Annotated in this window: 202 protein-coding genes and 6 pseudogenes (2 of these 208 running past the window's edge); 97 read left to right on the top strand and 111 right to left on the bottom strand. The window is 60.8% G+C overall.

Going from position 1 to position 230686, the window contains the following annotated elements; translation table 11 throughout:
- Nucleotides 1–948, bottom strand: partial view of a DNA ligase D gene (gene ligD / locus ACTJKE_RS07815; protein ID WP_113511592.1) — the 5' portion only. 1515 nt of this gene lie to the left of the window's left edge; only the first 948 of its 2463 coding nucleotides appear in the window; the start codon lies at nucleotides 946–948; its stop codon lies off the left edge, out of view.
- A 145-nt stretch (nucleotides 949–1093) separates the two neighbouring features.
- On the opposite strand from ligD, the gene ACTJKE_RS07810 reads away from it, so the two are divergent.
- A complete protein-coding gene (locus ACTJKE_RS07810; protein ID WP_058326301.1) occupies nucleotides 1094–1741 on the top strand; it encodes a TetR/AcrR family transcriptional regulator in 648 nt (215 codons plus the stop codon).
- A 165-nt stretch (nucleotides 1742–1906) separates the two neighbouring features.
- On the top strand, nucleotides 1907–4177 hold the full coding sequence (locus ACTJKE_RS07805) for a methyl-accepting chemotaxis protein (protein WP_440691608.1): 2271 nt from the start codon (nucleotides 1907–1909) through the stop codon (nucleotides 4175–4177).
- A gap of 48 nt (nucleotides 4178–4225) precedes the next feature.
- Here the strand turns inward: ACTJKE_RS07805 and ACTJKE_RS07800 are convergent, their stop codons facing one another.
- Nucleotides 4226–4969 carry an SDR family oxidoreductase gene (locus ACTJKE_RS07800; RefSeq protein WP_058326304.1) on the bottom strand — a complete coding sequence of 248 codons (744 nt, stop codon included), beginning with the start codon at nucleotides 4967–4969 and terminating at the stop codon, nucleotides 4226–4228.
- A gap of 99 nt (nucleotides 4970–5068) precedes the next feature.
- Between ACTJKE_RS07800 and ACTJKE_RS07795 the strand changes: the two genes are divergently transcribed.
- Together ACTJKE_RS07795 and ACTJKE_RS07790 are read left to right on the top strand one after the other, a co-directional pair.
- Nucleotides 5069–5971, top strand: coding sequence for an AraC family transcriptional regulator (locus tag ACTJKE_RS07795; protein ID WP_057248507.1), 903 nt, complete (start codon nucleotides 5069–5071; stop codon nucleotides 5969–5971).
- A 114-nt stretch (nucleotides 5972–6085) separates the two neighbouring features.
- Nucleotides 6086–6557, top strand: a pseudogene (locus tag ACTJKE_RS07790) (YqaA family protein).
- A gap of 45 nt (nucleotides 6558–6602) precedes the next feature.
- Here the strand turns inward: ACTJKE_RS07790 and ACTJKE_RS07785 are convergent.
- The 4 genes from ACTJKE_RS07785 to ACTJKE_RS07770 all read right to left on the bottom strand — a co-directional run bounded on the left by ACTJKE_RS07785 (nucleotide 6603) and on the right by ACTJKE_RS07770 (nucleotide 11464).
- A complete protein-coding gene (locus ACTJKE_RS07785) occupies nucleotides 6603–8057 on the bottom strand; it encodes an amidohydrolase family protein (protein WP_113511586.1) in 1455 nt (484 codons plus the stop codon).
- Complete coding sequence (locus ACTJKE_RS07780; RefSeq protein WP_058326305.1) at nucleotides 8050–9156, bottom strand: amino acid ABC transporter permease; 1107 nt, start codon at nucleotides 9154–9156, stop codon at nucleotides 8050–8052. The genes ACTJKE_RS07785 and ACTJKE_RS07780 overlap by 8 nt, the downstream gene beginning before the upstream one ends.
- A gap of 3 nt (nucleotides 9157–9159) precedes the next feature.
- On the bottom strand, nucleotides 9160–10308 hold the full coding sequence (locus ACTJKE_RS07775) for an amino acid ABC transporter permease (RefSeq protein ID WP_058326405.1): 1149 nt from the start codon (nucleotides 10306–10308) through the stop codon (nucleotides 9160–9162).
- A gap of 124 nt (nucleotides 10309–10432) precedes the next feature.
- A complete protein-coding gene (locus ACTJKE_RS07770; RefSeq protein ID WP_058326306.1) occupies nucleotides 10433–11464 on the bottom strand; it encodes an amino acid ABC transporter substrate-binding protein in 1032 nt (343 codons plus the stop codon).
- Nucleotides 11465–11607: 143 nt separating this feature from the next.
- Here ACTJKE_RS07770 and ACTJKE_RS07765 point away from each other — a divergent pair.
- Together ACTJKE_RS07765 and ACTJKE_RS07760 are read left to right on the top strand one after the other, a co-directional pair.
- Nucleotides 11608–12389 (top strand): annotated as a pseudogene (locus ACTJKE_RS07765) (GntR family transcriptional regulator).
- Nucleotides 12390–12556: 167 nt separating this feature from the next.
- Entirely contained in the window at nucleotides 12557–14146 is a 1590-nt protein-coding gene (locus tag ACTJKE_RS07760) for an ABC transporter substrate-binding protein (RefSeq protein WP_113511582.1), read from the top strand.
- Nucleotides 14147–14187: 41 nt separating this feature from the next.
- Here the strand turns inward: ACTJKE_RS07760 and ACTJKE_RS07755 are convergent, their stop codons facing one another.
- The 4 genes from ACTJKE_RS07755 to ACTJKE_RS07740 all read right to left on the bottom strand — a co-directional run bounded on the left by ACTJKE_RS07755 (nucleotide 14188) and on the right by ACTJKE_RS07740 (nucleotide 18164).
- Nucleotides 14188–14901, bottom strand: coding sequence for an HAD family hydrolase (locus ACTJKE_RS07755; RefSeq protein WP_440637306.1), 714 nt, complete (start codon nucleotides 14899–14901; stop codon nucleotides 14188–14190).
- Nucleotides 14902–14981: 80 nt separating this feature from the next.
- Nucleotides 14982–15650: a metallophosphoesterase family protein gene (locus ACTJKE_RS07750; protein ID WP_058326309.1), complete on the bottom strand. Its 669-nt coding sequence runs from the start codon at nucleotides 15648–15650 to the stop codon at nucleotides 14982–14984.
- 265 nt (nucleotides 15651–15915) lie between these two features.
- Nucleotides 15916–16287: a hypothetical protein gene (locus ACTJKE_RS07745; RefSeq protein ID WP_440660572.1), complete on the bottom strand. Its 372-nt coding sequence runs from the start codon at nucleotides 16285–16287 to the stop codon at nucleotides 15916–15918.
- 164 nt (nucleotides 16288–16451) lie between these two features.
- Nucleotides 16452–18164, bottom strand: a complete 1713-nt coding sequence (locus ACTJKE_RS07740; protein WP_440660573.1) for a phosphoethanolamine transferase — start codon at nucleotides 18162–18164, stop codon at nucleotides 16452–16454.
- Nucleotides 18165–18436: 272 nt separating this feature from the next.
- On the opposite strand from ACTJKE_RS07740, the gene ACTJKE_RS07735 reads away from it, so the two are divergent.
- The 7 genes from ACTJKE_RS07735 (at nucleotide 18437) to ACTJKE_RS07705 (ending at nucleotide 26380) form a co-directional block, all read left to right on the top strand.
- The gene (locus ACTJKE_RS07735) at nucleotides 18437–19111 is read left to right on the top strand and encodes a response regulator transcription factor (RefSeq protein ID WP_065374799.1); all 675 of its coding nucleotides are present in this window, start codon (nucleotides 18437–18439) and stop codon (nucleotides 19109–19111) included.
- Nucleotides 19108–20460, top strand: a complete 1353-nt coding sequence (locus tag ACTJKE_RS07730) for a sensor histidine kinase (protein WP_058326313.1) — start codon at nucleotides 19108–19110, stop codon at nucleotides 20458–20460. The genes ACTJKE_RS07735 and ACTJKE_RS07730 overlap by 4 nt, the downstream gene beginning before the upstream one ends.
- A 228-nt stretch (nucleotides 20461–20688) precedes the next feature.
- On the top strand, nucleotides 20689–21393 hold the full coding sequence (locus ACTJKE_RS07725; RefSeq protein WP_440660575.1) for a CerR family C-terminal domain-containing protein: 705 nt from the start codon (nucleotides 20689–20691) through the stop codon (nucleotides 21391–21393).
- The gene (gene hlyD, locus ACTJKE_RS07720) at nucleotides 21390–22397 is read left to right on the top strand and encodes a secretion protein HlyD (RefSeq protein WP_440660577.1); all 1008 of its coding nucleotides are present in this window, start codon (nucleotides 21390–21392) and stop codon (nucleotides 22395–22397) included. The genes ACTJKE_RS07725 and hlyD overlap by 4 nt, the downstream gene beginning before the upstream one ends.
- On the top strand, nucleotides 22394–24121 hold the full coding sequence (locus ACTJKE_RS07715; protein ID WP_440660578.1) for an ATP-binding cassette domain-containing protein: 1728 nt from the start codon (nucleotides 22394–22396) through the stop codon (nucleotides 24119–24121). Before hlyD ends, ACTJKE_RS07715 begins: the two co-directional genes overlap by 4 nt.
- Complete coding sequence (locus ACTJKE_RS07710) at nucleotides 24118–25266, top strand: ABC transporter permease (protein WP_440660579.1); 1149 nt, start codon at nucleotides 24118–24120, stop codon at nucleotides 25264–25266. Before ACTJKE_RS07715 ends, ACTJKE_RS07710 begins: the two co-directional genes overlap by 4 nt.
- A gap of 1 nt (nucleotide 25267) precedes the next feature.
- Nucleotides 25268–26380 carry an ABC transporter permease gene (locus ACTJKE_RS07705; RefSeq protein WP_440691604.1) on the top strand — a complete coding sequence of 371 codons (1113 nt, stop codon included), beginning with the start codon at nucleotides 25268–25270 and terminating at the stop codon, nucleotides 26378–26380.
- 2 nt (nucleotides 26381–26382) lie between these two features.
- Here the strand turns inward: ACTJKE_RS07705 and ACTJKE_RS07700 are convergent, their stop codons facing one another.
- Nucleotides 26383–26985 carry an alpha/beta hydrolase gene (locus ACTJKE_RS07700; RefSeq protein ID WP_440660581.1) on the bottom strand — a complete coding sequence of 201 codons (603 nt, stop codon included), beginning with the start codon at nucleotides 26983–26985 and terminating at the stop codon, nucleotides 26383–26385.
- A gap of 164 nt (nucleotides 26986–27149) precedes the next feature.
- Nucleotides 27150–28082, bottom strand: coding sequence for a VOC family protein (locus ACTJKE_RS07695; RefSeq protein WP_440637296.1), 933 nt, complete (start codon nucleotides 28080–28082; stop codon nucleotides 27150–27152).
- 238 nt (nucleotides 28083–28320) lie between these two features.
- On the opposite strand from ACTJKE_RS07695, the gene ACTJKE_RS07690 reads away from it, so the two are divergent.
- Both ACTJKE_RS07690 and ACTJKE_RS07685 read left to right on the top strand, forming a co-directional pair.
- Nucleotides 28321–30147: a sensor histidine kinase gene (locus ACTJKE_RS07690; protein ID WP_440637294.1), complete on the top strand. Its 1827-nt coding sequence runs from the start codon at nucleotides 28321–28323 to the stop codon at nucleotides 30145–30147.
- Nucleotides 30144–31502 (top strand): sigma-54-dependent transcriptional regulator, encoded by a 1359-nt coding sequence (locus tag ACTJKE_RS07685; protein WP_058326322.1) that lies wholly within the window; start codon nucleotides 30144–30146, stop codon nucleotides 31500–31502. Before ACTJKE_RS07690 ends, ACTJKE_RS07685 begins: the two co-directional genes overlap by 4 nt.
- Nucleotides 31503–31589: 87 nt before the next feature.
- Here ACTJKE_RS07685 and ACTJKE_RS07680 read toward each other — a convergent pair whose 3' ends face one another.
- The 4 genes from ACTJKE_RS07680 to ACTJKE_RS07665 are packed head-to-tail and all read right to left on the bottom strand — an operon-like array spanning nucleotide 31590 to nucleotide 36891.
- On the bottom strand, nucleotides 31590–33191 hold the full coding sequence (locus tag ACTJKE_RS07680; RefSeq protein ID WP_440691602.1) for an ABC transporter ATP-binding protein: 1602 nt from the start codon (nucleotides 33189–33191) through the stop codon (nucleotides 31590–31592).
- Nucleotide 33192: 1 nt separating this feature from the next.
- Nucleotides 33193–34323, bottom strand: coding sequence for an ABC transporter permease (locus ACTJKE_RS07675; protein ID WP_057248530.1), 1131 nt, complete (start codon nucleotides 34321–34323; stop codon nucleotides 33193–33195).
- Complete coding sequence (gene oppB, locus ACTJKE_RS07670) at nucleotides 34316–35239, bottom strand: oligopeptide ABC transporter permease OppB (RefSeq protein WP_057248531.1); 924 nt, start codon at nucleotides 35237–35239, stop codon at nucleotides 34316–34318. The genes ACTJKE_RS07675 and oppB overlap by 8 nt, the downstream gene beginning before the upstream one ends.
- A gap of 53 nt (nucleotides 35240–35292) precedes the next feature.
- Complete coding sequence (locus tag ACTJKE_RS07665) at nucleotides 35293–36891, bottom strand: peptide ABC transporter substrate-binding protein (protein ID WP_057248532.1); 1599 nt, start codon at nucleotides 36889–36891, stop codon at nucleotides 35293–35295.
- A 768-nt stretch (nucleotides 36892–37659) separates the two neighbouring features.
- Between ACTJKE_RS07665 and fba (ACTJKE_RS07660) the strand changes: the two genes are divergently transcribed.
- A complete protein-coding gene (gene fba / locus ACTJKE_RS07660; protein ID WP_058326324.1) occupies nucleotides 37660–38703 on the top strand; it encodes a class II fructose-bisphosphate aldolase in 1044 nt (347 codons plus the stop codon).
- A gap of 169 nt (nucleotides 38704–38872) precedes the next feature.
- Here the strand turns inward: fba (ACTJKE_RS07660) and ACTJKE_RS07655 are convergent, their stop codons facing one another.
- The 5 genes from ACTJKE_RS07655 to ACTJKE_RS07635 form a co-directional block, all read right to left on the bottom strand.
- Complete coding sequence (locus ACTJKE_RS07655; protein ID WP_440637288.1) at nucleotides 38873–40669, bottom strand: ABC transporter ATP-binding protein; 1797 nt, start codon at nucleotides 40667–40669, stop codon at nucleotides 38873–38875.
- Nucleotides 40670–40680: 11 nt separating this feature from the next.
- Nucleotides 40681–41664 carry a glycosyltransferase family 2 protein gene (locus tag ACTJKE_RS07650; RefSeq protein ID WP_058325075.1) on the bottom strand — a complete coding sequence of 328 codons (984 nt, stop codon included), beginning with the start codon at nucleotides 41662–41664 and terminating at the stop codon, nucleotides 40681–40683.
- Between the two features lie 46 nt (nucleotides 41665–41710).
- A complete protein-coding gene (locus ACTJKE_RS07645) occupies nucleotides 41711–42814 on the bottom strand; it encodes a glycosyltransferase family 2 protein (protein ID WP_058324955.1) in 1104 nt (367 codons plus the stop codon).
- Between the two features lie 15 nt (nucleotides 42815–42829).
- Nucleotides 42830–44029, bottom strand: coding sequence for an acyltransferase family protein (locus ACTJKE_RS07640; RefSeq protein ID WP_440691600.1), 1200 nt, complete (start codon nucleotides 44027–44029; stop codon nucleotides 42830–42832).
- 327 nt (nucleotides 44030–44356) lie between these two features.
- Nucleotides 44357–45166: a MerR family transcriptional regulator gene (locus ACTJKE_RS07635; protein ID WP_057248536.1), complete on the bottom strand. Its 810-nt coding sequence runs from the start codon at nucleotides 45164–45166 to the stop codon at nucleotides 44357–44359.
- Nucleotides 45167–45393: 227 nt separating this feature from the next.
- Here ACTJKE_RS07635 and ACTJKE_RS07630 point away from each other — a divergent pair, with 227 nt between their 5' ends.
- Nucleotides 45394–46662, top strand: coding sequence for a 4-aminobutyrate--2-oxoglutarate transaminase (locus ACTJKE_RS07630; protein ID WP_093232910.1), 1269 nt, complete (start codon nucleotides 45394–45396; stop codon nucleotides 46660–46662).
- Nucleotides 46663–46883: 221 nt separating this feature from the next.
- Nucleotides 46884–48359, top strand: coding sequence for an NAD-dependent succinate-semialdehyde dehydrogenase (locus ACTJKE_RS07625; RefSeq protein ID WP_113511578.1), 1476 nt, complete (start codon nucleotides 46884–46886; stop codon nucleotides 48357–48359).
- Nucleotides 48360–48390: 31 nt separating this feature from the next.
- Here the strand turns inward: ACTJKE_RS07625 and fabI are convergent, their stop codons facing one another.
- From fabI to ACTJKE_RS07605, 4 genes are read right to left on the bottom strand one after another with little or no spacing between them, the layout of a single operon-like run.
- Nucleotides 48391–49176, bottom strand: a complete 786-nt coding sequence (gene fabI / locus ACTJKE_RS07620) for an enoyl-ACP reductase FabI (protein WP_058326327.1) — start codon at nucleotides 49174–49176, stop codon at nucleotides 48391–48393.
- Nucleotides 49177–49193: 17 nt separating this feature from the next.
- A complete protein-coding gene (locus ACTJKE_RS07615) occupies nucleotides 49194–50378 on the bottom strand; it encodes an acetate/propionate family kinase (protein WP_440691598.1) in 1185 nt (394 codons plus the stop codon).
- 2 nt (nucleotides 50379–50380) lie between these two features.
- Nucleotides 50381–51337, bottom strand: coding sequence for a phosphate acetyltransferase (locus ACTJKE_RS07610; RefSeq protein ID WP_440637280.1), 957 nt, complete (start codon nucleotides 51335–51337; stop codon nucleotides 50381–50383).
- Between the two features lie 18 nt (nucleotides 51338–51355).
- A complete protein-coding gene (locus ACTJKE_RS07605; RefSeq protein ID WP_440691596.1) occupies nucleotides 51356–53572 on the bottom strand; it encodes a DUF3141 domain-containing protein in 2217 nt (738 codons plus the stop codon).
- Between the two features lie 362 nt (nucleotides 53573–53934).
- Here ACTJKE_RS07605 and htpG point away from each other — a divergent pair, with 362 nt between their 5' ends.
- The gene (htpG, locus tag ACTJKE_RS07600) at nucleotides 53935–55824 is read left to right on the top strand and encodes a molecular chaperone HtpG (RefSeq protein WP_058324964.1); all 1890 of its coding nucleotides are present in this window, start codon (nucleotides 53935–53937) and stop codon (nucleotides 55822–55824) included.
- Nucleotides 55825–55916: 92 nt separating this feature from the next.
- Here htpG and ACTJKE_RS07595 read toward each other — a convergent pair whose 3' ends face one another.
- On the bottom strand, nucleotides 55917–57101 hold the full coding sequence (locus ACTJKE_RS07595; RefSeq protein WP_440691594.1) for a CaiB/BaiF CoA transferase family protein: 1185 nt from the start codon (nucleotides 57099–57101) through the stop codon (nucleotides 55917–55919).
- A gap of 11 nt (nucleotides 57102–57112) precedes the next feature.
- The gene (locus ACTJKE_RS07590) at nucleotides 57113–58300 is read right to left on the bottom strand and encodes an acyl-CoA dehydrogenase (RefSeq protein WP_058324966.1); all 1188 of its coding nucleotides are present in this window, start codon (nucleotides 58298–58300) and stop codon (nucleotides 57113–57115) included.
- Between the two features lie 208 nt (nucleotides 58301–58508).
- Here ACTJKE_RS07590 and ACTJKE_RS07585 point away from each other — a divergent pair, with 208 nt between their 5' ends.
- Nucleotides 58509–59462, top strand: a complete 954-nt coding sequence (locus tag ACTJKE_RS07585) for a LysR family transcriptional regulator (RefSeq protein ID WP_113398807.1) — start codon at nucleotides 58509–58511, stop codon at nucleotides 59460–59462.
- A 95-nt stretch (nucleotides 59463–59557) separates the two neighbouring features.
- Nucleotides 59558–60685 carry an NAD(P)/FAD-dependent oxidoreductase gene (locus ACTJKE_RS07580; protein WP_058326333.1) on the top strand — a complete coding sequence of 376 codons (1128 nt, stop codon included), beginning with the start codon at nucleotides 59558–59560 and terminating at the stop codon, nucleotides 60683–60685.
- A 68-nt stretch (nucleotides 60686–60753) separates the two neighbouring features.
- On the opposite strand, the gene ACTJKE_RS07575 is transcribed toward ACTJKE_RS07580, so the two are convergent.
- Nucleotides 60754–61485 carry a GntR family transcriptional regulator gene (locus ACTJKE_RS07575; RefSeq protein WP_057249142.1) on the bottom strand — a complete coding sequence of 244 codons (732 nt, stop codon included), beginning with the start codon at nucleotides 61483–61485 and terminating at the stop codon, nucleotides 60754–60756.
- A 239-nt stretch (nucleotides 61486–61724) separates the two neighbouring features.
- Between ACTJKE_RS07575 and ACTJKE_RS07570 the strand changes: the two genes are divergently transcribed.
- Together ACTJKE_RS07570 and ACTJKE_RS07565 are read left to right on the top strand one after the other, a co-directional pair.
- The gene (locus tag ACTJKE_RS07570) at nucleotides 61725–62738 is read left to right on the top strand and encodes an SIS domain-containing protein (RefSeq protein ID WP_440660587.1); all 1014 of its coding nucleotides are present in this window, start codon (nucleotides 61725–61727) and stop codon (nucleotides 62736–62738) included.
- Between the two features lie 84 nt (nucleotides 62739–62822).
- Nucleotides 62823–63635 (top strand): PfkB family carbohydrate kinase, encoded by an 813-nt coding sequence (locus tag ACTJKE_RS07565; protein WP_058326335.1) that lies wholly within the window; start codon nucleotides 62823–62825, stop codon nucleotides 63633–63635.
- A 102-nt stretch (nucleotides 63636–63737) separates the two neighbouring features.
- On the opposite strand, the gene ACTJKE_RS07560 is transcribed toward ACTJKE_RS07565, so the two are convergent.
- From ACTJKE_RS07560 to ACTJKE_RS07550, 3 genes are all read right to left on the bottom strand, one after another.
- Nucleotides 63738–64709, bottom strand: coding sequence for an amino acid ABC transporter permease (locus ACTJKE_RS07560; RefSeq protein ID WP_058326407.1), 972 nt, complete (start codon nucleotides 64707–64709; stop codon nucleotides 63738–63740).
- 17 nt (nucleotides 64710–64726) lie between these two features.
- Nucleotides 64727–66007, bottom strand: coding sequence for an NAD(P)/FAD-dependent oxidoreductase (locus tag ACTJKE_RS07555; protein ID WP_058326336.1), 1281 nt, complete (start codon nucleotides 66005–66007; stop codon nucleotides 64727–64729).
- A 73-nt stretch (nucleotides 66008–66080) separates the two neighbouring features.
- Nucleotides 66081–66908: a transporter substrate-binding domain-containing protein gene (locus ACTJKE_RS07550; protein WP_058324972.1), complete on the bottom strand. Its 828-nt coding sequence runs from the start codon at nucleotides 66906–66908 to the stop codon at nucleotides 66081–66083.
- A 423-nt stretch (nucleotides 66909–67331) separates the two neighbouring features.
- Here ACTJKE_RS07550 and ACTJKE_RS07545 point away from each other — a divergent pair, with 423 nt between their 5' ends.
- The 13 genes from ACTJKE_RS07545 (at nucleotide 67332) to ACTJKE_RS07485 (ending at nucleotide 81536) form a co-directional block, all read left to right on the top strand.
- Nucleotides 67332–67709: a YciI family protein gene (locus tag ACTJKE_RS07545; RefSeq protein WP_058326337.1), complete on the top strand. Its 378-nt coding sequence runs from the start codon at nucleotides 67332–67334 to the stop codon at nucleotides 67707–67709.
- A 262-nt stretch (nucleotides 67710–67971) separates the two neighbouring features.
- Nucleotides 67972–68814 carry a phosphonate ABC transporter ATP-binding protein gene (phnC, locus tag ACTJKE_RS07540; protein ID WP_058326338.1) on the top strand — a complete coding sequence of 281 codons (843 nt, stop codon included), beginning with the start codon at nucleotides 67972–67974 and terminating at the stop codon, nucleotides 68812–68814.
- 86 nt (nucleotides 68815–68900) lie between these two features.
- Nucleotides 68901–69806: a phosphonate ABC transporter substrate-binding protein gene (gene phnD / locus ACTJKE_RS07535; RefSeq protein ID WP_058324975.1), complete on the top strand. Its 906-nt coding sequence runs from the start codon at nucleotides 68901–68903 to the stop codon at nucleotides 69804–69806.
- A gap of 181 nt (nucleotides 69807–69987) precedes the next feature.
- Nucleotides 69988–70950 (top strand): phosphonate ABC transporter, permease protein PhnE, encoded by a 963-nt coding sequence (gene phnE, locus ACTJKE_RS07530; protein ID WP_058326340.1) that lies wholly within the window; start codon nucleotides 69988–69990, stop codon nucleotides 70948–70950.
- Nucleotides 70951–70959: 9 nt separating this feature from the next.
- The gene (phnE, locus tag ACTJKE_RS07525; RefSeq protein ID WP_058326341.1) at nucleotides 70960–72477 is read left to right on the top strand and encodes a phosphonate ABC transporter, permease protein PhnE; all 1518 of its coding nucleotides are present in this window, start codon (nucleotides 70960–70962) and stop codon (nucleotides 72475–72477) included.
- A 127-nt stretch (nucleotides 72478–72604) separates the two neighbouring features.
- Complete coding sequence (locus ACTJKE_RS07520; RefSeq protein WP_440637262.1) at nucleotides 72605–73312, top strand: DUF1045 domain-containing protein; 708 nt, start codon at nucleotides 72605–72607, stop codon at nucleotides 73310–73312.
- Between the two features lies 1 nt (nucleotide 73313).
- Complete coding sequence (locus ACTJKE_RS07515; RefSeq protein ID WP_058326342.1) at nucleotides 73314–74453, top strand: alpha-D-ribose 1-methylphosphonate 5-triphosphate diphosphatase; 1140 nt, start codon at nucleotides 73314–73316, stop codon at nucleotides 74451–74453.
- Nucleotides 74450–75037, top strand: a complete 588-nt coding sequence (gene phnN, locus ACTJKE_RS07510; RefSeq protein ID WP_058326343.1) for a phosphonate metabolism protein/1,5-bisphosphokinase (PRPP-forming) PhnN — start codon at nucleotides 74450–74452, stop codon at nucleotides 75035–75037. Before ACTJKE_RS07515 ends, phnN begins: the two co-directional genes overlap by 4 nt.
- Nucleotides 75038–75356: 319 nt before the next feature.
- Nucleotides 75357–76601, top strand: coding sequence for an imidazolonepropionase (hutI, locus tag ACTJKE_RS07505; protein WP_058326344.1), 1245 nt, complete (start codon nucleotides 75357–75359; stop codon nucleotides 76599–76601).
- Nucleotides 76598–78133 carry a histidine ammonia-lyase gene (gene hutH, locus ACTJKE_RS07500; RefSeq protein WP_058324981.1) on the top strand — a complete coding sequence of 512 codons (1536 nt, stop codon included), beginning with the start codon at nucleotides 76598–76600 and terminating at the stop codon, nucleotides 78131–78133. The genes hutI and hutH overlap by 4 nt, the downstream gene beginning before the upstream one ends.
- Before the next feature lies 1 nt (nucleotide 78134).
- Nucleotides 78135–78953, top strand: coding sequence for an N-formylglutamate deformylase (gene hutG, locus ACTJKE_RS07495; RefSeq protein WP_058326345.1), 819 nt, complete (start codon nucleotides 78135–78137; stop codon nucleotides 78951–78953).
- Between the two features lie 2 nt (nucleotides 78954–78955).
- Nucleotides 78956–80629: a urocanate hydratase gene (hutU, locus tag ACTJKE_RS07490; protein WP_058325077.1), complete on the top strand. Its 1674-nt coding sequence runs from the start codon at nucleotides 78956–78958 to the stop codon at nucleotides 80627–80629.
- 226 nt (nucleotides 80630–80855) lie between these two features.
- A complete protein-coding gene (locus ACTJKE_RS07485) occupies nucleotides 80856–81536 on the top strand; it encodes a hypothetical protein (protein WP_093232886.1) in 681 nt (226 codons plus the stop codon).
- Here the strand turns inward: ACTJKE_RS07485 and ACTJKE_RS07480 are convergent.
- From ACTJKE_RS07480 to ACTJKE_RS07455, 6 genes are all read right to left on the bottom strand, one after another.
- The gene (locus tag ACTJKE_RS07480) at nucleotides 81533–82759 is read right to left on the bottom strand and encodes an MFS transporter (protein WP_058326347.1); all 1227 of its coding nucleotides are present in this window, start codon (nucleotides 82757–82759) and stop codon (nucleotides 81533–81535) included. The two genes, ACTJKE_RS07485 and ACTJKE_RS07480, sit on opposite strands and share 4 nt — an antisense overlap.
- Before the next feature lie 183 nt (nucleotides 82760–82942).
- Nucleotides 82943–84385 carry a M81 family metallopeptidase gene (locus ACTJKE_RS07475; RefSeq protein WP_058326348.1) on the bottom strand — a complete coding sequence of 481 codons (1443 nt, stop codon included), beginning with the start codon at nucleotides 84383–84385 and terminating at the stop codon, nucleotides 82943–82945.
- An 11-nt stretch (nucleotides 84386–84396) separates the two neighbouring features.
- On the bottom strand, nucleotides 84397–86316 hold the full coding sequence (locus ACTJKE_RS07470; protein WP_058326349.1) for a beta-N-acetylhexosaminidase: 1920 nt from the start codon (nucleotides 86314–86316) through the stop codon (nucleotides 84397–84399).
- Nucleotides 86317–86337: 21 nt separating this feature from the next.
- Nucleotides 86338–87114: an SDR family oxidoreductase gene (locus tag ACTJKE_RS07465; protein WP_058326350.1), complete on the bottom strand. Its 777-nt coding sequence runs from the start codon at nucleotides 87112–87114 to the stop codon at nucleotides 86338–86340.
- Nucleotides 87115–87135: 21 nt separating this feature from the next.
- Nucleotides 87136–87999 (bottom strand): MurR/RpiR family transcriptional regulator, encoded by an 864-nt coding sequence (locus ACTJKE_RS07460; RefSeq protein WP_057249162.1) that lies wholly within the window; start codon nucleotides 87997–87999, stop codon nucleotides 87136–87138.
- A gap of 87 nt (nucleotides 88000–88086) precedes the next feature.
- On the bottom strand, nucleotides 88087–88476 hold the full coding sequence (locus tag ACTJKE_RS07455) for a RidA family protein (protein ID WP_058324990.1): 390 nt from the start codon (nucleotides 88474–88476) through the stop codon (nucleotides 88087–88089).
- A gap of 113 nt (nucleotides 88477–88589) precedes the next feature.
- On the opposite strand from ACTJKE_RS07455, the gene ACTJKE_RS07450 reads away from it, so the two are divergent.
- Entirely contained in the window at nucleotides 88590–89081 is a 492-nt protein-coding gene (locus tag ACTJKE_RS07450) for a hypothetical protein (RefSeq protein WP_058325078.1), read from the top strand.
- Between the two features lie 26 nt (nucleotides 89082–89107).
- Nucleotides 89108–90589: a M81 family metallopeptidase gene (locus tag ACTJKE_RS07445; protein WP_162764607.1), complete on the top strand. Its 1482-nt coding sequence runs from the start codon at nucleotides 89108–89110 to the stop codon at nucleotides 90587–90589.
- A 109-nt stretch (nucleotides 90590–90698) separates the two neighbouring features.
- On the opposite strand, the gene ACTJKE_RS07440 is transcribed toward ACTJKE_RS07445, so the two are convergent.
- The 10 genes from ACTJKE_RS07440 to osmF form a co-directional block, all read right to left on the bottom strand.
- The gene (locus ACTJKE_RS07440; RefSeq protein ID WP_058326351.1) at nucleotides 90699–91832 is read right to left on the bottom strand and encodes an ABC transporter ATP-binding protein; all 1134 of its coding nucleotides are present in this window, start codon (nucleotides 91830–91832) and stop codon (nucleotides 90699–90701) included.
- Nucleotides 91833–91927: 95 nt separating this feature from the next.
- Entirely contained in the window at nucleotides 91928–93157 is a 1230-nt protein-coding gene (locus ACTJKE_RS07435) for an ABC transporter substrate-binding protein (RefSeq protein ID WP_058324992.1), read from the bottom strand.
- Nucleotides 93158–93194: 37 nt separating this feature from the next.
- Nucleotides 93195–94052 (bottom strand): carbohydrate ABC transporter permease, encoded by an 858-nt coding sequence (locus ACTJKE_RS07430; protein ID WP_058324993.1) that lies wholly within the window; start codon nucleotides 94050–94052, stop codon nucleotides 93195–93197.
- Nucleotides 94049–94933, bottom strand: coding sequence for a carbohydrate ABC transporter permease (locus ACTJKE_RS07425; protein ID WP_058324994.1), 885 nt, complete (start codon nucleotides 94931–94933; stop codon nucleotides 94049–94051). The genes ACTJKE_RS07430 and ACTJKE_RS07425 overlap by 4 nt, the downstream gene beginning before the upstream one ends.
- 12 nt (nucleotides 94934–94945) lie before the next feature.
- Nucleotides 94946–96103, bottom strand: coding sequence for a Gfo/Idh/MocA family protein (locus ACTJKE_RS07420; RefSeq protein ID WP_440691591.1), 1158 nt, complete (start codon nucleotides 96101–96103; stop codon nucleotides 94946–94948).
- 241 nt (nucleotides 96104–96344) lie between these two features.
- Nucleotides 96345–97157 (bottom strand): pirin family protein, encoded by an 813-nt coding sequence (locus ACTJKE_RS07415; protein WP_058326353.1) that lies wholly within the window; start codon nucleotides 97155–97157, stop codon nucleotides 96345–96347.
- Between the two features lie 77 nt (nucleotides 97158–97234).
- Nucleotides 97235–97972: an ABC transporter permease gene (locus ACTJKE_RS07410; RefSeq protein ID WP_058324997.1), complete on the bottom strand. Its 738-nt coding sequence runs from the start codon at nucleotides 97970–97972 to the stop codon at nucleotides 97235–97237.
- On the bottom strand, nucleotides 97972–98910 hold the full coding sequence (locus tag ACTJKE_RS07405) for an ABC transporter ATP-binding protein (protein WP_440691589.1): 939 nt from the start codon (nucleotides 98908–98910) through the stop codon (nucleotides 97972–97974). The genes ACTJKE_RS07410 and ACTJKE_RS07405 overlap by 1 nt, the downstream gene beginning before the upstream one ends.
- On the bottom strand, nucleotides 98907–100076 hold the full coding sequence (locus ACTJKE_RS07400; RefSeq protein ID WP_440691587.1) for an ABC transporter permease: 1170 nt from the start codon (nucleotides 100074–100076) through the stop codon (nucleotides 98907–98909). Before ACTJKE_RS07400 ends, ACTJKE_RS07405 begins: the two co-directional genes overlap by 4 nt.
- A gap of 98 nt (nucleotides 100077–100174) precedes the next feature.
- Nucleotides 100175–101086 carry a glycine betaine ABC transporter substrate-binding protein OsmF gene (gene osmF / locus ACTJKE_RS07395; RefSeq protein WP_058326355.1) on the bottom strand — a complete coding sequence of 304 codons (912 nt, stop codon included), beginning with the start codon at nucleotides 101084–101086 and terminating at the stop codon, nucleotides 100175–100177.
- A gap of 338 nt (nucleotides 101087–101424) precedes the next feature.
- Here osmF and ACTJKE_RS07390 point away from each other — a divergent pair, with 338 nt between their 5' ends.
- Both ACTJKE_RS07390 and ACTJKE_RS07385 read left to right on the top strand, forming a co-directional pair.
- Entirely contained in the window at nucleotides 101425–101892 is a 468-nt protein-coding gene (locus tag ACTJKE_RS07390) for a hypothetical protein (protein ID WP_058325001.1), read from the top strand.
- Nucleotides 101889–103265, top strand: a complete 1377-nt coding sequence (locus tag ACTJKE_RS07385; protein WP_058326357.1) for an FAD-containing oxidoreductase — start codon at nucleotides 101889–101891, stop codon at nucleotides 103263–103265. The genes ACTJKE_RS07390 and ACTJKE_RS07385 overlap by 4 nt, the downstream gene beginning before the upstream one ends.
- A gap of 26 nt (nucleotides 103266–103291) precedes the next feature.
- Here the strand turns inward: ACTJKE_RS07385 and ACTJKE_RS07380 are convergent, their stop codons facing one another.
- From ACTJKE_RS07380 to ACTJKE_RS07345, 8 genes are all read right to left on the bottom strand, one after another.
- The gene (locus ACTJKE_RS07380) at nucleotides 103292–104443 is read right to left on the bottom strand and encodes a M20 aminoacylase family protein (protein ID WP_440691585.1); all 1152 of its coding nucleotides are present in this window, start codon (nucleotides 104441–104443) and stop codon (nucleotides 103292–103294) included.
- A gap of 10 nt (nucleotides 104444–104453) precedes the next feature.
- The gene (locus ACTJKE_RS07375; RefSeq protein ID WP_058326359.1) at nucleotides 104454–105218 is read right to left on the bottom strand and encodes an ABC transporter ATP-binding protein; all 765 of its coding nucleotides are present in this window, start codon (nucleotides 105216–105218) and stop codon (nucleotides 104454–104456) included.
- Between the two features lie 15 nt (nucleotides 105219–105233).
- A complete protein-coding gene (locus tag ACTJKE_RS07370) occupies nucleotides 105234–105935 on the bottom strand; it encodes an ABC transporter permease (RefSeq protein WP_057249177.1) in 702 nt (233 codons plus the stop codon).
- On the bottom strand, nucleotides 105935–106648 hold the full coding sequence (locus ACTJKE_RS07365) for an ABC transporter permease (RefSeq protein ID WP_058326361.1): 714 nt from the start codon (nucleotides 106646–106648) through the stop codon (nucleotides 105935–105937). The genes ACTJKE_RS07370 and ACTJKE_RS07365 overlap by 1 nt, the downstream gene beginning before the upstream one ends.
- Before the next feature lie 160 nt (nucleotides 106649–106808).
- Complete coding sequence (locus tag ACTJKE_RS07360) at nucleotides 106809–107609, bottom strand: transporter substrate-binding domain-containing protein (RefSeq protein ID WP_058325005.1); 801 nt, start codon at nucleotides 107607–107609, stop codon at nucleotides 106809–106811.
- Between the two features lie 29 nt (nucleotides 107610–107638).
- Nucleotides 107639–108442 (bottom strand): dimethylarginine dimethylaminohydrolase family protein, encoded by an 804-nt coding sequence (locus tag ACTJKE_RS07355; RefSeq protein ID WP_058325006.1) that lies wholly within the window; start codon nucleotides 108440–108442, stop codon nucleotides 107639–107641.
- 31 nt (nucleotides 108443–108473) lie between these two features.
- Entirely contained in the window at nucleotides 108474–109445 is a 972-nt protein-coding gene (ctlX, locus tag ACTJKE_RS07350; protein WP_058326362.1) for a citrulline utilization hydrolase CtlX, read from the bottom strand.
- 1 nt (nucleotide 109446) lies between these two features.
- The gene (locus ACTJKE_RS07345; protein ID WP_058326363.1) at nucleotides 109447–110529 is read right to left on the bottom strand and encodes an ornithine cyclodeaminase; all 1083 of its coding nucleotides are present in this window, start codon (nucleotides 110527–110529) and stop codon (nucleotides 109447–109449) included.
- 92 nt (nucleotides 110530–110621) lie between these two features.
- On the opposite strand from ACTJKE_RS07345, the gene ACTJKE_RS07340 reads away from it, so the two are divergent.
- From ACTJKE_RS07340 to ACTJKE_RS07320, 5 genes are all read left to right on the top strand, one after another.
- A complete protein-coding gene (locus tag ACTJKE_RS07340; RefSeq protein WP_057249183.1) occupies nucleotides 110622–111047 on the top strand; it encodes an Lrp/AsnC family transcriptional regulator in 426 nt (141 codons plus the stop codon).
- 54 nt (nucleotides 111048–111101) lie between these two features.
- On the top strand, nucleotides 111102–111623 hold the full coding sequence (locus ACTJKE_RS07335; RefSeq protein WP_058325009.1) for a hypothetical protein: 522 nt from the start codon (nucleotides 111102–111104) through the stop codon (nucleotides 111621–111623).
- Between the two features lie 111 nt (nucleotides 111624–111734).
- Nucleotides 111735–112202: a GNAT family N-acetyltransferase gene (locus ACTJKE_RS07330; RefSeq protein WP_440691629.1), complete on the top strand. Its 468-nt coding sequence runs from the start codon at nucleotides 111735–111737 to the stop codon at nucleotides 112200–112202.
- 59 nt (nucleotides 112203–112261) lie between these two features.
- Nucleotides 112262–112657, top strand: a complete 396-nt coding sequence (locus ACTJKE_RS07325) for a MarR family winged helix-turn-helix transcriptional regulator (RefSeq protein ID WP_058325010.1) — start codon at nucleotides 112262–112264, stop codon at nucleotides 112655–112657.
- Between the two features lie 123 nt (nucleotides 112658–112780).
- Entirely contained in the window at nucleotides 112781–114076 is a 1296-nt protein-coding gene (locus ACTJKE_RS07320) for an MFS transporter (RefSeq protein WP_058326364.1), read from the top strand.
- A 75-nt stretch (nucleotides 114077–114151) separates the two neighbouring features.
- Here ACTJKE_RS07320 and ACTJKE_RS07315 read toward each other — a convergent pair whose 3' ends face one another.
- From ACTJKE_RS07315 to ACTJKE_RS07305, 3 genes are all read right to left on the bottom strand, one after another.
- The gene (locus tag ACTJKE_RS07315) at nucleotides 114152–114580 is read right to left on the bottom strand and encodes an OsmC family protein (RefSeq protein ID WP_058326365.1); all 429 of its coding nucleotides are present in this window, start codon (nucleotides 114578–114580) and stop codon (nucleotides 114152–114154) included.
- Between the two features lie 128 nt (nucleotides 114581–114708).
- A complete protein-coding gene (locus tag ACTJKE_RS07310; protein ID WP_058326409.1) occupies nucleotides 114709–116298 on the bottom strand; it encodes an ABC transporter substrate-binding protein in 1590 nt (529 codons plus the stop codon).
- A gap of 10 nt (nucleotides 116299–116308) precedes the next feature.
- Nucleotides 116309–116989, bottom strand: a complete 681-nt coding sequence (locus ACTJKE_RS07305; RefSeq protein WP_058325013.1) for a helix-turn-helix domain-containing protein — start codon at nucleotides 116987–116989, stop codon at nucleotides 116309–116311.
- Between the two features lie 196 nt (nucleotides 116990–117185).
- Here ACTJKE_RS07305 and ACTJKE_RS07300 point away from each other — a divergent pair, with 196 nt between their 5' ends.
- The 5 genes from ACTJKE_RS07300 to ACTJKE_RS07280 all read left to right on the top strand — a co-directional run bounded on the left by ACTJKE_RS07300 (nucleotide 117186) and on the right by ACTJKE_RS07280 (nucleotide 121248).
- The gene (locus ACTJKE_RS07300) at nucleotides 117186–118178 is read left to right on the top strand and encodes an ABC transporter permease (RefSeq protein ID WP_112947256.1); all 993 of its coding nucleotides are present in this window, start codon (nucleotides 117186–117188) and stop codon (nucleotides 118176–118178) included.
- 12 nt (nucleotides 118179–118190) lie between these two features.
- Entirely contained in the window at nucleotides 118191–119096 is a 906-nt protein-coding gene (locus ACTJKE_RS07295; protein WP_058325015.1) for an ABC transporter permease, read from the top strand.
- Nucleotides 119096–119929: an ABC transporter ATP-binding protein gene (locus ACTJKE_RS07290; RefSeq protein WP_058325016.1), complete on the top strand. Its 834-nt coding sequence runs from the start codon at nucleotides 119096–119098 to the stop codon at nucleotides 119927–119929. Before ACTJKE_RS07295 ends, ACTJKE_RS07290 begins: the two co-directional genes overlap by 1 nt.
- Complete coding sequence (locus ACTJKE_RS07285; RefSeq protein WP_058326410.1) at nucleotides 119926–120666, top strand: ABC transporter ATP-binding protein; 741 nt, start codon at nucleotides 119926–119928, stop codon at nucleotides 120664–120666. Before ACTJKE_RS07290 ends, ACTJKE_RS07285 begins: the two co-directional genes overlap by 4 nt.
- A gap of 75 nt (nucleotides 120667–120741) precedes the next feature.
- Nucleotides 120742–121248, top strand: coding sequence for a GAF domain-containing protein (locus ACTJKE_RS07280; protein WP_440691583.1), 507 nt, complete (start codon nucleotides 120742–120744; stop codon nucleotides 121246–121248).
- A 45-nt stretch (nucleotides 121249–121293) separates the two neighbouring features.
- Here the strand turns inward: ACTJKE_RS07280 and ACTJKE_RS07275 are convergent, their stop codons facing one another.
- The 15 genes from ACTJKE_RS07275 to ACTJKE_RS07205 all read right to left on the bottom strand — a co-directional run bounded on the left by ACTJKE_RS07275 (nucleotide 121294) and on the right by ACTJKE_RS07205 (nucleotide 139342).
- Entirely contained in the window at nucleotides 121294–122385 is a 1092-nt protein-coding gene (locus ACTJKE_RS07275; RefSeq protein ID WP_058325018.1) for an ABC transporter ATP-binding protein, read from the bottom strand.
- 85 nt (nucleotides 122386–122470) lie between these two features.
- Entirely contained in the window at nucleotides 122471–123925 is a 1455-nt protein-coding gene (locus tag ACTJKE_RS07270) for an ABC transporter substrate-binding protein (RefSeq protein ID WP_058325019.1), read from the bottom strand.
- A gap of 41 nt (nucleotides 123926–123966) precedes the next feature.
- The gene (locus ACTJKE_RS07265; RefSeq protein ID WP_440691581.1) at nucleotides 123967–124995 is read right to left on the bottom strand and encodes a carbohydrate ABC transporter permease; all 1029 of its coding nucleotides are present in this window, start codon (nucleotides 124993–124995) and stop codon (nucleotides 123967–123969) included.
- The gene (locus ACTJKE_RS07260; RefSeq protein WP_058325021.1) at nucleotides 124992–125867 is read right to left on the bottom strand and encodes a carbohydrate ABC transporter permease; all 876 of its coding nucleotides are present in this window, start codon (nucleotides 125865–125867) and stop codon (nucleotides 124992–124994) included. Before ACTJKE_RS07260 ends, ACTJKE_RS07265 begins: the two co-directional genes overlap by 4 nt.
- Complete coding sequence (gene rbsK / locus ACTJKE_RS07255) at nucleotides 125864–126796, bottom strand: ribokinase (protein ID WP_440691579.1); 933 nt, start codon at nucleotides 126794–126796, stop codon at nucleotides 125864–125866. The genes ACTJKE_RS07260 and rbsK overlap by 4 nt, the downstream gene beginning before the upstream one ends.
- Before the next feature lie 105 nt (nucleotides 126797–126901).
- A complete protein-coding gene (locus tag ACTJKE_RS07250) occupies nucleotides 126902–127354 on the bottom strand; it encodes an RbsD/FucU family protein (protein WP_058325023.1) in 453 nt (150 codons plus the stop codon).
- A 134-nt stretch (nucleotides 127355–127488) separates the two neighbouring features.
- Entirely contained in the window at nucleotides 127489–129873 is a 2385-nt protein-coding gene (locus ACTJKE_RS07245) for an aldehyde dehydrogenase family protein (RefSeq protein WP_058326369.1), read from the bottom strand.
- 5 nt (nucleotides 129874–129878) lie between these two features.
- On the bottom strand, nucleotides 129879–130892 hold the full coding sequence (deoC, locus tag ACTJKE_RS07240) for a deoxyribose-phosphate aldolase (RefSeq protein ID WP_440691577.1): 1014 nt from the start codon (nucleotides 130890–130892) through the stop codon (nucleotides 129879–129881).
- Nucleotides 130893–131070: 178 nt separating this feature from the next.
- Nucleotides 131071–131802, bottom strand: coding sequence for a DeoR family transcriptional regulator (locus ACTJKE_RS07235; protein ID WP_113511546.1), 732 nt, complete (start codon nucleotides 131800–131802; stop codon nucleotides 131071–131073).
- Between the two features lie 235 nt (nucleotides 131803–132037).
- A complete protein-coding gene (locus ACTJKE_RS07230; protein WP_113511544.1) occupies nucleotides 132038–133840 on the bottom strand; it encodes an aminopeptidase P family protein in 1803 nt (600 codons plus the stop codon).
- A gap of 25 nt (nucleotides 133841–133865) precedes the next feature.
- Entirely contained in the window at nucleotides 133866–134882 is a 1017-nt protein-coding gene (locus tag ACTJKE_RS07225; RefSeq protein ID WP_058325028.1) for an ABC transporter ATP-binding protein, read from the bottom strand.
- On the bottom strand, nucleotides 134879–135892 hold the full coding sequence (locus ACTJKE_RS07220; RefSeq protein ID WP_058326373.1) for an ABC transporter ATP-binding protein: 1014 nt from the start codon (nucleotides 135890–135892) through the stop codon (nucleotides 134879–134881). Before ACTJKE_RS07220 ends, ACTJKE_RS07225 begins: the two co-directional genes overlap by 4 nt.
- Before the next feature lies 1 nt (nucleotide 135893).
- The gene (locus ACTJKE_RS07215) at nucleotides 135894–136763 is read right to left on the bottom strand and encodes an ABC transporter permease (protein WP_113511542.1); all 870 of its coding nucleotides are present in this window, start codon (nucleotides 136761–136763) and stop codon (nucleotides 135894–135896) included.
- Nucleotides 136760–137701 (bottom strand): ABC transporter permease, encoded by a 942-nt coding sequence (locus tag ACTJKE_RS07210; RefSeq protein ID WP_113511541.1) that lies wholly within the window; start codon nucleotides 137699–137701, stop codon nucleotides 136760–136762. Before ACTJKE_RS07210 ends, ACTJKE_RS07215 begins: the two co-directional genes overlap by 4 nt.
- Nucleotides 137702–137764: 63 nt before the next feature.
- A complete protein-coding gene (locus ACTJKE_RS07205) occupies nucleotides 137765–139342 on the bottom strand; it encodes an ABC transporter substrate-binding protein (RefSeq protein ID WP_113511539.1) in 1578 nt (525 codons plus the stop codon).
- A gap of 226 nt (nucleotides 139343–139568) precedes the next feature.
- Here ACTJKE_RS07205 and ACTJKE_RS07200 point away from each other — a divergent pair.
- Nucleotides 139569–140102, top strand: a pseudogene (locus ACTJKE_RS07200) (helix-turn-helix domain-containing protein); the annotation flags it as partial.
- Between the two features lie 102 nt (nucleotides 140103–140204).
- On the opposite strand, the gene ACTJKE_RS07195 reads toward ACTJKE_RS07200, so the two are convergent.
- Nucleotides 140205–141236, bottom strand: coding sequence for a trans-3-hydroxy-L-proline dehydratase (locus ACTJKE_RS07195; RefSeq protein WP_058326376.1), 1032 nt, complete (start codon nucleotides 141234–141236; stop codon nucleotides 140205–140207).
- A gap of 749 nt (nucleotides 141237–141985) precedes the next feature.
- Entirely contained in the window at nucleotides 141986–142396 is a 411-nt protein-coding gene (locus ACTJKE_RS07190; RefSeq protein WP_440691574.1) for a hypothetical protein, read from the bottom strand.
- A gap of 370 nt (nucleotides 142397–142766) precedes the next feature.
- On the opposite strand from ACTJKE_RS07190, the gene ACTJKE_RS07185 reads away from it, so the two are divergent.
- The 6 genes from ACTJKE_RS07185 (at nucleotide 142767) to ACTJKE_RS07160 (ending at nucleotide 149307) form a co-directional block, all read left to right on the top strand.
- Complete coding sequence (locus ACTJKE_RS07185; protein ID WP_440691572.1) at nucleotides 142767–144539, top strand: KAP family P-loop NTPase fold protein; 1773 nt, start codon at nucleotides 142767–142769, stop codon at nucleotides 144537–144539.
- Nucleotides 144539–145297 (top strand): hypothetical protein, encoded by a 759-nt coding sequence (locus ACTJKE_RS07180; RefSeq protein WP_440691570.1) that lies wholly within the window; start codon nucleotides 144539–144541, stop codon nucleotides 145295–145297. Before ACTJKE_RS07185 ends, ACTJKE_RS07180 begins: the two co-directional genes overlap by 1 nt.
- Nucleotides 145290–146612, top strand: coding sequence for a Qat anti-phage system QueC-like protein QatC (gene qatC, locus ACTJKE_RS07175; RefSeq protein ID WP_440691568.1), 1323 nt, complete (start codon nucleotides 145290–145292; stop codon nucleotides 146610–146612). The genes ACTJKE_RS07180 and qatC overlap by 8 nt, the downstream gene beginning before the upstream one ends.
- Complete coding sequence (gene qatD, locus ACTJKE_RS07170) at nucleotides 146609–147370, top strand: Qat anti-phage system TatD family nuclease QatD (RefSeq protein ID WP_440691566.1); 762 nt, start codon at nucleotides 146609–146611, stop codon at nucleotides 147368–147370. The genes qatC and qatD overlap by 4 nt, the downstream gene beginning before the upstream one ends.
- A gap of 615 nt (nucleotides 147371–147985) precedes the next feature.
- The gene (locus tag ACTJKE_RS07165; protein WP_440691564.1) at nucleotides 147986–148633 is read left to right on the top strand and encodes a hypothetical protein; all 648 of its coding nucleotides are present in this window, start codon (nucleotides 147986–147988) and stop codon (nucleotides 148631–148633) included.
- An 11-nt stretch (nucleotides 148634–148644) separates the two neighbouring features.
- Nucleotides 148645–149307, top strand: coding sequence for a hypothetical protein (locus tag ACTJKE_RS07160; RefSeq protein WP_440691562.1), 663 nt, complete (start codon nucleotides 148645–148647; stop codon nucleotides 149305–149307).
- Nucleotides 149308–149714: 407 nt separating this feature from the next.
- On the opposite strand, the gene ACTJKE_RS07155 is transcribed toward ACTJKE_RS07160, so the two are convergent.
- Entirely contained in the window at nucleotides 149715–150125 is a 411-nt protein-coding gene (locus ACTJKE_RS07155; RefSeq protein WP_440691627.1) for a hypothetical protein, read from the bottom strand.
- 312 nt (nucleotides 150126–150437) lie between these two features.
- Between ACTJKE_RS07155 and ACTJKE_RS07150 the strand changes: the two genes are divergently transcribed.
- Nucleotides 150438–152255 carry an endonuclease/exonuclease/phosphatase family protein gene (locus tag ACTJKE_RS07150; RefSeq protein WP_440691560.1) on the top strand — a complete coding sequence of 606 codons (1818 nt, stop codon included), beginning with the start codon at nucleotides 150438–150440 and terminating at the stop codon, nucleotides 152253–152255.
- A gap of 54 nt (nucleotides 152256–152309) precedes the next feature.
- Here ACTJKE_RS07150 and ACTJKE_RS07145 read toward each other — a convergent pair whose 3' ends face one another.
- The 8 genes from ACTJKE_RS07145 to ACTJKE_RS07110 form a co-directional block, all read right to left on the bottom strand.
- Nucleotides 152310–153218, bottom strand: a complete 909-nt coding sequence (locus ACTJKE_RS07145) for a hypothetical protein (RefSeq protein ID WP_440691558.1) — start codon at nucleotides 153216–153218, stop codon at nucleotides 152310–152312.
- A 141-nt stretch (nucleotides 153219–153359) separates the two neighbouring features.
- A complete protein-coding gene (locus ACTJKE_RS07140; RefSeq protein WP_440691556.1) occupies nucleotides 153360–154712 on the bottom strand; it encodes a hypothetical protein in 1353 nt (450 codons plus the stop codon).
- A gap of 209 nt (nucleotides 154713–154921) precedes the next feature.
- Nucleotides 154922–158422 carry an AAA family ATPase gene (locus ACTJKE_RS07135; protein WP_440691554.1) on the bottom strand — a complete coding sequence of 1167 codons (3501 nt, stop codon included), beginning with the start codon at nucleotides 158420–158422 and terminating at the stop codon, nucleotides 154922–154924.
- On the bottom strand, nucleotides 158422–159684 hold the full coding sequence (locus ACTJKE_RS07130; protein ID WP_440691552.1) for a metallophosphoesterase family protein: 1263 nt from the start codon (nucleotides 159682–159684) through the stop codon (nucleotides 158422–158424). The genes ACTJKE_RS07135 and ACTJKE_RS07130 overlap by 1 nt, the downstream gene beginning before the upstream one ends.
- Nucleotides 159685–159789: 105 nt before the next feature.
- The gene (locus ACTJKE_RS07125) at nucleotides 159790–160725 is read right to left on the bottom strand and encodes an AAA family ATPase (protein ID WP_440691550.1); all 936 of its coding nucleotides are present in this window, start codon (nucleotides 160723–160725) and stop codon (nucleotides 159790–159792) included.
- Nucleotides 160726–161835: 1110 nt separating this feature from the next.
- Nucleotides 161836–162603 (bottom strand): metallophosphoesterase, encoded by a 768-nt coding sequence (locus ACTJKE_RS07120; protein WP_440691548.1) that lies wholly within the window; start codon nucleotides 162601–162603, stop codon nucleotides 161836–161838.
- Nucleotides 162600–164510: an AAA family ATPase gene (locus tag ACTJKE_RS07115; RefSeq protein ID WP_440691546.1), complete on the bottom strand. Its 1911-nt coding sequence runs from the start codon at nucleotides 164508–164510 to the stop codon at nucleotides 162600–162602. Before ACTJKE_RS07115 ends, ACTJKE_RS07120 begins: the two co-directional genes overlap by 4 nt.
- A gap of 39 nt (nucleotides 164511–164549) precedes the next feature.
- Nucleotides 164550–165164, bottom strand: coding sequence for a hypothetical protein (locus tag ACTJKE_RS07110; RefSeq protein ID WP_058326386.1), 615 nt, complete (start codon nucleotides 165162–165164; stop codon nucleotides 164550–164552).
- A 251-nt stretch (nucleotides 165165–165415) separates the two neighbouring features.
- Between ACTJKE_RS07110 and ACTJKE_RS07105 the strand changes: the two genes are divergently transcribed.
- Nucleotides 165416–166198 (top strand): PIN domain-containing protein, encoded by a 783-nt coding sequence (locus ACTJKE_RS07105; RefSeq protein ID WP_245296036.1) that lies wholly within the window; start codon nucleotides 165416–165418, stop codon nucleotides 166196–166198.
- A 257-nt stretch (nucleotides 166199–166455) separates the two neighbouring features.
- On the opposite strand, the gene ACTJKE_RS07100 is transcribed toward ACTJKE_RS07105, so the two are convergent.
- Nucleotides 166456–167379, bottom strand: coding sequence for a LysR family transcriptional regulator (locus ACTJKE_RS07100; protein ID WP_058326388.1), 924 nt, complete (start codon nucleotides 167377–167379; stop codon nucleotides 166456–166458).
- A gap of 171 nt (nucleotides 167380–167550) precedes the next feature.
- Nucleotides 167551–168072 carry a hypothetical protein gene (locus ACTJKE_RS07095; protein WP_440691543.1) on the bottom strand — a complete coding sequence of 174 codons (522 nt, stop codon included), beginning with the start codon at nucleotides 168070–168072 and terminating at the stop codon, nucleotides 167551–167553.
- Here ACTJKE_RS07095 and ACTJKE_RS07090 point away from each other — a divergent pair.
- The 4 genes and pseudogenes from ACTJKE_RS07090 (at nucleotide 168025) to ACTJKE_RS07075 (ending at nucleotide 170133) form a co-directional block, all read left to right on the top strand.
- The gene (locus tag ACTJKE_RS07090; protein WP_440691625.1) at nucleotides 168025–168366 is read left to right on the top strand and encodes a metallophosphoesterase; all 342 of its coding nucleotides are present in this window, start codon (nucleotides 168025–168027) and stop codon (nucleotides 168364–168366) included. The two genes, ACTJKE_RS07095 and ACTJKE_RS07090, sit on opposite strands and share 48 nt — an antisense overlap.
- Before the next feature lie 71 nt (nucleotides 168367–168437).
- A pseudogene (locus ACTJKE_RS07085) lies at nucleotides 168438–168782 on the top strand (c-type cytochrome); the annotation flags it as partial.
- Nucleotides 168783–168914: a hypothetical protein gene (locus ACTJKE_RS07080; RefSeq protein ID WP_276524125.1), complete on the top strand. Its 132-nt coding sequence runs from the start codon at nucleotides 168783–168785 to the stop codon at nucleotides 168912–168914.
- A 193-nt stretch (nucleotides 168915–169107) separates the two neighbouring features.
- A complete protein-coding gene (locus ACTJKE_RS07075) occupies nucleotides 169108–170133 on the top strand; it encodes a hypothetical protein (RefSeq protein ID WP_060520417.1) in 1026 nt (341 codons plus the stop codon).
- Between the two features lie 126 nt (nucleotides 170134–170259).
- Here ACTJKE_RS07075 and ACTJKE_RS07070 read toward each other — a convergent pair whose 3' ends face one another.
- Together ACTJKE_RS07070 and ACTJKE_RS07065 are read right to left on the bottom strand one after the other, a co-directional pair.
- A complete protein-coding gene (locus ACTJKE_RS07070) occupies nucleotides 170260–172125 on the bottom strand; it encodes a TRAP transporter large permease (RefSeq protein ID WP_060520418.1) in 1866 nt (621 codons plus the stop codon).
- Between the two features lie 9 nt (nucleotides 172126–172134).
- Complete coding sequence (locus ACTJKE_RS07065) at nucleotides 172135–173151, bottom strand: TRAP transporter substrate-binding protein (protein WP_082566448.1); 1017 nt, start codon at nucleotides 173149–173151, stop codon at nucleotides 172135–172137.
- A gap of 513 nt (nucleotides 173152–173664) precedes the next feature.
- Between ACTJKE_RS07065 and ACTJKE_RS07060 the strand changes: the two genes are divergently transcribed.
- Together ACTJKE_RS07060 and ACTJKE_RS07055 are read left to right on the top strand one after the other, a co-directional pair.
- Nucleotides 173665–174513, top strand: a complete 849-nt coding sequence (locus ACTJKE_RS07060) for an NAD(P)-dependent oxidoreductase (protein WP_244496915.1) — start codon at nucleotides 173665–173667, stop codon at nucleotides 174511–174513.
- The gene (locus ACTJKE_RS07055) at nucleotides 174510–175358 is read left to right on the top strand and encodes an alpha/beta fold hydrolase (protein WP_060520420.1); all 849 of its coding nucleotides are present in this window, start codon (nucleotides 174510–174512) and stop codon (nucleotides 175356–175358) included. Before ACTJKE_RS07060 ends, ACTJKE_RS07055 begins: the two co-directional genes overlap by 4 nt.
- An 85-nt stretch (nucleotides 175359–175443) precedes the next feature.
- On the opposite strand, the gene ACTJKE_RS07050 is transcribed toward ACTJKE_RS07055, so the two are convergent.
- Nucleotides 175444–176364: a LysR substrate-binding domain-containing protein gene (locus ACTJKE_RS07050; RefSeq protein ID WP_082566449.1), complete on the bottom strand. Its 921-nt coding sequence runs from the start codon at nucleotides 176362–176364 to the stop codon at nucleotides 175444–175446.
- A gap of 230 nt (nucleotides 176365–176594) precedes the next feature.
- Between ACTJKE_RS07050 and ACTJKE_RS07045 the strand changes: the two genes are divergently transcribed.
- The 3 genes from ACTJKE_RS07045 to dhaL are packed head-to-tail and all read left to right on the top strand — an operon-like array spanning nucleotide 176595 to nucleotide 179113.
- On the top strand, nucleotides 176595–177446 hold the full coding sequence (locus ACTJKE_RS07045) for a sugar phosphate isomerase/epimerase family protein (protein WP_060520421.1): 852 nt from the start codon (nucleotides 176595–176597) through the stop codon (nucleotides 177444–177446).
- Between the two features lie 22 nt (nucleotides 177447–177468).
- Entirely contained in the window at nucleotides 177469–178461 is a 993-nt protein-coding gene (locus ACTJKE_RS07040; protein ID WP_060520422.1) for a dihydroxyacetone kinase subunit DhaK, read from the top strand.
- A gap of 10 nt (nucleotides 178462–178471) precedes the next feature.
- Nucleotides 178472–179113 (top strand): dihydroxyacetone kinase subunit DhaL, encoded by a 642-nt coding sequence (gene dhaL, locus ACTJKE_RS07035; protein WP_060520423.1) that lies wholly within the window; start codon nucleotides 178472–178474, stop codon nucleotides 179111–179113.
- Nucleotides 179114–179428: 315 nt separating this feature from the next.
- Here dhaL and ACTJKE_RS07030 read toward each other — a convergent pair whose 3' ends face one another.
- The 9 genes from ACTJKE_RS07030 to ACTJKE_RS06990 form a co-directional block, all read right to left on the bottom strand.
- The gene (locus ACTJKE_RS07030; RefSeq protein ID WP_060520424.1) at nucleotides 179429–180340 is read right to left on the bottom strand and encodes a LysR substrate-binding domain-containing protein; all 912 of its coding nucleotides are present in this window, start codon (nucleotides 180338–180340) and stop codon (nucleotides 179429–179431) included.
- 46 nt (nucleotides 180341–180386) lie between these two features.
- On the bottom strand, nucleotides 180387–182003 hold the full coding sequence (locus ACTJKE_RS07025) for a ribulokinase (protein WP_060520425.1): 1617 nt from the start codon (nucleotides 182001–182003) through the stop codon (nucleotides 180387–180389).
- Between the two features lie 8 nt (nucleotides 182004–182011).
- A complete protein-coding gene (gene araD, locus ACTJKE_RS07020; RefSeq protein ID WP_060520426.1) occupies nucleotides 182012–182716 on the bottom strand; it encodes an L-ribulose-5-phosphate 4-epimerase AraD in 705 nt (234 codons plus the stop codon).
- A gap of 10 nt (nucleotides 182717–182726) precedes the next feature.
- Entirely contained in the window at nucleotides 182727–183701 is a 975-nt protein-coding gene (locus tag ACTJKE_RS07015) for an ABC transporter permease (protein WP_250806544.1), read from the bottom strand.
- On the bottom strand, nucleotides 183694–185229 hold the full coding sequence (locus ACTJKE_RS07010) for a sugar ABC transporter ATP-binding protein (RefSeq protein ID WP_250806545.1): 1536 nt from the start codon (nucleotides 185227–185229) through the stop codon (nucleotides 183694–183696). The genes ACTJKE_RS07015 and ACTJKE_RS07010 overlap by 8 nt, the downstream gene beginning before the upstream one ends.
- Before the next feature lie 51 nt (nucleotides 185230–185280).
- A complete protein-coding gene (locus tag ACTJKE_RS07005) occupies nucleotides 185281–186354 on the bottom strand; it encodes a sugar ABC transporter substrate-binding protein (protein ID WP_250806546.1) in 1074 nt (357 codons plus the stop codon).
- Between the two features lie 89 nt (nucleotides 186355–186443).
- Nucleotides 186444–186848: a cupin domain-containing protein gene (locus ACTJKE_RS07000; RefSeq protein ID WP_060520428.1), complete on the bottom strand. Its 405-nt coding sequence runs from the start codon at nucleotides 186846–186848 to the stop codon at nucleotides 186444–186446.
- On the bottom strand, nucleotides 186845–187315 hold the full coding sequence (locus ACTJKE_RS06995) for a cupin domain-containing protein (RefSeq protein ID WP_060520429.1): 471 nt from the start codon (nucleotides 187313–187315) through the stop codon (nucleotides 186845–186847). Before ACTJKE_RS06995 ends, ACTJKE_RS07000 begins: the two co-directional genes overlap by 4 nt.
- A gap of 10 nt (nucleotides 187316–187325) precedes the next feature.
- A complete protein-coding gene (locus tag ACTJKE_RS06990) occupies nucleotides 187326–188828 on the bottom strand; it encodes an aminoacyl-histidine dipeptidase (RefSeq protein ID WP_060520430.1) in 1503 nt (500 codons plus the stop codon).
- A 477-nt stretch (nucleotides 188829–189305) separates the two neighbouring features.
- Here ACTJKE_RS06990 and ACTJKE_RS06985 point away from each other — a divergent pair, with 477 nt between their 5' ends.
- The 17 genes from ACTJKE_RS06985 to ACTJKE_RS06905 all read left to right on the top strand — a co-directional run bounded on the left by ACTJKE_RS06985 (nucleotide 189306) and on the right by ACTJKE_RS06905 (nucleotide 206145).
- Nucleotides 189306–190436, top strand: coding sequence for a substrate-binding domain-containing protein (locus tag ACTJKE_RS06985; RefSeq protein WP_060520431.1), 1131 nt, complete (start codon nucleotides 189306–189308; stop codon nucleotides 190434–190436).
- Nucleotides 190437–190494: 58 nt separating this feature from the next.
- Nucleotides 190495–192078: a sugar ABC transporter ATP-binding protein gene (locus ACTJKE_RS06980; protein WP_060520432.1), complete on the top strand. Its 1584-nt coding sequence runs from the start codon at nucleotides 190495–190497 to the stop codon at nucleotides 192076–192078.
- A complete protein-coding gene (locus ACTJKE_RS06975) occupies nucleotides 192068–193045 on the top strand; it encodes an ABC transporter permease (protein WP_060520433.1) in 978 nt (325 codons plus the stop codon). Before ACTJKE_RS06980 ends, ACTJKE_RS06975 begins: the two co-directional genes overlap by 11 nt.
- Nucleotides 193046–193074: 29 nt before the next feature.
- Complete coding sequence (locus ACTJKE_RS06970; protein WP_060520434.1) at nucleotides 193075–193935, top strand: NAD-dependent epimerase/dehydratase family protein; 861 nt, start codon at nucleotides 193075–193077, stop codon at nucleotides 193933–193935.
- 27 nt (nucleotides 193936–193962) lie between these two features.
- The gene (locus ACTJKE_RS06965) at nucleotides 193963–194673 is read left to right on the top strand and encodes a GntR family transcriptional regulator (protein WP_060520435.1); all 711 of its coding nucleotides are present in this window, start codon (nucleotides 193963–193965) and stop codon (nucleotides 194671–194673) included.
- Nucleotides 194674–194686: 13 nt separating this feature from the next.
- Nucleotides 194687–195802, top strand: a complete 1116-nt coding sequence (locus ACTJKE_RS06960) for an isocitrate/isopropylmalate dehydrogenase family protein (protein WP_250806548.1) — start codon at nucleotides 194687–194689, stop codon at nucleotides 195800–195802.
- On the top strand, nucleotides 195799–196113 hold the full coding sequence (locus ACTJKE_RS06955; RefSeq protein WP_250806549.1) for a putative quinol monooxygenase: 315 nt from the start codon (nucleotides 195799–195801) through the stop codon (nucleotides 196111–196113). Before ACTJKE_RS06960 ends, ACTJKE_RS06955 begins: the two co-directional genes overlap by 4 nt.
- On the top strand, nucleotides 196113–196823 hold the full coding sequence (locus tag ACTJKE_RS06950; RefSeq protein ID WP_250806550.1) for a haloacid dehalogenase type II: 711 nt from the start codon (nucleotides 196113–196115) through the stop codon (nucleotides 196821–196823). Before ACTJKE_RS06955 ends, ACTJKE_RS06950 begins: the two co-directional genes overlap by 1 nt.
- A 12-nt stretch (nucleotides 196824–196835) precedes the next feature.
- Nucleotides 196836–198314, top strand: coding sequence for an aldehyde dehydrogenase (locus tag ACTJKE_RS06945; protein WP_250806551.1), 1479 nt, complete (start codon nucleotides 196836–196838; stop codon nucleotides 198312–198314).
- Nucleotides 198315–198318: 4 nt separating this feature from the next.
- Nucleotides 198319–199593 (top strand): 3-oxo-tetronate kinase, encoded by a 1275-nt coding sequence (otnK, locus tag ACTJKE_RS06940; RefSeq protein WP_060520440.1) that lies wholly within the window; start codon nucleotides 198319–198321, stop codon nucleotides 199591–199593.
- On the top strand, nucleotides 199590–200237 hold the full coding sequence (gene otnC, locus ACTJKE_RS06935) for a 3-oxo-tetronate 4-phosphate decarboxylase (protein ID WP_060520441.1): 648 nt from the start codon (nucleotides 199590–199592) through the stop codon (nucleotides 200235–200237). Before otnK ends, otnC begins: the two co-directional genes overlap by 4 nt.
- 440 nt (nucleotides 200238–200677) lie before the next feature.
- Nucleotides 200678–201505 (top strand): phosphogluconate dehydrogenase C-terminal domain-containing protein, encoded by an 828-nt coding sequence (locus tag ACTJKE_RS06930; protein WP_060520442.1) that lies wholly within the window; start codon nucleotides 200678–200680, stop codon nucleotides 201503–201505.
- 29 nt (nucleotides 201506–201534) lie between these two features.
- Entirely contained in the window at nucleotides 201535–202404 is an 870-nt protein-coding gene (locus ACTJKE_RS06925) for a 3-keto-5-aminohexanoate cleavage protein (protein ID WP_060520443.1), read from the top strand.
- Nucleotides 202405–202440: 36 nt separating this feature from the next.
- Complete coding sequence (locus tag ACTJKE_RS06920) at nucleotides 202441–203460, top strand: DctP family TRAP transporter solute-binding subunit (RefSeq protein ID WP_063891218.1); 1020 nt, start codon at nucleotides 202441–202443, stop codon at nucleotides 203458–203460.
- Between the two features lie 25 nt (nucleotides 203461–203485).
- A complete protein-coding gene (locus ACTJKE_RS06915) occupies nucleotides 203486–204028 on the top strand; it encodes a TRAP transporter small permease (RefSeq protein ID WP_440691532.1) in 543 nt (180 codons plus the stop codon).
- A gap of 5 nt (nucleotides 204029–204033) precedes the next feature.
- A complete protein-coding gene (locus ACTJKE_RS06910; protein WP_060520446.1) occupies nucleotides 204034–205311 on the top strand; it encodes a TRAP transporter large permease in 1278 nt (425 codons plus the stop codon).
- Nucleotides 205312–205407: 96 nt separating this feature from the next.
- Complete coding sequence (locus tag ACTJKE_RS06905; protein ID WP_060520447.1) at nucleotides 205408–206145, top strand: transcriptional regulator NanR; 738 nt, start codon at nucleotides 205408–205410, stop codon at nucleotides 206143–206145.
- A gap of 31 nt (nucleotides 206146–206176) precedes the next feature.
- On the opposite strand, the gene ACTJKE_RS06900 is transcribed toward ACTJKE_RS06905, so the two are convergent.
- Genes ACTJKE_RS06900 through tkt form a run of 4 tightly spaced genes read right to left on the bottom strand, consistent with a single transcriptional unit; the run spans nucleotide 206177 to nucleotide 211052 of the window.
- Nucleotides 206177–206953 carry a DeoR/GlpR family DNA-binding transcription regulator gene (locus tag ACTJKE_RS06900; RefSeq protein ID WP_060520448.1) on the bottom strand — a complete coding sequence of 259 codons (777 nt, stop codon included), beginning with the start codon at nucleotides 206951–206953 and terminating at the stop codon, nucleotides 206177–206179.
- Between the two features lie 31 nt (nucleotides 206954–206984).
- A complete protein-coding gene (gene fba / locus ACTJKE_RS06895) occupies nucleotides 206985–208034 on the bottom strand; it encodes a class II fructose-bisphosphate aldolase (RefSeq protein ID WP_060520449.1) in 1050 nt (349 codons plus the stop codon).
- A 10-nt stretch (nucleotides 208035–208044) separates the two neighbouring features.
- The gene (locus ACTJKE_RS06890) at nucleotides 208045–209064 is read right to left on the bottom strand and encodes a class 1 fructose-bisphosphatase (RefSeq protein WP_060520450.1); all 1020 of its coding nucleotides are present in this window, start codon (nucleotides 209062–209064) and stop codon (nucleotides 208045–208047) included.
- Complete coding sequence (gene tkt, locus ACTJKE_RS06885) at nucleotides 209061–211052, bottom strand: transketolase (protein ID WP_250806554.1); 1992 nt, start codon at nucleotides 211050–211052, stop codon at nucleotides 209061–209063. The genes ACTJKE_RS06890 and tkt overlap by 4 nt, the downstream gene beginning before the upstream one ends.
- A 184-nt stretch (nucleotides 211053–211236) precedes the next feature.
- Between tkt and ACTJKE_RS06880 the strand changes: the two genes are divergently transcribed.
- The 3 genes and pseudogenes from ACTJKE_RS06880 to ACTJKE_RS06870 all read left to right on the top strand — a co-directional run bounded on the left by ACTJKE_RS06880 (nucleotide 211237) and on the right by ACTJKE_RS06870 (nucleotide 213424).
- Nucleotides 211237–212217 (top strand): aldo/keto reductase, encoded by a 981-nt coding sequence (locus ACTJKE_RS06880; protein WP_060520452.1) that lies wholly within the window; start codon nucleotides 211237–211239, stop codon nucleotides 212215–212217.
- A gap of 435 nt (nucleotides 212218–212652) precedes the next feature.
- A complete protein-coding gene (locus ACTJKE_RS06875) occupies nucleotides 212653–212880 on the top strand; it encodes a hypothetical protein (RefSeq protein ID WP_060520453.1) in 228 nt (75 codons plus the stop codon).
- 44 nt (nucleotides 212881–212924) lie between these two features.
- A pseudogene (locus ACTJKE_RS06870) lies at nucleotides 212925–213424 on the top strand (thermonuclease family protein).
- A gap of 76 nt (nucleotides 213425–213500) precedes the next feature.
- Here ACTJKE_RS06870 and ACTJKE_RS06865 read toward each other — a convergent pair.
- Complete coding sequence (locus ACTJKE_RS06865; protein WP_060520454.1) at nucleotides 213501–214508, bottom strand: L-threonylcarbamoyladenylate synthase; 1008 nt, start codon at nucleotides 214506–214508, stop codon at nucleotides 213501–213503.
- Between the two features lie 118 nt (nucleotides 214509–214626).
- On the opposite strand from ACTJKE_RS06865, the gene ACTJKE_RS06860 reads away from it, so the two are divergent.
- The 8 genes from ACTJKE_RS06860 (at nucleotide 214627) to pgi (ending at nucleotide 224703) form a co-directional block, all read left to right on the top strand.
- Entirely contained in the window at nucleotides 214627–216141 is a 1515-nt protein-coding gene (locus ACTJKE_RS06860; RefSeq protein WP_440691527.1) for a sugar ABC transporter ATP-binding protein, read from the top strand.
- An 82-nt stretch (nucleotides 216142–216223) separates the two neighbouring features.
- Nucleotides 216224–217210: an ABC transporter permease gene (locus tag ACTJKE_RS06855; RefSeq protein ID WP_060520456.1), complete on the top strand. Its 987-nt coding sequence runs from the start codon at nucleotides 216224–216226 to the stop codon at nucleotides 217208–217210.
- A 38-nt stretch (nucleotides 217211–217248) separates the two neighbouring features.
- Nucleotides 217249–218229: a substrate-binding domain-containing protein gene (locus ACTJKE_RS06850; protein ID WP_060520457.1), complete on the top strand. Its 981-nt coding sequence runs from the start codon at nucleotides 217249–217251 to the stop codon at nucleotides 218227–218229.
- 55 nt (nucleotides 218230–218284) lie between these two features.
- Nucleotides 218285–219334, top strand: a complete 1050-nt coding sequence (locus tag ACTJKE_RS06845) for an aldo/keto reductase (protein ID WP_060520458.1) — start codon at nucleotides 218285–218287, stop codon at nucleotides 219332–219334.
- Nucleotides 219335–219364: 30 nt separating this feature from the next.
- A complete protein-coding gene (locus tag ACTJKE_RS06840; RefSeq protein ID WP_060520459.1) occupies nucleotides 219365–220405 on the top strand; it encodes an aldo/keto reductase in 1041 nt (346 codons plus the stop codon).
- A gap of 471 nt (nucleotides 220406–220876) precedes the next feature.
- On the top strand, nucleotides 220877–221740 hold the full coding sequence (locus ACTJKE_RS06835; RefSeq protein WP_060520461.1) for an N-acyl homoserine lactonase family protein: 864 nt from the start codon (nucleotides 220877–220879) through the stop codon (nucleotides 221738–221740).
- 30 nt (nucleotides 221741–221770) lie between these two features.
- A complete protein-coding gene (gene oiaX, locus ACTJKE_RS06830; RefSeq protein WP_060520462.1) occupies nucleotides 221771–223033 on the top strand; it encodes a 3-oxo-isoapionate-4-phosphate decarboxylase OiaX in 1263 nt (420 codons plus the stop codon).
- A 44-nt stretch (nucleotides 223034–223077) separates the two neighbouring features.
- On the top strand, nucleotides 223078–224703 hold the full coding sequence (gene pgi, locus ACTJKE_RS06825) for a glucose-6-phosphate isomerase (RefSeq protein ID WP_250806555.1): 1626 nt from the start codon (nucleotides 223078–223080) through the stop codon (nucleotides 224701–224703).
- A gap of 75 nt (nucleotides 224704–224778) precedes the next feature.
- Here pgi and ACTJKE_RS06820 read toward each other — a convergent pair whose 3' ends face one another.
- The 4 genes and pseudogenes from ACTJKE_RS06820 to ACTJKE_RS06805 all read right to left on the bottom strand — a co-directional run bounded on the left by ACTJKE_RS06820 (nucleotide 224779) and on the right by ACTJKE_RS06805 (nucleotide 227526).
- Nucleotides 224779–225561: an SDR family NAD(P)-dependent oxidoreductase gene (locus ACTJKE_RS06820; RefSeq protein ID WP_200949981.1), complete on the bottom strand. Its 783-nt coding sequence runs from the start codon at nucleotides 225559–225561 to the stop codon at nucleotides 224779–224781.
- 300 nt (nucleotides 225562–225861) lie between these two features.
- The gene (locus tag ACTJKE_RS06815) at nucleotides 225862–226530 is read right to left on the bottom strand and encodes an HAD family hydrolase (protein ID WP_440691522.1); all 669 of its coding nucleotides are present in this window, start codon (nucleotides 226528–226530) and stop codon (nucleotides 225862–225864) included.
- Nucleotides 226531–226536: 6 nt separating this feature from the next.
- Nucleotides 226537–227105 (bottom strand): annotated as a pseudogene (locus ACTJKE_RS06810) (hypothetical protein).
- A complete protein-coding gene (locus ACTJKE_RS06805) occupies nucleotides 227011–227526 on the bottom strand; it encodes a hypothetical protein (protein ID WP_440691520.1) in 516 nt (171 codons plus the stop codon). Before ACTJKE_RS06805 ends, ACTJKE_RS06810 begins: the two are co-directional and overlap by 95 nt.
- A gap of 255 nt (nucleotides 227527–227781) precedes the next feature.
- Here ACTJKE_RS06805 and ACTJKE_RS06800 point away from each other — a divergent pair, with 255 nt between their 5' ends.
- Complete coding sequence (locus tag ACTJKE_RS06800) at nucleotides 227782–227943, top strand: SemiSWEET family sugar transporter (protein WP_082566539.1); 162 nt, start codon at nucleotides 227782–227784, stop codon at nucleotides 227941–227943.
- A 101-nt stretch (nucleotides 227944–228044) separates the two neighbouring features.
- Here the strand turns inward: ACTJKE_RS06800 and ACTJKE_RS06795 are convergent, their stop codons facing one another.
- The 4 genes in view from ACTJKE_RS06795 to ACTJKE_RS06780 are tightly spaced (at most 40 nt apart) and all read right to left on the bottom strand, a layout consistent with a single transcriptional unit that may run on beyond the window.
- On the bottom strand, nucleotides 228045–229016 hold the full coding sequence (locus ACTJKE_RS06795) for an XdhC family protein (RefSeq protein WP_320410644.1): 972 nt from the start codon (nucleotides 229014–229016) through the stop codon (nucleotides 228045–228047).
- On the bottom strand, nucleotides 229013–229753 hold the full coding sequence (locus ACTJKE_RS06790; RefSeq protein WP_244496954.1) for an adenylate kinase: 741 nt from the start codon (nucleotides 229751–229753) through the stop codon (nucleotides 229013–229015). Before ACTJKE_RS06790 ends, ACTJKE_RS06795 begins: the two co-directional genes overlap by 4 nt.
- A 40-nt stretch (nucleotides 229754–229793) precedes the next feature.
- The gene (locus tag ACTJKE_RS06785) at nucleotides 229794–230249 is read right to left on the bottom strand and encodes an acyl-CoA thioesterase (RefSeq protein ID WP_060521595.1); all 456 of its coding nucleotides are present in this window, start codon (nucleotides 230247–230249) and stop codon (nucleotides 229794–229796) included.
- Nucleotides 230249–230686: the 3' portion of an iron-containing alcohol dehydrogenase gene (locus tag ACTJKE_RS06780; RefSeq protein WP_060521596.1), read on the bottom strand. It continues 723 nt past the right edge of the window; only the last 438 of its 1161 coding nucleotides appear in the window; its start codon lies beyond the right edge, outside the window — the gene reads right to left on this strand; the stop codon is at nucleotides 230249–230251. The genes ACTJKE_RS06785 and ACTJKE_RS06780 overlap by 1 nt, the downstream gene beginning before the upstream one ends.

The following is a 230686-nucleotide window of genomic DNA, read 5'->3' as shown; positions in this document are numbered from 1 at the left end:
GCTGTCGACGCCTGTCGAAAGCGCGTCCTGCAACAGAGCGAAACGGCTGATGCCCCTGTCGTCTAGAACGACGATCTCGCCGTCGATGATCGCCTCACGGCAAGGCAGCTTGCGGAAGGCATCGGGAAGGTCGCCGTAACGCTTCGTCCAGTCCAGCCCGTTGCGGGTGATCAGCCTGATGTTGCCGCCCGAAATATCCGCCATGGTCCGATAGCCATCGAACTTGATCTCGTGCAGCCAGACCGGCTTCTCCGATGGACCGCCCGGCGGCTTCGGTGTTGGGCTGGCAAGCTGCGGCTCGATCCGCTGCGGCTTTGGGCCCTTCACCGCACCCGGCAGCGCGCCGGGTTTAAGTACGACCCGCTTTGCCGGCCTCTTCGGCGGCTCGACCAGTTCCTCGATCCGCCTGCCGCTTTTCACGCTTTCGGGACGCGACGTCAGGATGTCGACATCAGGTTCGGCTGCAAGGTCATGTTCCTTGAAAAGCAGCCAGTTACGTTGATCCTCCTCACCCGGCTTCGGCTTCAGCCGTGTCAGCATCCAGCCGCCATTGAGCTTTTCGCCGGCCAGACGGAACTTGAAGGCGCCGGTCCTGACGCTCTTGTCGATATCGTCCATCGGCGCCCAGACGCCGGTATCCCAGACGATCATCGGCCCACCGCCATACTCGCCTTCCGGAATGACGCCCTCGAAGTCGATATAGTCGAGCGGATGATCTTCGGTCTCGACCGCCAGACGCTTGTCGGCGGGATTGAGTGACGGCCCCCTGGGGACCGCCCAGCTTTTCAGCACATCGCCGACCTGAAGCCTCAGATCATAATGATCGGCCGTGGCGTGGTGCTTGTGCACGACAAAACGATTGCCCTCCCCGCCGGTTATTCCAGCAGGCTCCGGCGTCCTGGAGAAATCCCGCCTTGCGCGGTAGGTCTTGAGCTTCGACGTCGCCATATCGCAAAGCTAGGGCGTGTTCGCAGAGGTCGCAATATCCGCCAAAGACAGGGAACTCTGCGGCTATGCACACGCCTGCTTCGGAAAACATTTGCTTTCCCATCTGGCAACGACTAAAAATTGCCGAGGAATTTGGAAAGTCGACATGGTCGAAAACCAGAAATCGCCGCGTTCCCGTGGCCGACCCCAGGTCCGATCTGACGACGAGACCCGCAAGGTGATCATCCTTGCCGCCGAAAGGCAATTCTGCGACCTCGGTTATGAGACCGCCAACATCAACGTCATCGCCCAGAATTCCGGCGTCTCCACCAAGACGCTCTATCGCCTCTTTCCCACCAAGGCCGATCTTTTCGAACGTGTCATCTCGCTCAGGATCGACGAGTTCGTTATCGAAGTTGACGAGGAGAATCTGGACGCCATGAGCTTGAAGGCAGGTCTGGTGCGCCTGCTCGCCGCCTACGGGCACCTCGTGCTTGCGGCAGACACGATCGCCATCATCCGTCTGGTGCTCGCCGAGGCCGAGCGCTTTCCGCAGATTGCCGCCACATTCTGGGAAAAGGCGATCGAGCGGACGAATGCGACGCTGGAGCAGTGGCTTAAGAGGCAATCGGAGGCCGGCCGGCTGGTGATCGTCTGCCCCTATCAGACGGCGGGCATGTTGCGCGGAATGATGGCGATGGAGCCGCAACGCGCTGTCATGATGGGACGCGTGAACGCGATCGACGAAGCGACAATCATCACCCGGGCCGATATTTGCGCTGAGATATTCTTGTCCGGTACCGTACCCAGATAGTTCGGCTGTCGTTCACAGACAATCTTTCGCGATGTCATCAGGACGTCATCAAACTGTAACATACGACCGTATAACTCTCCGCGCGGGAGCTCTCCCGCCGGGCGCATGAGGCGTCGCGACCAGCCCTTTGGCATGGCCTCCTCCCCTTCAAGCCCGGTGATTGTTATGCGTTTGTCCGCGAAGCTACCCCTCGCAGCGGCGGCTCTGGCTGCCTTCTCTATCGCTGCCACCAGTCTTGCCAGCCTGACCGTCAGCGGCGACCTGTCGTCCCGCGCGGCGATCGAGAAGCTGGAGGCGCTCGCCGATGCCCGCCGCAACGAGCTTCGCCATTATCTCACCACCGTGGAAAACGACCTGCGCAATCTGCAGGCGCAGAAATCCGTCGCCAAGGCGCTCAGCGATCTGAATGGCGCTGCTGCCAAGTTCGGCGACAAGACCGAGAGCGAATTGCAGCGCCGCTACCTGACGGAAAACCCCAATCCCGAAGACAAGCGCGCACTCTACAGCACCGCTGGCGTCGACGACTACGACGCGCTGCATGCGCGCTTTCACCCGTTTTTCCGCCGTTTCGCGGAAGCCCACGGTTATCGCGACGTGCTGCTCGCCAATCTCAGCGGTGACGTTGTCTACTCCCTCAACAAGAAGGGCAACTTTGCCGTCAGTCTCAAGGACGGCTCCTGGAAGGACACGGGGCTCGGCCGCATCTTCCGCGAAACCGCCGAGGGAACAGACAAGAGCAAACTGGCCTTTGCGTCCTACGAGGCCTATGCACCGCTCGGCGGCAGCCCCGCGGCGTTCATCGCCATCCCGCTGGAATCGATCGACGGCAAGATCGGTACCTTGATCCTGGAGATGCCGGACGCGCGCATCGGAGAGATCGTCGGCAACCGCACGGGCCTTGGCGAGACTGGCGAAACGATCCTTCTCGACGGCAACGGATTTTTCCTCACTGACAGCGCTACCACACCCGACAACGATATCCTCAAGGCCCGGGTCTCGCCGGACCAGCCGGCGGAAGATGTCATCGTCAGCAGCAGGCTCGCCGATTTCCGCGGCAAGGAAGCGCAGATGGCTGCCACAAGCCTCGATGCTTTCGGCACTCGCTGGACCATGGCCGCGGTCATGACGTCACGGGAAGCCTTTGCCGCCGTCACCGCCTTGCGCAACTGGACGCTCGCGACGGCTCTGGCCGTCCTCGCGGCAGCGCTGGCAATTTCCATCTGGTATTCACGCCGGCTGACGCGCCCGATCACCGGCCTCGTTCAGGACATGAGCCAACTCGCCGAGGGCGACACGACGATCGGCGGCGTCGGCCGGAACCGCAAGGACGAGATCGGTGACATGGCCCGTTCCGTCCTCGTCTTCCGCGACGCGCTTCTCGATCGCGCCCGCCTTGAAACCGAGACGACGGAAACGCGGACCATGATCGAAGAGGAACGACAAGTCCGAGAGATGACCCAGTCCGAGGTGGCGCGCCAGATCAACGAGGCCGTAGAGATGCTGGCGTCGGGGCTCGAACGGTTGTCGCAAGGCGACCTGACCGCACGCATCGACCGGCCCTTCGGCGCCGGTTTCGACCGTCTGCGCTCGGACTTCAATCTGTCGCTCGAAAGCCTTGCCGTCACGCTTGGCGACGTGAAGGCGAGAAGCGCTGAAATCGACGGCGAGACCGGCGAGATGCGCGACGCCATCGGCCAACTCGCCAAACGCACCGAGCATCAGGCAGCAACCTTGGAAGAAGCAACTGCGGCCCTGAGCGCAATTACCGCCACCATCGGGCGCACTGCCGAACACGCCTCATCGGCGACGACGATCGCCGCTGCGGCTAAAGCGAGCTCCGACCGCTCCGGTCAGGTGGTCATGAACGCCGTCGGCGCCATGGCCCAGATCGAGAAAGGGTCGGTCGCCATTTCCCAGATCATCGGCACCATCAACGACATCGCGTTCCAGACCAACCTGCTGGCCCTGAACGCGGGGGTCGAAGCGGCCCGTGCCGGCGAAGCGGGCAAGGGCTTTGCGGTCGTCGCGCATGAAGTGCGGGAGCTGGCACAGAAATCCGCCCTCGCCGCCCGGGAAATCAAGGCGATTATCACCACGTCGGCAGAGGAAGTGACGAAGGGCGTTTCGCTGGTGCGGGCGGCAGGCGATGCGCTCGACGAGATCTCCGGCCAGATCCATGCCATCAACGAGCAGACACAGCAGATTGCCGGCGACGCGCGCGACCAGGCGAGCGACCTGCAGCACATCAACCAGACCATGCTGTCGCTGGACGCCGTGACGCAGCAGAACAATGCGATGGTTGAAGACAGCACCGCCATGACTCTTCGGCTCTCAAGCCAGGCATCCGGCCTCTTCGATCTCGTCGAGCGCTTCCGCACGACATCCGGCGTACGCAACCAGACGGAGACAGACGCGCGTCTCCGACTGATCGCCTAGCGCCTTCACGGGCCGCGTGCTGTCGCGGTCCCGTATCGGAAGGCGAGATCAGCTCGCCTTGGCAAGCGCCACGGCGTCGGCGCCAGCCGGGAAATGGAGCTGGCCGGACAGATCGTTCGCCGCCTGCCAGACAGCCTCGGCCACATCGGTCTCGGTCGTGACCAAGGGTGGGGCGGCAAACTGCGCGAAGATGGGTGCGGCAAAATCCGCATAGGCCGCCGGAATCAGATCCTCGACGCGCATAGTGGTGTTGTGGGCGAAGCGGGTGGTCGGCGCGTAGCCGGGCTCGACCAGCTTAACCCTGACGTTGAAAGCTTCCAGTTCGTGAGCGAGCGAGCCGGTGAAGCCCTGGATCGCCGACTTGCTGGCGGTATAGGCTGCGGCGAGCGGCATGGAAGCAAGCGTCACAGTGGACGTAACGTTGACCACGACGCCCGACTGGCGGGCACGGAACTGCGGTATCACCGCCTGGGTCATCGCCATCACACCGAAGGTATTGGTGTCGAAAACCTTGCGGATATGGGACATCGGAGTCGCCTCGAAGGCGCCAACCACGCCGATACCGGCGTTGTTGACGAGCACATCGATCGGGCCGGCTTCCTCGATCGCAGCCGCGATGCTGTCGCGATCGGTGACATCAAGAGCCAAGACACGCAACCGGTCGGAGTTCGGCAGAATGTCTCGCTGCGGTCGGCGCATCGTGGCGATCACGTTCCAGCCCTCGACATGAAAGCGCCGCGCCGTCTCCAGCCCGTAACCGGAAGAGCAGCCGGTAATCAGTACGGTCTTCATCGCGATTTCCTGTCAGTTGTTTCGATGGAGAAGAGATATCGCCTCCGCTCTGGACGCTCTACGGCTTGAAGTCCTGATTTCATTTGCTATCGTCCTGACATGGTCGATCCACTCTCGCAACTCATTCAGCTTCTTCGTCCGCGCACGGTCTTCACCAAGGGTATCAGCGGCGCCGGCCGCTGGGCCGTGCGCTATGCCGATTTCGGGCAGCCGAGCTTCTGCACCGTCATCGAGGGGGCTTGCCGCCTGGCTGTCGATGGCGAGGTACCGGTCACATTGGAGGCCGGAGATTTCGTGCTGCTGCCGGCAACACCGGGTTTCACACTTTCGGGGTTCGATCCGGTTCAGCCGACCTTCATCGACCCCAAGGGGATGCCGGCGCCGACCGGCGAGGTTCGCCACGGCAGGCAACACGGCGAACCGGACGTGCGCCTGCTCGGCGGCTATTTCGTCCTCGATTCGCCCGATGCCGGACTGCTTGTTTCGCTGCTGCCGACATTGATGCATCTGCGCGGGATCGACCGACTTTCGACACTCGTGTGTCTGGTGGGCGAAGAGGCGCGTGACGAACGACCAGGCCGGGACCTGGTGCTGGCACGGCTTGTGGAAGTCATGCTGATCGAGGCCCTTCGGTCTATTCAAGGCGAAAGCGCAACGCCCGGCCTGTTGCGCGGCCTGGGTGACCCGCGGCTGGCGGCGGCCATTCGTCAGATCCACGCCGATCCGGCGCACGCATGGACCGTGGCGGAACTCGCGAGCGAGGCGGCACTCTCCCGCTCCGTGTTCTTCGAGCGCTTCACCCGCGCTGTTGGCGTGCCGCCGATGGAATATCTGCTCGTCTGGCGCATGGCGCTCGCCAAGGATCTGCTGCGGCAACGCGACGTCGATCTCGCCTCCGTCGCCGAACGTGTCGGCTACAGTTCAGCCAGTACCTTCAGCACAGCCTTCAGCCGCCATGTTGGGCAGCCGCCAAGCCGTTATGCACGCATGGCTGTTGCTTAGCGGCGGCCATGCCTCGCACTTCGTAAGAAATCGCTCAAATGCCGAAGGCGGCCACATTTACACCCCGCGCGCTCGCCTATTGAGGGGCCTACCACCAACAGCGAATTGTAATTCATGCTCCGTCGCCTCTATGATTGGACGATGTCGCTCGCGACACGAGAGACAGCCATTGTCTGGCTTGGCATCATCGCCTTTGTCGAAAGCTCGATCTTTCCGGTCCCGGCGGATCTGCTCCTTATCCCGATGGCGCTGGCGCGCCCGGAGCGGGCGTGGCGCTACGCGCTTGTAGCCACCATCGCGTCGGTGCTCGGGGGTGTCGCCGGCTGGTATCTCGGCCATTATGCCTTCGATGCGCTGGCAAGGCCGCTGCTGGAGTTCTACGGCAAGCTCTGCCAACATCAACCTCGGCTTTTTCATCGTGTCGGCGATCGTTGCACGTGGCGCGCGCTTCTTCCTGCTCGCCAGGCTGCTGCGCCGCTTCGGCGAGGAGATCCGTGATTTTCTTGAGCGGCGGCTGAGCACGTTGGCCGGTGGGGCGGCGGCGATCCTGATCTGCCTCTTTGCCGCCCACCGCCTTTTCTACTGATATTTGTACCGCCCGCCTCTTCTGGCGGCCGGCATTGTGGGGAGGTTACGTCCTTCCCGGACCGGCCATGGGCAAGGACAGCGGCGCGAGCGTCTGCATTCCGCGGCCCTTTGGGTCGTTTGCGGGCGCCTTCCGGCAGGCGTAGTCCTGTGCCTCCTGCAGCTTCGCAAGCGCTCCATCGTAGTCGATCAGGGTTGGCCGTCCGCCGCTGACGACGCAGGTTCCGTCGACATAGACCCGCTCGATCGCCCGCTCGGCTGCACAATGCAGGAGATTGCGCAGCGGATCGTAGACCGGCTGCATCGCGTGGTGGCGAAGATCGACCACGAGGAAATCCGCCTTGGAGCCAACGGCGATGCGGCCGATGTCATCACGGCCGAGCGCCCTGGCGCCGGCGATGGTTGCAGCCTCCAGGATATCACCAGTCGCGACATCGAAGACGGACTTGCCGGACAGTCGTGCACAGATCATCGCCTGGCGCATTTCTTCCAGCATATTGAAGGGATAGCTGTCCGTTCCGAGCGCAACGTTGACGCCTGCCCGACGGTAGCGGCCGACCGATTCCAGCGCCATGCCGCTGCGCGAGAAGGTGACCGGGCAGTGCGCGACGGTCGTCTGGCGATCGGCCAGAAGACGTAGGTCGATCTCCGTGCGCTGGCGCGTCCAGGAATGGCTGTCGACGAAGATGCAATGGCCGAGGATCAGGTCCTTGCCGAGCAAGCCCAGGCTTTCGAGATATTGCACGGCCGTCAGTCCGTGCCGGCGCAACAGTTCCTCGTGCTCGGCCATGGTCTGGGCGGCGTGGATGGTGACCGGAACGCCGCGCTTGCGCGCCGCCGCCACCGCATCCTGCAGCAGCTCCGGCGAGCAGGTCTCGATCTGCGATGGTGCGACGACGCCGCCAAGCCGACCGGAGGGGTGCGCTGTCGCGGCATCGACGACCTCCAGAGCCCGAGCGAAAGCGTCGCGCCCACGCGCCTTGTCCCAGCGGAACTCGAGACGGTGGCTGTCTTCGACATGCCACTGCGCCTCTCGGAAGCCCGGCGCGACGAAGGCGCGTGCGCCGCTTCGCGCGAGCGTCGGCAGCCAGCTTTCATGCGGGCCGGCAATATCGAGCAGCGTGGTGACGCCGCTTCGCAGCAGGTCGCCGATCATGACGGTCAGCGATGCCTCGATCGCGTCGTCGTCGATCTCCAGCAGATTGGAGTATTCGTAGAGCGCATTGCCCCAAAGGACTGCCGTGCCCGTGTCCTCGAAGATGCCCTTGGAGATCGGCTCTTCGCCGGAGTGGCAATGGACATTGATGAAGCCCGGCATGATCATCCGGTCGCGGCCAGAACTCTCACTGTCGAACGGACCTTCGTAGTGACCGCCCACATGGACGAAGCCCTTGTCGTCATAGGCGATGTCGGCGTCGTGCAAATAGACGTGGCCATCGCGCTCGCTGTCGAAGGCGACGAGCGTGTGCACCTTGCGGATGACATGGATCTCTTTAGTCATGCGATGTCCTGAAGTATTGTTCGAGGAAACGGCTGTAAGCTCCCATAAGAGCACTGAAAATGAAATAGACGACGGCCGCGAAGACATAGCCTTCCAGCACCGCGATGCCCTGCCATTCCGGATCGCGCATGGCGGTGCGCACGGTGTCGAGGAAGTCGAGCAAGCCGACGATGGTCACCAGCGTCGTGTCCTGGAAGAAGCCGATGAAGAGGCTGACGAGCGGCGGGATGACCTTCTTCAACGCCTGCGGCAGCACGATCTTGCGCATAATCTGCCAGTAGTGCAGACCGAGCGAGTGTCCGGCCTCCACCTGCCCGTTGGGCACCGCCTGCAAGCCGCCACGGACGATCTCGGCGATATAGGCGGCGGCAAAGAGGATGATCGCCACCTGGGCGCGGATGAGCTTATCGATGGTGATGCCATCGGGCATGAACAGCGGCAGCATGACCGTTGCCATGAACAGGATGCTGATCAGCGGCACGCCGCGCACGATCTCGATGAAGCTGACCCCCAGGATGCGGATGGCTGGAAGGCTGGAGGCGCGTGCAAGCGCAAGCGCGATCCCAAGCGGCAGCGCGCAGGCAAGGCCGATGAAGGAAAGCATGAAGGAGAGCGGCAGCCCGCCCCATTGCGTCGTCGGCACGACCGTCAGGCCAAAGAACCCGCCCGCCATCAGCACATAGAGCACCGGCAGGACGACTGCGATCCAGGCGATCAACAGCGCCCGTCCCCAGAGCTTCGGGACCATCGAGACGGCACAGGCGCCGAGGAACAAGAGCGTCGCGGTCAGCGGCCGCCATTGCTCCTCGAACGGATAGAAGCCGAAGAAGATGTAGCGCATCTTCGCCGACAGGAACGGCCAACAGGCGCCATTTGTCACCTTGCATTCCGCCGGCGTGCCGACAAAGGTGGCATCGATGAACAGCCAGCCCATCGCCAGTTTCGCAACAGCGAAAATCGTGCCGAGGCACAGGATGGTGATCAGCGCGTTGCCGGGTGTTCCGAAATAGGCGCTGAGCCAGCGACCTTTCGGTGCCGGTGGCGCCTCGTGATGGGACCTAAGCGATGCGTCGCCGATGAGGGTATCGATCTGTGTCATTGCTCAGCGCTCCCTCAGCGCGACCTTGGCATTGTACCAGTTCATCACCAGCGAGATGAGGATCGACAGCCCGAGATAGACGCCCATGAAAATGGCAATGGATTCAATCGCCTGCCCGGTCTGGTTCATGATCGTGTTCGAAACCATCACCAGGTCCGGATAGCCGATGGCGATCGCGAGCGAGCTGTTCTTGAAGACGGTCAGATAGGTGTTGGTTAGAGGCGGGATGATGATCCTCAGCGCCTGCGGCAGGATCACCAGCTTCAGGGTGCGCGCGCGTGACAGACCAAGCGCCGTCGCGGCCTCCCACTGTCCCTTGCTGACCGCCTGGATGCCGGCCCGGACGATCTCCGCAACGTTGGCCGACACGCTAAGCGTCAGCCCGAGGAGAAGCGCCACGAACTCCGGGCGCAGATGATAGCCGCCGCTCAAGCGGAACCGGCCGAGCTCAGGCACATCCCAGGTGACGGAAATGTTGGCGAGCAGCAATGCTGCCACGAGCGGCAGAAGAAGCGCGATCGTCGCGATCAAGGCAATCGGTCTGTCCTTGCCGGTGACGACGCGCCTGCGGCCGAGAATCCGTGCAACGGAAGCGGCCGCAACGATGCCGACAACGAGAGCCGTGACCATTGCCGAAAATCCGCTCTCCCAGTGCAGGGCGGGCATGACCAAGCCGCTGTTCGACAGGAACACACCCGGAAGCATCTGGATCGCCTGCTTGACCGGCGGAAAGGCGGAGATGATCAGCGAATACCAGAGCAGCAGGTAGAGCAGCAGCGGCACGTTGCGGAGCGCTTCCACATAGGCAAGCATCAGCCGTGACAGCACGGGATTGTGCGACAGCCGCCCGATGCCGACCAGCAGACCGAGAATGGTGCCCAGCAGTGCCGCGAGCAGCGAGACTTTGCCCGTATTGGCAATGCCGACGAGGATCGCACGGCCGATCGGATCGGTCGGCTCGTAGGTGATCGCGGTTTCCGTGATGACGAAACCGGCCTGGCGCGCCAGGAAGCCGAAACCGGTCGCGATATCCTGCTTGGCAAGATTGGCGCTTGCGGTGCTGAACATCACCCAGGCGATGAGCAGTACGACGCCGATGGCGATCACTTGATAGAGATAGGCGCGAATGCGCGCATCATAAAACAGGGGCATCGGCACCCGTCCCTTAGGCAGGATCTACAGCGCCGCGGGTCTTGCCGGGCGCAGAGGTCGCTTTGGCACTTTGAATTTCTGCAGCAGAAAGGTGGGCCCGCGCTTGAGCGCGGGCCTGTCAATCTCAACGGAACGGCGGTGCGTAGAGCAGGCCACCCTCGCTCCAGCGCGTGTTCGGGCCGCGCGTCAGGCCGAGAGCGGTCTTGGTGCCGAGATTGCGCTCGAACACTTCACCATAGTTTCCCACACCCTTGATGATGTTGTAGCCCCACTTGTTGTCGAGGTTCAGCATCTTGCCGAGTTCTTCGTTCACGCCGAGCATGCGCTGGATCTCCGGATCCTCGCTCTTGACCATCTCGTCGACATTGGCCTGGGTGATGCCGCGCTCCTCGGCCGCCATCAGCATCCAGGCGGACCAGGATACGATGTCACGCCAGTTGGAATCGTTCTGGCGAACAGCAGGCGCCAGCGGCTCCTTGGAGATGGTTTCCGGCAGGACGACGTAATCATCCGGGTTGTTGGCAACGGCGCGGATCGAAGCGAGGTCCGAACGGTCGGATGAGATCGCTTCGCAACGACCGGAGAAGAAGGCGTTGCGGTTTTCGTCCGGGTTTTCAAAGACGACCAGTTCGAACTTGCCGCCGATCGAGCGAAAGAAGTCGCTGAGGTTCTGCGCGGTCGTGGTGCCCGGCAGCGTGCAGATCGCAGCATCCGTCAGTTCCTTGGCGCTGTTGACGCCGAGCGACTTCGGCACCATCAGCCCCTGGCCGTCGTAGAAGACGGTCGGCCCGAAATCGAGGCCGAGCGAGACTTCGCGCGAGAAGGTAAGGGTCGTCTGGCGCGACAGCATGTCGATCTCGCCGGACTGGAGCGCCTGGAAGCGCGTATTGATGTTCGTCAGGACGAAATCGACCTTTTCCGGATCGCCGAAAACGGCGGCGGCCACGGCACGGCAGACGTCGACGTCGAAGCCCCCCATGTGACCCTTCGCATCCGCGGTGGCAAAGCCCGGCGTGCTCATCGAGACGCCACAGATCAGCTTGCCGCGCGCCTTGACCGTTTCAAGCGTCGTCGCGGCGTTCGCAGACGTTGCGGCCACAAGCCCGACCGCGATGCCCGCAACGGTCGCGCAAAGCTGTAGGATTCTGTTTTTCATGAATTCCCTCCCTTTGGTTTTCCTTGTCCTGACCGGTCCTGGTCGTGCGGTCCTCATCGCACGCCTCCTCCCGAACCGATCGACACCAACCCGTAATTGTCAGCGCCATCAATTGCATACGATAGACGGATACAAACATCAACATGATTGTATACAATCTTGACGACGAAATATTCGGGCGTTATCGAAATGCAGGACCTGTTTGGTCGATCCTCGATCGGCCCGTCGGGGAGGCAACCTTGTCTGAGAAATCGAGCCGCAGCGACGTCGTCTACAGGCTCCTGCGCCAGGCCATCCTGGAGCAGGCATTAAGGCCGGGAACGAAGCTTGCCGAAGACACGATCGCCGATCATTTCAAGGTCAGCCGTACCAGCGTTCGCGCGGCCCTGGTCCGGCTGAACGCCGAGGACATCCTCGATCTCAGAGCCAACAAGGGCGCCTGCGTGGCGGAGCCGACGCTGGAAGAAGCCCGCGATATCTTCGCGCTAAGGCGCATGCTGGAAGCCGAAGTTATCCGCCGGCTGGTGGCCGATCTCGGCAGCGCCGAGGTCAAGCGACTGGAGCAGCACGTGAAGCAGGAAGAAGCAGCCCTTTCCGATCACGGCCCGCTTTCGATCCGCCTCGCAGGCGAATTCCACATCCTGCTCGCCGACTCACGGGCTCGCAGGCCCTGGCGCGCTTTGTCCGCGAGATCGTCTCGCGTTGCTCGCTGATCCTAGCGCGTTTCGCCCGGCTGCATTCTCCGGAATGCGCAGTCGACGAACATGTGCAGATCATCCGCGCGCTGCAGTCGCGCGACACCGCCACGGCAGAGCGGATCATGCTCGAGCGTCTCCACGCCGTCGAACTGCGCGCCGAACTCGATATAGACAAGACCGAGCCGGATATCTCCGCCGTTCTGCAACGTTACGCCCGCAAAGGCTGACGCTGCCTGTCGCCGTCGGGTAGTGCCGACGGTCGAGGATACGACGTTCTCAAGTCGATCTGCGGCACCAACTGTCGCGCGGCAAGAATCCAGACGCGATATCTGCCTCCAATATCCTGCAACGATACCGGTGCGCCGGGCGGGTCTTACAAGGGAGGGAGTGAGCCATGCCAAGAGAACTGGAATTCATGAGCCAACAGGTGGCCTCAGGGCGGCTGTCGCGACGGGAGTTTCTTGGGCGAGCCGCAGCACTCGGCGTTACGGTCGCGTCGGCGAATTTGCTGCTCGGCCAGGCAGCCCGAGCGGCCGGGCCCGTCAAAGGGGGAACACTGAAGGCCGGCCTCGTCGGCGGGGAGTCGACGAACAGCCTCGACCCCGCGACATGGGCAAGCCAGGTCCCCTACACACTTGGGCGCTGCTGGGGAGAACAGTTGCTCGAGGTATCTCCGGCCGGCGAGATCGAATATCGGCTCGCCGAATCCTATGAGGCAACACCCGACGCCAAGACCTGGCGCTTCAAGATCCGCAAGGACGTCACCTTTCACAACGGCAAGGAACTGACCCCGGCGGACGTGGTGGCGACACTCGAGCGTCACGGCGATGCCGATTCCAAGTCGGCGGCCTTGCCCTTCGTCCAGGAATTCGAGACGATCAAGGCAGATGGCGACAGCGTCGTCATCACGCTTCGCCAACCGAACGCCGACCTGCCCTATGTCGTCAGCGATTATCACCTGATGATCCAGCCAAATGGTGGCAAGGACGATCCGACGGCGGGCATCGGCACCGGGCCTTACAAGGTGGTCTCCAATGAGCCGGGCGTGAAACACATCGCCCAACGCCACGAAGGCTATTGGGGGTCCGCCGAGCGCGGCCATGCCGACCAGATCGAGATCGCCGTCATCAACGATTCGACGGCACGCACCGCCGCCCTGCAGAGCGGCCAGATCCATATGATCAACCGCATCGAGCCCAAGGTTGTGGCCCTGATCCAGCGTCTGCCGGGCGTCGTCATCCGCAACGTGCCGGGCAAGGGTCACTACGTCTTCATCGCCCACTGCAACACGACACCCTTCGACAACAACGACCTGCGCCTGGCACTGAAATACGCCGTCGACCGCGAAGAGATGGTCGCCAAGGTGCTCGCCGGCTACGGCACCGTCGGTAACGACACGCCGATGATCAAGGGCTATCCGCTCTTCGACAACGACATCGAACAGCGGGCATTCGATCCGGACAAGGCAAAGTTTCACTACAAGAAGTCCGGCCACAGCGGCTCGGTTCTGCTGAGAACTTCGGACGTCGCCTTCCCAGGCGCCGTCGACGCGGCGCAGCTTTTCCAGATGAGCGCCGCCAAATGCGGGATCACCATCGACCTGAAGCGCGAACCGGGCGACGGCTACTGGTCGGATGTCTGGAACAAGCAGCCCTTCAGCATGTCCTACTGGACCGGGCGGCCGACGCAGGACCAGGTCTATTCCATCGCCTACCTATCGAAGGCAGAGTGGAACGACACGCGCTTCTTCCGCGAGGATTTCGACAGGCTGATCTTCACTGCGCGCGGCGAACTCGACACAGCCAAGCGCAAGGCGCTCTATCGCCAGTCGGCGATGATTTTGCGTGACGAGGGCGGGGTCATCGTGCCGATGTTCAACAACTACATCGACGCTACGAGCGACAAGGTCGGCGGCTGGGTCGACGATCCGAACGGCGAACTGATGGGCGGCCACGCGCTGACGAAATGCTGGCTCAACGCCTGAGTTCGAATGGGAGGCCGAAGGTCATCACCGACCTTCGGCTTTCAGAATGTTTGACGCAGCGACAGCATGCCGTCGCTTGCGAGTTCCACCTCGATCTCGTGATAGCGATCAAGCGTCAGGTGCGGAGTACCTTCCGCAGCCGCGTGTGCGCCGGTAACGACGACGACGTCGGCGCCGGCCGCAAGGCCCGCCAAAATACCCGCCGGCGCGTCTTCGAAGACGAGGCAATCCTCCGGTCGCACACCCAGGCGCTCGGCCGCCATCCGGTATCCCTGCGGATCGGGTTTGCCGACGGAAACATCTTCGCCCGTAATCATCAACTGCGGGGTCGGGATACCGGCAGCAGCAAGGCGGCGCACTGCCAAGTCCAGCGGCGCGGACGTGACGATCGCCCATTTCTGCGGCGGCAGTGAATTCAGGAAGGCGACGGCACCGGGGATTTCGACGATGCCCTCGACATCGGCGATCTCTGCGAGCGCCAGATCATAGGCTTCCTTTTCCGGATCGACATCAGGCAGTTCGAGGTTGCGGATCGTATCAACGGCACGGACGCCGTGAACGGTCTTTATGAATTCGATCGGATCGATCCCGTTGCGCACCGCCCAGGCGCCCCAGACACGTTCGACGACGGCCATGGAGTTCAACAAGGTGCCATCCATATCGAACAGCAGGGCAGCAAAATTCTTCGTGAACACGGATGAAGGCGCAGCGTCCAAAGCAATCCCCTGAGGTGGTGAAACGGGCGGCAGCAACATCGCCCTATGGAGAAGGCACACCTACTACCGGACGGCCGGACGCACAATGCCATTCGCGCCGCAACCGCCAGCGATGTCGCTTAGCTTGCGGCCTGGATCTGCGTCGTCATGAGGAAATCGATCGGGCCACCAGGCTGATCGTCGTCGAAGACGGCACAGGACAACACGCCACTGAAGACCGCGCCAGAATCGACATTGGTCCGGTTTCCGATCGTGCGCGGATTGGCCATGCTGGGTGTATGCCCATGGCAGAGATGTCTTCCAAAGTACTCGCCCGAATAGTCCTCTGGTCGCCGGATCCAGAGGAAGATCTCGTCGCCTTGCTGTTCGAGCGGCAAGGTCTCATCGATACCCGCATGCACGAAAATGCGATGCCGTTCGACAAGGATCGTGGGAAGCTCCTTGATCCACTTCAGATGCCGACCGGGAACGACGCCATTGTAGGAGACCAGCGTCTCCTGGCCACCGTTCATGAGCCACCAATCAACGTCGCTCTCGCCGCTGCTGGCGCCCCACAACATCTCTTCATGGTTGCCCTTGAGTGTCATCCAGGTCCAACCGGGTTTTGACGGACCGGCCATGACCAACTCGACGACACCACGGCTGTCCGGCCCCCGATCGATCAAGTCGCCGAGAAAAATGACCCTGCCCGCCGGCGCATAGGTTTCAATCTCGCGCAAAAGCACGCGCAACTGGTCGAGGCAACCATGAATGTCGCCGATAGCGAAGGTGAGTTGCCGGCCGGCCATGTGTCTACTCTCCACACATACTCCACCCCCTCGAACTGGGCTGATCCAGGGGGAAAATATCGATAAATCAAAACACTATAACAAGTCTTTCGCCGAAACGTATGCGCGCGATGTCGATTGAAACAACCGACTCACGTCAAAGTGCCCGACAATTTTTCCGGTAATCCGCCGAGATGGCCGAAACTGGGCGGAGGTACGCCTTCGAGCGAAATCGCGAAAGCCATATTCGCCGTCACTCGGAACAGGCGGTACCGTCGCTGAGCCGTCAGCGGCGGGAATGGCCCTTTGCGATCGTCGAAGCGGCGATCGATACCGGGTCGCTCGCCGGAAATGTATCCTCGAGCCCCTCGTCGAGCTGCTCTTCCATCGCATCCCGATCATGCGCGTGACGTGCATTCGGCAGCGGTCCGCGGAAGGCGCCCTGCGCACCGCCCGCAGCCTGAAGCGCTTCGTCTGCGTCGAGCGCCGTTCTGAGCATTTCCTTTGCCTTTGCGATGGCGTTGAGCCGGTTCAAGGAGCCGGCATCATCCTGCGGGCACATCACGGTCACAACTTCCCCGCCATCGCCGACGAACTCGACGCTAAATCCAACTCGACCGGCTCTTTCCGGGGAAACCTGTATACCGACGATGCGCATCTAATCCTCCTGCGTACGGATTGGCGCCTCTGTCCACCGGACTAATATGGCAAAAGGGGTCGCGGACCGTCCGCGCGGAGTCGAGGACATGTAAGCAAGGAAGTGTCGAAACGCGCTTTTGTTCCCGAGAACCCGGAAAAATCGCGGCAAGCGGTCGCGGGTGCTCACAGTGCGCCCGGCAATGCGACGGCGCGCGTTGTATTGGCCGGCAGATCGTTGGCCGTATCTGCCGACTGGAAGATCGGGCCACCGGCCGGCTTCCGCGTGCAATTTGCGAAAGCGTCGAGGTCACGTCTGTAGACCTTCGTCTCGACGTTCATCATGCCGAGAACGGTATGGAAGAGGTTGTCGTGCGACTTCGGCTGCGCCGTGTCCTTGTCGAGACAGGCGGTATCGACCCCCATGGTCGCCTGATAGGGCCTCGAAAACCAGGCGACGAATGGTACCTGCGTCTGTTCCCGCGGGGCAATCGCGTAGGGCGCACCGTGCAGATAGATACCGTTTTCGCCGAGCGACTCACCGTGGTCGGACATATAGATCATCGCGCCGGCGACGCGGGCCTGGTGCTTCTCCAGGAGACGGGCAACACTCGCCAGCACGTAGTCGGTGTAAAGGATCGAATTGTCGTAGGCGTTGGTAATCTCGGCAACCGAGCACTTCATCAGTTCCGGCGTGCGGCAATCCGGCGTGAACCGGCGAAACTTTTCAGGATAGCGCAGATAGTAGGAAGGACCGTGGCTGCCAAGCTGGTGCAGGACGATCACGCTGTTCGATGTGGTCGCCTGGAGCTTCTTGTCGAGTTCGCCGAGGAAGATTTCATCCAGGCATTCGCCGTTCTTGCACAGAGGGCTGTTCTTCTGGTTGGTCATGCTGGCGAAGTTGATGAGATCGGCAATGCCCTTGCTGCCGGTGTTGTTGTCCCACCAGGTGGTCGAGACGCCGGCACGCGTCAGCACGTTCATCAGATTTTCCGTCGAACGCGCCTTCCAGTCGCTGTATTCATTGCGCGGATAGACGGAGAACATGCAGGGAAGCGAAATCGCCGTTGCCGTGCCGCAACTCGTGGTGTCCGTATAGTTCACGACGCCCAGCGCCTTCAGTTCCGGATTGGTCTCCCGTGCGTAGCCGTTCAAAGAGAAGTTCATTGCGCGCGCGGTCTCGCCGGCAACGACGACAACGACCACCGGCTTGCCGGCCGCCGCAATCCGCGAGCCCTGGCGGGCGTCGGTGCCGAGCGGCTGCACGACGATGTTGCGCTCCTTGTAGGTCGACGCGGCATACCGCACGGCCGCCGAGACCGGCCCCGTCGGATTGAACCGCTTCATCAGGTCCTTGTGCTCGCGGATCACGTAGGCGACGTTCGCGAAATTGGCATAGACCAGCCCACCGCTGACGATGAGGCAGGGGATGATCACCGCAAGATTGATCGCGGCATTGGCAAGAAAGGGGCGACGGCGGACCTTGACCGACATGACGAGAAGCGCGGGAAGCAGACCGTAGAGCAGCAGGTGCATCGCCAGGCTGCCGGTCAGCAGGTGGCCGGCTTCGGCCTGCGTCGTCACGGCCGCATTGCCGATCATGTCTTTGTCGATGATGACGCCAAAGGTATCGATGAAATAGGAAGCCGACGCCGACACCATGATGAAGAAGATCACCACCGGCTTCATCACATATTTGACGGAAGCGGTCGTAAGCCCAGCAAAGGTCAGGAGGCAGAGTGCCACGCTGAAGGACACAAGCGCCACGACGGAATCGTTGAAATAGGCAAACGTGTGCGTCCAGAAGGATTTGTTGCTGACAAGAAGCAGATAGGCGCTGACAAGCGCGCTCAGAGCGATACTACCGATCTCTGGCCGGCGAATTCTCGAAAAAATCAATGCGGTCGTCTCCAGCGGCGACTGCGCGATCATCTGAGATGGTCAATACAGGCGCGAGCATTCAGTGGAAGTGGAGACCGCAATACGGCCACCTGTTCAGTTGCACCCTCCCCCTCACCGGTCGAGATACGACGTGCAAGCTGTCGAAACCCCGTCAAGATTGCTCATTGCCCGCTTCATGCACGCGGTGGTGGGTTTTGCGACCGGGAGTTGGCAGCCCAAGCGAAAGCCCATATGGTCGGCAGCGGCCCCTGTAATATCGAGACGATTCAATGCGCCTGCTCCTGGTTGAAGACAGCCCGCGACTGGTAGAACTGGTCGGAGAAACCATGCGGGACGCTGGCTGGCGCCTCGATTCCGTTTCAACCGTTGCGGACGCCGAAACGGCAATCGCCGGGCGGGAGCACGATCTCGTATTGCTCGATCTCGGCTTGCCCGACGGCGACGGCCTGTCTCTGCTTCGTCGCCTCCGGCTCGACTATCCGGGGCTGCCTGTGCTGATCATCACCGCCAAGGGATCAGTCGACGAGCGTATTGCCGGGCTCGATGCCGGTGCTGATGACTATCTCGTAAAGCCATTCCATCATCGGGAGCTTCTCTCCCGTTGCCGTGCGATGCTGAGGCGCAACCCGCAAGCGGTCCAGCCGGTGCTGGAGGCTGGCGCCTTGCGCTATGACCCGGCAACCGCAGACCTTACTTGTGACGGCATCGTAGTGCCGTTGCCGCCGCGCGAGCGTTCGCTGATGGAAATCCTGATGCGGGAAGTCGGCCGCGTCGTGCCAAAGCGCAAACTCGAAACGGCACTTTCCGAATACGGCCAGGAAGTGACGCCCAATGCGCTCGAGCTCGCGGTATCACGCGTGCGCAAGCGCCTGCAGCCGCTTGACACCGGCGTACAGATCGAGACCGTGCGTGGTATCGGCTATCTGCTCAGGCGCGCCTCATGAAGCCCCGCAACCCTTCGCTGATCGGCATCGTCGCCCGCCGCATCATCGCTTTTTCGCTGATTGCTATGGCAATCCAGATCGGCGTCGTCTTTGCCGACTACTGGTTCGACGACGACAAGCTGAGCGTTCTCATGCTCCAGCAGGAAACCGAAAACCTGGCCGGTTATGTCCAGGTCCGCGATGGCGTGGCGAGCTACGAACCCAATCACGAGATGCGCGAGCGCTATCAGGACCGCCATGACGACGATGGCTCGATCTTCCTGCGCATCCGCACAGCTTCAGGCGTGATCGTCTATTCGAACTGCACGAGCGAATGCGCCCAGCATTTCCTGCCCGTCAGCATGGATGCACCGCAGTTCTGGAAGCGGCTGATCGCTCCCGGCAAGCCCTTCAGCGTCGCCGGCGGCCAGTCTTTCGAACGGAACGGGACGACCGTGCTCATCGAACTTGCGATCCTCAACGATCCGAACGGCTTCATGTACGGCGCCCTGCTGCATGAGATGTTCGATTCGATGATCGTACCGATGACGTTGATGTTCTGCCTCGTCATCGGTGCTACGATCTGGTCCATTCGCAGCGCGCTCAAGCCCGTCGCCATGGCGGCCCAGGCTGCCGATGGACTAGACCCGCGCGACAGCAATGCACGCCTGCCACTGACGCGGATGCCGCAGGAGATCGCCCGCCTGGTCACCGCGGTCAATCGCATGCTCACGCGCGTTGCCGATCTCATTCAGTCGCAGAAGCTGTTCTCCTCCTCGATCGCTCACGAGATCCGGACGCCGGTCTCGATCGCCAAGATGGAACTGAGCCGCATTAACGACCCAAGGGCCCGCAATGCCGAAAGGGACCTTGACGCCCTGACCCATATCCTGGAGCAGCTCACCTCTCTGGCGCGTGCCGATGCAGTCGATCCCTCCGCCTACCAGCGCACCAGCCTGTCGCAAATCGGAGCCGCCGTTGCGGAAGCCATCGCGCCGTTCGTCTTCGACCACGACAAGTCTCTCGAATTCGTCGACGAAGGCACGCCGCCGGTCACCGCGATCCCGGCGCTCGTCGAGAACATGCTGCGAAACCTGATTGAGAACGCTGTGAAGCACAATCCGCCGGGCACGCGGATCGTTCTCGCCTGCGGTCCCGGCCCGGTTGTCTCCGTCGAGGACAATGGCAATGGGCTCGTCGACTTGCCCGAACACCACGAGGACCTCGGCTACGTGAAGAGTTCCGGTCAGCTCGGGCTCGGCCTGAAGATTGTCCGGCGCATCAGCGAGCTCCACCAGGCGATCATCGCGGTCGATACCGCCCCGGAGCGCGGCACTAAGATCTCGATAGATTTCTCTGCGGCGGTCTAGGCTCCGCCAATTGGCCGATCCGGCAGTATATGCACCCCCCATCCCCTTGTGATCGCGCGCCGTCCTTAGGCGCCATGCGCAACGGTCTACGCCGTATGGCCAACCTCGCTCTGCCGTGAGCCGCGAACGCTTCGCTGGTCCGCCCATGGCCCGGACCAGAAGCCGCGCAATCGGGCAACACAAATTCATTCGATTGACTTAATCAATGGAGTGATGTAATTTGAGGACATGATGAAAAACAAAACCTCGACCCAAGCACCCAAGCAGGACCGCGGCGATGTCACGCGTGAAAAGCTTTTGACGAGTTCCATCGATGTCTTCGGCCGCTACGGTTTCGACGGCGCCAGCACGCGGAGGCTCGCGGAGACTGCCGGCGTAAACCTGCAGGCGATCCCCTATTATTTCGGCGGCAAGGAAGGCCTCTACATCGCCGCCGCCGAGCATCTTGCATCAATTATCGTTGGACATGTCGGCGATCTCAGAAACGCGATCCTCGAGCGTCTTGCCCGCCTCGACAGCGAAGGCAAGGCAATGTCGGCTGAGGAAGCCCGGGATCTCCTGACCCAGATGGCGCAGCGCATGGTCGCTATCTTCGTCAGCCGGCAATCCGAAAGCTGGGCGCGCTTCATCATCCGCGAACAGATGGAGCCAACCGAAGCCTTCGAACGGGTCTACGCCAATGTCATGGGCCCGATGATCGGCATGGCCAGCAGGCTGGTTGCGACAATTCTCGGTGAACCACCGCAGTCCGAGCATGTCCGGCTGAAGACCCTCTCCTTCGTCGGCAGCATCCTCGTCTTCCGGATGGCCCATGCGGCCATGCTCCGGCAGATGAGCTGGCAGGTCGTTGGCCCCGACGAACTCGACATTCTGCGTCGGCACGTCGCCGAGCTTGTCGCGGCACTTGGCGGCGAGAAGGAGGCCCAGCCATGAACAAGCCGGCAATCGCCCTTCTGTTGCTCGCTGGCAGTGCTGCCGGTGCGTGGTGGTTCGACGTCCCCCAGCGGCTCGGCTGGACGGGCACGGAGCGAGCCTCGGTTCTCTACGGCAATGTCGACATCCGCCAAGTCTCTCTCGGCTTCCGCGTCAATGGCCGTATAGCGAGCCTTAGCGTCGACGAAGGCGACGCGGTGAAGCCCGGCGATGTCCTTGCGACCCTTGACGCCGTTCCGTTCGAACAGGCAGTGGCCGCGGCCGAAGCCGAACTCGGCGCGCTCAAGGCCAATCTTGCAAAACTGAAGGCGGGCGCCCGCCCGACCGAAATCGCCCAGGCGCGCGCCACTCATGAGGAGCGTCTGGCCGACCTGGAAAATGCCAACCTCGCCTATGAACGCGCGCGGCAACTGCGTCCGAACGGCACCATTTCTCAGGCCAACCTCGACGAGGCAAGCGCCAACAGGGCTGCCGCGGCTGCACGGGCCACCTCCGCCCGCGAGGGGCTCGCGCTCATCGTAGAGGGAAGCCGGATTGAGGACATCGAGGCGGGTCAGGCACAGGTGCTCGCAGCCGAAGCCAAGCTCGAAAGTGCCCGCACGTCGCTTGCCGATACCCGCCTGCTTGCGCCAAACGCGGGCACCATTCTGTCCCGGGTGCGCGAAGTCGGCGCCATCGTCGCGCCGTCCGACATGGTCTATGTCGTCTCGCTCAACGAACCCGTCTGGGTCCGGGCCTATGTCGCGGAACCGGATCTTGGCCGAGTGCATCCGGGCATGGCTGTCGAAATCACGTCAGACAGTGCACCGGATCGCCCCTATAAGGGGACGGTGGGTTTCATCTCGCCCGTCGCCGAGTTCACCCCGAAGTCGGTGGAAACGCCAGAACTCAGGACCGATCTCGTCTACCGCCTGCGCATCGTGGTCGACAAGCCGGGGCCCGATCTCAGGCAGGGCATGCCGGTGACGGTGCACTTGCCTGACGCCGCAGAGGCAAAACAATGAACGAGAACGCGCCGTTCGTCCGGATAATGGACGTGGTCAAGCGTTTCGGCGATGCCCCGCCGGCGCTCGACCACATCGATGGCGAAATCCTCGGCGGACGGATCACAGGGCTCGTCGGTCCTGATGGCGCGGGAAAGACCACGCTGATCCGGCTGATGACCGGGCTGATGGTGCCGGACAAGGGAAAGGTCGAGGTTCTCGGTTTCGACATTGTGACCAAAGCCGCCGACATCCAAGCGGCGATCGGCTATATGCCGCAGCGCTTCGGCCTGTATGAAGATCTTTCCGTACAGGAGAACCTGAACCTTTACGCCGATCTGCGCGGCCTGCCGCTTGCCGAGCGAGCCGCGACCTTCGACGAACTGCTGGAATTCACCGATCTCAAGCGCTTTACCGAACGGCTTGCCGGCAAACTCTCCGGCGGCATGAAGCAGAAGCTCGGTCTCGCCTGTGCGCTCCTGCGCAAGCCCCGCTTGCTCCTCTTGGACGAACCGGGCGTCGGCGTCGATCCGATCTCGCGCCGCGACCTTTGGAAGATGGTCGAGAACCTGACGGCCGAGGGCATTGGCGTCGTCTGGTCGACGGCCTATCTCGACGAAGCCGAGGCCTGCGACAGCGTTCTCCTGCTGAACGAGGGCAAGTTGCTTTTTGCCGGCAGTCCCGCCGATCTGACCGCTCGAGTCGCCGACCGCGTCTTCAAGGTTTCCGGTATCGCGCATGGACGCCGCCAGAAGCTCGCTCGCTTGCTCGATGACGACGATGTCGTCGACGGTGTCATCCAGGGTGAAGCAATCCGACTGGTGATGAAGCCGGACACAAAACCGCCGACACCGGACGACGGCTCGTCTGCGCCTGACGTAACGACCACCCCGCCCCGCTTCGAGGATGCTTTCATCGACATGCTCGGCGGCGGCCCCGGCGGCCGCTCGAAACTGGCGGAAACACAGACACCTTTCACGATGGAGGACAGCAAGCCGGTCATCGAGGCCCACGGCCTGACAAAACGTTTCGGCGACTTCACCGCCGCCGACGACATCACCTTCGACATTCCGCGCGGCCAGATCTTCGGACTTCTCGGCCCGAACGGCGCCGGCAAATCGACGACGTTCAAGATGCTCTGCGGCCTGCTGAAACCGTCGGCCGGCGAAGGCCGCGTTGCCGGTTTCGACCTGCGCCGTGACGCAGCAGAGGCGCGCAACCGGCTTGGCTACATGGCGCAGAAGTTCTCGCTCTATGGCGACCTAAGCGTCGCGCAGAACCTCAGTTTCTTCGCCGGCGTCTACGGCCTTTCCGGCACGCGCAAGCGCGAACGCATCCAGCTGATGACCGATATCTTCGCCTTCGGTCGGCTGCTCGACATGTCGGCCAAGGATCTGCCGCTTGGGCTCAAGCAGCGGCTGGCCCTTGCCTGCGCCGTGCTGCATGAGCCGGAAGCACTGTTTCTCGATGAACCGACCTCCGGCGTCGACCCCATCACCCGGCGCGAGTTCTGGACCCATATCAACGGGCTGGTCGAAAAGGGCGTGACCGTGCTCGTCACCACCCACTTCATGGACGAGGCTGAGTATTGCGACCGTATCTCGCTCGTCTATCGCGGCCGGTCGATCGCGCTCGGCTCGCCGGACGAACTGAAGGCACAGGTCGCCAGCGACAAGCTTCCGGATCCGACGATGGAGGATGCTTTCATCGCCCTGGTCCAGGGGTCGGAGGAAAAGGAGGCATGAGCGCGCAATCCGCCAACCTCGAAAGCCGGGCCGCCAGAGCCCGTCGCTTTGCCGCACTCGTGCGCAAGGAAAGCTATCAAATCGTTCGCGATCCGAGCAGCATCCTGATCGCCTTCGTGCTGCCCATGATCCTGCTGTTTCTCTTCGGCTACGGCGTCTCGCTCGATACGACGCAGACCCGCGTCGGGCTCATCATCGAGGAGGAGGCACCGCTGACCCGCGACCTCGCCGCCGGCTTCCAGGCGTCACGCTATTTCAAGGTAACGGTCGGCCGCGACCGGCGCGAATTCGAAGAAGACCTGGTGCTTGGTCGCGTGCGCGGCATCGTCGTGATTCCGGCCGGCTTCACGGCGGACTTTGCCGCCGGGCGCCATCCGACGGTGCAGGTGCTCGTCGATGGCTCGGACCCCAACACCGCCAACTTCGTGCAAAACTACGCCCAGGCGACCCTTGCCAACTGGGAGCGCCAGCGCTTGAGCGACGGCGCCGGCCGGCCGCCGGCAATTTCGGCCGAGCAGCGATTCTGGTTCAATCCGGAGCTGACCAGCCGGAATTTCCTTGTGCCCGGGTCAATCGCCATCGTTATGACGCTGGTCGGGACCCTGCTCACCTCGCTCGTCGTCGCCCGCGAATGGGAACGGGGCACGATGGAGGCGATGATGGCGACGCCCGTCTCGGCCGCCGAACTTCTGGCCGGAAAGCTGCTGCCCTATTTTATCCTCGGCCTTACCTCGATGACGCTCTGCGTACTGCTTGCCGTCTTCCTGTTCGGCGTCCCCTTTCGCGGCTCGGTCGCTGCACTCTATGCGCTCTCGGCAACCTTCCTGATGCCGGCGCTTGGCCAGGGCCTGCTGATCTCGGCGGCCACGAAGAACCAGTTCCTCGCCTCGCAGCTCGCGCTGATCTCAGCCTTTCTGCCGGCGTTCCTGCTCTCCGGCTTTCTCTTCGAAATCAATTCGATGCCGACGGTTATTCAATGGATCACTCTCATCGTGCCGGCGCGTTATCTGATCCCAAGCCTGCAGACCGTGTTCCTTGCCGGCGACATCTGGCCGATGTTCACGCGCGCCATCGCCGTCATGCTCCTGATCGGCTGCGTCTTCTTTGCGCTCGCCGCCCGCAGCACCCGCAAGAGGATTGGCTGAGATGTGGTGGACAAGGCTCAAAGCGCTGATCGTCAAGGAGTTGCTGGCGGTGCTGCGTGATCCCAAGGGACGCACCGTGCTGATCGTGCCGCCGATCATGCAGTTGCTGGTGTTTTCCTATGCCGCGACGCTCGAAGTGACGAATGTCGACGTCCTGGTGCTGAACCGAGACAACGGCCATTGGAGCCAGGATCTCGTTCAGGAGATCCAGGGATCGCCGACCTTCCGCAGCATCCGCTTCACCAACAGCCCTGACGAGGTGCGCGTGGCGATCGACACCCAAAAGGTCATTGCCGCGATCGAAATCGGCCCGACCTTCTCGCGCGATATTGAGGGGAGCCGGCCGGCAAAGGTGCAGCTCATCCTCGACGGGCGCCGCTCAAACGCGTCGCAGATCGTCTCCGGCTATCTCAGTCGCATCGTCGCAACGCTTGCCGCCGAGACTCCGGCCGGCAAGCGTATGGCGTCGGGCGCCGTCACGGTCGTAGCGCGCAACTGGTTCAATCCGAACCTCACCTATCAATGGTTCATGGTGCCGAACCTGGTGGCGAGCATCGCTCTTTTGATCGGCCTGATCGTGACCGCGCTATCGATCGCGCGCGAACGCGAGCTCGGCACTTTCGATCAGCTCATGGTCTCACCGCTGAGGACGCATGAGATCCTGATCGGCAAGCTGATCCCGCCGATGATGATCGGCCTGTTCCACATCACCATCTATATTCTGGCCGCCGTCTTCATCTTCGGCGTGCCGCTGTGCGGCTCGCTGTTCCTGCTCTACGGCAGCGCAGTCTTCTACCTGGCCGCCGTCGTCGGTCTAGGCCTGTTCATCTCGGCGCTGTCGATGACACAGCAGCAGGCGATCCTCGGTGCATTCCTCTTCATGGTGCCGGCAATGCTGCTCTCCGGCTTCGCGACGCCGATCGAGAACATGCCCTCGTGGCTGCAACCGATCACCTACGTCAACCCGTTGCGCTACTTCCTCGTAATTGTGAAGGGCGTATTCCTAAAGGACATTCCGGCGGTCGAGGTGGTGCGCCAGACGATCCCGCTCTTGCTGATCGCCATCGTCACCCTCTCGGCCGCCTCATGGTTGTTCCGCCGCCGGCTGGAATAGCGTCAAGCTTTCAGGAAACGCCCGATCGCGGCGACCTCGGTCTGGCGGATATCGTGGCCACCCGGGTGCCATTCGGTTTCCGTTACGACGCCCTGCCCCTGGAAATAGTCTGCCAGGGCCTGCGTCAGCGGCGCCGGGCAGATGGGATCGCGTTCGCCGGCCGTGATCAACACCCGGCGCCCTTTGAGGCCCGCGTTGTCCTTCGGCCGGAACGGGATCAGAGGATGCATGAGCACCGACTTGTCGAAGACACCGTCTTCGATCAGCACATTGGCAAGAATGTTCGCGCCGTTGGAATAGCCAAGGCCGATCACCTCCGAAGCCTGGTGCTCCGCGACCAATGCCTTGACGAAACCGGCCATCTTCTCCGTGGCGCGGGCAAGATCCGCCATGTCGTAGACGCCCTCGCCCGTGCGCTTGAAGAAGCGCGCAGCCCCATATTCCGCCACGTCGCCACGCGGCGAGACGATCGTCGCATCGGGTAGAAGCTCGGACGCGAAGGTGAAGAACTGGTTTTCATCTCCGCCCGTCCCGTGAAAGACGAAGAAGATCGGCTGGCCGGGCTTGCCGGCCTTCAGTTTGTGAACGTAGCCATGATCGACCATTTTTGTCTCCTGGAGCAATTTCCGGAAACGGGCAAACACCCGTCCGAGATTGCGTGATTTCAAAGCGTTAGATTCACGGTTTCGACGAAACTGTGAACGGTCCTTTCCGTACGATCCGATCCCGAGGGCTCGCCGCAACGGCGAGCCTTGCCTGCATCGACGTGTTAGTCGTCGATCTTCTGCAGGTGGCTTTCCAGGATCGGACGCAGGTGCTTGTGCTGCTGCGGCAGCTTCAGCGCCTCGCCGAGGTGAGCGAGATCCTCATCCCGGTCGAAGCCCGGCTCGTTGGTGGCGATCTCGAACAACACGCCGCCCGGCGTGCGGAAGTAGATCGCCCAGAAGTAATCGCGGTCGATGACCGGGGTGACCTGGTAGCCAGTGTCCATCAACGCCTTGCGCACTTCGAGCTGCTTTTCGCGGTTTTCGACGGCAAAGGCGATATGGTGAACCGAACCGGCGCCCTGAGAAGCGCGACCGATATTCGGCATCGTCTCGAGGTCGATGACGCGCGCATCGTTGCCGCCAGGCACGATCAAACGCGTGACGCCGTCCTTGCGGTCAAGCTCCTCATAGCCCATGAACTTCAGCAATTCGGCCGTCGCGCCTTCGTCGCGAAGGCGGAGTGCGGCGGAGTGGAAGCCGCGAATCGCATGATCCGCCGAGATGCCGCCTTCCGTCCAGGGCGTGCGCTGATCGTCCTTGACCTCGACGAGCGCGAAGCCGTCGCCATCAGGGCCGGCAAAGTTCAGGCGCTTCTCGCCGAAGGTTTCTTCGTCCTTGAGACCGGAGACCCCCGATGCCGTCAGGCGATCCCGCCAGAAGCCGAGCGAACCCTCCGGCACGGAGAAGACGGTGGTCCCGACTTCACCGGTACCGGCACGGCCGCGCGGCATGTTCGGGAACGGGAAATAGGTCATGACTGTGCCGGGCGTGCCGGCTTCGTCGCCGTAATAGAGGTGGTAGACGTCCGGCGAGTCGAAGTTGACCGTCTTCTTGACGCGGCGCAGGCCGAGCGACCTAGTGAAGAACAGGTTGTTTTCGCGCGCATCGTCGGCCATCGAAGTGACGTGATGCAGACCCTTAATCTGATTGAGCATTGCCGTGATCCTTTCTCTCCGGCGCCACCGGGCGCTCCGTTGGGTCATAGATGCGCTCATCCGGGCGTCGGCGAAAGACGGCGGCGGCCAAACGCATTGTCAACACTTCATTGACGACGCCAGAGACTCGTCAACAATCATATGCCTGGCAGCGCTGCGCTTGTGACCGGTTGCGCCGATGCATAAGATCGGCTCGCGGCATGTTGCCGTAAGTACGCGAGGAGGCGCGCGGACACCTGTGAAATTTCGCTTGGCTCTTGGATTCCTGCTGTTGCCGCTGCTTGCGACCATGCTGGCCTGGAAAGGCTATGCGGTCACGACAGACAGCTATCTGCGCGAGGCGACCGCTCAAGCCACCACCGCTCTCCGGCTCGCCGTCACGGCGCTCGATGGTCACCTCAACCGCTATCAGGCGCTGCCAGCACTGATCGCCGATCACGAGGACGTTCAGGAACTGGTCACCCGCCCGCGTGATCGGCGACTGAGGGAGGCGGTGAACACCTATCTGAAAGACATCAACGCGCTGCTCCACTCCTCCGACATCTATGTCATCACGCCGGACGGCGATACAATCGCTGCCAGCAACTATGACGGGCCGACGAGCTTCGTCGGCCAGAACTTCAGTTACCGGCCCTATTTCCAGGAAGCGCTTCGCGGACAGCAGTCGCGGTTCTATGCGCTTGGCACCACATCGCTGAAGCGGGGCTACTATTTCGGCTCGCCAATCCAGATCGGCGACGAAATCCGCGGCGTTATCGTCTTCAAGGTCGATGTCGAAAGCATCGAAGCCTCGTGGCAGGGTGGGGAATACAGGATCTTCGTTTCCGATCCCGAAGGCATCATCTTCATGTCCGGCGACCCAGACTGGCTCTACTCCTCTATCCTGCCGCTGACCTCAGACCGCCTCGCGCGCACCGAAGCCTCGAGGCGCTACGCCGACGCCACCCTGCGTCCGCTGCCAATGGCAGAGAGCAACGCGTCCGACCACCGCTTCATGACCGTCTCCTCCGGCGGTTCGAGCCGCGAATACCTCGTGCTCTCGCAATATATGCCGGATGCCGACTGGACCGTGAATGTCCTCGTGGATACGGCCTCTGCCTATACGCAAGCTCTGACCACCGTCGCCGCCGCGCTGCTGTTGATCTGTCTTGCGGGCCTTGGCGTGGCCATTATTCTGCAACGGCGTGCTCGGCTCAACGAACGCATCTCCATGCAGGCAGAAGCACAGGTCGAACTCGAACGCCGTGTCGACGAACGCACAGCCGACCTCGCGCGCGTCAATGCCCAGATCGAGGAAGAGATCGCCGAACGTCGCCTGACGGAACAGCAGTTGCGCCGGACACAGGCCGATCTGATCCAGGCCGGCAAACTGGCAGGTCTCGGCCAAATGTCCGCGGCCCTCTCGCACGAATTCAACCAGCCGCTTGCCGCCGCCAAGACCTATGCAGACAGCGCGGCCCTGCTGATCGAACGTGGTCGCTCCGACGAGGCGACCGACAATATCCGCCGAATCTCCGGGCTCGTCGACCGCATGGCGGCGATCAGCAAGCATCTGCGAAATTTCGCGCGCAAGCCGAATGAAAAGCTTGGGCCGGTTCCGGTCGAAGAGGTGGTGCGCGATACGATGGAGATCGTATCGGTTCGGCTGAAGGCCGCAGCGGCGACCATCGACATCGATCTCGGCGATAAACCGCTCGTCGTGCGTGCCGGTTCCGTGCGCCTGCAGCAGGTACTCGTCAACATCATCTCCAATGCGGCCGATGCGGTCGAAGGGCTTGATGACCGGACCATTCGCCTTCGCGCTCGACAGGAAGCCCACAAGGTGGTGCTGACGGTCAGCGATCGGGGGCCTGGCGTCGCGCCGGCGATTGCCGAGCGCATCTTCGATCCGTTCTTTTCCACAAAGGGCGTCGGTAAGGGGCTGGGCCTTGGCCTTTCGATTTCCTATAACATTATCAAGGATTTCGGCGGCAGTCTTGTCGCAACCAACCTAGCGGAAGGCGGTGCCGAGTTCCGGATCGAACTCGCCGCAGAAAACAGCAATGCCCGGGAGGCTGCCGAATGATCGAGAGCCGGATCCTGCTCGTCGACGACGAAGAGGAGGTGCGCCATTCGAGCGCGCAGGCGCTGGAACTGGCGGGTTTCCGCGTCGATCCCTTCGCCGCAGCCGAACTTGCGCTGGAATTCATCAGCTACAGCTTCGCCGGCGTCGTCATCAGCGACATCCGCATGCCCGGCATGGACGGCATGACGCTGCTACAGCGCATCCGAGAGATTGATGCCGAGGTGCCGGTCATCCTCGTCACCGGCCATGGCGACGTGCAGCTTGCCGTGCGCGCGATGCGCGAAGGCGCCTATGACTTCGTCGAGAAGCCGTTCGCGGCACAGATGCTCGCCGGCACCATTCGCCGGGCGTTGGATTGGCGTGCGCTCGTTCTGGAAAACCGCCGGCTGAAAGCCGTCGCCGGAAAACGCGACGACATCGAGCAGCGGCTCCCCGGCCGCAGCCAGGTCATGGTCGATCTGCGCTATCGTATTCGCGCGATCGGCGCAGCCGACGCCGACACGCTGATCATCGGCGATACCGGCGTCGGCAAGGAGGTCCTGGCCCGCACGCTGCATGATCTTAGCGCCCGCGCCAACAGCCCGTTCATCGCCATCAACTGCGCGGCCCTGCCGGAGAACCTGATCGAGAGCGAGCTCTTCGGCCACGAGCCCGGCGCCTTTCCCGGCGCCATCCGCCCGCGCTACGGCAAATTCGAGCATGGTCGCGGCGGCACCATCCTGCTCGACGAGATCGGCTCGATGCCGTTCGACCTTCAGGCAAAATTCCTGCGCGTCCTCCAGGAACGCGTCATCACCCGCCTGGGATCGAACGAAGTCGTGCCGCTCGACGTGCGCTTCATCGCCACCAGCAAGGTCGATCTCGAAAGGGAAGTTGCCGCAGGACGCTTCCGCGCCGATCTGCTCTACCGCCTCAATGTCGCAACGCTTCGGGTTCCCTCGCTCGCCCAGCGCCGTGCCGATATCCCGCTGCTCTTCCTGCAACTGGTCAGGGAATCCGCGGCACGCTATGGCCGCGATGAAGTCGAGGTCTCGCAAGCCATGCTGGCCGAAATGGCCGAGCGCGATTGGCCAGGCAATGTGCGCGAACTGCGCAACGCCGCCGAGCGGCTGGTGCTCGGGCTTGATTCAGCACCGCTCGAGGCCGCGAAGGAAGAGAGCGGCCGGCTTGCCGATAAGGTGGCAGCCTATGAAAAAGGCCTGATCGCCAGCGCCATTGCCGCGCATGGGGGCGCCCTGAAGCCGGTCTACGAGTCTCTCGGCATTTCGCGCAAGACGCTCTACGAGAAAATGCAGAAGTTCGGGCTCGATAAAAAGCTTGTCGCTGCAGATTTCCCGACCGATGGCGAGCTCTAGACGGAGCGGGCATCAAAGCCGCAATGACCGCAAACAAAAACGGGGACGCGATCGCTCGCGTCCCCGTCAATGGTGCTGGCTACCGGCTCAGACGTTGAAGGCTGCGCCAATCAGCGTCTTGGTATAGGGCTGCTTCGGCGCCTCGAAGATCGCGTCCGTCTCGCCTTCCTCGACGATCTTGCCGTTCTTCATGACGATCACATAGTCCGACATCGCCCTCACAACCGAGAGGTCGTGGCTGATGAAGATGTAGGAAAGCCCATGCGAGCGCTGCAGGTCACGCAAGAGTTCGATTACCTGACCCTGCACCGAGCGGTCGAGCGCCGAGGTCGGTTCGTCGAGAATGACGACCTTGGGCTTCAGGATCATTGCGCGGGCGATCGCGATGCGCTGCCGCTGGCCGCCCGAGAACTCGTGCGGGTAACGGTTGCGGGACGCGGGATCGAGCCCCACTTCCTTCAGCGCCTCGGACGCACGGCGATCTCGGTCGGCGCGGCTGAGCTCGGGCTCATGCACGTGGAGACCTTCGGTGATGATCTCGCCGACGGTGCGCCGGGGTGAAAGCGAGCCGTAGGGATCCTGGAAGACAAGCTGCAACGCCCGGCGCAGCGGCCGCATCTGCCCACGATCGAAGTTGGAAATATCCTTTGTCCCGAAGCGGTAGTGACCACTGCTCGGTAGGAGCCTTAGGAGCGCGCGTCCGAGCGTCGACTTGCCCGAGCCGGACTCGCCTACGACACCGATCGTCTGTCCTTCTTGCAGGCGCAGATTGACGTTGTCCACCGCACGGAAGACAGACTTGCCGCCACGGAATAGACCGCCGCCGATCTGGTAGTCGACACAGACGTCACGCCCTTCGAGAATGATCGGTGCGCTGTCGGCCGGCGACGCCTTGCGGCCGCTCGGCTCGGCCGCGAGCAGCATCTTCGTGTAGTCGGCCTGCGGCCGCTCGAAGATGTCAGTCGTCGTGCCCTTTTCCACCACTTCGCCGCGCCGCATCACCGCAACGCGGTCCGCGAAGTGCTTGACGATGCCGAGGTCGTGCGTGATCAGCACGATCGCCATGCCGAAGCGCTTCTGCAGCGACTTCAGGAGATCGAGGATCTGCGCCTGGATCGTCACGTCGAGTGCCGTCGTCGGTTCGTCCGCAATCAGGAGATCCGGCTCGTTGGCGAGCGCCATAGCGATCATCACGCGCTGGCGCTGGCCGCCCGAAAGCTCGTGCGGATAGCTGTCGATACGGCGCCCCGGCTCGGGGATGCCGACAAGCTCGAGCAGTTCGAGCACACGTGCCCGAGCCTGCTTGAACGAGCCGCCGCGATGATGAACGATCGGCTCGGCGATCTGGCGGCCGATCGGATAGAGCGGATCGAGCGAGGTCATCGGTTCCTGGAAGATCATGGTGACCTTCGCGCCGCGCACCTGGTTCAGCGCCTTTGGCGGCAGTCCTACGAGCTCCTGCCCGCGGTAACGCGCGGAGCCGGTGACCTCACCGTTCTTGGCGAGCAGGCCCATGATGCCCATCATCGTCTGGCTCTTGCCGGAGCCGGACTCGCCGACGACCGCAAGCGTTTCGCCGGTTCGCACGTCGAGATCGATGCCCTTGACCGCTTCGACCGTGCCGTCAGGCGTCGAGAAGTTCACCTTGAGGCCGCGAACGGCCAGGATGGTTTGCTTGGTATCTGCCATGTCAGCGATCCTTCGGGTCGAGCGCATCGCGCAGGCCGTCGCCAACGAAATTCAGCGAGAACAGCGTTAGGACGAAGAAGATGGCCGGGAAGATGAGCAGCCACGGCGCCGACTGGATGTTGTTTGCGCCTTCCGAGATCAGCGCACCCCAGCTCGTCAGCGGCGCCTGAACACCAAGGCCGAGGAAGGAGAGGAAGCTCTCGAGCAGAATCACCTTGGGCACGACGACGGTCACGAAAACGATGACCGGACCGATCGTGTTGGGGATGATGTGCCGGCGGATGATCTGCCAATCGGTCAGGCCGAGTGCCTGCGCGGCGCCGACGAACTCGCGCCGCTTGAGCGCAAGCGTCTGGCCGCGCACGATACGGGCCATGTCGAGCCATTCCACCGCCCCGATCACCAGGAAGATCAGGATGAACGAGCGACCGAAGAACACGACGAGAACGACGACGAGGAAGACGAAGGGCAGAGAATACATGATCTCCACCAGTCGCATCATGACGTTGTCGACGCGGCCGCCGATATAGCCCGATGTCGCGCCGTAGACGACGCCGATGCCGAGCGAAACGAGGCTCGCCAGCAGGCCGACGGCGATCGAGATCTGGCCACCGAGCATGACGCGGACCAGAAGATCGCGACCGTTGGAATCGGTGCCGAAGGGGAAGTATTCCCGGTCGACCTGACCGGTCACTTTCAGCGTGCGGCCGTCATCTTCCGTTGCCACCACCTGGGTGTCGCGGAACTCGTTGGCGCGATCGAAATAGCGCGTTGCGCGCGCATCGATCGGCTGTTCCGAGGTGATCGTCGCGGTGAAGGTCTCACCCTCGAGATTGAACTCCTTGAGCGTGACGCGGGCGCGGGTCGCGATGCCTTCCATCACCCCCTGCAACGTCGAAACGTCGGGCCGCGGCTCGAGGCTGGGGGCTTTCGTGACGTATGACGGAAACACCTGGTCATAGGTATGCGGCACAAACAGCGGACCTAAGAACGAGAACAGCGCGATCAGTGCCAGCATCACGCAACCGGCCATGGCGGCACGGTTGCGCTTGAAGCGCATAGCGGCGAGCTGGAAGAGGCTGCGCCCCTTGGTTTCCGGTGTCACCACCGGGGTCTGGACGATATCAGTCATGGCGAACCCTCGGATCGAGCAGGCCGTAGAGAATGTCGACCAGGAGATTGAAAACGATGACGAAGATTGCAACGAGAATGACCGTGCCCATCACCAGCGTATAGTCGCGGTTGATCGCGCCGAGGACGAAGTAACGGCCGACACCCGGAATGGTGAAGATCGTCTCGACGACAGCCGAACCGGTCAGCAGCGCCGCGGCACAGGGTGCGAGATAGGACACGACCGGCAGCATCGCGCCGCGCATCGCGTGGGTCACCACAACCGTTCGCGCAGGTAGGCCGTAGGCCCTGGCGGTTCGGATGTGGTCGGTGTGAAGCGCCTCGATCATCGATCCGCGTGTCAGGCGCGCGAAAACCGCAACCTGCGGCAGTGCCAGCGCAATCATCGGCAGGATCAGGGAGCGGAACGATCCATCACCCCAACCGCCGGAGGGAACCCACGAAAGGCCGACCGCGAATATCAACACGAGCACCGGACCGACAACGAAGTTCGGCACGGTGACGCCGATCGTCGAGACCGACATGATCGCAAAATCGAGAATGCTGTTCTGCCTGAGCGCGGCGATCGTGCCGGCAGTCACGCCGCCGATGAGAGCAAGCAACAGCGCGTAGAAGCCGAGCTCCATCGAATAGGGCAGACCCTTGCTGATCAATTCAGCGACATTGTTGTCTTTATAGACATAGCTCGGGCCGAAGTCGCCGGTCACAGCATTGCTGAGATAGTGCGTGTATTGGCGCCAAAGGGGCTGGTCGAGCTGATATGTCTTCATCAGGTTCGCCATCGTTTGTGGCGGAAGAGGACGCTCGAGGTTGAAGGGGCCACCAGGGGCGAACCGCATCAGGAAGAAGGATATGGTGACGACGATAAACAAGGTCGGCACCGCACTCGCCAATCGGCGAAGGATGAAGGAAATCATGGACGTGCTCCGGAGGCGACGCGCGGCCTGTTACCGCGCGTCGTCTCTGTTCGTTATTCGGCGATGCTCAGGAACTTGCTGAGGTGCTCGTTCGGAGCATTGTCCGCCCAGCCCTTGACGCGGCTGGCAACCAGCCACAGGTCGGCCTGGGTCAGAAGCGGAGCGATCGGCTGTTCCTTCATCAGCAGCGCTTCTGCTTCATGCATCAGCTTCGAGCGGGCTGCCGGATCCTGCTCGTCGTAGGACTTCTTCATCAGGCCGTCGAATTCAGCGTTTTCGAAGTGGCCGTAGTTGAAGGTCTTGTTGGAGCCGACGCTGAGTGCCAGGAAGTTCTCTGCGTCCGCGTAGTCCGCCTGCCAGCCGGCACGGGCAACGTTGAACTTGCCGCCTTCCTGCAGGTAGGCGTAGTGCGAGGACACGTCGAGGTTCACCAGCGACACCTTGGCGCCGAAGGTGTTCTTCCACATGTCGGCGACAGCGGTCGCAACACGCTCGTGGTTCGGGTTGGTGTTATAGCGCAACTCGATATCGAGCGGCTTGCCACCTTCGCCGTAGCCGGCTTCCTTCATCAGGGCGACGGCCTTGTCTTCACGGTCGAGCTGCGACAGCGTGCCGAACTCGGCCTTGGACGGCTCACCGTAGCTTTCGATGCCCGGGGGGACCATCGAATAGGCGGGGAGCTGCGAACCGGCATAGATTTCCTTGGCGAGGAAGTCGCGGTCGACGGCCATGGACAGAGCCTGGCGGACGCGCACGTCGCTATAGGGCTCCTGACGGGTGTCGAAGGCGTAATAATACGTCGCGAGCGACGGCGAAACATGGACCTGATCGCCGTAGGACGTGCGCAGACGCCCGATCTGATCAGCCGAGAAGTTGTAGACGAGATCCATTTCCTTGGCTTCGAAACGGCGAACCGAAGCGGCCTGGTCGTCGATCGGGTAGAAGATGACCTTGTCGAGCTTGACGTTGGCCGCATCCCAATAGTTGGCGTTCTTGACGACGGTCAGGCTGTCGTTCGGAACGTGGGCGGCGAGCGTGAACGCGCCGTTCGAAACCATGACACCCGGCTTGACGAAGTCAGCGCCGTTCTTTTCGACGCTTGCCTTGCTGACCGGAAGCGCGGTCTGGTGCGCCAGCAGTTCCAGGAAGAACGGGGTCGGGCGCTCAAGCGTGATTTCGAGCGTCTTTTCGTCGACAGCCTTCACGCCGAGCTGGTCGGTCGGCAGTTCACCCTTGTTGACCTTTTCGGCGTTCTTGATCGGGAAGAGAATGTTGGCATAGCCGGCCGCGGTCTTCGGATCTTCGACGCGGCGGATGGAGAAGACAAAGTCTTCTGCCGTTACCGGCGAACCGTCCGACCACTTTGCATCGGCGCGCAGCTTGAAGGTGTAGACCGTACCGTCGTCCGAGAGCTCCCACGTTTCAGCGACACCTGGGACGATCTTGGCAGCGGCGTCATAGATCGTCAGGCCCTCGTAGAGGTCCTTGAGGATGAACGCTTCGATGTTGATCGAGGTATGGGCCTGATCCAGGGTTTGCGGCTCACCCGCATTGCCGCGATGCAGGACAGCTTCGGCGAGCGCCGGGCTTGCTCCGATGAGCAGCGAACCGATCAGCGCGGCAGCGCTAAGGTTGAGTTTCAGTGATGCCATTTTGTTTCTCTCCTTCCCCTTGTTTTGGGTTTGTGATCGCAGGAGAGAAGTGCAAATCGTCCTCAAACGCAAGGCGGATTCTGCGGCTGTCTGCATCTTTATCTATAGGACAGAATTCCTTCTATCCTATAGGTTGTATTTCGTTTGCGATTCTTTTCGTCGCCTTTGCGACGGACGTGTGACGGAAGCAGGGCAATTTCGGGAAATCTCCTGCAACGTTTTAGGTCGGCAATTTTTGTCGACAAAACACGGCCGCAGGCACCGTCGAATCATCGACCGTGCAAACTTTGTGAATTTTACCGGCAGTTTACGTAATGTGCGCAAAGAATGGCGCCGTTCGCCGCAATCTTCTTGCGAACCCCTCACTTCATGTAGACAGACTGTTTCCACCGCGCACTCGACCGGTATGGTGTGCAGTACGAAATAGACACGCACAGGTCGCAAATGCGACTCTTGCCCTCCTCCCCTCAAAGGCACCACCAGAAAGTGAAACCAGTTCACCGGAAAGGTGTTGCATCCAGTCCACAGTAAAATCGATTGAAGCGCGTTTCGACCTCTGGCAACCTGCCTTTTGCCCGGTTGTCAAACCACTTCGATGAACTATTGTGCGCCTGACTTCGGTGGGCGCGACCAATTCGCGCGCGCTGTCACGCCGCACGGAAATTCCGGCCATCGCTTGCCTGCGATGATGTTCATGCGGCGCTTCAAGCCGGATTGTTTTTGTGGCGCACCGGGAAGGCTGCGCCGAGCACCAAGGGAGAATACCGAATGGCATTGATCACATTGCGGCAACTGCTCGACCATGCGGCGGAGAACGATTACGCGCTGCCGGCGTTCAATGTGAACAATCTCGAATACATTCAGGCCGTTATGCGCGCCGCCGATGCCACCGACAGTCCGGTGATCCTTCAGGCAAGCCGCGGCGCCCGTTCCTATGCGGGTGATGCGTTCCTGCGCCACCTGATCCTGGGTGCTGCCGAGGAATACCCGCATATCCCCGTCTGTCTGCACCTCGACCACGGCGACCAGCCGTCGACCTGCATCTCGGCCATCACCAACGGCTTCACCTCCGTCATGATGGACGGCTCGCTGGAGAAGGACGGCAAGACCGTCGCCAGCTATGAATACAATGTCGCCGTCACCGCAGAGGTCGTGAACATCGCGCATGCGGCCGGCGTTTCGGTCGAAGGCGAACTCGGCTGCCTCGGCAACCTCGAGACCGGCGCCGGAGACAAGGAAGACGGCCACGGCTTCGAAGGCAAGCTGTCGCGCGAGGAACTGCTGACCGATCCGGACCAGGCGCTCGATTTCGTCACCAAGACCGGCGTCGATGCACTGGCCGTCGCGATCGGCACCAGCCACGGCGCCTACAAGTTCACCCGCGAGCCCGATGGCGACATCCTGTCGATCGAGACGATCGCCAAGATCAACAAGAAGCTGCCGAATACGCATCTGGTCATGCATGGCTCGTCGTCGGTGCCGAAGGATCTTCAGGATCTCTTCAACACCTATGGCGGCAAGATGAAGCCGACCTGGGGTGTTCCGGTCTCGGAAATCCAGAAGGCGATCCCGCTTGGCGTGCGCAAGGTCAACATCGACACCGACCTGCGCCTCGCCATGACCGGCACGATCCGCAAGAACTTCGCCGAGAACCCGGAGAATTTCGACCCGCGCAACTACCTGAAGCCGGCAACCGCGCTGATGACCGAGGTCTGCAAGGAGCGCTTCGAAGCCTTCCGCACCGCCGGCAAGGCCTCCAAGATCCGCACGCTGCGCCTGCCGGAAATGGCAAAGCGCTACGCGGCAGCCTGATCCCGAGGACCCGCACGCTTTCCGCTTACATTATTGAAGCGGGCGGCCTTCCTATGAGAAACAAACCGGCGCGCGGCCCGTGATCATACGGCCGCGCGCCGATTTCGTTTCGATCATCGAAGGCTGGGAGCGGCCAAGCGAGCCGGAGACAACGCGGACAAGGCCCCTCTCAAGCCCGACGCTTTTCCACGGTTTCGTGCTCATAAAGCTGATCCATGCTCAAGGCGGCCACGTCGGCAAAAGCTGTCTGACCTTTCACTTGGCCGCCGCCGAGAATGACGACCTCATCGCAGAACGAGATCGTGCTGCGGTGATGGCTGATGACGATGGTCGTGCGGCGTCCCGCTCTCGATTTCAGCGTCTCGACGATGGCCGCTTCCGATAGCCCGTCGACCGCGTTGGTGGCTTCGTCAAGGATCAGGATATCCGGATCACGCACCAGCGCCCTGGCGAGCGCGACCCGCTGCCGCTGCCCCGCCGAAAGGCTGGCACCTCGATAGCCGACGACGGTTTGATAGCCCTGCGGCAAGCCTTCGATGAAGCCATGCGCTTCGGCCATCCTGGCCGCATGCTCCACTTCGGCTGCGGTAGTCGCCTCCCGGCCATAGGTGATGTTCTCCAGGATCGTTCCATCAACCAGTTCCAGGTCCTGGCTCGCGAGCGCGATCCGGCTTCGCCATTGCACCGGGTCGATCCGGTTCAGCGGGACATCGTCGACGAGAATGTTTCCCTCATCCGGCTCGACGAAGCGGCATAGCAGATTGACGATCGTCGTCTTGCCGGCACCGGACCGGCCAATAAGCGCCGTCGAACGCCCGCCTCGGATTTCGAACGCCGCCGACTGCAGCACGACGTCTCGGGAATCCGAGCTCGGATAGCGGAAAGTGACGTCATCAAATCTCAGCCGCTGCCGCAACCCGCTGAAAGGCTCCCTCCCCTCCGGCGGCCGCGGCTTGCCGGACGAGTCCAACAACCAATGCACCTCCTCCAGCGAGCCGCTCCAGCCCTGGATCTGGCTCCAGGACAATTGCAAGGCACGCACATGCGGCTGCAAACGATAGAGCAGAACCACGAAGGCAACGATCACAGGAAAACTGATGCCGGCAGACCAGGCACTGACGACCACTCCAAGGAAGAGAGCGGAGTGGAGCGTCTCGGTCAGCGGTGGCAGCATGCCCTGGCGGGCCTGTAGTGCGAAGGCGGCGCGCCTGACCGAATCCGACGCCCCATCGAACGCGGCCTTCTCCCGCGCCTCCTGCCCGAATATCCGGATCAGGCGGCCGGCGTGGACCAGGTGGAGCATGCGTGCCGCCAGCTCGCCGTTGAAGGAGGTGACATCGCGGCTCGGCCCCGTGAGGGTTGCGGACAGGACGTAGTGTACGAGCTGCACGAGAACGAGGCCGAGCGCCACGAACAACGTCATCTGCCAGGACAAAAGCAGGAGGAACGCGAGCAGGATGACGGCGGCCGCGCCATTTACAAGGGCCGCAAGTACGGTTTGTATCGCGTCGGATGCTCGCCAGGACTCGTTCGAAATGATGTTGAGCAAGCGCCCGGGATTCTCCTTCATGAAGAACGGGTAGCCGATGCGCAGCAGCTGACCCGACAGTGCGCTTCGGATCGCGTGGCCAGCCTTGCCGTAGATGAAGGTTGCAAGCACCGTGTTGGCAAAAGCCAGGACGTTCTTGAGACAGATCAGCCCAAAGGCAGCAGCGGCAATGACGATCAGCCTTTCGCGATCGTCCAGTCCCGATCCCACCTGCTGGAAAAGAGAGGAGACGCCGCTCAGTGCCGCCGGATCCTGGTCGCCCGCAATGATGCCCAGCATGGGAATGATGAGGCCGATACCGACGCCCTCCAGTGCCGCGCTGCAGAGGCCGAGGACCACCACGACCGGTAGCAGACGCATCTGGCCACCCAGTGCATTGCGCAACAGCTGCAGGCTCGGCAAGAGAATTCTGAACATCGCGGCCGTCCTCAGCGCTGGAGTTGCTCTCGGGCCCGTTGTTCGACCGGGCCCGTTGTCCGCTCGGCGACGGACAGGCTCATGAACTTGAGAGCGCCGAGCAGGTTCATGAAAACGATTGGCCAATGCGACAGGTGCAGGACGGGGTCGAACCGGGGGCCGCCGAAGACTTCCCTGATCGCCGACCGGACGGTCCAACAGAAATGCCGCAGCAACCACGGTGTCGTGCGGATATGCTTCATGCAAAGCGCGCCGTTGCCGAAACTGTAGTTGCGGTGAAGCCTCTCGATTGCCAGGCGGGTACGTCGGCCGTGGTGGTGGAAGACGAGCATGTCGGGGACGTATTCGATCGGGATACCGAGCCTGTAGGCGCGCAGCAGATAGTCGGTGTCTTCGGCCGACTGCAGGGAGGTGCCGGCGCCGAAGCGTTCGTCGAAGGCCCCGACACGCAGCGCGACCTCGCGATGCATCGTCATGTTGCAGCCCAAGACGAAGCCACCCGGATGAACGTCACACGTCAACCGCTCACGCGCGTTCGATCGTTTGATCGTGAAGGGCAGGTCTCTGGCATCTCCGAGTTCCACGCGGCCGCCGCGAATGATTCCGCTTTCGCCGTTTGCGTAGTGGCGCTCCAGGTCAGCCAGATAGTTCGTGTCGATTTCACAATCGTCGTCGATGAAAACCAGAATGCCGCCACGGGCGCGTGCCATGGCCGTGTTGCGCGCGGCAGCGAGGCCCGGTCGGGTATCGATGAGGTGCGTGATTGCCAGCGGGGAAGCGGAAACCATCCGGGCAATGCGCTCAGGCGTGTCATCGGTCGAACCGTTGTCAACAACGATCAACTCGCACCGGCCGGCAGCATGGGCGCCACAAACTGTCTCGATCGATCGGATGCAGGTCTCGAGCGCCGCCGCACGATTGCGGGTGCAGACGATAAAGCTTGCGAAAAGCGCGTTGCGTGCGGGGGGCGACGACGGCCGTGGCGTCTCCACCATGTCGCTGCGTTCCGCCGCTGTCCACTTCAGGCCCTCGACGGTCATGCTAGCGCATCCCCTGCTGCGGAAGGACGCTCGTCGCAGGCACGGATTGCAGATACCGCGACACGGCATCCAACCGGCTTGAAGCAGCCAACGTCATGCGGCTGCACCATGGCACTCGAGCGCCGGCGATTAGGCCATATCGTTCCCGGCGACGGATGAGCCCCCATTTTCTCGTCTGCGACAAGAACTCGTGGGTGAGTTCCGGCCGCCGCTCGTCGCTGACGAGCTGATAGAGAAAATAGAAGAAATTCAGCGCGCCCGCCTCGTATCCGGCGCGGGTCTCCGCAGGAAGCGCCGAGACCCTGGCCTCAAGCGAGAGAATACACGCAGCGGCTCGCCCTATCGTTTCGGACGTCACTGCGAGGCCGATATCATTCAAGGCAGAGGGACCGTCGCAAAGCTCTTCGCGTTCGAGATTTTCGGCGACGATCTGCAAATGCGTGCGGCGCATCTGGCGCTTATGCGTGTTCGTAACGCTGTTGCCGTGAATGCGGTAAGCGATCAGCGCCTCGTCGATCATTACGGCCGGAAAACGCTCGGCAACCCTTCGGAAGAGATCGAAATCCTCCGCATGCACGTAATGCGCATCATAGGTCAGCATATCCTGCGGGATGACGCGCCTGTTGAAGACGACGGTCGAGTGGATGAAGATCGTGAAGAACTTCGACAGCGCCCGCAGGCTCGCCGGCTGATAGATCGGGTTGGGCGTGCCGCGGATGATACGGTCGCCAAGGAGCGTGTCGATACCCGAGCCGCACAGAGCAAGCTCCGGCTGCCGCTGGAACAGCGACACCTGGCGTGACAGTCGCGAGGGATAGGAAATATCGTCCGCGTCCATTCTGGCAATGAGGTCGCCTTTCGCCAGCGTGAGGCCTTCGTTCAAGGTCGCGATCAGACCGCGATTTTCGCGCGAGACGATGGTGATGCGGTCGTCCGCCTGCTGATAGCGTCGCATGATTTCCAGCGAACGATCGCGCGAACCGTCGTCGATAGCGATGATCTCCAGCCGTCGATAATCCTGCTTCAGAATGCTCTCAAGCGCCGCAGCCAGATAGGGCTCGGCGTTGTAGACGGGCAGCAGGACGGAAACCAATGGAACGGTCATGGGCATTCTCGAACGTTATTGCAGATCTGACGCATGAAGCGCATTTTCCCGGCCAGCGGCGTCCGTGCGATAGGTCGGCTGCGGCCGCTCACCCTTTTTCCCCTGCAGCCAGTCAACAGAGCTTCCGGCATTTGGGGCCGATCTACCCCGCCGGTCGCCCGCGCGAAGGTAGGGGAAGTGCCGTTTCAGGGCGTTGAGCGGTTTCTCGAAGGCGAGCCAGGAGACGGCCGCGACGACCAAAGTGGCGGAACCGGCAACGAGCAAACGCCCGAAGCCCTGTTCGGAAACATTGACCGGTATCCACGCCTGCGCCTTGACGACCAGCGCCAGTACGACCGGATGAAACAGGTAGACGCCATAACTGACGCACCCGAGCGCCGTCAGCGGCGGGAGTTCGAGCAGCCTGCCGAAATCGTTGCGGAACCCGGCGGAGGCGCTGCCCACCAACATTGCAAGCGGAACCAGGGGCGAAACTTCAAGGCCGATCCACACCAGCCAATCGGGCACCGGCCCCATTGCAGTCGAGCGCGCCCAAAGGAGGACGAGCGACAGGATGGAAAGCGGCAGCCAGCTGGCCGCCATCCATCGCGGCAAGGCTGTGACATGCGATCGGTGGACGGCCAGGAGGGCACCCGCCGCCAGCGCATCCATCGAGGCCGGCGGCAGCAGGTCGCGCGCGAGCGAGGGGTCGCCTGTCAGCGGCCAATAGAAGCGGTAGGCCAGCGAACAGGCAATCACACCGACACAAAGCCGCCCGAGCAGACGGCGCGGCGTCAGCAGAACGAGAAGCGGCCAGACGATATAGAACTGCTCTTCTATGCTGAGACTCCAGGTGTGGCAGAGCACCCACGGTGTCCACGCGTCCTTGACCGCGTACCAGAAGTTCGAGAGGTAAAGCGCGTGCCAGACCCAGCCTTCCCTAGCGCCTTCCAGGTTGAACAGCCACAGGACGCCCAGCATGCCGAAATAGGGTGGGAAGATACGCAAGGCACGGCGCGCGTAGAAGGATCTGAGAGCCGTCGCCGGTTCGAACTGAGCGGCGGAACGGGCGTCAAGCAATAGCCGCGTGATCAGAAAGCCGCTGAGAATGAAGAACAGCCGCACACCGATGTGTCCCCAATGGGAATCGTCCGCGGCAAAAAAATGCGCGTACAAAACCATGGAAACGGCAGCGGCCCGCAACCCGTCCAACTGACGGTCGCGCGTATTCAACATTGAACATCCCCTCGGAGTTCCGACCCTTGCGGGCCCTGTTCCTTGTGGAGCCAACTCTCTGGTCAGCTACGATTTTTGCCGCGAGGTTGCCATTTGCTTCAAGAGAAGCGTGAAAGGTCTGATCGGTCGCACGACGCATTGAAGGCGGCCCCTAAAACTCTAGGGTCGAATAGGGCCAAACTTTGACCGCTGGGATGGCGGCAGCGCGCCGAGTTCGCCTGCGGGCGGTCGACCGTGACGACCAAGGCGCCGGTCACCGCCGCCCGGCCGAGGCCGCAAGCTCTTGTATTGTTTCAGAAACGAAAGCGCATCAAGTCGGCCGGGGGCTTAGAATGTCGGTGGCGTATTGACCCAAAGAAGGACGGTTTCACCGTCGTGCCGGTTCGTCCAGGCGTGGCGCCTCTTGCTCTCGAAATAGAGCGAGTCGCCGACGCCGAGGTCGTAGAACTGGTCGCTGTCGAGGATGAACTCGACCCGGCCCGAGAGAACATAGACGAACTCCTCGCCCTCATGCCGGTAGGCGCCCTCGCTGGAAGCCCCCGGTTCCAGCACGAAGCGGTGGCAATCCATCTGGTTGCGGCCGTCGGCCAGCAACTGCACGGTGACGCCGGGCGTCGTGCGCGGCCAGGTCCGCCATTCGCCGGCTCGCACCACGGCCCGCGCATCCGCTTCCTCCTCGCCGGAGAGGCTGGAAACGGTGGTTCCGAAGTATTCCGCGATGTTGTGCAGGACGGCCACCGAGACACCCTGCGAGGTGCGTTCCAGCGTCGAGAGCACCGATGCGGCGATGCCAATGTCGCCGGCAACCTGCTCGAGCGTCTTTCCTGCCGCGTGCCGGAGGCTCCTGAGTTTGCGCCCGACCTGGTTATCGCCGCCCTCGCCCGCGCTCGAAACAGCGTCGTCCCCGGCACCTTCCGCTTCCAGCGCCTCGCGGATCGCGGCCGGGTTCAGCCCGCGTTCGACGCGGAACCAGGCGATGCGCTTCAGCCGGGCAAGATCGCCCTCCGTATATTGCCGATGTCCCGTCGGCGAGCGCTCGGGCACGACCAACCCTTGCGTCTCCCATAACCTCAGAGTCGAAGCGGAGACCCCCGCCAGACGCGCCGCCTCGGCAACCTTGTAGCGCACAGCGCCCATTCCAACTTCCCTTTACCGCCCGCCGGCACCGCACGAATCCGTGCAGTTCCGACGTGTCCGCAATCTTACCCGTCACGATTGAGATCTGACAAGGACGCCGCATCAGCGCCCGTGTTGTCTCGATCACCAAATTTGATTTGCAATCGACTGTGAAAGGTGTACCACTTCCAGAATAAACTTGCAGAAAAAATGCAATATATTAACTCCAGACGTGACAGGAACGCGCCATGACCAGCCTCACCGACCGCAAGAACGCCGCCATCTCCCGCGGCGTCGGCATGACCACCCAGATCTACGCCGATCGCGCGGAAAACTCGGAGATCTGGGACAAGGAAGGCAATCGCTACATCGACTTCGCCTCCGGCATTGCGGTCGTCAACACGGGCCATCGTCACCCCAAGGTCATTGAGGCGGTCAAGGCGCAGATCGATCGCTTCACGCATACCTGCCATCAGGTCGTGCCTTACGAATCCTACGTGCACCTCGCCGAGCGCCTGAACGCGCTGACGCCCGGGGACTTTGCCAAGAAGACGATCTTCGTCACCACCGGCGCCGAAGCTGTCGAAAACGCCGTCAAGATCGCGCGTGCCTCGACCGGCCGCCAGGCGGTCATCGCCTTTTCCGGCGGCTTCCATGGCCGCACCTTCATGGGCATGGCACTGACCGGCAAGGTCGTTCCCTATAAGGTCGGCTTCGGCGCGATGCCGGGCGACGTCTTCCACGCCCCCTTCCCGATCGAACTGCACGGCATTACTACCGAACAGTCGCTCGCAGCACTCAAGAAGCTCTTTGCCGCCGATGTCGATCCGGGCCGTGTCGCCGCGATCATCCTGGAGCCGGTGCAGGGCGAAGGTGGTTTCTACCCCGCGCCCGCCGCTTTCATGAAGGCGCTGCGCGAAATCTGCGACCAGCATGGCATCCTTCTGATCGCCGACGAGGTCCAGACCGGCTTTGCCCGCACCGGCAAGATGTTCGCCATGGACCATCACGACGTTGCGCCTGACCTCATCACCATGGCCAAGAGCCTTGCCGGCGGCTTCCCGCTCGCCGCCGTCACCGGCCGCGCCGAAGTCATGGATGCGCCGGCCCCCGGCGGCCTTGGCGGCACCTATGGCGGCAACCCGCTCGGCATCGCCGCCGCCCATGCGGTGCTCGATGTCATCGCCGAAGAGAAGCTGTGCGAACGCGCCGAGCAGCTCGGCGGCCGGCTCAAGCAGCGCCTTGCCGCCATCCGCGAACAGGCACCCGAGATCGCCGACATCCGCGGCCCCGGCTTCATGAATGCCGTCGAGTTCAACGACGTGAAGACCAACCTGCCGAGCGCCGACTTCGCCAACAATGTTCGCCTGATCGCGCTGGAAAAGGGACTGATCCTCTTGACCTGCGGCGTGCATGGCAACGTCATTCGCTTCCTTGCGCCGATCACCATCCAGGACGAAGTCTTCGCCGAAGCGCTCGACATTCTCGAAGCGTCGATCCTCGCGGCGCGTGGTTGACGCCCGACCAGGCGACCGCTAACGCGGTTGCCCGGTGCATAATTCCTCAAATCGGGATCGACTTGAGGACAAAATTATGCAGCAATTCGAAGTGCTACAGCGACTTAGCGCGTCGATTCAAACGCGTGAAGCTCGGGTGCCGACGTCGTTCGGCACCCGCAAAAACAAGCAAAAGCGGGTCTGCCGCCCCCCGGCGGACCATCGCCGGAGGATGCCCGCCAATGACCTTGACCCCCGCTTTGACCAAGCACCTGCGCGCCGCCGAGCTATTCGCGCCGCTACACACCATTGCACATGCCGCCGCAGGCTGGACCGGCGCAACCTTCGACGTCTTCAACCCCTCGACCGGTGAGCTGCTGGCGGCCCTTCCAGACATGGGGATCGAAGAGGCGCATGGGGCGATCGAAGCCGCTGCAAAGGCGCAGGTTCTCTGGGCGGCAAAACCCGCCAAGGACAGAAGCGCGGTACTCCGGCGCTGGCATGACCTGATCGTGCAACATGCCGACGATCTCGCGGCGATCCTGACCGCCGAAATGGGCAAGCCGATCGCGGAATCGAAAGGCGAAGTGCTGCACGCCGCGGCTTACATCGAATGGTACGCGGAAGAGGCGAAGCGCATCTATGGCGAGACCTTCCCGGCACCGGCAAACGACCGCCGCATGCTTGTCATCAAGCAACCGGTTGGCGTCGTCGGCACCATCACGCCGTGGAACTTCCCGGCATCGATGGTCGCCCGCAAAATCTCGCCGGCCCTTGCCGCCGGATGCACCATCGTATTGAAGCCCGCCGAGCAGACCCCGCTCGTTGCCGGCGCAATGTTCGTGCTCGCCGAAAAGGCCGGTTTCCCCACGGGCGTCGTCAACCTGCTCTATGCCTCGGAGGGTGCCGCGATCGGCCGCGAGCTTTGCAGCAACCCGAAGGTGCGCAAGATCAGCTTCACAGGCTCGACCGAAGTCGGGCGGCTTTTGATGCGGCAATGCTCCGACCAGATCAAGAAGGTCAGCCTGGAGCTTGGCGGCAACGCCCCTTTCATCGTCTTCGACGACGCGGACATCGACGAGGCTGTGGACGGCGCCATCCAGGCAAAATTCCGCAATGCCGGCCAGACCTGCGTCTCGGCCAACCGCATCTATGTGCAGTCGGGCGTCCATGACGCCTTTGCCGAGAGGTTCGTCAGCCGAGTTGCCGAGCTCACCGTCGGCGACGGCTTCACCCCAGGCATCACCATCGGCCCGATGATCGACAAGCACGCGATCGAGAAGATCGAGGCCCATGTTACCGACGCGGTCTCCAAGGGTGCCAGGGTGCGCGCCGGTGGCCACAGGATCGGCGCGTCAGGCACCTTCTTCGAGCCGACGGTCCTGACCGGCATCTCGACCGACATGCGGGTCGCGCAGGAAGAAACCTTCGGCCCGATCGCGCCCATCATCCGCTTCGAGACGGCCGAGCAGGTGATCGCCGAAGCCAACGACACGATCTATGGGCTTGCCGCCTATTTCTACGCCGAGAACCTGAAGCGCGTCTGGCATGTGGCCGAGGCGTTGGAGTACGGCATGGTCGGCATCAACACCGGCCGCATGTCGTCGGAAGCCGCTCCCTTCGGCGGTATCAAGCAATCGGGCATCGGCCGCGAAGGCTCCCGCCACGGGCTCGAAGACTACCTGGAAATGAAGTACCTCTGCATGGGCAACATCTGACCCATGCAGGCACCGGCCGGCCAGCCAGCAGCTAGTCGATGATGTGGTAGCCACCGTCGACATAGAGCACCTGCCCCGTTATCAGCCGGGCGGCGTCATGCGCCAGAAAGGCCGTCGCAACGCCGACATCGTCGATATCGACGAGTTCGCGCGACGGCGACTTGACCTTCGTCTTTTCGAGCAGCGCGTCGAATTCCGGGATACCGGAAGCGGCGCGCGTCGCAAGCGCTCCGGGCGAGATCGCGTGGACGCGGATGCCCTTGGGGCCGAGTTCGGCTGCCAGATAGCGGACCGCACTTTCAAGCGCCGCCTTGGCAACACCCATGATGTTATAGTTTTCCACCACCACCTGTGAGCCGTGATAGGTCATGGTGAAAAGCGTGCCGCCATTCTTCATCAGCGGCTCGGCGAGATGCGCCATGCGGATGAAGGACCAGCAGGAAATGTCCATGGTCTTGAGGAACCCTTCGCGGGGCACGTCAACCACGCGGCCGCCGAGCGTATCCTTCGGCGAAAAGGCGATCGAGTGCACGAGGAAATCAAGCTCCCCCCAGGTCTTGTCGATCTCCTCGAACACGGCTTCCATCTGGCCCGGAACGGCCACGTCGAGCGGCAGGAACAGCGGCGCTTCGATTTCACGCGCTAACGGTTCCACATAGGGCCTTGCCTTGTCGTTCAGATAGGTGACGGCCACTTCCGCCCCGAAGGCGCGAAAGGCGCGGGCGCAGCCCCAGGCGATCGACCGATCGTTGGCAATGCCGACGATCAGACCTTTGCGGCCATCCAGAAGTTTGGCCTTGGCGACAGGAATGGACATGGATTGTCTCCGATGGATCAGGCTGCACGAGTTCGAAGTAGCGCCAGTGTGTGGCGCGCGATCATCAATTCCTCGTCGGTTGGAATGACGTAGAGCGCGACGCGGCTTGAAGGCGTGGAGATCAGCGTGGCACCCGCCGCGTTCGCGGCCGGATCGAGTTCGGCTCCGAGCCAGGCGAGGTTCTCCGCGATGCGGGCGCGGATCTGAGCGGAGTTCTCGCCGACGCCCGCCGTGAAGACGAAAGCGTCGATGCCGCCGAGCGCGGCCGCGAGCATCCCGGCATTGAGCCCGCTGCGATAGAGGAAGTGATCAATGGCGAGTTTGGCATGCGGGTCCTCGCTTGCGAGAAGATCGCGCATATCGTTCGACACACCGGAGAGCCCCTTCAGACCTGCCTCATGATAGAGCAGATCCGAAACGGCCTGGGCACTCATGCCGCGCTGGAGGATCAGGTAAAGCACGACGCCCGGATCGAGCTGGCCAGGCCGCGTTCCCATCGGCAAGCCGTCGAGCGCGGTGAAGCCCATGGTGCTCTCGATGCTGTGGCCGTTGTAGAGGGCACACATCGAGGCGCCACTGCCAAGATGCGCAACGATGACGCGGCCAAGTGCCACCTCCGGCGCCACGTCCCGCAGGCGCTCCGAGATGTATTCGTAGGAGAGGCCGTGAAAGCCATAGCGCCGAACGCCTTCGTCATAGAAGCTACGCGGCATGGCGTAGCAGTTCACTTCTTCCGGGTGGCCGTGATGGAAGGCGGTATCGAAACAGGCGACCTGCGGCACATCCGGATTGATCGCCATGGCCTGACGGATCGGCGCGAGGTTGTTGGGCTGGTGCAGCGGCGCGAGATCCTGATAGCTCGCCAGACGATCCAGCGCTGTCGCATCGATGAGCACCGGCTCGGCATAGTCGGGCCCGCCATGTACCACCCGGTGACCGACCGCACGCAAGGTGAAGCCCTGAAGCGTCAACAGCCAGTCCCGCGCCGCGGCGATCGCCGCCGGCAGGTCGCCGACGACGTCGGCTTCATAGTTGCGATCGACCAGCACGGTTCCGTCGGCCGCTTTCGCCTGCAGGCGCGGTCGCGTACCGATGCCGCCGATCTGCCCCTTCACCCGGCGTTCGAGACCGGCATCCGTGATCCCGAAAACCTGAAACTTCAGGCTGGACGATCCTGCATTGACGACGAGAAGCGCATCCATGGCTACACCGCCGCAACTTGGGCGGCGCGTCGCCTTGCCGCATAGAGCGAAGCCACGGCACAGGAAGCAAGGCGCGTGCGCACGGAGTCCGCCCGCGAGGTCAGCACGATCGGCACGCGGGCGCCAAGGACGATGCCGGCGGCGTCGGCATGGGACAGGAAGGTGAGATTCTTCGCCAGCATATTGCCGGCCTCAAGATCGGGCACCACCAGGATCTGCGCCCGGCCAGCAACCGGGGACTTGATGCCCTTGATATGTGCTGCCTCCGGGTCGATCGCATTGTCGAAGGCAAGTGGGCCCTCGAGCAGGCCGCCGGTGATCTGGCCGCGCTCCGCCATTTTACACAGCGCCGCCGCCTCGATCGTCGACGGTATCTTCGTCGTCACGGTCTCGACAGCCGAAAGAATGGCGACGCGCGGCTCGCCAAGACCGATCGTAACCCAGAGGTCGATGGCGTTCTGCACGATGTCGCGCTTGGCCTCGAGGTCCGGGAAGATGTTGATGGCGGCATCGGTGATGAACAGCGTCTCGGCATGGCCCGGCACATCCATGATGAAGACATGGCTGATCCGCCGATCGGTCCGAAGACCCGTTGCGGAGGCAGCAACCTCGCGCATCAGCTCGTCCGTATGCAGGCTGCCCTTCATCAGAAGCTCGCCGCGGCCCTCGCGGATCATCGCCACCGCTTTCGCCGCCGCCGCATGGCTGTGCGGCACGTCGACGATCTCTGAGTTGCCGAGGTCGAGCCGGTGTTCGGCAGCGATGCTGCGGATCTTCGCTTCCGGGCCGACGAGCACGGGCTTGATCAGTCCCGTCTCGGCCGCCTCAAGTGCGCCACGCAGCGAGGTTTCGTCGCAAGGGTGCGCGACGATGGTGACCGCCGGCGTTTCGTCTCGCGCGGTGGCAATCAGCAGATCGTATTTGGACTGCTCAAGCGGCAGTGCGGTTTCCTCGGACATGTCGAAGCTCCTTCTCGATCAGGATGCGGCACGATTGCGGACGACCTTGCCGGCGTTGATCGCCACCGGCGGCTCGCTGTCCAACCCGAACAGCGCCGCCACCCGTTGCAGCCGCTCGGCCGCAAGACCTGTCAGCACACCGGAGGCCTCGAGGACCTCGCGAAGAGCGGTGAAGGCCGCGCGACGCTCCTCGATCGCTTCCGGCAACAGCTTCGGAAGCGCCGCCAGGGCAGCGTCCTCGTCGATCAGCAACATGAAGTACTGCTCGCGCATTACCGCCTTGAAATCGGCTAGTGTCAGTTGCTTCGCCGAGGGATGGGCACGCCGAAGCCTGCGAACTGCCTCGAGCCCGCGCTCGTCGGCGCCGCCACGCGCCATGCCGACGAAAATCAACGACCGCGCAAGGCCTTCACACGTAGCGCCTTCTGCAAATCTCGTCCTGAGCTCGGCAATCCGCGCCTCGACGAGCGCTTGATGAAGCAGGCTCTTCTCAGCCTTGCGCGGCGGCTGGTCCGAATTCGTGTCGATGCCGAGTGCGGCCTGGAGTGTCGGAGCGCCGTAGATGGCGTGAAAGCTCTGTTCCGATAGATACTCGGCCGTCCGCCGCCAGGTGTCGAGGCCGTCCACGATCTGCTGCGACAGGGCCTCCTGCCAGGCGATGAACGGGTTGCTTGCATCCGCAGGCTCGCGGTTCTCGCGCACATGGTCCGCAAGCGCCGACATCCAGGGCATGAAGGGGTTGTCCTGCCCGAACAGTGCGTATTGCAGCCGCAGCGGATGCATGTTCCGCATCGCCTCCGCCACGGGCGGCGTTGCCGCCGCCTTGACCAGCGGCTGCAGATAGGTGCGATAGAGCGCCAGGTTGACTTCCGAAAGCTTCGCCGCGGCGGCGAAGCGACGTTCGTCCTCGATATCGTTGCCACCGAGCGCGCGGATATCATCGAGCGTTCGCGCCTCGCAGCGCATCAGCCATTCGCCGGACACAAGGTGCCTGCCCTCAGCCACATTGGCTGCCGGCGTCAGCACCGCTTCGTAGAGTCCTGGCGGCAGCACATCGATCAACTCGATGTTGGATGCGAATTCGTCATGCTCCTTCCGCGCGACCCCGGCGGACACAAAGATGCCGAGATGCCCGACAGTCTCGTGAACGGTATAGACGATTGTCTGGCCGTAGGCGCGAATCTCGTCGACGCTGTCGTAGAGATCGAGGATCCAGTCGAGCGCTTGCTGCGGCGGGGTGATGTTGTCGCCCTTCGAGCAGAAGACGACGATCGGCGAGCGGATATTGCGAAGGTCGATCGCCGTTCCATCGGACGTCCGGATTTCGCCAGCGGCGAGCTTGTTGCCGACGAACAGCTCATCGACGATGAACTGCATTTCCTCGGCATTCAGCGTCACATGCCCGCCCCACCAGCGCTCGAAGCCGAGGTAGCGGGCGGCCTCCGTGTCGATCTTCGAATAGAGATTGTATTGTTTGGTCCAAAGCGTGTTGGCCGGGTTCTGGTTCTCGAAATTCTGAACCAGCCAGGCGCCGTCGAAGACGCCGGCGCCGAGATCGCCGGTCAGCGCCGCCAGCCAGCTACCGCCGAGGAGCCCGCCGGAATAGCGCATCGGGTTTTGCCCTTTGACGCCGGCCCAGTAGGAAAGCGGCGCACCGGCAATGATGATGGGGCCAAAGAGTTCCGGCCTGAGTGCAGCAACGATCATCACGGCCCAGCCCGCCTGGCAATTGCCGATCACGCAGGGCTTCCCGTCAGCATCCGGATGGCGAGCGATGACGGTTTCGAGGAACACGGCTTCTGCAAGAGCAATATCCTCAATCGTCTGCCCGGGAACCGGATCAGGAAGGAAGCCGATGAAATAGCAGGGATGGCCGGCCTTCATCGCCACGCCGATCTCGCTGTCTGCCTTGAAGCCGCCGATGCCGGGCCCGTGACCCGCACGGGGATCGACAACGACGAAGGGGCGCTTCGACGGGTCGGCCACGACACCTTCGGGAGGAACGATGCTCACCAGCGCATAGTTCACCGGCCGAGCGAGCGTGCGTCCGTCGCCGACAAGCCGAGCCTCGAACTCCAGCACGTTCGGAGCGGTCTGCGTCCGGTGCTCCTCATATTGCGCGCCGCGCTGCCGCATCACGTCGAGAAAAAGGACCGAGCGCTGCCAGGCATCGAGCGAATAGGAATAGGCATCGGCGAATGTCGGTATTGTCGGGATGGTGGAATGCTTGGGCATAGTGTCCACTCCTCGGTGCGATTGAAGGCCGGCCCCGCTGCTTGAAGCCAATAGAACAATGCAATTCGTCTCGCATTGACTTTAGTCAAAGAGACGGGTGGCAGAGCTGCGGTATGAACTCGACATAGGTGACCCAAGAACGTCTGCTCAGGTCGCAGGAGCATAACAGTGGAGTGTTACGGCGATTTGTCGGCATAGCGAACCGTCGCCTTGGACCCCGTGGAAGGAGCATACGTTGGCCAGTTTTCAGCGTTCCTTCGCAGTGCAGCATCATACAGAAATGGGTACCACGCAAGACGACCCTTGAAATTCTGGACGCAGCTTGCCAATTGGGGCGCAAAGCACAAGGAGTTGCCAAGGCGATGAGCGAAACCGAAATGTCCGTAGAGAAACATGTCTTCGAAGCCGATGTGGCGCGACTGCTCCATTTGATGGTGCATTCGGTCTATTCCGACAAGAACGTCTTCCTCCGCGAACTGATTTCGAACGCCGCGGACGCCTGCGAGAAGCTGCGCTACGAAGCGATCGCCTCGCCTGAGCTTCTTGCCGGAGACCCCACCCCGCGCATCACGCTGACGCTCGATGAGGAAAACAGCCGTCTCGTCGTCGACGACAACGGCATCGGCATGAGCCGTGATGAACTGGTCGAAGCGCTCGGCACGATTGCCCGCTCGGGCACGCGGGCCTTCATGGAGCGCATCGAGGCCGCGCAGGGCAAGGAAGGCGCACAGCTTATCGGTCAGTTCGGCGTCGGCTTCTATTCCGCCTTCATGGTCGCCGACAAGGTCGATGTCGTGTCGCGTCGCGCCGGTTCCGAACACGCCTGGCTGTGGTCCTCCGACGGCAAGGGCAGCTACACCGTTGCTGCCGCCGAACTTGCGGACGCTCCGGCGCGCGGTACGCGCATCACGCTCCATCTGATGGAGGATGCCAAGACCTACACGTCGCGCTGGACCGTCGAGCGCATCGTCAAGGATCAGTCCGGCCATGTGCCGGTGCCGATCTCGATCGTCGAGAAGCCCGGGGCCGAGCCGGTTTCCGTCGGCGACGGCACGGCCCTCTGGACCAAGCAGAAGAGCGAGATTTCCAAGGAAGACTACGCCGACTTCTACCGTGGCGTCGCCGGGCAGTATGACGATCCGGCCCTGACCGTCCATTTCCGCGCCGAAGGCCGTCACGAATATACCGCACTTGCCTTCGTGCCCGGCTCGAAGCCCTTCGACCTCTTCGACCCGGACCGCAAGGGCCGGATGAAGCTCTACGTCAAACGCGTCTTCATCACCGACGAGGCGGAATTGCTGCCGCGCTACCTGCGCTTCGTGCGCGGCCTCGTCGATACGTCCGACCTGCCCTTGAACGTCTCGCGTGAGATGATCCAGGAAAGCCCGCTGCTGGCAAGTATCCGCAAGGGCGTGACCAACCGCGTGCTGACGGCGATCGAGAAGCTGGCGGAAAACGAACCGGAGAGCTTCGCCAAGGTCTGGGAGAACTTCGGCAGCGTGCTGAAGGAAGGCATCTACGAGGACTACGAGCGCCGCGAACAACTGATCGCTCTGTCACGCTTCCGTACCACCACCTCGGATGAAGGCCAGCGCAGTCTCGCCGACTACGTCAAGGACATGAAGGAAGGCCAGTCGGCGATCTATTATCTGACGGGCGACAATCTCGGCCAGCTCAAGGCCTCGCCGCAGCTCGAAGGTTTCCGCGCCCGCGGCATCGAAGTGCTGCTCTTGACCGATCCGGTCGATAGCTTCTGGGTGACCTCGGCTCCGGACTTCGACGGCAAGCCGCTGAAGTCGATCACCCAAGGGGCGGCTGATCTCAGCAATATCGCCAAGTCTGAAGGCGACAAGGAAGAGCCGCCGAAGGCCAGCCAGCTGGTCATCGACTTCGTTGCCTTCGCCAAGGAGACCCTGGGCGCGGCGGTCTCCGATGTCCGCACGTCCGACCGCCTGACGGAAAGTGCCGTCTGCCTGGTCGCGCCGGAACACGGTCCCGATCGCCAGCTCGAAAAGATGCTGCAAGGCGCCGGCCGTCTTGACGATGCGGCCAAGCCGATCCTCGAAGTTAACCCGAACCACGCACTGATCGCCGCGATGGCCGCCAGCCCTGCCGGCGATACAGCTTTTCGAACGGATGCCGTACAACTCCTGCTCGACCAGGCGCGCGTGCTCGATGGCGACAAGCCGCAGGATCCGCGCGCTTTTGCCGAACGGCTGTCGCGCGTCTTCAACCGCGCACTCAAGGCCTAACGGAAAAACCCCGGAAATCTCCAGGATTTCCGGGGTTTTTGCTATTTTCTCAGGTGGTGTCTTAACAAGCGCCTTCGGGGCCTCACCTTGCGTTAGCCCGCCTTCGGGACCTGCATCCCGATCTCGGCGAGTACCTCGTCGGTGTGCTCTCCAAGCCGCGGTACGCCGCGGTCCAGCGCAAGCTCGCCCGCTGAAAAGCGGATCGGCGTCCGCACACCCGGCGAGGTACCGGCGGCAGCGCCCGAATGCGGCGTATCCACCCGCATCTTCCGATGCTCGATCTGCGGATCGGCAAAGACGTCGGCGACGGTGTTGATCGGCCCGCCGGGCACCCCGGCATCTTCCAGCAACGTCAACAGAGTGTCGCGCTCGATCTTCACGGTTTCGGCTGCCAGTTCGGGCGTCAGCGTGTCGCGGTTCTGCACGCGCAGCGCGTTGGTCAGATAACGTTCGTCGGTCGCCAGATCGGCGCGGTCGAGCAACGTGCAGAACTTCACGAACTGCCGATCGTTGCCGACCGCAACGATCAGGTGGCCGTCGGAGGTCGGGAAGACCTGATAGGGCGCTATGTTCGGGTGGGCATTGCCGAGCCGGCGCGGCGCCTTGCCGGAGACCAGGAAGTTCAGCGCCTGGTTGGCAAGAACGCCGGTCATGCAGTCGAGCAGCGCCATGTCGATCTGCTGTCCCTCGCCGGTGCGCTCGCGCTGGGCAAGCGCCGCCTGGACGGCAATTACACCGTAGAGACCGGTGAAGATATCGGCGAAGGCAACGCCGATCTTCTGCGGCTCGCGATCGGGCTCACCGGTCAGGTCCATGATGCCACTCATGCCTTGGACGATATAATCGTAGCCGGCGCGATGAGCATAGGGACCGTCCTGGCCGAAGCCCGTCACCGAGCAATAGATCAGCCGCGGATTGATCTTCTTCAGGCTCTCGTAGTCGAGACCATATTTGACGAGCCCTCCGACCTTGAAGTTTTCGAGGAGAACGTCCGACTGGGCGGCAAGGCGGCGCACGGCCTCCTGTCCCTCCTCCGTGGTGAAATCGAGCACCACGGAGCGCTTGCCGCGGTTGCAGGCGTGGAAGTAGGCGGCATCGAGCTTCTCGCCATCTTCGCCCGCGACGAAGGGCGGGCCCCAGGTGCGGGTGTCGTCGCCGGCCGGGCTTTCCACCTTGATGACGTCGGCACCAAGATCGGCCAGCGTCTGGCCGATCCAGGGGCCCGCGAGAATGCGGGCCAGTTCCAGGACACGAATGCCCTTCAGCGGCGCTTCCATGATCGTGCCGCTCAGAAGAAGGCCTGGAGGCCGGTCTGGGCGCGGCCGAGGATCAGCGCATGGACGTCATGCGTGCCCTCGTAGGTGTTGACGGTCTCGAGGTTCACCATGTGGCGCATGACCTGGTACTCCTCGGAGATGCCGTTGCCGCCGTGCATGTCGCGGGCCATGCGGGCGATATCGAGCGCCTTGCCGCAATTGTTGCGCTTGACGATGGAGATCATTTCCGGGGCCATGCGGCCCTCGTCCATCAGGCGGCCGACACGCAGCGAGCCCTGCAGGCCGAGCGTGATCTCCGTCTGCATGTCGGCAAGCTTCTTCTGGAAGAGCTGAGTCTGTGCCAGCGGACGGTTGAACTGCTTGCGGTCGAGGCCATACTGGCGCGCGGCATGCCAGCAGAATTCAGCGGCACCGAGCGCACCCCAGGAAATGCCGTAGCGGGCGCGGTTGAGGCAGCCAAACGGACCCTTGAGGCCTTCCACATTCGGCAGCAGCGCCTCTTCGCCGACCTCGACATTGTCCATGACGATTTCGCCGGTGATCGAGGCGCGCAGCGACAGCTTACCGGCGATCTTCGGAGCGGAAAGGCCCTTCATGCCCTTTTCGAGCACGAAGCCGCGGATAGCGCCGCCATGAGCTTCCGACTTCGCCCAGACGACGAAGACATCGGCGAGCGGCGCGTTGGAAATCCACATCTTCGAGCCGACAAGGCGGTAGCCGCTCTCGGTCTTGATGGCGCGGGTCTTCATACCGGCCGGATCGGAGCCGGCGTCCGGCTCGGTCAGGCCGAAGCAGCCGATCCACTCGCCGCTGATGAGCTTCGGGAGATACTTCTGCTTCTGCTCTTCAGAGCCATAGGCATAGATCGGATAGATCACCAGCGAAGACTGCACGCTCATCATCGAGCGGTAGCCGCTGTCGACGCGCTCGACTTCGCGCGCGACAAGGCCGTAGGCGACGTAAGAAGCGCCGACGCCGCCATAGGTATCCGAGACGGTCACGCCGAGCAGGCCGAGCTCGCCCATCTCGCGGAAGATCTCCGGATCGGTCGATTCTTCGCGATAGGCGTCGATGACGCGCGGCTGCAGCCGGTCTTGCGCATAGGCCCGCGCCGTGTCGCGGATCATACGTTCGTCCTCGGTCAACTGATCTTCGAGCAGGAACGGATCATCCCATTGAAATTGCGTCTTGCCGGCCATGTTTCTCTCCCATCGGATTATTCGGCTCATGTTATCGCAAGGGGTGCATGCCGTTTCAAACGAAATTGAGGCACCGCCTCATGCGTTCAGGGAATGGCCCCGTGTTGCAAAATCGCTGAAATATGACGACAAGAACTCAAGTCCTTCGGGCCACCACCGTGGAGCGAATGGCCAGTGCAACGCCAGAGATCAAAAGCAAGCCACGACCATGGCCAATGACCGCCTCGAACGCTTCGCCCACAATCTCGACTGGAATCTGCTGCGCACCTTCGTCGTGCTTGTCGAGGAAGGCAGCATCACCGCCGCCGCGAACCGCCTGCTCCTGCAGCAGCCGGCCGTCAGCATGGCGCTGAAACGATTGGAGCAGACCGTCGGCCAGAAGCTCATCGACAGACGTCCCGGGCGCTTCAACCTGACGGATGCCGGCGCCCGCCTGCATGCCCAATGCCGCGATATCTTCGCGGCCGTCATTCGGCTGCCGAACGTACTGGAGATCGCCGGAGAGGAAATCACCGGCCACCTCAACATCCACTCAGTCAGCCACGCCCACAACCCTGCCTGGGACCGCAAGCTCGAAAGTTTCTTCCGTTTGCACTCCAAGGTGACGCTATCGGTCACTGTCGCGACGACGGTCGACGTTCTAAGCGCCGTCGAGCGAAACGTCGCGACCATCGGCCTTTGCGACGGCAACATACCCGACTGGCTCAACAAACGCTTCCATGTACGCGAACGTTACGCGCTCTACTGCGGCCGCGATCATCCGCTGTTCGGCGTTCAAGGCGTCGACTTCAACGATCTCAGGGGCAATCCCTATATCGCCTTCATCGCCGACGTGCTTGGCGGGCAGCATATGAACTCGGTGACGGCGGTGCGTGCCGTCGGATCCTTCGGCCAGCAGGTCCGCGCCGTCTCCTGCAATGTCGAAGAGGTCATGCGGCTGATCGCCTCCAATGTCGGCATCGGCATGCTGCCCGACCACCTGGCGGCGCCAGCCGTTGCGGAGGGCCAGCTCTGGCAGTTGCCGCCCTACACCGACCTGCCGACGACTGATGTCTTTCGCATTTCCAACCCGAACGCGATCCTCAATCCGGCGGAGGCTGCTTTTCTTTCCCATGTCGCCGATACCGAGCCCCTCGACCACTGTCTCGACGAGACAGCCTGACCATCATCAGAATTGATAGCCACCTTTCCGGTTATAAATTTGAACGCGGTTGGCAGCTTGCCTATGGTCCCGCCAACAACCAATGGAGGCGGGACATGCGAGACTACGATGTGGCAATCATTGGCGGCGGGATCGCCGGCCTGTCACTCGCCTATTTCCTGACACCACATCGCTCCGTCGTGGTGATCGAGCGGGAGGAAGGGCTCGGCTATCACAGCACCGGCCGCTCGGCCGCAGAGTTTGTCCTGCGCTACAATACGCCCGAGGTCTGCGCGCTCGCTTCGATCTCCAAAAGTTTCTTCGACAATCCGCCTGAGGGGTTCTCCGAGGTGGCGCTGCTCAAGCAGCGCGGCGGCGTCATGATCGCCAACGCCGAGAAGATTGATCGCTTCGAAGAGGTCTTCGCCGAGGAAAGTCGCGCCAATGCCGAGATCCAAAGGCTGACCATCGACGAAGTTATCGCACGCGTGCCTATTCTCCGGCGTGACTACGTTGCCGCGGCCTATTACGATCCGCATTTCTGGGACATCGAAGTCGAGAACCTCGTGCAGGGTTACGTCAGGGGCGCACGGCGGCATGGCGCCACGATCGTCGAACGCTCGGACGTGCTGGCGCCGCATCGGGATGGCGATCGCTGGGTGCTCACGACAAGTGCCGGCAATGTCAGCGCAAAGACGATCGTCAACGCCGCCGGCGGTTGGGCCGATCCGGTTGCGGACCTGTTCGGCGTCGCCCCCGTCGGTATCGTGCCGCATCGCCGCACGGCGATCACCGTTGATCTTCCCGAAGGCATCGATGCGCTCACCTTGCCGGAGATCAACGAGATCGATGAAGACTTCTACATGAAGCCCGAGGGTGGGCGGCTGCTCGCCTCGCCGGCCGACGCCACCCCTTGCGAGCCGGCCGACGTCCAGCCCGAGGAAATCGACGTCGCCTGGGCGGCGCACTACATCGAAGAGGCAACGACCGTACCGGTTCGCCGCATCTTCAAGAGCTGGGCCGGCATGCGCAGCTTCTCGTCCGACAAGTTGCCGGTCATCGGCTTTGCCCGCGACCGACCGGATTTCTTCTGGCTCGCCGGCCAGGGCGGCTACGGCATCCTGACCTCACCGGCGCTCGGCGCACTCGCCGCGAACCTCGTCGTCGGCACCTCGCCCCCGGAAGGCTTTGACGCGGTCGGTCTCGACCCATCGAAGTTCAGCCCGGCGCGTCTGGAGCAATAACGAGGCTGTTCCTCGCCGCGTCACGTCGTTCAAAGTCGATTGCTGGCCGACCTCGACCGTCGGCCGGATCACTTACGCGCTAGGCTGAAGGAAAAATGGCTGCCGCGGTGATAGTCGAGCGCGTAGACCACCGGCAAGCCGGCCGCATTGAAACAGGTCTCGCGGATCAGCAGTGCCGGCCCGAAATCGCGCAGGTCGTTGCGCTCCACCACATCATCTGGAAGCATGACGGCGGAGACAATCGCGGCCGACATCCTGGGCCTGCTCCTGTGCTGATCCAGCAGATCGAGCAGTGAACCTGTCCAATCGACATCATAAAGGCGCAACGGGATGATGCTGCGCGGGATGAAGTCGACGCAATAGAGGATCGGCTCGTCCTTGTGCAGCCGCAGCCGTTCGAGACGGATCACCCGCTCGCCCGGCTGGAGCCGCAACTGCTCAGCCGTGGTGGCGTCGGGTGCTTCCTCCGCCACCGAAAGAACCTTGTTGGCCGTGGCGTAGCCATAGTGCCGGGCCATGTCCGTGACGCTTTCGAAGACGGTGATCGGCCGATCGACCTGCACGGCGGACATCGCCGAGACGAACCGCCCCCGGCCGTGCTCGACATAGATGATGCTGTCCTGCTCAAGCAGTTTCAGCGCTTCGCGCAGCGCCGGACGCGAGATCTTGAAGCGCTGCGTCAACTGCGCCTCGGTCGGCAGTTTGTCGCCGGGATTGAGCCCTTCGTCGCGAATCAGATCTGCGATGCGGTCGCGGAGCTGAATGACCAGTGTGCGCGTATCACGAAGGGGTTCGTCCAATTCCTCTCACTCCGTTGAACAATCACAAGGATGTTCTTGTCTGACAAATTCTGGAAGGTCAAGTGCGCCTCCGGCCAACCGGATTTTCGCTGCTACTCGGCGTGCATCGCGAGGTGCAGCGGTGCTGGCGAGATATCTCTCTTGACACCGCTTCGCATTGTTGTCAGTTGTCTTACAACATTAAGGAGAACGGCGGACGCCATGACCGCCGACCGAGGCAATCACCGGGAAAGCGTGCCATGCTGAACTTCGACGAACAGAGATTTCTTCGCATCCAGTTGGGCGCTGGCGCACTGCGCCAGCAACTGGACACCACCATCGCGGCTTGTCTCGCCGCCGGCGCGGAGAACATCTTTTTCACGGGAACGGGAGGCGCCGCCATCCTGATGCAGCCGGCAGCCCAGCTTCTTCAGCGCCAGTCCCGCTTTCCCACCTTTAGCGACCTGCCGGCAGAGCTCGTCCTTTCCGGATCGGTAAACCTGAATTCCAGGTCCATCGTGGTCATTCCCTCCCTCTCCGGCACCACGAAGGAAAGCGTGGCGCTGCTCGAGAAGGCAAAAGCGGTTGGCGCGACGGTATTGACGCTGGTCGGGCATCGGGACACGCCACTCGGCCAAGGCGGCGACCACGTCTTCGTCAATTTCGCCGAAGACGACACCTCCTGCGAGTCATTCTATCTGCAATCGCTGTTCATTGCGCTTTCGATCATGCGCCACCGCGGGGAACTCGAAAATTACGAGCGGATTGTGGGTGAACTCGAAACCCTACCGCAGGCGCTGCTGGAGGTGAAGCGAAGCTTCGAACCCCGAGCAGAGGATTTCGCGAAGGTTCTTGCTGGCTCCGACTATCATATCATCATCGGCGCCGGGAACGTGTGGCCGGAAGCCTTCTACTACGGCATGTGCATTCTCGAGGAGATGCAGTGGATCCGCACCCGTCCGGTGCATGCCTCCGACTTCTTCCATGGAACGCTCGAACTGGTCGAACAGGACGTCAGCGTCGTCCTGTTCAAGGGCGAAGATGCGATGCGTCCGCTCGCCGAGCGCGTTCAGAACTTCGTGCCTAGCTACACAAGCAAGCTCACCGTGCTCGACACAGCGGAGTCTACCCTCCCCGGCCTTTCTCCCGACGTGCGCGGTCTCGTCTCGCCGATCGTGCTTGCAACGGTGCTCGAGCGCATCAGTGCCCACCTGGAGGTCATGCGCAATCACCCGCTGACGACGCGGCGCTACTACAAGCGCGTTGCCTACTGAGCATTCGAGACGTAATCGTTCGCCCGACGGTCGCGGATGCGAAAACGCGTTCGCGACCTTTCCATGCGCCCGCCAGGAGACGCCATGACCACTTTCCGCCTTGCTGCCGTCGGCGACAATTGCATCGACCGTTTCCAGGCGCCGGTCGGGGAAACCTATGTCGGTGGTAACGCGATCAATGTCGCCGTGCAGTTGGCGCTTCTCGGACACCAATCTTTCTACTTCGGCGCCGTCGGTCGTGACCGCGGCGGCACACAGGTGCGGCAGCTTCTCGAGCAGAACGGCGTGCGGCTTGACGGCCTCAAGGAGCGCGACGTCAACACCGCCTATACCGACATCGGCATCACGCCGGATGGCGACCGTGTCTTCCTCTATGAGGATTTCGGCGCCTGTGCCGGCTACCGACCCGACGCGGAAGACCTCGCTCTCCTGAAGACCATGGATCACGTGCATATCGGCTGGCTCGACGACGGCGGCGCGCTGCGCCGGGCACTTGCAGCCGAGGGCGTCAGCGTCTCGCAGGATGTCTCCGTCAACGCCGCCCCCGCCGACCTTGGCGTGGAGGGCCTCAACATCGCCTTCGGGTCCGGCGGCGACGGCGATCAGGACGCAGAACGATTGGCTGATGGCTTCCTCTCTCGCGGTGCTAAGCTGGCCGTTGTCACGCGAGGCGCCCTCGGCTCGCTCGCAATCGACGGAACCGAACTAGTATCGACCGGCAGTCGTCCTGTGGATGTCGTCGACACTACCGGCGCGGGCGACAGCTTTATCGCCGGGTTCATTCTGGCTCATCTCGAAGGCCGCCCGCTGATCGAGCGACTGGAGGCCGGGCGCGACCTCGCTGCGCGCACCTGCACCCATGTCGGCGGGTTTCCGCAACAGCCGCACACTCTGTAACAAGACGAGCCCGCCTCACCCGACCCAGTTCAACAACGGGCCGGGTAAATGGCGAGCGTCTTCAGGCTTTCCACCCCAAGAAATTCGCGTGCGCAACCGTACTCAGCGGACATCGAAGCGCCCGAAGCGGGCCTCGACACGCGACTGCAGGAACTCAAGACCGATCGACAGGATCCAGTAGATCATCGAGGCGGTGATCAGCATCTCGATGTGCCGGAATTCGGTTTGCCCTTGAGTGCGGGCGAGATACATGATCTCCCAGACCCCGACGACGGAGACGAGCGACGAGTCCTTCAGCATTGCGATGAACTGGTTGCCGGTCGGCGGGACGATGACGCGCATCGCCTGCGGCATGATCACCAGCGCCATCGTCTGGCTCGGGCTAAGGCCGAGTGCGGTCGCGCCTTCCGTCTGGCCGCGGGGAATGCTCTCGATGCCGGCCCGGAAGATCTCCGTCATATAGGCGCCATAGCAGAGCGACAGCGCCAGGATGCCCGCCGGCACCGCACCGATGACGTAGCCGACCTGCGGCAGGCCGAGATAGATGATGTAGATCTGCATCAACAAGGGCAGACCGCGGAAGAGCGAGGTGTAGAAGGTCGCGAGACCGTAGATCACGCCGTTCTTCGACAGCTTCGCAATTGCCCCGACCAGCGCGATGAGGGTGGCGATCGCGATCGAGATCACCGAGATATAGAGCGTCGTGACGACGCCCTGGGAGACCAGGTAGCCGATCTTCTTGCCGATGAAGGCGAAGGACAGATCGAACGAGTAGAAGAACAGCATCAGCAGGACGAAGAGCTCGACCCAGACGCCGATCACCTGTCCGCTACGCGGCAATTGCCGCAAAGCCTTCCAGTTCGCTACCGCGATCAGCGCGACCATCAAGGCGCTGACCAACCGGCCGAGCGCTGGATTGGCTTCCAGCCACCCTGCCGAAGTCGGCAGCAGATGCCCAATCCAGGCGGGGCTGATGCCGAGCCCGTAGATCGCCAGCGTGACGAGCGCCAGCATGAGAAACATGCCGGACCGTCGCGCGACGTCCGGATAAGTCAGTATCAGACGACCAATCATCTCAAAATCTCCGGCGTTCAGGCCGCGCGCTCGCGCCACCAGTCCTGTGCCTGCAGTTTCCAGTAGGTGAGTTGAGCAACCGCCAGCCCGGCATAGCCGCCGGCCCAGACCAGACCGAACGGCCGGAAGAGCTTGTAGCGGTCTGACTGTCCGAGAATGCCTTCGGCTACCAGCTTGCCGCCGATCGCCGTGGTGTTGAGCCCGTGGCCGCCAAAGGCGGTGCAATGCCAGACTCCCGGCCGCATCTCACCGATCTGGGGCATCAGGTGGCGTGCATAGGACATCAGCCCAGACCAGGCGAGTTCGGTCTTCAGTTCCTTGAGTTGCGGATAGGTGCCCGTCATCTCCCGCCGCAATTCGGCCGCAAGGGCCGCCGGCGAAGCTGCACGCGTGGTGATCCGCCCACCCCAAAGCAGCCGCTTGCCTCCATCCACCAGCCGGTAATAGTCCCCGGCGCGGCGGTTGTCGCCGATCGCGTCGCGGGTGACGATGGCAGAACGGATCAGGTCTGGCGCTTCTTCGCTCAGCATCACATAGGTGGCGATCGGCAGGAACGCACGCCGCAGCCGACCGTTGAGCGCGCCGGTGTAGCCACCGGTCGTGAAGACGACCTGGCGGGCCTTGACGCGGCCGCGGGCGGTCGACACCGTCTTTTCGGCCCCGTCGAGTGTGCTCGCCGTTGCCGCCGAGCCTTCGTAGATCCGCCCACCCAGCCGTTCGATCTCTTCTGCCACTGCACGAAGGTAGTTGAGCGGGTGCATGTGGAAGGCCTTGGGGTCGCGCAGACCCTGGAAATAGCGCTTCGACTTCAACACCGCGCGAATATGCTCGGTGTCGAAGTATTCCAATTCGTATCCGTAGTTTTGACGCATCGCGTCGGCATGTGCCTTCATGCTGCCGTCGTCGTCATAGCGCAGCACGCTGGTGATGCCGGGCTGCGCATGCGCGCTCTCGATCTTCAGCGCCGCGATCGTATCGCGAACAAAATCCACGCCTTCGATCGACAGGCGGTGGATCTGCCGCGCCCCTTCGGCACCGGCCATTCGGGCAATATTCTCGCCACCGGTCGCAAAACCGGGGCTGACGAAGCCTCCATTTCGACCGGAAGCCCCGAAGCCGATACTCTCGGCTTCGAGCACGACCACCGACTGCCCGGCGCGTGCAAGCTGAAGCGCCGTTGTCAGACCAGCAAGCCCACCGCCGACAACGACCGTGTGACATTCGATGGTTTCCGAAAGCACTGGTCTGACCTTCCGGTCGACCATTGTATTTTTGTAGTAGGTGTCGGGATAGGACATGTTCTCTCGCTCGGCGGACAGCGATTAAGGGTTGCGGGGCGGCACGAACTGCCGCCGCGCAGACTTGTCCAATTCAGTCGGCGCTATAGTCCTTGCCGTACCACTTGGTGGTAAAGCTCGCGAGCGTGCCGTCCTTCTTCATCTCCGCGATGAGGTCGCCGATCTTCTTCGTCCACTCGGGGTCGGTCTTTTCTGCGATAACGACGAGCGGCTCCTTGAACGCGTACTCGCCGTCAAGGACCCTGAGCGGATAACCGTTCTTGATGGCGTTGAGCGCTGTCTGTTCCGGCGCGATGACCGCATCAAGGCGCACGCCATTGCCGAGGCGCAGGTCGTCGAAGGGAAGCATGGAATCGGCGAAGGTGCGGATCTCGCCCGGTTCCAGCTTGTATTCGATCGGCGGAAGCCCCGGCGCGTCGATTTCCAACTGCCGGCGAATGAAATCTTCCGATGTCGTGGCCGTTTCAACGCCGACGACCTTGCCGTTCAGGTCGGTGACAGACTTCGCCTCGCTGTCCTTGTGCAGCACATAGACATAGGGGCTGTAGTAATAGATGCCGGCGAAGTCGATGACCTGCGCGCGCGCCTTGGTGGGGGTGACGGAGCCGACGCCGACGTCATAACGTCCCTGCCAGCGGCCGCCTGTCAAGGTCGCCCAGTCCGGCGTCTCGAAGCTGACCTCGACGCCAAGGCGCTTGCCGATCTCGCGGGAGACATCGATGTCGAAGCCGACCAGCTGGTTGCTGTCGTCGAGATAGCTCTGCGGCGGCCACCCGCTATTGGTGGCGACCACCATGGCCTTCTTGCTCATGACACGGTCGAGCGTCTCGCCTGCCTGCGCGGCGGTGGCAAGCGCCAGCGCGGCAGCGCCGACGGCGAGCTGTAGAACCAGTTTCCTCACGCATTCCTCCTGTTTGAACGTCAGCAATGGGTTCCCGTTTATGTAAGATGTCTGACAACATAAGTTAGAAAAGATCGATAAAGACGAGTCAAGGGCGGAAGCGCATCCGCTCCATGAAACGAAGTGATGGGACCATGTGTCTTCGTGATGAATGAGCCAACGAAGCGCACTCCGGCACAGAGTGCATCCATGCTGGCATGATGCACTGGGACATCGCAGTCTCTGACTTTGGACAACCGTTAGGACAAGGCGGTGGTCCGGCGCGCGAACTCAAAGGCGCGGTTCCCTGACTGACGCCCGGGCCTATCGTAGGTCGCAGCATCCTGAGGCTGATTTAGAGAGTAGCGTTGAACCCATGAACCTCGCCACACCGATTGAAGCCATCGGCGAAACCTGACAGGAATACCTCCGGGAGGACGGTTCATGTATTATGCGATCTTGGCTTATCACACGGCAGGCGTGGTCGAATCCTGGAGCGAGGAGGAGGATGCGGCCCTGATGTCCGAGCTGCTCCAGGTGCATGATCGCTTCGTTCAGCAGAAATCATTCGGACCGGCCGCACGGCTCGGCCCCGTCGAAGGTGCGGTGACACTGAGGGGCAAGGGCGAAGGCATCGTCACAGACGGCCCTTTCGCGGAAACCAAAGAGCAGCTTCTCGGCCTCTATGTCGTGGACTTCCCGACGATCGAGGCGGCTATCGCAGCGGCACGCGCCCTGCGACGCAGCAATCCAACGGCGATCTACGAGATCCGACCGATCGCGCTCTATGTTCCGGGGGCGACCTTGGAGCCTGGACCGTAGAGCCAGGAAACGCCCGGCGGTACTGTGCTAGGACGCGATCAGGCGACCGCCCTCGATCCAGCCGAATCTCAAGCTGCAATCTTGCGGGAGGTGGCCAATCGGGCACCCACCGGCGCGATGTCGTTCACTTTTGATTAACCCAGCCCGCGCGGGTGTGAACTGTAACAGAACTTACAACAAACTGACATTTCGCTTTCATGAAGCGCCGATATGGCAGGTGTCATACCGATGACCGGTCTCCCCGAAAGAGGACCTGCTAGAAATGTTTCAGTTGAAGAGTGTAGCCCGCCAGTTCGGCAAGAAGACAGCCGTAAGTTCGGTTACCTTCGACATCCCCCAGGGTCAGATGGTCGGCGTCATCGGCCGTTCGGGCGCCGGCAAGTCGACGCTGCTGCGCATGATCAACCGTCTCGTCGACCTGTCTTCGGGTTCGATCGTCTTCGACGGCAGTGAGGTTTCGTCGCTTCGCGGCGCTGCACTGCGCACTTGGCAGCGTGACTGCGCGATGATCTTCCAGCAGTTCAACCTGGTGCCGCGCCTCGACGTGCTCACCAACGTTCTGCTCGGTCGTCTCAATCACCGCTCGACAGTGCTCAGCATCCTCAACATGTTCACCCGCGAAGAACGCATCATGGCGATCGGCGCGCTCGAGCGCCTCGGCATCGAACAGACCGCACTTCAGCCCGCAGGCACGCTCTCCGGCGGCCAGCAGCAGCGCGTGGCGATCGCCCGCGCACTGATGCAGCAGCCGAAGGTTCTGCTCGCCGACGAGCCGATCGCCTCGCTCGACCCGCTGAACGCCAAAATCGTCATGGACGCACTGCGCGACATCAACGAACGCGACGGCATCACGGTCATCACCAATCTCCACACCCTCGATACCGCGCGCAACTATTGCGAACGCATCATCGGCATGGCGCATGGCCGCGTCGTCTTCGACGGCCAGCCCAAGGATCTGACGGCGGCAGCGGTTGCCGAGATCTACGGCGCCGACACGGGCATCGAGGAATCGATGACCTCCACCAGTATCAACATTCCGGCGGCAGAACCGCAGGAAGAAACGGCATCTGCCGGCCTCAAGCCGCTGGCACTGGCCGGCATCTGACGCCCGCCAGGATCGAAAGCCCGCGTCAAGGGCACCTCTTTGAAACCGAATAGGATCCGGCCAAGCCGGACACACGGGAGAACCTTATGCTGAAGAAAGCTCTGCTGGGCGCCGTCGCGCTCCTCGCCCTCGTCGGCCACGCCCAGGCTGAAGACCTCAAGGAATTCCGCATCGGCATTCTCGGCGGCGAAAACGAAGCCGACCGCCTGCGCAACTTCCAGTGCCTCGTCGACAAGCTGCCGGCTGCCATCGGCGTAGAGAAGGTCTCGCTGTTCCCGGCCGCCGACTATGACGGCGTTATCCAGGGCCTGCTCGGTGGCACGCTCGACTACGCCGAGCTCGGCGCTTCCGGCTATGCCAAGATCTACCTCGCCAAGGCTGACGCCGTCGAGCCGATCCTGACGACCGTTCAGACCGACGGTTCGACCGGCTACCACTCGATCATGGTTGCCCGCAAGGATTCCGGCATCACCAAGCTCGAAGACCTGAAGGGCAAGAAGCTCGGCTTCGCCGATCCGGACTCGACCTCGGGCTACCTCGTCCCGCTCGTCACGCTGCCGGAAGCGATCGGCGCGCCGGTCAAGGAATTCTTCGGTGAAACCGGCTTCGGCGGCGGTCACGAAAACCTCGTTCTCGAAGTCGTCAAGGGCACCTTCGATGCCGGCACGACCTTCGGCTCGGGTGTCGGCGAATTCAAGGACGGCTACACCTCGGGCAACCTGAAGAAGATGGTCGACAAGGGCATCCTCGACATGAACGACCTCGTCGAGCTCTGGAAGTCGCCACTGATTCCGAACGGCCCGATCGTCGTGCGCACCTCGATGAACGACGACATGAAGGCGAAGTTCAAGCAGTTCATGGTCGACCTGCCGAAGACCGACGCTGCCTGCTTCTCCGCCATCCAGGGCGGTGACTTCACCGGCTACACCGAAGTCAACTCCGATTTCTACAAGCCGATCATCGACGCCCGCAAGGCAACGATCGGCGGCTGATAGACCGCATCTTCCGGGAACGCTGGCCGCCCAAACGGCCAGCGTTTCACTGTTTGAAGGGGTGCTCGACACCAGCCCTTCAACCATACCCTACCGCTTTGTTTTCACGCATTTCCTGACGGAAAGCCGCTCCGTGCTTTTCCTTGAAATGCCATAGAGGCCGGCGCGAGCCGGAACGGTCATGGCAACTTCCCTGCTCCCGCGGAACCTGAGCGACAACGGCGCCGTCATCGAGCGCCATTGGCAGGAACAGAGTTCCCGCCGCCGGCTTTACTCCTGGCTCGGCTTCGGCATCCTCTTCCTGGCGCTCTCAGGCTCGCTCTGGTTCGCCAACGATTCCAACGCCGGCAAGTTCTTCGATCGCCTGCCGCATTTCTTCGACTTCGTCGGCGATCTCGCACCGCGTGACGGACTGGAAATCTTCCGTGCCATGTTCGACCTGCCCTCGCCCTATGACGACGGCAGCTTCAAATACAACTACCCGGACGGCCGGCTGTACCTGACCGACAGCTTCTATATCCCCGAATACCTGCACAAGATGCTGGAGACCGTGAACATCGCGATCTTCTCGACGATCATCGGCACGGCACTCGGTTTCGTGCTCTGCTTCTTCGCAGCGCGCAACCTGATGCCCAATCCGTGGATCCGCGGTACCGTTCGCCGGATCATGGAGATCCTGCGCGCCTTTCCGGAAGTGGTGATTGCCGGCTTCTTCCTCGCCATCCTCTCGCTCGGCCCCATTCCCGCGATCGCCGCGGTCTCGATCCACACGGTCGGTGCGCTCGGCAAGCTCTTCTACGAAGTGGTCGAAAACGCCGACATGAAACCGGATGAGGGCCTGCGTGCTGCGGGCGGCAACTGGATCGAGCGCGTCTGGTTCGGCATGGTGCCGCAGGTGCTGCCCAACTTCACCAGCTACTTCCTGCTGCGCCTCGAAATCAACGTGCGCGCCTCGACCATCATCGGCGCCGTTGGTGGCGGCGGCATCGGCGAGCTGCTGCGCCTTTCGATCGGCCAGGGCCACCAGGCGAAAACGCTTGCGATCGTCATCCTGCTGTTTGCGACCATTTTCGCCGTCGACCAGTTTTCCGCCTGGCTTCGCCGTCGCCTCGTTGGCGAACAGGCCTTCCAGCTTGCCCAGTAGGTGCGCGCTATGACCACGACCACACGACTGAGCCCGATGGAGATGGACGCGATCGCGGCCCGCCATCCCGAGCTCCTGAAATCCTCGACCTCCAAGCGTGTACGCACGGCAACGATCGCCGGCGGCATTGTCGTCTATCTCATCTTCAGCTGGTGGTTCTTCTCGATCGGTCAGGTGCTTGGCAATGCCAACTGGGGTATCGCCGGCACTTATCTCGCCGACTGGGTCTCCTACGAGGTGCGGCCCGAGATCCACATCGCCTCCGACCGGACAATGAGCCTCAACTATCAGCGCAATTCGCCGCTCGGGCCCAATCCCGATCCGGATTGGGTGGAACTCGACAAGGAGACGGTGACGCGCCGCGTGGAAATTCCGGCGTCGACGACGCAGGCGGCAAAGCCGAAGGTAAGCTCGTCCTTCAGCTTCATGACGCCCGGTTCAGCACTCGGCGGCACCACCACGGCCGAAGCTCAGAACCGCGTCGAAACCCGCACGGAAGAAGTCCTGACCCGAGTCGTCGTGACCTATGACCGCTCAACCAGGATCGAGATCGCCGACAGCCTGGTCAAGGCGACGCATGGCGGCGAGACCCTGGTGATGGCCGTCGATGGCGCCGACAGGGTGATGCCGCAGGGCACGCTGCCCACCTGGGCGACGCAGAAGCGTCCAGGCGAGAAGATCGTGCTTGCATTCGGCGCCACCGGCTGGGCCGAAGTCGAAGGCGACGAGGTTTCTATCCGCAATCGCTTCTTCGGCTGGGCGAACTTCCTCTTCGACACCAACTCGCCCTTCTTCGGCAAGAGCTACGGCGAGGTCGCCTCGCTCATCATATCCGGCGAGCGCATCGATCTGTCCCGCTCGAACCTCTCGCTTGCCTGGAACAACATCCTCTATAACGCCGAGTGGCAGCATCTGGATGTCTGGACGAAGCTGCTGCAGACCGTCGTCATGGCCTTCGTCGGCACACTCTTTGCATCGCTGATCGCCTTCCCGCTCTGCTTCCTCGCAGCCCGCAACATCACGCCAAGCTTCATGACCAATCAGTTGGTCAAGCGCTTCTTCGACTTCCTGCGGTCGGTCGATATGTTCATCTGGGCGCTGTTTTTTACCCGCGCCTTCGGCCCCGGACCGCTTGCCGGTATCTCGGCGATCTTCTTCACCGACACCGGCACGCTCGGGAAGCTCTATTCCGAGGCGCTGGAAAACATCGACGACAAGCAGCGCGAAGGCGTCAAGTCGGTGGGCGCCGCGCCGCTTGCCGTACAGCGCTTCGGCGTGCTGCCGCAGGTGTTGCCGGTCTTTGCCAGCCAGGCGCTTTATTTCTGGGAATCGAACACCCGTTCGGCGACGATCATCGGCGCCGTCGGCGCGGGCGGTATCGGTCTCAAGCTGTGGGAAGCAATGCGCACCAATTCCGATTGGGAAAATGTCGCCTACATGGTGCTTCTGATCTTGCTGGTTGTCTTTATTTTCGACAGCATCTCGAACGCGTGCCGTTCACGCCTTATGGGTCGCAGGGCACATTGACGACAGCCAAGCATTTGCGCGTCCGCCATCATGATGTTGTCATGGAAATCGGCTAGCTGCGCATCGCATCCCGCAAACAATCGACCCGCCTCCCCGGCGGGCCGGTCGCTACAAGAAAGTGAAGACCGTGCGTTATGCAATCTACTTCGCGCCGCCGGCGGACGACCGGCTGTCGCAGACCGCGTCCCGTTGGCTTGGCCGTGACGCCTTTACCGGCCAGGATCTTGCTCTTCCGACGATCGCCGGGATCGACGAAGCGACGCAACGCACACTGACAGCAGACCCGCGACGCTACGGTTTCCACGGAACGCTGAAGGCTCCCTTCGAGCTTGCCGAGGGCCGCGACGAAGACGAACTCCTCAACATCTTCGAATGCTTTGCCGCTGACCTCGATCCTTTCGAAATCCCCGAAATCGTCCTGCACCAGCTCGGTCCGTTTTTTGCCCTAGTGCCGTCCGCTCCCTCTGCCGAACTGCAGGATCTGGCCGAAGATGCCGTTCACCGCTTCGACCCGTTCCGTGCACCCCTGTCGGAGATGGACTTCGCCCGGCGCAAGCCGCAGAGCCTCCCGGAACGCCAGAGGCGTTACCTGAGGGAATGGGGCTATCCCTATGTATTCGAAGAATTTCAGTTCCATCTGACTTTGACCGGACCGGTGCCCACCGAAACCAGCGGCATCATGAGCTCGGCGCTCGAAACCACCTTTGCCGAGCACATCGGCAAGCCACTTCACGTAACGTCAGTCGCGCTCTTCGTCGAACCGGAGCGCGGCGCCCCCTTTACTGTCCGCTCCCTGCTGCCGCTCGGCAGCGACACCCAACGAAAGATCGCATGAGATGAGCAAAGAACAGGTTTTGACCAACGCCCGCATCGTCCTTGAGAACAGTATCCTCGACGGTTCGGTGCTGATCCGCGACGGCAAGATTGCCGATATCTCCGCGGGGACGGTCGCCAGCGGCGAGGACTTCGAAGGCGACTACCTCATTCCGGGCCTCATTGAACTGCACACCGATCACCTCGAGGCCCACTATTCGCCGCGCCCGGGCGTGCGCTGGCTGAAGATCGCGGCGATCCAGGCGCATGACGCGCAGGTCGTCACCTCGGGCATCACCACGGTCTTCGACTGCCTTCGGCTCGGCTCCGACGAAGATGGCGGCTTCCAGAAGGGCGAGATGCGCAGCATGGCCGACGCGCTGGCGCAGGCCAAGGAAGAAGGTCGGCTGCGCGCCGACCACTTGATCCACCTGCGCTGCGAGGTCTCCACCTCCGACGTGCTCGATCACTACGATGACTTCCGGAACGACCCACAGGTCAAGCTCGTCTCGCTGATGGACCACGCGCCCGGCCAGCGTCAGTTCCAGACGATGGACCAGTACACGCTCTACTACAAATCCAAGCGCGGCCTTTCCGACGCGGAGTTCGCCCGCTTCGTCGAGCGTCAGCAGGCGCTTTCGGCGAAATATGCCGGCCCGCACCGCACTGCGCTGGCTGAGGCCTGCGCCGCCCGCGGCATCACGATTGCCAGCCATGACGACGCGACCGTCGACCACGTCGAAGAATCGGTCGGCTTCGGCATCAAGCTTGCCGAATTCCCGACAAGCTTCGAAGCCGCCGAAGCGTCGCACCGCGCGGGCCTGAGCGTGCTCATGGGCGCGCCGAACATCGTTCGCGGCAAGTCGCACTCCGGCAACATCGCCGCCCGCGACCTGGCGGAACGTGGCGTGCTCGACGTGCTGTCGTCGGACTATGTGCCCTTCAGCCTGATCCACGCGCCCTTCGTTCTTTCCGACGAAGTCGAAGCCATCGACCTGCCGAAGGCGATCGCGATGGTGACCTCGACACCGGCCCGTACCGTCGGCCTTGACGACCGCGGCCGCGTCGCAGTCGGCCTGCGCGCCGACATCGCCCGCGTCCACCGCAGGCAAGGCATTCCGGTCGTGCGCTCCGTCTGGCGCGAAGGACGGCGTGTCGCATGAGCGCGAACGAACAGGGTGCAGGCGCACTCGTCGTCGTCGTCGGACCGAGCGGTGCCGGCAAGGACAGCGTCATGGGCTTTGCCGCCCGGCATTTTGCCGACTGTCACGACGTGCATTTCGTCCGGCGTGTCATCACCCGTCCGTCGGATGCCGGCGGCGAGGTGCATGAAAGCGTGTCCGAAGACGAATTCGTCGACATGCAGAAGGACGGCGCCTTCGCCGTCTTCTGGGACGCGCATGGCCTCAAATACGGCATCCCCTCCGTGGTGCTCGAAAATGTGCGGAACGGCATGACCGCTATCGTCAACGGCAGCCGCGGCGCCCTGCCGGCGTTCCGGGAAGCGTTTGGCGACATCGCCGTCGTCGTCATCACCGCCGAGGCACCGGTACTGGCCAAGCGGCTTGCAGAACGCGGCCGCGAGAGCGAGGAAGAAGTCCTGCGACGGCTGAGCCGCCAGGCCCCCGATGTCACGTCGGGGCCCGGCGTGAGCGTCATCGACAATAGCGGCAGGCTCGACATCGCCGGCACCCGCTTCGTCGACCTGGTGGAACGATTGCGCATCAAGGCGGACCACGCCGCCTGACGGGGGCGAGCGGTACCGTCGGCTTCGCCTCTCGAATCGACATGGCAGGGCTTTCGGCCGGATATCTTTTCTGACGATCGATTGACACGAGCCCCGAAATTCCGGTTTCGGGGCTTTTTTGCGTTCTCGCGCTTCGGAAGCACATCGCACAGAAGTTGCTCACAGAATCAATTTGTTGGAGCAGCTTGCTCATGTTTTTGAACAGCGCCGCGCCTCTTTTCTTAGCCTTTCCGCCCTGTCCTTTTCCTCCCGCCACACGATTTTCCTCTTGTGGAGCGAATTAATATGTATATACATTATATCCAGTGGAGGCGACCTCATGAACGATATCTCGACCCGCAAGCAGTCATCCGGCGTTTGGCGCAACACGCGCCTTGTGACGCTGAGCGAAGGCGCCGAAGGACTTGGGCTTGTCGAGAATGCGGCCGTTGCTGTCGTCGATGGGCGGATCGCTTTTGCGGGTCCCGATCGCGATCTGCCGGCCAACCTCGCAGGCCGCCTCGAAGCGGTTGACTGCGAAGGCCGCGTCTTGACGCCGGCCCTCATCGATTGCCATACGCATCTCGTGCACGGCGGCAACCGCGCCCGCGAGTTCCAGATGCGGCTCGAAGGCGCCACCTATGAAGAGATCGCACGGGCCGGCGGTGGCATCGTTTCCTCGGTGAAAGCGACCAATGCGCTGAGCGTCGACCAACTCGTGGAAAGCGCTCTGCCACGGCTCGACACGCTTCTTTCCGAAGGTGTTTCGACGGTCGAAATCAAGTCCGGTTACGGGCTCAATGTGACGGCTGAGCTCAACATGCTGCGCGCCGCCCGCAAGCTGGAAACGCTCCGCCCGGTCCGCGTCGTCACCAGCTACCTCGCCGCGCATGCGACGCCCGCAGACTACAAGGGCCGCAACGGCGACTACATCACCGATGTCGTGCTGCCCGGCCTCGATGCAGCGCACGCCGAAGGGCTGGTCGATGCGGTCGACGGTTTCTGCGAGGGCATTGCCTTCTCGACCGCCGAGATCGCCCGTGTCTTCGACCGCGCCAAGGCACTAGGCCTGCCGGTCAAGCTGCACGCAGAACAGCTTTCCAATCTCGGCGGTGCGAAGCTCGCGGCATCCTATGGTGCGCTCTCGGCCGACCATCTCGAATATCTCGACGCCGAAGGCGCCGCAGCCCTTGCCAAATCAGGCACGGTTGCCGTGCTGCTCCCCGGTGCGTTCTATGCACTCCGCGAAGAGCGCCTGCCGCCGGTTCAGGCGCTGCGCGACGCCGGCGCACGGATCGCGATCGCCACCGATTGCAACCCCGGCACTTCGCCGCTGACCTCGCTGCTTCTCACCATGAACATGTCGGCGACGTTCTTCCGGCTGACGGTAGCCGAATGCCTGGCCGGCACAACGCGCGAAGCCGCGCGCGCCCTCGGCCTGCTCGCGGAGACCGGAACCATCGAGGTCGGCAAGTCGGCCGATCTCGCGCTCTGGAACATCGAGGATCCCGCCGAGCTCGTCTACCGCATCGGCTTCAACCCACTTCATGAACGCATCTTCAGAGGGCAAAGGATCGGTCAATGACCATCATTCTACATCCGGGCTCCGTGCCCCTTCGCGACCTCGAAACCATCTACTGGACCGGAGAGCCGGCTCGTCTGGACCCGTCCTTTGACGCCGGAATCAAGAAGGCGGCCGGCCGCATCGCCGAAATCGTCGCCGGCAATGCCCCGGTCTACGGCATCAACACCGGCTTCGGCAAACTCGCCTCGATCAAGATCGACAGCGCCGATGTCGCGACGCTTCAGCGCAATCTGATCCTGTCGCATTGCTGCGGCGTGGGCGAGCCGCTTGCCGAAAACGTCGTGCGTCTGATCCTGTCGCTGAAGCTCGTTTCGCTCGGTCGCGGCGCCTCCGGCGTCCGTCTCGAACTCGTGCGTCTGATCGAAGCCATGCTCGAAAAGGGCGTAGTCCCGGTCATTCCCGAGAAGGGCTCGGTTGGTGCTTCCGGCGACCTCGCCCCGCTCGCCCATATGGCAGCCGTGATGATGGGCCATGGCGAAGCCTTCTTCGAAGGGCGCCGCATGTCCGGCGCCGAGGCGCTTTCCGCCGCTGCCCTGACGCCCGTCGTGCTGGCCGCCAAGGAAGGCTTGGCGCTGATCAACGGCACCCAGACCTCGACGGCGCTGGCGCTTGCCGGTCTCTTCCGCGCCCACCGCGCCGCGCAGGCAGCACTGATCACCGGCGCTATGTCGACCGACGCCGCCATGGGTTCGTCCGCCCCCTTCCATCCCGACATCCACACGCTGCGTGGTCATCGCGGCCAGATCGATACGGCCGCCACATTGCGCACTTTGCTTGCCGGCTCCGCGATCCGCGAAAGCCATATCGAAGGCGACGAGCGCGTACAGGACCCCTATTGCATCCGCTGCCAGCCGCAGGTCGATGGCGCCTGCCTCGATCTCCTGCGCTCGGTCGCGCGCGTGCTCGAGATCGAAGCGAACGCCGTCACCGATAACCCGCTGGTCCTTTCGGACAATTCCGTCGTCTCCGGCGGCAACTTCCACGCCGAACCGGTTGCGTTTGCCGCCGACCAGATCGCGCTGGCCATCTGCGAGATCGGCGCGATCTCGCAGCGCCGCATCGCGCTGCTCGTCGATCCGGCACTCTCCTACGGCCTGCCGGCCTTCCTCGCCAAGAAGCCGGGTCTCAACTCCGGCCTGATGATCGCCGAGGTGACCTCCGCCGCGCTGATGTCGGAGAACAAGCAGCTCTCGCACCCGGCCTCGGTCGACTCGACCCCGACTTCGGCCAACCAGGAAGACCACGTTTCGATGGCCTGCCACGGCGCCCGCCGCCTGCTGCAGATGACCGAAAACCTGTTCTCTATCGTCGGCATCGAAGCCCTGACCGCGGTCCAGGGCGTCGAGTTCCGCGCGCCGCTGAAGACGAGCCCCGAGTTGCAGAAGGCAGCCGCGGCACTTCGCGCCGTCTCTCTGACGATCGAGGAAGATCGCTACATGGCCAACGACCTCAAGGCTGCCGGCGATCTCGTCGCCTCGGGCCGCCTGAACGCCGCCATCTCCGCCGGCATCCTGCCTGGCCTGGAGAGCTGAGATGGCGGTCTTCGAAGTCAAAAGGGGAAACTCCCCGGTCATCCTCGGATTTCCGCACACCGGCACTGACGTGCCGGCTGCGATCTGGGATCGGCTCAACGACAACGGCCGGATATTGGCCGATACCGATTGGCATATCCACCAGCTCTATGACGGCCTGCTGCCGGAGGTGACCGTCGTTCGCGCCACCTTCCACCGCTACGTGATCGACGCCAACCGCGATCCCGAAGGCGTCAGCCTTTACCCCGGCCAGAACACGACCGGCCTGATCCCGGAAACGGATTTCGACGGCAAGCCGATCTGGAAGGATGGAGAGGCGCCAACCGAAGCCGATATCGCCGAACGCCTCCAGACGTTCCACGCGCCCTATCACGCGGCGCTTGCCGCCGAGATCGAGCGCGTCAAGGCGATCAATGGCGTCGTCGTGCTCTATGACTGCCATTCGATCCGCTCGCACATCCCGTTCCTCTTCGAAGGAAAGCTGCCGGATCTGAACATCGGCACCGACATGGGCAAGACCTGCGCACCGGAAATCGAGAAGGAAACAGCAGAAATCGCTGCTGCAGCAAAAGGTTACAGCAGCATTCTCAATGGTCGCTTCAAGGGTGGATGGACGACCCGCCACTATGGGCGCCCCGAGACTGGCGTGCATGCGATCCAGATGGAACTCGCGCAATCGACCCATCTGGCAGCGGAAGAACCACCCTTCGCGCTCGACGCCGCCCGTTCAGCACTGCTGCGTGAGCCGCTGAAAGCCATTTTGAACCGCATCGAAACCATCGCATTTGACCTCAAGAGACAGACAGGGAGCGAGGCATGACCATGAACAATCCGCGCCACAACATTCGCGACGTGCGCGCCCCCCAGGGCACGACGCTCAACGCCAAGAGCTGGCTGACCGAAGCGCCGCTGCGCATGCTGATGAACAACCTCGATCCGAACGTTGCGGAAAATCCGCACGAACTGGTCGTCTACGGCGGCATCGGCCGAGCGGCGCGCACCTGGGCCGATTTCGACAAGATCGTCGAGACGCTCAAGGACCTGAACGACGACGAAACGCTGATGGTGCAGTCCGGCAAGCCGGTCGGCGTCTTCCGCACCCATAAGGATGCGCCGCGCGTTCTCATCGCCAACTCCAACCTCGTGCCGCATTGGGCGACCTGGGATCATTTCAACGAGCTGGATAAGAAGGGTCTCGCCATGTACGGCCAGATGACCGCCGGCTCGTGGATCTACATCGGCACTCAAGGGATTGTTCAGGGCACCTACGAAACCTTCGTCGAGGCCGGCCGCCAACACTATGGCGGCAACCTCAAGGGCAAATGGGTCCTGACCGGCGGCCTCGGCGGCATGGGCGGCGCCCAGCCGCTCGCAGCCGTCATGGCCGGCGCCTCGTGCCTCGCAGTCGAATGCAACCCGGACTCGATCGACTTCCGCCTGCGGACCCGCTACCTCGACGAGAAGGCCGAGACGCTGGACGAGGCGATGGAGATCATCGCGCGCTGGACGAAAAACGGCGAAGCGAAGTCCGTCGGCCTGCTCGGCAACACCGCTGAAATCCTGCCGGAAATGGTTCGCCGCGGCATCCGCCCCGACATGGTCACCGACCAGACCTCGGCACACGACCCGGTCAACGGCTACCTGCCGAAGGGCTGGACCATGGCCGAGTGGAAGGCCAAGCGCGAAAGCGACCCGAAGGCTGTCGAAAAGGCCGCACGCGCCTCGATGCGCGAGCATGTCGAAGCGATGATCGCCTTTCAGGACATGGGCATCCCGACCTTCGACTACGGCAACAACATCCGCCAGGTCGCCAAGGAAGAGGGCCTTGAAAACGCCTTCGCCTTCCCGGGCTTCGTTCCGGCCTATATCCGCCCGCTGTTTTGCCGCGGCATCGGACCATTCCGCTGGGCGGCTCTCTCCGGCGATCCGGAAGACATCTACAAGACCGACGCCAAGGTCAAGGAACTGCTGCCCGACAACAAGCACCTGCACAACTGGCTGGACATGGCGCGCGAGCGCATCTCGTTCCAGGGTCTACCGGCACGCATTTGCTGGGTGGGTCTCGGCGACCGCCATCGCCTCGGCCTCGCCTTCAACGAGATGGTTAAGAATGGCGAACTCAAGGCCCCGGTCGTCATCGGCCGCGACCACCTCGACTCCGGCTCGGTCGCCTCGCCGAACCGCGAGACCGAAGCGATGAAGGACGGCTCGGACGCAGTTTCCGACTGGCCGCTGCTGAACGCGCTGCTCAACACCGCCTCGGGTGCGACCTGGGTATCGCTGCACCACGGCGGCGGCGTCGGCATGGGCTTCTCCCAGCATTCGGGCGTCGTTATCTGCGCCGATGGCACGGATGATGCGGCCAAGCGACTTGAGCGCGTGCTCTGGAACGACCCGGCAACCGGCGTCATGCGCCATGCCGATGCCGGCTACGACATCGCTCTTGATTGCGCCAAGGACAAGGGCCTGCGCCTGCCGGGTATCCTCGGCAACTGATACGCTTTCGACTGACATACTCAACGGAAATGCTGATAGGGGCGCCGCAAGGCGCCCCTATCACTTTTTGATGAGACAAGTACCGGGACTGCATCTTCCTTGCTTCGGCGCCTTGCGACTGTTGATAGCAATGCTAGAAAATAATGATGCCAGCGCATTGCTGGCTACGCGTTGCAGAAGATTTCTTTTCGCTAAAGCGAGCGCTGATTGTTTATGAGAAGGCTTCATGTGTAAGGGCAGAAACAAGCGAAGAACCATTAGACTTCCTATGTTTGCCGTGGGGCTTCTTACGAGCGTCTTTATTGCTTCGTCTTCGGTCGCCCAGAACGTGAGTTTCTTCGGCCCTGTTCGCAACGGAGAGCGACATTTTACCGCCTTCCCGGAGTATATCGGCGTCGGAATGAGCCAAGGGGAGACCAAGAAGAGAGACGTAGTCTTCTCAACAATTCAAATGCTCGCCATCACTGCCGGAATTGAGGTGCGAGCCCAACCGGGCCTCGGGAGAAACACCATCGGCGTGATATTTAGAAAAGATGTCGTCCAGAATGGCCGGGTCGACGTTCGCAAAATTGAAGATTTCGGCTTCGACCCCTACTACAGCAAATTGCTCAACGACACCGCAGGAAGCGGCGCAGGAAACTGCGCCTCCGCGGTGAACTATTCTGCGGAAGGGCGGTTTGACCGCGCCGTCGTCGTTGCAAACAGCGATGTCCCCGATCAGGAATTGGCGACCTGCGTGGCTCAGGCCCAGGCGCATGCGCTGGGGATAGCCACCTTTAACTCCAGCAAGGCCGACTTCTCGCGCTTCTTCGCGAGGATTATGATCCTCGTCGATCAAAAGAAGAGGTGTCTCCAAGACAACCAAACCACATTGACCTGCAAATTTGTCGATGAGCCCTGGGACTAACCTGGTTCGCGGCTGACCGTCCTCTTTCCTTTTCTATCGCCATCGAGCGCCAGCAGCAGCAACAAGCCGGCAAATCCTGCAACACCACCGAGCAACGCCGTTCCGGAATAGTTGCTGATCCGGGTGCCGAGCGCAAAAAGCCCGGCGCAAAGCCCACCGCTCAGGAAAAGGTTCACGGCAATCAGTGAGCTTCCCAAGCCCGGCCGGTCGGCAATCAGGTCCTGAAGGTAGCTGATCGGGATGGTGATCAGCGCCGCTGCACCGAAGGCGCTGATGAGCGTGAGCGCGTAGATCTGCCACGTGGCCGTGGAAAAGCCGAGCAGCACCATATAGCCGATGTAGATGGCCGTCCCCAGCGCCAGCGCCTTGAACGGCACCAGGCTCAACTGGATGCGCGCCCAGACGAAAATGAAGACGACTTCCAGGAAGGCGACGATGCCGACGATGATGCCGATATCGGTGACGCTACCGCCGATCTCATCCGTCATGATCAGCGGCAGCACGGCGGCATTGACGTGCAGGCTCGACGTGATCGTCGCAACGGCGATCACCCGCAGGAAGATGCGCGGCGTCAGGATCTCTCGGAACGACGTCCAGTAGGACAGCCGCTTGCCGAGCGACGGATCGGCGCCGCCTTCATTGGGCAACGAAAAATAGACGATCAGCAGGTTGGCGAGGCAACCAAGGCAGGCCAGCAGATAGGCCGGCAGCATGCTTTCGCCGCCTGCCAGCGCGAAGCCGACCAGCCCGGGCACCAGAACCCAGGACACCGATATGGCCGCGCGCGCGCCGGTCGTCAGCGACGAGGCGTCATTCCCGCTCATCCGCCGGGCGATGCTGCGCACATTGGCAAAGAGCAGCGTGTAGAGCGCGCCATAAATCGGCAGCAGCAAGAGGACGCTGACGACGAAGCTCGCCTGGTAGGGCAGCATATAAACGATGCCGTAGCCCACAACGCCGAACAGGATCGCCGTCGACATCAGCACGCGATAATTGCCGACGCGGTCCGCCAGGATGCCGATCGAGACGCTGACGATGACATTCACGGTCGAAGCAAGAAGGATCAGCAGCGAATAGATGGCGTCGCTGAGACCCAGTTCGTTGATGCCGACAACCGACTGATAGGGCGAGGTGGCAGCGCCCGCAAAGCCGAACAGGAAGATCGCCAGCATGCTGATCCGCATGGCCGGGTTGCGCATGGCGCTGAGTATGGTGGAAGTCATGCTAGAACGTGTCCGCGAAGCGGGTGAAGGGCACTACATGGTTCCTTAAATCGGGATCGAGTTAAGGACAAACATGCAGCAACTTAAAGCGTTACAGCGACCTGACGCGTCTTGAACGACGTGCGGCGCTGCAGAGGAGAGCCCACCCGAAATTCGGGTAGGAAAAATGCAGATAGTAAAGCCTCAGTCGCCGCTCGACCAACGGGACGAGAAGCGGGCGACAGGCTCGAAGGCAAAGTCCTGGTCGAACGGATAAGCAGGCCGCTGACGGCGCAAGCTCGCAAGGCCGGCGATGCCTTGATTGACGACGCCTTCGGTCAAAGCCATCAGATTGGGATTGGCGATCGGCGCGAGTTCAGGCGAGAGGTAACCCGACTTGACGACGAGCAGCCGCACGGCTTCAGGATCGAGACCGAGCCGACGGAAATCCTCGATATCGTGATAGGGCCTGCGGCGCGCGGCAATGACGATATCGATGGCGCCGACGCGCACCACCGCCTGCCGCTCACGCTCCAGACCGGAATCGTCGAGCCTGACGACCTCCACCAACATTTCGGCGCAGGGGCTTGCCGGGTCGAGGCTACCGCCGATCTTGAGCATCAGCGTTTCGCCTGCACCGGCAGCAAAGCAGGCTTCCACCGCGGGGCGATCGGTTATGCCGGCGATCAGGGCACCGCGCCAGCCGCGTGCCAGCAGTGCCTTCAGCACATCGGCTCGGTCACCGACACCGCCACCGGTCGGATTGTCGCCGGAGTCCGCGAGGATGATCGGCGTCGTCGTCGCCCGTTCGGCGATATCCAGCATCTCGTTGAGCGGTCCGGTCACCGGGCCAAAGCGGAAGTTGCTGCGCTCAGCCCAGTAGCCCGCGGCAATCTCTTCTGCCGCCCGCTTGGCAGCAGGCTTATCGGTGGCGGTCACGACCGCGCAGGCAGTCGCCCGAGGCTCGTCGGCCCAGACGTAGCCAACCATCAGGTTGGCGTCGAGAATGCCCGGCCGCTTGTCGATCTTCGGCAATTGAGCATAGAGCGCCTTCGCCGGCTCGTCTTCAGTCGAGGTGCATTCGCCGGGCAGAAGCACCGGAACCGGCGCCCAGGCAATGCCCGGACGCGTTCCGTCTCTGATCGCCGAGACGAGCATCGACCAGGCGCGGGTCATGGTTTCCGGCGTGTCGATATGCGGCGCAGTCCGATAGGCAGCAAAGATGTCGAGCTGATCGATGATCCTCTGGCTGACATTGCCGTGCAGGTCGTAGCTTGCGGCAATCGGGCAATCGGGACCGACAACGGCGCGGGCGGCCGAAATCCAGTCGCCCTCTGCGTCGTCCATGCCATCGACCTTGATCGCACCATGCATGGCGAGATAGAGCCCGTCGATCGGCAGGGCCGCACGGAGTCCCTCGAGAAACTCTGCCTTGAATGCGTCGTAGACCCCTCGCGATACCGGACCGCCGGGTACGGCGCGTGCGTGCAGTAGCGGCAGATGCTCGACGTCCTCGGCTTTCATGAAGCTGAAGTATTCGGCCTCCAGCAACGCCTGCCCGCGTAGCACGCGAAAGTCCTCTTCCGTCATCAGGACGGGCGAATAGGTGCTGCATTCAGTGTGGATGCCACCAACGGCGATGCGCATGGGCTTTCCTCTTAGAGATTGGGGCTGAGCGGAGCGATGGCCGCGAAGCGCAGCCAGTCCTTCGCCGCCTTCGGTGTCCAGGCCGCCTCGGCAATCGCCGGAAGCCGCGGGAAGACAAGGCGGTTGAAATAGCTACGGGAGAGGTAATGCTCAGACCAGATGCAGGCCTGGACGCCCTTAAGGCGCGGCTTCAGATCCTCGGGGAACTCACCCTCGGCCTCATAGCCATAGGTATGCGCCGGCGTCGCGGTCCCGGCCCAGCTGGCGCCCGGTTCCTGCCACGCATCGGCCTGCGCCATGTCGAGATAATAGGCCTGTCCGGGAGTCATCACCACGTCATAACCTTCGCGTGCCAGTTCGATGCCGACCTCCGGCCGCTCCCAGGCCATCAGCAGCGTATCTTCGGTCGAGACACCGCCGCCATGCGCCACCTCGTTCCAACCGGCGAGCTTGCGGCCACGCGCCGTCAGCATCTGTTTCACCCGCTTCAGGAAATAGGACTGCAGCGCGAAGGTGCCGGAAATGCCCTCCTGCTCCATCAGCGTCTTGGCAAGCGGAGAAGCGAGCCACGAGCCGTTCGCCACTTCGTCGCCGCCGATATGGAGGTACTTGCTCGGGAAGAGCCCGACCATCTCATCGAAGACTTTCTCGAGGAACTCATAGGTGAAGGCGACGGCCGGGTTGAGCGCATTGTTCGGATAACCTTGCACCGAGTGGTAACTCTCCGGCGCCTCCTGGCCATCGGAGAGATCCGGCAGAGCGACGAGCGTCGCCGCACTGTGTCCTGGAATGTCGATCTCCGGCACGACATCGATGTGAAGTGCGCTTGCCTGCGCGACGATCGCCTTGACGTCAGCCTGGCTGTAGAAGCCGCCGACGGGTTCTGCACCATTGCCGAGCTGCGGTAGCAGCGCCTCATCTGGGCCGCGCAGCACACCAAGCGTCGTCAGCTCCGGAAACGCCTTGATCTCCAGGCGCCATGCCTCGTCGTCCGTCAGGTGCCAGTGGAAGATGTTGAGCTTGAACCAGGCGAGGATATCGATCAGCCGCGCCACATCGGTGGCCGGATAAAACTGGCGGGATACATCGAGATGGCAGCCGCGCCAGCCGTAGCGAGGCTTGTCCGAGATTGTACCGCTCGTCGGGAAGCGGAATTTGCCGGGATGATTGCGCGCTCCGTCCAGAAGCTGGGCAAGGCTGGTCAAGCCATATTGCCGGCCGGCGCTGCCGCCGTAGCCCAGGCGAATTTCGGTTTCGGAGAATTCAAGGCGATAGGCTTCTGCCGCCAACCCGGCATCCGCCGTGAAGACGACCGGCCGCCCCTGCTTCGACGTCGCAAGGCTGAAGGGCGCATGCGCCGCAGGGAACAATCGATGGAACATCGACAGCACGGTAGCAACCGCCGCAATCTCGTCTTGCCCGGCCCCAGCGGCCGGATAGAGAACGACCGGAAAACCTGTTCCAGCCCGAAGCTCGAGCTTCGCCGGCCAAGGCTGCAGCGCATAGGGCTGGTCGAGTTCACCTTCCGGCAGCCGCACCGGCGGCGGCTCGCTGACGGCGTTCTCAAGAAGCAAATCCGAGACGGCGACCGGGACGTGGCGGCCATCGGCAAGCGTCAGATAGGCGGACTTGGCTCCGTCGGTGCAATGGCGTGCATTGCGATGCAGGCCGCTGACGGTGAAGGTCCAGCTTCCTCCGTTGTCGATCGTCAAACCCTCGGGCGGCGCAAACTCATGAAAATTGGCGTTGCGACGCAGGAACACCGCATTCTCGCAGGCCTTGGGATCAATGACCCGCGTCAGCGACGTATAGACGATCCTGAAACCGGACAGCGGCGAGCCGGAGAAATTGAACAGCGTGAAGGTGAACCGACCAAAGGGCCCGCCATCCGGCTGCCAAGACGCCTCGAGACGATAGGAAACCGGCTGCATGCTCTTCCTCCAAATGCAGTGTCAGTAGTGGCTTGATTGTGAAAACGTGCGGGCCAGTTCCGCCTGGCCGGCAGTGAGCCCGCAATCGACAGGCAGGCAGACGCCCGAAATGGCCGCAGCGAGCGGTCCCGCCAGGAAATGCACCGCATTGGCGACATCATCAGGGTTGACGATCCGCTGCAGCGGATACCAGCGACGTGCCTCCTCGAAGACATCCGGGTTTGACGCCGCCCTCGCCTCCCAGGCCTGGGTGCGCACTGTGCCGGGAGCAACGGCATTCGAGCGAATGCCGAACTTGCCGTATTCCACTGCGATGAGCCGCGTCAGATGCAGGAGGCCCGCTTTTGCCGCGCTATAGGCCGGGTGGCCGAAGACGTTCATGCCGTTGACCGAGGCAATATTGATCACCGATCCGCGGGTCTCTTTCAGCATATCCTCGACGGCGCGGAAGCACAGGAAGGCCGCTTCCAGATTCAGCGCATTGTCCATGCGCCAGATCTCCGGTGTCGTATCGTGCAGGCTGACGGCACGGGCCGCGCCGGCATTGTTGACGAGCGTGCGCACCGCTCCCCTTTCCTTTGCCGTCGCGGCCATCGCCGCAACGCTTGTCGCGTCGGTCACGTCGCAGGCAACGGCCACGAAGCGGTTGTCATCACCGAGCATGCGCGCCGCCCGTTCAGCGGCGTCCGCATCGATGTCGACGAGCAGGATCACATCGTGATCGTCGGAAAGCTTGCGCGCGATAGCGCGGCCGATATCGCCGGCTGCACCGGTTACGATCGCGAGGGATTGCGTCATACGCTGACCTTTCGCGGCACGTCAGTCTCCGAGAAGCTGGCGATCGTCACCGTCGCGGTGCGTGACCAGCTGCTGCTTGATGCGCCGAAGTGTGGTCGTCGCCTGGGGTTGCACCCGGTAGGCGACGAGGCTGGAGAGGATATCGAGCAGCGCCAGATAGGCGATGCGGGTGGATGTGGGGCGGTAGATGTTGTTGCCCTCGGGCAGATCGACCGGCACGGTGATGCTGGCGGCGGCCGCCACCGGACTGCCGCTCTGTGTCAGCGCGATGGTCGGCACCTTCAGTTCGCGGGCGAGCGTAAAAGCGCGCACGAGCTCGGCGTTGCGGCCGGAGAAGGACGAGCCGATGAGCACGTCGGTCGGCCGCGCCGCCGCCGTCATCATCAGCTGCATGCTGTGATCGGAGCTGGAGGTGATGCGAAGACCATAGCGGAACAGCCGGTTCTGCAACTCGCCGGCAATCATCGAGGAATTACCACCGGAACCGAAGGCGTAGATCATTTCCGCTGCGGCGATCCGCTCGACCGCCTGCTCGATCGCCGCCAGGTCAAGCGAGCGATGCAACAGAAACAACGCGTTCTGCGACTTGGTGATGATGTCCTGGGCGACGTCACCGGTCTCGCGGCTCTTCGGCTCCGGCTTCAGGTAGCGCATGCCGATATAGGCGGTGCGGGCAAGCTGCACCTTGAAATCGGAGAAGCTGTCGCAGCCGAGCCTTCGACAGAAGCGGGTGACGGTGGGCGGCGACACGTCCGCCTTGCTCGCCAATTCGATGATGGAGGCGTTCACCGCAAACTCGAAATCATTCAGGAGAATGTCGGCAATGCGGTTTTCCGATTGGGAGAGCCGCCCTTTTTCTTCCTGTAGTGTCGCGAAGATGTCCATCGCCTGCTTGCGCCTTGCTTCAGATCATGAATGGGAGCGGGATGCGGGCGGAAAACCGCATACACTTTTCCTCATCCCGCTCTAAGATCAGCCCTCCTTCGGCTTATAGGCGACGCAGTCGATCTCGACCTTGCAATCGACCATCATCGACGACTGGACGCAGGCCCGCGCCGGCGGATGAGCACCGAAATACTCTTGGTAGATCTTGTTGAATGTCCAGAAATCACGCGGATCGTCGAGCCAGACACCACAACGAACCACATGCTGCGGACCGTAGCCGGCTTCGGTCAGGATGGCCAGCACGTTGGCAATCGTCTTGTGGGTTTGCGGGATAATCCCACCCTCGATGATCTCGCCGTTTTCCATGGCAACCTGGCCGGAAACATAAAGCCAACCGTCCGCTTCGACCGCGCGTGCGAACGGCAAGGGCTTACCGCCAGCACCAACCTGTTCCGCACCATATCTCTTGATGGTCATGTCAGCCTTCGTGCAAATTATTTTCTTTGATCGTTGACAAGTGACCATAGAAAGCTGAATTTGACTAGCGAAAAACACCATTCATGAAAAGAATTTCAATCCAGGGCGCGAATATGCGGGATCCTTTCCTCAATCCATTCCCCTCCTCCGACACGGCACGCCACTCGATCTGGGAGATGCTCGTCTCGCGCGACATTACCGCCTTCCTGGCCGCAGACTGGTCGATGGTCGCAGGTGATTTCGTCGAGAACGGCTTCATCGGCATCGACGGCCGCCGCGAAACCAATCCCGACAATTGGCGGCTGACCTTCCCGTCGCTTGCGGCCTATCGCGAAGAGTGGCTGCGCCAGGCTAACGACTTTGCGACGCAGAGCTTCGCCGAAGATCCGCGCAATGCGATCTTCACGACGACGACTCTCGAAGACATCGAGATCAACGGCGACCAGGCGCTGGCGCGCAAGAAATTCGATGGCAGCCTCAAGAAGTCGGACGGCAGCGTCGACATCCTGAAATGGCAGACCGTCTATTATTGCCGCCTGCACGAGGGACGCTGGAAGATTGCCGGCTTCACCGGCTACCTGCCGAACCCGATGGGGCCGGCCTGAAAGACGCGATAGAAAAGGCAATGGCATTGCGGATCTTCACAGCGGCGCTTGCGACCGAAACCAACACCTTCTCCCCGATCTGCATCGACCGCCGGGCCTTTGAAGCCTCGCTCTACGCGCCGCCGGGAGAACACCCGGAAACACCGACGCTCTGCACCGCGCCGATCACGGTCGGCCGCCGCGTCGCCGCGGAGAAGGGCTGGCAACTGATCGAGGGCACCGCGACCTGGGCGGACCCGGCTGGCCTCGTCAACCGGGAGACATACGAAGGCCTGCGTGACGAAATTCTCGACCAGCTACGCGCTGCCATGCCCATCGACGCCGTAGTGCTCGGCCTGCATGGCGCCATGGTCGCGGACGGCTACGAAGATCCCGAGGGTGACCTGCTAACGCGCGTCCGGGAGATCGTTGGCCCCGACATCCTCGTCTGCGCCGAACTCGACCCCCATAGCCACCTGACGGCCAAGCGCGCAGCCGCCTCGAACTTCTTCGTCTACTTCAAGGAGTTTCCGCACACCGACTTCGTCGACCGTGCCGAAGATCTCTGGCGCATCGTCGTCGACACACTCGAAGGGCGTGTCACGCCCCTCATGTCGATCTTCGACTGCCGGATGATCGACGTATACCCGACCTCACGCGATCCGATGCGCTCCTTCGTCGACAAGCTGATGCGGATTGAAAGAGAAGACGCGGATGTTCTTTCGCTCTCCGTGATCCACGGCTTCATGGCGGGCGACGTTCCGGAAATGGGCACCAAGTTGCTTGCCGTCACCAACGGCAAAAGGGAGAAGGGCGCAAACCTCGCGCGGGAACTGGGTCTCGAACTCTTTTCCCACCGCGGAACCTTCATCATGCCGCAGATCGACGAGAAGCAGGCCGTTTCTGAGGCACTCGCTGCATCGAAGGGGCCTGTCGTGATTGCCGATGTCTGGGACAATCCAGGCGGCGGCACCGCCGGCGACGCAACGGTGCTTCTCGAAGAGCTTCTGGCGCGCGACGCAACCGACGTTGCGGTCGGGACGATCTGGGATCCGATGGCAGTGCAGATCTGCATGGCCGCCGGCGAAGGCGCCGAGATCCCGCTGCGCTTCGGCGCCAAGTCGGCTCCCGGAACCGGTCATCCGATCGATGGCACGGTCAAGGTGGTCAAGCTGGTGCGCGACGCCGAGATGCGCTTCGGTGAGAGTTTTGCCCCGTTCGGCGATGCCGCCCATATCGTCTTCAACGGCATCGACATCATCCTCAATTCGACGCGCGCGCAGAGCTTCGATCCAAGCCTCTTCTCGGTGATGGGCATCGACCCGAAGGCCAAGAAAATCCTGGTCATCAAGTCGACCAATCACTTCTACGCCTCGTTCTCGAAGATCGCGTCTGAGATCCTCTATTGCTCGGCCGGCACGCCCTATCCGAACAACCCTGCGAAGACCGAGTACAAGCGGGCACCGACGAACATCTGGCCGAAGGTCGCCGATCCGCACGCAGAAGGGAACGGCCTGAACCGCGCCTAGAGTGCGGCCATCGCGTCTCGCCGACACCGGTACGACGGGCTTAGTGCGAAGACAAAAAAGACCGCTGTCTTTCGCAAGACAGCGGTCTTTCTTCCTTGGTCCTGAATGATCAGGCAGCTGCCGGATCGAGCACGCCCAAGTCGATGTCGGTCAGTTCGACGCGACGTTCGAGCGCAAGGCCCGCCTCGTCGAACAGGTGGCAATCCGCAACCTTGATACCGGTCTGGATCGTCTCCTCCGGCCGGATCGCGGCCGTTCCCGGCAACATGGCGCAGAAGTTTTCGCCCTCGCCGCCGATCGCCGCATAGGCGACCGTATGGGCGCCGAGGCGTTCGATGACCGTTGGCGTGACCTTGAGGGTCAGGTCTCCGGTTCCCAGCGTGATATGCTCCGGCCGAACACCAAGCGTCAGTGTCCGCCCGGCAAGGCCGCTCTGCGGGTTGACGGGAATGACCACCGTCTGCCCCTTGTAGTCGACCTCGACGCCGGCGTCGCTGACACCTTTGCAGGTGACCGGCAGGAAGTTCATCTTCGGATTGCCGATGAAGCCGGCAACGAAGGTATTGGCTGGCTTATGATAGAGCTCGAGCGGGGCGCCCGTCTGGGCGATCTGCCCGGCATTGAGGACGACGATCCGGTCCGCCATCGTCATCGCCTCGACCTGGTCGTGCGTGACGTAGATCATCGTTGCCTGCAATTGCCGGTGCAGTTTCGCCAGTTCGATGCGCATGTCCGCCCGAAGCGCCGCGTCGAGGTTCGAAAGCGGCTCGTCGAAGAGGAAGATCTTCGGCTCGCGCACGATCGCCCGCCCGATCGCGACACGCTGACGCTGGCCTCCGGAAAGCATCCCGGGCTTCTGCTGCAGGCGCTGATCAAGGTGCAGGATGCGTGCTGCATGCTCCACCTTCGCCTTCAACTTCTCCTCGGCCATTTTTTCCACGCGAAGCGGAAAGGCGATGTTCTCGAAGACGGTCATGTGCGGATAGAGCGCGTAGGACTGGAAGACCATGGCGATACCACGCTTGACCGGCGGCAGGTCGTTGACGCGTTTGCCCTCGATCAGGATGTCCCCCGAGCTGGCCTCATCGAGACCGGCTATCATCCTGAGCAAGGTCGACTTGCCGCAACCGGAGGGTCCGACGAAAACGACGAACTCACCGTTCCTGACTTCGAGATCGATGCCTTTCAGCACCTCGAAAGTCCCGTAGAATTTCTGAATCCGATTGAGATTGAGCTGTCCCAAGAAACTGTCTCCGGCCACCGGCGAGAAGCGGCTCATTTATAGCAGAGTTAGGTGGGGCCGCGAACCGATCCCATCGGCGCGCGACCCCGGTGGCCTTACTTGTATTCTTCGAGGTCCGCGGCCGCCTTCTTCAAGGCGTCGGCCGGCTCGGCCTTGCCGGTCACGACCGACTGGACCATCTCGATGATGACGTTCTGGAAGCCCTTGTAGTCGGTAAAGAGCGGTTCCGGACCACCATAGGTGATGCCGTCGATGAACGGCTTCCAGTAGGGATCCTTCTTGACGAACTCGTCGACCATCGGCGACGGACGCAGCGGCGTCAGGCCGGCGCCACCCTGAAGCTCATATTCCCCTTGCGGACCGGGCGAGGTGATGAACTTGGCGAATTCGATCGCCTTCTCCTCGACGCCCGAGCCCTTGAAGATCGCCAGGCTGTCGGTGATGAGCAGCGTGCCCTCGCCCTTGGCCTCAGGACCGAGCGGCAGCGGCGCGACGCCCCAGTTGACCTTGGTTTCCTTCAGGCGCGTTGCAGCACCTGAGCCCGCCTGGATCATGCCGACCTTGCCATCGAGGAAGATGGCGCGGACCTCGTTCTGCTCGTAGGCGGTAGCGCCTTCAACGGAATAGGGCGTGATGTCCTTGTAAGCCTGAAGTGCTGCCAGCACCTGCGGGCTATCGATGACGACCTTGTCGCCGTCGATCACCTTGCCGTTGTTGGTGTACACCCAGTGCATGAACTGGTGCATCGTGTTGTCGAAGGTCTTGGCCGGAAGGCCGTAGCCAGCGATGCCGGTCTTCTCCTTGATCGCCTTGGCAAACTCGATTTCTTCAGCCCAAGTCTTCGGCGGCTTCTCCGGATCGAGACCGGCCTGCTTGAACAGGTCCTTGTTCCAGTAAAGCGCCTTGGTCGAGAATGCGATCGGAACGCCCCACTGGTTGTCGTCGAAGGTCACGGTGTCGACGATGTTGGGGTAGTAGGTCTTCTTCTCGTCTTCCGTCATCGGCACGGGAACGATGAGCTCGTTCTGCGCGAATTCCTTCAGCGTGCGCGAGCCGACATAGGCCATGGCAACGGGCGTGCCGGCGGCGGCGAGCGTCGTGGCTTTGTCCTGGCATTGGGCCCAGCCGACGACCTCAGGCGTGACTTTCCAGCCCGGATTCTTTTCTTCCCACTGCTTGATGTATTTCGCGTGTACCGCGTCCATGGTGTCGCCGCAGTAGATCCAGCTGATCTCCTGGTCGGCCGCCTTCGCGGTGACAGCGCCGAGCGCGGTCGACCCGAGCAGCGCCAGGGCAAGTACCCCTGTCTTGAAATGAATAGACACGTTTTATGCTCCCGTTCTCTGGTGGTTGACTTAAGTCTTATTGTTTCACCGCGCCCGCGGTCAGGCCGCTGACGAGATACCGTTGTAGGAGGAAGATCACGACGACAGCCGGCGCGATGCCGACGAAGCTCGCGGCCATGAGCTCGTTCCAGACCACCTCCTGGCGACCGAAATAGGCGAAGAGGCCGACCGGCAGCGGCATGTACTCGCTCTTGGAGTTGAAGGTCAGGGCATAGATGAACTGTTGGGCATAGGCGCCGATGAAGGTCGTGATCGCCACTACGGTGATACCCGGCATGGCGATCGGCAGGATCACCCGGCGCAGCGTATAGAAGTGGCTGGCGCCGTCGACGAAAGCGGCCTCGTCCAGTTCACGCGGGATGCGCGTCATGTAGGTGCGCAAGAGCCAGATCGCCGAGGGGATCAGGAAGGCAACGCCCGGCACGATCATCGCGAGATAGGTGTTGAGCACGCCCAAGGTGCGCATCAGACGGAACAGCGGGATGAGCAGCACTGCGCCCGAAAACATGTTGACAGCGAGGAAGGCACCGAGCAGCAGCCCGGCGCCGCGAAAATTGAAGCGGGCAAAGGCATAGGCCGCGGGGATCACCAGTATCAGCACGATGGCGGTCACGATGGTGGAGATGAAGAAGGAGTTGAAGATGTAGCGGGCAAAACCGGGCACGCTGACCCACATGGTCGAGTAGGCGGCAAACGAGCCGTTTTGCGGCCAGAAGCGATAGGGCGAGGAGAACAGCAGCCCGAGCGGCTTCAACGACACCAGGAACCCTTCGACGAAGGGCGCCAGAATGAAGCACAGGAAGACGAAGATACCGGCATAGATGCCAAGGAGCTCGTACCAGCGATAACGGTTGATCATGGCAGGCTGGCTCATTTCTGCTCCCCCGCGGCAAGACGGCTGGTGACCCGGAAATAGGCGAAGCAGAAGATCGACAGGAAGATGCAGATCAGCACGGCGCGCGCGGCGCCTTCACCGTATTTCTTCGACCCGATGGCGGTACGGTAGGTATCGATGATCATCGTGGTGGTCTCACCGTTGGGACCACCCTGGGTGAGGATCCAGATGATGTCGAAGGAATTGAAGGTCGCGATCAGCGACAGCATCGACATCGTGATCAGCGACGGAACCAAAAGCGGCAGCGTGATGCGGCGGAAGCGATAGAGGCGCCCTGCTCCGTCCGTCCAGGCGGCTTCATAGAGATCCTGCGGGATCGCCTGCATCGCCGCCAGCATATAGAGCGTCACCAGCGGCACGCCGATCCATACGTCGGTGATGATCGTCGCCCAGAAGGCGGTGGAACCGTGGGCAAGGAAGGCGATGGGCCCGTTGGACAGCCCCAGGTTCTGCAGCACGCCCGAGATCATGCCGAACTGCCCATTGTACATCCAGCCCCACATGAAAATGCCGATCGCCATCGGCACGATCCATGGCGGCATGGTGAGCAGGCGGAAGAGCGCACGGCCGGGCACGGCGGCGTTCAGCATCGTCGCGCCGAAGACGCCGATGATCATCTTGATCGAGACCGAGAAGAAGGTCCAGATGAAGGTCCGGAAGATGACTTCGGCGAAAGTCTCGTTGAAGATCTTATCGTAGTTGGCCCAGCCGACCCAGTTGGTCGTCTTCTTCAGCGACGCGTCCGTGAACGACAGGATGAAGGTGTCGACCAGTGGATAGGCGACGATCACCGTGACGTAGAGGACAGCCGGAAGAAGCAGGATCCAGGCGAAGATGACCGTGCTGCGTTGAACACTCATCCCCACCTCCCCCTACGCAGCGCGCGAATGCAGTGCTTCGTCGAAACGGTCCCAGATGAGCCGGAGATCTATGACGCTCTTCCTGCGTCGCGCCTCGTCCATCGAAAGCGCCAGGATACCCGCTTCAAGCGCATCGAGGGTCGAGACCGGCAGCGGCCGGCCGTCACGAACGTGGCCGATGATATCGGTCGCCATCTGCTCGTCGGCACCGTAGTGCTGCGACAGTTCCGTGGCGGCGTATTTGTTTTCGATGACCTTCTTACCGGTCAGCATCTCGTGAACGTCGAAATAGCCACGGATGAAATCGCCCTCGGCCATGCCACGCGAGCCCATGATGCAGAAGCGGCGGAATTGGTCCGGCACGTTGAGATTGGTGTGGAAGTTCATGCCGACGCCGTTAGCGTATTCGACGATCGCCACCTGGTAGTCGATGATGTCGCCGTCGCTGTCGAAGACCTTGTCGGAGCCCATCCAGCCGCTCGGTTTGCGATGGAAGAGTTCCAGGTCGTTGATACCTTCGCGTGCGGGATCGTTGGCGGGAATGAAGCTCTTGCGGCCGCCGAAGCTCGCGACCCGTTCCGGCCGCGCGCCGACGACACCATTGTAAAGATCAAGGTCATGGCAGCATTTTTCCAGCATGAAACTGCCGGAATAGCGCTCGTAGCGGCGCCAGTCGCGCATGAAGAAGGCGCCGTGATAGGGTTCGATATGCTCGGACGCCTCAATCGAGACGACCTGGCCGAGCGTGCCTTCGGCAAGCGCTGCGCGCAGGTCGCGATACATGGGCGCGTAACGCAACACCAGACCGACCATCAGGCGCTCATGGCCGAACTTCGCCATCAGCCCCGCGAGTTCGAGGCTCTCCTGGACCGTCGTGACGATCGGCTTCTCGCTGAACACCTTGAGACCGGCCTCGAGACCAATCCGGATATGATCGAGGTGCATGTGGTTCGGCGAGCCGATCATCAAGAGATCGAGCTTCTCGTTGGCGATCAGCTCTTCGGGGGTCGCGTAAGCCTTGCCGGCCGAGATGCCTTTTTCGGTGAGCGTGGACAGACCAGCCGGGTTCGGATCGACGTAGCCGGCGATCTCGAAGTTCTCGTCCATGGCTTTGAAGACATAGCCCAGATAACCCAAACGGAATCCGAGTCCGATGATGCCGACTTTCATGCTCGTCCTGTTCCCCTGCCTTTTGGCGTAATTTATTTTCGCAGACTGGGACAGTTTTTTCAGGCAGTCAACTCAAATCCGCATATTTTGTAAAATTGTGAAATTCATTTTCATACGACAGGCAAATGCCGAGAAAGCAGGCAATTCATGGACAACTAAAAAGGGTGCGTATCCCGCAACTCTACGGCAGGAAGAAAGCGGTCCAGACCACTGCACGTTGCGTGGTTGACTTCTGATCAGTTCAGCCCTTTCCGACCAGCCGGTTTCGCCAGTGCAGCAGCCGCAGTAAAGGTCGAGCCAGATAAGGTCGCGGTATCTTGGGATGGTCGCCAACCGTCCCCTGCCGTGCGGCGCGCGCGCTCGGCTCGATCAGGAACGCAACGATCAGCGAGCTGCGAGTGGCGTATAGCTCCAGGGCGTCGTCCGACAGGAATATCCCCTGATCCCCCTCACCGAAGGCGATATCTCCTACCTTTATCGAGCCCGAAAAGAGATAAAAGTAAAGGTGTCGCCCCTTCGCCCGCGGAAACGCAGTCTTTGTCTCAGCCTCGAGCCGGAGATCGAAAAAGTCGACTTTGTTGCGCACGAAAAACGGTGCTGTGCCACCTTCCGGCCCGACAAGATGCCTCCATTGATTGACAGGTGCCACTGCAATGGGGCCGTGCTGGATGGCCGGTGGGAGATCTAAACCGTGAGGGCGCACAAGGATCTGGAGCATCCGCAACGGTGGATCGCTCGGCAGGGTCTCCTCCGAATGCCAGAAGCTCTTTCCCGCGTTCATCACCATAAGGTGCCCGCTGTCCGTGACCAGTCTCCCGGTAGCGCGGTCATCGTGGCGCATGACACCCTCCGGCACCCATGAAAGGATTTCATCGTTCTGGTGCTCGTGCATGGCGATCAGCCTGCCCGGCTCCAGGATCGACTCAACAACCATTGCCAGAGGGCCGTAGCCGTGATCACGCGGCCGTGGCAGCAGCCAACCGGGCATGTTGAGCCTGGCCTTGAACCCGCCCATATCCCTGACAAGAGGACTTTTGGCGCCGCGGTAGAGCATGGGTCACTCTATCACCCGCCATCGGCATTTGGCACGGCCGTGAACACTTTCCGGGCTTCCCGCATTCCGACGGCACCTCACCGTCCCATTCGGGTAGCGAGTTTCCTTTCGGCCGCCTGCAATCCGTCGTGCAGCAGCACCGCAAGCGTCGCGACGATCAGGCCACCCTGAACGACGAAAGCCAGGTTGTTCGATTGCAGACCGGCAATGATCACTTCGCCGAGGGTTTTCGCCGCGACCGTTGATCCGATCGTGGCCGTTGCCAGGCTGACGACCACCGAAAGTCGGATGCCTGCAAGGATAACCGGCATCGCCAGCGGCAACTCCACCTTCAGGAGCCGCTGACCGCCTGTCATGCCGGCACCGCGCGCCGCCTCCATGACAGATGGCGGCAATGTCGTCAGCCCCGTCAGCGCGTTCTCGAAGATCGGCAGCAGGCCATAGAGAAAAAGCGCGATCAATGTCGGCTTCTCACCGAAACCGAAGATGGGAACGGCGAGCGCCAGAACGGCCACCGGCGGAAAGGTTTGGCCGATGTTGACCAGGCTGCGCGACAGCGGCAGGAATTCGGCCCCGGATTCGCGCGTCACCAATATTGCCAAAGCAAGCGCAACCAATGCCGCAGCAGACACTGCGATGGCGACGGTGCGCAGGTGCAATAGAGTAAGCTGCAACAGGCTGCCCTGATTGTAGATCACCGGCGCATTCGCTTGAACCAGGGGCCGCAGCAACGGTTCGAACCATTGCGGCTGCAGCAGGAAGGCGAGCAAAACCAGGAACACTCCCAAGCGAAAAAGCGTCGATAGTTTCGGCATCAGACTGGCCCGGCTGCCCGTTTCGCCAGCCCTTCGAGACTGACCTTGCCGATGATAGCCCCCGCGGCATCAGCCACCGGCAGCGCGCTCCGCCCGGACCAAAGCAGTTCGGCAAGCGCCTCCCTTTGGCTGAGCGTGCTCGATATGGCTGTGCCGTCTGCTGACCCTGGTTCGACGGCGCTCAAGACCGGCTCGATCGCGAGCAACCGATAAGGCCGTTCGCTGACCCCGATCAGGCTCTCGACGAACGGGGTCGCGGGCTTGATCAGCATTTCGGCGGGCGTCGCATATTGCACCACCTTGCCTTTGTTCATGACGGCAATGCGGTCCGCGAGCTGGAAGGCCTCCTCCATGTCATGGGTGACGAGAATGACCGTCGTCTCGAAGTGCTTCTGAATGGCGAGCAGATCATCCTGAGCCTTGGCGCGAATGATCGGGTCGAGTGCGCCGAAGGGCTCGTCCATCAGCAGGACTTTCGGTTCGGCAGCCAACGCCCGGGCGACGCCGACACGCTGTTGCTGACCGCCGGAAAGCTCATGCGGAAAGCGTGGACCGAAGGCGGCCGGATCGAGCTGGAACAGTTGGAGAAGTTCGTCCACCTTGGCGTCGATACGCGCGCGCTCCCAACCGAGCAGCGTCGGTACCGTGGCGATGTTCTGCGCGACGGTACGGTGCGGAAACAGGCCGTGGCCCTGGATCGCATATCCGATGCGGCGGCGCAGTTCATAGCCTGGCAGCGCACGGTTGTCCTCACCGTCGAGGCGGATCGTCCCCGAAGTCGGCTCCACCAGCCGATTGACCATCCGCAATAGCGTCGTCTTGCCAGAGCCGGAGGTACCGACGATGACGGTGACGGTACGCGGTGCGATCGTCAGGCTGACGTCGTCGACGACCGCCGTCTCGCCATAGCGCTTGGTGATGTTTTCGATTTCGATCATGCGGCCTCTGCCTGCCTGGTGTTGGGTGTGGCCATTTCGATCATCGCGTCGAGCACGATCGCCGCCGCAAAGGCGAGCACCACGGTCGGGACGGCGCCGAGCAGCACGAGATCCATCGCGGTCTGGCCAACGCCCTGAAAGACGAAGACGCCGAAGCCGCCGCCGCCGATGAGGGCAGCGATGGTCGCCAGGCCGATGTTCTGCACGAGCACGATGCGGATGCCGGTGAGGATCACCGGAAAGGCCAGTGGAAATTCGATGCCGACCAGCCGTTGCCAATCGGTCATGCCGATGCCGCGGGCTGCGTCATTCGCATCCCTCGGAACGCCGGCCAGACCGACGACGGTATTGGCAACCACCGGCAGCAGCGAATAGAGGAACAGCGCGACAAAGGCGGGTGCGACACCGATGCCACGGATGCCGATCGTGGCAGCGCCCGGAACGTTCGCGGCGATCCAGCCAAGCGGTGCAATGAGAATGCCGAACAGCGCGATCGACGGTATCGTCTGGATCGCGTTCAGAACGCCCAGCAAACCATCGCGCAATCGGGCGACGCGGTGACACAGTATACCGAGCGGAATGCCGACGATGGTCGCGGTCACAAGCGAGCCGAGCGCCAAGGTCACATGCTTGCGGGCTTCCGCCCAGAAGGTGTCCACCCGGCTCGCATATTCCCTAAGGATCGAGAGACTATCCCAGGTACCGGAAAGCAAAAGCATCCCGACAAAGGCGAGCACGGCGACGAGCACCACGATGCGCACGATGGGGGCCGGGCGCAATCGCGTCAGTGCATCGGCTGCCAGCAGCCCGAAAGCAAAGAGCATGACCCAGAAACCGGAAGCAGGCGACACGCGAGCATAGGTGTTGCCCTCAGGCGTCAGGTGGCCGGCCGCGACGCCGATGCCGAGCGCCAGCCCGGCCAGCGCTGCGAAAGCTGCGACAAGGCGCAGAGTGGCCGTCGAGCGCATGGCCGCCACGAGCACGCCGGCAAAGATCACCAGCAGCACTGCCGCGCTCCAGGGCTGCGGCAAGGCCTCGACGATCGTCTTTGCCTCGCCGGCGACGATGCGATTGGCACGAAACGTTGCAAAAGGCGCGATGAAGGCGCCGCCAAGCGCCAAGGCCGCGATGATCGCTCCGAGCTTGTCAAAGCGGAGTTGTCTCAAACCACATTCCCTCCCCGCCTGTGCCGGCGCGACTTCGGCACCTGCAGGCACACCCCGGAACGCCAGCCATCGGACCAGCGTTCCGGTTATCCGTCAACCTACTTCAGGAAGCCGTTCTTCTTCAGAAAATCCTCGGCAACCGCCTTGGCCGGTTCGCCGCCGACCTGCACGCGGCCGTTCAGGTCCTGAAGCGTTACGAGATCGAGCTTCTCGAACACCGGCTTCAACAGTTCCTCGATTTGCGGGTTTTCCTTGAGCACAGCCTCGCGAATAATCGGGGTCGGCTGGTAGACTGGCTGGACCGCCTTGTCATCTTCGAGCACGACGAGGCCAGAAGGTGCGATGCCGCCATCGGTGCCATAAACCATCGCCGCATTGGCGCCGTTCGTCTGGTTGGCAGCAGCCGCAATGGTCGCCGCGGTGTCACCGCCGGAAAGCGTGATCAGCTGATCCTGCTTCAAGGTGAAACCATAGGTCGTCTGGAAGGCCGGGAGAGCGGCGGCCGAATTCACGAACTCAGACGAAGCGGCCAGCACGACCTTGCCGCCACCGGCGACATATTTGCCGAAGTCGCTGAGCGTCTTCAGCTTGTTCTCATCCGCAACTTCCTTGCGAAGACCGATCGCCCAGGTGTTGTTGGCCGGCGACGGCGTCAGCCAGACGATCTTGTTGGCGTCGTAGTCGAGCTTCTTGGCGGTCTCGTAACCCTTGCCTGCGTCCTTCCAGACCGGATCGTCAGCCTTTTCGAAGAAGAAGGCGGCGTTACCGGTATACTCCGGGTAGATGTCGATCTCGCCGGCGGTAATCGCCTTGCGCACGACCGGCGTCGCGCCGAGCTGGACGCGATCGACGGTCTTGATGTTGTTGGCATTGAGCACGGCAAGGATGATGTTGCCGAGAACACCGCCTTCGGTGTCGATCTTCGAGGAGACGACGACATCGGCGCTGGCCGTGGCAGCAGTCAAAGTGAAGGCAAAGGCAGTTCCGATAAGCAATCTAGTCAGGCGCATGAGTTTGTTTCTCCCTCGAAATTCGCTCCGCAAGTTTGATCACGGAAAGTTCGCCGCGTCGGGGCAAGGCATTCCATATATGTCAGTCCCCGGCAAAAAATAGGGTTGCACGCAGAGACTGTGGCGGACGAAAAATTCCGACATCGATAAACACTATCGAAAGCGTAGATTTCTACGTCCGACCGCGTGCGATTGGCCGTTGCAATCAGGGGCGATGTCGGCCACTCTGACAGAGGCCCGCCAGAAACACCGCTTTCACTCTTGGTTGCGATGCCGCTCGACCCGAACCGCTTGGGGGCTGGTGGATTGGGTTCGCCCGGCGAACGTTCGGGGAATTCATGTCGATCTATCTCTTCACGCTGCTTATCGGCGTGGTTGCCGGTCTGCGCACCATGACCGCACCTGCCGCCGTCAGCATCGGCGCCGCTGCGGGCTGGTTGCCGCTCGGCGGTACATGGGCAGCCTTTATGGGTTTTCGCTTCACGCCCTATATCTTTGGCCTGCTGGCGCTGGTGGAATTCGTCACCGATCAGTTGCCGAGCACGCCGAGCCGCAAGGTTCCGCAGCAGTTCGGCGCACGCATCGTCTCGGGCGGCTTCTGCGGCGCCGTGCTCGGAACGGCCGCAGGTGCTATGCTGGCCGGGCTGGTCGCCGGCGTGATCGGTGCCGTCATCGGTACGCTCGGCGGCTACGAAGCCCGCAAGCGCCTCGTTGCGGCCATCGGCGGCAAGGATCTGCCGATCGCGCTTCTTGAGGATGTCGTTGCCGTTCTCCTCGCACTCTGGGTGGTGTCCTCGGTGTCATGACGAAACATTTCGACGCAATCATCATCGGCGCCGGCCAGGCCGGCCCTTCGCTGGCCAGCCGGCTGACATCAGCGGGAAAGACCGTCGCCTTCGTCGAGCGCAAGCACTTCGGCGGCACCTGCGTCAACACCGGCTGCATGCCGACCAAGGCGATGGTTGCGAGCGCCTATGCGGCGCACCTGGCGCGCCGGGGCGCCGACTATGGCGTCACGACCGGACCGATCACCATCGACTTCGCCCGCGTCATGGCGCGCAAGGACACGGTGCGGTTCAATTCGCGCAAGGGGGTCGAAGGCTGGCTGAAGGGCATGCCGAACATCACCGTCATCGAAGGCCATGCGCGCTTCGAAGGCCCGCACGAGGTGCGCGTCGGCGGTGAGTTGCTGTCGGCCGACCAGATCTTCCTGAACGTTGGCGGACGTGCGGCGACGCCGGACTTCCCTGGCGTCGAGGACGTGCCCTATCTGACCAACGTCTCGATCATGGATCTCGACACCCTGCCCCGCCACCTGATCGTCATCGGCGGCAGCTATATCGGGCTTGAGTTCGCACAGATGTTCCGCCGCTTCGGCTCCGAGGTCACGGTGATCGAGAAGGGCCCACGCCTGATCGGTCGCGAGGATGCGGACGTTTCCGTCGCCATTCTCGCGATTCTGGAGAAAGAGGGCATAAACTTCCGCTTGAACGCCGAATGCATCCGCTTCGCCAAGCGCGGCGACGAAGTCGTCGCCGGCGTCGACTGCACCGCCGGCGCACCCGAGATCGTCGGCTCCCACCTGTTGCTTGCCACCGGGCGACGGCCGAATACGGATGATCTCGACCTCGATCGAGCCGGCGTGAAGACCGACGCGCGCGGCTATGTCGAAGTCGACGAAACGCTCAGGACCAATGTCCCGCACATTTTCGCCATGGGCGACTGCAACGGCCGCGGCGCCTTCACCCACACTGCCTATAACGACTTCGAGATCATCGCCGCGAATCTCATCGATGGCGAGGCACGAAAGGTCAGCGACCGGATTGCGACTTACGGCCTCTTCATCGATCCGCCGCTTGGCCGCGCCGGCATGACGGAAACCGAAGCGCGCAAATCAGGACGCAAGCTGCTCATCGGCACGCGACCGATGACCCGCGTCGGCCGCGCCGTCGAGAAGGGCGAGACCGAGGGCTTCATGAAAGTGATCGTGGACGCCGACAGCAAGGAAATCCTCGGCGCCTCGATCCTCGGCACGGGCGGCGACGAAGCGGTGCAGAGCATCCTCGACGTCATGTATGCCGGCAAACCCTACACGACGATCACCCACGCGGTGCACATTCACCCGACGGTGTCGGAGCTTATCCCGACGGTGTTTGGTGACCTGCACCCGGCCACCTGAGCGACCGGACGTTAGCGACCGCCCGGTTAGACGAGCGCTGCCCGCGCGAGATGGTAAAAATACGTAGCACCGCGTTCGAGGATGTCGTCGTTGAAATCGTAGCGGGTGGTGTGCAGCCCGCTGCTGTCGCCGTTGCCGATCAGCACATAGGCGCCCGGCACCTTCTCCAGCAGGAAGGAGAAGTCTTCACTGCCCATCAGCGGCTCGGGCAATTCGACATAGGCGTCGGTGCCAAAAGTCTCCGCGATCACCGCACGCGCATCTTCGACGGCATCGGCATCGTTGATCGTCGCGGGATAACCGACCTGCCAGTCGAAAATCGCCTCAGCGTTGTAGCTTTCCGCCTGCAAGCGGGCAATCTGCTCGACACGTTCCTGGAGTTGCTTGCGCACGGCCGGATCCATCGCACGCATGCTGATTTCCAGCACTGCTTTATCCGGGATGATGTTGGAGGCGGAGCCGGACCGGAACGAACCGACCGTCAGCACCGACGGCTGGTGCGGCGATACATTGCGCGAGACCAGCGTCTGCAGCGCCATCACCACGCTGGAACCGACGACGACCGGGTCAACCGTCAGTTCCGGCTGGGCGCCGTGACCGCCCTTGCCCCTGATCGTTAGCGTCAGTACGTCGATCGATGCAGCCATCGCGCCGGCGCGGCTGGAGAACTGGCCGACCGGCAGGCCCGGCCAGTTGTGGAGCGCATAGACCCGCTCACAGGGGAAGCGTTCGAACAGGCCGTCCTCGATCATCAGCTTGCCGCCGCCGAAATTTTCTTCGGCCGGCTGGAAGATCAGGTGCACGGTGCCGTTGAAGCTCTCGTCCTTCGACAGAGCCCAGGCAGCGCCGAGCAGCATGCTGGTGTGACCGTCGTGGCCGCAGGCATGCATCGCGCCCGGATGTTTGCTCTGATAGGCAAGACCGGTTTCCTCCTGCATCGGCAGCGCGTCCATATCGGCACGAAAGCCGACGGCGCGGTTGCTGTTGCCGCGCTTCAGCGTCGCAACGATGCCTGTCGTCGCCAGACCGCGCGTCACTTCGAAGCCCCAGGATTGCAGCAATCCGGCGACGAATTCGGAGGTCTTCACCTCGGATAGGCCGATCTCGGGCATCTCGTGCAGCTTGTGACGGATCTCGACGAGTTCGGGCAGGAACTCAGAAAAATTGGCGTCGCGCATTGGGGCCTCCTCAAGCCATCTGCAAGAACTGGCGCAGCCGCGCCGATTGCGGGTCGCGCATCACCTGCGACGGCGCGCCGCGTTCTTCCACCAGTCCCTTGTGCAGGAAGATCACCTCACTGGAGATATCACGGGCGAGTGACATTTCGTGCGTGACCATGACCATGGTGCGCCCTTCTTCGGCGAGTTTCTTGATGACGAGCAGGACTTCGTTGACGAGTTCCGGGTCGAGCGCCGACGTAGGCTCGTCGAAGAGCATGACTTCCGGCTTCATCGCGAGAGCGCGCGCGATCGCCGCCCGCTGCTGCTGGCCGCCCGAAAGCTGGTTGGGATAGTGGTCGCGCTTCGGGGTGATGCCGACCTTTTCCATCAGCAATTCGGCCTCGCCGATCGCATCCTTGCGCGTCATGCCGAGCACATGGATCGGGCCCTCGATGATGTTTTCGAGGATGGTCTTGTGGGACCACAGATTGAAGCTCTGGAACACCATGCCAAGGCGCGTACGGATATGTTCGAGCTGCCGCTTGTCGGTGGCATGGAACTTGCCGTCCTTGCCCTTGACGGTGCGGATCACCTCGCCCGAGACCGCGATCTCGCCCTCATCGGGCGTCTCCAGATAGTTGATGCAGCGCAGCAAAGTGCTCTTGCCCGAACCACTGCTGCCGATCAGCGAGATGACGTCGCCGGACTTCGCCTCGAAGGAGACGCCTTTCAGCACCTCGACGGACCCGAAGCTCTTGTGAATGTTCTTCACGGAAAGCGCTGTTGCAGCCATGTCCGTTCCTCCTCGTTAGGCCTTCGCCGTGCGGTAGCGGGTGAGCCGCTTCTCGACCACGCCCATGACGCGCGTCAGGATGAAGACGACGGTGAAATAGATGATGCCGGCGGCGATCAGGGGTTCGAAGATCAACAGCGACTGGCGCTGCAGCATGCGGGCGGTGCCCATGACTTCGAGAATCGTGATCGTCGAGGCGAGCGACGTCGTCTTCAACAGGATGATCAGGTCACCCGTCAGCACCGGCAGGCAGGATCGGAACGCCTGCGGCAGGGTGATGCGGCGAAGGATCATCGAGGAGCGCATGCCGATCGATTTGGCCGCCTCGATCTGGCCGCGCGGGATCGCCTTGATCGCGCCGCGGATAACCTCGGCATTGTAGGAGGCCTGATTGAGGCTGAGCGCAAAGATCGCGTACCACAGGCCATCACGCAGATAAGGCCAGAGGAAGCTGTGGCGCACCCAGGTTCCGGGCAGGATTTGGCCGAGGCCGTAGTAGATCAGGTAGATCTGTACCAGGAGCGGCGTGCCGCGGAACGCAAAGGTAAAGACATAGGCCGGAACCGAGAGCACGCGACGGCCGGAAAGCCGGGCAAGCGCCACGAGGGTGCCGATGACCAGACCGAAGACGCCCGCCACCGCCGTCAAAAGCAGCGTCAGCGGGGTTGCTTTGATGAGCGCCGGCAGGAAGCCGATAACGTTGGAGATCGTTTCCATCAGTGGTGCCCCCGGTTGAGGCGGCGTTCGATTTGGGCGATCACCAGCACGGATACGAGCGTGATCGCCAGGAACAGGATGGCCGTCAGCCCGTAGAAGAAGATGTACTGCTTGGTACCGGCAGCAGCCCGGTAACCGGTGTAGAGCAATTCGCTGAAGGAGCCGAGCACGCTGATGATGGCGCTTTCCTTGGTGATCGACAGCCAGAGATTGCCCATGCCTGGAACCGCGTGGCGCATCATCTGCGGGAAGATAATGCGGGTGAAGACCTTGCGTCTCGGCATGCCGATCGAAACCGCCGCCTCGATCTGGCCGGGGGGCACGGAAAGGAAGGCCGAGCGCAGCACTTCAGTCATGAAGGCGCCGGAGACGAAAGCGAGTGCGATGATTGCTGCCCAGAACGAGCTGAACTGGAAGGTCTCGGCCACCAGACCGAAGTGCTTCAAGAGCCGCTCGGCACCGCTCGCGACGGAGAAATAGAGGAGCAGGATGACCAGCAGTTCGGGAAGCGAGCGAACGACCGTCGTGTAGATCTCGGCAAGGAAGCGCGGGACGCGGTGCTTCGACAGTTTGCCGGCCGCCCCGAGGAAGCCGAAGAGAACCGCAACCGCATAGGCGACCACGGACACCTGCAAGGTCATCACCAGGCCCCAGGCGAAATCGTCGCCCCAGCCCTCGCCGCCCCAGGCAAGCAATTGCCAGTAATAGTCCATCCGTCGTTACCTGTTCCCGATTGTCTCGTCAGCCCTCACGCCGCCCTCTGTCGGGCTGGATCGCTGTAGCGGTCGCTGCGAAGATGCCCCGGCGCTGCGGCCGGTTTGGCGATCGAGGGCGGCGCGAAACATAGGCTACACGCCGCCCTTGAAGAGCGATTTACTTCTTGCCGAAGATCCACTTGTCGACGAGCTTCTGGGTCGTGCCGTCCTTTTCCAGGGCAGCAAGGCCGGCATTGACCTTTTCGAGCGTCGCCGCATCGCCCTTGCGCACGGCATAGGCGACACCTTCACCGAGAACGACATTCTTCGGCACTTCGACCTTGACCTCGTAGTCGGCGCCCTCGGGCGACTTCAGGAAGGTCTGGATGTAGAGGTCGGGGATCAGCACGTAGTCGACGCGGCCGGCAATGAGGTCAGCGACCGAGTTGTCTGCGGTGTCGTAGCTCTTGGCTTCGGCACCCGTCAGATACTTGGCAACATAGGCCGACTGGACGCTGGAGGTCTGCACACCGATGATCTTGCCCTCGACGCTTGCCGGATCGATGATCTTGCCGGAACCATCCGCGGCGTCGGTCGTCTTGATCTCGCTCGTGTCAGCTTTGGCGCCGACGAAGGAGGTGCCTTCGGTGTAATAGGGCGTCGAGAAATCAACGACCTGGCGACGCTCATCCGTGATCGAGAAGGCGCCGATGATGAAATCGACCTTGTTTTCCTTCATCGACGGGATCAGTCCGTCCCAGGCCATCTGGTTGATGTCGCACTTCACGGCCATCTTTTCGCAGAGTGCGCGGGAGAGGTCGGCCTCGAGGCCCTCCCATTCGCCGCCGGCGTTCACCTGGGTGAAGGGCATGTAGGGCTCCGGCGTCATGCCGAGCCGCAGCGTGTCCTCGGCCAATGCGCTGCCAACAGCCATGGAAAGGGCGATCCCTGCGAACAGGGCGGTCTTCAACGTCTTCATTTTGTTTCCTCCTCGGGGATTGCGACGGATCAGAGCGTGTTGCTGAACCAGCGCAGCGACATGCAGGACAGGCCCGCGTCGATCTTGCCGATCTCCGTCGTCTTCATGGGCACGACCTTGTAGCCGAGCTTGTCGAGCATCTCGATCGTGCGCGGGAAGTCGGAGCCAACCATGACGACGTCATTGACGCGTAACGCATTGGCTGCCGGCTCTTCACCTTCGGGAATGATCACCTGCTTGAAACGCTCGAAGGCGCCGGATTCGGCAAGACGCGCCGTTGAAAGCACGGTCTCGTCGTCGAGCAGCGAGCAATCGGTCTTGAAGTGCAAAACACCTTCCGGGGTCGCGACGATCTCGCTTTTGCGGCCGAGCTTGGCAAGGCAGGCCTGCAGCGCTTCGGCGCCGACCTTGTTGGTGCGGGCCGAAAGGCCGATCATCACGCTTTCGCGCGTCGTCAGCACGTCACCGCCATCGGCAAAGCCGTTGCCGGGCAGGTCGAGAACGGTTTCGAACATGGCGCGCAGCGTCGGCTCGATCTCCGGCGTTTCCTTGACGCGGGTCTCGGCGCCCGGGCGCAGGAGGATCGCGCCTTCGGTGAAGACCAGCGCCGGATCCTCGACGAAGATCGAATCCGGGAAGGCTTCGAGCGCCGGCAGTACCGTCACCTTCACGCCTGCGTCCTTCATCGCCGCGATATAGGCGTCGTGCTCGGCCTTCACACCTTCGAAGGTGGGGTTGCCGCGATCGTCGGCGCGCAGACCGTTGACGACCGACTTCGAGGGCGTGCGAACGATGATGTTGTTGAACTGGTAGACGGGGCGTGACTGCGACATTTGTGGGACCTTTGGCTTGGATGAGGTGCTTCTATCGATCGGACGTGGCGGCGTAAAGCTTTTGCGTACCGGCCGGTTCTCTTCGTGACAAATGAACGCCGGCGAGCATGCAGCGCACGGAACCGCCGGCAAGCTCGATCGTCGGCACGTCGAAGGCAAGCACACGGGCGGAGATTTCGAGCGCCTTGATCTGATCGGGGCGGAGCGAAGCGAGCGCCCGCGCCGACATGACCACGACGCGGCCATCTGCGCCGTCGAGCTCGATCGCGTTGCCGGCGAAGTTTTCGATCTGGTCAAGCGTCAGGTCGATGACCTGGCGGCCGGTTTCCTCGAGCCGCGCGCAGATTTCCTGGCGGCGGGCGACATCCGGGATCATGCTCGCGCCGATCAGCGCAAACTCCGTGCCGATGCACATCAGAACGTTGGTGTGATAGATCGAGTTGCCCTGGCGATCGACGGCACCGAAGATCATCGGCTCGAAGTTGAAGTGGGTGCAGAAACGTTCGAGCGCCACTTCGTTGGTGCGGTTGGAACGCGCGGCATAGGCGACGCGGCCGATGTGGTCGAGCACCATGGCGCCGGTGCCCTCAAGATAGACCCCGTCCTTTTCGAGACCGGAATAGTCGATCACGTCTTGGACGCGGTATTCGTTCTTCAGCATCTCGATGATATCGACGCGGCGTTCGCTCTGGCGGCTTTCCGAATACATCGGATAGATCGCCACATGGCCGCCGGAATGGGTGGAGAACCAGTTGTTCGGAAAGACGGAGTCGGGGCGCGTCGTCGTTTCGTCTTCGAAGAGATGAACCGCGACACCGGCGTCGGTGAGGCCATCAGCCATACGGCTGACTTCGTCATAAGCGGCCTTGGAGATCGCCGTCGGCTGGCGTGCCGCGTCGGTCGCCTGGAAGGCGTTGTCCTCAGCGGTCATCGGGTTCGGGCCGAAATGGTGCGGACGGATCATCACGACGCCCTTCGGCGCCTGCACGGACAGTCTCTTCATGTTATGCAACGCTCCGCTCGGCAAAGGCCGCCGGCTGCTGCCGGAACAGGCCGTAGAGATCGCGCGGGTGGTCCGGCTGCGTCGTCAGGTCGAGTTCGGTGTAGAACGCCGTGCCCTGGATCTTGTCGCGCAGGAAGCGCAGTGCCGAGAAGTCCTCGGTGGCGAAACCGACGGAATCGAAGATGGTGATCTGCGCGTTGCTGCGGCGGCCTTCGGCCTCGCCGGCGATGACCTGCCAGAGTTCGGTGACCGGGAAATCCGGCGCCATCTGCTGGATTTCGCCTTCGATGCGGGTCTGCTCCGGATATTCGACGAAGACGTCGGCGCGGCGCAGGATGTCGCCCTGCAGTTCCGTCTTGCCGGGGCAGTCGCCGCCGACCGCATTGATATGCACGCCGGCGCCGACCATGTTGTCGGAGAGGATCGTGGCGTTGCGCTTGTCGGCCGTAACCGTCGTAATAATGTCGGCACCAGCAACGGCCTCTTCCGCCGTCGCAGCAACGACGATGTCGAAATCCATGTCCGAGAGGTTGTTGCAGAACTTCTCGGCCGCTTCGGGATCGATGTCGAAGACCTGCAGCCGCTTGACGCCGAGCAGGGCACGGAAGGCAAGCGCCTGGAATTCAGACTGCGCGCCGAGGCCGATGATTGCCATCGAACGGGCGTCAGTGCGAGCGAGGTACTTTGCGGCAAGCGCCGAAGTGGCCGCCGTGCGCAGACCGGTCATGATCGTCATTTCGGAGACGAGGCAGGGATAGCCGGTGCTGACATCGGAGAGAACACCGAAGGCTGTCACCGTCTGCAGGCCGACATTGGGGTTCTTCGGGTGGCCGTTGACATATTTGAAACCGTAATGCTCACCATCAGAGGTCGGCATCAGCTCGATGACGCCGGTCTTCGAGTGGCTCGCGAGCCGCGGCGTTTTCTCGAATGCGTTCCACCGGCGGAAATCATCCTCGATGTATTCCGCAAGACCCACAAGGAACGTCTCAATACCGATCGATTTGACCAGCTCAATTACGTTGCCGACACCGACATACTGAACCACGTTTAAAACTCCATCGGAGAAATTCGATGAAGTCAGCCTAGGCTTGCAAGAAGTGAGTTGAAATTTTAAACCTGCCTAATATGCAAAACCTTATTGAGCATTTTGCGCAGTCGGATTATACAATTTTCATGCATATCTTCGACGACCTCGATCACCAGCTCATCTCGCTATTGCGAGAAGACGGCCGCGCGCCCTACTCAAAGATAGCCACCGTGCTCGGCATTTCCCGGGCCACGGTTCAAACGCGCATCGACCGGCTGCTCGAAAGCGGTGCCGTGCTCGGCTTCACGCTGCGCGTGCGGCAGGATTACGATGATCGCGCCATCCGTGCGATCATGATGATCGAGGTCAGCGGCCGCAACACCACCAAGGTCATCAAATATCTGCGCGGCCTGCCCGAGCTTTATGCGCTGCATACGACCAACGGCGGCTGGGATCTGGTCGCAGAAATTCGCGCCAACAGCCTCAGCGATTTCGACCGCATCCTGCGCGAAGTACGCGACGTCGATGGCGTATCGAACAGCGAAACAAGCATTCTGCTCAGCACCGTCTGATCCCCCACCATCACAAGCGCACCGCCCGCGCGCCATTCAAGACCGGTAAGACCCATGAGCCATATTCCCCAGATCGACTACGACACCGCTTCCGACGAAATCCGCGCCGCCCATGACGAGGAAGTGCGCGTGCGCGGACGCATGACCAACATGAAGCGCACGCTTTTGCATTCGCCGGTCGCCCATCGCATCTATGCGGAATGGTTCACGCTACGCGAAGAACTGCGCCCGGCGCTAAACGATCGGGAGATCTGGTTTCTCTCGCACGCGATCTCTGAAGCCATGCGCTCGCCGATCGCCATGGGCTTCTTCCGCCGCGCCTTCGCCAACTCGGGCATCGACTTCCACACGGTCGTGCCGACCGACGACGAACAGCGGCTGATCGCCTTCGGACGGGCGATCGTCGCCGACAGCAATGCTATCCCGGACGAGATCTGGGCGGGCCTGAAGGCACGCTACGACGCCAAGGCACTGGTCGATCTCGTCGCCTTCTCAGGCATCATGGTGGCGACTGCGCTTTTCAACAACGTCGTCGAGGTCGAATTCGACAAGGAACTGGAACCGTTCGTCGACTGAGGCGTCGACGAACCAAATGCTTCAGATTGCTGCCGCTTCAAAAGGAAAGGCGATGATCAGACCGGCCACGATCAAGGATGCGTCCAGCCTGGCGGCCATTAGCCTGGAGGTCTGGCTCAACACCTATATCCGCGATGGATCAACGCGTTCTTTGCCGATTATACGCTGGCCCAATTTACCGCCTCGCGCTTTGAAGAGATCCTGGCCCAGGAGGATGAGGCCATCTGGGTTTCGCAGAATGCCGTCGGCATCGACGGCTTTCTGCGGATGTCGTCGAATTCACGGGCGCCGGTCGATATCGTTTCGGACCTTGAAATCGTGACGCTCTATGTGCAGCCCCGTCACCACGGCCGCGGCATCGGCAGGAAGCTTCTGAAAACGGGGCTTCAATACTGCTCGGACATTGGCAGGGCGAGCACCTGGCTGGCGGTGAACGCCGAAAATGAAAAGGCCACGGCCTTTTACATCGCGAGCGGCTTCGAGAAGGTCGGGGAGACCCACTTCAGGATAGGCGACCGGGCCTACCCGAACAACATCCTACATTTTCGCCTAAATCGGTCCGTCGCTGACAACGCTTAAAACGGTGCTTCCGCGATCGCGGACTTGACGTCGCGCATTTGCGTGTATATACACACATCATGTCTCGTTGCTACTGTGCCCTTTTACGCAAAGCCACCCGGAGAGTGACGTCGGTCTACGACGACGCGCTGCAGCCGATCGGTCTCAACCTCGCCCAGTTCAGCTTGCTTCGGCACATCGCGCGCGATGAGCCGATCTCAATGACCGAACTTGGCCGCAAGATCGAACTCGAACGCTCGACGGTCAGCCGCAACGTCAAGGTGCTGGAAGGAATGGGGTTGGCGGCAACCGGAAGCGGGAAAGATCAGAGGGAGGCCGTTGTCGAACTTACGGAAAACGGCCATCGGATTCTCATTGACGGCGCACCGCTCTGGCAGGCCGCACAGGACAAGATCGAGGCGCGACTGGGGACCGACGCGGCCGCCCAGCTAGAGGACCTGCTTCTGGCGCTCTAGACAATCTGGCCTGCCAGGAACCGTCAGCAAACTGCCAAACAACAATTCAACCTGCGACCTGCGCTCCGAAAGCCCGCGCAGCGCTCTCGCACACCCGAAAACACGGACGAAAGGAAGTCGACTATGCTCGGTCCGGCGCTTGCGCGTTATCTAGCCAAACGCAATATCCATTACGGCTGGGCTGTGGCCGCCGTCACCTTCCTGGTCATGCTGTCGACTGCGGGAGCGATGGGCTCGGCCGGCGTGCTCATCAAGCCGCTTGAAACCGAGTTCGGCTGGTCGAATGCCCAGATCTCGCTGGCGCTGGCGATCCGCCTTTGCCTGTTCGGTCTGCTCGGACCGTTCGCAGCATCGTTCATGAACCACTTCGGCGTGCGCCAGGTCGTCTCTGCGGCGCTGGTCCTGATCATCGCCGGCATCGCCGCCTCCTTCTACATGACGGAGCTCTGGCACCTGGTCGCGATCTGGGGCGTGGTGTTGGGCGTCGGCACCGGCATGACGGCGCTGGTTCTCGGCGCGACGGTCGCGACACGCTGGTTCGACAAGCGACGCGGGCTCGTCGTGGGACTGATGACTGCCAGCAACGCCACGGGGCAGCTGGTGTTCCTGCCGCTGCTCGCGTCTCTCACGGAAACGATCGGCTGGCGCTCGGCACTGACGCTGATCATCGTCATCCTCATGGCAGCCCTCACACTGGTCCTGTTGCTGATGCAGGATCGCCCTGGTGATCTCGGCCTCGCGCCCTTCGGCTCGAAACAGATGGTGCCGGCGGCGGCGAAGGCAAAGAGCTTCGGGGCTCTGCTGATGGCACCGATCAGGGCGCTTTCCGACGCCGCGAAGACCAACACCTTCTGGGTGTTGTTCGCCACCTTCTTCGTCTGCGGTTTCAGCACCAACGGCCTGATCCAGACCCATTGGGTTTCGATCTGCGGTGATGTGGGTATTGCCGCCGTCGCCGCGGCCAGCCTCCTGGCGCTGATCGGCGTGTTCGATCTCATCGGGACCGTCGGCTCCGGCTGGCTTTCGGATCGCTACGACAACCGCTGGCTGCTCTTCTGGTTCTATGGCCTGCGTGGTCTCTCGCTGATGTTCCTGCCGTTCAGCGGCTTCAACATCTACACGCTGTCGATCTTCGCGATCTTCTACGGCCTGGACTGGGTCGCGACGGTTCCGCCGACCGTGAAGCTCTCGGCCGAACGCTTCGGCCCGGAACGGGCCGGTCTCGTCTTCGGCTGGGTTTTTACCGGCCATCAGCTCGGCGCCGCCAGTGCGACCTTCCTCGCTGGCGCAAGCCGGACGTCGCTCGAAACCTACGCGCCGGCGCTGATCGCCGCCGGAATGCTCTGCATCGTCGCCGCCCTGCTAGTCCTGACGATCGGCCGGCGCCAGCCGGAAGCGCTGGTGCCGCAGCCGGCCTGAGTTCTTCCCCATAGTTGTGCGCAAAAAGGGCGGGCTGCCGGTGGCACCCGCCCTTGATGTTTAGACCTTGGACCGTCAGTGACTGAACTCAGTCACGAATTCCGGATTGCCGCGAATGGTGTTGCTGACGGTGCAGATCTCGTTTTCGGCGGCTTCCGCGATCGCATGACGGACGGAGTCGTCGAAATCGCCTTTGATGTCGAAGACGATGTTGAACTTGGCAACGCGGGAGGGTTCGTCATGGGCCTTCTCGCCGGTCACCTTGGCACTTACCTCCGTCAGTCGGTCGAGCACGCCGTAGCGGCTGGCTGCAATGCGGGCGCTCAAGACCAGGCAGCTTGCGAGCGAGGCGTAAAGCAGATCGAGCGGGCCGTAACCCGCCTGCGACGGGCCGGTAACGATATCGAGTTCGCCGCCGGTTACCGAAGTCACATGCGGAAAGCCGGTTCTGCCGACCACGGCCGTCGCACCGGTTTCACGCGTTCTCACTTTCACATCCGCCATCTCGCAAACCTTCCCAGAATTCTCGGAACCGACACTATCGTTGTCGGCAGAAACACGTCGCCCCGGGCCGCAAGGCCCAGGGCGTTGATATGTGCGCCTTTGAAGAACGGCGCAAGAGCGATGCTCGATCAGTTCTTCTTGACGAGACGATAGAAGACGAAGTCCGAGGTGGCGCCGTTGACGTAGCCCTCGACCTTGTCCTTCATCGCGACCTGGGTCGCTGCCTGGAACATGATCACGATCGGCGACTTTTCCTGCACCTTGCGCTGCAGGTCGACATAGAGCCCGTCGCGCTTGGCCGGATCGGCTTCCTTGAGCGCTGCCTTGGTCGCTTCGTTGAGTTCCGCCGGCACGGCCCAGCCGTTACGCCACGTGGTCGTCGACTGATACTTGTCGTCGGCATTGTCTTCGTTATAGGCGAAGGCCTTGGCGTTCGAATGCGGGTCCATGAAGTCCGGGCCCCAATAGAGCAGCATGGCTTCGTGGGTGCGCGCACGGTACTTGGTGATCACCTGGCTGCCGGTGCCCGGGATGATCTCGAAGTTGATGCCGGCTTCCGCGAACGATGCCTGCAGCGACTGTGCCATGTCGGTAAACGGCGTCGAGTTGATGACGTCGAGGGTTACCTTGATCGGCGTCTTGATACCGGCGTCGGCGAGGATCTTCTTCGCCTTTTCGACGTCGTAGCTGTAGGGCGTTTCATCGAGCGAGCCCGGGAAGCCCTTCGGCCAGAAGGCCTGGTGAACTTCCATCTGACCCTTCAGGAAGCTGTCGGTCATGCCCTTGTAGTCCACGAGGTAGCGGGCGGCTTGCCAGACGGCTTCCGGCTGTAGTGCCGTGTTCTTCTGGTTGAACGACAGGAAGTGCACGGCGGCCTGCGGGTAGGACTCGACCTTCACGCCGTCCTTGCCTTCGAGACCCGAAACCTGGTCCGGCGTCAGGTTCTTGGCCATGTCGACGTCGCCGGTCTGCAGCATCAGCTGCTGGGTCGCGGCTTCAGCCACGTGACGGATGATGACGCCCTTGATCACAGGAGCGCCGCCGAAATAGTTCGGGTTGCTCTGGAGGTTCAGCAGTTCGCCGGCGCGGAAGGCCTTGAGCACGAAGGGACCGGTGCCGGCCGAATTGGCCTTGAGCCACGCATTGCCGAAGTCGCCACCGGCTTCATTCGCCTTGACGGTTTCCGCGTCGACGACCGATGCCGGACGGGCGGCGAGAACGTTGAGAACGAAAGCCGACGAGAAGTCGCCTTCATACTTGATCGTGACCTTGTTGCCGTCGGCGGTCACCATCTTGTCGATGTTTTCAGGCGTCCAGCCAAGCTGCGTCAGGATGAAGGCAGGCGCCTTGTTGAGAACGACGACGCGCTTGAAGGAATAGACGACGTCTTCGCCGCGCAGCGGGTTGCCGGAGGTGAAGGTGACACCATCGCGCAGCGTGAAGGTGATCGTCTTGGCGGCATCGTCGGCCGTCCATTCGGAGGCGAGGCCCGGCGCCAACTTCTTCACGTCGGGCGCATCGTACTGCACCAGGCGGTCATAGGTCTGGGTGACGTATTCGCCCGAAGAAAACTCGTAGGCTTCGGCCGGGTCGATGCTGACGATGTCGTCGATGTTCTGCGCCACGACCAGCACTTCCGCCGGCGTTTCGGCGAGTGCGGCCGGCGCTACGCTCATCATCAGGGACGCCGCGAACACCGCGGCCTTGAACATTCTCATCATCATTCTCCTATTTTCGATGAGGCTTGGTTTTTGTCATCGCCGGCTTCAGCGCCGATTTCGGCGTACCGGTCTCGTTGGATTGGGATGCGCGCAACCGGAAGAGCGGCAGCGTGCCGGTCCAGATCAGCCGCACGGGCGTGTCCGTCTTGTTCCACCAGTAGTGGGGCTGGATGCCGCGGAAATGCAGGCCGTCGCCGGGGGACAGCGTGGTCTCGTCGCCGTCGAGCCCGAACAGGATCTCCCCTTCGAGCATGTAGACGAGCTCCTCGCCCTCATGACTGAAGACCTCGGAACGGTGTCCCGGCGGAATGGTGATGACGAAGCTCGAAAGCTGGTTACCGGCAAAATCGGCGCCGATCCGCTCATAGGAAACCGGCGAGCCGCCGACCGAAAACACCATGCGCCCCTCGGCGCGCGAGAGGCCGGTATCGATCGCCGGGGCGAGGATGAAGTGGTTGAGCTCGGCGCCGAGCCCCTGGGCAATCTGGGCCAGCGTGCCAAGCGAGGGCATGGCGAGATCGCGCTCGATCTGGCTGAGATAACCGACGGAAACGCCCGCCGCATCGCTCAGCGCCTGCAGCGTCATATGCATCTGCCGCCGACGCGCGCGCACCAGCGCGCCTACCTTCGGCTGCCCTGCCCCGGTGCTTTTCCCGGACGTGGCTTCGTCATCCGACGGAACGCTCACGCTCTCCTCCCCCAGTAAAATTTTTTTGATTTAAGCAAACTTATTTATATACTCCAAGCGAATTTTTGCGCTATCGACAAGACAGACCGCAAGCGAAGAGGGATGGAATCGCCACGTGGCAAATGACAGCACCACAGCAGCAACGCCGGTACGCCGCGCCTCCAGACCTAGCCGGAGCCGGCAGCGCCTTAGCTCATTGGTGGGCTTCCTGGTTACGCTCGCGATAACCTTCCTTGGCCTGCTCGCGATCACCTTCTTCATCGGCCGCATCGTGCCGATCGACCCGGTTCTCGCTGTCGTCGGCGACCGCGCGCCCGTTGCGGTCTATGAGCGCGTCCGCCAGGAAATGGGGCTCGACCAGCCGCTGATCACCCAGTTCGTCAGCTATGTCGGCGATGTCGCCACCGGCAATTTTGGCACCTCGGTTTCCACCGGCAAGCCGGTTATCGAAGACCTTGCCCGCGTCTTCCCGGCGACGCTCGAGATGGCGACACTCGGCATCATCCTCGGCGTGCTGATCGGCGTCCCACTCGGCGTTTTTGCAGCCGCCCGCCGCGGCTCGTGGCTCGATCAGGGCATCCGCGTCATCGGCCTGCTCGGCTATTCGGTGCCCGCCTTCTGGCTCGGCCTTGTCGGCCTTGCCGTCTTTTATGCGCGGCTGAAATGGGTCGGCGGCCCGGGGCGGGTCGACATCTTCTATGACGGCATGGTGACGCCGATCACCGGGCTCATCCTTGTCGACAGCATCATCGCAGGCGAATGGGAGATCTTCCGCAACGCCGTCTGGCACCTGATCCTTCCGGCCTCCTGCCTCGGCTTCTTTTCGCTCGCCTATATCGCCCGCATGACCCGCTCCTTCATGCTCGACCAGTTGAGCCAGGAATATGTCACCACCGCGCGGGTCAAGGGCGTGCCGGAGCGCCTTGTCATCTGGCGCCACGCCTTCCGACCGATCCGCGTGCCGCTGATCACCGTCATCGGTCTTTCCTATGCCGGCCTGCTCGAAGGCTCCGTCATGATCGAGACGATCTTCTCCTGGCCGGGCATCGGCAACTACCTGACCGTCGCCCTGCTCAACGCCGACATGTCGGCGGTGCTCGGCTCGACCCTCGTCATCGGCGCGGTCTTCATCGGCATCAACAAGATTTCGGACGTGCTCTATCGCGTGCTCGATCCGCGTGCACGCTAAGAGGAGTCGGACATGACCACACTTCGCGACTGGCTGATCGACGACAGCCCTGCCTCGCCGATGCAGGCGCGCCTCGGACGTTTCTACCGCATCTTCGGCGCGCTGATGCGCAATCCGCTTGCCGTCGTCGGCGCTATCATCATCCTGGCCCTGGTGTTGACGGCTCTGTTCGCGCCTTGGCTCGCCACCCATGATCCGCTGCGCCAGTCGCTCGGCGAACGCCTGCTGCCGCCGAGTGGCGCCCACTGGATGGGAACCGACGAACTCGGCCGCGACATCTGGTCCCGCGTCGTCTACGGCGCGCGCATCACGCTTGCGATCGTCACGCTCGTTGCCGTGCTCGCAGCCCCCGCCGGCCTAGTGATCGGCGTTGCCGCCGGCTATTTCGGCGGCTGGGTCGATCGCATCCTCATGGGCATCACCGACATCTTCCTGTCGCTGCCGAAGCTGATCCTGGCACTGGCCTTCGTCGCCGCTCTTGGCCCCGGCATCGAAAATGCGATCATCGCCATCGCCATCACCTCCTGGCCGGGCTACGCCCGTGTCGCCCGTGCAGAGACGCTGACCTTCAAGAACTCCGAGTTCATTTCGGCGGTGCGGCTACTCGGCGCTTCGAGCCTGCGCGTCAATCTCGGCCACGTGCTGCCGCTCTGCACCTCGTCGATGATTGTCCGCGTCACGCTCGACATGGCCGGCATCATCCTGACGGCCGCCGGCCTCGGCTTCATCGGTCTTGGCGCCCAGCCGCCGCTTCCCGAATGGGGCGCGATGATCTCGCGTGGCCGTTCGTTCATTCTCGACCAGTGGTGGGTCGCAACCATGCCGGGCTTTGCCATCATTCTCGTCAGCCTCGGCTTCTGCTTCCTGGGCGATGGTCTGCGCGACGTGCTGGACCCGAAGAGCGGGGAGCAGCGCTGATGAGCAATCTTCTCGAAATCGAAAAGCTGCGCGTCACGTTTCCGACGCCCCGTGGCGACCTCGAAGTGGTACGCGGCATCTCCTTCACACTCGGCCGCGAGCGCTTGGGCATCGTCGGCGAAAGCGGCTCGGGAAAATCAATGACCGGCCGCTCGATCCTGCAGCTGATCCGGGCGCCGGGTCGCGTCACCGCCGACAAGCTCGTCTTCGACGGCATCGACCTCTTGAAACAGTCCGAACGGCAGATGCGCGCCATTCGCGGCGCCCGCATCTCCATGGTGATGCAGGACCCGAAGTTCTCGCTGAACCCTGTCATGACCATCGGCGAGCAGATTGCCGAAGCACTGCTGACGCACCAGAAGCTGCCGCGCCGTGAGGTCAACAACCGCATGCTCGCGATGCTGGAATCGGTGCGCATCGCCGATCCGGAACGCGTCGCCCGGCTCTATCCGCATGAAGTCTCGGGCGGCATGGGGCAACGGGTGATGATCGCGATGATGCTGATCCCCGAGCCGGACCTGCTCATCGCCGACGAGCCGACCTCGGCGCTCGACGTTTCCGTGCAGGCGCAGGTGCTCGACATCATCGACGAACTAGTCAAACGCAAGGGCATGGGGCTGATCTTTATCAGCCACGACCTGAACCTCGTCTCCAGCTATTGCGACCGCATCCTCGTGATGAACACCGGCGAGGTGGTCGAGGAGTGCAAGGCCGGCGAACTGATGGAGGCGAAACATCCCTATACGCGCGGGCTGATCGCCTCCATTCCGCGCCTCGACGAAACACGGGACGAGCTGCCGGTACTCGACCGCAGCGCATGGGCCAAGGCATGACCGCGCTTTCTCTCAAGAACCTCGACATCTCCTATGGCGACGTGCAGATCACCCACGACGTCAATCTCGACATCGCCGACGGCGAGAGCTTTGCCCTCGTCGGCGAAAGCGGCTCGGGCAAATCGACCGTATTGAAGGCGATAGCCGGCCTCGCGCCGGAGTGGACGGGCGAAATCACCGTGCTCGGCTCACCCCGCGGCCATGGCATCGACCGCGCCTTTTCGCGCCAGTGCCAGATGGTATTCCAGGACCCCTATGGCTCGCTGCACCCGCGCAAGACCGTCGATGCGACGCTCGGAGAAGCCTTGACCATCCATGGCATCGGCGACCGCAATGCGCGGATCGAGGAAGTCATGGCCTCCGTCGGGCTCGATCGCAAGTTCCGCTTCCGCTTCCCACACCAGCTCTCGGGCGGCCAGCGCCAGCGCGTGGCGATCGCCCGGGCACTCATGCTGAAGCCGAAGGTGCTGCTGCTCGACGAGCCGACCTCGGCGCTCGACGTCTCGGTCCAGGCCGAAATTCTCAATCTGCTGAAGCGCCTCAGGCGCGAGCAGAACCTCACCTTCCTGATGGTCACCCACAATCTGGCCGTCGTCTCGTTCCTTTGCGATCGGCTCGCCGTCATGCGGCAGGGCCGTATCGTCGAGGTGGCCGATGTCTCCGATCTCAAGCGCGGCGACCTCAAGGATCCCTATTCGCGTGAGCTGATGCAGATCAGCGCCGCGCATGCCAACTAGAGCGGGAAACTGAAAGTGCGGGCGGTCTTCGCCCGCATTCCGCTCTAAAATATCGAGTAACCCCAAGGACATAGCATGAACAGTGAACAGATCGCTGCCGCGCTGGCGCAATTCGACGCGGCGATTGCCAAGACAACCGATGCCGATGCGGTATGGACCGCGCTGCAGACGCTTTGCCGCCAGGTGATCGGCGCCAAGCTTTTCACCATCATGACGGTCGACATGGTCAATGAAGTCGCCCGCCGCGCCTATACCTCGCACCCTGAGGAATACCCGACCTCCGGCACCAAGCCGATCCGCTACGACAGCTGGTTCGACATCGTGCACAAGGCACACCAGACCTTCGTCGCCAACACCATCATCGACATCTCCAAGGTCTTCGGCGACCACGAAACCATCTGGTCGCTCGGCTGCGGTTCGGTTGCGAACATCCCGGTTGTTGTCGGCGGCGAACTGCTCGGCACGGTCAACTGCCTCGACGTCGAGCATCACTACACGCCTGAGCGCGTCGCGCTCTCCAAGCATCTGGAAATGCCGGCGAAACTCGCCTTCCTCGCCGCCGCGCGCGCCGAGCAGAAGTAATACGGCAGGCCGGGGGCGTCACCGCCTTCGGCCCCCCCTTTCCGGTCAGCGGCCGATCGCTTTGCCAGTTTCCTTCAGAAAGAAGTGTATCTTCGCCGCCTCGATCGGCACCTCGATCTGGTCATCTGGGCCGATGCGTGACGCAGCGTGAACCTGCGCCGTGAAGGCGGCTTGGCCCACCTTGCCGAGCGCCAGCGTGTGAGGCCCAAGCGGCTCGACGTCGCGCACCGTCAGCTTCACGGTCGGCGCTCCAGCGTCCGCGGCCATCGTATGTTCCGGGCGGATGCCGAGGACGACGTCCTTGCCCGCAAAAGCGCCGAGCTTTCCGGCGCGGTGCTCCGGAACCTTGATGGCCACATCACCATCACCCTTGAACTGCAAACCGCCATCACCGCCTTCAAGCCGCCCTTCGATGAAATTCATGCTGGGCGCGCCGATGAAGGCGGCGACGAAGAGATTGGCGGGCGCCTCGTAAAGCGTGATCGGGTCGGCTGCCTGCTCGATACGCCCCTGGTTCATGACGACGACGCGATCGGCCATGGTCATGGCTTCCACCTGGTCGTGGGTGACGTAGACGGCGGTCGTCTGAAGACGCCGATGCAACAGTTTGATTTCGGTGCGCATTTCGATGCGCAGCTTGGCGTCGAGGTTGGACAACGGCTCGTCGAAAAGAAAGACATCGGGCTGGCGCACGATCGCCCGACCGATCGCCACGCGCTGGCGCTGGCCGCCCGATAACGCGCTCGGCTTGCGGCCAAGATAGGCACCGAGATTGAGGATGCGGGCGGCATCCGTCACCGCCTTATCGACCTCCGCCTTCGGCGTGCCGCGCACCTTCATGCCGTAGCCGATGTTTTCGGCGACCGTCATGTGCGGATAGAGCGCGTAGTTCTGGAACACCATGGAGCAATTGCGCAAGCCAGGGCGCAGATCCGTGACGTCGCGTTCGCCGATCCGGATCGAACCAGAGGTCGCGGTTTCAAGACCGGCGATCATCCTGAGGGTCGTTGTCTTGCCGCAGCCGGACGGCCCGACGAGCACGACGAACTCGCGATCCGCAATCTGAAGATCGAGCGGCGGAATGACGGTGACGTTCCCGAAGGACTTGGTGATCTGCTCCAGTCGGACCTGTGACATGCGGAAACCTTTGCTACTGTCGATACCCGGTCTTGCCCGGGCGCTTGAGGCCCGCCCCGATCGTCTCGGGGCGGGCGCAGTCTCGTTATTCCTGAGGCAGCCCCATCGAGGCGCGATAGGCGGCAAGCTGCTTGTCGCGGCCGAACTCGTCGGTCAGCTTGTTCCACTGCTCGGCGACGCTATCGAGCGCCTGTTGCGGCGTCACTTCGCCGGCAAGCGCCTTGGAAAGCTCGATCTCCAGCACCTCGGTGTAGGAGAAGTAGCCGGGCAGGCGCATGTCGAGCGCGATGTTCTTGGCGGTCACCGCGTCCTTCTGCGCGCCGAGATACTCCTTCGCTTCGCGCTCGGAGAAGATCTTCGACCAGAGATCGAGGTTCGTCGTGTGCGAGATGCGATAGGGATTGACACCTGTACCGCCGGTGATTGCCGCCTGGCCGGAAACGGCCGGGCTCGTCAGGTACTGGATATAGTTCCAGGCCGCCTCCTGCTTGGTCGAGGTTGCGGGAACCGCCGCCTGCCAGCCGCCGAAGGCCATGAAGGAGGTCTGGACGACATGGTCGAACTTGTCCCACTTCTTCGTCTTGTAGTTCCAGATCTCGTCCGATCCCGGCAGCGGTGCCGAGCCGACATTGCCGGCGACCTTAGACTGCTTCGGGTCGGCGCCGATGACGCCGGTATCGCCCCAGCCGATCGATTCCGCCACTTGCCCGCCGGCGAAGGCGGCGTTCACTTCACCGAAGGAGAAGTTCAGCGCGTTCGGCGGCGCGAGTTTCGAGGCGCGTATGTACTCCTCGAGGCCACGAACCCAGCCGGGATTGTTGACCTGGGCGTCCATCGTCTCCGGATTGAAGAACATGGCGCCGGGATTGTCCGGGTGGCTGGTATAGCCGGCAACGTGGCTGAACAGGAACCAGAACTGCTGGCCGCCGCGGCGGAAGGCTTCCGCCGTGCCCCAGAGGTTGTTGGTCGGCTGGTTGAAGTATTCGGCGATGTCGAGATACTGCTTCCAGGTCTTCGGCGGCGCCAGGTCGTAACCGTACTTGGCCTTGAAGGCCTTCTGGTTGTCGGCGTTCTCGAAGAGGTCGATGCGGTAGCTGTATGTATGGGCGTCGCCGTCCATCGTCTGCGACAAGACCTTGCCGTTCCAGACCATCAGCTGTTCACGATAGACAGGCGCGATATCCTCCCAGTCGGCGCCCTTGCGCATGTCGGCCGGCATTTCCGACAGGAAGTCGGTAAAGTCGGGCGCCCAGGCCGGGGCAAAGGCAATCACGTCGAAGGCGTCTTCGCCCGATGTCAGCGAGGTCACGATCTTCGGATAGAGTTCCGACCACGGGAACTCGACGACTTTAACCTTGCCGCAGGTCTTTTCTTCCCAGCCCTTGGCTGCAAGCTGCAGCGCCGAGGCGATGTATGGGCCGGTCTGTGTGGTCGCCGTCAATTCGACGCCGGTGTAATCCGGATCGCAGGCAAGCGCCGTTCCCGCGCTCCCCATCGCGAGTGTGGCAAGAGATACAGAAGCCAGTAGCAATTTCCTCATTCTATCCTCCCTGTGAATGAATGCATGCCAAAGCGGGTTGGTTACTTGATCGCTCCAAGAAGCAGGCCGGAGCGCATGAGCCGGCTCAAAAGTCCGGCCATGACCATCATCGGGATGATGGCAACGAGAGCGGCAGCGGAAATCGCCCACCATTCGTCGCCGCGCTGGCTGTTCTGGCCGGCGACGAGGATGGGCAGCGTCTGCCATTTGGAATTGGTCAGGAACAGCGCAAACAGAAACTCGTTCCAGACGAAGGCAAGCGTGATCATGAAGGTGGCGATCAGCCCCGGTTTCGACATCGGCAGCACGATGCCGAAGAAGATCCGCCAGGACGGCACGTTGTCGACCATCGCGGCTTCCTCAACCTCTACCGGCAGCGCCTCGAAGAAGTCACGCATCAGCCAGATGACGATCGGAAGCGAAAACGCGATATAGGCAAAGGTCAGGCCGATATAGCTGTCGACCAGCTTGAAGCCGAGTTTGCCCATCTCCGTGTACATCAGGTAGAGAGCGAAGGCCGCGACGATCGGCGGGAACATGCGCTGGCTGACGAACCAGAAGACGATGTCATTGTTGCCGAGCTCCGGCCCCGGCAGACGGAATCTGCTCGAGATCACCGCGAGTGCAAGTGCCGCGACAAAGGCATAGATCAGCGAGATGCCCTGACCGAAGCCCAGCATATGGCGGCCGAGAAGGAAGCCGCCGAAGGCGATCACAACGAAGATCAGCGCCGAGAGCAACCGGAAGCGGAAGGTGAAGCGCACCAGCGCATAGGCCGCCATGGCGCCGATGAAGGTCGCGGCAATCGATGCCGAAAGGCCGATGATCGTCGATGCCATGAAGGTGCTAAAGAACTGGCCGCGCTGGCCCGACAGAAGCTCGCTCCAGGCTGTAAAGCTCGGCTCGAAATCGACGAACGGCAGATAGGTCGGCCCGCCAACGACGGCGATCGGCGTCTTGAACGAGGTGATCAACACCCAGTAGAGCGGAAAGAAGGTGATGGCGAGCCAGATCAGGCAGCCGCCGAGCGCCAGCCAGCGCCGTTTTCCCTTGAGAGTGCGCACGCTCATTTGTGCTTCTCCAGATAGGGTTTCAGGACCGCCAGATAGACGAGGCCGATCACTGTAATGACGATCAGGAACAGGAAGGAAAGCGCCGAGGTGTAGCCGAGGTTGAACTTCTTGAAGCCTTCCTGATAGGCAAACAGCGTCAGCGTCTCCGTCGAAATCCCCGGCCCGCCGCCGGTCATGACGAAGACCGTGTCGATGATCTTGTAGCTCTCGATCAGGCGGATGAAGACGACGGCGACCGAGATCGGCAGCAGCATCGGAAAGGTGATGTCGCGAAACTGTTGCCAGGGCGTGGCGTTTTCGAGCGCGGCTGCCTCGTAGACATCATCCGGCAGGGTCTGCAACCCCGCAAGCAGCATGAGGATGACGAAGGGCGTCCATTGCCACACCTCGACGGCGATGATCGATCCGAGCGCCCAGCTCGTCTGGGTGAGGAACGGAAGATTGGGAAAGCCGAGCGCGGTCATTACCTCGTTGAGCGGCCCCATCGTCGGATTGAGCACCTGGCGGGCGATCAGCGCGACGGCAACTGGTGCCACCAGCATCGGCAACAGGAAGCTCACGCGAAAGATGCCCTCGCCCGGCACCCGTGAATTCAGCGCCAGCGCCACCGAAAGGCCGATCACATATTGCAGCCCGACGGAGATGAAGGCGATCAGCGTCGTCGTTCCCGCCACGTGCCAGAAGCGTGGGTTCTGAAGCAGATCCAGGTAATTGCCGAAACCGACGAAGCGCGATGGCGTCGGCGGCACGAGCCGCATGCTCATGAAACTGGTGGTCAGTGAATAGACCAGCGGGAAGATGGAGATCAGCAGGACGATGATGAGGGCGGGCCAAATGAAGAAATGCTTGATTGGGTCGTTGCGCGTCATGCGGCCGCCCCTCTCGCCAGCAGCGCCTCGATCTCGGCAAGCGTCGGCATGGCCGGCGCCGTGCCACGACGGGTGACCGCGATGCCGGCGGTCGCGCAACCGAAGCGCACCGCCTCGACCGGCGCGAGCCCACGCGCCAGCGCTGCAGAAAAGCCGCCGACGAAGGCATCCCCTGCCCCGGTCGTGTCGATCACCGGTCCGCTGGCGATCGCGGGCACCAGCACGGACTGGTCGTGGTTGTGGTAGAGCACGCCGCGTTCGCCGAGCGTGATCAGTGCCGTCTTGGCGCCCTTCTTCAGGATCGCGTCGCCGGCGCGGCGAACATCATCCCCCGAGGACAGCGCAAAGCCGACGATGGCTGCAGCCTCGGTCTCGTTCGGCACGAGGTAGTCGCAGAGCGGGTAGATCGCATCCGGGAAAGGTTCGGCGGGCGCCGGGTTGAAGATAGTGGTGACGCCGGCGGCATGGGCGATCTCGAGTGCGCGTTGCGCTGCGGCAACCGGTTGCTCCAGCTGAGTGACGAAGACGCGCGATCCCTCGATCGTCTCGCGGGCAGCCTCGACATCATCGATACTGATCGAGCCGGCAGCACCCGGATACACGATGATGGCGTTCTCGCCGTTCTGGTCGTTGACGTAGATGAAGGCGGCACCCGTCGGCAGATCGTCCATCTGCACGATCTTCGGCGTCACGCCGGCTTCGACATAGGTGCGCAGCGCCATCTCGCCGAAGGTGTCGCGACCGAGCTTGGAGATGAAGGACACCGGACTGCCGGCCCGCGCTGCAGCTACCGCCTGGTTCGAACCCTTGCCGCCTGGTCCGACGGAAAAGCCGCTGCCGGTAATCGTTTCACCGACAACCGGCATGCGCCGCGCCAGATAGGCCGTATCGGCCACGAAGATACCAAGGATCGAAACACCAACCTTCATTCAAGCCTCCCCCTGCGACCGCACCGCAGAAAACGGTGTGCCCAGGCAATCTCTCGCGATTTCATGTGTCATCTAGCACCGCGCGGAGACCGCGCAGGCGGTCCGTCAGGTCTTGGGCGGGATCACGCCCTTGGTGAAGAGAAAGCAGCCATAGAACCGCGTCTCGCCCGTGGTGATGACGCAATAGGCCTTCTTGGCTTCCTCGTAGAAGGCGAAACGTTCGATGCCGTACATGGGCGCCGACTTGCCTTCAGCGCGATTGATCGCCGACTGGACTTCCTGCTGCACCGGCAGGACTTCATCTGGCGCTCCCATCACCTCCATACGGCCGGCCGAAGGCTGCAGCGGCGTGTCGAGGGGCAGCACGGAAAGCACCGCTTCGACCGCACGCGCCGCCGAGACATTGTCGATGCGCAGCAGCGTGCCGAGCGTCGTCTTGCGGGCAATGGCGTCGGACGGGAAATTGGTGTCGGAAATGACGACCGTGTCGCCGTGCCCCATGGATCTCAACGCGTGCAACACGTCGGCATTAAGGGCCGGGTCGATATTCTTGAGCATACAGTCCTCCTCCAGGCGCCATGCCGTCGCGGCCGCCCCATATGCGTTTCCCGTTCAGGACAAACGCGTCTCCCCAACTGTTCACATTTCCATCGCGCGAGCCGGCTCCCTCCGCCCCGCGCGTGGCGCCCCCCCTACTCGCCGTAGGGGATCCAGATGTTCTTGACGTCGGTCGCGCGGCGCAGATAGGCCGGGCCTTCCGCGGCGTCACGGTCGAGCCAGTTCGTCACCTTGCCGTAATCGACGAAGGTCCGCTTCAGGTTGCCGGACGAGAGTTTCTCGACCAGCGTCGAAAGGTCAGGCGTGCCGAAAGCCCAGAGGGCGTCGACGTCGTTGTGGCTTGCAAGCGTCTTTGCCAGCTCGATCGCCGACCCGGTGACGATGTTGACGACGCCAGCCGGAACGTCGGACGTTTCCAGAACGGTGTAGAAATCGGTCGCCGCCAGCGGATGCGGCTCGCTCGGCACGACGACGACCCGGTTGCCGGTGGCGATCAACGGCGCGACGAGGCTGATCATACCGAGAAGCGGTGCTTCCGGCGGGCAGATCACGCCGACGACGCCGATCGCCTCGGGCATGGCAAGTGCGACACCGCGAAGCGGCGGCTGGTGCACCGCACCTTCGTACTTGTCGGCCCAAGCGCCGTAGGTAAACAGGCGCGCGATCGAGGCTTCGACCTCCGCCTTGGCATTGGCGGCCGAAGCACCGGTCATGTCGGCAATGCGATCGGCGAATTCCTCGGCACGGCCGCTGAGGTTTTCGGCAATGTAGTAGAGGATCTGGGCGCGGTTGTGCGTCGTTGCGGAGGACCAGGCGGATGCCGCTTGCGCCGCGACGACGGCGTTGCGGATATCCTTGCGATTGCCCTCGCCAACCTCGCCGAGCACCTTGCCCTTGGGCGAAAGAACGTTGCGATTGTAATTGCCGTCCGGCCGCGCCTGCTTGCCGCCGATATAGAGCTTGGCGGTGCGGTCGACGGTCGGCAGGGCGAAATCACCAGCGACCGGTTTCAGCGCCGGTTCGGCAACTGCCGCCCTGAGCTTGCGGCCAAGCCATGCCTTCGGCTTCAGATATTCATAGCAGCCCTCGCGACCGCCCTCGCGGCCGAAGCCGGACTCGCGCTTGCCGCCGAAACCGGCGGACGCGTCGAAGAGATTGGTGGCGTTGACCCAGACGACGCCGGCGGCGAGCTTTGCCGCGACGTGCAGCGCCAGGCCGATGGTCTCGCTCCAGACGCTGGCGGCAAGGCCGTAGCGCGTGTGGTTGGCAAGCTGGATCGCCTCTTCCGGGGTGCGGAAGGTCATCGAGACGGCGACCGGCCCGAAGATCTCTTCGGTCGCGACGATCGAGGTTGGCTGCACGCCGGTCAGCAAGGTCGGCGGATAGAAGCTGCCGCCCTTCGGCAGTTCGATCGACGGCTGATGCAGAGCGGCCCCTTCGGCGACGCCCTTGGCAACCAGGCTTTCGATCCGCTGCAACTGCACCGGCGCGACGATCGCCGCCATGTCGATTGCCTTGTCGAGCGGGTGGCCGACACGCAGCGTCTGCATGCGGCGCTTCAAACGCCCGTAGAAGAGCGGCGCCACGCCTTCCTGCACGAGGATGCGCGAACCGGCGCAGCAAACCTGGCCCTGGTTGAACCAAATGGCGTCCACCACACCCTCAACGGCGCCGTCGATGTCGGCATCGTCAAAGACGATGAAAGGCGATTTGCCGCCGAGTTCCAGCGTCAGCGACTTGCCGGTGCCGGCGGTGCGTTCGCGAATGAGCCGGCCGACCTCCGTCGAGCCTGTAAAGGCGATCTTGTCGATATCCGAATGCTCGACGATCAGCGCGCCGGTTTCGCCCTCGCCGGTCACGACGTTCAGCACACCGGCCGGCAGACCGGCAGCGGCAGCAAGTTCAGCGAAGAGCAACGCCGTTAGCGGCGTGAATTCCGCCGGCTTCAGGATGACGGTATTGCCGAGCGCCAGAGCCGGCGCGACCTTCCAGGCGAGCATCAGGAACGGGAAGTTCCAGGGGATGACCTGGCCGACGACGCCGACCGGCACCTGATCGGCGAATTCGGTTTCCTGCAGCTGCGCCCAGCCGGCGTGATGATAAAAGTGGCGGGCGGCAAGCGGGATATCGATGTCGCGGGTTTCGCGGATCGGCTTGCCATTGTCGATCGCCTCGACGACGGCGATCAGACGCGCATGGCGCTGGATCATGCGGGCGAGTGCATAGAGATGCCGCGCCCGGGCATGACCCGGAAGCTTCGCCCAGGGTCCTTGCGCCTTGCGGGCGGCGGCAACCGCATCGTCGACGTCCTTGGAGCCGCCGAGCGCAATTTTCGCCAGGAGCTTGCCCGTGGCCGGCTCGTTCGTGTCGAAAGACTTGCCGGTAGCAGACGCGACAAAAGCGCCGTTGATGAAGTGGCCGAACTCGCCCTTGTGGCGCGCCAGCCACTGGCGGGCTTCGGTGTCGGCTTCGAGCGCGGGGCCGTAGGACATTTCGTCAAAATACCTTGCGACAGTCATCGGGATCATCCAATCGGGTGTCGGTTGAGGGCCGAATAGGCGCCGGTCACGTGGTGCTCGAGCTGACGCTCAATATCGGCAAGCAGGCTCGATGCGCCGATGCGGAAGAGATCCGGCTCGAGCCATTCACGGCCGAGTTCGTCCTTCATCAGGAACTGGTAGTTCAGGATGTCCTTGGCCGCGGAAATGCCGCCGGCGGGCTTGTAGCCGACCTTGAGGCCGGTCTGTTCCTGATAGGCACGGATCATGCGCAGCATGACAAGCGTCACCAACAGGGTGGCGTTGACGCCTTCCTTGCCGGTCGAGGTCTTGATGAAATCGGCACCGGCCATCATGCAGACGAGCGAAGCGCGCGCGACGTTGCGCAGCGTCTTCAGGTCGCCGGTGGCGAGGATCGCCTTCACATGGGCGTCGCCGCAGGCGGCGCGGAAGTCAAGCATCTCGTCATAGAGCGCCTGCCAGTTGCCAGTGAGAACATGCTCGCGGGTAATGACGATGTCGATTTCCCTGGCGCCATCGGCAACCGAGGCCTCGATCTCGAGCAGCTTCACATCGTGCGGGATAAGACCGGCCGGAAAGCCGGTGGAAACCGCGGCGACGGGAATGCCCGAACCGTCAAGCGCCTCGACGGCGGTCGAAACGAAACGATGATAGACGCAGACAGCACCGGTCGTGATACCGCGACCGCCCATGCCAAGCGCGTCGAGCAGATCCTGGCGCACGGGCTGCCGCGCCTTGGCGCAGAGACGCTTGACGCGCTCGGTCGTATCGTCGCCGTTGAGGGTGGTGAGGTCGATGCAGGTGACGGCCTTCAGCAGCCAGGCGGCCTGGGCGTCCTTCTTGACCGTCCGACGGCCGGGCAGCGTCGCAACGCGGCGCTCGGCGGCAGACAGGTTGACGCGCTGGTCCAGCACCCAGCCGAGGTCGAGATCCATGCCGTTGTTGCGCGGCCAGTTATGGCCCGCCGCCGGCGATTGCGCGGCTTTCGTCGCGCCTGACTTCACAGCTAGGTCTTCCAAGCGATGGCTCCTTGAACTCCCTGTCACGGCACAACTCTACACCCGGGGCGCAGCCGTGGAGATCGTCAATTTTGTTATTTTTCTACCGATTTTTTGTGACTATTCCATCAAATACTGAGGGTGTCAAGCGAAGCGTCCGGATTTTGACGAATGCGTAATATTTTTGATCCAGTCGCGATTACTGCCCCGGGACCAGGGTTTCGCCCTCTTCGGTAATGACAGAGCGAAAGACGTGAAGAGGCGCGAAAAACGCCGGCTTCAGCTTGCCGATCTTGCTGAGATCGATGACGAGATGGTTCTCGCGGGCAAGCGAAATGACCTTCTGCTTTACCGACACCTCGTGGAAATGCACGCAGGTCGCCCCTCGGCCCGGATCAACGCCCGCCGCCGAAAGGAAGGCAACGTTGATGCCGAGCGAATCGAGCGTTTCCAGCCCGGAATTGCCGGAGAAGGATGCCGATGACGGGTGATAGACGCCGCCCAGCATGACGATGCGGACATTGGGCTTGCGCGTCAGCTTCTCCGCCACGTTGAGCGAATAACACACTGCCGTTATTGAATAATCCTCCGGAATGAGATCGACGAGGTATTCCAAGGTGGTGCCGCAATCGATGAAGATCGTCTCGTCCGGCCGGATATGGCGGGCGGCGTGGACACAGGCCTCGCGCTTGGCGGCCGCATGGCTGTCGGCTTCGCGCGCAAGCTCATAGGGCGCATCGGGCTCAATCTCTCCCGCCGGCACGATATGCCCTCCGAGAAAGGCGAACTGGCCGGGATTGTCGGCAACGTCGCGGCGGATCGTCATTTCCGAGACGCCAAGCAGGGCCGCAGCATCGCGCAGATGCAGAACTCTCCGCCCCGAAAGCGCGTCGGCGAGCTGGATGATGCGGGCTGTCTTGCGGCTGACCATGATTTCTTCCGTGTCAGAAAAGTCCTGCAGCTTTGCGCGGCCCGAACAATCTTTGTGAAAAATATCACAAACGGTACCGTGCGAGCAAGGGGAGTCACATTTGAATGAAAGGCACCGCACACGACCGCCGAGCGACCGCCCATCAGAAAGAGAATAGCGGCGGACCAATCGGCCCGCCGCCACAATACTGTCCGTCATGCAAGGCCGCGAAGGGAAAGACGGCCAAAAAAAGCGATCACGCGCCGACCGGCGCTGTCCGTTCGGCCAGCCAGCCGACCGTCTCCTGATCGAGCAGCCCGTCCAATTCCTGTACGACCCGGCCATGATAGGCATCGATCCACGTCCGCTCGGCTGCGGTCAGCAAATCCATGTCGGCGAGCCGCAGGTCGATCGGCACCAGCGTCAGGCTGCGGAAGCTCAGGAAACCGTCACCATCGTCCACCACCTCCACCTGGTTCTCGATGCGGATGCCGTAGGCGCCGGCCTTGTAGTAGCCGGGCTCTATCGTCGTCACCATGCCGGGCTTCAACTCGATCTCGTTGACGCGGCGATCGAAGCGCTGGGGCTGTTCATGGACCGAAAGGAAGTGGCCAACGCCGTGACCAGTCCCGTGGTCATAGTCGAGCCCGAGATCCCACAGGGGACGACGGGCGAAGGCGTCGAGCTGGTGGCCGTAGGTTCCCTTGGGAAACTTCAGCGTTACCATGGAGATCAGCCCCTTGAGCACGGCGGTGTAGGCACGCCTGATCTCGTCGCTGACCGGACCTATCGCGGTCGTGCGGGTCGCGTCGGTGGTGCCCGTCAGATACTGACCGCCACTGTCGAGCAGGTAGACCCCGCCCCTCTTGATCGGCGCGCTGGTCTCATGCGTCGCCGCGTAATGGCACATTGCCGCGTGGCCGTCGGCCGCCGAGATCGACCGGAAGCTTGGCTCGACGAAGCTTTCCTCCATCTGCCGGTAACCGAGGATGCGCTCCTCCGCCTCGAGTTCGCTCACCGGCCGGCCGCTCGCATCCCGATCGGCGGCATTTTGTTCAAGCCAGGCGAAAAAGCGGATCCAGGCCGCGCCATCGAGACGGTGGCAATCGCGAAAGCCGGCAAGCTCGGTCGCGTTCTTGTGCATCTTGGCAAGCGTGATTGGGCTTCGCACCAGTTGCACTGTTCCGCCAGCGGTCCGCGTCGCATGCGCCGCCGCAGACGGGGCAAAACCCGGGTCGATCAACGCCGTGCGCCCGGCCGCCATCGCCTTGACGCGCTCAAGTAGTTTCCCGGGTTCGGCAATCGCGACATCGTCAAGCTCGAAATCCGAGAGGTCGTTCGGCAGCTTGCGATGATCGACAAGCCATTCGGTTTGCCCGGCGCGATCGAAGATCAGGAAGGACTGCGGCATCGGGTTGAAGGCAACGTCACGACCGCGAACGTTGAGGAACCAGGCGATATTGTCCGGCTGCGCCTCGATCAGCAGGTCCGCCCCCTGCTCCGCCAGCATGGCGGCGATGCGGCGCTTCTTCTCGGCGACGCTTTCGCCGGAATAGGCAACCGGAAGGGCCATGATCTTGCCGAGCGGCTTTTCCGGCTGATCGGCCCAGATCGCGTCGACAAGATCCTCGTCGACGGGCGTCCAAAAGCCGCCCGCAGCCTTCACCGACCGGCCGCAATCCACGTCCCAGGTCGACGGCAGCAGCATGGGATTGAAGCCGACGCGCTCGCCCTTGCGCAGGTTGTTCCTCAGCCACTCCTTGAGCGGCGCATCGTAAAAGTGCTCGATCGCAAAGGTGTCGAGATCCACTTCGTCGCGCACCTGCACCTGGTAGCGGCCATCGACGAAGATGGCGGCGCGGTCGCGCATGACGATCGCCACGCCGGCGGAACCGGTGAACCCGGTGACGAAAGCCAGGCGATTGTCGTGCGGCGCGCAATATTCGCCCTGATGCTCATCGAAGCGCGGCACGACGTAGCCGTCGAGCCCGGTTTCCGCAAGCTTGCGCCGCAGGGCGCCGATCCGGCCGGAGATATCCGGCCTTGCTCTCGTATCCATGATGTCTTCCTTATCGAATTGAGTTTCAGGCGTCGCCGATCGTCTCGGCGAAATGGCAGGCGGTCATGCCGGCACCGACCGGACGCAGCACCGGCTTTTCGCGACGGCAGAGCTCGGTCGCGTGCGGACAGCGCACGTGGAACGGACAACCAGGCGGGATGGCGAGCGGGCTCGGCAACTCGCCTGATAGCGCGGGGGCGCGACGTCTTGCGTCGGGATCGAGCGAAGGCGCAGCAGCAAGCAACCCCTTGGAATAGGGATGCATCGGCCTCGAAAACAGCGCCTCCGACGGGCCGATCTCGACGATCGCGCCAAGATAGATGACGGCGACGCGGTGCGAGACGTGGCGCACGAGCCGAAGATCATGCGCCACGAACAGCACCGTCAAGCCCAGCTCGTCCTGAAGCTCGATCAACAGATTGACGACCTGCGCCTGCACCGAAACGTCGAGCGCCGAAACCAGTTCATCGGCCACAAGGCAGATAGGCTCCAGCGAGAGCGCACGAGCGATTCCGATGCGCTGGCGCTGGCCGCCCGAGAATTCATGCGGATATTTGTCGGCGGCCCCTTCGGGCAGCCGGACAAGGTCCAGCAGCTCGTCGACGCGCTGGTCGATCGCAGCCCCTTCACGCATGCGATGCACGGATATCGCTTCCCGCAGTGTATCACGCACGGTCATGCGCGGATTGAGCGAGGTATAAGGATCCTGAAACATCATCTGGACGCGCCTGTTATAGGCCCGCCGCCGCGCCCCCTTGAGGCCTACGGCGCTTTCGCCCTCAAACAGGATATCGCCGGCGGTTGGGCGGTGCAGTCCGGCGATCAGGCGCGCGAGCGTGGACTTGCCACAACCGGATTCCCCGACGATGCCCAGCGTCTCACCCGGCATCACGTCGAGATCGATGCCATTGACCGCCGAGACGACCTGTTGCGGACGTCGGGCAAGCGTGTCGGAAAGCGAGCGTCGCTTCTCGAACTGGATCGACAGCGCGCGAAGCGAAAGCAAGGGCGTCGTGCCTACCGAAGTCGGAATGATCGTCATTGCGCCGCCTCCCGTGGTCCGAAATGCGTTTGTGCGTCTGCAAGGTGATGACAGGCGACCAGCCGCGACGCGCCGATCACTTCGAGTTTGGGCCGAAGGTCTGGGCATTCGCGACCGGCGACCGGACAGCGGGCGCTGAAGGCGCAGCCTGGCGGCAGCGCGTTCAGAGCGGGCGGTGCGCCGGGGATGGAATAGAGTGGCGATCGCGGCGCCACATCCCGCGGGATCGAGCGCAACAGCCCCAGCGAATAGGGATGACGCGCATCGGCAATCACGTCCGTCGTCGTCCCTATCTCGCAAAGCCTGCCGCCATACATGACGGCGACGCGGTCGCAGGTTTCGGCAACGACGCCCATGTCATGGGTCACAAGGATCACTGCCATGCCGAGGTCGCGGCTCAGCGACTGGATCAGCCTGAGGATCTGGTCCTGGATCGTGACATCTAGCGCTGTCGTCGGCTCGTCGGCCAACAGCAGCTTCGGATTTGAGGCAAGAGCGATGGCGATCATCACCCGCTGGCGCATGCCACCGGAGAACTCGTGCGGGAAGTCGTCGAGACGATTGCGCGCGGCGGGGATGCCGACGAGATCGAGGAGTTCGATCGCCCGCGCTCTTCTCTGCCTGGCGTCGAGGTCCGTATGGGCGACGAGGTTCTCCGAAATCTGCAGGCCGACCGTCAGCAGCGGGTTGAGTGACGACATCGGCTCCTGAAAGATCATTGCGATCTCGCGGCCGCGGATACGCCGGAGCCGAGCCTCGTCAAGCGCGACCAGATCCTGACCGTTCCACAGGATCTCGCCAGCGACACGTCCGCGTGGGCGGACAATGCCGAGGATCGAACGCAGCGTGATGCTTTTGCCCGAGCCGGATTCGCCGACGAGGCCGAGGATTTCACCCTGCCCTACCTGGAACGAAACGTCATCGACAGCGACCAGCGGCCGTTCATGCGTGCCGAACTCGGTGCGCAGATGCTTGACGTCGAGCACCACCGTTCCTTCTTGTGTTCCCATCTCAGCGTCCCTTCGGCCGGAGCAGATCGGCAAGTGCGTCGCCGACGAGGCTGAAGCCGAGGCCGGTCAACACGATGGCAATGCCCGGCATCAGGCTCATCCACCAGGCCGTCATCAGGAAGTTGCGCCCCTCGGCGATCAATACGCCCCATTCGGCAGCCGGCGGCTGGGCGCCGAGGCCGAGATAACCGAGCGACGACCCGAGCAGAATCGCGAGCGCCATGTCGGTCATCCAGTAGACGATGATCGGCGAAATCGCGTTCGGCAAGAGATGGCGGAAGATGATCCGGCGATCGGAATAGCCGAGCACCCGACCGGCGGCAGCATAGTCGTTGGCCTTCTGCGCCATGATTTCGGCGCGGGTCAGCCGGGCGTAATAGACCCAGTTCACCGCGGTGATCGCCACATACGTGTTGACGAGGCCAGGGCCGAGCACAGCGACGATCGCGATCACCAGAACCAGGAAGGGAAAGGTGATGATGGCATCGACGCAGCGACCGAAGATCACGTCGGCAATGCCGCCGTAGTAGCCGACGAATGCCCCGACCGTGAGGCCGATCAAAAGCGCGAAGATCGTCGCAAAGAAAGCCATCTGCATGTCGACACGATAGGCCCAGATGACGCGCGAGAGCACATCGCGGCCGAAATTGTCGGTGCCGAAAGGATGAGCAAGGCTCGGTCCCTGCTGGATCGCCTGGAGATCGAAGGCAAGCGGATCGTAGGGTGCAAAGTTCTGAGGGAACAGAGCAAGCGCAAGCGACAGACCGAGGATGGCGATGCCGATCACGAAGGACGGGCGGGCGAAGGCGCGCGCCAGAAAGGCGGCGAGCCGTCCCCGCGTCCGCGAATGGGAATGCGTGATAGCGCTCATGATTGGCGAAGCCTCGGATCGAGCCAGGATTGCACGACGTCCGTCAGCAGGAAGACGACGGAGACGAGCACGGCGAAGGTCAGCGTCAGGCCCTGGATCAGCGGATAATCGCGGGCAAAGATCGCCTCCAGCATCAGCCGGCCGACGCCGGGAATGGCAAAGACCGTCTCGGTCACCAGCGTGCCGCTCATCAGGTTGCCGATCGACAGGCCCAGCAGGGTCACGGTGGAGACCAGAGCGTTGCGCAGCACATGGCGGGTCATGATGATGCGCGGCGAAAGGCCCTTGGCGCGAGCGAACTGGACGTAATCGGCGTCGAGCACCTCGATCAGCGAGGCGCGCAGATTGCGCAGGATGATCGCCGATGTGTAGAGCGCGACGCTCAGCGCCGGCAGGATCAGATGGTAGAGATTGGCGAGGAAGGTCTTGCCGTAGCCGCCGACCGGAAACCAGCGCAATTGCGCGGCCAGCACCGTCAAAAGCAGAAGCCCGATGTAGAACACGGGCATGGAAAGCCCGACCTGAAAGACGCTGCGGATGGCGACATCGACGGAGGTGTTGACCCGCGCCGCCGCGAGAAACGCGAGCGGACCGGCGAGGAAGATGGCAAGCACGACCGAATAGACCGCCAGGAAGATCGTTGTCGGCAGGCGACTAAGAATGATCTCCATCACCGGCGCCTTCAGCATGATCGAGCGGCCGAGGTCACCCGTCAGCGTGTTCTTGACGAAGACGAGGAACTGCACCGGCAGCGGCTGGTCGAGACCGAGATTGTGCCGGATCTGCTCAAGTTGGGCATCGGTCGCCTTGGCTTCGGCCATGGCGATCGCCGGGTCGCCCGGCAAGAGGCGCACGAGCAGGAAGATGAAGATCATCACCAACAGGAACGTCGGGATGATCTGCAGCAGCCGCGCCACGAGATAGGAAAGTGAGGGCATGGTTCCAACCTTCAACGGAAGACCGGGCGGATTTCCACCCGGCCTTCGCAGATCGTTCCGCAATCAGTCGGCGCGCCAGGCTTCGGAGAAGTCATTGGCGCCGAGCGGCGTCTGCACGTAGCCTTCGATCGACTTGGAAGCCGCGACGGCAAACGGCGTTTCGAACAGGAAGAGCAGTGGCGCTTCCGCCGCATAGATCTCCTGCATGCGCTTGTATTCATCCTTGCGCTTGGCCGGATCGGTTTCGAAGTTGGAGGCTTCAAAGAGCGTGTTGAATTCCTGGTTGTTCCAGCCCGTGCCGACGGCCTGGCGCTGCTTGTAGTAGCCGAGCCAGCCGGTCACCTGCGCCGGATCGTTGACGTCGTTGGCCCAGCCATAGGTGTGGATGTCGAAGTCGCCGGAGCGGTTCTTCTCGCCGCGTGTCGGGTTGTCGACCTGCTCCACCTTGAGGTTGACGCCGAGCGGCGCCCACATCTGCTGGAGGGCGGTAAACAGCGTCGCGTCGTCGGCGCTGCCGGCAAGCGTCGTGAGCTTCACTTCGAAACCGCCACTGAGGCCGGCATCGGCAAGCAGCTGCTTGGCCTTTTCCGGGTCATACGGGTAGAGCGGCTCGGGGCCATAGTGAAGCTGCGTTGCCGCCGACATCAGCGAGGTCATCGGCTTGCCGGTGTCGAAAGTCACGAGCTTGATCAGCACGTTCTTGTCGGTCGCATAGTTCAGCGCCTGACGCACCTTGATATCGGCAAGCGGGTTCTTCGAGCCGTCCTTCTTCGCCTCGCGCGTGTTGATCGGCGCGTAGACGATACGGGTCGACGGGAAGAGCTCCATCTTCAGGTTCGGATCGGCGCCGAGTTCGCCGACGCGGGCGAAGGGAATGAACTCGGCCGCATCGACTTCGCCGGCCTGAAGCTTGAGAATGCGGGTGGCGTCATCGGGAATGACGAGGAATTCGACCCGGTCGAGATAGGGCAGCGGCTTGCCGTCTTCACCCTGGCGCCAGTAGTTCGGGTTGCGCTCGAAGCTCATGCTCGAGCCCTGCACGTGGCTCTTCATGACAAAGGGGCCTGACGTCACCGGTCCGGCCGCAAAGAAGGCGCGCGCCTTTTCCTGGTCCGTTGCACCGGCCGCCTTCTCGAAGGCCGCCTTCGGCATGATGCCGGTGTTGAAGGTCGCCAGAATCGAGATGATCGTCGGATCGGGGTTCTTCAGCGACACGGTGATCTTGTTGCCGTCGGCCGTCACCTTGTCGACGGCACCGAGCAGCCCGGCCCATGGACCGAGATCGGCATTGCGCGCCCTGTCGAGCGAGAAGACGACGTCGGCGCCGGTCAGATCAGAGCCGTCGGAGAATTTCAGGCCAGTTCGGAGCGCCAGTGTGATGGTCTTGCCGTCGGCGGAGACCTCATGGGTTTCGGCAAGCCCCGGCACGATCGAACCGTTGGCGCCGTTGCGCAGCAGCGTCTCATAGAGACCGTTCACCATCCAGAGGTCGGGATTGCGGTCCGCATAAACAGGATCGATGACGGTCGAGTCGTCATAGCGTGCGAATGTCATCGCGCCACCGCGTTCGATGGCAAATGCCGAGGTGGCCGAAAGCAGCCCGAGCGTCGCACCGAGCATGATAGGCAATATACGTTTCATCTCACTCCTCCTTTGACTGCAGCCAGCATCGATCGCGCGCTCAACACGTTAAATTGGATATTGGATCCAATTTTTCTTAATGTTTTTAGACGCCGACGGATTGCCGCGAAGACGTTCTTGTAGTTCCCCTTTTCAAGAAGGCCGGCATGCGATCTGATCGCTTGCCGAACCAACTTTAGCTGGACTAAAGTACATCGATAGACGTGAGTCAAGCGGAAAGAAAATCATGCCCCTGAAGATCGAAGAGGCGCCAGAAGCAGCCAGTGGCGCCTCCCTCCCCGCAACCTCGGCGCCCACGTCGCTCGGCCAGATGCTGCGCGCCCGCCGCAAGGAAATCGGCAAGACCATGAAGGACGTGGCACGCGAGGCCGGTCTGACGGAGGGCTTTATCAGCCAGATCGAGCGCGGCATCTCCACCCCGTCGCTGATCTCGCTTTATAACGTCGCCAACGCGCTTGGCACCAGTGTCGACACCTTCCTATCGCAACCGCCGCAGCACGGGCATTCCATGGTGTCGCATGCCGGCGAACGGCCCGGTTATAATGTCGAGACCAAGGAGCGCGTCTACGAGCTAATCGAACGCGGCTTTCCGGGCGCCGCGCTCAATGGCTGCATCACCCATATGCCCAAGGGTTACGCCTCCGAACTGACGAGCCACGAAGGCGAGGACTTCCTCTACCTGATCGATGGCGAGATGCTCTACGAGATCAATGGCAAGGAATATCTGTTGAAGGCCGGCGACACGCTGCACTTCCCAGCCTCGTTGCCCCATCGCGCCCGCAATGTCGGCGCCGGGCCGGCCCGGGAACTCTGGGTCGGCACCACCCGGATCATCAAGGACGACTANCCGCTCCGATATCGCTTACTGCTTGCGCGGCCAGGTATCGGCAAGCCGATAGCCGGCCGGCCACGGATCGGCCGGGTCGAGCATCACCTGGTGCGTGCCGGTGATCCAGGCCCGGCCGGAGATTTCCGGCACGATCGCCGGGCGTCCTCCGACCGTCGTCTCGCCGGCGATGCGGCAATCGAACGTCGAATCGATGATGGAATGGCCGCTGAACCGCTGGCCGACCTTCATCACGCCGCGGGTATGCAATACCGCCATGCGTGCCGAACAACCGGTGCCGGTCGGCGAACGGTCGAGCTTGGCCGGCTGAATCACCACGGTGTTGCGACCGTGCAGAACGCCGTCCTTTTCCTCGACCGGCAGCGTGAGCTGGCAGAAGGAGATGTGTGCCCATTCCGGATTTTCCGGATGGGTGAAACCGAGCTGTTCATTGGCCGCGCGGGTGATCTTGATGCCGGTCTCCGCAAGCTCGCGCGCCTCGTCCGGCGTGACCGAAAACCCGAGCGCGCGGGCGTCGGTGATGACGAAGCTGTCGCCGCCATAGGCCGTGTCGACGGTCAGTGTGCCCAGGCCCTCGACCTCGAGCTTGGCATCGAGCTTGTCGGCGAAGGACGGAACGTTGGTGACGGTGATGCGCTCGGCCTTGCCGTTGCGGCACTGGGCCACGACGTTCACCAGCCCACCCGGCGCTTCCAGCACCATGTGGGTTTCCGGCTCCTGCATCGGCACAATGCCGCTGTCGAGCAGCACGGTGGAAACGCAGATGGAGTTGGAGCCGGACATCGGCGGCGTGTCCTCGGGCTCCATGATGATGAAGCCCATCGTCGCGCGCGGATCCTTCGGCGGCACGAGCAGGTTGATATGACGGAAGACGCCGCCGCGTGGCTCGTTGAGCACGAAATTGCGCAGCGTCTGGTCTTCAGCGATGAAGCGGCGCTGTTCCCAGAGCGTATTTCCGGGCGGGGGTGCGACGCCGCCGACGATGACGTCGCCGACTTCCCCTTCCGCGTGGCAGGATACGATATGGACGACCTTGTTGCTGCGCATGCCTCTTCTCCTTGCAAGCGGTGGACGGGCGCCACCTGGGCGACCGACGCCCTGCGCATCGGCCGTACTCCCGCATTTTGCCGGGATGATACGCGACAGCGCTGAGCCCGGTGAAACGACTCATAGAAATATTGGATCCAATATACAATCTGAAATATTCGAAATCACCTCCTGAGCCACAAGGCTCTGTTGCTGTGGAAAGTAAGCTCATATTGCCCACGGCAAGCTGCAGCTTCCGCAAAACGAACGCTCAATTTTCCCACGGCCGAAAATCGCGGGTTTTCACTAGGTTAGCTGGGCTCATCAGCCCCATCGAAAAAAAGGAAGCGCTACGGATCGCGTTTCTTGCCGAATCCCGCACATCAAGACGCCGTGCATCAATGAATTCGACTAGACTGCCGTTCGCTACGAGACAGGGCGCCATAGCGCAGTTGGCACGACGAAGAGGACGGACCATTTTCGGACCCGGTCTTGCGTGAATCGATCGATATCAGGATCTGACACGCTTCCCGGCAAGGCGGCGGGCATCAACGAACGAATGCGTGTACGGCTAGGCAGGAACACCCTTAATGCGAAGCTCTGAGCTCCAATTTCGCCAGTCCACGGACGGAATTCGATGAGCCCTTCCTCGGTTTCACAGGCGCCCCAAAACTCAATTCGATATCTTTCTGCATTTTCACCAGCATTTCTGCGACGTCGCCTTCAACTTAGAACACGCCGATCTGCGTTCCCAATTCTGGAAGCCCAATCTACTGCCTCGGCCGGCCGGAGGGGCGCGCACACATGATATACTGGTAGGTTAGCAGGGCCGGCATCCCGAGAAGGCTACTGAGAATGTCGCGCCCGGCATTCAGTGCTGAAATCGCGTCAAGACCCAACAATTTCAGCGAAAACGTGAGTGTGAAGAATACCGACATCAGGGCAAAGACCCAGAAAAGGGCGCGTACGGGTCGGAGATTCGCTCTGTTTTGCATCGCGTTCATCGCAAGCGCTCTCTCGATCTCGGGATTCCAGTGGTCGTTGAAATAGGCGAGGTGGCGAAAGACCGTCTTGCCCATCGCGAACGCGAGAACCGCGTAGAGGGCCAAAAGCGGAATTTTGACCGTCAAGAGATCGCCAGATGAAAGGAACGCCGACAATGCCAACATGACGATCAGCATCGAGCTGCATAGACTGACCGTCTGAGGGAACGACAAGTCAAACCTCGCTCTGCTTGCAAGCAGCGCCTTCTCCACCACGTCGATCAGCGCTTCGTCGATCCTAGTTAGAAGTTCCATGGAAACCCCGTCCCTTGGAGTAGGCGATATCACGTTGAGCCGGAGCTCCTCAATCCGTGAAGCTAGCATGCGTTTGGGAAGCTCAACTGTACTATCGCCACTTCCCCGTCCGGGGCGTGTTCGCGATTTGCAGAGCTCAGCTCCAGTTGCCAGCGTCGTTTGCAACTGACCGAGCGATAGATATTTTTAGTTGTCATTTCACTTGACCTCCCGTCTCGGTGGATCCTATCTCTCCAAAGAGGGCGAGGGAAACATGTGGGCCGATAGCGAAAGCCAAATAGATTATCTGAACTACTCCGAAGTCTCGGAGATGATATGCGATATGGTGTGCGACGACACCCTGCTACCGATATCACTTGGTGTCTACGGCACCTGGGGCGTGGGCAAATCAAGCATTTTACAGCTGATTGGTAAGCAGCTGGAGGCGGATAGGCGCAACCTTGTCGTACCGTTCGACGCTTGGCTTTACCAAGATTTCGACGAGGCGAAATCGGCCTTGATGACGGTCATCGCGAAATCGGTGTACGAAGCCGCCCCGGAGACGCTGAAGGAAAAAGCTGCCGGCTTTTATCGCCGCGTCAACAAGCTGAAAGTGCTGGGAATTGCAGCCGACGTTGGCGCGCTCCTTGCCGGCGTGCCGACTTTAGGAATGTTTACGAAAGCCGCTGGCGCTGCAGGCGACATATGGGACGGCAAGTCAGATGAGGAAGACATCGCTGCGGTCAAGGACGCGGCGGCCGAAGTCGAGAAGCGAACGACGGGCATCCTCAAACCCAAAGAGAAGCGGAACGCGCCCGAGGAAATCGTAGCGTTTCGGCAAGACTTCAGCGAGCTGTTATCAAAACTCGACCGTCGTCTGGTTGTCTTCGTAGACAATCTGGATCGATGCCTTCCGTCAAACGCGATCTCCACGCTCGAAGCCATGCGGCTCTTTCTCTTTTTACCCAGTACCGCGTTTATCGTTGCCGCCGACGAAGACATGATCCGGTTGGCGGTAGCAAAGCATTTCAAGGACCCGGGCGATCGCCACATCACGGACTACCTTGACAAGCTGATCCAGGTGCCGTTGCGCGTTCCGAAGCTCGGTCTGCAAGAAGTCAGAGCGTATCTGTTTATGCTGGCGGCAGCCAGGTCCGATGTGGACCTTAGCAAGGTGGAGGATCTCAGGAGGTTCCTAATCGGGAAACTCCGTCGCAGCTGGTCCGACGAACCTCCGTTCGACGTCGACCAGGCGGCGGCTAGGCTCTGCATCACTGAGGACCACGAGCTACGTCGAACGCTCGGCACGATGGACAGGTTGGCAGACCTCCTTGCCCATTCGAACCAGGTAAACGGCAACCCTCGGATCGTGAAGCGCTTGCTTAACGTCGTCCGGATGCGAGCTTCTGTTGCGAGGCGTCGAGGCATGGCGCTGGACGAATCGATCATTGCGAAGCTCGCCCTCTTTGAAAGGTGCACAGGAGAGGACGCCATCCGGACTCTGAATGCGATGATTAGTGCCGCGCCTGTGGGTAAAGCTCCGTTGCTGAGCGAACTGGAGTCGATCACGGATACCGTCCCTCCTGATCGCCTTCCGAAGGATTGGCAAAAGCATGCGGATTTCGTTTCGGACTGGCTAAAGCTGGATCCGCCCCTTGGTGGAGTGGACCTACGCCCGGCCGTCTATCTTTCGAGGGAGACGATGCCTGTGAGGGTCTCAATTCAGCGTCTCAGCGAAAAGACCCGAAAGGCGATCGAAATTCTTCTCAAGACTGCGATTGCAACTTCTCCGGCATCCAAAGCTGCCGTCGACGACATCGACCCATCCGAAGTCGGAGAGGCTATGGACGAAATCATAGCCGCTATGAAGAGAAACCCGGATTGGAGCAAGCTGCGCCCGGATTTCCGCGGCGCGCACCTTCTCGCCACGAAAGACAAGATTGCCCATGACAAGCTGGTCGGCCTCATAAAGAGCCTGCCTAAAACCCCCAGGTGGATGGCGACCATGATGAAGGCGGACAACAAGATCGCGGGGAGCGAAGGCTGATGGGCACCTCCTCTTCGTCCAGAGGCTCTGGCTCGAACCAACCAATGGTGCCGCCCTGGGCTGACGACCAACCCGGTGCGGCCGTGCCGCCGACACCCCCAAAACGCTTTCAGGCATTCAGAACCTCCTTCGGAAAGTTTCTCAAGAGCGGCGACGGCGCTGACCTCCGTAAATCGCTCGGACACTACGCGCGGACCTCGACCGGAGGAAGCACGGTCGGTCCCAGACGTTTTGGCTCCGTCTACACGTCGGGCGGTGATCTCTACGACGTTCTGAAATCCCTCGGAGGAGACGGAGGCGAGGCAGCGGAGCGAGGCCTGCCGAAGGAAGCTCTCGCCGGCCAGCCGCTTGACGTCGTCTGCCAAAGATTGGCCGAGACACTGGCGCCGGAGAACGGCGACAGCGACAGGATACGGACGGCCATCGACGAAGCGATGCTCGAGGTCTTGGGCGAAGGAGACTTCGACCCTGATCGTCTGGATGGAGAGACCATTAACAGGATTCTCGGCGAATACCTCTCCCAGTCGATTTTTCAAGAGATCGTCGAAGAGGTCGGCGGATCGTGGGCAAATGCGCCTGACGAGCAGCGGACACCGGAGGCAGAGGGAGAGTTGCTCGAGGTCATCCGTGTCGTGATCGAAAAGAATCTGGGGCCCAGACTGGCCGACGCCAAAGATATCACGAGAGCGGACATCCACCGATTTATGCGGGAGTCCATCCACGAAGTCTGGCAGGAATGGGAAAGCTTCGATGAATAAGCTCATTTTCCACATCGACGAGACCAACATTCCGGCGACCGACGTTGCCGGCGCGGCACATGTATTCCTGTACGGGGCTCGGCCGCCGCGACTAGGAACTGGATCGATCGGGCGGCGGCTGCAATCGGCTGTCAGGCGACTTGGCGTGGTCACTGATCCTGCGACGTTCGACTTCCTGTCCATTGCATTGGCGGTCATCGCTGCCGACACTTTCGTCAACCGTGAGACTTGGTCCGCAAACGGCTGGACCCGCGAGCTTCATTTGGATGTTCCTCTCGCCCGACCGCGAGTTTGGCAGGACGTCGCCTCCGATCTCGAAAGGGCGTTGAACTTCCTCAGTGGCGATCGCTGGACGCTTTCCTTCAGGGATCAGGGATTGGAGCCGCCGACAAAGGAAGCAGTACTGAAACACTATCGTTCGCACATTGCCATTGGCTCCGCCGACTGCGCGTGCCTCTTCTCGGGTGGCTTGGATAGCCTTATCGGCGCTCGTCAGCTTGCCGATGCCGGTCGCACGCCGTTACTCGTAAGCCACTCTTATCGTGGTGACCAAAGCTACCAGAAGTACCTCGCGCCGCGCCTCGGAAGGAAACTCCCTCGCTTTGCGGCTAACGCGAACCCGGTCTTCGGTGGCGAGAACAAAAGCGACACGACAATGCGAACGCGGAGCTTCGGCTTCTTGGCGTTCGGCGCGGTCGCCGCTGGCGCGGTGCTGGCAAAAAAGCCATCTGCCGGGGCCGTGGACCTGTTCGTCCCCGAGAATGGGTTCATCGCTCTCAACGCACCGCTAACAAGACGTCGGATCGGCTCCCACAGCACCCGCACAACTCACCCGAACTTCCTGTCACAGGTGCAATCGATGCTCGACAAGGTAGGCCTCGGCGTCCGGCTGCAGAATCCGTACCGTCATATGACAAAGGGCGAGATGCTGTCCGAGATGCTGCCGAACGACGATTTCGCGCACGCTGCAGTTTCGACTGTTTCTTGCGGCAAGTGGAAACGCAAAAGCCAACAATGCGGCCACTGCGTTCCGTGCCTGATCAGGCGGGCCGCGTTCGCCAAGGCCGGAGTTGATGACACGACGTCCTATCAGTACCCTGACTTAGACGCACTGTGGGATCGTCCCGACATCCGTGACGACGTCATGGCGATGCTCGTGGCGACGGCCCGTGACGAACGCGGTCTCAGACACCGCGCCATCGGCAGTGGACCCTTGCCTCTTGATCCTTTAGAACGCGCCAACTGGTTCGGCGTCCACAAGCGTGGACTCGAGGAGGTCGCAACCTATCTGGCCGGCCAAGGATTCGGGACGTGATCGACTTTCATTGCCATTTGGACCTGTTTCCCTCGCCGGAGCGCACCGCCGACGAGATCGACCGTGCAGGGACATATGTGCTTTCGGTTACGAACACGCCTAAGGCATTCCCGAAGACTGCACAGATTTCCAAAGGTCGGAAACGGATCAGGACGGCGCTGGGTCTGCATCCGCAACTCGTTTCGGAACGGCACGGCGAGATCGGGCTGTTCCGAAGGTTGCTTGGAGAGACCCGGTATGTCGGCGAAATCGGAATTGACGGCGGCGACGACTACGCGAAACATATCAACCTGCAGAAGCAGGTCTTCGACGAACTCCTCTGTGCATGCGCTTCGGTTGGTGGCCGCGTCATGTCGATTCATAGCAGGCACGCGAGTGGCGAGGTAATCGAGGCGCTGACAAAAAGACCCGAATCCGGGGTGGCAATACTGCACTGGTTTTCGGGCCCGATATCGCACGCTGAAAGAGCTGTCGACATTGGGGCGTGGTTTTCTGTAGGGCTTCCAATGCTCAGGAGCAGACGGGCGGCGTCGCTCATCAAGAAGCTCCCCAGAGAGAGGATATTGACTGAAACCGATGCGCCGTTCGCGTCCACACCGGGAGAGCACTATCCGACGGCGGCTGTGTCGGAAACTCTGACCGCACTGTCCCAGCATTGGGATTGTGACTACGCTGAGACAAGCAGGCAACTTCATTCCAACCTGAGTGCGCTCGTTGCGAGAGCCGCGGTTTTCAGGCTTGGGAATGGCGTGGACTGATTGTCCCGATCGAACGCGGTATCGGCTCGTCCCCGCTGCCGGCGAGCCACGTTCGCAATGAGGTTGCCGCCGACCTGTGTACGGTAACCGGGTGGCCGTCTTGCAATCGCCATCCAGCGGACCAAGTTGTACGGTATCCGGAAGCGGGAGGCAGGCAGCTGTGGATTGCTCGGACAGTTTCGAAATTAGGTGCGCGAAATGCGGCCACATGAACGATTATCCTTTCGCGACATGGAGATGAGAGAACTGATCCAATGCGCAGCCTGCGGCATTGTCCGAAGCATGGGGAGAAATGACCTGTTGGAGACATGCCGCGAAGCAACGAAGCTCACCCGTCAGCGGCTTAGCTGACTTTTTTCGCGGCTGAAGGCTTTCGGAGGCGCGCCAGCAATCCGCCGATGGTAGTATTTCCATCCAGTTGTTACCTTCCCCGCATGATGGCGACCATCGCAGCCTCGAGTTGCGTGACAACCCTCACTTGTTTTTGGCTCGCCATTGCGCCAACTATAGCGCGATCAATCATTCGGGGAATCAATGTTACAGGCGATAGTCAGCGGAAAAGCGGGGCGGCTTCCCGCGAGCGAAGACCCGATGAGCTGGCGGACAGCGTTTCGCATGTCTGAGGACCTGCTTACCGCCTCGGTGTTCGGCCGCCTCGCCTACCTCGACGGCGCCATGCTGTGGCGGATTCTACGGCGAACCTTCGGTTCTGGGCTGCCGGAGTTCCGTGTGGCCGAATTGAACCAAATCACGTTCTGGCCCACCTGGGCCGAAAGTGGCGAGACGAACGGCACGGTCGAGCCGGACGTGTTCCTGGACTTCAAACTTGGCGATCCCGCAATATCGCTACGGGTGATCGTAGAAGCGAAGTTCGGCACCTATCCGACTCAATATGCGGGCCAATGGGTCCGGCAATGGACGGCATATCACGAAGCCACCGGTGATGACGGAAACCGCGTCTTCCTGGCCGCCATTGGAGGTCTGGGCAAGAATGTCGAGGTTACCGTGGAAAAGATTGTCACGGAAATCGCTGCATCGGGGCACGATATCGAAGTGGTGGCGGCCGGCTGGGACCGTCTCTTGACCGCCATCGAAGAAGAACGAGCGAAGCCGATGGACGGTTCGGCGGACAGAATCCTCGATGACATCGTAACCGCCCTCGGCCTAGCCGGTTATCAACACCTCCGGCTTCTGGGCAGCATGCCTCACCACTCCCGCCCCTGGAACCCGATCGCGAACGAGTCGCTCAGAAATTTCAAGTGAAGGTCACGCCAATGTCCCTCGATGAACGCGCATTGTCAGCGTCTCTTGTCGACGTCCGCCATGCATATCGCCTCTTATGGGATTTTCAAAGGAGATGCCTCGACACTCTGAAATGCGTAGCACAGGAGTTCCCCGAACTGGAATTCTATCAGTGGCAGAACAATTTGGCGGGCACTGTTCCACTTGCGCGCTCAAATCTTCTCGATACCTGGGCGTGGACGTTTTTGCCGTTTTACAACATTTCCGTTCTCTACACCCGAAGTGGTGAGGGACGCGCTCATCCAAAGGTCGATGACTGGTTGCTCGAGGTCAGGATAGTCGCCGATACAGGTTGGGATCTTGCTGACCAACGCATCGAGCCCGACCCTTCTCGGTTCGTTGCCGTGGAAAATACCGAGAGCAAACTATCTATCATGGCTTTCAAATGCGTCGGTGAGGTCGACCCCAAGAGCAATTGGTTCCACCATGTGTGGGGCAATGCGTCCTGGCCAGAAAACGAGATGGACCCTGACGAACATGGTGTTTCATACTTTGCGGAGGAACCGCTCGTCGCTTGCCAGATAGACGCTCCGCTGTCGAGCTTGACGACAAAGGAAACCGTCAGGGCGCTTTGCGAGCGCGCCAAGCAAGTGATTTCCGACAAGCTGTCGATCACATTTGACGTCACCACGTGACCGGCCCATGCTCCACATTACCCGGTTCTAATTCCAGTTGGATGACTATCCAGTCGACCGGGATATCCATTTCGGCCATGTGGAGAACGGAGTCGACGACCGAAGGAGCAAGCTTCCCTCGGTTTTCGCGGTCCAGCCGCGCGGAGTCGGGCAGCATATCGTCCGCCCTGTAGCTGCACAGCTTACTGGGACTTTCGACGAAGACGTCACGCCTTCTGTGTACATGGGTCGAAATACAGTCTCTGGTCGGACGACAGCACCGACTTTCTCGAAGCAAGTACAAGCCGGTCTGGTACCGTTGAGCTCGTCTCCCTCTTCAAGTTTGGGGTGCAATAGCAGCCGCTCAGAGGACGTGATCCCCCGTAAGGTCGCAGTACCCACGGGTAAGCCGAACCGGGAAGACCTGTTCAACGGTAAATGTCGAGCGTCCGGTTTCGGTGGTTCGGATGGGTGCTGTAAACGAAGATGCGATTGAGATCGCGATCAGTCAGCAGGCGGAGAAAACGCGCCTCAATGACGTTGTTGGCGTGGACGCGCTTCATCAGGCAGCCAACCATCTGGATGCGGGCGCTCGGGATATCCAGATAGAAATTCTGAGGCAACCGAAACTGGGTCGCGATACCGAGGACGGCACCGCTCTTGGACAGCTTGAGGATTTCGCATCGGCGGGAACTCAGCTGCGTCATGCCCTTTTCGGCAAACTCGATGCGGGCTTCGTTTCGCGTATCCTCCATCGGAAAGCTCGCTTCCCGGTCGTACATGAAGGATTCTTCCTTGTTCAGGAAATGCTGCTGCATAACAGGTGCCGCGCCTCTCATTGGCATGCCTTTCGTATCCAATTTTGGCACACATTAGCGGCGCTGAATTAACAGAGGGTTTGACGCCGACACCATGCCCTTGGGACGACGTTAGGGACCGCTTCGCTGCGCTCCGAAGACCTCCACGGTTGCCGCAGTCTCCTCGCAGTCTTCGAAGCAGGAATCCGCGCAGCAGAATGGGCGTTCAATCTTCGCAAGGGTGTCCGCGGGAGGATCGGCGGGGAACAACACACCACTTCAAATTGATCGTCATTGTGTTTTTACACGCATATGAGCATATACTACTCCACCGAGACACGGCGGGGGGACGCGATGGTTTATCTCGATCACATGAGAGGTTTGATGATTGCCGCTTTGGCGGTGTCAACCAACGCTTCGGCCGCGTGGGCGGCTGACACTCCCATTGCCACCATTCAAGGCGCCGACCACAAGACCACGCTCCCCACGAACGTCGATGTCACCATCAGCGGGGTTGTGACGGGGCATTTTGGAAAAGGCTTCTTCGTCCAGTCAAGCCAACCAGACGGCGATGCCGCGACATCGGACGCCATCTTTGTTTTCCCTGGAAACTCACCGATATTCGCCATTCCGAAGCGCGGAGACACCGTTCGGGTCACTGGCAAACCGGACGAGTTCCAGCCATTCCCCGAGCCACCGATTTTTCCAACACGCAAAGTGGCAGTCTGCGGCACCACCGAGATCAATGAAGTGCAGAGCGATGATCGGAAGACGTTCCTGCCGATCACTCAGTTACGGTCTGTGACTGCATTTGAGGTGACGGGCACAGCCGACCTCCCGACCCCTATCGATTTCAATCCGCCCGGATCAACGAACGACATCGCTTTTGCCGATACCCCGAATACGCCTTTTGATCCCGTGAAGCATCCTCGGGACTATTTCGAATCCTTGGAAGGAATGCGCGTCGTCATCCGCGACGCGATAGTCGTGTCACGCAAGGAGCCGCAATGGGACAATTTTTGGGTCGTTCCGGCAGCAGCTTTGGGCATCGACGAAAAGTCTGCTTATGGGCTCCCGCTTGGGAAGCCCGGCCACATCTTCCCGGAGATCATCTCTGTTCACAAAGCCAAGGGCCAGCCGCCATTTGCGCCTTCGGTCGGGACGCATCTGGGCGATCTGACCGGGATAATGTCCTATGAGAACGGCGTCTACATGGTAGTCCTGGACGAGTTGATTGATGTTTCGTCCCTGCCGGCGCCTGACGTCATCGAGGTCCCCGCCCCCACCTTTGGCGAAGGCATCCGCATAGCCACGTACAACGCCGAAAACATGTCGATAGCATCCGACGGTGCAACGGAAAAATTCAAGAGGATCGCGGGCCAGATCACTGGTGACCTCAACTCCCCGTCAGTTATCGGACTGCAGGAAGTACAAGACGACGATGGGGAGGGCGCGACATCAGCGACCTCTGCGCAATTGACGATCAAGGCACTAATCGACGCGATCGGGGCAGCAGGCGGCCCCGGCTATAAGGCGGTTGCCCTGGATCCCGTTCTTCCCAACACCGACGGCGGTGCGCCGGGTGGGAACATACGGACAGTTTTCCTTGTCCGGGACGATGCGGGCTTGACCATCAAGACCTCCGAGCGATTGTTCGATACCGACGATCGCTGCGACCGAGACGCCAATCCATTCGCCAGCGCCCGCAAACCCCTGCTGCTCGAGGCCGCCATCGGTGACAGCCGATACGTTTTCGTGAACCTGCACCTGTCGTCGAAGCTCGGAGACGACGGCCTCTACACCAACGCTGAAGACCCCAAACCCGCAAGCACTGCAGGTCGCAAGCGACAGGCAGAGCGCTTGGTGGCCGAACTGGAACGGAGGTACAGTGCCGACCGCCCAACCATTATTCTGATGGGAGACTTCAACGACCACGCAGATGCAGAAGCACTGGCCCCGTTCCGCAACAGCAGCCTGGGCTTCACGTTCCTTCGTGACCATCGCGGAGAAGCCTTTACAGCTTCGTACTCCTTCAATGGCCTACGAGAAGCCATCGACCATTTCGTCGTGAGCGGGGCGCCCAATCAATCCGCAGCAACCTACATGAATCTTAATGCTGATGCACAAGATCAGGTCAGCGACCACAACCCGGTGGTTCTGGAAATCAAGTAGCAGAGAACCGCCTCTGGGTTCTGGCACGGCGACGGTCGCCACGGCTTGACCGAGCTATCGGGAGAGCGCCTGCGCCAAGATGCCCTCGTGCACGAGGTGTGGGCCGCGGCCTTCAGCTCGTAGTTCCATGGCCCGCATGATCTTCAATCCCTCGTGGCTGTGCCGCCAGTCTCGTGAAGCCTCCGCCGCGACACAGAGATAATGAGTGTTCCGGCAGACACTGCTTTTGAACTCCCCTCCCCGGTCTGCAATCATCCCTTGGATCGCCTTTCTGGGGCCGAGCGTGAACTTCCCGGTCAACACGAACATCCGTTGGTCAAAGATTAGGACGTTGTGGTCAGCGAGTGCGCCATCCAGGACGCCGACATTTCCGAAGGTGGCGATTCCAGTATCAGTGGCGCTGTCACCGACCAGGTGAGTAATCCAACTGCAGATATCGTCAGATTCTTCGTGCGTGATCCTCCCGTCGGCTATTGATCGCTGCGCCGCGTTTCTGAGGTTGATTACCCGCTGGTCGGTTTGGATTCTGGGGTAGCTACCCAGTTTCGATAGCAACTTCTCCACCTCTTCGGCGGTAATGCGGTTGTCACAGGCAATACCAGCACAGAAGCCATAGAGTTCGTTGATCTCGTCCTTTTCGCTCTCGATGACAAAGTCTCGGGAACGCATGACGACGATATTCTCGATGATATCGTGTATTTCCCTTGGCTCGTTCTTCCATATCCGGAGATCCTCGATGAGTTCATACGCATCGGGATCATGTAGGAGGGTCAGAAAATTTTCGGCCTCAACTTGCAGGGGCGCGTATTCGGCGGTTTCGACTTTATCGCTGGCCAGAATCCCCTTGAGAAATCCGAGCCAATAGGCGAGCGCCTTTCTCGTGTTCGATCTTGCGTGAATTCGACCGAGCGTCGCTCCTTCGTGCTCGAGTGCATTTTTCCCCGCACGCACTGTGTCGACCATAGTAGCCCCCGTAAGATCAGCTGTTATGCAACTTAGCAGTGAAAGGGCCGAGTCGCGAGCGCCGACGGACCACCATGCGAGGCTTGATCAGTGGCCTCTTCCCTCGTAGTCGCTGGGCGAACTTCAGGCACGAAAGACCGATTATGTCGCGTTCACAGTAGAGCCGTTTCGCCGTGCACGGGATTGCTTTCGGCGCATTGCCCGAGTTTCTTTAAATCGATCGTCAGGATAAATCACCGGACATCCATGCCGCTTTTCCACGACATCCTTCCCTCTCCACACACCTTGGTACAGGTCCTTTAAACCAAGTATCGCCTCTTGGGTCTGATGTGAAAAAATCGCTCCACATTCTAGCAGCTCTCTGCTGATACGAAGGAGGCCGTTCTCAATCGTCCCGTCGCGGGACAGCGATGGCGCGTAAAGACCTAACATCTTGGGCATCGTAAACCAGGTCGCTTGCTGCATGGCTGGATGCCCGATGGGATCGTGAGCGGTGAAGCGTTCGATGTAACCCCACGAACGGTTGAACTGCTTCCGGATAGGCACGAGGAGCACATATTTCGCCCGGGAATGCTCGATCGAAATCTTTCGACCAAACGCATGATCGAGATCGAAGCGCCCTCTATTCTCTACATCGTAATCAAAACCGTGGGCCTGCATCGCGGCTTGGCGAAACAAAGGAGCATAGCCCCGATGATCTAAGGCTGCGTTGACCCATACCTCGAGAAGCCCATTTTTGGTTATCGCACCGAAACCATCGAGATGTCCGTCATCGAGATGTTCGTCGACGTGGTTGACACTGTCGGCACGAAGGGACGTTTTCTTCCGTCGCCGAGTGCTAAGGTCGTAGCGTTTTGCATAGCCGTTTCGAAAACGTGCCTTCAGATCAGCGACACTGAACACCCCTGTGAAGGCAGTATCATTGACGTCACTCGTCCACCGACGAATGAGTGCAGACCGTGTGTTCGCAACGTAGTCATCGAGCGACATGCCGTTGGGGCTCGGTATCGAGAAAACGGGTGGTGCTGGGATGACCCGTTCGGGCAAGGCCACCGAATGGGTTGAAGGCTCCCCAGTAAGGTCAAGAAACTGGGCTTCCGCGATTTCCTCGCCAGAAATCCCGTGCCCCCATAGGGAGGTAACAGCATCCTCTACGCTATCGGCGACGACAGTAACTGCGAAACACGCAAGATAGAAAGCTTCCCGCGCGAACTGGCCTGAAACAAAGTCAACGACATCCGGAAATACGACAAGCGTATCGCCATCGTCACGACGTTTTGCCGCGTAGTGTTCGTCTCGAAACCAAACCGAGCATTGCTGGGGGGTCTCAGGGTATGGCGGGTCGCGAAGCCTTACTGAGTAACATCCCCGCAGCCCCTGACATACGGAAAGCTCAGGTCCCGCAACTCCCTCGGGACGAACGATTACTGTTTTGCGGTAGCGCAGAGTTGCACGTCGAATATCGGAGATGTTGGTTATTTTGATGATCGGCAAAGGCTTGACTCGGTGGTGGAGGCCATTCCCTACAACCAGAGTGAAAACGAACTGTTGACAGCACGGCCAAAAAAATCGCTCCGATCTTGGAAGCGAAAGCTCGCGGCGATTACTTGGGAGCGTTCTGCGTTGGCCTAGTGCATCTCCAAGGCACAGACTGTAGCAGCTATCAAAGCGCCCAACGCGACGATCGAAGCGCGTTTCGGCCCCTATTCCGCCGCAACCACCCGCAGGGCACCTGCCCTTCCGACCTCATCGAGATCATGTAACCGAACGCTAGGGCAGACCTTCTTCGCGATGTGAGTGAGATGCTTGTGGTGGGTGAAGTAGATTACCTGGCCGTGCATCCCCATTTCGGCGAAGAGACGAAACGCTTCTTCCGCACGGAAATCGTCGAAGGTCTCCATGATGTCGTCGGCAATGAACGGCACCGCCGTCCGCCTGGCAACGAACTCGTGATAACCAGCTACACGCAGCGCCAGATACAACTGAGAGCGTGTTCCATCGGACAGTTCGTTCGCTGCCTTCGACCCACCACCGGCAGATACCGCGATAAGCACGTCGCCGTCTTTCCCAGGCTGGGCGGCGACGCCATCGTAGGCTCCCCGACTTATGGTCCTGAAGGCTTCGGAAGCCCGGGCCATCATGCCGCTTCGATGGCGGTCTCTGTATAGCTTCAGACCGTGCTCGGCCGCGGCTACGCCGGCGCGCAGTTCCATGTAACGACGGGCGCTTTCTTCAATTTCGAGAAGGATAGTCCTGCGCTGCTCGTCCAAAGCCGCTACCTTCTCGTCGCCGCCGATCGCATCCAAGGCATCCCGCGCTTTCGAAAGGGCGTGAAAGTGGTCCCGGTACCGTACGTCCTGGTCCTCAAACACGGGTGCAAGTCTCGCAAGCTCGTCCTCAAGAGCCGCCCGATCGATCCCATCGGTAAGTTCTTCGACTTCAGACATCGCCTTTACGCCGGCGATTTGAACAAGCTCAAGCTCTGTCTCGGAAATAGAAGTTTCCAGATCACGACGCTGTGACGCGAGGTCCATGCAGGCCTCGACTTCGCCAAGCGAGGTGACACCGAAGAACTCCGTCATTTCGGCAACGCGCGCCACAAGGAGTTCCTGCTCGACCTTCATGTCGTGCTGCTTCTGCTCAACTTCTTCGAGATCAAGCAACAGCTTATCACGTCTGTCCGCATGTAGGCCGGCGGCTTTAATTTTGTCATGGATCGCCTGGAACAGCGTCAGAGGCGCCTCGTCGATCGACACGCCGAGCCTCCCTGCTAGCTCGTGCATCTTCGCTTCGAAGAGCGCCTTGTCCTGCTTCATCTTCTCTACACGATCAACCAAGCCTTCCCTGGTCGTCACCGCCGACCCGAGTTGCTCGAGGACGGACAGGACTTCGGTAACGGCCCCGACATCCGGAACGTCGCCAAGCTCGTGCAGCCAGGATCCGGCACAGACAGACTGCCATTGCAACCGCCACGCTTCCGAGGCCTTGTGGGCTTGCTCAAGGAGTCTGGTGCGCTCGACGACATCTTCCCTAAGCCGTCGCACATGCTCGGCCGCGCTGGCTGCAGCATGATAGGCGTCCAACGCCTCCTCGGCGGCAACGACAAGAATATTATAGTCGGCGGACGGATTGAAGGTCAGGTCGGCATGTCCAAGCGCGGCGACCAACGACCGCTTCGCCAGCTCGATATGGTCACGGATGTCAGCGATTTCCGCGTCTATGGTCGCGAGTTCGCCTCTGGCTTTGAGCGCATGGTCTCGCTTGCGAAGCCAATCCTCGAGCTCCCAAGGATCGTAGACGGCTCCAACTCCAAACGTCAGCTCACCAAGTGATTGCTGGATTTCCGCCAGAACGGCCGCATTACCCGCGCCCGCGTTTTCCTGCACCTTCTGCTGGCTTAGAATATCCGCGCCCACGGAAGCGCGGCGCAGAAGGAGTTGATTTAACCTACCTACCTCCCCGAAGTGCATGAGGCGCTGCGCGACCACTCGATCGTCAACCCGCATCGCTTCGACGAAGGCATCGGCTGTAACGGCGTTCAAAGCCTGACGGTGCAACGTCCAGGCCACTTCGCGGGCCGCCCGGGTGGCGACCGCACCTGCTTCATCGATGCTTCCTGTCTGCTCGCGGAGGCTTTCGATTTCCGCGTCGAGACGGCGCGCCTCGGGCTCGAGACGCTCGAGTTCGGTTCGCGAGGCCCGGTGTTGCTCTTCGGCCACCGAGAAGCGGGACTTCCAGCCTTCCAGCCGCGTGTTCGGCGGCTGCGGCAAGGATCCCAAATCTTCGGCGGTTCCTTGCCATGGGCGAAGAGCTGCCAACGCCTCGGAGAGACCTGCCATAGCGGCATCGCGACGGCGTGCCAGCGAGCGAAGCGCGATATCTTGGTCGGATTTCGGCGCTGCTTTGACGACGGCCTGAAGCGCGTCAAAGGTCTTCCTCCGGTCGGGAGAGGCGTAGAGGTCGGCGTCGACGCCCTCACTTTCACGCGCAAGCGAGCGCTCGACCTTATCCAGTTCGCCTTGAGCCGCAACGAGCTTTTCATCGACACCGGATTTGGCACCGACCAGCGATCTCAAGGTGCCTACGGTCGCCGCGTCGAGGAGAAGGCGCTCCGGATTGGCTTCTTCCGACCTGCCCAGCTGCAGTAGCAGACCCTCGATCGACAAATCGTCCGCCCGACCCGCGAGCTTTGGTATATCTTTGTCCGCGGTCTGGTAACGAGCTCGAAGTTCCGAAAGGTCATCGATCTGCGATGCCGCCTCCAAGGCTGCAGCATCCACGACGATCCGCGAAATCTCCTCTTCGACGATCCGCACCGAGTTCGACGCGTCCTGCAGCTTCACCCGCACCTCGATTTCCTGCCGCCTGAGCTCTGGTAACTCCCGGCGCCAGGCAGCCGACGGTTCGCGGACGATTTCAAGCTCGCCAAGTCGGCTCCTAAGCGTCGCAAGCCGTGCCATGACAGGCAGAGCGTTCAGGATACGCTTGATCTCGTCGACCCGCCGTTGCGTACCTGCCCTTGCGTCGATGGCGTCATTGTAAAGGCGTGTCAGCCGATCGCGATCGCTTACAAGGCGCTGGTGCTCGCTTGCTTGGAGGTCAAAGGTATCACGCTGCTGCTTCAACTCGACGAGCCGCGCTTTCAACTCCCCGAGCACACCGCTTTTGGCACGGTACTTGTAGAAGCCATCCGCGTCGGCTCGGATCGATGTCAACTGCCTGCTCAGGTCGGAGAGTCCCGCGCTAGCTGCGAAAAGTAGCTCGCCGAGGTTGCCCTTGCTCGCGAGGATCGCCTCACCGCCTTTCACCAGACTTTCATTATCGAGCGAAAACATCGTCTTGAAGGCATCGCGGTCGATGCCTCCGAGATCGGCGCAAATGTCCGCGTCCGGCACAGGACGCTCCATGTCGTCGAGGAGGCTGTTCTGGGGTCGCTTGATCCGGACGAGTTCGCGGTCTTCCCCTCCGACGTTGATACTCGCTCCAATGCGCATTGTCGGGTACGGGTGCAGGAAGGCGTACCTGCTGGTGGACCCAATGCCGAAGACGAGGTCGAGGATCGCGTCAAAGGTCGTCGATTTTCCGGCCTCGTTGGGACCGTAGATGAGATGAAGGTCTGGCGAGCCGCTTGGTCGGGGTCCGAAGTCCAGAACACCATCCGTGAATTTGCCGTAGCGAGCAAGATCCAGACGATTGATCCGCATTATTCCCCCTGCCCTCCGCGCAGCCGAGCCACGACATCCGCGGATCCCTCGCGAGCGTAATCGCCCATGAGATTTCGGAATGAGGCCTCATCCGCTCCGAAGATATCCCTCAGTTCGGCTGGCAGCTGGCCGCGAAGCTCTTCCGCGATCGCGGTGAGTTCCTGTTTGTAGGCAGTAGAGGTCAGAACGTCGCCGTCAATGATGGACGACAGCTCTGCAAGTGCGCCTCCGCTGCGGTCCGTTCCCGGCTCCATGCATGCGGTCTGCATCTTGTCGATCCAGACGTCTCCGATCATCGCGCCACGCGTCTCCATCTCAGTTCTCAGGAGATCCAAGTCGCGCCGAATACGCCATGCCAGCGGGTTAGCCCCGTGCAGCTGGATGCGAGCCACGAGATGGTTGGCATTGACCGTCGACCGCAGGGTTTCGAGTTGCCTCGAGACCTGGCCGACCAATTCGTTCCAATCGCTCGCCTCCGACACGTCGACGTGCAGCCTTTCGAACTGCGCTACACTGGTGTGCCGTTCCTCGATCGTAACCGTGCGGTCGTCCTCGATCGTAACCAAGGAGACTGACTTGGGACCGTCCTCGTTGATGTCGCGCCCCTGGGGCATGCCGGGCATTACAATGGCCGAAGACGCGTCCGCGACAACCGACCGTTTATGAATATGCCCGAGCGCCCAATACTGGAATCCGCTCTGCTGCAAGTCTGCGACGCTGCAAGGTGCGTACAGATCGTGCTTTTCCGATCCCCCGAGGCTCGTATGCATGATGCCAATGTTGACCGCATCCGGGATTGGCAGCGCGTAGTGGCGGAGTAGGCTCTGCGGAGCGTGTGGCTTCGCAAAGCTCAGTCCATGGATCGCGACTGAGAAATGGCCACCACCCCGATCTACAGCCACCGCCTCGGAGGTCGCGCCGAATACCTTCACCGATTCCGGCATGACAAGTTCGGACGTGATCCTGGACAAGGCGTCGTGGTTGCCTCGAATGATAAATGTCCGGATGCCGGCGACGTGGAGACGATGAAGCTGCTCTGCAAGAAAGCGGGCCGTCTTCATCGACGTCTGATCGCCGTCGTAAAGATCGCCGGCGAGAACGAGAGCGTCGACCTGCTCTTCTAGGCATAGGTCGATTATGCGGACGAAGGCACGCCTGGTAGCCAAACCGATAAGATCTGAGAGCTCAGGATTGCGCAGAGCAAGCGTCTTTAAAGGTGAATCCAGGTGAACATCAGCGGTATGCAGGAAGCGATAAGCCAAATGAGTCCCTCTTGCATTGACCCGATTTCATACAACACCCGCTGATTCGGCGCGATAGAGAATTCGTGTTTTGTTCCGGTTTCCACAAGACCAAATCGGCGTTGATCATCTCGGCACACACCCTCCCCGCGCGAAGTAGGGATAGTGGTCGCCAGGCGCTCGCATGCGGTTCGCGGCCATCCGCAAGTGCTCAATAGTAATGCGGTCCGCATCCTCATGGATGGCCATCAGCCCAGCCCGCTGGACCAGATCCATTACCAATCCAATTTTTCCGGCGCTGTAACGGTGCAAATCCTTCGCCAATGTCTCAATCCCGGCCCGAGAAGCAAACGGCAGCCGGTCGTCGATCCTGTCGAGTAACAAGCGGAACATCTCGAATTCCGTACCGCTATCACCGAATAGTTTCACGGTATCATGGTAGAATTGACCATGGCGCATAGCGGTCTCGTAGATCGCGCAATGCAGACACTCCTCGCCAACCAATAGGATGTTGAACAACTTTGCCCGTGCCATCTCGTCAATGAACGCTCGAAACTCGGCAAACTGGTCTCGTCGGCGATTGCAGAGCAGGCAGTGCGCATCATCGATTATCAGCAGCTCCGTCTTAGCTGAGGAGGCAAGACACAAGATGACGTGCTCAGTCAATTCGTGGCCGCTGAGCCCGGGGACAGAGCAAGCACCGGCAAGAGAACACAGCCGGATTGCCGCCAACCGCAAATCCATGTTCTCGGTCGCCTCGAAGTAGATGATCGGCTGGCTCTTGTGCTCATAACCGCCGTCCTTTTGGAGCGACGCGTAGTAACGGCAGATCATGCTCTTGCCCGAGCGGCTCTCACCGAGCAGCCCGCCAATGCGACCGGAATCGTGCGCAGCACCGCCTGTTGGCCTATGGAAGCTCTCGATGAACGACACGCCGTTTTTGAAGATCGGATATCGATAGAGAAGTGTATTAATCAACTCCTGGCGCTTTTCTTTCGGCAGCGCAGATACGGCAATGCGTTCCTCGGGCGTTTTGAGCGGATCGGCATGAAATTTCGTCATCTCGCTACTCGCATCAAATAGGACACCGTTCGCGCACCGTTTCGGAACGCGTTCGAGTGGTCAGATTTTCGTTGAAGGAGCCGGTCGGCTCGATGGCCGTTTGTCAGGCGCGCGGATGCACTGGCGATATGTACGGCACTTTGTCTGTAAATTGTAGCGAGAAGGAGAGAATGGGCTCCATGGCAACCACCTTACGAAGCAGAACTAGCGAGTGGGACTTGAGACCTATCGCAGCCTCGCAGCGAGGTCATCGCGTTGAGGCGTCATTTTGAATCCGGCCCGCCTTGCGCAAGGACCTGTCCAGCAGGCACTTTGGGCGAGTTTGGGATGAACTTGATTTCGAAGACGCCGTCAGAATCAGATATGCATTGGGTACGGCCCGCCTTGGCCCCAGCAAGAACTTCGGCGAAGCGGTTTTCCGCTTCCGCCTTCTCCCAAACCTGAGCCGGCTCAAACAACCTGCACACCTCTGTTCTTCAATTATTGCCCAACAGTACTCGATTCCGTGCGAGAACAAAACTCGCTGCTAGCCGCCAGGTTACGGGTTCAAGCCTTCAAATTTCCCTCAACGCGTACCAAGAAACGTGCTCCTTGCCTGGCAAAAAACCGCGGCATCCGAATGCAGGGTCTTCCATTTCTCGCAGCAATCTGTGAGTGAACTCACAAGGCCCATACCCGTCACCAATCACAACGCACGGCATATGTTAGGGGTTAGTGGTACGCGAGACAGCAGGGGAATTACAAGCATTCAGAGATGTCCGAATTCAACACGGGTTGCAGCAACACTCCGAAGGTGTTCCCACTACCCGCTGTCGGTATCGGCAGACCCCACCTTGCCGTCTGGTCCCCGCTCATCGCGAGACAGCCTCTTCCGCCGCTTGAGTTCGACATGGTCTACTCCCGGTCCGATGACGATGCGACGGCCCAAAGGGCAGAAATCCGGCCCCAGTCCGGCGCCAAACGATTCGGAGGCATTCACTGAATCCGTCGGAATTTCGTCAGGCATTTGACACCCCTGCGAGCACCCTATCCAGAAGTCGCGCTTCTTTTTGGCGAATTCCGAAATAGAATAAAACATAATAACCTGTAAGTTATCTCCGCTGTCTCACCTTATATATCAACAACGAAAGACGGATCGAATCCGGTTTTCTCTCCGGGATAGCCCCTCGGGTTCGAAACGACTCTGGTCTTGCCGATTTCATAATTCGCCCTTTGATGGACGTGTCCGTGTACCCACATCGCCGGCCCCTGCTGAACGATCATATCATCCAGCTCCGATGCATAGCAGGCGCTCAGTGGATCCCCGCTGAATGTTGGGGGGATTGATCTAACCGACGGCGCATGATGGGTGACGACCACAGTTTTGTGGGCATACGCAGCACTCAGAGATGATGCAAGAAATGCCCGTGTCTCCTGATGCATTCGATAGGCATGGATTGGTTTGAACTTCCGATAAGGCTGCTTCGAATACTTGATCTTTCGGTAATCGTTCATGCCCGTCTGGGCAGCTGCCATCGCAATTTCCGGGTCCTTGCTAGAGAGACGGAAGTCAGTCCAGAGGGTTCCCCCAACAAAGTTCACGTTTCCGATGGCCACCACCTCGTTTTCGAGGAAATGGACATTCGGGTGTCTTTCAAGAAGCAGCCGTCCCTTCCGGATGCTTTCCTGAACAGAGTCGCCATAGTATTCATGGTTCCCAGCGACAAATACGACCGGGATCGAAGGAGCAATCTTGGCCCCGAGCCATTCGATACTCGGGACGATCCCCTTAGTAAGGAGATCGCCAGCGCAGATCAGAATGTCGGCGTCACGTGGCGGCGAAACGGAGAAGGCCTCGCCGAACTCCAGATGCAAGTCGGAAACGATCCAAGCCTTCATAGTGCGCCGTCGTCCAGCCGCGGCGGCAGTGAGCAAACCTTTCGCACGTCTTCGGCCGTCAATTCCAGTTGCTGCGACAACTGTGAAGCGAGGTTGTCCAGTGCGGCGCGTTTCGACAACAGGATTTCAGTCGCGGCATCGAGACCGGCTTGCAACCGTTTTTGCACCGCCCGTCGTAAAATGAGGTCGCCCCGGCGCAAATTTTCCAGGGGACGTCGCCCCGAACCCATCTCGGTCAGCAATTCGTCCCCGAAGCCGAAGCTCCGCTCCATCATGGTGGCGAAATCTGTGGCGACACAAAGATCGGCCCGGGGATCACCGCCAGCGGCAGCTGAATGTTCGCCGAACACGATCCGCTCGGCGGCCATACCGGCGAGAAAGATCGTGATGTGATCGGAGTAGAATTTCGCCGTCGCCAGCGCGGGGCTCTGGCTCCGAAACTCGGTCGCACCAATCCGCCGCCAACCGCTCGCTGCAGGCCTTTCGCCGTCGATTGAGACCTTGACGAGCGCGTGTGGCTGCAGCTCATTTCCAACGATCGCATGTCCGATCTCGTGAACCGCCAGACGAAACCGTTCTTCTTCAGTAGAGAGCACAGTCGGAGGGAGTGCAGTGTTCAGGTCTTCCTCCGTCACGCTTTTGCTGCCGGCCGCTCGGGCAATACGTCGCGCTTCTCGCGCAAGCTTCTCGATGTCTGCGCCCGACCATCCTTCCGACTTCCTGACAAACTCGGCGAGGTCGCCGAGGACGGCGTCAGGCAGATGATATCGAAGGATCGCCATCCGGCTTTCATTGTCCGGCAAGACAATGGAAACGACCTTGTCGATCCGTCCTGGTCTCAGCAGTGCCGGATCAATCGCATCGGGCTTGTTCGTTGCGCCGATGATCACGACGCCTTCGCGTCCGTCGATCGGATCGAGGCATTCCAGCAGCCCGTTGATGACTTGGCGTTTGTAGTCGTGGTGCTGATGGTCGACCCCGCTGTCGCGGTCGCCAAAGGAGTCAAACTCGTCGAGAAAGAGGATAGAAGGGCGTCGCTGAAAAGCTTCGGAAAAGGACTTCTGCATAGCCTTGAGCATGTCTCCGAGGTGTCCGCGAGCCTGCCACGACGCGGCCGAGGCATGGAGAAGTGGGACATCACAGCTATTCGCAAGAGCACGTGCAAACGTCGTCTTTCCGCTCCCTGGGGGACCGCTCAAAAGGATGCCACGGTCGACGTCAGACCAATCGATCCCACCGCGCTTCCATGCCCCGATATCCTTGGCAAGTTGCAGACCCCAAGCTTTTGCTTCACCGTAGCCTGCCAGTTCCTCAAGACGGACGTCGCTTCTGTCGCGACGTCTCGGAGTAGCATCTTCTGGCGCTGTCGCGACCTGCAACTGTCGGACAATACGCGCGACCGATCTCCCCGGCCGGATAGCCAGTCTAAGCTGCTGAAGGCCCTTAGTTGCCAGAAAATCGGATTCAGCTTCAGTCATTTGAAGACCGAGCTGCTGCGCCGCCGCGCGGAAGTGCCGCGCCGTGGGTGGCTTCAAGGCTACCCGGCAGTCGATCAGAATACCAAGGTCCGACGAGATCTCGGTTTCGTCAGTGCAGAACAAAATCGCTCGACGGACGTGATAGAACGTCGAAAGCAAGTCGGTGCTCGGCCGTGCAAAATCCGACGCCACATCAACAAAAGCAGTGCGCATTCCCGCGTCATCAAGGGCATTGGTGACATCCAGGAGCTGCCGAGCAGCGAACTGGTAAACCTCCAAATCGCTCGCATCCGGGACAGCAATTGCTGCGACAAAACGAGTGTCTGGTTTGCGAAGTAGATGCCGAATCGCGCTCTCAATTCCGAATGCCGCGACAACGGTAGCCAGGTTCGTCGGGAGAGTGTCCCGCTTTCTCAACTTGAATGTCATGATGAGCCTCGATGATAGGGGGAATGGCGAAGGGAAGGCTCAGGCCCGTATTCGCCTCACCATCGTTTCTGGACCGATCAGTCCATCGTCCAATTCCACCTCGACAAAACCGTGAAGGATCAACGAAGCAAGAGCGGCGACAGGTTGGGTTTCGTGGATGGCGCGAAGGCAATCCGCGAAAGGAAGCGATCCATGTTCCTCGAGGGCGGACAGAAGCCGCACCCGGTCTCCCAGCGAGGCATTGTGTCCGGAATATCGCAGCAAATCCTTCGCATTCCGCAAGCGGAAGCCGTCATAGATTTCGGAGCTATCGACCAATCTATAACGCCGGCCCTCTGCCAATGCGGCATCCAGAAGAACCTCCGGATTGCATGACAGCTTGCGATCCGGAGCGTCCAAGAGCCACGAGACGCCATCGGTATCTCGCATCCAGAAGTCCGGCACGTGTTCGCCGTGTCCGGTGACCAAGGGAAGCGGATTGCAAGCCCACGACGTTACGCTCGAATTCAGGTCCAGAATGCAAGCTAAGTCGCGCGCCATCTTCGACCTGTATTTGGCGAACGCCGGCCCCTTAACGGAAGGACGGTTTGTGGAAAACTGCGGGCGGGTGCCGATCGCACGCCGCGGCTGCTGTACATGATACTGGGATGCCATCTCTGACCTCTATACAAACCGAATGGACACCTCCGCTTCCGCGGTTGCGTTCAACGTATTCGTATCGGGAAAAGGTCGAGCTTGATCATGACATGGAACATATAGGGAACAAATAAACCAAAGTCAACTCTTGCCTCGTCAAAATACTTCCGCAGGGCCAAGTTGAGCGCGTGCCCAGCCCGGATTTTACACTGCATTAACCATAACAGGCGACCGTGGAGGCATGTATTGGCTGACGCGGGACCGCAAGCATGGCCGACGACATCTTCCTGCTCGACACGAACATCCTCAGCAACGCAAGCAAACAGAAACCGCACCCCGTGGTGGCGCAATGGCTGCGCGCGCAAACGCGACTGGCGATACCATTTGCCGCTATTCTGGAAGTTGAGACTGGGATCGTTGAGAAAAGCAGAACCGATCCAGCCAAGGCTCAAGAGTTGTGGGATTGGCTCGATGGCATCCTTGGTACCGAATTCGAATATCCAGTTCCGACACCCCAGGTAGCTCGGGTATTGGGGAAGCTTATGTGCTGCCGCCCCTTGACCCATCTTTGGTACGCAGATCCCCGAGCGGATCGAAAAAAGCCGGGCCAGGACCTCTTCATCGCCGCCACCTCGATCGTTTACGAGATGCCGATTGCCACACTTGACGTGAAGGATTTCGAGCAAATTAACGAGTATCTTCCTCTGCCGGGCGTCTACAATCCGGCCTTCGGTGTTTGGGCGGTGCCAAGGGGCTACGCATCTATTCCGGGGACGACGAGCAACGCTCAGCATGGTCGGTTGATTAGGCCGGCCGAGGCGACCGCTCGCAGCGTTCTGCTTGATCTTGGTGAGAGGCCGCGAAACCCGCAAGCACCACGCGTAAGAAACCCGAGACCCTCCCGGGTACGCCGATACCCAGCAGCCGCGCCTCAAAACTTTTTCATGAACGAAAGCTTGGACTTTCCGCACAGACATTGGAGGTATTCGCGCTTCCCCCGGTTTGGACTGACCTCAAGTAGCAGGCCACATAACGGCGCCCTCGCCCAATAGCACCCCTGCCAGCCAACCAGTGCGGAGCGTCGCCCTGACGATCACGGAAGGTTATCCCCATAGCTACTCACCGCATACATACTGGGCTATAGAACCACTGACGCCGCCCCCAGCCCCGACCTTGGCAACTGGAGCTTGGGAACAGATCGTTATGGCGAGGCACCGGGGTATTTTCAAACACTGGACCGATACGTGTGAAAGATTGGCGCTGCACGCGGTCCCACTCGGCGCACACCGGCGGCGCGGGGGCTGAAACTTCAAACGCGATCCATGCTATCGAGGATCTCGCTCATCGGCTTCTTCAGGTGATCCAGAAACGTCCGCAACGCCGATGGTACTTGCCGATGCGACACATAGTAGGCGTGAAACCCCGGTCCCAACGAAGCCCATTCGGGCAAGACCACTTCAAGCGTCCCCGCGGCAAGTTCGTCCGTTACGCGCTCGCGCAAACAGTAGAACAAACCGCACCCCTGTTTGACCATGTCGATGGAAAGCTCGGAATCGCCAAGCGTCATGGTTCCTGGAACATCGAGAACGGTCGCTCGCTCTCCGTCGCCAAGCTCCCAGCGGTAGATGCGATCGGTCCCCGTCCTGATCCGGATGCATTGGTGCGCCAGGAGATCCTGCGGAACATTGGGGCGACCGTGCGCCGCGATGTACGCCGGGGACCCAACGACTACCCATTCCAGTTCGGGCGTTAGCCGCGCGGCAATCATCCCTTCGGGAACAGTTCCGCCGTAACGAATGCCCGCGTCGAACCCATCAGCCACCATGTCGACGAAGCGGTCGTCGACCGACACCTCAAGCTCGATATCCGGATACAGCCGGTTGAAACTCGGCATTCGGGGAGCCAGCAACAAGCGCGCAGCATCCCTGAGTGCAGTTATCCTGACACGTCCCTTAGGTCCCTCACGGAAGCGTTCAAGCTTATCCAGTGCTGTCTGAATACCGGAGAACTGTGGCTCCAGCTCGGAAAGCAGCATTTCGCCTGCGGCCGTCAGACTGACGCTCCTGCTTGTCCTGTGAAAGAGGCGGACGCCAAGCCGGGACTCGAGGCCGCGCATCGCGTGACTCAACGCGGACCCCGACACTCCCCGTATCGCGGCGGCTTTCCGGAAGCCTCCTGCGCGGGCGATCGCAATGAAAGTCTCTAAGTCGGCAAGTTCCGTACGCTGGGACATCTTGAATGAAGTGAAGGTAGTTCACCGTTCTGTCAACAACCACTCACCACCGAAGCCTCCGTCGATCGAGTATGAAGTCCTCTCGCTTGATCTCAGCTCGACGGAATTGATGTGTTTCACCTAGCAAAAGCGCTTCTCTGCCTATTCGTCATCATCCGCTTCCTCCTTCCTCTACCCTGGCCGAAGGCTTGGAAGGTTGTCGCCGCAGTCCTCCTGATGGTTGTATTCCAGCACAGTCTGATCAGCCTTCTGGTTTTCGGCACGATGTTCTCGCCCGAGGTGCCTCGGCAGGTCATGATCGCAGCGAACTGGATTTCCGGGATCATCCTTCTGCTTGCGGCGTTTCAGTTGCTGTCTGACCTGACAGCGCTGACCCTTGCGGCACTTCGGCGTCGCCACGTACTCATACCGACATTGATTCGCTACGCAGGCGGCGTGGTCGCAATTGCCCTCACCGCCTTCGGCGTGAGCCAGGCCATCCGCGTTCCACCGGCAAAGGAGATCGAACTTCCAGTCAGAGGCTTGCCTGAAGAATTCGACGGCTATCGCATAGTCCACCTGACCGACCTGCACATCAGCAGGCTTTTCCATGCGCCTTGGGTGGAAGCGACAGTCGAGCGGACGAATGCGCAGTAAGCCGACCTCATCGTCATTACGGGCGACCTGATCGATGGCGACCTGCATGCGCGGCATGCGGACATAGCTCCACTGCAGAGGCTTCGAGCCAAAGACGGTGTTTTCGCGATCCCAGGAAACCACGAGTACTACTTTGGTCACGACCTTTGGATGAGGCAGTACGCGAGCCTCGGAATGACTACCCTGTCAAACGAGCATGTTTTGCTGTCCCGTAGTGGGGCGACGCTGGCTCTTGCAGGCGTGAACGACCTGACAGCGCCGCGGTTTGGCCTACCCGGCCCGGACTTCGTGAAGGCGCTCAAGGGCGTAAGGTTGGCCGCATCGTATATCGAGCGCTCACGACTAAACTGATCCCGACCTCGACGTTCCTAGATGCCGCAAAGGCGAGCTACGATGCGTGCAGCGAACTCGTTTTCGCGCAGGTGGTGACCGCTCCTGACTGCGAACAAGTGAGATTGGCTTTTGCTGCCGTGGGCCTTCACACCACTGAAGAGATCGCCGCTGTCCCGCAAGGGGCCCCGCCCACGGCGTTGGGACCTCTTCAATTCACCGCTGAACAATCGACGACCGGCGGCATCGTGTATGGTGGCCGCTGCAGGGGGTGTCATGGGGCGACGTTGTTGGGCGGCCTTGGCCCGCCGCTCGCAGGCCCTCTGTTCCGAAACAAATGGTACGAGGGTTCGGTTGGTGCGCTCTACGATTTTGTCAAAACTCGGATGCCGAAGGTGAGCCCTGGGAGTCTCACGCCGACGGAGTATCTCCACCTCGTGGCTTTCATAGTCAAAGAGAACGGCTCGACGCCGGGGACCGAACCCATGCCAGAGAATAGCCAGGCGCTGACCGAAATGGGCTTCAAGCAGCCGGCGACGGACACCGAGCAGACGACCCAGGCCAAGTAGTGCGTCGAACGACGACCATGGCAAGAGGCATGGGTTCGCAGACCCGTGGCTGAGTTGCACCGGGTCTAGTAGTGCCGCCAGCAAAATACCGCTTGCGACGACCACAACTCGCTTCCGCACAAGTTGAAACAGGCTTTCCTAATTTTAGATTTAGGCTATGCTGCGTTGCAACATAAAGCTTGCGGAGGTAGCCATGAAGACTTTTTCCGTTGTCGCCAATGTGCAAATTGATCGGACCGCGGCGTTTCCAGCGAAATTCGCAGACAATCCGTTTCGGGCAGTCACACTGGATACGGTCCTGCGCCGCAACGCAGTCCTTGACGCCGTATTCTATGATGTGGATGTGCTCGAAGAGGAAGAGACGCCCGAGCTCGCATTTTGGTTGGCTCGAGAAGGCGCGGTCATTCTGGTACCGCCGACCGGAGGTGGTCGCCTCAAGGTCTTTCTAACGGCTGACGAATTCCTTGCCGAGGCTCCTTCGGTGGCAGCGCTCGCCATTGCCGGTGTGGGAAGCTCCGCTCTCGGTGCCGCAGCTTTCGCGCGTAACGTTGCCGACGCACTGGGCGGACCCGCAGCCGCTATCGTTTCCGGGTATGGCATTGCTGATGTGTTGACCGAGGCTCTCGGCGGATTCTTCTGGTTTGGGGCCCTGAATAGCGTGAGACACGCCTTCGAACCGTTCGACGCAATGACAAAAATGTTCTCGCGAACCGAACATGCGAACAGATCCGGCCTCTGGACGCGGACGAGCAAGGACACCGAAGCGGTGATCGCCCTCCTCCAGGATAAGCGCTTCACGCCTCAAGTTCTTGTTGGTCATTCCAAAGGCAACCTCGTGCTCTCCGAAGCACTTTACGCGCTCGTGGGGGAGCAGCCGAAGGTAGCGAAACGCGTCTCCGAACAGTCCCGGGTCGTTACAATCAGTGCGAAGATCGGCATGCCCCCGGAATTCAAGGACGTGATTGACATCATGGGGGAATGGGATGGCTTCGGGGCCTTGAATTCCCGTCCGGACATACCCGCGGATATTGTGGTGCCACGCGGTTGGCATAGCACAAACCCGAGTTTCCCGATGGGTATGGGGATCGATGTCACAGAGAATCTGAAGCGCGCCATGACGATGTTTGAGGGGCGCCCCCTCTCCGGGCCCGCCGCATTGTCACTGGTACTCGATGCACCACAACGGGCAGCTGCCGCGATACGGCAAGAGGCAACCTGACTTACCCGCCATCTGTCGAACGTTAGTCTTCCCCGCGTCCATTGAGCCATTTGGATGCGTCTCTGACCCCGCCTCCCGGCGGGGCCTTTTTTTGTTCATAGAGGCAANNNCCAGTAAAATCGGCTTTCAGAGGAAGCCAATCGAAATCCAGGGCACCATGGCTACCAACGCCAACCCCAAAAGCAGCGCGACCATGTATCCCCACAGAGGTTTGATGCCTTCCGCTGGATTTACCCGACCGATCGCACAAGCGGCGTAGTATCCGACGCCAAAGGGCGGAAGGAATAGGCCGACGCCCATCGCCAGGATCACGACCATCGAATAATGGACATCATGAATTCCCAGCCCCTTCGCGATTGGGAAAACCAGGGGAGCGAAGAGCACAACGGCGGGAATCCCTTCAAGCACGCTGCCTAGAATGATGAACGCGACGATCGACACGAACATGAACATCGGCGCGCCACCCGGAAGACCACCCATTGCCTCGACTAGGCCACGCGAGAAGCCGGATTGTGTCAGGCACCATGCCACCGCCGTCGCCGCAGCTATGATGAAGAGGATTGCCCCCGACAACACCGCAGTGTCGACCAACATCGGACCAACGCGTTTCAGGTCGAACTGCCGGTAGATCAAAAGTCCGATCAGGACCGAATAGGCGATGCCAATTGTCGAAACTTCTGTCGCCGTCGCCACCCCCTCCACCACCGCGGTGCGAATGATGAATGGAAGCGCGAGCGCCGGCAACGAGATGAGGAACGCCCGGAAGATTTCCTTGCGCGGAGCCTTCCGGAAACCGGACATGTCCTCGTTTCGGTAGCGCCACCACACGACCACGCAAAGCATGAGTCCACACACCAGGGCGGGCAAAAGACCGCCTATGAACAGCGCCGAGATGGAGACACTGGTCACAGAGCCGATGGTGATCAGAACCAGGCTTGGGGGAATTGTTTCGGTCTGCGCCCCAGTGGCGGCAAGCAGTGCAACGAGATCGCCGGGCTTGGAACCTCTCGCTTTCATCTCTGGAAACAAGGCAGGTGCTACCGCGGCCATATCGGCGGTCTTCGACCCGGAAATGCCGGACACGAGGTACATTGCGGCCACGAGCACGTAGCACAGCCCACCACGAACATGTCCCAGAAGCGATGCCAGAAAATTCACCATGGCGCGCGCCATGCCCGTCAGTTCCATCAGCATTCCGAGCAATACGAACAATGGAACCGCAAGCAGTAGGAGGTGCGACATCCCTTCGTCGAGACGACCGGCGATAACGGTCAGCGGCCGGCTCGTGCCAATCGCGACATAGCTGATCGCCGCCAGAGCGAACACGAATGCGATGGGTACGCCACTGAGAACGCCAAGTGCGATGAACACGACGAAAAACAGTACCAGGTTCCAATTGCCCATCGCTAGGATCAAGGGTTTGGCTGCCAGCGCCAACCCTATTATGCACACGGCAATCAACACCCCGACTACAAAGTCGGTGAGCTTTATGCGACGAACGGCGTCCATGACGCCCAGCAAAACCATCAATCCGAGACCGATCGGCAGCCCAAAGGACCGCCATGCCACCGAAATTTCCATCGCTGGTGTCACGACGGGGATTTCATGGATTGCATACGTCGTGGCCTTGGGCAGCAACAGCACGCAGACCGCCAGGCAAAAGACCAAAGATGCCACTTCGAGTCTGGCCCGGGTAGCAGGTGCCATCGCGTCTGCGATGGCACTCATTCTCATATGCTGGCCGCGATGGAAGGCCAAAACCGCGCCCATCATCGACAGCCAGAGGAACAGCATGGACGCAAGCTCGTCCGACCAGACAAGAGGCTCGCCCCAAGCGTAGCGGGCGACAACGCCCGCCGAAAGCACGCCGACTTCGACGACGACCAGCGCCGCCGCCGCCAACTCGACGAGTCGTACGATACCCGTCTCGATTTTGGTGAGCACCGGCCACGACCCGGCCACCGGGTGACTCACGTTTGCTGATGTGGTCATGGGAGTGCCTCAGATCAGCTTGCCAGAGGTGGCTTCCAATACCGACCAGGCTTCTTCACCAAAACGCTCCTTCCAATCCGTGTAGAACGACGAATTCTGAAGGGTGGCGCGGAACTGCGCGATGTCCACGTCGATGAACTCGAGCCCCTTGTTCGTCAGCTCCGTCTGAAGTTCCGAATTCAGCTTCTCGACATCTGCGCGCTGCGTGAGAGCCGACGAGTTGATCTCGGTCACCACGATCTCTCTCAGGTCCTCGGGAAGCATGTCGAAGTTGTCGCGGTTTGCGAGAATCCAAAAACCGTCCCACATGTGGTTGGTGCGCGATAGATACTTTTGAACCTCGTACATCTTTGCGAAGTAGATGCCAGCGAGGGGATTCTCCAGGCCGTCCGCGACGTGCGTTTGCAAGGCAGAGTACGTCTCGCCCCACGGGATCGACGTCGGGGCGGCACCGAGGGATTTGAAGAGCGAAGTCCACAGGGGCGCAGGCGGAACACGGATCTTAAAGCCTTTGAGGTCTTCCGGCGATTTGATCGGCTGAGCGAGCGAAGTTGTTTGGCGGAAGCCGTTGTCCCACATTTTCTCGAAGGCGACGAGGTTGACCTGCTCGAACGCGCTCCGGATGTTGCGGCCGAGATCACCGTCAACCGCTTTCCAAACCTGTCCGTAGTCATTGAAGGCAAACCCTACGCCAGTGATGGCGGCGGCCGGAACGAGAGTTGCCGCGATCAGGCCTGTTTGCGCCAGGAAATCCAACGCACCGGAGCGAAGCTGGCTCAGCATGTCCGCGTCTGTACCTAGCTGGCTGGCCGGGAAGACCTGAATACTCACACGGCCGTCGGTCCGCTCGCTGATCTTTTTGGAAGCTTCATTCATCCTTATGTTGAGCGGATGGTCGACTGGCATGATGTTGGCAAATTTGAGCGAGAACTCTGGCGTGTTGGCACGCAGAATGCGTGGAGCGGCCATCGCCGCAGTAAGCGCAACAGAGCTCACAATAAATGAACGCCGACTGATGTTGATCATTGGTTCCTCCTCAAAACCCGCCTTGATCTGTCTTGATGCAATCTGGAGGTTCCGGCGCTAGCGCCTTCTCCTTGGAATCCTCTGACTGCAGCCGTGCCTCGATCCAAAAAATCGTGGGAGCGCATGGAATAGCGCCGAAAACTCTCCTCCTTCACGGCTCGAAACAAGTTAGGCGCTTACTTTGTCCTTTCACAAATGAAATGGTTCCCGCGATTGATGAGCTGAACTCAGGCAACCTTTGCAAAAGAAAGCCAAATTCGATTGCGAATGCTCTTTTGGCGCAGCCGCACATGAATTCAGATCACATGTTCTCAGCACGATCTCTTTTGAAGTGGCAGTCTGCACCATGGTAACCGCTCAATCGGGAGGACGCCCTACGTTCACGAAATTGGAGCGTCCGTGTTGCACGCATTGCGGAGGAAACCTGAGGTGCACCAAGCATTAGAACCGAAGCCGAGCCCAGCCAGCAGGCCCCTGATCGGATTCATTGGGCTGGGATCCATGGGGTTGCCGATGGCGTCACATCTTTCGAGAGATGGATACGCCGTTAAGGGCTTCGACATCGCCGAAAACGCTCGGAAGAGCTTTGACGAGAATGGTGGCGGGTCCCATTCGAACGCGGCCGAAGCAGCCGACGGCGTTCGTGTTCTGATGTTGATGGTCGTGAATATTACGCAGGCGCGTCAAGCGCTGTTCGAAAGCGGCGCACTGTCAAATTCGGCCGAAGACTGCATCGTCGTTCTGATGTCGACCTGCCCCCCTGGCGATGTTGAAGCATTGGCAAGGGAGGTGAAGGCTCAGGGGCGTCGTTTTCTGGATGCGCCTGTTTCGGGCGGCGTTGCTGGGGCACGCACCGCCTCGCTTTCCATCATGGTAGCCGGCGACAGGCACACCTACGACGAATGCTACAATTTGTTCGAGGTGCTGGGATCAAAGATTTACTTCCTTGGCGCACATCCTGGTCAGGCATCGGTCGCCAAGGCCGTAAACCAGTTGCTGTGCGGCGTGCATTTGGCCGCCGCCGCCGAAGCCCTCGCCTTGGCAGAGAGGGCAGGACTCGACACGGCGACCATGCTTCAGATCGTATCCGGTTCGGCCGCTGCAAGCTGGATGCTCAACGACCGCGGACAGCGCATGCTGCAGAACGACCCGGAGGTAACCAGTGCCGTGGATATTTTCGTGAAGGACCTCGGCATCGTCCTTGCAGCCGGCTCCTCGGCAAAGGCTGCGCTGCCCTTGGCATCCGTTGCACATCAGTTCTTTCTTGCCGCATCCGGCCAAGGGGCGGGTTTGGCCGATGACAGCCAGGTAATTCGGGCATATCGAAACATGACCGCGGGCAAGCGGGAGGAAAAGAAGTGACCGCCGAGATCAAGAGCAACTACGCGCGCCTATCAGAAGTCACCATGCACTACCTGACCGCAGGCTCGGGCGAGCCACTGGTATTGCTGCACGGCATCCCGCAGAGTTCACATGAATGGCGACACGTCATTCCCTTCCTTGCAGACAAATACTCTATTATCGCGCCTGATTTGCGCGGCCTTGGTGACACTACTCGCCCTGCGGCCGGCTACGACAAGAAAACCGTTGCCGCCGATGTCTGGGAGTTGCTCTCAGAACACCTCAAGGTCAGCAGCTTCTACTTAGTGGGGCACGATTGGGGCGGCCCGGTCGCGTTTTCCCTTGCCGCGCAGCATCGGGAGGCAGTCAAGAAACTGGCCATTCTCGATGTCACCATTCCCGGCGACGGGGCAGAAATGTCGCAAGGTGGCCGCCGCTGGCACCATCCCTTCTTCCGGACGCCGGACCTACCGGAGGCGATGTTCGGCGGCCGTGAGCACATCTATCTTGAGTGGCTTTTCGACAACTACGGTAGCCGCACAAACGTCCTCTCGCAGGCGGACAAGAACGAATACTTCCGTACCTATCTCAAGCCGGGCGGTTTCCGAACGCTTCTCGCCTACTACCGCGGCTTCCCGACGGACGTAAGAGACAACGAAACCTTCCTTGAAAAAGACGGCAAGCTGGATATGCCAGTCTTGGCGCTTGGCGGCGACAGCGGCTTCGGACGCGGCATGGAAACACTCGAATCTCTCGGACGGGTGGCGAACGACGTCCGGGGCGGGCTGATCCCGAACTCAGGCCATTGGGTGGCGGAGGAGGCTCCCGAATTCATCGCTGATGAACTCAGAAAATTCTTCGGATAATTAGAGTCTTCTGGCGTAGGTGATGCGCGCCTCGGTGGGCGCATCACCTCGTCGACATTATTATCGCGCTACTGGCTTGAGCGTCTCATTCGACCTGATCGCGCGCCGAATGCTCATCGCCCTTGAGTGCATCTTCAATCCAATGGCGAAATAAGGCGATCTTAGGTGTCCGGGCCCTCGAACGCAGGTAGACGAGGCTGTGGCAGTTGATTTTCGCGCCTTCGATACCGAGCGGAGCGATTAACCTACCGCTCTTGAGATCCTGTTGAACCAGCATAAGGCTCTCTAGGCAAACGCCCAAACCATCGGCAGCTGCGTTGATTGACATGAACGATCGATCGAACCGGAGTCCGCGATCCATGTTCAGCGCCACACCGTGGTCGTCCGCCCAATCCTGCCACCGATAGAGATTCACCTCCGAGTGGATGAGCGGGAACCTGACGAGATCCTCTGGCTCACGAATTCCGTTGCCACCTTCAGCCAGGGCCGGTGCGCAAAGCACGACGATCGGTTCGGGGGGAAACGGTTCTACTGCAATGCCAACCTCGGCGGGCTGCGTTCCATAGCGGATATCGATGTCTACTGTGCCTGTCCGCAACTCGGCCGGATCGCCCGATGCATGCAGACGCAGGTCTATCTCCGGATACTTGGCGCTGAACCGCGCCAAGCGCGGCATCAACCATTGAGAAGCGAGACTGACCACCGAATGGATGTTCAGGATGTCGCTCTTGCCCCTGTTGGTAAAATTGCGTGTCGCGCTCTCTATCCGCTGAAAGGATGCACTGATTTCCTCGGCATAAACCCGACCCGCGTCTGTCAGCATGATTGTGCGACCAGAGCGATGGAACAGCGCAATTCCCAACTCTGCTTCCAACGCCGCCATCTGATGGCTAACAGCCGACGGACTAATGCTGAGTTCATCCGCTGCTTTGCCAAACGATCCCAGACGCGCGACGGCCTCCAGCACCTGCAGTGAACGCAGCGAAGGAAACTCGCGCATCGTCATGTCAATCTCCTCACAGTTGACGGCCGCAGTTCAGACAGATGCAACCGAACACAGCAGGTGCAATGGCTGATCTTGCCTCAGCTTTCATGAGCGCTCTTAACACAATTTCGAATTAAGGTGAATCTGCTTCATCATTTAAGAACTCGAATTCGCTTGTTTGAAGAACGATAATTCAACAACTTCCCTGACCGGGAGAGGCTCGATGTCTTTACCCGAACAGGGAGGAATAGATGACTGCCCGGATCATATCCGTCTCGGGCGCGCCGTATGACGGACACAGCCGAAGTGCGATGCTAGACAGCGTCGCAAAGATCGGCTTCACGCATTTCGAGCCCGCATTCATTGTTGGATACACCGAGCCGTTCGACGAAACGGCATTTTCCTCGTCAAACGCAAATGAATGGCGCAAGGCGATCTCTATTGCCGGACTATCGTGCCACGCGTTTTCTTCGCACATAGACCTCGGGCTCGACGGCTCGGTTGAAGTTTTCACTGGCCGCATGGAATTTGCAGCCGCGCTCGGAGCGAAAGTCATCGCAACCAATGCGGCTGCGCGTGCAAGGGAGGCATCGTTCTTCCGCAACGTTGAAATTCTGCTCAAGCGTGCGGAAACACTCAACATCACCATCGCGCTCGAGAACCCAGGTGATGGAAGCGACAATCTTATCAATACGGCCAGGGACGGGGTTGCGCTCGTCGAGCGCCTCGCCTCGCCCTTTCTCAAGTTGAATTACGATGCCGCAAACACTGCTTCGCATCGACCCGATATGGGCGACTTGGCAGAAGACGCAATCCTGGCTCTTCCCGCGTCTGCCCACGCCCACATCAAGGATGTACGCCGGACCGAACAAGGTTGGTTTTTCACGCCTATCGGCGACGGAGAGGTCGGCTGCGGCCGACTTCTACGCGCGGTCGCCGAACTGCCAGGCTTCCCTGTGAGTATCGAGCTGCCGTTACGCCTGCACCGCGGGGCAGATGCTCAGCCGATCCGCCGCTACGATCCGGTACCTCTGACGACAATCGAAGAGATGCTCACACGATCGTTAAAGATCGTCCGGCAAGCATTTGGTCAAATTCAATAAACAGTGCCTGGAGGAGGACGCGATGCAACGTTTTGTAAACAACCCCGACGAGGTGGTGGAAGATACCGTGAAAGGCTTTGTAAAAGCCCACCGGGACATCGTCCGCCTTTCGGAAAATCCGCGCGTCATCGCGGCGGCAGACGCGCCAACGCGCGGTAAGGTCGGCGTTATCACAGGCGGCGGGTCAGGCCACGAACCTGCGTTCGTCGGCTACACCGGGCGCAACATGCTGGACGCGGTCGCGGTAGGCGAACTCTTTTCGTCGCCGACGGCTAAGAGTTTTCATGATGCCATTCGCGAGGCGAACGGCGGAAAAGGCGTCGTCGTCCTCTACGGCAACTACGCCGGCGACAATATGAACGTGAAGATGGCAACAAAGCTGGCTGCCAGGGACGGCATCGAAGTCGCAACCGTCGTCGCAAACGATGATGTTTGCTCCGCTGCCCCTGACGAGCGCGAAAAGCGTCGCGGCGTTGCCGGAGAAATCTTCATGTGGAAGGTCGGCGGTGCAAAGGCTTCGCAGGGCGCTAGCCTGGAAGAGGTTCGCGCCACGGCACAGAGGGCGATCGACAACTGCCGCTCGATTGGAGTCGGTCTCGGGCCCTGCACCCTGCCCGCCGTCGGCCACCCGAACTTTCAGATCGAGCCCGGCACGATGGAGGTCGGCATCGGCCATCATGGGGAGCCGGGGGTACGGGTCGAGGCTCTGAAAACCGCCACCGACGTCGCCAAGGACATGTCTCAGATCGTCCTCGACGACCACATGCTGGACGCGGGAACGGAAGTCGCGGTTTTGGTCTCCGGCCTCGGAGCAACGCCGGTGAACGAACTTTACATTCTTTTCGACACGATCGAAAACGAGATCACAAGCCGGGGCCTCAAAATCTACAAAACGTACATCGGCAACTACTTCACTTCGCTCGAAATGGTGGGGGCAACATTGACCGTGATGGCGCTCGACGACGAACTCAAGGCTTTGCTGGACGTCGAAGTCCGTTGCACCGCGGTTCTGTAAGGAGGAGAAAATGCAGACACTGAACAACGCGAAGGCCGGAGGAATCGTTCTCTCGATGGCAAACAGCATCATCGAGAACAGGGCTTATCTCAGCGAAATCGACGGCAAGATCGGTGATGGCGACCACGGCATTAACATGGCGAAAGGCTTCGGTATGGTGGCCGACCGAATTAGAGGCAAAGAGCTATCGCTCGCGAGTGCTCTCGACACGCTTGGTACGGTCCTGATGACCGAGATCGGCGGCTCAATGGGACCGCTCTATGGCGTGATGTTCACCGAATTCGCCGAGCAGATCGATGGTGTTGAAGCTATCGACAACGAGGCCTACAGCCGGATGCTTCATGCCGGACTGGCAGGAATTCAATCCATCGGATCAGCTAAGGTGGGCGACAAGACTCTGCTGGACACCCTAGTTCCCGCCGTCGAGGCTTTCGACCTCGCGACAGCAGACGGAAAGCCCTTCGGCGAAGCGTTGGACGCGCTCGTTGCTGCAGCCGAGACGGGTCGAGATTCCACTCTGAACTTGGTGGCGCGGATCGGCCGCGCCAGTCGCTTGGGCGAACGATCGCTCGGCGTGCTCGATGCCGGCGCGACCTCCTGCGCCATCATCCTCAAAGAGCTCTCAGAAGGTGCGCGCCAGAGGCTCCAATAAGGCAAGTGCGCGCACACATTGTGCCCCCAGACGAAAAACGGCCGGCGCTAGGTGACTAGCCCGGTCGTTTTCCGTCCAGTCGGCGGAAGTTTACAGAGGGGTTGAAACGATCTGTCCAAGTCGGTGAATTAGATTCATCATTGCCCGCCATCCGCGCAGCCGGTTGGCACTCGTATCGGAATCGCTGAGCAAGCTCGATTTTCTTGGGTTACATCGTCAGTGGGATTGCTGAACAAAAAAGGAGCAAGGCTACCCGGTCGCACTGTTGGGGACCTGGCCGATCTGCAGCCGATCAGCCAGCCAGATCCGGACTATCTAGCTTCGCATTTCGCTAAGCACGCTATCGCCTGTCCAAGCCTGCTCCAGCCACTGTTTGAACGCGCTCACCTTATGCGACCTGAGTTTCGACCGAACATAGCACAAGCTGTGGCAGCGGAGGTTGGGACCTGTCATCCCGAAGGGTAGCACGAGGTTACCCTTTTCGATGTCTCTGCGCAGGAGCCGGAAGCTCTCCAGACAGACACCGCGGCTTTCGACGGCTGCCGCGATCGACATGAAAGAGTCTCGAAAACGGGGGCCTCGATTCAGGTCGATCGCGAGGTCGTGGTCCTTGGCCCACTGGTGCCAGCTGTACAACGTTTGCTCCGACTTTATCAGCGTGTGCCCGATCAGGTCGGAAGGTTGTCGTATCTTACGATCTCTTGCAGCGAGGTCGGGTGAACATGCAACGACTATCGTTTCCAGCGGAAACTCATCGACCGCGATCGACCCGAGACGGGGCACGCTGCCATGGGAAATCTCAACGTCCACAGAACCATCATGCAACATCGACTGATCGGTGGACGAAATCAATCTGATCTCGATCGAGGGGTGCCTCTCTTCGAACATCACCAGCCGAGGCATCAACCACAAGGACGCCAAGCTCGGTGAACAGCCAACGCTCAACACGTCGGCACTGTTGCGACGGGAAACTTCACCGGTAGCGTGCTCTATCATCGACAGGGCCTCTGACAGATGACGATGATACTGTTCTCCGGCTTCGGTCAGGGAAACCGCGCGGCCGATGCGATGAAACAATTTCTCGCCGAGGTCTTCCTCCATCAAACGAATTTGATGGCTGATGGCCGAAGGTGTCAGTTGCAGTTGGGCAGCGGCCTCCAGGAACGAGCCCATCCTTCCTGCCGCCACAAATGATTGAATCGCGCGCATCGAAGGAACGGAAGTCATCTCTCCTCCGATCCTGGGCAGGCTCTTCGCCTTCTGCCAGGCTCCGTCATATCGCGGCTACCTTGCGATGTGATGGATGGCCGGTCCCGGACCTGGTCGCTTCCCCTGCAGCGATGCGTTTGATGTCGCCAAGCACTTCTGAGAAGTCGCTGAGCCCGGAAGTTCCGAACCCCATGTAGACCTGTTTGTAGAGCTGATACAGCGTCTCGTAGCGGCCACGGGTCGCCGGGTCAGGTTCAAACCTTCTGTATCCGAGGCACATCGCTGCCTGCGCGCTCTCAATCGATGCATGATCCTTGCTTGCCATACTCGCGAAAATGCTCGATCCGAGGCCTGTCGGAATCCCGTCGGGCACAAGTATCGGCTTGCCGAGTACATTCGCGTAGATCTGGTTCAGAATGGAACTCTTCTGCGGGATACCACCGCCGTTGATGACACGATGAACGGGAACACCATGCTGCTCCATCCGCTCCAGGATGATCCTGGTGTGGAACGCGGTCCCCTCGATCGCGGCGTACAGTTCGTCCTGGGCGGTATGACCGAGGTGCCAGCCGATGGTCATGCCCCCGAGGTCCGAACGCACGAGGACCGTGCGATCACCGTTATCCCACGAGAACCTCATCAACCCCGTCCGCCCGCCCTCAAGCGATTCCAGTCCTTCGGAAAGCTGCGCCACCGAAGTCCCTGCCCTTCGCGCGATTGCGTCGAAGATGTCACCCGTCGCGGAAAGCCCGGCCTCCACCCCAACAAGGTCGGGATGCGCACTCCCAGGAACGACACCGCACACGCCCGGAATGAGTTTGACGCGCTCACTGACGGCGATGATGCACGTGGAGGTGCCTATGACGTTGACGACGTCGCCGAGGCGGCACCCGGCTCCGATTGCATCCCAGTGCGCATCGAACGCTCCCGTCGGCACCGGGATACCTGATAGCAACCCGAGCCGCTCCGCCCAGTACGGGCTAAGTCGTCCGGCGACCTTGGCCGAAGTAAGGTATGAGCCGCCAATCTTCTCTCGCACCCCGTCGAACAACGGATCCACCCGGGAGAGGAACGCCTGCGACGGCAGACCACCCCACTTAGGGTTCCACATCCATTTGTGTCCCATCGCGCAGACACTTCGAACGATTGAGCCGCTATCCGTAACGCCCGTGAGCACAGCCGCAGCCATATCGCAATGCTCCACGGCTGTGGCGAAACGTTCGCGCATATCCGGGTTGTGCCTGAGGAAGTGGAGCAGCTTGGCGAATCCCCATTCATGCGAATAGGTTCCGCCGCACCATTCGATCGCCTCAAGATGGCTTTCCTTCGCCACAGACGTGATCTCTTCGGCTTCGGCCTTTGCCCTATGATCACACCATAGATAGTAGTCCCCCAATGGCTGGAGGTTCCTGTCTACGGGCAAGACCGATGATCCAGTCGTGTCAACCGCCAGGGCGCGTACTTCCGACCCAGTCATGCCGCATTCTCTTAATGCGCCACGGACGGCAATCACGAGCGCTTCCATGTGGTCCGCATGCGCTTGGGTCGCGTGGTCTGGATCGGAGCGGAGCTTCTTGAGCGGATACTCGGCGACGGCCGTTCCAAGTGGTCCCTTCCGGGTGTCCGCCAACGTCACCCGAACGCTAAGCGTTCCAAAATCAACACCTGCTACTACCGACATGGCTGTTCCTACTTTGACCGACCAGGTTGGCCATACGTTGCCAATTGGCCGTGCTTACGCTGGAAGTGGCGCCGCAAAAGCGCGCTCGAGATTTCCGGATCGTCCTTGCTGATCTGTCGCGAATGAAACGCAATCCTCGCAACAGCCTCCAGCATCTCGGCATTGTGAACCGCGTCGGCGGCATCGATACCCCAGCAAAACGGGCCGTGGTCGTTGACGAGGGCGGCCGGTATCGACAGCGGCGGGTTGTTTCCGAAGGCTTCAACGATCACCCTCCCCGTGTTGCGAACGTAGTCAGCGCCAATCTCTTCCTCGGTGAGTTGTCGCGTGACGGGAATCGTACCGTTGAAATAGTCCGCGTGGGTCGTGCCCATCGCCGGAATGCCCTGGCCCGATTGGGCCCACGCAGTCGCGAAAAACGAATGGGTGTGCACGACAGCGCCGATTGACGGAAAGGCCACGTAGAGTTCGAGATGCGTATCCAGGTCTGAAGACGGTCGCAGCGCTCCGTCTACAATGTTTCCATCTAGGTCAGTGATGACGATGTCGGCGACATTCATCGCTTTGTACGACACCCCGCTCGGCTTGATCGCCACTACGCCCTGTTCGCGGTCGATGGCACTGACATTGCCGAAGGTCGAGATCACGAGACCGCTATCGTAAAGTTCGAAGTTCGCGTCGAGAACGGACTTTCGTAGTTCGGAATACTTCACGATCGCCTCCTTAGGACTTTTGACGGCGGTTGAACCGGTCAGCGGCGACGGCGATCAAGATGATGGTTCCGATGACAACCTGGTGCCAAAACGTATTCACGTTGAGCAGGTTGAGAGCGTTGCGGACGACCGCCATCAAGACCGCTCCGACGGCAGTACCGACGAGCGTGGCCCGTCCACCGGAGAGCCCCGTTCCTCCGATAACGACGGCGGCGATGACGTCGAGTTCATATCCCTGTCCCGCTTCCGGCATGGCAGCCTCGAGGCGAGAGGTCAGCAGCACCCCGGCGAATGACGCGAGAACACCGCCAAGGACATACACCGCGATCCTGACCTTGTCGGTGGGTATTCCGACCAAGTGCGCAGCATCGGGATTGCTTCCGATTGAGAGGACGAAGCGACCGAACCGCGTGTAATACATGAGGTAGTAGACAACGGCGAAGACGAGGACTGTGAGGATCACGGGAACGGGAACCCCTGCCAGATAACTCTGGCCGATCGCCCGGAACGAAGGGTCCGAAGCTCCGACAATCGGGATGCCCTGGGTGTAGACCATGACTATTCCGCGGCTGATGACCATGACCGCCATGGTGGCGATAAAATCGCTGATCCCGATCTTGGTGATCAGAATTCCGTTCACGAAGCCGATGACGGCTCCGACCGCGATTCCTGCTGCGCAGGCGATCGTGACAGGATACCCGAGCACGATAAGGTTTGCAGTTGCCAGGCCTGTGAGAGCGAGCGTGGAACCGACTGAGAGGTCGATACCACGCATGCCGATGACAAAGGTCGCGCCAAAGGAGATCACCGCGATCGGCACTGCCTGTCGGAGCACATCCGTCAGATTGCCCACTGTGAAGAAACGCGGTGCGGCGAAGCCGAGCGCTATGAGCAGGACGGCAAACGCGACGAACACGCCGGCGTTGCCACTATTACGGCCAAACTTGAGGGCCGGCCACGTGCGGGTGGCTGCGACGTCAGACATTGTTTCCTCCATGATGATGAAGAGCTTCCGGCGACCTGACGGTGTGCAGGGCGAGCGTCTCTTCTTTCGACGTGGCGGCATCCACCACGGTTGTGATCTTCCCTTCGAACATCACCGCGACACGGTGGCAGAGCCCGAGAAGCTCTGCGTTGTCTGCGGACACGACGATGACTGAGCAGCCTTCCTTCGCGGCCGCGTGAACAAGCGCATAGACTTCGGATTTGGCGCGGACATCGACGCCACGCGTGGGTTCCTCGAGCAGGAGAATCTTGGGTCCTGTGAGAAGCCACCGGGCCAACAGAACCTTTTGCTGATTGCCACCGCTCAGCAAGGTGATCTCAGCGTCGGGGCCGTCGCATTTCACACCAAGTTTCGAGATGTAGCCTGAGGCAACTTCACGTTCCTTGGCCGGGTTGAGTGTCGTTCTTCCGATAGCCCTTAGATTTGCGATCGACAGGTTCCAAGCAACGGATCTCTGCGGGAAGATACCCTCGGTCTTTCGCTCTGCGGGCAGGAAGGCCATCCTCTCCCGGATCGCGTCCACGGGGCCTTTGATCTCAACACTCCGGCCGTCGATCGAAATCTGGCCCGCATCGCAAGGACGTTGGCCAAAGAGCGATCGAAGCAGGGCACTCTTTCCCGACCCCTCAAGACCCGCAATGCCGAAGATTTCTCCCTTGGCGAGGGTGAACGAGATGTCCTCGAACGCCCCTCTCTTCGTCAGACCGCGGACTTCCAACGAAGGTTCGGACTTCGCCGGGACGCGGGGAGGAAACTGCTTTGCGAGAGAGCCACCGATCATCGCACCGACAACTTTGTCGACGTCGAGGCCAGCTGTCGGATGGTCAGCTACCGTATTGCCATCCCGCAGGACCATGACGCGGGTACAGATGCCGAGAAGCTCTTGAATTCGGTGGGAGACGTAGATGATCGCCTTTCCGGCGCTCTGAAGTCTCTCGATCGCGGCGAACAGTTGCTTGCGTTCGGCCTCCTCCAACGCCTCGGTGGGCTCATCCATGATGATGATGTCGGCATTCGTACTGAGAGCCTTCGCGATCTCGATCATCTGCCGATGAGACAGGCTCAGTTCGCGTACGGGACGATCAACTGGAACGTCAACGCCAAGATCCTCCGTGAGAATGCGGCGAGCCTCTTCGCGCATCCGAGCATGGTCCAGCGGAGCGAGGCCGAACCGCCCGCGGGTCAGTTCCCGGCCAGCGAAGACATTCTCGCCCGCGTCGAAATCGGGGAAAAGGCTGAGCTCCTGATAAATAATCGCAATGCCGGCGTCGGCCCCGGCGCGCGGACTGTCGAGCTCAACGACATCGCCGCGAACGGAAATCGTACCCTCGTCGCGGCCATAGGCACCGGCGAGAATCTTCATGAGCGTGCTTTTTCCGGCACCGTTCTCTCCCACTAGCCCCAGGACGTCGCCGGGATTCAGGACAAGGTTGATACCGTTGAGCGCAAGCATGTTACCGAAACGCTTGCTGATGCCCTTCATTTCCAGAAGCGGATTCTGCGTCATCTCGTTCACCCCTTAGGAAGAAGAGGCCCTCCAGGGAGGGCCCCTGGTTGGTCACATCTTCTGCTGGGGGACGTAGACGTAGTCGTCCTGATTGAAAGTTTTGATGTTTTTCGCGTCGTAGGTGGTCGGTGCGATGAAGATCTTCTTAGGAAGCGGATTGCCCTTCATCACGAACTCGTCGACGGCACGGATGATGTTTCGGCCTTCCTCCTTCGCTCCCGTGTCGACGGTCGCAGCAAAGTCACCCGTCAGGATCGCGTCGTTGGCTTCTTTCATGTTTTCGTAGCCGACGATGGCTACCTTTCCGTTCAACCCCTTCGCCTTGAGGGCCTGGAGGCCACCAAGAGCCATCTCATCATAGAGGGCGACGAGCACGTCGATGTCGGGATGGGCAGTGAACATGTTCTCCGTGACCGACAAACCCTGCGCACGAACCCAACCCGCAGGCTGCTGCGCAACGATCTTGAAGTTCGGGTGCTTCGAGATCACCTCGTTGAACCCCTTCATACGCTGGCTGGTGTGTGGGCCCGGCAAACCCTCAAGAATGCCGACGTTCAGTTCCTTGTCGCCATAGGTGTCGACCATCCACTGCGCCTGAGCACGCCCACCGTCGGCCTGGTCGTAGCCGATATCACTGACGTAGTAGGGATTGTCGGCAACCGGCGAGTTGAACAGAAAAACCGGGATGCCGGCTTCAGTCGCGCGTCGAATTGACGGCAGGAGAGCGCCCTCATTGTAGAGTGCGACGGCAATCGCATCGACGCCGTCGTTGATCCAGGCTTCCATTGTCCTGATCTGGTCATCCGTGGCGGACTGGCTGCTCGGAGCCTGGACGAGAAGTTCGATGACTTCGTCGCCCCCACGCTTGTCGATCTCCTCATTCACGCCGGCAAGGACGCGCTGGTAGTACGTGTCCATAGCTGTCGGAAGGAAACCCACCTTGAGCGGGCGACTATCCTTCTTCGCGGGCTTCATCTCTTGGCCCGTCGGTTTGATATCCTTGTCCATCAATATGCCCGGGAATACTGCGTTGTAGTCCGGCTGCTGGGCAAAGGCAGATTGACACGAAATGACCGATGCGATCGCAACGGCGGCTCCGACAAAGGTATGTTTCAGATTTGTCACGGATTCCTCCCTGGTTGTGACAAGACACAGTCCTCCCGTCCGCGGGCGCAGCCCGCGGAGGTATTCGTCAGATCGATGTGGTCAGGAGCTCAGAGGCCAGGCGCGATGGTGAACACCATGCGAATGGGCTTGGAGCCGTAGTTCAGGCACTGATAACTAACGTCCGCCGGTAGGAAGAAAGCCTCTCCATCCCTGATGTGAAACGTCTGGTCACCTTCGGCGATATAGAAGGTTGCGGGACCTTCAAGCACGTAAAAGATTGCATCGCCCTCGTGGCTGTTGGGTTCGCTGGCCCGCGGCCCGACGCCGCCGACAGGGATCACTATCTCGCCTACGTGCATGTAGTCGTTCGACACACACATCTCGATCAGAACCGGATGGTCCTGGCCGAAAATGAGGTTCAACCGATCCTTACGCGCGACCTTGACCAAAGCACCTCTCGAACGCGCTTCTGTTCCGTCGACCGGGTATTGTCCGATTTTTTCGAGGCTCATTTGGAGGCCCTCCGTTCGGACTTGAAGAGGCGCGTTGCGCCATGATAGCCAGTCGGCGGCCCGTTCTCGTCCCAAATCCTGGGCGCAATGCAGAACAAGATGACCGCGGCTTTGTCCGTAAAATTGTAGCCACGGTGCGGCACGCCCATCGGGATCAAGATGGAGTCGCCTGGCCCCATACGTTCCGTATGTCCTGTTTCAGGGTTGAGCAGATGTACCTCGCCCTCTAGGACATAGTAGACCTCGTCGCCCGCATGGATGTCAGCGGGGTCGAAATTGCTACCCGGAGCAAGCTGATAGATGCCGGTCGTCATCTTGTCGGTGCTCGCGAGCAGATAGTTCAGGTCACTCGTATACGGCTTCGTGCCCGTATAGATGAACATCTTGAAGCGATCCGCCGTGAGATGATGCGGTCTTTTCGCGTCGGGCGGGAACGGGAAGTTTCCGAAGTATGCGGGAATGGTCATGGCAGACGCCTCAGGTCCTCAGTTCCGACAGCAGCGCCTTGAGCAGACGCCAGGTGGAGTCGACGGTCGTGTGGTTCAGGCGTTCGCGCGTCGTGTGGACGTCAAACGCTTCCGGCCCGATGGAGAGCATGTCGATGTCCGGCACCTTCTTGCGGAATAGGCCAAGCTCAAGGCTCGAATGAGAAACCTCGACATGCGGTAGTTCGCCGAATTGCCTCTCGTAGGCCGCGCGCCCGGCGGCGAGCATCCGAGAATCCGGGTTGTACGGCCATTCTGGGCAGTCGGCGAACGTTTCAACGGTTGCGCCATTTCCAATGAGTTCTGACAACTCCCGGATTTTGTCCACGATGTTGTACCTGCGCGTGCTGACGGCGCTCGGGATCGTCGACACGATTTCAATGCGGTCCTGGTCGTTGGAAAGCAGGGCCACGGTGTTCGAGCTTTCCACGAGATTGTCGACGACAAGGCTTCGGCTCTGGACGCCATTCGGAAGTAGGTTCATGGCCGAGATCATCGCGCTGGCGATTTCCGGCGCGAACACGGAGCTAGCGTCGTTTTCGGACTCTGTCAGCGTGACCTTGAGGTGAGGATCACTCACCGCGTACTCAGCTGCGATCGCCTTTGTTTCCGCCTCGAGCGCGCCCTTTAATGTTTCCAAGCGAGACGCATCTAGCGAGATCAACGCTTCGGCTTCACCGGGGATTACGTAGCGGTTAACGCCGCCGTTGACCTGGATCACAGAAATCGCGGCTTTCTTCATCGCCAGCCGCAGCACACGGCCGAGGAGTACGATGGCATTCGCGCGCTCAAGGTGGATGTCGAATTCCGAGTGACCGCTGCTCAGTCCAGAAACACGAACCAATGCCGTCTTTTGGCCGGCAGCGCGGTCTTGCCACTTGAGCGGAATTTTGAAACGTGCGGAAATGTCTCCCGCGCATCCGGCGAACAACGACTTGGGGTCGTGCCAGTTCATATCGAGCAGGCGCTTGCCTGTAAGCTTCGAGCCGTCGAAGTGCTGGGCACCGCCCTTTCCGACTTCTTCCTGGACCGTCAACACCACTTCGAGCGGCGGGTGCGGGACGTCGTCTGAGGCGAGCAGAGACATGGCAAACGCCACGCCAACCGTGTTGTCTGCACCGAGCGTCGTTCCCGTGCCGTGAATGAAGTCGCCGACGACGCGCAGCTTGATGCCGTCGTTCCTAAAGTCGTGCTCGACCCCCTCATCGCTTTCGCAAACGATATCCGTATGGCCGTGCAGGATCAGTGTCGGAGCATCTTCATAACCGGAAGTGCCGGGCTTCTTGATCAGCAGGTTCCAGATTTCGTCCTGGTAGACCTCGAGCCCTCTTGCACGGGCGAAGTCGGCGATATGGTCGCTGACCTGCTTCTCGTTGAACGAACCCCGTGGGATAGCGCTCAGCTCCTCGAAAAATCCGAAGAAGATCGCAGGCTCAAAACCGGCCAATACAGCGTTTGCACGCTGAACGTCCGGGGATTTTGCGGAAATATTCACTATAGTTCCTCCAGCTTTAGCGTCGCCCAAAAACTAACCGTTTGCGGAATATGACTATTCCGCAGCACGGACGCTCCTCTACTACGCGTTACATCAATTTTTCAGGCGATCTCCATCCCGATTGCCTCCGGGGTGAAAACATCGTCCGATCGTGTCGATATTTCAAACGTAATATTTGGCGAAATAGGTGAGGAAAATTCATCTGACTGCCAACCCTCACCTCATCGCCTTAGGTTGTTCGCTTCACAGCAAGCAAAGCCACTCCTCGCTTACCGGCGCTATCAACGCGCGGAGAAGCCAACGATAACCGAAAGCTGAGCTCCTTGGCGGGCGATGAATTCTGCTCACCTCCTCAGTGAGCCATGTTCATCATGGAAGGCGCTGCAGCTCGTTGACCTCCTTAATTTATGCATTAATGTATACGGTATCGGATGCATCGATAAGACCATTCGATTGCCGCACTTTGGGAGGAGTCAAATGTCATATCATTTTCGCAAGCCCACACGGGCTTTGGCCTTGGCCACTGCGCTATTGGCAAGCGTCTGCATTACTCATTCAGCCTACGCGATCGACATCAGCCAAAAGATCAGCGAAATCGAAAAGAACCCGGCGCCGGGCCCCAATGGTGAGCCCGCGACGCTTGCCAGCGACCTCAAGCTGACCGCGGAAGAGGTCGAGCAGATCAAGGCTAAGCACGCCAAGGCGGCGATCGTCATGCACTATACGGCCTCCGATTGGGCAAAGGCCCAAATGGCCGGACAGAAGAAGGCGCTTGATGAACTTGGCGTCGAAATCGTGGCGGTGACCGACGCCGGCTACCGCGCGGAGCAGCAGGTTGCCGACATCGAAAGCGTCATGGCCCTCAAGCCTGACATCATGATTAGCGTACCCGCGGAACAGTCAGCCACGGCCGCCGCGTACAAGAAAGCGGCGGCAGCTGGCATCAAGATTGTCTTCCTGGACCAGACTGGCGCCGGCATGCAGGCCGGTAAGGACTATGTCAGCCTGGTCTCATCCGACAACCGTGGCATGGGCAAGGTTGCCGCCCTTCTTATGGCGAAGGCGCTCGAGGGTAAAGGCGAGGTTGGGCTGATCCCGCATGCGTCAGACCTCTTTGCCACCAAGGAGCGCGTTGTCGGGTTCAAGGAGGCTATCAAGGACTTCCCTGACATTAAGGTTGTCGAAGAGAGCGGTGTTGGCGGCCCGAACTTTGCCGGCGAAGCTGAACGGGTAGCATCAGCCATGCTGACAGCCCATCCGACGCTCAATGGCATCTGGGCCGTTTGGGACGTTCCGACCGAAGGCGTCCTGTCTGCAGCCCGTTCTGTCGGCGCGTCGACCGATCTCGTGATCACAACCTGTGACCTCGGAGTAAACATTTCGCTCGATATGGCAAAGAAGGGCTATGTCAAAGGGACCGGATCGCAGCGCCCATACGGCGCCGGGTATGCTGAAGGTATTCTCGCCGGTTACGCTCTGCTCGGCAAGGAAGCGCCCCCATACGTGGTTCTTCCCGCACTTGCCGTGACGCGCGACAACCTCCTTGAGGCATGGCCGCTTTCCAATGGCGATCAAGCTCCCGCCATCCTGACGAGTGCGATGAACTGACCGACACGGGAGACGGCGTGCATCGCCGTTTCCCGCCCTAACGGGATCGGAACACATCATGACCGACATATCAGACACGGAAGCAGTCGCAGCCGTCAGCATGAGCGACATAAAGAAGTCCTACGGAGGGATCCACGCCCTGCGCGGCGTCGACCTAAACGTCAGACCTGGCACCATTCATGCTCTCGTCGGCGAAAACGGTGCTGGCAAGTCTACCCTGCTGAAAATCCTTCAAGGCGTTGTAGCTCCAACCGAAGGTTCAATTAGCGTCTTTGGCGAGCCGGTGACAGTGTGCACTCCGGAGAACGCACGCCGGCTCGGGATCGAGATGATCTTCCAGGATCTCAGCCTCATACCGTCGCTTTCGATTGCGCAGAACATCTTTCTGAACCGCGAGCCCAAACGTCTTTCGGTGCTGGTGGACGAGAGGGAGGAGGCCAACCGGGCAGGTGATATCATCGCCCAACTCAATCTCTACATTGATCCCCGGACGCCCGTGTCCAAGTTAAGTCCGGGCCAGGCGCAGCTCACCGAAATAGCCAAGGCGATCTCGAAGGATGCACGAGTGCTCATCCTGGACGAGCCGACCTCTTCGTTGAGCGCCCAGGAGGTTGACACGCTTTTCGGCATGTTGCGGAAGCTGACGGCTGCAGGCACTGCCATAATCTACGTCTCGCATCGCATGACCGAGATCATGACGATCGCCGACGACATAACCATTCTGCGCGACGGCCAGAACGTCACATCAGGTAAGGTGGCCGACTTTACCTTGGACAGCATCGTGCGACATATGGTCGGCAAGCGTGTGAGCGGATTCGAGTACCGTGCCCGTACGGTGGACAGGACAGTCAGCCCAGCCCTGAGTGTCCGTGGAGTGTCGGGTCCCGGTGGAAAGCCTGACGGCGTCACGTTCGACCTGTTCAAAGGCGAGGTACTGGGCATCGCGGGTCTAATGGGAGCGGGGCGGAGCGAACTCGCGCGAGTTCTCTTCGGCATCGACCGCAAGACCTCAGGCGAAATCGAACTCCATGGAAGCAGGCTCGAACTCTCGGAACCCGCCGACGCAATCAAGGCGGGCATCGTGCTGGTTCCCGAGAGCAGGCATGAAGAAGGGCTCGTCATCGATCACAGCGTCGGGGACAATCTCTCCCTCCCCCAGATCGATATCGTCACCCGAGGAATCCTGATCGATCGCCGCAAGGAAGACGAACTGACGTCGAGCATGATTTCCCGCCTCAGGATCAAGACGCCAACGGCCGAGAACCGTGTGCGCAACCTTTCCGGTGGGAACCAGCAGAAGATCGTCATCGCCAAATGGCTAGCGATCGACCCTTCAGTCGTGATCCTCGACGAACCGACGGCAGGTGTCGACATCGGCTCCAAAGCGGAAATCGTCGATCTGATCCGCAGCATCGCCGACGCCGGAAAGTCGGTCATCGTCATTTCGTCAGAGCCAGCGGAACTGCTCGCCACGAGCGACCGCATTATTGTGCTCAGCAACGGTCGCCTCGCTCGGGAGATCACGCGCGACGAGATCGACAGCTGGGCCACAACTACTGGCGATGAAACGCAATCTATTCTGATCCGCACGGAACTAGGCCTGCAGGTCGCGATACAGAAGGCAAATCACCATGTCCACTGATGGCAAAACCCTAACCGCCGACGCCTCGGCTCACGCCAAAAGCTCCATCCTCGGAAATTGGCGGGACTATGTCGTCTACATCGGTTTCGTCGCGATATTCATCGTCTTCGCAATCGTTCTGCAAGATCGGGGATTCCTGTCGACAAACAACTTGCTCAACATCATCCGTCAGACGGCGATCGTTGCCATAGTCGCGATGGCCATGTCCTTCGTACTATCAGCAGGTGAAATCGACCTCTCGGTCGGCGCTGTCGCGGGCCTGAGTTCGGTTGTGGCGGGCCTTGTTCTCATCCAATACGGCCTGATTCCCGGAATTCTAGCGGGGCTCGCCCTCGGGATGGCGGTAGGTGCCGTCAACGGAGCGCTAACCGCCTATGTCGGCATCCCCTCGTTTCTTGTCACGCTCGGCATGATGGGCATCGCCAGGGGCGTTGGAATGTGGGTTAGCGGAACATCACCCGTTCCGGTCATCGACGAAACATTCATATTTGTCTTTGGGTCCGGCAACATTGGTCCCGTCCCCGTGCTCGTGCTGTGGGTCGCGATCCTGGGAACACTAGCGCATATCGCGCTTCGGAAAACACCGTTCGGCCGCAAGGTGATGTCTGCGGGAGGAAATCCCGTCGCCGCACGCTACAGCGGTATCGATGTCCGGAAGATCAAATTTCAAGTTCTCATCTTGACGGGGGTGGCCGCAGCCATCGCCGGAATGCTCTATGCGGGTCGCCTGCAGTCTGGCCGCTTCCAACTGGGCGAAGGAGACGAGCTTTCGGTGATTGCCGCAGTTGTCCTTGGAGGCACCAGTCTCTTCGGCGGTCGTGGCACAGTAGTCGGCTCTATCGTCGGAGCGTTGTTGATCGGCGTCATCAACAACGGGCTAATCCTCGCGGGCCTTGAATACAGCCAACAACTTATCGCGCGCGGAGCGCTGATCATCCTAGCTGTCGCAGTCGGACGCGGCCGCTAAATTTCCAGATATCCTTTGGAGGAAAAATAATGCGAGTTCTTGTCACTGGCGGCAGCGGAAAACTTGGACGGGCAACCGTCAAGCACCTGATCGAGAGTGGACATGACGTCATAAACGCCGATCATGTCGAGCCTGAACACAACCTCTGCCCGTTCGTGCGTGTCGATTTCGAGGACATGCGCGCGACGCTTGAAGCAATCGCGGGCTTCGATTGGGATCACAACCGGAAGACCGAAGCCGTGGTGCATCTCGCAGCGGTTCCTATGCCTGGAAAAGTGGCCCCGGCTGACGTGTTCAGGATCAATACGATCTCGACCTACAATGTCTTTGAGGCATGCAGGCTGCTCGGCATCAAAAACGTCGTTTGGGCATCCAGCGAGACGCTTCTCGGTATCCCCTACGACATCAAGCCCGAATATTTCCCGGCGGACGAGAGCTTCGAGTCCCGTCCGGAAACTTCTTACTCGCTCTCGAAGCATCTGGGAGAGGAGATGGCCAGGCAGTTCTGCCGCTGGGACAAGGACCTCAAGATCGTCTGCCTACGTTTTTCCAACGTGATGGACGAGAGCGAGTACGCGTCGTTTCCGGATTTCGAAAAGAACCCCGGCAGCAGGCGCTTCAACCTCTGGACCTACATCGACGCACGCGATGGTGCGCAGGCAATCCGGAAATCTCTCGAGTGGTCCGCAACGGGTGCCGAAGTCTTCATCATCGCAAACGAAGACGGCGTGATGACCACGCGCAACACGGTCCTCGTAGAGAAGTTTTATCCGGGTGTGCCATTCAGCAAAAGGGTCGCCGACAACGAGACGTTGCTCTCGATCGAGAAAGCAAAATCCCTTCTGGGATACAAGCCCGAGCACAGCTGGCGTCGATACGCAGGCTCCTAACGCCAACAGATTGTCTGGAGAAAGCGCATGGCCCCTACAGAGAAACTCGAGATCGACGCCGAGGTGAAGGAAGAGACGTTCTCCAAGACCATGACGGCAACCGCCCACCTGCAAATCCGTCAGTTGATCCTCGATAACAAATGGCCGCCGGGCTTCCAGGCGACCGAGCAGGAAGTGGCATCCAGACTAGGAATGAGCCGAACACCTATCAGGGAAGCTTTAATGCGGCTCCAGCAGGACGGTCTGGTTTCCGTCATTCCGCGTCACGGTATGCGCGTCCTTCCGGTGTCGTCGGCCGACATGAAGGAAATCTACGATATCCTCACGTCGCTCGAAAGCACGGCCGCTGAGCTTGCCGCAAGCCGGAACCTTTCCGACCAGCAGCTAGAGGGCCTCGAGAGGGCTACCGCGGACATGGACAAGGCGCTCGACGAGGACGACCTCGAGCGATGGGCGCAGGCTGACGCACGGTTCCACGAACAACTTCTGGAGCTTGGCGGCAACCAAATGCTCAAATCCGTGGTCCTCAACTTCATCGATCGGGCGCACCGAGTCCGCATGCTGACACTCAAAATGCGGCCCAAGCCGGTGAATTCGACCCGCGAGCATGCCCAACTGGTGGAAGCCATTCGGGAGGGTGATCGAGAGAAGGCACGGACCATTCACAAGGCACATCGCGAAAGAGCTGGTCGAGAGTTGCTAGCGCTCCTCGACCACCTCGGCCTCAATCATCTCTGAACAAGGTACAGCCATGACTATCTCGAACCAGTCGCTCACGATCGCAGTCCTTCCCGGAGACGGCATCGGCAAAGAAGTAATGCCCGCATGCATGGACGTCCTTGCGGCTGCGGTCTCCACTGTCGGTGCTGCACCGATGGCCTTCGAGGTCCATAACGCCGGCGCTCAATACTACGCTGAAACTGGAGAAGCACTCCCGACAACAACCCTCGACGCGTGCAAGTCGTCCGATGCGATCCTGTTCGGCGCGATGGGGTGGCCGGATATTCGTTTTCCTGATGGAACAGAGATCATCCCTCAACTGGATCTGCGAATGGAACTCGGGCTATTCGCCGGTGTGCGACCGATCCGCTGGTTTCCGGGGCTTCCAAGGGTACTGACGGACCCCCGCGCCGAAGGCATCGACTTCGTGCTCATCCGCGAACAGACTGAGGGCCTCTTCTACGCCCGTGGCAAAGGCGAGATCATCGACGATGCCGAAGCCTACGACACGATGCAGATTACGCGCGCGGGCACGGAGCGCGTCTCGGAGTTTGCATTTCAATTGGCGGCTCAGCGCAAGCGCCGCGGCAAAGCGGGTATCGTCACCTGCGTCGACAAGGCAAACGTCTTCAGTTCGATGGCCTTCTTCCGCAAGGTTTTCGACGAAGTAGCCGCGCGCCATTCAGGCCTTCAGAAGGACCACGCCTACGTCGACGCTCTCGCGCTGACCATGGTGAAAAAGCCCTGGACACTCGACGTCCTTGTTACCGAAAACATGTTCGGCGACATCCTTTCCGACCTCGCGGCAGGCCTGATCGGTGGCATGGGGATGGCTCCGTCGGCCGACATCGGCGAGAAATACGGTCTCTTCCAGCCAGCTCACGGCACTGCCCCGGACATAGCGGGTAAGGGCTTCGCTAACCCCTGCGCAATGATCCTTTCCGGAGCGATGATGCTCGACTGGCTGGCGACCCGTCACCGTGACGAGAAGCTGGCCGACGCAGCGCGAATGATCGAGGCAGCTGTCGAACACACGCTGTCCACGAAACTGGCCGTTCCGATGGAATATGGCGGCACTGCCAACTGCAGCGAGATGACGAGGTCAGTGATCAGTTCGTTGTCGGCTGTCCGGAAGGAGGTCGCATGACCGGGTACGTTGTCGTGGTCGATTTCCAGATTCGTGACGGATGCATGGGCGGGTTCCTCCCGGCCATGATCGAAAACGCTGCCACGTCGTTGCGCGACGAGCCCGGCTGTTCCGTGTTCGACGTCTGCCAAGACCCAAGGCAGCCAAACCGCGTCTATCTCTATGAGGTCTATCAAGATCGCGTCGCCTTCGATGCTCATCTGGCGAGTCCTCACTTCCAGCGCTTCAACGAGGTATCCGGACCGTGGATCATAGAAAAGAATGTCGAAACCTTTCAGCGCGTCCCCGCATCTGAGGACGGAGGTAACTAATGGCTCAGGAAATCAAGGCGATCGTGTTCGACACTTTTGGGACCGTCGTCGACTGGCGCGGCTCGATCATCAACGATCTCGGTGTCTGGGGTGAGCAGCAGGGCGTCAACGCCGACTGGGCCGAGTTGGTCGATCGCTGGCGCGACCGCTACAATCCGCAGAAGGCGCGCGTCCGGAGCGGTGAGCTTCCCTGGACGAACCTCGACGAGCTTCACCTCGAGGCGTTGAAGGCCGTGTTCGAAGAGATGGGGCTTCCCCTCCTCGACGAAACAAGGATGTTGCACATCAACAAGGTGTGGCATCGGCTCGCCGGTTGGTCGGATGCATCGTCCGGCCTGCATCGACTCAAACGGGAATTTATTATCGGCCCCCTTTCGAATGCCAACGTCGCAATCCTCGTGAACATGGCCAAGCACGCCGATCTGCCGTGGGACAACGTGTTCTCGTGCGAGCTCTTCCGTCACTACAAACCTGACCCGGAGACATATCTCGGCGTGTGCAAGATGCTCTACCTCGAGCCGAAAGCTGTCATGATGTGTGCGGCACACAATTACGATCTTGCCGCGGCGCGGGGCCAGGGTCTCAAGACCGCTTTTATTCCCCGTCCCACCGAATACGGGCCTGGACAGACGACCGATCTGCAGGCCGAACAGGACTGGGACTATGTCGCGAGCGACCTGAACGACCTTGCGGTCCAGCTCGGCTGCTAAAGGAATATGCAAATGCAAACCTACAAGATGTTCATCGACGGCAAGTGGGAGAACTCCTCAACGGGAGAGACCTTCAAAACCCACAACCCTTTCACCGGGAAACCCTGGGCGCTGATACCCAAGGGCGACAAGCAGGATGCCGAACGCGCAGTGGAAGCTGCGCAAAGGGCGTTCACGTCCGGCCCATGGCCAAAACTTACCGCAAGCGACCGGGGGCACCTCCTGAGGAAACTCGGCGATCTGATTGCCGAGAACGCCGAGCGGCTAGCGACGACAGAGACAACGGATAACGGCAAGCTTATCAACGAGATGCTGTTCCAGCTGAAGTATATTCCACAGTGGTATTATTACTTCGGGGGCCTTGCCGACAAGATCGAAGGCGCGGTCATTCCGATCGACAAGCCGGAGACGTTCAACTTCACCCGCAACGAACCACTCGGTGTTTGCGTCGGCATCACGCCTTGGAATTCGCCGCTATTGCTCCTTGCCTACAAGCTTGCGCCTGCGCTCGCGGCCGGAAACACCTTTGTTGCGAAGCCCTCGGAATTCACGTCCGCATCCACGCTTGAGTTCGCCGAGCTTGTAGAGCAGGCCGGGTTCCCGGCCGGGGTCTTCAATGTCGTGACGGGTTTCGGCGCGGATGTCGGTGAGACACTGACAACGCACAGACACGTCGCGAAAATCGCTTTCACGGGTAGCGAGGGGACGGGCCGGAAGATTGGCGAGCTGGCGGCCCGCAATTTCAAAAAGGTTACGCTGGAACTCGGCGGGAAGAGCCCGCATATCGTGTTCGCCGACGCCGAGATCGACAATGCGGTAAATGGTGTTATTTCCGGGATCTTCGCGGCGACGGGTCAGACCTGTATCGCGGGGTCTCGCCTGCTTGTTGAGCGCAAAATCCACGACCAGTTTCTCGAGAAGGTGATCGCCCTGGCAAGGACCGCGCGGATGGGTGATCCCCTGTCGACCGCGACACAGGTCGGCCCGGTTACCACCCCACCTCAGCTCGAGAAAATTCTCGGCTACATCGAGATCGCCAAGGCCGAAGGAGCCGAATGCCTTCTCGGAGGTGGCAGGCCTTCCGCACCTGAATTTGAAAATGGCTGGTTTGTCGAGCCAACGATCTTTGCTGGCGTCCGAAACCATATGCGCATCGCCCAAGAGGAAGTGTTCGGTCCGGTTCTTTCGGTTATTCCGTTCGACACTGAAGAGGAAGCGATCCAAATCGCGAACGACACCAATTACGGCCTGGCCGCGGGATTCTGGACACAGGATATGCGGCGCATGCTGCGCGTTTCTGCCGCCATCCAAGCAGGGACGGTCTGGGTGAACACGTATCGCGCTATCAGCTACATGTCGCCACTCGGTGGATACAAGCACTCAGGCATCGGTCGCGAGAACGGTATGGCTTCGATTCAGAACTATCTACAGACCAAGAGCGTAATGATCTCGACTGCGGAAAGCGTCGCGAACCCCTTCATCATGCGGTGACACGATGACGAAGCAAAGGAAACTTCTCATTGGTTGCGTGGCGGATGACTTCACAGGCGCAACCGACGTTGCCGGGATCTTTGCCAAGTCAGGCATGAAGACCACGGTTCTGATCGACATCCCCGAGGGCGGGTTGTCGATCGACGCCGATGCTATCGTTATCGCGCTCAAAACGCGCACCATCGCTTCCCATCAGGCGGTTAGTCAGTCTCTGGCCGCACTCCGATGGCTACGCGACCGAGGTGCTGAGAGGATTTACTTCAAGTACTGCTCGACATTCGACTCCACAGCCAACGGTAACATCGGGCCCGTAATCGATGCCATGCTTGAGGAGTTGGCCAGCGGCTTCACTATCGCTTGCCCAGCGTTTCCAGCAAATGGCCGCACGATTTACAAGGGCAACCTTTTCGTCGGCGACGTCCCGCTCAACGAGTCCGGTATGAAGGACCATCCGCTCACCCCGATGACGGATTCGAACCTTGTACGGGTCCTCACCTCGCAGACGAAACATCGAGTTGCCCCCTGTTATCGAGATACGGTCATCAGGGGGGCAGCTGACGTGCGCGACTGGGCGTCCAAGGCGGAGGCCGACGGCATTGGAGTGGCGATTGTGGACGCCATTGCCGATGAAGACCTCGAAATCATCGCCCAAGCTTTCGCCGACGCACCACTCCTGACGGGTGCGTCCGGCTTAGCTTTCGGACTGGCAACGGTCCTGTTTAAGGATCGGCGGAATGTGGAAAGCAGGCCGGGATACTCGAACACAGTGGGATCGAGGGCCGTGGTATCGGGCAGTTGCTCGGTAGCGACTAATGGCCAAGTGGAGGCGATGCTCAGAGACCATGAAGGCTTCAAGGTGGACGTCGCATCGCTCGCATCGGGCGAAGACGTCTTTTCCAAGGCGCTCAAGTGGGCTGCTGGCAGGCTCGGCCGCAAGCCCATTCTTTTCTACGCGACAGCAAATCCGGAGGAAGTGAAAGCAAACCAATCGAGATTCGGTGTGGCCGAAGCCGGCGAAATGGTCGAAAGCACACTTGCGCGGATTGCCAGATCCCTCGTCGATCTCGGAGTCTCCGAATTGATCGTCGCTGGCGGCGAGACGTCGGGAGCTGTCGTCAAACACCTTGGCATAAATCGACTTGATATCGGCAACGAGATCGCCCCCGGCGTGCCGTGGGTCAGCGCACCGCTCAGTTCCGGGCAGATATGGCTAGCGCTGAAGTCGGGAAATTTTGGAGGGCGAGAGTTTTTCGTGGACGCCTGGGAAAGAATTCAATGACGGCTATAGTATCCGAGGAAACCAGAACCCGCGACAGCATCGCGAAGGCCGGTAAGTCCATATTCGACCGAGGCCTGACTTCGGGCTCGACCGGAAACATCAGCGTGAGACTTTCAGACAGCCGCATGTTGATGACCCCTACCAACGCATCCCTTGGAATGCTTGAGCCCGAGCGGCTCTCGCTCTTTTCAGCGGAGGGTGTCCATGTAGGCGGCGACAAGCCAACCAAGGAGGCGTTTCTGCACAAATGCATGTATTGCGCCGGCAAGGCACGAAGCGCCGTCGTTCATCTGCATTCCACCTATTCCGTCGCTGCCAGCATTCTAATGGATGTCGACGAGCGCGACGTGCTTCCACCGCTCACGGCATACTACGTCATGCGCGTCGGAACCCTCCCGTTGGTGCCCTATTATCCGCCGGGTGACGAAGCCCTCGCGGCAGCAGTCGGCGCGGCAGCCGAGAAACACCATGCCATCCTTATGGCGAACCACGGGCCCGTCGTCGCTGGCAAAACGCTTGAGGACGCGCAGTATGCCATCGAAGAACTGGAGGAGACAGCCAAGCTCTTTCTTCTTCTACAAAACCGCGACGTTCGCCCCCTTACCGCGGACCAAAAAGAGGCGCTCCTGGACCGCTCGAAATAAGCGAGCCCTATTTTCTCAATCACGGCCGTCGACCAGTAGATAATGATGAGGCCATATGCGCTCTGGTCGTGAGCCAGCGGCTAACGGCCTATACTTCGACGAAATAGTACCCGTTTATCCATTTCTCGCGGGCCTCCCGGAACGGATTGTTCGTCTCCAGGTGGCTCTCTAACGGCGGATCTTGTTCCCAGGCTTCGTCGATGAGGCACCAAAAGGTGGAGCCGTTCAGTGTTGCAGTGAAATCCTCGAGTGTCATTGTGATGCCTACGAGTGCCGCTGTTGCGCTTTAGGTAGTGCGAATCCTTCTTCCAGCAAAGTCGTACGCTGATCACGCCTTCAGTCCTCTCTATGTTCCTTAAAGCAACGCGCGAACACGCTTATTGACTCATTATACCAGTATAGGTATTACCTCATACGTCATAGAACGCATGGAGGATTTGATGACTGCGATCGCACTGTTTGGGGCAGGTGGCAAAATGGGTTGCCGTCTATCCAAAAACCTCAAGGGCTCGAGGTTCGACGTCCGGCACGTCGAGGTGAGCGCGGAAGGCAAAGAACGCCTCAAAAGTGAACTTGGACTTGGTACAGTGGAAGTCGATGACGCCCTTGACGGCGTCGATGTGGTGATCCTTGCCGTGCCGGACACGGCAATCGGCAAAGTCTCTGCGGGCATTGAACGGAAACTCCGGCCGGGTACGATCGTCATCGCGCTAGATGCCGCCGCGCCCGCGGCCGGACACCTGCCGAACCGCGGCGACCTCACCTATTTCGTCACCCATCCCTGCCACCCGCCGATCTTCAACGACGAGACCGATCTCACCGCGAAGCGCGACTTTTTCGGCGGCGTGGCAGCCAAGCAGCACATCGTTTCCGCCCTTATGCAGGGGCCCGAAGAGCACTGGGCGCTCGGGGAGGAAGTGGCCAAGGTCATCTGGGCTCCGGTGATGCGCTCGCACAGGGTAACGGTTGACCAAATCGCACTGCTGGAGCCAGGCCTCTCCGAGACGGTGTGCGCGTCGCTGCTTTACGTCATGCGTCAGGCGATGGACGAATGCGTGGCCCGCGGGGTGCCGAAAGAAGCGGCCCGCGACTTTCTACTGGGCCACATGAATGTTCTCGGTGCGGTGATCTTCGAGGAGACGCCCGGCGTGTTCTCCGACGCCTGCAACAAGGCGATCGAATTCGGCATCCCAGTGCTGATGAAAGACGACTGGAAGAAGGTTTTCGAGCCGAGGGAGATTGCGGAAAGCATCCGCCGCATCACCTGACCTCCACTTCCAAGACGGAGTTCCAGAACATGAATACGACGATCATCGAGGTCGCCTTGAACGGTCCATGGACCCGAAAGCGGCAACCGAGGATACCGATCGCAGCGAATGAGATTATCGAGGACGCGATCGCTTGCTGCAAGGCCGGGGCTTCGGTCGTCCATTTCCATGCCTACGATGTCGAAACGGGTGACCAGACCACCGAACTCGCGGTGATCGAGCAAATCATCACCGGCATCCGTGCCGAAACGGACGCGTTGATCTACCCCGCCATCCGCTACATGAGCAATTCGGAGGCCATTCAGGCGAACTCAGGCAAGCGGCGATACGACCATTTCTCAGCTCTCGGCCGGCGTCGAAAGCTCGACTGGCTCATCGTCGATCCGGGGTCAACTAACCTCGTCCGGTACACCGACAGCAATCTTGACGACGCGGTCGTGGATATCAACACGCCCGCGGCCATACGACACGGGCTGGAGGTGGCGGCGGAGTGCGGGCTGAACCCGACCATGGCCATCTACGACCCGGGATACCTGCGGCTCGCGCACCACTTGGTCGGCCAGAACCCGCGTCTGAAAAAACCGATATACCGGTTCATGTTCTCGGAGCAACTGACCTTCGGTTTCCCGCCCCGCACTTACGCCCTCCTTGCCTACATGGAGCTCTACCGTGAGCTCGGGATTTCAGCGCCTTGGATGGTGGCGGGATTGGGAACGAACGTCCTTCCGCTTGTGCCGGAAGTCGTGAGACGGGGAGGACATGTGCGGGCCGGACTGGAGGATTTCGATCTCGGCTCGGCAACAGGAAACCTCGCCTTGGTGGAGGCCACGGCGAAGGCAATCGAAGCCGCCGGAGGGACAGTGGCTTCGACGAAGGAGGCGCGGAGGATTCTAGCCTAACCAAACCCATGCCATTCAATCACTCGGGAGGAGAAAATGAAGGCATCTCTAGCATCTAGCTTACTGAAAGCTCTGTCCTTGGCTGCGGCCGTTGCCGTTCCAGCCAAGGCCCAAGAATACAACGAGCACAAACTCAAGTTGAGTTACGTTGTCCCCAAGACACACTCTTACGGAGCAGGCGTCGAATTCCTGGAAAGATGGCTCGACGAGAAATCCGGCGGCAAAATCCAGCTTAAAGGCTATTCTGACGGTCTGCTTGGAGCCGAGGTTCAGTCCATCTCCGGGGCAAAGGGTAACGTGATCCAACTCGCGGTAGTCTCCACCGCGGCCGCAGCGACGACCGTCCCTGCCTTCGGCCTCTTCGATATGCCCTATCTTTTCCGCACGCACGCAGAAGCGGACGCGATCCTTGATGGCGAGATCGGATCGGACATTCTTGGAAAGCTCGAAGAGAACTCCCTTATCGGCCTCTGCTACTGGGAAAACGGTTTTCGTCAAGTAACGAACAACAAACACCCGATCATGAAGCTCGAAGATTTCGCTGGGTTAAAGATCAGGACCATTGAAAACCCGGTATTTATCGACACCTTCAACACTCTCGGAGCCAACGCTGTTCCGATGGCCTTTACGGAGGTCTATTCGGCGCTCGAGACGGGCGCGATAGATGGTCAGGAAACGCCCCATAACAGCATCTCGACCAGCAGATTTTACGAGGTTCAAAAATACGTCAGCGAAACGGGGCACATCTACGGTGCCGCAGTCGTGCTCGCAAGCAAGGGCCTCTGGGACCAGCTGAACGAAGATGAGCGCAACCTTCTCAGGAAGGGCTGTGAAGAGGCCCGCGCGTTCGAGCGGGGCAAAAACAGGGAGAATGACCCCAAGCTCAAGGAAAGCCTTGTTGCGGAAGGCATGGAGGCCAACGGACTTTCGCCAGAAGAGCTAGGCCGTATCCAACAAGCCCTGAAACCCGTCTACGACAAGCATGCCGATCGGATCGGCCGCGAGACCGTCGACAGCGCTCTCAAGGCGCTCGAGGAAATGAGGAAGGCCAACTAAGCCCTTCCCGGCGACGCGCTACTTCGTGGCGCGTCCGCAAGACCTACGAGGCACCGAGATGCAAAACACTACACTATTGCTTACGCGGATCGTCCGCACCGCCATCGCGCTTCTGCTGATGGGCATGGTTGTTCTTACGTTCACAAACGTGGTTCTCCGATACGCCGCCAACAGCGGGCTTTCCTTTTCGGAAGAACTATCGCGATGGTTCTATGTATGGTTGGTTTTCATCGGCTCCATATTGGCGCTCTACGAGCGCGGTCATATAGCCATGGAAGGCATCCTTCACTCCCTTCCCCGCCCGATGCAATCGGCCTGCAACATCGCCAGCGCGCTCATGATGGTCGGCGTTTCCTGGCTGATATTGAAGGGTAGCTACGAGCAAAGCTGGTTAAACCTTGGCGCGCACGCGCCGGCGACCGGCCTGCCAATGCTCGTCTACTACTTGCCAGGTGTCATTTTCGGCATCGCCTCGATCGCAATTCTGCTCGTTCAATTGGTCGATGTCATTCGCCACGGTGGTCCGCCGGATGCGGATTCGACGCAGTCCGGCTACATCGTGGAGTGACGCCAATGATCATCGTTGTTTTTCTCGGCTCACTTCTGGCCGCCATGGCACTGGGGATGCCAATCGCATTCGCGCTCCTCATCTCGGCAGTCGCGATGATGCTACAGCTGGGTTTGTTCGATTCTCAGATTATCGCCCAGAACCTTGTCGGCGGCGTCGACAGTTTCCCGCTGATGGCTGTGCCCTTCTTCATGCTGGCCGGGGAGGTCATGAACCGTGGTGGACTTTCTCGCCGCGTCATCGATCTGGCGCTTTCCATCGTCGGCCACCTGCGCGGCGGTCTCGGGTACGTCGTCATAATCTCCGCGACCTTGCTATCCGCGATATCAGGATCGGCGATCGCCGACGCTGCCGCCCTCGCAGCGCTGCTTGTTCCGGCCATGGTCGCAGCGGGTCATCAGCCAGCACGGTCAGCCGGCCTGGTAGCGTCGTCGAGCATCATTGCGCCAGTGATCCCTCCGAGCATCGGCTTGGTGCTGTTCGGCGTTACCGCGAACGTTTCTATTACGGGGCTTTTCCTCGGAGGCATCGTTCCCGGCATCGTGATGGCGATGGGGCTGACGGCCACCTGGTTCTATCTTGCCAACAAGGAAAAGGTAGAACTTCCGGCCCGCGCATCCGGAAAAACAGTACTAACCAACGTGCGCCGTGCCGGATGGGCACTCCTCATGCCCGTCATCATCGTTTTCGGCTTGAAACTTGGCGTGTTCACGCCGACCGAGGCCGCGGTAGTTGCGGCCGTATACGCCATATTCGTTTCTGTCGTGGTTTATCGCGAGTTAAGCCTTTCCGCTCTGTTCGAGGTGTTCGTGTCGGCGGCAAAAAGCACTGCCATGGTGATGTTCCTCGTCGGGGCGGCGGTGGTTACGTCGTGGCTGATCGTGATCGCCGATCTTCCGGTGATGCTAAGCGATCTTCTTGCACCATTGGTTGGCTCCCCGCAGTTTCTGATGTTTGTGATCGTCATTATCGTTCTCCTCGTCGGGACTGCGATGGACATGACGCCGACGATCCTCATTCTCACACCCGTTCTGATGCCCGTGGTGAGGGAGGCCGGGATTGATCCGATCTACTTCGGCATCATTTTCATCATCGCCAACTCGATCGGGCTCATCACGCCCCCGGTCGGGACCGTTCTCAACGCAGTCACTGGCGTTACGCGAGTAAAAATGGAAGATGTCATTCGAGGTGCCAATCCATTCCTGGTCGCGCACACCGCCGTGCTCATCCTCCTGCTGCTCGTCCCTCAAATCGTGACGATGCCCTTGGACTGGATGCGGTAACGGCGTGCGGAGTCGGACGCGACGCCGACTCCGCGACGCTCTTGTCTCGAGGAATGGGGACTTGTGCACTAAGCGGAAAAGTACAGGGTCCGACATATGGTCATCCGGCATACAGAAAAGCCAATCGAGGGGCTTGCTCCCATCACCCGGAGAAAGCTGTCCGATGCGGTATTTGACAAACTCAAGCACCTCATCGAGATCGGAGAGCTCAAACCCGGAGACGAAGTGCCATCGGAGCGGATGCTAATGGAGTCACTTCAGGTCGGCCGTCCCGCAGTCCGGGAAGCGATGCAAGCCCTCGCGTCACACGGGCTGATCGAGATCTCGCACGGCGAGCGGTCCAGGGTCGTTCCCTTGACCGCAAAGTCCTTGATAAAGCAGGTAGATATCGCCGCCAAGATGCTCTTGGCGGGCTCGCCGAGCAATCTGGAGGACCTTAAAGCCGCGCGCCTGTTCTTCGAGCGCGGGGTGGTGCGGGAGGCGGCACACAAGGCGACCTCGACCGACATAGAACTCCTCGAAGCCGCACTTCGGTCGCAGAGAGAGGCGTTGGGGCAGCCGGACGCATTCATCGCCGCGGACATGGCATTTCACACCCAGATTGCCAAAATCACCCGCAATTCGATCTTCAGCGCCGTAAGCGAGGCTATGCTCAGCTGGTTACAGGCGTTTCACATCGAACTGTTGCGCCGATCGGGCAAGGAAGACATCACCCTCTCCGAGCACGAGGATATCCTCGAAGCGATACGGTCAAGGAATGCTGATCTCGCCGAAGACGCGCTCGTGCGCCATCTTGAGCGTTCGCGCGATCTCTATGTCACGAAGACCTCATGAGTTCATGAGGGCTGCCATGACGAATGGTCCGTCACTTCGCGTCCTGAACGGACGCAACGGTTAGTTTGACGCCCGCTTGGTCAAGCTCCCTCACCACATCGGCTTCGGGAGCACTATCGGTAATTACGGCGTCGAAGCCCGCGAGGCCCGCCAACACGTGCAGTGCACGATGACCGATGCGCTGATGATTGACCAAGAGATATTTCGAAACGGACGCGGACATCATCGCCCGCTTGGCACGCACGACGCTGTCATCCATGTGGTATGCTAACGTTCCGCTCACGGCAGGTGTCGATATGAAGGCGATGTCGGCAGTCAGGCGCGATAGCGACTCCTCTGTGACCATGCCTAGATATGCGTTGAACTTGGCCGAATAGGTGCCACCAAGCGCAATAAGCGTAATACCGCTCTCTCCCTTCAGTCGCTCCATGACAGCGGCATTGTTGGTAATGACTGTTAGCGGTCGTTTCTCGAGCAACATCTCGCCAAGCACTGCGGCCATCGAGCCGTCATTGACCATCACGGTCATACCCGGCTCGACGAGCTGCAGTGCAGTGTGCGCCATCGCAAGTTTGGCGTCGCCGCCCTGCCGTTCGCGAATCCGAAAATCGCTTTCGAACTGCGTTCCGGCATCGATCGTAGCGCCGCCGCGGACTTTGCGCAGAACGCCCGCCTGTTCCAAGTCATCCAAATCGCGATGGATTGTCATCTTCGAGACTGCGAAGTGACTGGCAAGATTGTCGAGGTCGACCGTTTTGTTTTCGACCAGCATGTCGACGATCTGCTGCCTTCGCTCGTCTCGCTTCAATTTCTTCCCTCTTCAAACCGCATTTACGAACCTAGAGGGAACCTGCCCTATAACGTTTTGCCATTTCCGCAAGGGGAATTTCGGTGATCTTGCAAGCACGTCCGGCTGAACCGAATGCCTCGAACCGCTCAAGACATAGCTTGGTTAGCGCCACCATTGCTGGTTTCAAATATTTCCGGGGGTCGAACTCGGCCGGATCTTCCATAAGGACCCTACGCACCTGCGCGGTCATTGCCATGCGACAATCGGTGTCGATGTTAATCTTTCGTACGCCATGACGGATACCGCGCTGTATTTCCTCAAGCGGTACACCCCACGTGGGCTTCATCTGCCCCCCGTAACGGTTGATGATCTCCTGCAAATCTTCGGGAACGCTCGACGATCCGTGCATGACGAGGTGTGTGTTGGGCAGCTTCTGGTGGATCGCCTCGATGACATCCATGGCGAGGACTTCTCCGTCTGGCCGACGGGAGAATTTGTACGCACCGTGGCTTGTCCCCATCGCAACGGCAAGGGCGTCGACTTTTGTTTCCCTGACGAACTTTGCAGCTTCATCAGGGTCTGTCAGAAGCTGGTGAAGTTCCAGCTTGCCTTCTGCCCCATGTCCGTCCTCTGCCTCGCCCATACCGGTCTCAAGCGAACCGAGGACCCCAAGCTCCCCTTCTACTGAGACGCCGGCCCAATGGGCAATGTCGCTGACAATCCTGGTAACACCGACATTGTAGTCCCAGTCCGCCGGTGTTTTGCCGTCCGCCAGGATTGAGCCATCCATCATGACTGAGGTGAATCCATGCTGAATCGCCGTAGCACAAGTGCTTGGCTCGTTTCCGTGATCCAGGTGAACGCAAACCGGGATGTTGGGATACATCTCTGTCACCGCGTCCATCATGTGCCTGAGCATGATGTCGTTGACATAGGCGCGCGCTCCGCGGCTCGCCTGCAGGATAACCGGCGAGTCCGCTGCGTCGGCCGCCTCCATAATCGCTAGAGCCTGCTCCATATTGTTGATGTTGAACGCCGGAACGCCATATCCGTATTCCGCTGCATCATCCAGCAGCTGGCGAAGGGTGATCTTGGCCATGAAACCTCGCTCAGGGATTTTCGTTGGAATTGAGGTAGTTTGCTATTGTCTCGACTTCCCTCGCCGAGCCGAAGACGAGCGGCGTACGGCAATGGTTGGCAGTCGGGATCTGGTCGAGGATAGGAACGATGCCGTCCGTTGCTTGTCCTCCGGCCTGCTCCATGAGGAACGCGATGGGATTGGCCTCGTACAGCAGACGAAGCCTTCCGTTTTGATAACCGGGCCGCTTGTCGGCTGCGTAGAAAAACACCCCGCCCTTCAGCAGGATGCGGTGTACGTCGCCCACTGCTGAGCCGAGCCAGCGCATGTTGAAGTCACGACCCCGTGGCCCTTCCTTGCCGGCAAGGCAGTCCGCAACATATCGGCCCATTCCGGGCTGAAGATGGCGCTGTAGCGAAGCGTTGAACGCCAGTTCGGAAGTTTCGTGCGGAACCCGTACATCAGGCCGCACAACGACGAATTCTCCGGTCTGAGGGTGCATCGTGGCGAGAAGAACACCGTCCCCCACGGTGAGGCCGAGATCGACTGTGTTCCCGAACGACACGTACCCTGCCGCAACCTGTCTTCTACCCGACATCAGGAAGGGATCTTGGTTCTCATCGAACGGAATGATCGAGAAGATAGTGCCGACGGGCGTACCAAATCCGACGTTTCCCGAACCGTCGATCGGGTCGATAGCCACGGCCAGCCCCGAATTCCTGAATAAGATGGGATCTTCGGCTTCCTCCGAGAGAACCCGCGCGGCACCGGCTCGCTCCAACAACTCCGCGAATAGGGAATGCGAAGCCACGTCGATCGCTTTCTGGGCGTCGCCGTCAGTATTCGCTCCCACCAGCTGAGCCGGGTCGCCCTCGAGAGAGCCACAAGCGATACGTCCCGCGAGAACACACGCTGCGTCGAGAATCCCATGGATGAGCGACGTGACCGCCTCCCGTGAAGCGATACCGTTGGCCCAGTCTGCGAGGTACTGATCCACGGTGAGCGGCCGGCGCGCGGCATCATCGTTTGCGGTGGACGTCGACGAGCTCATGCCTCGCCTCCAACCCTGGCGATCGCGCGGGCGACGATGGCGTCCTGGGTAATGCCGAACTTCTCGTATAAAGTTTCGGCTGGCGCGGAAGCACCGAAACCAGACATGCCGATGACGTCGTCTTCGCTGTCGACGAACTTCGTCCATCCGAACTTCGAAAGCGCCTCTACTGCGATGCGCGGCGCGCTGCCGAGTACCGCGTCTCGATATGTTTTCGGTTGCTGATCGAACAGGTCCCAGCTTGGCATCGATACGACGGCTGTGGGGAGGTTCCGCGCCTCAAGGGCCTCAGCCGCCTTGATTGCGAGAGAGACCTCGGTCCCGGTCGCTATCAAAGTAACCGCGCGCTCGCCGGTGGCCTCCCTAAGCACATAGGCTCCCTTGGCACTAAGATTTGTTCCGTCCCGTTCGGTACGAAGCTGCGGCACATTCTGACGGGACAAAGCCAAGACGGAGGGCGTTTTCTCGCTGCGAAGCGCCAGGTCCCAGCACTCCAGCGTTTCGATCGTATCCGCCGGCCGGAAGACGTGAAGATTTGGCATGGCACGGAGGCTCGCAACATGCTCGACGGGCTGATGCGTCGGCCCGTCTTCGCCAAGGCCTATGGAATCGTGCGTCAGTACGAAAATCGAACGGATTCCCATGAGAGCTGCCACGCGGATTGCATTTCTGCAGTAGTCGGAGAAGACGAGGAACGTGCCGCCATAAGGAATGAACCCACCGTGCACAGCAATACCGTTCATCGCGGCGGCCATAGCGAACTCGCGCACGCCGTAGCTCACGTAGCGACCGCTCTTCGTCGGAGTGAAGTCGCTGTCGACCGCGGACACGCGCGTAAGATTGGAGTGGGTTAGATCAGCAGAGCCGCCGATCATCTCGGGGAGTAGCGCGGTCAGCGTCTCCAGCGCAATTTGGCTCGCCTTGCGGGTTGCCACCGCCTGGGGCTCAACCAACAGCCGTTCTTTCGCGTCCAGTAGCGCCTGCGAATACTCGGCAGGCAGGACGCCCGTTACACGTCGTTCGAATTCGGATCTTTTGTCGATTGAGGTGGCACGCAGACGCCCTTGCCACTCTTCGCGCGCGCCAGCTCCCCTGGCCCCGATTTCACGCCAGCGCCTGAGGATCGCCTCCGGGATTTCAAACGGTGACGACGCCCAGCCATATGCGGCCTTCGTTGCGGCCGCCTCGTCGACCCCGAGTGGCGCGCCATGTGCGGAACTTTTGCCAGCCTTGGAGGGTGAACCATAGCCGATAACCGTCTTTAAGGCGACCAGCGACGGCCGGGTTGTCTCAGCCTTTGCCTCCGATATCGCATGGTCGACCGCTTCAGCCGAATGGCCGTCGACACGCTGGGTGTGCCACCCATAAGCCTGGAAGCGCGCGAGCACGTCTTCTGAGAAGGAGATGTCCGTGGAACCATCGATCGTGATGGCGTTGTCGTCGTAGAGGACTACCAGTTTGCCCAGTTGAAGATGGCCGGCTAGGGAAGCGGCTTCCTGACCAACCCCCTCCATCAGGCACCCGTCGCCGCAGAACACATACGTATGGTGGTCGACGAGTTCCGAACCGAACTCTTCGGCGAGACGGCGTTCCGCGATCGCCATTCCGACGGCCGATGCGATACCCTGCCCGAGCGGCCCGGTCGTGGTCTCGACGCCCGCTGTATGCCCATATTCCGGGTGCCCGGGCGTCTTTGAACCCCACTGACGGAAGTTGCGGATCTCTTCCATCGGCATGCCCTCGTAACCTGTGAGGTAGAGGAGACTGTAGAGGAGCATGGAGCCGTGGCCGTTCGACAGAACGAAGCGGTCGCGGTCAGGCCATGACGGCTTGCTGGCGTCGAACTTCAGATGCTTCGAGAACAGAACGGCTGCCGCGTCTGCCATGCCCATAGGCATGCCGGGGTGGCCTGAATTGGCCGCTTCGACCGCGTCGATAGATAGAACTCGAATGGCGTTCGCGAGGTCGCGATCGAAAACTTCTGTCATATGGCCCTCCTTCATGAGCGGGCACGAATATGGCTTAACACGTCGAAAATCACAATAGTTCATCACAAACTAACATTCTATGTGTGATTTTGTGATACAAAATCACATCTTGCATAAATTTCGCGTGACGAGAGGCAATGCGATCTGCTATTAAGATCATACCTCATACCTCGGGAGAGAACGAATGGAATATGTGCGTTTGGGAGCGACCGGACTGAAAGTCTCACGCTTGGCCCTCGGTTGCATGAGCTTCGGGGAACCGGATCGAGGCAATCATCAATGGACGCTGGGAGAAGCGGAAGCCCGCCCGCTGTTCCGGAAAGCCTTGGACGCGGGGATCAACTTCTTAGACACGGCCAATGTCTATTCTGACGGCACTAGCGAGGAAATTGTCGGGAGGCTCATTAAGGAGCACGGTCGCCGCGACGAAGTTGTGCTGGCAACAAAAGTCTTCGGACGGATGAATGCGAGCCCGAACGGCACAGGTCTTTCGCGCAAGGCCATCCTCTCCGAAGTCGACAATAGCCTTCGACGCCTTGGTACAGACTACATCGACCTCTACCAGACCCACTTTTGGGACAATGACACGCCGATCGAGGAAACGCTTGAGGCGCTCAACGATGTCGTGCGCGCGGGGAAAGTTCGCTACGTCGGCGCGAGCAATATGTACGCTTGGCAGTTCGCAACCGCCCTCCAGATTTCGAAGCGCAAAAGCTGGGCAGCATTCGCGTCAATGCAGCTTCATCTCAACCTCATTTACCGCGAGGAAGAACGCGAGATGCTTCCGCTTTGCCGCGCCGAAGGGATCGGGGTCATGACTTTCAGCCCGCTAGCCCGCGGCATTCTGACGAAAGACAGTGGCACCCAATCAAAGCGAGCAGAGACGGACAACGTAACCGGACGTTTCTATGAGAAAGCAGCAACTGCGGACCAATCGGTCGTAGACGAGGTGGCCAAGATCGCACGGGAGCGCAATCTGCCCCGCGCGCAAGTGGCTTTGGCATGGGTGCTGCAGACGCCGGGCGTCACTTGCCCGATCATCGGAGCGACAAAATCCAGTCATCTGGAAGACGCGATCGGCGCTTTGGACGTCAAGCTTACGGATGAGGAGGTTAAACGCCTTCAAGGACCATACGTCCCCCACGAGGTAGTGGGTCTTATGTAAAATCGCCTGGCCTGCGGCCGTGTTCAAATGGAGAAACGCCCTTATTCAGGGCGTTTCAAGCGGCGTGATTGGCTAGAAATCTCCAAAGTGACTGTAGTCGTGATTATCTCGCTATTCGGGCTTTAGTGCGGAACCCCGTTCCGTTGTACTCACGGATCAGATCGTGGGTTCGAGCCCTGTTTCTCTTCTCGAATTTCGCCGAAGTTTGATAGCGCGAGGGCGCTCCTGTCTCAAAACAAACATTGGCTCGATCACGTTTCCTTGCCGACCATCTCCAGCCCATACCGCTGTTCAGACGCGGACCGCTCGTTGCTCGTATGCACGCGCTTGACTCGCGATCGATCGAGAACATAATAAGAACATACTGCAGCGAGCAGGCAACCAACCTGTAACTTGAGATGATGAGTTCCGGCGTCAGCTGGAGAAGGAGAAACCATGTCCGCAGTTCAGCTAGCGCCGGATACAGAAGCAAATGAACAGTTGGCCGATGAATTCGCCACCGCCGTCGCATGGCACAATGGCGACAGGGAAGCCACAATCCGAACGCTTCTCGCCGACTGCAAGCACCTGCGCGAGCAACTGGCTCTTGCCGAAGTATCGATGAGTGTCGGCTTCGCTCGTGGGTGGCGTCCATGCGCGGACCGAGCCGAGGAGGCGCTATGAGTGACGCCAGAAATCGACCCCAACGATCGAGCACACGCGACCCGATAAAGTTGATTATAGCAGTCGTCGCATGGGTTTTGTCTGTTGGACTGGCCCTCGCTGATGAGGCTCTAATCGGCCGTGCTTCTGTTATCGACGGAGACACAATCGAAATCTCGGGAGAGCGGATCAGGCTCTACAGCATCGGCGCTCCCGAATCATGGCAGATATGCGAAGACGCAGACGGGCTCGAATATCGATGCGGCCAGAATGCGGCCGGGACGCTGGACCGCTTTCTCAGAGAATCCAGACCCACTCGTTGTGAACATCTCGGGCGAGATCGATACCAACGGGTACTTGCAATCTGCTTCCACGCCGACGGCTCCGAGGTCAATCGGTGGCTGGTCGAGAACGGTCACCCGTGGATTGGCCACGATACAGCACCGGCCGTTACGTTGATGCGCAGCTCGCCGCGCGGTCCCGGGCACTTGGGCTTTGGCAGGGGCACTTTCAACAACCTTGTGAAGCGCGCGCGCTACGCGCGAGGCGACCACCCTCCTGCTGACTTGGTGCAGGTCGGCTCGTTGGCCTCATGATCTTAGGATTGGAGCTTCCAAACCAAGCGCTTAGCAACCGTGCATCTATGCTGACTTGCTCCCTCCGAGCGCAGCCTCCTCGGGAGTGAGACTTCGAGGCGCAGCTGCCCTGCGCAAGCGATCGTTGAGCGCAAGTCCAAGCCCGCAATCGGGTATAGGGACAACCGCGATCGTCGAGACGCCAAGCTCGTCGGCCGCCTTGAGGGTCGCGTAGAGGTTGACTGCGACTTCTTCCAGGCTGCCATTTGGGCTTAGGTCAAAGACCCGCGCACAATCTCCCTCGCCAGGAACGAAAGCCCCGCCGACCTTCAGCAAGACCTCTCCCTTCATCGCCTCCATCGCGTCAAGTCGTACGCTTGCCCGAGGAGCATAGTGAGAAGTGAGCATTCCGGGAGCCACGACCCTTCCCGGAACCTCCCGGAAGGTGATCGGAAGACCTGCGACGCGCTCGATAAGCTCGACTGGGAGACCGCCCGGACGCAGGAGTTCGATACCGCCGTTTCCAACTGCCAGGATTGTCGACTCTACTCCGATCTTCGTCGGGCCACCGTCGAGGATTAGGGGAACTTCGTCACCGAAGTCATCTCGAACGTGCTGCGCAGTGGTCGCGCTCACCTTGCCAGAGATATTGGCGCTGGGTGCCGCGAGAGGTTTTCCAAAAGACCGGATCAAGTCGCGGCTAAATCCAGCCGGGATCCGTATGGCAACGGTGCTTAGGCCCGCCGTCGTCCTGGATGGGAGTCCGCAAGAAGGGTTTGCCTGAAGGACAAGTGTCATCGGGCCTGGCCAGAATGCCTCTGCAAGACGAAGGCTGACAGGGTCCAGATCTGCGTAGATTGATACCATCTCCATATCGGAACAATGGCAAATCAAAGGGTTAAAGCTCGGACGCCGTTTGACTTCGAAGACGCGCGCGACCGCGCTCTCATTCGTGGCGTCGGCGGCGAGACCGTAAACGGTTTCCGTTGGTATCGCGATCACCTCGCCTTTGCAAAGTGCTTCCACACCAGCTGATACCGCTCGGCGCGGGTTCGTAGCGACTTCCATAATCATCAAAAGGCCCTCGATTTTCGCGGCATCAATTACCCCTGAAAAAACCTCTTGTCAAAATAGGTATGACCTTATACCTTCCGATAAAGATCGATTGAGGAGTTGGTCGATGGGAGGTCTCATGAAAACCGGTAGTGTCACTTCTGACGCGCCTGCCAGCGGACTGCTGCTCGAGGCGGACGGGGTTGCGAAGGCATTCCACGGCGTGCCCGCGCTACGTCAGGGTCACCTGAAACTGCGACCCGGCACTGTCCACGCTCTGTGTGGTGGCAACGGTGCTGGCAAGTCGACGTTCCTGAACATCGTTATGGGTCTTCTTCGGAGGGACGAGGGTTCAATTAGGATCAAAGGCGAGGTCGTCGACTTTCGTTCGGCGAGCGAAGCCCTCGATCACGGAATCGCAATCATCACACAGGAACTCTCGCCGGTTCTTGAGATGACCGTCGCCGAGAACATCTATCTCGGGCGAGAGCCCAAGCGCTTCGGGGCATTCATCGACTTTTTGGCACTGGAAACTCAGGCCCAAGAACTGCTGGACGATATCGGCTTTCCGATCCGTGCCGGCGCTCGCATGTCCAATCTCAGCCTCGCGGAAACTCAGCTAGTCGAGATTGCAAAGGCGCTGAGCTTCGACGCCGACATTGTCATCATGGACGAACCGACATCGGCGATCGGCGAGCACGAAGCTCACATCTTGTTCAGCGCCATAGAGCGACTGAAGCGCCGAGGGTCAGGGATTATATACGTATCCCACAAGCTATCTGAGATCTTCGAGATCGCAGACGAATACACCGTGTTCCGTGACGGCAACTATATCGTCAGCGGCCTCATGACGGACATCACGCGAAAGGAACTGGTCACCCACATCGTGGGACGCGAGGTCAAGGTCGTTGAAAAAGAGCGCCCGAATGCGGGCTCGCCGATCCTGCTCGAGGTCAAGAACCTCTCTCGCGAGAACGAATTCAGGGACATCTCGATTTCCGTTGCGGCAGGAGAAGTCTTCGGCATCTACGGCCTGCTCGGCTCTGGCCGTACCGAGTTCCTGGAGGCGGTTTACGGGATGGAAGAACCGACCTCAGGTGAAGTGGTTTTGGCAGGAAAGCGCGTCCCCAAGGGCAAGCCACGCGAATCTATCAAAATGGGCATGGCAATGGTCTCGGAGGATCGGAAAGACAGTGGCCTCGTACTGTCGTCTTCGATCGCACACAACATCACACTTTCCGCACTTTCACTCATGGCAGTGAGCGGCTTCGTCAGGCAGCAGAAAGAGCGCGAAGTCGTAGATGAGATGATCCGGTCCCAACGGATAAAGGCCAGTTCGTCGGACTTGACGGTCGAAAGCCTCAGCGGAGGAAACCAGCAAAAGGTTGTCTTCGCCCGATGCCTGACAACCAACCCTCGCCTGTTGATCTGCGACGAACCGACCCGCGGCATCGATGAAGGTTCGAAGCAGGAAATCTATACCTTCCTTCGTGACTTCGCCGCGAAGGGTCACGGCGTCCTAGTCGTGTCGTCCGAAGCTCCGGAAATCCTGCAGGTCAGCGACCGGATCGCAATCTTCAAGGGTGGCACCTTGGTGGACGTAATCGACGGACACGGAGCTACACAGCAAACAATCATGGAGCTTGCCAGCTGAGGAGCATGCGCTCCCCGACCTTCAGGTTTCGCAAACACCAATGTCACCGGGCTCACGACCGGGGTATTCAGGACGAACTAAAATGAATGCTAACATCACCAAGCTCGCCACCGGCACGCCTTCGGAACGGCGGAAGGCCGAGATCACCAAGGACTTCATAAAGTCGTTCAGCATCATCCTGGTGTTTCTCGCGATCTGCGTGCTCTTCACATCACTGAACCAATACTTCCTGACATGGAACAACTGGCTTAACCTTCTTCGCCAGTCGAGCATCAACGGCATTCTCGCGATCGGCGTCACATTCGTCATCCTTACTAAGGGCATCGATCTTTCCGTCGGTTCCGTCATGGCCTTAGCGGGCATGGTGGCTGCCAACCTCGTCACGACGGGCAACGAGAACCCATTGATCTTTGCCATCGTTGCGGCGCTTGGAACGGGCGCGATCCTGGGTCTTGTCAACGGCGGCCTCATTGCACGGATCAACGTCCCACCGTTCGTGGCGACCCTCGGGATGCTGAGCATGGCGCGCGGCCTGACGCTCATTTATTCGGATGGACGCCCGATCGCCAACCTTTCTGCTTCGTTGCGCTGGATTGGCAGCGGAAACGTGCTTGGGCTTCCTGTCCCCGTCCTAGTGTTCTTCGCCGTCTTCATCATCGGGTGGATCACCCTCTCCCGCACGACTTTCGGGCGCTACATCTATGCCGTCGGCGGCAACGAGAAAGCTGCCCGTACCAGCGGTATTTCGACACGCACGGTCATTGCAGCCACCTACGTGATCTCCGGCCTGCTTGCCGGTCTCGGAGGCCTAGTCCTCACGGCTCGCACAACTGCTGCATTGCCTCAAGCCGGTATCGGCTACGAACTCGACGCCATCGCGGCGGTCGTTATTGGCGGAACAAGCTTGTCCGGGGGGCGCGGCTCCCTTGTAGGGACGCTTTTCGGCGCCCTGATTATCGGCACCATCAATAACGGCATGGATTTGATGGGCGTCTCTTCCTACTACCAGCAGCTATTGAAAGGAGCCATCATCGTATTAGCCGTGATTGCTGACCAAATCAGAAAATAACAGAAGCGAACATCGATACCAAAGTGGAGGAGAATACAATGAAAAGACGTACGTTTATTGCGGCGATCGCAGCTTCTACATTCTTGCTCAGCGCAAGTCTGGCAGCCGCCCAAGAGAAAATCCGTATCGCAGCACTTTCGTTCGGTGAATCCGGCGAATACATGAAGGCTTGGTCGACTGAGATCCAAAACCACCCGGCCGTCAAAGAGGGAAAGGTCGAGATCACCGTTTTCGATGGCAAATACGATCCCTTGGTGCAATCCAACCAGATCGATACCGCAGTGACCCAGCAGTTCAATGCCATCATCATGGCGCCGTTCGATCTTGAAGCGTCCGCGCCCGCAATCGACAAGGCGGTTGAAGCAAAGATTCCGGTGATTGTTTCGGCGCTGAAGACCGCATCTGAGAACTACACCGCTTCGATCATCGTCGACGACCGCGAAGGCGGCAAGATCATCGCCGAAGAGATGGCCAAGCGTCTGCCGAACGGCGGAAACCTGGTGCTCATGGAAGGTCCGATCGGCCAGTCGGCTCAGATCGAACGCCGCGCCGGCGTCGACGCCGGACTCGCAGCGCATTCGAACCTTAAACTGCTGGTCGACAAGAGTGGCAACTGGAGCCGCGCCGAAGGCCAGGCTCTCATGGAAAACTGGCTTTCCGCCTATCCGAACCAGATCAACGGCATTCTTGCCGAGAATGACGAGATGGCGCTGGGCGCGATCGAGGCGATGAAGGCTGCCAACGTGGACCTCGGCAAGGTGCCGGTCATCGCTATCGACGGTATCCCGGACGCGATGCGCGCCGTGGAGAGCGGCGAGATGGCAGTCACGCTTTACAAATATGCACGGGCGGAAGGCCAAGGCGCAGTAGATTTGGCGTTACGCCAAGTAATCGGACCAGAATACAAGCCACAGTCGGACGTCTGGATGGAACTCATGGAGTGGAAGGACGGCACTCAAAAAGACTACACGGTTCCGTGGCTCGTCTTGGATAAGGACAACGTGAAAACATACAAGTGATTATTATCGGCGAGCCCGAATTTCCGGGCTCGCCACTATTGGATCAAGGTGACAAATGACTGTGCTAGAGAAGAGAAAAATCGGAAATACCGGTGTCGAGCTGACTTCACTGGGCCTCGGGACGTCACCATTGGGTGGGTGCGGGGTGAGCGTCCCGTTTGCCGATTTCGAAGCTGTAATCCTCAAAGCCTATGATCTTGGCGTTCGGTACTTCGACACTGCGCCGCTCTATGGGCTGGGAAAGTCGGAGCACAGCCTTGGCCACGTCCTTCGCGTAAACGGGCTTCTCAAAGACGTTGTGATCAGCAGCAAAGCTGGCCGCATCCTCAAGCCCGCAAGCCGCTCCAAGCGGGCAGAAAGCCTTTATGGCATCGACTGGATCGATCCACTGCCGTATGTCGACGAATACGACTACTCATACGATGGCATTATGCGGTCCTTCGAGGATAGCCAGCAGCGCATGGGCGTAGACGGCCTTGATATCCTCTACCTTCATGATGTCAGCGGCGTCTGGCACCGCGACAGCTATGATCTCTACCTCTCGCAACTTCGCGACAGCGGTTATCGTGCGTGCGACGAACTGCGAAGCAGTGGCGCAGTCAAGGCGATCGGTCTCGGAGTCAACGAAACTGCGTCCGTCCTTCAGGTCGCGGCGGAATTCAACCTGGACTGCTCTCTGGTAGCTGGCCGCTATACGCTGCTCAACCATCAGCCGCTTGAGGACTTCTTCCCCGAAGCCCAGCGTCGCGGGATCGCGATCATTGCAGGCGGCGTCTACAACTCAGGCGTCCTTGCGGAGGGGAGCAAAGGGGCAGCGGCGGTGAGAACCTATGACTATCAATCGGCGAGCCCCGAAATCTTGAGGCGAGTAGAGGCGCTTGAGGCCGTCTGCGCCGAGTTCAACATTTCGCTCGCCACCGCCGCTACGCAATTTGTGTACTCGCATCCGGCTGTAACGGCTGTTGTTCAGGGTGCGCTCAGCACTCGCCATGTGGAGGCAAACGTCGCCGCAATCTCTGCGAAGGTTCCCCCTGAATTCTGGTCCGAACTAAAGGCGAGAGGCCTCATACCGGACGCTGCGCCGATCATCGATCTAGCCGCTTGATTGTAACGCCAATTGTTAGGGGAGTAAGAAATGCCGGAGCTTGAAATTCGTCCGCTTGGCAGGTCCAACGTGCAGGTGACGTCGCTGGGACTAGGAACGGTACCGCTGTCCGGTTTCAACGCCGCCGTCTCGTACGCCGAATTCGAGGCTACGATCCTGGCGGGGTACGAGTCCGGGATACGTTATTTTGATTGCGCCCCAATGTATGGCTTTGGGAAGTCCGAGCACTTTCTCGGGCACGCACTCCGAGTGAATGACCTGCGAAAAGACGTCGTCGTCAGCACGAAAGTCGGCCGCGTCCTGAAGCCCGCAAGCCGCACTGCAAAGCTTGAGACCGTCTACGGGATCGAATGGATAGATCCCCTACCCTTCCTGGACACCTACGACTACACCTACGACGGGATCATGAGATCCTTTGAGGATAGTCAGCATCGTCTCGGTCTCGACTATATAGACGTCCTGCTTGTTCACGACGTAGGTCGGGCGTGGCACGGCGATCAAAGCGAATTCTATTGGAACCAGCTGCGAGCCTCTGGATATAGGGCGCTCGACGAATTGCGTGCAAACAAGTGTGTTTCGGCTATCGGTCTCGGGGTCAACGAGACAGAGTCGGTGATCGGCGTCTCGAGAGAGTTTTCAATTGACTGCGCATTAGTTGCAGGACGTTACACGCTACTCAATCACGAGCCCCTGAACTCAGCCTTCGACGAACTGCTGGCGCGCAATGTATCGATTGTCGCCGGCGGGATTTTCAACTCGGGAATCCTGGCTGCTGGAACTGGCGGTTCCACCGCGACCTACGACTACGGCAAGGTCCCAAGCGCCGTCCTCGATCGCGTCAGGGAAATCGAGGGCGTTTGCAGAGAATTCAAAGTCAGTCTTCCTGCCGCAGCGATGCAGTTCGTTTACGCTCACCCGGCAGTGGCCACACTTGTCATGGGGGCGAAGGGCAACAAGGAAGTCATGCAGAATGTTGCGTCGATGAACGAAGCGATCCCGGCCGCATTCTGGAGTGCACTGACGTCTGCCGGTCTCCTGCCTGCCACCGCACCGCTTCCGGCAGCCGCCTGATGCACGGCGGAGCGGTCCAAAATCTATTGCCATTCGCTTGCCGCGAGGAACCGAGTGCGATCGAGCGTCAGGAGCAGCGGGACGACCTTTCGTCATTGGTTCGCGTCTATGGCGAGATCATAGCGTTGTTGTCGTTCGTCCATCTTGGCGCCACCGCGCGGGGCCTCGAGGTGCACTCCGCTTTACTCGACGAGCGCGCGACACAGCTTCTGGTCACCGCGCGGGAAAGGGAAGCTGCTTTGAAGCCACTGATGGCAACCGAACACACCCGGCGACATTTAAGACGGGTCCGCACAAGACTTGAGCGGTTCAAGCTCGCGGGAGTTTGTGATGTAGTTCATGGGCAAGCGATGCACGTACTATCCGAAGCCTTGACGGAATTGAGAGCCGCTTCAGCCGTGTTGGGCACCACAACGTTCGACACAACTGGCTGCTGCGCTGGAGGAGCTTTTGCCAACATGGAGAAGTGGGATGGGAACACATTCCGTTTGGGTACTTGAGTACGCGCGTAGCCCGGTCCATCCGGTCAGTGGCGTCCTGTATGGGGCGCACAATAAAGGCACAATGAACCTTCCGTTCGCGTATATCTTGATTAAGACGGCCGGCGCGGTCGCACTGGTGGACGTAGGCCATGATGCAAACGATTTCGGAGGAAAAATTGCCAATTCAATCGGTGTGACCGGTTGGACGCCGCCAGAGGTGGTGCTGTCGGAGTGCGGTGTTCGCCCTGAGGATGTCACCCAAATTTTCCTCACGCATGCGCACTTCGATCACATCGGAGGCCTCAAATTCTTTCCTAACGCGAAGATCTATCTTCAAAAGAAGGAGTTGGAGTCCTGGATGTGGATTCTCGCAAAGGGTCCTCGGTTCCGATCGCTGCAAGCAGGTCTAAACCCCGCGGACATCCTGTACCTCGCCCAGGCGAACATCGAAGGTCGTCTCGAACTCGTGGATGGCGATCGGGAAAACGCTCTTCCCGGCATTCACCTGTATCCTGCGCACGATACGCACACGGCGGGATCGCAGTATGTGGTCATTGATCGAGGCGGCGCTGATAATTTGGTCCTGTCAGGGGACGTGATCTATACCTACCAAAATGTGACGGGTGAGGACCCGTCGAATCCATGCTTTGTTCCACCGGGTCTCGCCAATGGCAGCCAGACGAAACTGATTGAGGCAGCAGAAGAAATGCTGGCCATCGTGGGGCATGACGAGCGACGGATTATTCCCGTCCACGAAGAAAAGCTGGCCCAGCTATATCCGTCACGCGTGTCCGATCGTGGCCTGCAGATTATCGAAGTGTGTCTCGCCGAAAACGAAGTTTCCAGAGTGTGATGTTGATCTTACGTAAGCGGTGTTTCTGAGATGAATGCACAAGACCACGTCATCATGACGTATCTGATCGAATGCGAAGGCGATCCACTTGCCTTTGCCTCCAAGATCGCCAGCGACCAATCAACCGGTACCTTTGTGGATCTTCCGGGCGAAACACCGGAACTGAAGGCCCGGGTCGCGGCTCGCGTGCTGGAAGTACGCGAAATTCCGCCAAACGCGCGCGCCTCGATCCCGCAGACGGCCGGTAGCGGACCGTATCGCAGAGTGGAGGCAGACATAGCGTTTCCGATGGAAGCGATCGGCGACGACCTGGCCGCCTTGATGACCATAACCGTGGGCGGAGTCTTTTCGATCCGCGGATTCACCGGAATTCGGGTCCTGCGCATGCAGTTGCCTGATGGATTTGGGGCAACCTACCCAGGTCCCCAATTCGGCATAAACGGAACGCGCCAACTTACGGGGGTCGAGAACCGTCCCATAATCGGAACAATAATCAAGCCCGCGCTTGGCCTACGCCCGCACGAGACGGCCGAAATGGTGAAGGAACTCATCGCCTCCGGGGTGGACTTCATCAAGGACGACGAAAAACTGTGCGGTCCGCCCTATTCTTCGCTAGAAGACCGGGTGGCTGCGATCATGCCCTTAATCAAGGACCATGAGCAGCGGACCGGCAAGAAGGTGATGTATGCCTTCAACATCTCACACGTCGATCCGGACGTTATGATGCGGAACCATGACATGGTGGCCGCCGCAGGCGGAAACGCAGCGGTAATCAACATCAATTCGATCGGCCAGGGCTCCTTCCTATTCCTGAGAAAACGTTCTCGGTTGGCCCTGCACGCGCATCGGAATGGATGGGATATTCTCACCCGTCACCCGGGGCTCGGCATGAACTTCTCGGTCTACCAACAGTACTGGCGATTACTCGGGGTCGACCAGTTTCAGATCAACGGTATTGGGTCGAAGTACTGGGAACCCGACGACTCCTTCATCCAATCTTTCCACGATCTCGCTGTCCCTTTTCAGGCGGAAAGGCAAAGTCCGATGCCGGTGGTCTGCTCCGGTCAGTGGGGCGGGCAGGCACCGGAAACATATCGGCGTACGGGGCGGACACTCGATCTCCTATACCTCTGCGGCGGCGGCGTAGTCAGTCACCCCGGAGGCCCTGGCGCTGGCGTCAAGGCGGTCAGGCAAGCCTGGGAGGCAGCGCAAGAGGGCATTGAGCTCGATGTCTATGCGCGAAGCCATCCGGAATTGAAGCAGGCGCTGGAGAAGTTCGGCCGCCCATCGTAGGCACCCGCCAAATGCGGCAGGCGCGAGCATTGCAGGATACGTGAATGAAAAAAGAAGTAATGCGCCTTGTTTCGGTTGCAACCGTAACCCAGGCGGCGGACATAAAGGCCGCCTTCTCCGCTGACCCCGACCGTTTCTCGAAGTACAGCGTCCGCTTTGGCGATCTGCTGTTCGACTATTCGAAATGCGCCGTCAACGACAGGGTGCTGGACGGACTGGAGGCGCTCGCCAAGGCCGCCAAGGTCGAGGAAAAGCGGGAGGCGATGTTCCGCGGCGACATCATCAACATCACCGAGGAGCGCGCCGTGCTGCACACGGCGCTGCGCAACCGCAGCAACTGCCCGATCCTCGTCGACGGCAAGGACGTGATGCCCGATGTCAACGGCGTGCTTGCCGCCATGGGCGCCTTTGCCGACGGCATCCGCTCGGGCGCGCTGAAAGGTGCGACCGGCAAGAAGATCACCGACGTCGTCAACATCGGCATCGGCGGCTCGGACCTCGGTCCTGTCATGGCGACGTTGGCGCTTGCGCCCTTCCACGACGGCCCGCGCCTGCACTTCGTTTCCAACATCGATGGCGCCCATATCGCCGATACGCTGAAGCTGATCGATCCGGAAACCTCGCTCTTCATCATCGCCTCGAAGACCTTCACCACCATCGAGACGATGACCAACGCGGCGACCGCCCGCGCCTTCATCGCCGGCAAGCTCGGCGAGGCTGCCGTCGGCCATCACTTCGCAGCCGTTTCGACCGCGCTCGACAAGGTCGCCGCCTTTGGCATCGACCAGGCCCGCGTCTTCGGCTTCTGGGATTGGGTCGGCGGGCGCTACTCGATCTGGTCGGCGATCGGCCTGCCGCTGATGATCGCCGTCGGCAAGGAGAATTTCGGCCGCTTCCTCGATGGCGGCCACGCCATAGACGAACATTTCCGCACCGCACCGATCCGAAAGAACATACCGGTCCTGCTCGGCCTTCTCGGCTTCTACCACCGCAACGTGCTCGGCTACCCGTCGCGGGCAATCCTGCCCTACGACCAGCGCCTGTCGCGTTTCCCCGCCTACCTGCAGCAGCTCGACATGGAATCGAACGGCAAGGCGGTGACGCTCGACAGCAAGCCCGTGGAATATTCGACCGGTCCGGTCGTCTGGGGCGAGCCCGGCACCAACGGCCAGCACGCCTTCTACCAGCTCATCCATCAGGGCACCGACGTCATTCCGGCCGAGTTCATGATCGCCGCCAACGGCCATGAAAAGAACCTGCGTCACCAGCACGAGCTACTGATCGCCAATTGCCTGGCCCAGTCGGAAGCGCTGATGAAGGGCCGCACGCTCGCGGAAGCCAAGGCGCAGCTGACAGCCAAGGGCATGGCGGACGCGAAGGCCGATAGGATCGCGCCGCACCGCGTTTTCACCGGCAACCGCCCGTCGCTGACGATCGTCTACGATCAGCTCGATCCCTTTGCGCTCGGCCGCCTGATCGCGCTCTACGAACACCGGGTCTTCGTCGAGGGCGCGCTCTTCAACATCAACTCCTTCGACCAGTGGGGCGTCGAGCTCGGCAAGGAACTGGCAACCGGTCTGCTGCCGGTCGTCGAAGGTAAGGAGAGTGCTGCCAGCCACGATTCTTCGACGGCAGGTCTGGTCGCGGCCCTGCTGAAGGCCGCTCGATAGCAACCGAGATTTCGGGCCGATCGCGCCCTCCATCGCCTGCTACCGTCACAAGATCTGGCCGCTGCTGCCGAATTGTCATTTCGGGATCTTTGCGATCGCTGCATGCCTTGCAGCTTTCACGGTTTCCGGCAGAAGCCTATTATCGACCACAACCTGCTTTGTAGCCTCGTCTCCGCCCACAACGTGGTCGACATCGCCCATCAATGCATCGAAGCCTTGTTTCGCAACGAGGACACGATCATTTTTGCGACTTCTGCCGATCGGGGAGTTCCCCATCCCGGCATTCGCGTGGAAGTCGGTGTCCGTTGCACCTGGCAGCAATGCGGTCACTGTGACTCCGCTTCCCCTAAGTTCCTCCCGCAGGGATTCTGCGAACGAGAAGCCGAACGCCTTCGAAGGTCCGTAGGTGGTTTCGAATGGTGTTGGTGAAGTCGCCGATATCGACGACACGACGAGGATACGGCCTTTCCCCCTTGCCACCATATGTTTCACGACGTGTTTGGCCAGATGCACGGTTCCGGTCACGTTGACCGCAATCACGCGAAGTTCGTCCTCGAGTGGAGTGTCTGAGAAGGCTCCTCCGACTGCTATGCCGACATTCAAGGCACACGCTTCGATTGGTCGGCCGAGGTCGATGACAAAACGCCAGAAGCCTTCCACACCCTCATAGGTTCCGGCGTCGGCCTGAAAAGGGAATGCCTCGCCGCCTTCCTGGCGAAGCTGCACAGCGGCCTCAAGTATTCTCTCGCTTGAACCAGAGATTGCGACATCGAACCCATTTTGCGCAAATTGCTTGGCAAGCTCCAAGCCGATACCTGACGAAGCACCTGTCACCATCGCAAGCGGACGACCGTTCATTTTCAACTCCAATTCAATTCCACGGGGAGATTTCATCGCTAGGCGATCACGCGGACAACGAACGGATCACCACTTTCCGAATCTAGGGGACGGGGCATCTGACGTGGAGAATGGACGGGTTCAACATGGCGATGAGCCGAGTTCATCACTGAATCCGGAACAGACGGCGGTAAATCCCGCCTGGGACTAATTGCACGTCAGCCCCAATAGCGCGTCAAATCTGACCCGCGCAGCATTTTTCGGAACTGACGTCCCAACTCCAAGACCCGGTTTGCGGTCGCGCCGTGTTGTCGCTGCCAACTACTGGCTGGCAAGCTCCGGCAATTCCACCATATCGTCGAACAGAACTTCTGGATTAAGTGCAGCAAGCGCCATCCGGTGGCGGTAATTTCGCGCATGGCTGCCGCCGGCAAAGGCAAAGACCCTCATGCCCGCTGCCTTTGCCGCTTCGATCCCGGCCGGACTGTCCTCGACGACGACGCAATCCTTGGGAGCAAACCCCATTTCCCGACAAGCGTAAAGGAACAGATCCGGTGCCGGCTTGCCCTGTGTCACCATCGTAGCGGAAAAGATATTCGGTTCGAACGTATCGATGAGACCGGTAACGGTCAGCGACAAGCGGATGCGTTCGGGCAGGCTCGAAGAGGCAACGCAGGAGGCCGCCCCCAAAAGTTCTACCGCTGTCCGAACTCCGGCAACCGGCCGAAGCTCACGCCGAAACTTTTCGTACAGCCGCTGGCGCATGTCGTGGAGAAACGCCTGATTTGTCGCGAAACCGTAGTCTTCATGGAGGATCGCCGACATGCTTTTAAGACTGCGCCCAAGAAAACGTTCGTTTGCCTCTTCGGCTGATATTGTCACGCCGGCCGAGGAAAGCAGTTCCACCAACATCTGCAGAGAGATCGGTTCGCTGTCGACCAAAACGCCGTCGCAGTCGAAGATCACCAGCCTATGCGCTGCGTCCGCCATCGCACTTCACCCCTCCAATTTGCCGTTCAGATAGTGTTGGAGCGTAGAGCGAGTTCCTTCAGACTGGAGCGAATGCAGGGCCTTGGCAAACCGCTGTCTGAAAACATTGGAAGCAGCAACATCACCGAAAATATCCTCGAGTTTGAGGAACGCATACGGATCGGTCTTCGCCTCGATCGCCGCAGCGCGGAGGCGTTCGATGTTTGGGTCGTTGAAGGCGATGGCCTTGCCGCTGTCGGTAGTGCCGGCAAAGTAGCGGCACCAAAGCGCCGAAACGAGCGAAAGACCGCGACATCTTTGCCCCTCGCCAGCCGATCGGCGGTCGACGGCAGGATGAATTTCGGCTGGCGATTGGAGCCGTCCTGCGCCAGCCGCGGGATCGTGTCGCCGATCTTCGGGTTCGAGAAGCGCGTCTCGATCAGCTTGTAGTAGTCGCCGAGGTTGGTGTTCGGCACCGGCGGGATGACCGGAATGATCTCGTCATGCTCGAGCTTGGAGAGAAAGGCGCGGATCAGCGGCTCTTCGATTGCCTCGGGCACGAAATGGATGTCGAGAAGCGCCGCGGGATAGGCGATCGCCGCATGGCCACCGTTGAGGATGCGGATCTTCATGTGCTCGTAGGGTGCTACGTCGGGCACGAACTGGACACCCACCTTCTCCAGAGCCGGCCGTCCGAGCGGAAAATGTCTTCGAGCACGCATTGCTTGAACTCTTCGCAGAACACCGGCCAGGCGTCCTCGATGCCGTAGTCGTCGGCGACGATGGCGATCTCGCGCAAGCCGGTTCCGGCGTGATCCGGTCGACCATGCCGTCCGGAAAGGCGACATTGGCTTCGATCCAGTCGGCAAAGACGCGGTCATGAAGACGGGCAAGGCCGGAAACCGCCGCATGAGTGACCTCGCCATTGCCGGGAATGTTGTCGCAGGACATCGCCGTGAAGGGCGGGACGTTCTTGTCGCGGCGGGCTTTCAGGCCGGCGACGATCAGCCCGAACACGGTTTTCGGTTCGGGATTGGCCGCATCCTCCGCGATTGCCGGATGCTTCGGATTGAACGCCCCCGACGCCGGCTGGCACACAAATAGGGGCCAGCCGCATGTCTCTTGGCGTGCTGTAGCCCTTCACACCGGGCCGAGCGCTTCGATCGCGGAGGCAGGCCTGGAAATCGCCAGCATTTTACCCGGCTCTAAGCGACCTGATGACCACGCAGGTCGCGGCCGAACGCCTTTCCTCTCTTCGAGTCGGTTGGGCACGTGGCCGCGGTCGCAAACACCGTGTGCTGGCTTCCTCAAGCGATACGGACCATCCGAACGAAGCGCACTGCAAGCCTATCGCTCTGGAGTAATGTGCTCTTGCTCCTGGCCGTTACACTCTGGTGCATCTATGGGCTCGGGATCGGGGCCGTCCCTGTATGATCGCGAACGCATGCTCGATAGTTCTGATCAGCATCATCATCTTCTTGAAAGTTAGACACGGATAGCGCCTTCGTTGGAGCGGCACCCGAGTGGAAACGACCCTAACCGCGCGCAAGCAAGTGGTGGGTCCGAGCGGCTGCGATATCGGCGACCACCGAAAGCGCGATCGCCGAGGCATCCCTAGCTTTGCCAAAGATCCCAATGGGCGCTTTGATGCGAGCTATATCCGCCTCGGCGACGCCAGATTTGCGTAGCGCAGCGACGCGCTTCTCATGCGTTCTTTGGCTTCCAAGCGCGCCGATGTAGAACGGTCTCGAAATCAGTGCCGCACCCAGGATCGGCAATTCACGATCAAGATCGTGAAGGAGAAGCGCGACGGCTGAGTTCTCATCGATCATCGAAAGGAAGGGACCGGGGTCCTTTTGCGGGTCTGCGGCGTGAACCTCGAAACCGGCCGCTTGGGCAACCCGCACCGTCATCGTCATTTCGATGGCACTTCCGCAAACGAGCAGGCGAGCGCGCGGACGGTATCCGGTTACAAAAGCGCCGCCTCTCCAGCCGCTTCGACTGTCGCCGACGACTTGGTGAACAACAGCTTCCAGCTTTGGATCGTATTCGAGCCCCGCGGGGCGTCGAGCCGCCAGTTCCGTCAAAATCCGGCCAACAGCGTCCGTGCTGCGCAAAATATGGATCGACAGACTGATCCCGCCACCGCACGGCAAAACAATGTCGAAGAATGGCGATCCCTGCCCCAGGCGCAGTACTCGATCATGTCCCGCGCGAAGGGTTTCAACGGCCTCGGCTGCTACAGCCGGCTCGGTGCAGCCACCTGAGACGAAGCCACAATAGAGACCGTCAGCGCGCACCGCCATCTGAGCTCCGAGCGGCCTAGCACTGCCACCCGTTATCTCCACCAGGGTCACTAAGGCGACTGGCATACCGTCGCGCGCCGCTGCATAAGCGTACTCGAGTATTTCGATCGGGTCGTCGGTCAAGAACGCGATTTTGGGCGCTGCGTTCTCGAAATTGCGACTATCAGCCTTTACCCTCCCCGCTGAGCGTTCCGTCATCATTTTTCGCCGAACAAGCGATCAATCTGCCCCGCCACTTCGGCAATGCTCTGAGTGGCGTCAATACGTCGGAGCAACTGCCGCGACTCATAAAAAGGCAGCAACACCATGGTCGCGCGGGTGAAGTCGTCGACTCTCCTTCTAAGTGCTTCGCTATTGTCGTCCGAGCGGACTTGAACGCCTGAACTCTTGGACTGGGCAACTCTCTTGGCTATTCGCTCAGCCAGTTCGCCAATCGCAATGTCAAAGACCACCACATGGTTCAATGGCTCGGCCATTTTTTGTAGAAGGACTTCGAGGGCGCGCGCCTGTTCCAAGGTTCTTGGGAAGCCGTCCAAGATGAATCCTTGCGCTTCGGCTTTGTGCGAGAGGGTTTCCTCGACCAAACCTATCACGACCTCATCGGGGACGAGTTCGCCGCTGTCTACGGCTTCTTTGGCTTTCAGGCCGAGAGGTGTCCCCTTTGCGATTGCTTGACGTAAAAGATCGCCTGTTGAGATATGAAGTAGACCGTAGTCTCGGACGAGGCGCTCCGCTTGCGTTCCCTTGCCCGCTCCGGGAGCGCCGATAAGGACCAAATTGACCATCGTCAGATTCCTTTGCACATATATTCTGTTTTCGGGGATGTCATGCTGGCCGTCCTCAGAGGCATTGTCGCCGTCAGCGCCTCCCGCGCACATCGACTTCAAACGGTGATGTCCAGCAGAAGAACGCGGTGAACGAAATTCCACGCCCAGCATCGATGGCCACCGCCGAGATTGTTTCGACGGCGGCCTTTGTTTAGCTTGTCAAAGCGTCGCTCATGACAAGTGGTCCCAGTACCCGCCTGGCCGCGTCGCCAAAATGATTGGGTCGCCGCGAGGCACGATTGACATTCACATGGATGAAGAAGCCCTCTGCCGCCGCGATCTCGTCGTCGTTGCGGAAAAGTCCGATCTCGTATCGAACGGACGAGTTACCAAGTTTCGCGACCCGAATTCCCGCAGTGATAACATCCGGGAATGCCATCTCAGCATGGTAGCGGCAGCCAGTTTCGACAACGAGAAAGATTTCTGAGCCGCCGCTTATGTCCAACACTCCGTTCTCGATCAGAAATCCGTTCACTGCGGTGTCGAACACGCTGTAGTGAACGACATTGTTCATGTGCCCGTAGGTGTCGTTGTCCGACCACCGTGTCCCTATCGTCCGAAAGACTTGGTAGGCCGACCGTTTGCTGGGCTCTATCCGTTCCTTCATCACCAAGCCGCCTTGTAAATGAAGAGTGCGTCCGCTTCGCTCACATCGCGTGGGTTGTTCGCCAGCAGCCGCGTTTGCTTCATGGCGTCACGCGCCATTGCTGTCAGGCTTTCCTCCCCAATGCCGACGTCACGCAGACGAGACTGCAACCCGAGCCCCGCGGAGAGTGCCGAAAGCCGTTCGATAAACGCAGCACAACGTCCCTGAACGCTTTGCTCAGAGGCGAGGTCCGGAAAGACGTCTGTGGCTACCTCGGCATAAGCCGGAGCAGCTTGAGGAGCATTGAAGCGCAATACATGCGGCAGCACGAGCGCGTTCGAGAGGCCGTGCGGAACGTGGAAGGTCCCGCCGATGGGATAGGCGAGCGCATGCACGGCGGCGACGGGCGAGTTTGCGAACGCCTGCCCCGCGAGCATCGACCCGAGAAGCATTGCGCC

This window comes from Ensifer sp. 22521 (assembly GCF_052044795.1).
In the GTDB taxonomy this organism is placed as follows: domain Bacteria; phylum Pseudomonadota; class Alphaproteobacteria; order Rhizobiales; family Rhizobiaceae; genus Ensifer.
This window is presented reverse-complemented; position numbering and strand designations above follow the sequence as displayed.

Bases quoted from the DNA above. Each gene is read 5' to 3' on its own strand.
- ACTJKE_RS07675 (WP_057248530.1), bottom strand. From the start codon at position 34,323: ATGACTGATATCGTCCAGACCCCGGTGGTGACACCGGAAACCAAGGGG.
- ACTJKE_RS07295 (WP_058325015.1), top strand. From the start codon at position 118,191: ATGACCACACTTCGCGACTGGCTGATCGACGACAGCCCTGCCTCGCCG.
- qatC (WP_440691568.1), top strand. From the start codon at position 145,290: ATGAATAAGCTCATTTTCCACATCGACGAGACCAACATTCCGGCGACC.
- ACTJKE_RS07110 (WP_058326386.1), bottom strand. From the start codon at position 165,164: ATGGCATCCCAGTATCATGTACAGCAGCCGCGGCGTGCGATCGGCACC.
- ACTJKE_RS07210 (WP_113511541.1), bottom strand. From the start codon at position 137,701: ATGCCCTCACTTTCCTATCTCGTGGCGCGGCTGCTGCAGATCATCCCG.
- ACTJKE_RS07785 (WP_113511586.1), bottom strand. From the start codon at position 8,057: ATGACTAAAGAGATCCATGTCATCCGCAAGGTGCACACGCTCGTCGCC.
- ACTJKE_RS07150 (WP_440691560.1), top strand. From the start codon at position 150,438: ATGGTTTATCTCGATCACATGAGAGGTTTGATGATTGCCGCTTTGGCG.
- ACTJKE_RS06880 (WP_060520452.1), top strand. From the start codon at position 211,237: ATGGAATATGTGCGTTTGGGAGCGACCGGACTGAAAGTCTCACGCTTG.
- ACTJKE_RS07155 (WP_440691627.1), bottom strand. From the start codon at position 150,125: ATGAGAGGCGCGGCACCTGTTATGCAGCAGCATTTCCTGAACAAGGAA.
- ACTJKE_RS07245 (WP_058326369.1), bottom strand. From the start codon at position 129,873: ATGACTGTCGCAAGGTATTTTGACGAAATGTCCTACGGCCCCGCGCTC.
- ACTJKE_RS07710 (WP_440660579.1), top strand. From the start codon at position 24,118: ATGAGCGCGCAATCCGCCAACCTCGAAAGCCGGGCCGCCAGAGCCCGT.
- tkt (WP_250806554.1), bottom strand. From the start codon at position 211,052: ATGACAGAAGTTTTCGATCGCGACCTCGCGAACGCCATTCGAGTTCTA.
- hutU (WP_058325077.1), top strand. From the start codon at position 78,956: ATGAACAATCCGCGCCACAACATTCGCGACGTGCGCGCCCCCCAGGGC.
- ACTJKE_RS07315 (WP_058326365.1), bottom strand. From the start codon at position 114,580: ATGGCGGATGTGAAAGTGAGAACGCGTGAAACCGGTGCGACGGCCGTG.
- ACTJKE_RS07165 (WP_440691564.1), top strand. From the start codon at position 147,986: ATGTCTGAGGACCTGCTTACCGCCTCGGTGTTCGGCCGCCTCGCCTAC.
- ACTJKE_RS07450 (WP_058325078.1), top strand. From the start codon at position 88,590: ATGCGGGATCCTTTCCTCAATCCATTCCCCTCCTCCGACACGGCACGC.
- ctlX (WP_058326362.1), bottom strand. From the start codon at position 109,445: ATGAAGAGACTGTCCGTGCAGGCGCCGAAGGGCGTCGTGATGATCCGT.
- ACTJKE_RS07585 (WP_113398807.1), top strand. From the start codon at position 58,509: ATGGCCAATGACCGCCTCGAACGCTTCGCCCACAATCTCGACTGGAAT.
- ACTJKE_RS06980 (WP_060520432.1), top strand. From the start codon at position 190,495: ATGACCGACATATCAGACACGGAAGCAGTCGCAGCCGTCAGCATGAGC.
- ACTJKE_RS07000 (WP_060520428.1), bottom strand. From the start codon at position 186,848: ATGAGCCTCGAAAAAATCGGACAATACCCGGTCGACGGAACAGAAGCG.
- ACTJKE_RS07380 (WP_440691585.1), bottom strand. From the start codon at position 104,443: ATGCGCGACGCCAATTTTTCTGAGTTCCTGCCCGAACTCGTCGAGATC.
- ACTJKE_RS06815 (WP_440691522.1), bottom strand. From the start codon at position 226,530: ATGGCGGACGCAGCGCATAGGCTGGTGATCTTCGACTGCGACGGCGTT.
- ACTJKE_RS07250 (WP_058325023.1), bottom strand. From the start codon at position 127,354: ATGCTCAAGAATATCGACCCGGCCCTTAATGCCGACGTGTTGCACGCG.
- osmF (WP_058326355.1), bottom strand. From the start codon at position 101,086: ATGCGCCTGACTAGATTGCTTATCGGAACTGCCTTTGCCTTCACTTTG.
- ACTJKE_RS07235 (WP_113511546.1), bottom strand. From the start codon at position 131,802: ATGGTCAGCCGCAAGACAGCCCGCATCATCCAGCTCGCCGACGCGCTT.
- ACTJKE_RS07280 (WP_440691583.1), top strand. From the start codon at position 120,742: ATGAACAGTGAACAGATCGCTGCCGCGCTGGCGCAATTCGACGCGGCG.
- pgi (WP_250806555.1), top strand. From the start codon at position 223,078: ATGAAAAAAGAAGTAATGCGCCTTGTTTCGGTTGCAACCGTAACCCAG.
- ACTJKE_RS06820 (WP_200949981.1), bottom strand. From the start codon at position 225,561: ATGAACGGTCGTCCGCTTGCGATGGTGACAGGTGCTTCGTCAGGTATC.
- ACTJKE_RS07105 (WP_245296036.1), top strand. From the start codon at position 165,416: ATGGCCGACGACATCTTCCTGCTCGACACGAACATCCTCAGCAACGCA.
- ACTJKE_RS06930 (WP_060520442.1), top strand. From the start codon at position 200,678: ATGACTGCGATCGCACTGTTTGGGGCAGGTGGCAAAATGGGTTGCCGT.
- ACTJKE_RS07365 (WP_058326361.1), bottom strand. From the start codon at position 106,648: ATGGACTATTACTGGCAATTGCTTGCCTGGGGCGGCGAGGGCTGGGGC.
- ACTJKE_RS06950 (WP_250806550.1), top strand. From the start codon at position 196,113: ATGGCTCAGGAAATCAAGGCGATCGTGTTCGACACTTTTGGGACCGTC.
- ACTJKE_RS07415 (WP_058326353.1), bottom strand. From the start codon at position 97,157: ATGCTCTACCGCGGCGCCAAAAGTCCTCTTGTCAGGGATATGGGCGGG.
- dhaL (WP_060520423.1), top strand. From the start codon at position 178,472: ATGCAGACACTGAACAACGCGAAGGCCGGAGGAATCGTTCTCTCGATG.
- ACTJKE_RS07715 (WP_440660578.1), top strand. From the start codon at position 22,394: ATGAACGAGAACGCGCCGTTCGTCCGGATAATGGACGTGGTCAAGCGT.
- ACTJKE_RS07325 (WP_058325010.1), top strand. From the start codon at position 112,262: ATGTCTCGTTGCTACTGTGCCCTTTTACGCAAAGCCACCCGGAGAGTG.
- ACTJKE_RS07745 (WP_440660572.1), bottom strand. From the start codon at position 16,287: ATGCGCATCGTCGGTATACAGGTTTCCCCGGAAAGAGCCGGTCGAGTT.
- ACTJKE_RS07805 (WP_440691608.1), top strand. From the start codon at position 1,907: ATGCGTTTGTCCGCGAAGCTACCCCTCGCAGCGGCGGCTCTGGCTGCC.
- ACTJKE_RS07560 (WP_058326407.1), bottom strand. From the start codon at position 64,709: ATGATTGGTCGTCTGATACTGACTTATCCGGACGTCGCGCGACGGTCC.
- ACTJKE_RS07070 (WP_060520418.1), bottom strand. From the start codon at position 172,125: ATGACCACATCAGCAAACGTGAGTCACCCGGTGGCCGGGTCGTGGCCG.
- ACTJKE_RS07135 (WP_440691554.1), bottom strand. From the start codon at position 158,422: ATGCGGATCAATCGTCTGGATCTTGCTCGCTACGGCAAATTCACGGAT.
- ACTJKE_RS07185 (WP_440691572.1), top strand. From the start codon at position 142,767: ATGTGGGCCGATAGCGAAAGCCAAATAGATTATCTGAACTACTCCGAA.
- ACTJKE_RS07515 (WP_058326342.1), top strand. From the start codon at position 73,314: ATGAGCAAAGAACAGGTTTTGACCAACGCCCGCATCGTCCTTGAGAAC.
- ACTJKE_RS07430 (WP_058324993.1), bottom strand. From the start codon at position 94,052: ATGAGCCAGCCTGCCATGATCAACCGTTATCGCTGGTACGAGCTCCTT.
- hutH (WP_058324981.1), top strand. From the start codon at position 76,598: ATGACCATCATTCTACATCCGGGCTCCGTGCCCCTTCGCGACCTCGAA.
- fba (WP_060520449.1), bottom strand. From the start codon at position 208,034: ATGGCCAAGATCACCCTTCGCCAGCTGCTGGATGATGCAGCGGAATAC.
- ACTJKE_RS07750 (WP_058326309.1), bottom strand. From the start codon at position 15,650: ATGGCCGGCCGGCAACTCACCTTCGCTATCGGCGACATTCATGGTTGC.
- ACTJKE_RS07060 (WP_244496915.1), top strand. From the start codon at position 173,665: ATGGCGTCACATCTTTCGAGAGATGGATACGCCGTTAAGGGCTTCGAC.
- ACTJKE_RS07025 (WP_060520425.1), bottom strand. From the start codon at position 182,003: ATGTCGGTAGTAGCAGGTGTTGATTTTGGAACGCTTAGCGTTCGGGTG.
- ACTJKE_RS06855 (WP_060520456.1), top strand. From the start codon at position 216,224: ATGAATGCTAACATCACCAAGCTCGCCACCGGCACGCCTTCGGAACGG.
- ACTJKE_RS07605 (WP_440691596.1), bottom strand. From the start codon at position 53,572: ATGCCCAAGCATTCCACCATCCCGACAATACCGACATTCGCCGATGCC.
- ACTJKE_RS07470 (WP_058326349.1), bottom strand. From the start codon at position 86,316: ATGCAGCCGGTTTCCTATCGTCTCGAGGCGTCTTGGCAGCCGGATGGC.
- ACTJKE_RS06785 (WP_060521595.1), bottom strand. From the start codon at position 230,249: ATGAAGGAACGGATAGAGCCCAGCAAACGGTCGGCCTACCAAGTCTTT.
- ACTJKE_RS07230 (WP_113511544.1), bottom strand. From the start codon at position 133,840: ATGGATACGAGAGCAAGGCCGGATATCTCCGGCCGGATCGGCGCCCTG.
- ACTJKE_RS07260 (WP_058325021.1), bottom strand. From the start codon at position 125,867: ATGACGCGCAACGACCCAATCAAGCATTTCTTCATTTGGCCCGCCCTC.
- ACTJKE_RS06965 (WP_060520435.1), top strand. From the start codon at position 193,963: ATGGCCCCTACAGAGAAACTCGAGATCGACGCCGAGGTGAAGGAAGAG.
- ACTJKE_RS07410 (WP_058324997.1), bottom strand. From the start codon at position 97,972: ATGCCGAAACTATCGACGCTTTTTCGCTTGGGAGTGTTCCTGGTTTTG.
- ACTJKE_RS07570 (WP_440660587.1), top strand. From the start codon at position 61,725: ATGCTGAACTTCGACGAACAGAGATTTCTTCGCATCCAGTTGGGCGCT.
- ACTJKE_RS07725 (WP_440660575.1), top strand. From the start codon at position 20,689: ATGATGAAAAACAAAACCTCGACCCAAGCACCCAAGCAGGACCGCGGC.
- ACTJKE_RS07190 (WP_440691574.1), bottom strand. From the start codon at position 142,396: ATGCTGATCGTCATGTTGGCATTGTCGGCGTTCCTTTCATCTGGCGAT.
- hlyD (WP_440660577.1), top strand. From the start codon at position 21,390: ATGAACAAGCCGGCAATCGCCCTTCTGTTGCTCGCTGGCAGTGCTGCC.
- ACTJKE_RS07615 (WP_440691598.1), bottom strand. From the start codon at position 50,378: ATGGATGCGCTTCTCGTCGTCAATGCAGGATCGTCCAGCCTGAAGTTT.
- ACTJKE_RS07730 (WP_058326313.1), top strand. From the start codon at position 19,108: ATGAAGCCCCGCAACCCTTCGCTGATCGGCATCGTCGCCCGCCGCATC.
- ACTJKE_RS07475 (WP_058326348.1), bottom strand. From the start codon at position 84,385: ATGCGCATCGCCGTTGGTGGCATCCACACTGAATGCAGCACCTATTCG.
- ACTJKE_RS07640 (WP_440691600.1), bottom strand. From the start codon at position 44,029: ATGTTGAATACGCGCGACCGTCAGTTGGACGGGTTGCGGGCCGCTGCC.
- hutI (WP_058326344.1), top strand. From the start codon at position 75,357: ATGAACGATATCTCGACCCGCAAGCAGTCATCCGGCGTTTGGCGCAAC.
- ACTJKE_RS07630 (WP_093232910.1), top strand. From the start codon at position 45,394: ATGACCAGCCTCACCGACCGCAAGAACGCCGCCATCTCCCGCGGCGTC.
- ACTJKE_RS07125 (WP_440691550.1), bottom strand. From the start codon at position 160,725: ATGACGAAATTTCATGCCGATCCGCTCAAAACGCCCGAGGAACGCATT.
- ACTJKE_RS07285 (WP_058326410.1), top strand. From the start codon at position 119,926: ATGACCGCGCTTTCTCTCAAGAACCTCGACATCTCCTATGGCGACGTG.
- otnK (WP_060520440.1), top strand. From the start codon at position 198,319: ATGACGAAGCAAAGGAAACTTCTCATTGGTTGCGTGGCGGATGACTTC.
- ACTJKE_RS06860 (WP_440691527.1), top strand. From the start codon at position 214,627: ATGAAAACCGGTAGTGTCACTTCTGACGCGCCTGCCAGCGGACTGCTG.
- ACTJKE_RS06985 (WP_060520431.1), top strand. From the start codon at position 189,306: ATGTCATATCATTTTCGCAAGCCCACACGGGCTTTGGCCTTGGCCACT.
- phnC (WP_058326338.1), top strand. From the start codon at position 67,972: ATGTTTCAGTTGAAGAGTGTAGCCCGCCAGTTCGGCAAGAAGACAGCC.
- ACTJKE_RS07180 (WP_440691570.1), top strand. From the start codon at position 144,539: ATGGGCACCTCCTCTTCGTCCAGAGGCTCTGGCTCGAACCAACCAATG.
- fba (WP_058326324.1), top strand. From the start codon at position 37,660: ATGGCATTGATCACATTGCGGCAACTGCTCGACCATGCGGCGGAGAAC.
- ACTJKE_RS07460 (WP_057249162.1), bottom strand. From the start codon at position 87,999: ATGGACATCTTCGCGACACTACAGGAAGAAAAAGGGCGGCTCTCCCAA.
- ACTJKE_RS06905 (WP_060520447.1), top strand. From the start codon at position 205,408: ATGGTCATCCGGCATACAGAAAAGCCAATCGAGGGGCTTGCTCCCATC.
- ACTJKE_RS07215 (WP_113511542.1), bottom strand. From the start codon at position 136,763: ATGAGCGCTATCACGCATTCCCATTCGCGGACGCGGGGACGGCTCGCC.
- ACTJKE_RS07545 (WP_058326337.1), top strand. From the start codon at position 67,332: ATGTATTATGCGATCTTGGCTTATCACACGGCAGGCGTGGTCGAATCC.
- ACTJKE_RS07650 (WP_058325075.1), bottom strand. From the start codon at position 41,664: ATGGTGGAGACGCCACGGCCGTCGTCGCCCCCCGCACGCAACGCGCTT.
- ACTJKE_RS07755 (WP_440637306.1), bottom strand. From the start codon at position 14,901: ATGTTGCTGCCGCCCGTTTCACCACCTCAGGGGATTGCTTTGGACGCT.
- ACTJKE_RS07655 (WP_440637288.1), bottom strand. From the start codon at position 40,669: ATGTTCAGAATTCTCTTGCCGAGCCTGCAGCTGTTGCGCAATGCACTG.
- ACTJKE_RS07665 (WP_057248532.1), bottom strand. From the start codon at position 36,891: ATGGCATCACTGAAACTCAACCTTAGCGCTGCCGCGCTGATCGGTTCG.
- ACTJKE_RS06845 (WP_060520458.1), top strand. From the start codon at position 218,285: ATGACTGTGCTAGAGAAGAGAAAAATCGGAAATACCGGTGTCGAGCTG.
- ACTJKE_RS06995 (WP_060520429.1), bottom strand. From the start codon at position 187,315: ATGACCATTCCCGCATACTTCGGAAACTTCCCGTTCCCGCCCGACGCG.
- ACTJKE_RS06835 (WP_060520461.1), top strand. From the start codon at position 220,877: ATGGGAACACATTCCGTTTGGGTACTTGAGTACGCGCGTAGCCCGGTC.
- ACTJKE_RS07270 (WP_058325019.1), bottom strand. From the start codon at position 123,925: ATGAGGAAATTGCTACTGGCTTCTGTATCTCTTGCCACACTCGCGATG.
- ACTJKE_RS07770 (WP_058326306.1), bottom strand. From the start codon at position 11,464: ATGAAAAACAGAATCCTACAGCTTTGCGCGACCGTTGCGGGCATCGCG.
- ACTJKE_RS07320 (WP_058326364.1), top strand. From the start codon at position 112,781: ATGCTCGGTCCGGCGCTTGCGCGTTATCTAGCCAAACGCAATATCCAT.
- ACTJKE_RS07390 (WP_058325001.1), top strand. From the start codon at position 101,425: ATGTCGATCTATCTCTTCACGCTGCTTATCGGCGTGGTTGCCGGTCTG.
- ACTJKE_RS07010 (WP_250806545.1), bottom strand. From the start codon at position 185,229: ATGACGCAGAATCCGCTTCTGGAAATGAAGGGCATCAGCAAGCGTTTC.
- ACTJKE_RS07225 (WP_058325028.1), bottom strand. From the start codon at position 134,882: ATGACGATCATTCCGACTTCGGTAGGCACGACGCCCTTGCTTTCGCTT.
- ACTJKE_RS07425 (WP_058324994.1), bottom strand. From the start codon at position 94,933: ATGAGTGTTCAACGCAGCACGGTCATCTTCGCCTGGATCCTGCTTCTT.
- ACTJKE_RS07485 (WP_093232886.1), top strand. From the start codon at position 80,856: ATGTGTAAGGGCAGAAACAAGCGAAGAACCATTAGACTTCCTATGTTT.
- ACTJKE_RS07775 (WP_058326405.1), bottom strand. From the start codon at position 10,308: ATGCCCCTGTTTTATGATGCGCGCATTCGCGCCTATCTCTATCAAGTG.
- ACTJKE_RS07685 (WP_058326322.1), top strand. From the start codon at position 30,144: ATGATCGAGAGCCGGATCCTGCTCGTCGACGACGAAGAGGAGGTGCGC.
- ACTJKE_RS06955 (WP_250806549.1), top strand. From the start codon at position 195,799: ATGACCGGGTACGTTGTCGTGGTCGATTTCCAGATTCGTGACGGATGC.
- ACTJKE_RS07810 (WP_058326301.1), top strand. From the start codon at position 1,094: ATGGTCGAAAACCAGAAATCGCCGCGTTCCCGTGGCCGACCCCAGGTC.
- ACTJKE_RS07385 (WP_058326357.1), top strand. From the start codon at position 101,889: ATGACGAAACATTTCGACGCAATCATCATCGGCGCCGGCCAGGCCGGC.
- oppB (WP_057248531.1), bottom strand. From the start codon at position 35,239: ATGATTTCCTTCATCCTTCGCCGATTGGCGAGTGCGGTGCCGACCTTG.
- hutG (WP_058326345.1), top strand. From the start codon at position 78,135: ATGGCGGTCTTCGAAGTCAAAAGGGGAAACTCCCCGGTCATCCTCGGA.
- phnN (WP_058326343.1), top strand. From the start codon at position 74,450: ATGAGCGCGAACGAACAGGGTGCAGGCGCACTCGTCGTCGTCGTCGGA.
- ACTJKE_RS07100 (WP_058326388.1), bottom strand. From the start codon at position 167,379: ATGTCCCAGCGTACGGAACTTGCCGACTTAGAGACTTTCATTGCGATC.
- ACTJKE_RS07335 (WP_058325009.1), top strand. From the start codon at position 111,102: ATGAGCCATATTCCCCAGATCGACTACGACACCGCTTCCGACGAAATC.
- fabI (WP_058326327.1), bottom strand. From the start codon at position 49,176: ATGTCCATTCCTGTCGCCAAGGCCAAACTTCTGGATGGCCGCAAAGGT.
- ACTJKE_RS06865 (WP_060520454.1), bottom strand. From the start codon at position 214,508: ATGATTATGGAAGTCGCTACGAACCCGCGCCGAGCGGTATCAGCTGGT.
- ACTJKE_RS07735 (WP_065374799.1), top strand. From the start codon at position 18,437: ATGCGCCTGCTCCTGGTTGAAGACAGCCCGCGACTGGTAGAACTGGTC.
- ACTJKE_RS07405 (WP_440691589.1), bottom strand. From the start codon at position 98,910: ATGATCGAAATCGAAAACATCACCAAGCGCTATGGCGAGACGGCGGTC.
- ACTJKE_RS07045 (WP_060520421.1), top strand. From the start codon at position 176,595: ATGACTGCCCGGATCATATCCGTCTCGGGCGCGCCGTATGACGGACAC.
- phnE (WP_058326341.1), top strand. From the start codon at position 70,960: ATGACCACGACCACACGACTGAGCCCGATGGAGATGGACGCGATCGCG.
- ACTJKE_RS07030 (WP_060520424.1), bottom strand. From the start codon at position 180,340: ATGACTTCCGTTCCTTCGATGCGCGCGATTCAATCATTTGTGGCGGCA.
- ACTJKE_RS07040 (WP_060520422.1), top strand. From the start codon at position 177,469: ATGCAACGTTTTGTAAACAACCCCGACGAGGTGGTGGAAGATACCGTG.
- rbsK (WP_440691579.1), bottom strand. From the start codon at position 126,796: ATGAAGGTTGGTGTTTCGATCCTTGGTATCTTCGTGGCCGATACGGCC.
- ACTJKE_RS07555 (WP_058326336.1), bottom strand. From the start codon at position 66,007: ATGTCCTATCCCGACACCTACTACAAAAATACAATGGTCGACCGGAAG.
- ACTJKE_RS07355 (WP_058325006.1), bottom strand. From the start codon at position 108,442: ATGTCGCAGTCACGCCCCGTCTACCAGTTCAACAACATCATCGTTCGC.
- ACTJKE_RS07465 (WP_058326350.1), bottom strand. From the start codon at position 87,114: ATGACGCAATCCCTCGCGATCGTAACCGGTGCAGCCGGCGATATCGGC.
- ACTJKE_RS07580 (WP_058326333.1), top strand. From the start codon at position 59,558: ATGCGAGACTACGATGTGGCAATCATTGGCGGCGGGATCGCCGGCCTG.
- ACTJKE_RS07800 (WP_058326304.1), bottom strand. From the start codon at position 4,969: ATGAAGACCGTACTGATTACCGGCTGCTCTTCCGGTTACGGGCTGGAG.
- ACTJKE_RS07265 (WP_440691581.1), bottom strand. From the start codon at position 124,995: ATGAGCGTGCGCACTCTCAAGGGAAAACGGCGCTGGCTGGCGCTCGGC.
- ACTJKE_RS07610 (WP_440637280.1), bottom strand. From the start codon at position 51,337: ATGTCCGAGGAAACCGCACTGCCGCTTGAGCAGTCCAAATACGATCTG.
- ACTJKE_RS07480 (WP_058326347.1), bottom strand. From the start codon at position 82,759: ATGACTTCCACCATACTCAGCGCCATGCGCAACCCGGCCATGCGGATC.
- ACTJKE_RS07160 (WP_440691562.1), top strand. From the start codon at position 148,645: ATGTCCCTCGATGAACGCGCATTGTCAGCGTCTCTTGTCGACGTCCGC.
- ACTJKE_RS06970 (WP_060520434.1), top strand. From the start codon at position 193,075: ATGCGAGTTCTTGTCACTGGCGGCAGCGGAAAACTTGGACGGGCAACC.
- ACTJKE_RS07360 (WP_058325005.1), bottom strand. From the start codon at position 107,609: ATGAAGACGTTGAAGACCGCCCTGTTCGCAGGGATCGCCCTTTCCATG.
- ACTJKE_RS07780 (WP_058326305.1), bottom strand. From the start codon at position 9,156: ATGACACAGATCGATACCCTCATCGGCGACGCATCGCTTAGGTCCCAT.
- ACTJKE_RS06920 (WP_063891218.1), top strand. From the start codon at position 202,441: ATGAAGGCATCTCTAGCATCTAGCTTACTGAAAGCTCTGTCCTTGGCT.
- ACTJKE_RS07420 (WP_440691591.1), bottom strand. From the start codon at position 96,103: ATGAAAGTCGGCATCATCGGACTCGGATTCCGTTTGGGTTATCTGGGC.
- ACTJKE_RS07625 (WP_113511578.1), top strand. From the start codon at position 46,884: ATGACCTTGACCCCCGCTTTGACCAAGCACCTGCGCGCCGCCGAGCTA.
- ACTJKE_RS07455 (WP_058324990.1), bottom strand. From the start codon at position 88,476: ATGACCATCAAGAGATATGGTGCGGAACAGGTTGGTGCTGGCGGTAAG.
- ACTJKE_RS06945 (WP_250806551.1), top strand. From the start codon at position 196,836: ATGCAAACCTACAAGATGTTCATCGACGGCAAGTGGGAGAACTCCTCA.
- ACTJKE_RS07700 (WP_440660581.1), bottom strand. From the start codon at position 26,985: ATGGTCGATCATGGCTACGTTCACAAACTGAAGGCCGGCAAGCCCGGC.
- ACTJKE_RS07680 (WP_440691602.1), bottom strand. From the start codon at position 33,191: ATGGCAGATACCAAGCAAACCATCCTGGCCGTTCGCGGCCTCAAGGTG.
- ACTJKE_RS06910 (WP_060520446.1), top strand. From the start codon at position 204,034: ATGATCATCGTTGTTTTTCTCGGCTCACTTCTGGCCGCCATGGCACTG.
- ACTJKE_RS07645 (WP_058324955.1), bottom strand. From the start codon at position 42,814: ATGACCGTTCCATTGGTTTCCGTCCTGCTGCCCGTCTACAACGCCGAG.
- ACTJKE_RS07590 (WP_058324966.1), bottom strand. From the start codon at position 58,300: ATGGCCGGCAAGACGCAATTTCAATGGGATGATCCGTTCCTGCTCGAA.
- ACTJKE_RS07075 (WP_060520417.1), top strand. From the start codon at position 169,108: ATGAAGACTTTTTCCGTTGTCGCCAATGTGCAAATTGATCGGACCGCG.
- ACTJKE_RS07115 (WP_440691546.1), bottom strand. From the start codon at position 164,510: ATGACATTCAAGTTGAGAAAGCGGGACACTCTCCCGACGAACCTGGCT.
- ACTJKE_RS07760 (WP_113511582.1), top strand. From the start codon at position 12,557: ATGCCAAGAGAACTGGAATTCATGAGCCAACAGGTGGCCTCAGGGCGG.
- ACTJKE_RS07095 (WP_440691543.1), bottom strand. From the start codon at position 168,072: ATGCCGCGCATGCAGGTCGCCATCGATCAGGTCGCCCGTAATGACGAT.
- ACTJKE_RS07290 (WP_058325016.1), top strand. From the start codon at position 119,096: ATGAGCAATCTTCTCGAAATCGAAAAGCTGCGCGTCACGTTTCCGACG.
- otnC (WP_060520441.1), top strand. From the start codon at position 199,590: ATGACGGCTATAGTATCCGAGGAAACCAGAACCCGCGACAGCATCGCG.
- ACTJKE_RS07275 (WP_058325018.1), bottom strand. From the start codon at position 122,385: ATGTCACAGGTCCGACTGGAGCAGATCACCAAGTCCTTCGGGAACGTC.
- ACTJKE_RS07195 (WP_058326376.1), bottom strand. From the start codon at position 141,236: ATGCGCAGCAACAAGGTCGTCCATATCGTATCCTGCCACGCGGAAGGG.
- ACTJKE_RS06875 (WP_060520453.1), top strand. From the start codon at position 212,653: ATGTCCGCAGTTCAGCTAGCGCCGGATACAGAAGCAAATGAACAGTTG.
- ACTJKE_RS06890 (WP_060520450.1), bottom strand. From the start codon at position 209,064: ATGAGCTCGTCGACGTCCACCGCAAACGATGATGCCGCGCGCCGGCCG.
- ACTJKE_RS07205 (WP_113511539.1), bottom strand. From the start codon at position 139,342: ATGAAACGTATATTGCCTATCATGCTCGGTGCGACGCTCGGGCTGCTT.
- phnD (WP_058324975.1), top strand. From the start codon at position 68,901: ATGCTGAAGAAAGCTCTGCTGGGCGCCGTCGCGCTCCTCGCCCTCGTC.
- oiaX (WP_060520462.1), top strand. From the start codon at position 221,771: ATGAATGCACAAGACCACGTCATCATGACGTATCTGATCGAATGCGAA.
- ACTJKE_RS07695 (WP_440637296.1), bottom strand. From the start codon at position 28,082: ATGCTCAATCAGATTAAGGGTCTGCATCACGTCACTTCGATGGCCGAC.
- ACTJKE_RS07370 (WP_057249177.1), bottom strand. From the start codon at position 105,935: ATGGAAACGATCTCCAACGTTATCGGCTTCCTGCCGGCGCTCATCAAA.
- phnE (WP_058326340.1), top strand. From the start codon at position 69,988: ATGGCAACTTCCCTGCTCCCGCGGAACCTGAGCGACAACGGCGCCGTC.
- ACTJKE_RS06795 (WP_320410644.1), bottom strand. From the start codon at position 229,016: ATGATGACGGAACGCTCAGCGGGGAGGGTAAAGGCTGATAGTCGCAAT.
- ACTJKE_RS06975 (WP_060520433.1), top strand. From the start codon at position 192,068: ATGTCCACTGATGGCAAAACCCTAACCGCCGACGCCTCGGCTCACGCC.
- ACTJKE_RS07015 (WP_250806544.1), bottom strand. From the start codon at position 183,701: ATGTCTGACGTCGCAGCCACCCGCACGTGGCCGGCCCTCAAGTTTGGC.
- ACTJKE_RS07795 (WP_057248507.1), top strand. From the start codon at position 5,069: ATGGTCGATCCACTCTCGCAACTCATTCAGCTTCTTCGTCCGCGCACG.
- ACTJKE_RS07565 (WP_058326335.1), top strand. From the start codon at position 62,823: ATGACCACTTTCCGCCTTGCTGCCGTCGGCGACAATTGCATCGACCGT.
- ACTJKE_RS07065 (WP_082566448.1), bottom strand. From the start codon at position 173,151: ATGATCAACATCAGTCGGCGTTCATTTATTGTGAGCTCTGTTGCGCTT.
- ACTJKE_RS07595 (WP_440691594.1), bottom strand. From the start codon at position 57,101: ATGGAAGCGCCGCTGAAGGGCATTCGTGTCCTGGAACTGGCCCGCATT.
- ACTJKE_RS07375 (WP_058326359.1), bottom strand. From the start codon at position 105,218: ATGGCTGCAACAGCGCTTTCCGTGAAGAACATTCACAAGAGCTTCGGG.
- ACTJKE_RS07145 (WP_440691558.1), bottom strand. From the start codon at position 153,218: ATGGTCGACACAGTGCGTGCGGGGAAAAATGCACTCGAGCACGAAGGA.
- ACTJKE_RS07340 (WP_057249183.1), top strand. From the start codon at position 110,622: ATGCATATCTTCGACGACCTCGATCACCAGCTCATCTCGCTATTGCGA.
- ACTJKE_RS07635 (WP_057248536.1), bottom strand. From the start codon at position 45,166: ATGGGCGCTGTGCGCTACAAGGTTGCCGAGGCGGCGCGTCTGGCGGGG.
- ACTJKE_RS07220 (WP_058326373.1), bottom strand. From the start codon at position 135,892: ATGGGAACACAAGAAGGAACGGTGGTGCTCGACGTCAAGCATCTGCGC.
- ACTJKE_RS06960 (WP_250806548.1), top strand. From the start codon at position 194,687: ATGACTATCTCGAACCAGTCGCTCACGATCGCAGTCCTTCCCGGAGAC.
- ACTJKE_RS06850 (WP_060520457.1), top strand. From the start codon at position 217,249: ATGAAAAGACGTACGTTTATTGCGGCGATCGCAGCTTCTACATTCTTG.
- ACTJKE_RS06925 (WP_060520443.1), top strand. From the start codon at position 201,535: ATGAATACGACGATCATCGAGGTCGCCTTGAACGGTCCATGGACCCGA.
- ACTJKE_RS07310 (WP_058326409.1), bottom strand. From the start codon at position 116,298: ATGAGAATGTTCAAGGCCGCGGTGTTCGCGGCGTCCCTGATGATGAGC.
- htpG (WP_058324964.1), top strand. From the start codon at position 53,935: ATGAGCGAAACCGAAATGTCCGTAGAGAAACATGTCTTCGAAGCCGAT.
- ACTJKE_RS06790 (WP_244496954.1), bottom strand. From the start codon at position 229,753: ATGCTGGGCGTGGAATTTCGTTCACCGCGTTCTTCTGCTGGACATCAC.
- ACTJKE_RS07120 (WP_440691548.1), bottom strand. From the start codon at position 162,603: ATGAAGGCTTGGATCGTTTCCGACTTGCATCTGGAGTTCGGCGAGGCC.
- ACTJKE_RS07050 (WP_082566449.1), bottom strand. From the start codon at position 176,364: ATGACGATGCGCGAGTTTCCTTCGCTGCGTTCACTGCAGGTGCTGGAG.
- ACTJKE_RS07705 (WP_440691604.1), top strand. From the start codon at position 25,268: ATGTGGTGGACAAGGCTCAAAGCGCTGATCGTCAAGGAGTTGCTGGCG.
- ACTJKE_RS06840 (WP_060520459.1), top strand. From the start codon at position 219,365: ATGCCGGAGCTTGAAATTCGTCCGCTTGGCAGGTCCAACGTGCAGGTG.